Origin of the sequence: Pseudomonas sp. Leaf434, assembly GCF_001425545.1 — a bacterium.
Lineage (GTDB): Bacteria > Pseudomonadota > Gammaproteobacteria > Pseudomonadales > Pseudomonadaceae > Aquipseudomonas > Aquipseudomonas siliginis.
In genome coordinates this window covers 629306-859991 of record NZ_LMQZ01000001.1, presented here as the reverse complement: position 1 = coordinate 859991, position 230686 = coordinate 629306, and the positions used below count along the sequence as shown (strand labels likewise).

Below are 230686 nucleotides of genomic sequence, written 5' to 3'. Positions count from 1 at the left end.
CGCCATCAGGTCGGCGCTCCAGCCTTCGTTGCGCAATTGCGTGGCGGTGTCGCAGCCGAAGAACAGCTCGCGAATTTCCAGGCCTTTCTCGCGTGCAGCCTGTGCGGTACTGCGAGTCGGCTCGACGCCCAGGCACGGGATCCCGCGCGCGGCGACGTATTGCAGCAGGTAACCATCGTTGGCGGCGACTTCAACCACGCGGCTGTCAGCGTTCAAACCGAAACGCTCGCTCATCTCGGCGACATAGCGCTCGGCGTGATTCAGCCAAGTGCTGGAGAACGAACTGAAGTAGGCGTACTCGGCATCGAACAGGCTGTCGGCACTGGTGTAATCCTCGGTCTGCACCAGCCAGCATTGCTGGCACACCGCGACTTTGAGCGGCACCCATTGCTCGGCCTGCTCCAGGCGATCGGCGTGCACGTAGGCGTTGGACGGCGGCGAAGTGCCGAGGTCGATCAGCGGCAAATTCAGCGGTGCGGCGCACCCACGGCAATTCATAGACGCACTCCAGCAAAGTGTTGATCGAGCGCAGGATGGCTGGAATCGCGCGCTGACAAATTATTGACAGGCAACGGCCAGGCAATCGCCAGCCGAGGATCGTTCACCGACAAGCCGCCCTCGTGCTCCGGCGCGTAATCGGCGCTGTGCAGATAGAGCAATTCGGCGTCTGCGGTAAGCGTCTGAAAGCCATGAGCGAAACCGGCCGGAATCAACAGGCTGCGGCCATCGCCCGCCTTCAAGTGCTCGGCGTGCCAGTGCAAAAACGTCTCCGAGTCCGGCCGCAGATCCACCGCCACATCCCAGACCTCACCGCGCAGGCACGTGATCAGTTTGGCTTCCGGGGCGTTGGCATTCTGATAATGCAGGCCACGCACACTCCCCTTCTCGCGGGTGCAGGAGTGGTTGATCTGGCGGATATGAAATTCATTGCCGAACGCAATCAGGCTGCCCTCGCAGAACAACCGGGCGAAGTGCCCGCGCTGATCTTCGAAACGTTTGTGCTGAATGCTGAACAGACCGGCCAATGGCAACGCTTTCAGGGAAAACTCGCTCACAGCGCGCCTCGGTACAGATTCAACTGGCCCAGAGTTACGGCGCGCATGTCATCGCCGTTCTGCCAGGCCAGGTGCCAATCCAGCGTCTGCGCCATGCACGCCCGCAACGACCAGCGCGGCTGCCAGCCGAGCACCTGCCGCGCGCGACTGCTGTCCAGACGCAGCAGACCGGCTTCGTGCAGTTCACTCGGCTCGATACGCAGACCACGGGCCTGCGGCCAGCGGTTGGCGAGCAGCTCGACCACTTCGCCGACGCTGCACATGTCTGCCTCACCCGGGCCGAAGTTCCACGCGCCAGCATATTCCGGGCCGTATTCGTAGAGCGCAGCAGCCAATTGCAGATAACCGGCCAGCGGCTCCAGCGCGTGCTGCCACGGGCGCACCGCTTGCGGGTAACGCAGGGTTACCGGCTCGTCGGCGGTCCATGCTTTCAATACGTCGGGAATCAGTCGCTCTGGCGCAAAGTCACCGCCGCCCAGCACATTGCCGGCGCGTGCGGTCGCCAGGGCCAAACCATGCTCGGCATGTTTGTCCGCCGGGAAGAACGACGCGGCATACGACTGCGCGAGCAACTCGCAGCAGGCCTTGCTGCTGCTGTAAGGATCGTGGCCACCGAGGGCTTCGTCTTCGCGGTACGGCCACAGCCATTCCTTGTTGGCGTAGACCTTGTCGGTAGTCACAAGCACGCAGGCGCGCACGCCGCCGACCTGACGAATCGCTTCGAGCAGGTTCAGCGTGCCCATGACATTGCTTGAATAGGTGCCGAGCGGATCGCGATAGCCCTCGCGCACCAAGGGCTGGGCGGCCAGATGCAGGACGATCTCCGGTTCGGTCTCGGCGATGATTTCCAGCAAGGCGCCGAGGTCACGCAAATCGCCGCGCTGGTCGTTGATGCCTTCGTGTACGCGCGCCAGTTCGAACAGGCTTGGCTCAGTCGACGGATCCAGGGAAAAACCGCTGACCTGCGCGCCGAGGCATTGCAGCCAAAGGGTCAGCCAACTGCCTTTGAAACCGGTGTGTCCGGTGACGAGAACACGCTTGCCACGCCAGAACTCCGCACTCAGGCCCATTGCTTCCATGGGGCCTCCCCGCTCTGCCACAGCGCTTCGAGATGGTTCTTGTCGCGCAGGGTGTCCATCGGATGCCAGAAACCTTCGTGCTCGAAGGCTTTCAGTTGTTCGTCCTGAGCCAGACGGGCCAACGGCTCGGCTTCCCAGGTGGTGCTGTCATCGCTGATGTAGGGCAGCACTTTTGGCGACAGCACGAAGAAACCGCCATTGATCCAGCCACCGTCACCACGAGGTTTTTCAGTGAAACCCAGCACCTGGTCACCTTGCCGTTCAAGCGCGCCGTAACGACCTGGCGGCTGCACCGCAGTGACGGTCGCCAGGCGGCCGTGAGCCTTGTGATAGTCGACCAGCTCAGCAATATTGATGTCGGAAACGCCATCGCCATAGGTGAAGCAGAACGCCTCTTCATCCTTGAGATAACGCGCGGCACGCAACAGGCGGCCACCGGTCATGGTTTCCTCGCCGGTGTCGATGAGGGTCACACTCCACGGCTCGCTGTAATTCTGATGGACGTCCATGCGGTTGTTGCGCATGTCGAAAGTGACGTCGGATGTATGCAGGAAGTAGTTGGCGAAGAAGTCCTTGATCGCGTAGCCCTTGTAGCCCAGGCAAATGACGAAGTCGTGGATCCCGTGGGCGGAATACTGCTTCATGATGTGCCAGAGAATTGGCTTGCCGCCAATCTCGATCATCGGCTTGGGCTTGAGGTGCGACTCTTCACTGATGCGCGTGCCGAGGCCACCCGCCAAAATTACTGCCTTCATCGTCTCCCCTCTCGTACGTCACCGGGCTGCGCACTGCTTTTTTGAGCGTCGCAGGCCTTCTGGCCAAACCTTCTGCCGCTACGGGCGCAGGAGGAAACACCGCGAGCGCTCGTTTTATGGCGATTTGCGGGGCACTTGCAGGAAACGCGCCAGCTCGTAGCCGGGTTTTGGGAGATAGCTGATAGAGGCTTCGATGGAAGTGGCAACAGAATGACGGACGGGCTGAGGGCGTGGAGGGGCAAGAGATCAAAAGCCAAAGCAAAAGATCGTCCGATCGCAGCCCGAGCCTTCGCCAATTCCAACAGTTGGATCGCGTGCGTCCAGCAAGAAATGGGTCGGCGGTCAGGCCGCCTTCGCGAGCAGGCTCGCTCCCACAAAAGCAAGTGCAAAAGCAAGTGCAAAAGCAAAGCAAAGCAAAGCAAATCAAATCAAAGCAGCGCAGCTGCCCGCGGCGAAGCCGCCCCACTCAACAATGAGCGCAAGCTCGAGTACCGCTTTTGATCTTGATCCACTGGCGACGTCGGAAGGCTGAGTGGAGGGATTGATCCGGGCGTGGGAGCGTAGCGACCGTTCGACGAAGTCGAACACAGCGGAAGGAGGTGCAGCGAAGCAAACCGGAGCCGCTGCGCCCGGATCAGTCCCGCAGCGAAGGAACCCGAGCCTGCGAGGGCCGAACGTAGGAGCAAGCCTTTTGGGTTACCTTTTTGGCGTTTGAAAAAGGTGACCCGCCGTAAGGGCGGAACCGTAATCAGCAACACCCGCAGAAACGGATCTACACCCCAACCCCCCAACAGCCTGGTCGGCCCAAAGGCCGCCAAGGCCGCCAAGGCCCCAAAAAAAAGGCAACCCCAAAAAGCCGCCTGTATAAACGATCAATCCGCCAGCCAGCCATTCTCCCAATACCGCAGATTGTCACCACGCAACACATAATCGCGCATGACCACCTCGTGCAGCTCGTCACCCATGCGATAACTGGCGTCAGGGTCGGCCAGATGCATGCGAATCGCCTGCAGCCATTCATCAGTGCTGTTGGTCTTCACCCGCGTGCACGGCAGGTAGCCCTGATAGGCTTCGGTATCAGTGCAGATGACCGGGTAACCGCAGGCACCGTATTCCAGCAAACGCAGATTGCTCTTGCAGTCATTGAAAATGTGAAACTCCAGCGGTGCCAGAGCCAGGTCGAGGTTCAGACTGGCCAGCTTGGCCGGATAGACGTCCAGAGGAATCACACCGTGGAACTCGTGCATGTACGGACGCAGGTCATCCGGGCACATGCCAAAGAATACCCAGTCGACTTCGTTGGCCAGCTCACGCACGACATCGGCAATCACCGCCAGATCGCCATGGTGGCTGGTGCCTCCGCCCCAACCCACGCGAGGTTTTTTCGAGGTGCGGCGCTGACCCCGCAAACCGGTCCAGAGGTTTTGCGCGAGCATGTTGGGGACTACGCGAATGTCGTGGTGCATGTCCGACAGCGCATTGGCCAGTGGTTGAGTCGACACCACCACGCGGTCGCACAGGCTGATCGCCTGGCGCACCATCCGTTCCATTTCCTGCTTGCTGGGCATGTTGCGGATATGCGCATTGCGATGCGGAACATCAATCACATAGTCATCCAGCTCGAAGATGCGCCGGGCATGGCAGAACTTTTTCAGCGGCGGGATTTCATCGATCGCGCCCTGGGAATAGCGCCCTTGCAGGACGATGACATCCGGCGACTGACGCTCGATTTCAATGATCGACGGCAAGCCGTAACGAATACACCCTTCGGCCCGGTTCGCCGCTTCCAGCTCTATCAGCGGCTGACTCATGCGGTAATGGCCAATCGCTGAGGCATTGATCGGCACAGCGAGTACGTTGGGCAATTGCGGCCTGGAGAAAGCAGTCCACCCCGTACGCAGGCCCGGCTCAAGGCTGAAACTCGTCGCGCCGACGCCCTGCAAGGACAGGTTGACATTGAAGGCCGGATCGCGGGCAATGCGCGGCAGCCAGCGCTTGTAGAAGATCTCCTGCTCGTGCACATGTTGCTGGCCTTGCTCAGCTGTCGACTCGACAGTCGGGCGCACGCCCTGAGCCAGCAAGGCATAAGGCGTCCACACTACCAGGTAGCCTTCCTGGCCGATGCGCAGGCACAGATCCACCACGTTCAGCGCCTGCTTCAAATCCTCTTCATCAAGCCCTGCCACCGCCTCGAAAACCGCCTTGCGCACCATCAGGCAATCACCGCCGACTGCACTCAGATCGTGGGCGGCCTGCAGCCGGAACATATAACCGTCCGACTGCAGCGACTGTCCATAAAATGGCAGCCCGACCACGCCCTGCATCCCCAGAATCATGCCGGCATGCAGCACATAACCATCCGGGTTGAACAACTTGGCGCCGACCACGCCGACTTCCGGGCGCTGCGCATGATTGAGCAGTTCGTCCAGCCAGTCGGCGTGGGTAATCACCGCAAAGGTATTGAGCAGCAGCACATATTCGCCACGAGCCTTGGTCACGGCAAAATTGTGCAGGGCAGCCATGTTGTCCGGCTGCGGGTACGTCAGCACGCGGATCCGGTCGCCACCCAATTGCGCGATGCCGTCCAGCCATGCTCTGGCCTCAGCGGTTTCGCTGCCGTTGTCGACCAGCAGCAGTTCGTATTCGGCGTAGGCGGTTTTTTCCAGCACGGTCTCGACACACCGCTGCAAGGCAGCGGTCTGATCCCGGGTGACGATGATGATCGACACAAGCGGACGGCGCGCGTGCCGATAATCGACACGATTGAGCAATTGGCAACTGCCACGGCGGATTTCATGGGCAACGCCAATGCGTTGCAGATGCGCTTCGAGCACACGAGGATTCTGTTCGATGACGCCTGGCTCGGCCAACCACCGCGACAGATCGAATGGCGACTCCAGCAGAACTTCGGCGACATGCCCGATCACCTGGGTGCCGTCGCTTTCGACCATGCGCCACAGCATGTCGTGAGGAGCCAGTTCGGTGAACGTCGTGTCAAAACCACCCAGCGCCAGAAAGCGTTCGCGCTTGAACGCCAAGGCGCGCCCGACATACGGGTAGCTGCGCATCAGATCAAGGTTGAAATCGGGTTTGAAGGCGGGTTCCACGGACTCACCATCGCGCAGACCGCCTTCATCGCTGTACACGCAACCGAGCGACGGCGAGTGCGCAATCCGGTCAGCCATGACCAGCAAGGCTGGCACCATCAGCCGGTCACCGGCCTGCAACAGGTAAAACCAGTCGGCGCCCTCCAGTTGGGGCAACAACGCGTTGATCTGACCCAGCCCGTCACCTTCCAGCGGCATGTGGAACACGCGGCCATCCAGCGTCGCCTCGTTACAGGAAGCGGACAGCACCAGAATCAGTTCAGGGGCATAGTCCTGCCGAGCAAGCGCCTCAAGCGTGCGCTCGACTCCATCGCGACTGCCCTGGGCATCAATGACGATCGGCACTATTCGCGGCTGTTGTGGCCAGGCGGCCAGAGTTTCCGGCAGTAACTTGCGCTGCCCTTCAGTGAGACTGCGGCACTGCAGCCAGTGCGCGTAGAGTTCGGCGAAGCTCCAGCTATCGATGCCGACGCACCACTCCTGGCGACTCTGCTTGGTACCCAGCGTACGGCTCAGGGGCAGCTCTTCCCAGACGCGCGGCATTACGTCAGCCTTGGTCAGCGGGACATAGCGCACCCAACCCGGCGCTGGCGCCGACTCGCCGCTGCGCGCCTTGAGCATTTGCAGAATCCACTCGCGCTCGACCTCGACCGCGTCTTTCATCGGCTGCTGAGCACTCAAGCGCTCCGGATACAGCCGCTCGGCACTGAGCACGGTGTTCGACATCGCCAGATTGCCGCGCCGCAGCAAGCATACGTACAAGGCGAAATCCAGGGTGGCGACAAAGCAGTGGCCGTCCTGAGTCAGCGCCGGCAACAAGTCGACGAGGTCCGAACGACGAAACAAGGCGCTGGAGAAACCGCCCAGCACATTGACCGGAAATTTTTCGAAGATGCCCAGCAGGTCGTCACCCTTGAACAGACCGCTGGCCGGTGACAACGAAGTGTTTTCCAGGCGCGCCGGCAGAATGATGTCGTCGGCGTCCCAGAATAGCCGCTGAGCCAGCACCAGGCTGACTTCCTCACGCAACATCTCGTGCGCCTGCTGCTCGATGCAGGCGGCATAGAGATGGTCGTCGTCACACATGAACTTGACGAATTCACCCTGCGCCTGATCAAGGCACGCCTTGAGATTGCCGACCATGCCCAATGTGCGCGGGTTGCGCACATAGCGCACGGCAACACCCGAGCGCTCGGCCACAGCGCTGACAATCCCTTCGATCTCATGACCACGACTGTCGTCGCAGACAATGATCTCAAGAGGCGCGTATGTCTGGCTGACGGCGCTGTTCAATGCCCGCTCGAAAAAGCGCGGATTGAACGCAGGGATGGCAATGCTGACGAGGGGGAGTGAATTCAAGGCGGGCTCACAGGCGGTACGAGCCCGCTCGCAAAAACGAGCCCTTGATACCGCAAAAAATCATTAACAGAGGGACAACGTTGGCGGGCGTGCACGCGCCCGCCAATCATCAGATCTTGTTGAACAGCCCCAACTGACTGATCTTGCTGAACGCCAGTTGCGCGGCTTGCAGCATGGTCTGTTGCAGCGTCAGACGGGTCATGACTTCAGCCGGATCGGAATCACGAATCGAACCCTGGGTCGTGCTGTTCGCCGTGGTCAGACTGTCGTTGGTGATGGTCTGCATGTCCAGCGCCTGGCCGCGGGCACCAATGGTGGTCACCGCCGTGCCGATCTGGTTGGAAGCGGCATCGATATTGCCGAGGCCCGCCTCCATCGCGCCCTGCAATTTCTGCTTGGCAACCGGGTCACCGTCGACTGGCGTATTCAGCGCGGTGATCATCTGGCCCAGGGTGTCGAGCACGTTCTGGGTCTGATGATTGTTCGGCTGGATCGAGAACTGATCACCAGCGGCCGGCGCGCTGCCCAGGGCGAAAGTCACACCGGCAGCGGTGGCGTTACCGCCGGCAACCGTGCCCGAGGAAACCGGCTTGCTGTCGGCCGTCACCGGCGCGGCATACAGATCGAAATCGGTGGCGCTGGTGAACTTGAGCACCGCGCCGCCCTGCGGGAACGCTGCGGTGTACGCTGCCTGATCGGTGATGGTCGAACCGGTGATCACGCTGGTCGACGGGTTACCCGGATTACGCGTGGTGGTGAACGAGTCCGGCGAGGCCGACAGCTGAAAACTGTGCCCTGCGATAACGGCGTCCGGATTGGTATCGCCTGCCTTCAGGTTGACGTTCAGCTTGAGGTCGACGCCACGGAAGCTGACGGTCTGGTTGGCGCCGCTGCTGTTGCTGATCAAGCCATTCTGGCTGGCCTCGGCGGTCACATCGTTGCCCAAGGCATCGGTGATTTTCAGCTGGGTGCTGCTGACGAAATCGATGGTATACGGCTGCCCGGCGGTGAACTTGGCGTCGTAAGTGGCGGCGGTGCCGACGGTGCCGTTGGACAGCACGACACGGCCGTCATCGACGGCTGGCGCAGTCATTTTGGTGTTGGTGCGGCCGGTGTTGATGGTCTGCTGGAACGCGTCCCAACCGGTGGTGTTGGTACCCACGGTCATGCCGTCGCCGATGCCCAGATCGATGGTGGTCTGGTCGCCGTTGTAGCTGAACGTGCCGTCAGAATTCTTCGAATACGGCGCGGTGTCGGTTTTCGAACCGGAGAACAGGTAGTTGCCGTTGGCATCCTTGGCGTTCATCAGGCCCAGCACTTGCTGCTGGATCTCACCAAGTTCCGAGGCGTATGCCTGGCGGTCCTTGTCGGTGATGGTGCCGTTGTTCGCGGCCAAGGCCAGCTCTTTGGCTCGCGCCAACGCCGTGGTGATCGAATCCAGAGTGGACTCCTGCACGGTCAAGGCGCTTTTAGTGGTGTTGACGTTGGTCTTGTACTGATCGAGCATCGCCGCCTGCTGACCCAGCTGCAGCAAGCGCCCGGCACCGATCGGATCATCGGCGGCGGTGTTGATACGCTGCAGGCTGCTCGCCTCGCTCGCGGTAGCGACAGCCTTGTTAAAGTTACGCTGATAATCCGAAGCTTGCGTTCCGTAATACTGGGCGGTGGAAATGCGCATGAATTACGACTCCTTAAAGGCTGTTGATCAGCGTGGCGAAAGTTTCCTGCGCAGCTTTGATGATCTGCGAAGACGCTGTGTAGTACTGCTGGTACTTGACCAGGTTGCCGGTTTCTTCGTCCAGGTTGACCCCGGAAAGCGAATCGCGGGCACCCTTGGCGTTCTCCAGAATCGCCGTGGTCGCGGCGCTGTCGGACTTGCCTTGGGCGGTCTTGGTACCGACGTTGGTCACCAGGGTGTTGTAGGCGTCGGTCAGGCTGATGCCCTTGCTCGCCGAACCGGTGTCCACGGTCTGTTTGGTTTGCAACGCGACCAGTGCCTGGGCGTTGCGGTTGTCCGAAGACGCCGCACCGGTCAGGTTCATGGTGAAGGTCTCGCCGGTTTTCGGCGTGCCGCCCACGGTGGTCTGCACGGTGAAGGTCTTCTGTACGTTCGGCGTGACGGTAGTGTCCATCACCGGGTTGCCGCTGGCATCGACGATGCCGACTTTCAAATTCAGCGTGTTCGACTGGCCAGGCACGATGGTGCCGGTGCCGATGGTCGCGCCCTTGGCGTCGACCAGGTTGTACGACTGGCTGCCACCGCTGGCTGCACCGAATACCAGTTTGACCGGCGTTGAATTCTTCAGCGCCGCCTGCATGTCAGCCTGGGCGGTCGGGTTGTAGATGTCGATCTTATTGCTGAGCGTCGGCTGGGTGTACGTGCCCAGACCGTTGGCGCTGGCGACGCCGGTCAGCGGACCTGCCGCAGCGATTTTCTTCGGATCGGTCAGGACCGTCTGAATGCTCGCCGCCGCGTTGCGGGTCGGCGTGATCTTGAACGAGTCACCCGCGCTCAGCGCGCCGCCGTTCAAGGCCAGGGTGAAACCGTCGATCACTGGCGGCGGATTGGTCGTGGTGCTGAATGCGCCCAGATCGGTGCCGTCGGAACGTTTGACGGTGTAATCGGTAGCGCTGGTGAAGGTCACCTGATAATCGCTGGTGGTCAGCTTGCCGGTGTCCTTGATGGTCACATCGAGGTTGCCCGAACCGGCGCTGTTGCCATCCTTCGCAATGCTGCGCTGACTGATCAGGGCGGCACTGTTGATGTTGTTGAAAATCGCCGCGCCGAAGTCACCGTTCTTGTCGATGCCTTGTGCTTGCTGGCTGTTGATCTGATCGGCAATCACCAGGGCCACGCGACCGAGCTCGTTGAGCGATGGGTCGAGGACTTCCTTGCGATAGGTCAGCAGACCGCCGATTTCGCCGCCGCTGATCACCGAAGTGATGTCGATGGTGCTCGAACCGCGATCCATCTGGATCGACATGCGCGACGGGTCGGTCTTGCTCGCGACCATGCTCAGGCTGTTGGTGGTGTTACCGATGACCAGCGGCTGGCCGCTGCCGACATAAATGTCGAAGCTGGTGCCGCGCTCGACGACCTGGGCACCGGTCAGCTCGGAGAGCTGACGCACGGCTTCGTTACGGCTGTCGAGCAGGTCGTTCGGCGCCCCGCCGCTGGTGGAGATTTCGCCGATCTTCTGATTGAGATTGGCGATCGCCGTGGCGAGCTTGTTCACCTGGGCAGTCATGTCGCCGAGGCTGCCGTTGATCGTGGTGTTCTGATCGTTGAGCTGCTTGGCCAGGGTATTGAAACGGCTGGTCAGCGCCTGTGCACCGGTCAGCACCGACTGACGCGAAGTGTCATCGGTGGCCGACGTCGATACGCCCTGCATCGAGGTGAAGAATTTCTGCAGTACACCGGTCAGGCCAGTGTTGGTGTCCGACAGCATCGCGTCCAGCGGCGTCGCCTGCTTGAGAAACGCGGCCGATTCGCTGTCCAGCGACGTCGCGGTGTGCAGCTGCGACTCCAGGTACGAGTTGTACACCCGGCGCACGTCGGCCAGGGTCGTGCCCGTACCGATGAAAACGCTGCCGTACTGCTGCGAGGACTTGGTGCCCTGCACGGTTTGCTGACGTGAATAACCGGCGGTGTCGACGTTGGCAATGTTGTTGCCTGTCGTAGCCAGAGAGGACTGGCTGGCCGACAGTCCCGACATCCCGATATTGAGCAAACTCATGGTTCAGACCTTATTACCTGGTGCCTTATAAAGGCGTGGTGGAGACACCCGCCGCAGCGTAGTTTTCAAAACTGTTCATCTGCTTGGCAATTTGCGAAATCTTCGTCGCGTAGTTCGGGTCGGTGGCGTAACCGGCCTTCTGCAACTCGCGTACAAACTGTTCTGGGTTATCGGCCGACTTCAGCACTTCTTGATAGCGATTGTTGCTCTGCAGCAACGTCACCAGATCGTGGAAGCTGTCCTTGTACGAGGCGTAGGAACGGAACTCGGCCGTCTCCTTGACCATCGCGCCATTGCGGAACTCGCTGGTGATCGCGCGGGCCGAATCGCCCTTCCAGTTGCTGCTCGCCTTGATGCCGAACAGGTTGTGGCTGCTGCTGCCATCCTGAGCGCGCATGACCGATTTGCCCCAGCCGGTTTCCAGTGCCGCTTGCGCCACCAGATAACGCGGATCGACGCCGATGCGGTCAGCGGCTTCCTTGGCCATCGGCAGCATGGTGTTGACGAATTCGTCGGCGGAACTGAAGGCCTTCTTCGCCGGTGCCAGCGGAATCTGCGCCATGGCGCGGCCGTAAACCTGCATCTGCCCGCCAGCGGCTTTCTGCTCTTCGGCACGGGCCAGCCAGTCGCCGTTGTACAACGCGCCGGAGCCTGTGACGGCGGTAGTCGCAGCCCGTTGCGGCAAGGCGTTGGTCGCTGCCGCCGCAGTGCTGGCAGTGGCCGCGCTCGGCGCCGACGGCACCAGACCGGCGAGCAACCGGTCGGCCAGTTTCGGCGGCAGCGCCAGACGCCGCTGGTTGATCAGCGCCATGTCGTTGCGATGGGAAATATCGGTGTTGTTCGGAGCATGCACCGAGCGCGATGCCCACAACGGACGCTCGCCGTTGACGCGGGACAGCGGACCGGTGGCGACGGTGCCAGCGGCAATCGGCGTCGGCACGGCGGCGGCCTTGGCCAGCGCTTCCTGCTGCTTGGCGGCGGACGCGGCTGCAGCCTCGCCCGGCGCCATCGGTTTGTTCTTCGACATCTGGCGGATCAGCACGTCGGCCAGGCCGATACCCCCGCCCTCGCGGGACATCGAAACCGCCAGTTGCTGGTCGTACATTTCCTGATACTGCTTGGCCGCCGGCGTGTTCAGCGGGTTGTCCTGACCAAGCGCTTCGGTGGCCGAGCGCATCGACTTGAGCATTTCGCCGAGGAACAGCGACTCGAATTCCTGCGCAACCTTGCGCATGTTTTCGTCGCTGTTCTTGTCGCCGACCTTGAGCTGGTTCAGACGATTGAGGTCGGAGTAGGAACCCGAATCGCTGCTGCTGACCAGACCGCTTTTGCGCATATCCATGGTGGCTGGCCTCAGATCACGATCAGGTCGGCTTGCAATGCGCCGGCCTGCTTCAGAGCTTCGAGAATCGCCATCAGGTCACCCGGTGCTGCGCCGACCTGGTTCACCGCACGGACGATCTCGTCGAGGGTGGTGCCCGGGCCGAACTTGAACATCGGTTTGGCTTCCTGTTCGGCATTCACCCGCGAGCGCGGCACCACGGCAGTCTGGCCGTTGGACAGCGGGCCAGGCTGGCTGACGATCGGGTCTTCGGTGATGGTCACGGTCAGGCTGCCGTGGGTCACGGCGGCTGGCGACACTTTCACGTTCTGGCCGATGACGATGGTGCCGGTGCGCGAGTTGATGATGACTTTCGCCACCGCCTGCCCCGGATCGATTTCGAGGTTTTCCAGGATCGACAGGTAGTCGACGCGCTGGCTCGGATCCAGTGGCGCAGTGACCCGCACCGATCCGCCGTCGATGGCTTGTGCGACGCCAGGGCCGAGCATGTCGTTGACCTTGTCGACGATGCGCTTGGCGGTGGTGAAGTCGGAGCGGTTGAGGTTCAGCGTCAGGCTGTTGCCCTGGTTGAAACCGCTCGGCACCGCACGCTCCACCGAGGCACCGCCAGGGATGCGACCGGCCGACGGAACGTTGACGGTGATCTTCGAACCATCACGGCCTTCAGCGTCGAAACCGCCAACCACGAGGTTGCCCTGAGCGATCGCATAGACGTTGCCGTCGATACCCTTGAGCGGCGTCAGCAGCAAGGTGCCGCCACGCAGGCTCTTGGAGTTACCGATCGAGGATACGGTGATGTCGACCTGCTGACCCGGTTTGGCAAACGCTGGCAGATCGGCGCTCACCGATACCGCCGCGACGTTCTTCAACTGCACGTTGCCCGATCCCGGCGGCACCTTGATGCCGAACTGCGAGAGCATGTTGTTGAAGGTCTGCAGGGTGAACGGAGTCTGCGTCGTCTGGTCACCGGTGCCGTTAAGCCCGACCACCAGGCCATAACCGATCAACTGGTTGGAGCGCACGCCGGAAATGCTGGCGATGTCTTTCAGCCGCTCGGCGTGTGCGGTGAACGCCGCAGACATCAACAACGCGGCCACCATAAGGCTCTTGAAATTCAAAGTCGCCACCTAGAAAGGGAACAGCGGGCTGAGGAAGAAACGGTCGAACCAGCCTGGCTGACTCGTATCGGCAAACGCGCCGGTACCCGAGTAGGTGATGCGCGCATCGGCGACACGGGTCGACGACACGGTGTTGTCGGTCGCGATGTCATCGGCGCGGACCATACCGGCGATGCGCACCAGTTCGTCACCGGTGTTGAGCGTCAGCCACTTCTCGCCACGCACGGCGATGATGCCGTTGGGCAGCACGTCGGCCACGGTCACGGTGATCGAACCGGTCAGGCTGTTGCTCTGCCCGGACTTGGCGTCACCCTTGGTCGAACGGTCGGCGCTGTAGCCGGCGTTGAGGCTCAGGTCACCGCCACCGATCGGGTTGTTGGTGGTCAGGCTGGAGCCGAACAACGAGGTCAGACCGATCGAGTTATCGCTGTTCTTGTCCATCTGCGAGTTGGCGTTCTTGCTCGCCTGGGTGCGCTCGTTCAGGGTGATGGTGATGATGTCACCGACCCGGAACGCCTTGCGGTCGCTGTACAGGTTCTGCTCGAAGCCGGCCTGATAGATCGAGCCGTTATTGGCAGCCGCCGGCAACGGTGTGCGCGGCAACACCGGGGCGTAGTAAGGGTCATTGGGCTTGGGCGTCGGGGCGACGCAGCCCGCGAGCGAGACGACCCCACTCAATGCCAGAACAGATACAAAGCGCTTCATGACCCTACCTCACGGTGTTGCTGGCGACCTCAGGCCGCCCCAAAGACTGGATTACAGATTCTGCGTTACGAACGAGAGCATCTGGTCGGCGGTGGAGATCACCTTGGAGTTCATCTCGTAGGCGCGTTGAGTGGTGATCATGTTGACCATCTCTTCAACGGTGCTGACGTTCGAGGTTTCCAAAGTGTTCTGCAGCGTGGTACCGAAACCGTTCAGGCCCGGAGTGCCGATCTGCGGCGCGCCGGAAGCAGCGGTTTCCAGGAACAGGTTGTTGCCCACGGCTTGCAGGCCGGCCGGGTTGATGAAGTCGGCGGTCTGCAGGTTGCCGATCACTTGCGAGGCCGGGTTGCCGGCGATGGTGATCGACACGGTGCCGTCACGGCCGACAGTGAAGGTCTGCGCATCGTTCGGAATGATGATCGCCGGTTCCAGGGCGAAACCGCTGGCGTTGACGATCTGGCCATTGGAGTCGAGGTGGAAAGTACCGTCACGGGTGTAGGACGTGGTGCCGTCCGGTTGCAGGATCTGGAAGAAACCGCGACCGTCGATGGCCATGTCCAGCGGCTGCTCGGTGGTTTGCAGGCTGCCGGCGGTGAAGTTTTTCTGGGTGCCGACAATGCGCACACCGGTACCCACTTGCAGACCCGACGGCAGTTCGCTGTCCTGGGTCGACTGGGCGCCTGGCTGACGCTTGATCTGATAGAGCAAGTCCTGGAACTCGGCACGGTCACGTTTGAAACCCGTGGTCGAGACGTTCGCCAGGTTGTTGGAAATGGTGGTCAGGTTGGTGTCCTGGGCGGACAGACCGGTTTTGGCAACCCATAGAGCCGGAAGCATTCGATTCTCCTCGTGCGCCTGTTTTACGGCGCGACGTTCTGATAATTAGCTGATCTGCAAGACCCGAGCCATGGCCTGGTCGTCGTCTTTGGCGGTGTTCATCATCTTGACGTGCAACTCGAATTGCTTGGCCAGGGCCAGCACCGAAGTCATTTCTTCCACGGCATTGACGTTGCTTGACTCAAGGAAACCCGAGACCAGTTTGACGTTGGCGTCGGCTTGCGCCGGCTGGCCGTCCTTGGTGTAAATCGAACCGTCGAGGCCTTTGTTCATGTTCTTGATGTCCGGGTTGACCAGCTTGATCCGGTCGACTTCGGCCATGACGCGGGGGCCTTCGCCCATTGCGCGAATGCTGATGGTGCCGTCTTCACCGACTTCGACCTGCTGCTCGGGCGGCACAGCGATCGGGCCGCCATTACCGATCACCGGCATGCCGTTGCCGGCGCGCAGTACGCCGAGGGCGTCGATGTTGAGGCTGCCGGTACGCACGTAGCTTTCACCACCGCTGGGGTTTTGCACGGCGATGAAACCGTTGCCGGATACCGCGACGTCGAGTTCACGACCGGTCTGCACCAGCGAGCCCGGCGTGAAGTCGGTGGCAGGACGTTCGCTCATGGCAAACGCGCGCGCCGGAAAGCTGTCACCGAATACCGGCATCGAACGCGCCTGCTCGAGGTCGCGCTGGAAGCCGTTGGTGGAAATGTTCGCCAGGTTGTTGGCATGCGCCCGCTGCGCCAGTGCGTTCTGGCTGGCGCCGGTCATTGCCACATAAAGGTACTTGTCCACAGTGTTTCCTCTGCATGCCGGACGTTTGCCGCCCACCGCTGTACTGCTCAGCCATAAGCAATTTGCAGACCAACTTTTTATTGGCGGGCGAAGACCCGGTAAACAGGGGACTTGAGGGGATCGGAGGGAGAATCTGAAATGGTTTGAAGACGAAAAACCGGCGGTGTCATGCCGGTTAGTGGCAATCCTGAGTTCGGCGGGGGATGGAGATCCTGTGGCGAGGGGATTTATCCCCGTTCGGCTGCGCAGCAGTCGCCAAGCCTGCAAATGAGGTCGCTGGGAAGAAAAAGCGGGGCGGCTTCGCCGCCCATCGGGGATAAATCCCCTCGCCACAAAGGCTCTATTTAGCTTTCGGAGGTTTTGCCAACCTCATACTCACGCAACTTGTTGGCAATCGTCGTGTGCGACACACCGAGTCGCTTGCCCAACTGCCGACTGCTTGGATGCTCGGAATACAAGCGTTCCAGCACCGCTTTTTCGAAACGCCCGACGATCTCGTCCAGACTTCCGTCGAGGGAAAAATCGCCAAGCGGCTGACGCACGCCATAATCCGGCAGGCGAATATGTTCGGCCTTGACCGTGCCGCCGTCGCACAGGGAAACCGCCTGGAACAGCACGTTCTCCAGTTGCCGCACATTGCCCGGCCAGTGGTAATGGCTGAGGCGATCCATCGCCGCCGGGGCCAGTTTCGGCAGCGGACAACCGATCTGCCGGCTGGCCTGGTCGAGAAAGTGTTCAACCAGCGGCGTCAGACCGTCGAGGCATTCGCGCAGCGGCGGAATGTGCAGCGACAGCACGTTCAAGCGGTGATAGAGATCCTGGCGAAACTCGCCGCGCGCGCACAATTCGGACAAGTCCACCTGGGTCGCGCAGATCACCCGCACATCGAGATAGACCTCTTCATCACTGCCGACGCGACGGAAGCAACCGTCCTGAAGAAAGCGCAGCAATTTGACCTGCAAGCGCGGGCTCATCTCGCCGACGCCATCGAGAAACAGCGTGCCGCCAGCGGTCAACTCCAGCAGGCCAAGCTTGCCCTCAGCGCGAGCGCCTTCGAAAGCGCCGGGGCCGTAGCCGAACAGCTCGGTCTCGGCCATCGACTCCGGCAACCCGGCGCAATTGAGCGCCATCAACGGTGACTGTCCACGCGGGCTGGCGAGGTGACAGGCGCGCGCCAGCAGTTCCTTGCCGGTGCCGGTTTCGCCTTCTATTAATAGCGGTGCATCCAGCGGCGCCATGCGTCGCGCTTCGCGGACCACAGCGGCCATGACTTTCGAGCTCTGGAAGATACTGTCGAAGCCGCGCAGCTCCTGTTTGCGCACGTTGTAGATGCGCTCGCCGACCCGATCGGCGCGGTGCAGAGTCAATACGGCGCCGGCCATGGCCTCGCTGTCATCGTGCTCCGATTGCAGCGGCGCGATGTCGGCGAGAAAGATGTCGCCCTTGACCTTGACGCGCATGCCGTTGATCCGCGACTTGTTGGCGCGCACCAGTTCCGGCAGGTCGAAATCCTCGGCGTAGCGCGACAGCGGAATCCCCGGCACCTCATCGACACGCACGCCGAGCAACTGCGCCGCCGCGCGGTTGGCCGCAACGATCGAGCCGCCCATGTCGATCGACAACACCGGAAACTCCAGCGCGCCGAGCAACGCATTCAGTTCCATGTGCCGGCGTTCGCTGGGCATCAGCCCGACGCGCTTGACCCCAAACACCCCGCCGATCGCCTCGAACTTGGGGCGCAACGCCTGGAACTGGATGTTGATCAGGTTCGGGCAGTGCAGATAGATCGCATTGCCATGCTCACCGCCAACTTCACCGCGGGCAACGTTGATCCCGTACGCCACCAGCAGATTGAGAATGTCGCGCAGGATGCCGATGCGGTTCTGGCAGTGGACTTTGATGCGCATAGAAAAAGGTCCGACAGGTTTGAAAGATAAACACATGTCCTTGTGGGAGCGAGCCTGCTCGCGAAGGCGCCAGCACATTCAGTATCGATGTGTCAGACAGACCGCTTTCGCGAGCAGGCTCGCTCCCACAGGGTTCTCTGGCGCGCCCGGGGCAGATGTTTCTGTCGAGGCACGCAGATAGTTGTCAAGATTATGTGACAGCCCCTGCCCTTTTCAAACCCGCCAATCACCGTAAATGCGCATTACCCGACAAAGCGTAACAATAACTTTACGAAACTCGACGAAATTTCCTACGCATGCGCGGCTCAACATGCTGCACGCCTTCAAACTCTGGGTTATTCCTTTAGCCATCGCTGGACATAACAAAAACGAATTTCCTAGCAGGAGAACAGCATGAAGCAGACGCAATACGTGGCTCGCGAGCCCGATGCGCAAGGTTTTATCGACTACCCCGCCGAAGAACATGCGGTGTGGAACACGCTGATCACTCGCCAGTTGAAGGTGATTGAAGGTCGCGCGTGCCAGGAATACCTGGACGGTATCGAAAAACTCGGTCTGCCCCACGACCGCATCCCGCAACTGGCCGAGATCAATAAAGTCCTCGGCGAGACCACCGGCTGGCAAGTTGCCCGGGTGCCGGCGCTGATTCCTTTCCAGACGTTTTTCGAGTTGCTTGCCAGCAAGCAATTCCCCGTCGCCACCTTCATACGTACCCGCGAAGAACTCGACTACCTGCAAGAGCCGGACATCTTTCACGAGATCTTTGGTCATTGCCCGTTGTTGACCAACCCGTACTTCGCTGAATTCACCCACACCTACGGCAAGCTCGGCCTGCAAGCGACCAAGGAAGAGCGCGTGTATCTGGCGCGGCTGTACTGGATGACCATCGAATTCGGTCTGGTCGACACCCCGCAAGGCAAGCGCATCTACGGTGGCGGGATTCTGTCCTCGCCCAAAGAAACCGTTTACTGCCTGTCGGACGAGCCCGAGCATCAGGTTTTCGATCCCCTGGAAGCCATGCGCACGCCGTATCGCATCGACATCCTGCAGCCGCTGTACTTCGTCCTGCCCAATCTCAAGCGCCTGTTCGACGTGGCCCATGAAGACATCATGGCCATGGTTCGTCAGGGCATGCAGTTGGGCTTGCACGCGCCGAAATTTCCGCCGAAACCCAAAGCCGCCTGAACCGCGACTTTTGCTGACAATTGCGTCTGTCCGTCGCCGCCACTTTGCTTTAGCGTGACGGCATTGGCGGCACACGCGCTTTAATAAAAAACACACTCGTTTTCAGGAATACACCATGTCGACTTTGAACCAAGCCCACTGCGAAGCCTGCCGCGCCGATGCGCCACAAGTCAGCGATGAAGAACTGCCGATCCTGATCAAGCAGATCCCTGACTGGAACATCGAAGTACGCGACGGCATCATGCAGCTGGAAAAAGTTTTCCTGTTCAAGAACTTCAAACACGCGCTGGCGTTCACCAACGCCGTCGGCGAAATCTCCGAGGCCGAAGGTCACCACCCGGGCCTGCTGACCGAGTGGGGCAAAGTCACCGTGACCTGGTGGAGCCATTCGATCAAAGGCCTGCACCGCAACGACTTCATCATGGCTGCGCGCACTGACGAAGTGGCCAAGACCGCAGAAGGACGCAAGTAATGCACTTCGACGCCATCGGCCGGGTCCCCGGCGACCCGATTCTCGGTTTGATGGAGGCCTATGCGCAGGATGCCAATCCGCGCAAGTTCGACCTCGGCGTTGGCGTCTACAAGGATGCCCAGGGCCTGACGCCGATCCCGGAAGCGGTGAAAATCGCCGAAGCGCGACTGGTCGAAAGTCAGGACACCAAGACTTACATCGGTGGCCACGGCAACCCGCTGTTCGGCAAGGTCATCAATGAGCTTGTGCTCGGTAGCGACTCGGCATTGATCGCCGAACAACGCGCCGGCGCCACCCAGACCCCGGGAGGCACCGGTGCCCTGCGTCTGGCGGCCGACTTCATTGCGCAATGCCTGCCGGGCAAAGGCGTGTGGTTGAGCAACCCGACCTGGCCGATCCACGAAACCATTTTCGCCGCTGCCAAGGTCAAGGTCAGCCACTACCCGTACGTCGGCAGTGACAACCGCCTCGACGTCGAAGCGATGCTCGCCGTGCTCAGAGAAGTGCCGAAGGGTGACGTGGTGCTGCTGCATGCGTGCTGCCACAACCCGACCGGTTTCGACCTGAGCCATGACGACTGGAAGCGCGTGCTTGAAGTGGTGCGCAGCCGCGATCTGCTGCCGCTGATCGACTTCGCTTATCAGGGTTTTGGCGATGGCCTCGATCAGGACGCCTGGTCGACTCGGCTGTTCGCGACACAGCTCCCGGAGCTGTTGATCACCAGTTCCTGCTCGAAGAACTTCGGCCTGTATCGCGACCGTACCGGTGCGCTGATCGTCTGCGCGACCAGCGCTGACAAGCTCATCGACATCCGCAGCCAACTGGCCAATATCGCCCGCAATCTGTGGTCGACGCCGCCGGATCACGGCGCGGCGGTGGTCGCGACCATCCTCGCCGACCCAGAGCTGAAAGCGCGCTGGGCCGATGAAGTGGAAGCGATGCGCTTGCGAATCGCGCAGTTGCGCAGCGGCTTGGTCGAGGCGCTGGAACCGCACGGTTTGCGCGAGCGTTTCGCGCACATCGGTGTGCAACGCGGGATGTTCTCCTACACCGGCCTGTCGCCGGAACAGGTGAAAACCCTGCGCGAGCGGCACAGCGTGTACATGGTCAGCTCCGGCCGCGCGAACGTCGCCGGCATTGACGCCACCCGCCTCGCAATGCTCGCTGACGCGATCGCTGACGCCTGCAAATAGTTTTTGCAGTACACAACCCGGTCGGAGCGGGCCCTTGTGGCGAGGGGATTTATCCCCGCCCGGCTGCGCAGCAGTCGTACACTGTTGCTCGCGGAGTGTCAGACATTCCGCGTATGCAGGGTCTGGGCCGCTTCGCAGCCCAGCGGGGATAAATCCCCTCACCACAGGGCCCGTTCCCACATTTAGTTTTCGGTTGATCTCGCGCCCTGCGGCCATCTGTCGCATTAATTTGAATTAAAAGTCTGATTGTCATTTTTCCTGCTGTATCCTGCGCAGGCTTTGTAAAGCGCGGAGCACCTGATCTATCAACAGACTTAGCGAGGAGCGCACCCATGCACGAGATTCCCAATCTCCCCTTCCCAAGCCTGCACGTACCTGAGCAGACGACCCCGCAACACGCCGGCGCCGAAAAGCCCGAGCCGCAAGAAGCCACTGACAGCCGCAAAGCCGACAGCGAAGAGTAAGACCCGCCGTACAGACCGTGTGGAAAGCGCTAACATGCGCTTTCCACACTGCCTGAAACCCGAGCCCGCCATGACCGACGAATTCTCCGAAAGCCAAGCTGCCGTGCTGATCGGCGCCACCGAGAAAATGATCGAGATCTGGAATCGCCTCTCGCCCGAGAAACAAGCTGCCCTGCTCGAACGTTTCGGCAGCGAAGAAAACGCCCTCGCCGCCCTCGTCACCACGCAACTGGTCGCCCCGGCGAAATCCTGAAAGCGCCACCCGGCAAATAGTTTTACTTTTCCCCGCCCTTGAGCGGTTCACGCCGGTATCATGAGCAGCCTATCTAATCTGCTGCTCCCGTGGATCGTTACCCATGTCGTCTATACCCGAGCCCCAGCGTCCGCTGACGGTTACGCTGCAAGTAGTCTCCATCGTCCTTTTCACCTTCATCGGTTACCTGAACATCGGCATCCCGCTCGCCGTGTTGCCGGGCTACGTCCACAGTGACCTTGGTTTCGGCGCCGTGATCGCCGGGCTGGTGATCAGCGTGCAATACCTCGCCACCCTGCTCAGCCGCCCGTACGCTGGCAAGATCATCGACAACCAGGGCAGCAAACGCGCAGTGATGATTGGCCTCGCTGGCTGTGGCTTGAGCGGTGTGTTCATGCTGATTTCCGCGTGGACGCCGAACCTGCCGCTGCTCAGTCTGATCAGCCTGTTGATCGGCCGTCTGGTGTTGGGCAGTGCGGAAAGCCTGGTCGGTTCCGGTTCGATTGGCTGGGGTATCGGCCGGGTCGGCGCGGCGAATACGGCGAAAGTGATTTCCTGGAACGGCATCGCCAGTTATGGCGCCCTGGCGATCGGCGCGCCGTTCGGTGTGTGGCTGGTAAGCAGGTTGGGGCTGTGGAGCATGGGCGTGAGCATCATCCTCCTCGCCCTGCTCGGTCTGGCGCTGGCATGGCCGAAGACCGCCGCGCCGATCGTCGCCGGTGAACGCCTGCCGTTCATGCATGTGCTGGGCAAAGTCTTCCCCCACGGCTGCGGGCTCGCGCTGGGTTCGATCGGCTTCGGCACCATCGCCACTTTCATCACCCTGTACTACGCGACCCAGCACTGGGACAACGCGGTGCTGTGCCTGAGCCTGTTCGGCGCCAGCTTCATCGGCGCGCGGCTGCTGTTCGGCAACCTGATCAACCGCCTCGGCGGATTTCGCGTGGCGATTGCCTGCCTGTCGGTGGAAACGTTGGGCTTGTTGTTGCTGTGGATTGCGCCGGATGCGCATTGGGCACTGGCGGGCGCGGCGCTGAGCGGTTTCGGCTTCTCGCTGGTGTTCCCGGCGCTGGGCGTGGAGGCGGTGAATCTGGTGCCGGCCTCGAGCCGTGGCGCGGCGGTCGGTGCCTATTCACTGTTCATTGATTTGTCGCTGGGGATCACCGGGCCGCTGGCCGGGGCGATCGCAGCAGGATTCGGTTTTGCTTCGATCTTCCTGTTCGCCGCATTTGCAGCGTTGAGCGGCCTTGGCTTGAGTGTCTATCTGTACAAGCACACGGCGAAGTATCGCGAGGTTTAGAAGTCCACCTTGCCGCGCCCGGCCTTGATACTGCCGCGCTTGGTTTTCGACTCCAGCCGACGCTTCTTCGAGCCAAGGGTCGGCTTGGTCGGGCGGCGTTTCTTTTCCACTTTGGTGGCGCTGAGAATCAGCTCGACCAGCCGCTCCAGCGCATCGGCGCGGTTGGCTTCCTGGGTTCGGTATTGCTGCGCCTTGATGATCAGCACGCCATCGCTGGTGATACGGCTGTCACGCAGTGCCAGCAGGCGTTCCTTGTAGAACTCCGGCAAAGACGAGTTGGGAATGTCGAAGCGCAAGTGCATGGCGCTGGAGACCTTGTTGACATTCTGCCCACCGGCGCCTTGCGCGCGGATGGCGGTCAATTCGATCTCGGCATCCGGCAGATGCACGTTGTTGGAAATCACCAGCATGGAAAAGCGTCCGTAATCAGAGCGTGCAGGATAACCTGATTCACTCAACCTCTGTGGGAGCGAGCCTGCTCGCGAAGGCGGTGTGTCAGTCGATGCAGATGTTTCTGATGGACCGCTTTCGCGAGCAGGCTCGCTCCCACAGGGTTCGGTGTGATGCCAGATTTTTCCATTTCAAAACAACAAACCCGGCACTTGGCCGGGTCTGCTGTTTTTGCTTGAGCGGTTACTTGGCGATCACGGGCAGCGCCTGCTGGGCACTGCGCTTGTTCTTGATCAGGTAGCAGACCCACATGAACACCACCCACACCGGAATCGCGTATACCGAGATCTGAATCCCCGGGATCAGCAGCATCACGCCGAGGATGAACACCACGAACGCCAGGCAGACGAAGTTGCCGTACGGATACCACAGCGCCTTGAACAATGGCGTCTGTTTGGTCTGGTTCATGTGCTGGCGGAACTTGAAGTGCGAGTAGCTGATCATCGCCCAGTTGATCACCAGCGTCGCAACCACCAACGACATCAGCAATTCCAGCGCGTGCTGCGGGATCAGGTAGTTGAGCAGCACGGCAACCAGCGTCACTGCCGCCGACGCCAGAATCGAGCGCACCGGCACGCCGCGCTTGTCGATCTTCGCCAGACCTTTCGGCGCATCGCCCTGCTCGGCCATGCCCAGCAGCATGCGGCTGTTGCAGTAGGTGCCGCTGTTGTACACCGACAGCGCGGCGGTCAGCACGACGAAGTTGAGGATGTGCGCGGCGGTGTTGCTGCCGAGCATCGAGAACACTTGCACGAACGGGCTGCCGCTGTACGAATCGCCGGACGCGTTGAGGGTTTCCAGCAGACTGTCCCATGGGGTCAGCGACAGCAGGATTACCAGCGCGCCGATGTAGAAAATCAGGATGCGGTAGATCACCTGGTTGATCGCTTTCGGAATCACGGTTTTGGGTTTATCGGCTTCAGCAGCAGTGAAGCCGAGCATTTCCAGACCGCCGAAGGAGAACATGATAATCGCCATGGCCATCACCAGACCGCTCACCCCATTGGGGAAGAAACCGCCGTGGGACCACAGGTTGCTCACCGAGGCTTGCGGGCCGCCGTGGCCGCTGACCAGCAAGTAGCTGCCCAGGGCGATCATGCCGACGATGGCCACGACCTTGATGATCGCAAACCAGAATTCGGCCTCACCGAAGACTTTGACGTTGGCCAGGTTGATCGCGTTGATCAGCACGAAGAATGCAGCAGCGGAGACCCAGGTCGGGATATCCGGCGCCCAGTAATGGATGTACTTGCCGACCGCTGTCAGCTCGGACATGCCCACCAGAATGTACAGAATCCAGCAGTTCCAGCCCGAGAGGAAACCGGCGAAACCGCCCCAGTATTTGTGGGCGAAGTGGCTGAAGGAACCGGCCACCGGCTCTTCGACGATCATTTCGCCGAGCTGGCGCATGATCATGAAGGCGATGAAGCCGCAAATGGCGTAGCCGAGGATCATCGACGGGCCGGCGGATTTCAGTACCCCGGCAGAACCGAGGAACAATCCGGTACCGATCGCGCCACCGAGGGCGATCAGTTGAATATGGCGATTTTTCAGGCCGCGTTTAAGCTCGCCTGATTGCGAGGGTTGTCCACTCATGAAAAAGGTCTCACGCAAGGTTTGATGATGTTCAGTAGACGTTGCTGCAAGGTTGCGATTTCAGGCAGCCCCGATCAAACCCCAGCGCAGGCACCAGGAGTTCAGCTCATTTACAACGGTCATGCGTCACCTGTTTGTTTTTATCTGTGACGAAATCGAACCCGGCACGCTTGTGGCGCGGCGGAGTGAACAAGGCGGATAGCCTCGAGATTTTTGCGATTACGCAGAGGGTCACAGTTAAAACGCGGCGCATTGTACACCGCTAACCCCCTGCTGCCAGACCCGCCTGATCAGCGTGTCGGTTGCCGGGATTGCACGTGTCCGCCTCGACAGTGCCGAGCGGCTGCAAAATATGAGTCAGGCCTTTGCAGGCCATCGACGGGGACGAGGAAAAAACCGTCCCACGGGGAGAAGTGGAAATCAGTCGCGGCGTTCATTGCGCCTCCTTCTTGTTATTCGCCTGCACGACAGGCATGGGGCGCATCACACCCTGCCTGAACACTGGAAACAAGCGCGCCAGAGCCTTGCGGGGCAGCTGTTCTCCCGGCTTACGGAAGCTTTTCCTTACAACCAATGCGGAAGCGGGAAATCACCGCTCCGGCGGGGCCTATTCGTCACGTTTTGTTTACAACGCGTAACGAATATTTTCCGAATCAGAAATTTCCGAAGGACGTCTGCATATTGACGGTAGCTAGCTTGCTATCAATTTCGCCTGCCTAGTTTTTTGTTTTCAAATAAGAAAACCGATCCTGAAAAACAGAACAAAAAGTCTATTTAAAAATTAAATGGATAAAATTTTGCATTACGAAAAAGCCTCAACTAGGTTTTTCACGTCTCACCGGCCACCTCGACCGGTCAGTCATAAACCGTGAAATTCTCTAGGAGATCGACCATGCAAGCACTGGAAAAAGACTTGGATACCGAACTGCAACTGGACGAATGGTTTGAAGCGCCAACCCATGAGGCCGCTGTGGAAATGATGCAAGCCGACGCGGTGGTTCCGTTCGGCACGGCGATGTGGCCTCTGTAAGACATCCCGGGCAGGCACGGTCCGGCCGGTCGTGCCTGCCGCTTCATTCCCCGGTCAGTCAGGGAGGATTCATGGACAAGCCCCGCGCCATCTCGCATTTCCTTTACTACCTCGAACATCACCCTGCCCTCGCCGGCCTCGACTCGGCGAAGGTCATGCTGGGCCACACCGCCGATTACGAAGCCCTGACCGGCGCCATTGCCGAACAGGCCGGCGAGCATCCGCGCTTTGAGTTCAGCGCCCGGCGCCTGGACCTGGAAAGCACCGCAGCGCTGTCCGAGGCAATTGCCGACAGCGATCTGTACATTTTCTTCTACGACTCTTCCACCCTGCCCAACCCGCGCCCCGACGGCCCGGAGTTCGTCCGCGCACTGCAAGCGGTGATGGCGGAAAACTGGAAGAAGTCGCTGCTGTTCAAGGATTACGGCGACTATTTCTACGACACCTTCAGCATCACCCCGCAACGCATCGCCGGACTCAACAGTCACTTGATCCAGCGCATGTCCCAGGCGACCACGCTGAGTTTCAAGGATGACCACGGCTCATGGTTCGAAACGCCGATGAGCAGCATCAAGAAGTGGACCGACATCAACGGCGTCGGCAACTTTGACCTCGCCCCCGGCGAAATCGCCACCCATAGCGAAGCCATCAATGGCCACGTGAAGTTCAAGGGCACCTTCCTCAGCACCATCCCCTTCGCGCGCAAGTACGGCGTGCTGGAATCGCCGCTGGAGCTGTGGATCGAGAACTCGACCATCAGCCGCATCGCCACCGACGTGCCGGGGCTGGAACATGATTTCAACAAGTACCTGGATGCCAACCCGTCGAACCGGCGGATTGAGGAGTTGGGGATTGGCACCAACGAAGGCGTGAAGGATCTGTATGCGCGCAATGCCGGGTTTGAGGAGCGGCATTGTGGGTTGCATCTTGGATTAGGCGGTGGCGCCAAGGGCAGTCATCACCTGGATCTGATCTTTTCGGGCGGGGTGTTGGCGCTGGATGACAAGCCGGTTTTCGATGGCCGATTTGTGTTTTAGGCGACTGACGCCTTCGCGAGCAGGCTCGCTCCCACAGGGATTTATGTTCGACGCAACTCCAATGTGGGAGCGAGCCTGCTCGCGAAGAGGCCCAATCAGACGCTACATGAGTTTCGCCAGACGAAAAAAAACGCCAACCCTAAGGTTGGCGTTTTTGCTTCAACTTGCAGCTTGCAGCTAGTAACTCACAGCTGCCTTATTCCGGCTTTTTGCGACCGAAACCCGGGCGCTGACCGGAACCAGCCGGTGCGCCGCGACGCTTGCCCGAGGGCTTGTCGCCGTCGACCAGTTTGATTCCCGGACGCTTTGGCGCCGGTTTGGCCGGGCGCTTGTTGGTGGTGTCGGCTGGACGATCCGCCACTGGCGTACCGCGACCGGCAGGAGCGCCGCGTTCGCCACGCTCAGTACGGCCATTGGCCGGACGCGGTGCGCGCTCGCCGTCACGGGCGACTGGCTTGCGACCTGGACGCTCGCCTTCGATCTGCGGCTCACGGCTCGGGCGCGGCGCGGTCGGTGCGCCGGCGGCTGGACGCAGGGTGCGTACGCGCTCGGTCTTGGCCATCGGCCGCGACGATTTGCGCTGCATGCGTTCGAGCTTGTCCTTGCTCTTGGCGTTCAGCTGCGGCAATGCCACCGGCGTCAGGCCGACTTCGGCGCTGAGGACGTCGACTTCGTACTGGCTCATTTCGCGCCAGCGACCCATCGGCAGGTCGGAGTTGAGGAACACCGGACCGAAACGCACGCGCTTCAGACGGCTGACCACCAGACCTTGGGATTCCCACAGACGACGCACTTCACGGTTGCGCCCTTCCATGACCACGCAGTGGTACCAGTGGTTGAAACCTTCACCGCCCGGCGCCTGTTGAATGTCGGTGAAACGCGCCGGACCGTCTTCCAGCACCACGCCGGCCTTCAGGCGTTCGATCATCTCGTCGTCGACTTCACCGCGTACACGCACGGCGTACTCGCGGTCCATCTCGTAGGACGGGTGCATCAGACGGTTGGCCAGCTCACCGTCAGTGGTGAACATCAGCAGACCGGTGGTGTTGATGTCGAGACGGCCGATGTTGATCCAGCGGCCTTCTTTCGGACGCGGCAGCTTGTCGAACACGGTCGGACGGCCTTCCGGGTCGTCACGGGTGCAGATTTCGCCGTCGGGCTTGTTGTACATGATCACGCGGCGCACCGATTCGGCGGCCTCTTCGCGTTTGATCACTTTGCCATCGATGGTGATGGCGTCGTGCATGTCGACGCGCAGGCCGAGGGTGGCGTCTTTGCCATTGACCTTGATCCGGCCCTGGCTGATCCAGGATTCCACGTCACGGCGCGAGCCGACGCCGATACGGGCGAGGACCTTCTGCAGCTTTTCGCCTGCTGGGCCGATTTCCTGGTCGTCTTTCTGATTGATGTCACTCATCTGGGCACCTCCCGGTGTGGTCTGTTCAGGCGGCGCCTGAAGTATTGAAAACTGGGTCCAGGCCGAAGGGATCGGCGAAGGGTCGCGAATCATACGCGGATGTGCGCCGTCGCGCATCAGAGACTAGCTGATCGATTGCCGGTTATTTCTTTTTCCGCCGACCGGCACCACCGAGTTTGATCAGGCGCAGCGCGGCTTCGGCCAGCACCGTGCGTTTGTCGTCCTTGTCGAGCTTCTTCCAGGCCTTGATCTCGCGCTTGCTGCGACCGCAACCCAGGCAGATGTCGTCGGAGAATTTGCAGAGGCTGATGCAGGGGTCTTTGGTTGAGCTCATCGCAATCTCCAGAACGACATTTCACCCTGTGGGAGCGAGCCTGCTCGCGAAGGCCCGTTGTCATTCAGCATTAATGTATCTGACACACCGCCTTCGCGAGCAGGCTCGCTCCCACAGCGTCTTCACTGGTTTCTCGATAGGCGTCAGTCTTCGAACTCGCGCCGTTCGGCTTCGATCGCCTCGGCCAGTGCGCGGGCTTCGGCTTCTTCTTCGCTGAGTTCCGGTTCAGGCTGTTCGAGGGCGGCGACAGCGGCCAGGAGCTTCTCGCGGGCCTCGGCGACACCGAGAATGTCTTCTTCCGGTTCGGCGTCAGGCGCCGCTTCAAGTTCAACTTCAGCTTCAACAACCGGCGCGATGATCTCAGGCTCAGACACCGGCGCTTCGCCATCCACCGCATCACGCAGCAAGTCGTCAAAGTCGGTTTTGATGCCTTCTTCCATGCTGTCCAGCTCCAGCAGCAGGGAATGGAAACTGGTTTCTTCTTTTTCCTCCTCCGGCTCGGCGCTGGCGTCGGCCAGTTCCTGCAGACTCTGCGGCACCGGCGCGTCGTCGAAGTCGAGCACCGGTTCGGCTTCCATCTCGCGCAGCTCGGCCAGCGGCGGCAGATCTTCAAGGTTTTTCAGGTTGAAGTGGTCGAGAAACGCCTTGGTCGTGGCGAACATAGCCGGTTTGCCCGGCACGTCGCGATAGCCGACGACGCGGATCCACTCACGCTCGAGCAAGGTCTTGACGATGTTGCTGTTGACCGCCACGCCACGCACGTCTTCGATCTCGCCACGGGTGATCGGCTGGCGATAGGCGATCAGCGCGATGGTCTCCAGCAACGCACGGGAATAGCGCTGCGGGCGTTCTTCCCAGAGACGGCCGACCCACGGTGAAAACTTCTCGCGGATCTGCAAACGATAGCCCGACGAGACTTCCTTTAGTTCAAAGGCGCGACCCTCGCAGGACTTGCCGAGCAGGGTCAGGGCTTTCTTGAAGACCGCCGGCTCGGGCCGCTCGCCTTCTTCAAACAGTTCATACAGGCGCTCAAGGGATTGCGGCTTTCCCGAGGCCAACAGAAAGGCTTCAAGCAGGGACGCCAGCTCGCGGGGTTCAGTCAGGTTCATACAGGGACTCGTTATTCGGCTCGGGCTCGCACGTGGATCGCGGCGAACGGCTCATTCTGCACCAGCTCGACCAAGGATTCCTTGACCAGTTCAAGGATCGCCATGAAGGTCACCACCACACCCAGGCGGCCTTCTTCAGCGGTGAACAGCTCGACAAACGGCACGAAGCCGCCGCCCTTGAGCCGTTCCAGCACATCGCTCATGCGTTCGCGGGTGGACAGCGCTTCGCGACTGACCTGGTGGCTTTCGAACATGTCGCCACGGCGCAGCACCTCGGCCATGCACATCAGAATCTCTTCCAGCGCGACGTCGGGCAACAGCTTGCGCGCCCGCGCTTCCGGGGCGTCGAGCTTGGGCACGATCACATCGCGGCCGACCCGGCTCAACCCATCGATACCTTCGGCAGCAGCCTTGAAACGCTCGTATTCCTGCAAGCGGCGGATCAGTTCGGCGCGTGGATCGTCTTCTTCATCTTCGACGGTTTCAGCGCGCGGCAGAAGCATGCGCGACTTGATCTCGGCGAGCATCGCCGCCATCACCAGATATTCGGCAGCCAGTTCCAAGCGCACCGATTGCATCAACTCGACATAGCCCATGTACTGGCGGGTGATTTCCGCCACCGGGATGTCGAGGATATTGATGTTCTGTTTGCGGATCAGGTACAGCAGCAGGTCGAGCGGGCCTTCGAAGGCTTCAAGGAAGACTTCCAGCGCATCCGGCGGGATGTACAGGTCCAGCGGCATTTCCATGACCGCCTGACCATAGACCATCGCGAACGGCAGTTCCTGCTGGGCGCCGGCCTGGGGATCGACCACGGTTTCCACTGCGGACATTCAGGCCTCGACCATGAACGGCGTCGGATCGCCGCAACCGACGCGGACCACTTCCGGGTCGTCGCCAGTCAGGTCAATCACCGTCGAGGCCTTGATGCCGCCAAAGCCGCCGTCGATGATCAGATCGACCTGGTGCTCGAGCAACTGGCGCATTTCGTAGGGATCGGTAAGTGGGTCTTCATCGCCGGGCATGATCAGCGTCACGCTCATCAGCGGCTCGCCGAGTTCGGCCAGCAGCGCCAGCGCAATCGGATGGCTCGGCACGCGCAGGCCGATCGTGCGTTTCTTCGGATGCAGCAACAGGCGCGGCACTTCGCGCGTGGCGTTGAGAATGAAAGTGTAAGGGCCGGGTAGATGCGCCTTGAGAATGCGGAAGGTGCCGGTGTCGATCTTGGCGTAATTGCCCAGTTGCGACAGGTCGCTGCAGATCAGCGCGAAGTTGTGCTTTTCATCGAGCTGACGCAGACGTCGCACACGCTCGATGGCGGTCTTGTCGCCGATCTGGCAACCAATGGCGTAGGACGAGTCCGTGGGATAAATCACCACCCCGCCTTTGCGGATGATCTCGACCGCCTGTTTGATCAGGCGCGCTTGCGGGTTTTCCGGATGTATCTGGAAAAATTGACTCACATTCTCTACCTGTTCAGACGGCGGCAATATCTGTGTCATGTTTGAACCGACACCACAGGGGTGGAAGGTCCTCGGGAACCGGCCGGTACTGGCCGATTTCGGACCAGCCGCCAGGGCCATGGAAGTCACTGCCGGCGCTGACCAGCAGACCGAACTCACGGGCAAGGATCGCCAGGCTGCCCACCTGTTCTGCGGGCTGATGGCCATTGACCACCTCGATAGCATGCCCGCCTGCTTGAATATAGTCGGCAATCAGCTTTCGGCGCTTGCTACGGGTGAAATCGTAGTGCCATGGATGCGCCAGGCTGACCCAGGCACCGGCGGCGCGCAGGGTGCCGACAGTGTCTTCCAGCGTCGGCCAGTGCAGTTTGACGTCGCCGAGTTTGCCGGCGCCGAGCCATTTGCGGAACGCCTCGGCGCGATCCTTTACATAACCTTCACGCACCATCCAGTCAGCGAAATGCGGCCGGGCCGGCGCGTTGCCGCTGTCGCCCAGTTCCTGCTGGATCTGCCGGGCGCCGTCGAGGGCACCGGGCATCCCCTTGAGTGCGAGCTTGCGGCTTATTTCTTCCGACCGCAGCCAGCGGCCATCGTGCAATTTGGCGATCGCTTCCACTAACGGCGCAGCGTTGACGTCGAAGCCGTAACCCAGCACGTGAATAGTCGCCCCGCCCCAAGTGCAGGACAATTCGACGCCGTTGACCAGTTGCATGCCCAACTCGGTGGCCGCCGTACGCGCCTCGGCGAGCCCCTCAAGAGTGTCGTGGTCGGTCAACGCCAGGACTCGCACGCCGTTTTCGAACGCACGCGCAACCAGAACCGCAGGCGCCAGGGCGCCATCGGAGGCCGTGCTGTGGCAGTGCAAATCAACATTCACGGGGAGTTGTAACCTCAAATCAGCTGGCGCTATCGCGCGCCCATATGTTTGTTATTATGCCGCCACATCCAGCTTCTGGCTCTCACTGTGAAACAATTCATCGATTTCATCCCGCTTCTGCTGTTCTTCATCGTTTACAAACTTGATCCACGGGTCGTCGACATTGCCGGCCAGCAAGTGACCGTAGGCGGTATCTACAGCGCCACGGCGATGCTGATCATCAGTTCCCTGGTGGTGTACGGCGCGCTGTTCATCAAGCAGCGCAAGCTGGAAAAGAGCCAGTGGCTGACGCTGATCGCCTGTCTGGTATTCGGCAGCCTGACGCTGGCCTTCCACAGCGAAACCTTCCTGAAATGGAAAGCGCCGGTGGTCAACTGGCTGTTCGCTGCGGCGTTCATCGGTAGTCACTTCATCGGCGATCGCTTGCTGATCAAACGCATCATGGGTCACGCGCTGACCCTGCCCGACCCGGTCTGGACCCGCCTGAACATCGCCTGGATCGCGTTCTTCCTGTTCTGCGGCGCCGCCAACCTGTTCGTCGCTTTCACCTTTCAGAGCATCTGGGTCGACTTCAAGGTGTTCGGCAGCCTGGGCATGACCGTGCTGTTCCTGGTCGCACAGGGCGTTTACCTGTCGCGCCATCTGCATGACACCGATACCACAACGCCAAAAACCGAGGACTGACATGCTCTACGCCATCATTGCCACCGACGTTGCCAACTCGCTCGAAGCTCGCCTGTCCGCGCGCCCGGCGCATCTGGAACGCCTGCAAGCGCTCAAGGGCGAAGGCCGCATCGTGCTGGCCGGCCCGCACCCGGCGGTCGACAGCAATGATCCGGGCGCAGCGGGGTTCACCGGCAGCCTGATCGTCGCCGAGTTCGACTCCCTCAGCGCCGCACAGGCCTGGGCCGATGCCGATCCGTACATCGCCGCTGGCGTTTACGCCAATGTGATCGTCAAGCCGTTCAAGCAAGTCCTGCCTTAAGTCCTTCCACGCGATGAACCTTCTCGGTTCATCGCGCTCTCAATCGCTCATTATTCTCGTTTGCCTGCCGACAACCTGCCCAATATCCATTTGGAAACAGGTGTCGCGATGCGCAAGGGTCCGTTGTGTCTGATGTTGCTCACGTTGTCGATCATGGCCCCCGCCCATGGTGAGGAAACCACCGAAAGCGGCAGCTCAACGCCATTGTCATTGAGCGCCGGCAGCCAGATCACCGAGCTGCAACAGCGGCTCAAGGCCAGTGAACAGCAGCGCGAAGAACTGAACAAACAACTGCAAAATGCCGACAACACTCGCGAAAGCGCCCAGCTCGCCCGGCTGCGCCAGGAGAACCAGCGTCTGAAGCTGCAACTCAAGGAAGCCCAGGCCAGCCCGCTGCCGCGTTTGCTGACCGATCAACAGCAGTGGTTCGTCACTGGCGCCGGGGTAGCGCTATTGGCGCTGCTCTGCGGTATCTTTGCCAGCGGTGCAAGCCGAAAACGTCGGCAATGGCTAAATTGAGTGAGTCATGAGCGAGCTGTTATTGATTGATGATGACCAGGAGTTGTGCGAACTCCTGAGTAGCTGGTTGAGCCAGGAAGGCTTCCAGGTGCGCGCCTGCCACGACGGCCAGAGCGCCCGCAAGGCGTTGGCCGAAACCGCCCCGGCGGCGGTAGTGCTGGACGTGATGCTGCCCGACGGCAGCGGTCTGGAACTGCTCAAGCAATTGCGCAACGACCACGCCGACCTCCCGGTGCTGATGCTATCAGCGCGTGGCGAACCGCTGGACCGCATCCTCGGCCTCGAACTGGGCGCCGACGATTACCTGGCCAAACCCTGCGACCCCCGCGAACTGACCGCGCGCCTGCGTGCCGTGTTGCGCCGCAGCCACCCGGCAGCCGTTTCGACGCAGCTCGAGCTGGGCGACCTGAGTTTCAGCCCGGTGCGCGGCGTGGTCAGCATCGACGAAAAAGAACTGACCCTGACCGTCTCCGAAAGCCGCCTGCTCGAAGCCCTGCTCAAACAGCCGGGCGAGCCGCTGGACAAACAGGAACTGGCGCAACTGGCCCTCGGCCGCAAGCTGACCCTGTACGACCGCAGCCTCGACATGCACGTCAGCAACCTGCGCAAAAAAATCGGCCCCCACCCCGACGGCCGCCCACGCATCGTCGCGCTGCGTAGCCGTGGTTACTACTACAGCCTGTAAAACCATCTTGTTCCGTGTACGAGCTGCCCAAGGCGGCGATCTTCAGGCTGCAGGACGCAGAGCGTCCTCGGCTGCATTCCTACGCAGAGCGTGGGAACGATCAGATCGCAGCCTTCAGCACCTCCTGCACTGGATATGTGTAAGGCCGGGCACGAAACGTCTTTACCGAAGCTTTACGCTGCGCTGACCGCCGCTGACCTTGATCTGCGTAATCTGAACTCATCCGGAACGTACCGGGAACGAGACAAGGAGATACACCATGCGCAAGACTCTTATCGCTCTGATGTTCGCTGCCGCTCTGCCAACCGTGGCCATGGCCATGCCGCAGGATGGCGGTCCGCTGGGTGGTCCGCTGGATGGCCCGCGCCACGGTGGTCAGATGCACGGCGGCATGCACGGCAAAGGCCCGTACAGCCAGCTCGACCTGACCCGCGAACAGCGCGAGCAGATTCGCAAGATCATGGGCGAGCAGATGCACGAGCGTAAGCAGGTGGTCGACAAGTACCTGGAAAAACTCTCGCCGGCCGACCAGAAAGCCATGAAGGACGAGATCGCGGCCAACCACAAGAAAGCCGAGTCCGATGTCCGCGCACTGCTTAAGCCCGAGCAACAGAAGCAGTTCGACGAAATCCAGAAGAAACGCGCCGAACGCCGCGCCGAATGGGCCGAGTTCAAGGCCTGGAAAGCGCAGCAGGCACAAAAGGCGCAATAATGGCTAGACCCTGGGCCCGACGACTCACCTCGTCGGGCCTGTTCCATTCAAATCAAATGTGGGAGCGAGCCTGCTCGCGGAGGCGGTGTATCAGCCAGCGATGGATTGACTGACACTACGCCTTCGCGAGCAGGCTCGCTCCCACATTTGAACGGTGTAATTTTCGAGGATTTTCTGTGCGTTCACTGTTCTGGCGGATTCTTGCGAGCTTCTGGCTGGCCATCGCTCTGGTAGCCGGGCTGTCGATCCTGCTCGGGCACATGCTCAATCAGGACGCGTGGATTCTCAGCCGCCATCCCGGCCTCAACACGCTGGCCGCAGAATGGACGCAGACTTACGAAGCCCAAGGCGAGGAAGCCGCGCAGGATATCCTCGAACAACGTAAACGCCAGTATCACATCGACGTTCAGGTGCTCAATGAAACCGGCGATCCGGTGGTGCGTGGCACCTTCCCGCGCCGGGCCGCAGCATTCGAAGCGCGGCAGAACAACGACGATCGCCGCCTGCCGTGGCGGCGCCTGACCGACGAAATCACCAGCGAAAAAACCGGTGACACCTACCTGTTCATCTACCGCATCCCGCACCCGGAACTCGACGCCTGGCACCGCGAAAGTCTGCTCTGGCCACTGAGTGCGCTGGGTATTGCGCTGGTGGTGCTGACCCTGTTCAGTTTGCTCGTGACTTTCTCCATCACCCGCCCGCTCAGTCGCTTGCGCGGCGCGGTGCATGATCTGGGGCAGACGACTTATCAGCAGAACAGTCTGGCTAAACTCGCCAACCGCCGCGACGAATTCGGCGTGCTGGCCACCGATTTCAACCGCATGGGCGCGCGCCTGCAAAGCCTGATCGGCAGTCAGCGCCAGTTGCTGCGCGATGTCTCCCATGAATTGCGCTCCCCGCTGGCGCGCCTGCGCATCGCGTTGGCTCTGGCCGAGCGCGCCAACCCTGAAGAGCGCGAAAAACTGTGGCCACGCCTGACCCGCGAATGCGATCGGCTGGAGGCCTTGATCAGTGAAATTCTGGTGCTGGCGCGAGTCGATGCCGACAACGCCAGCGCTGAAGAAGTGGACCTGAATGCGTTGCTCGCCACGCTGCAAAAGGATGCGCAGCTCAGCTCCCCCGAGCAGACCGTGCGCCTGCAAGCTGAGTCACAACTGAATCTCAAAGGCTGGCCGACGATGATCGAGCGCGCCGTGGATAATCTGCTGCGCAACGCCCAGCGCTTCAACCCGAGCGATCAGCCGATCGAATTGCAGGCTGCGCGGCAGGGAGAGCGGATTGTCATCAGCGTGCGCGACCATGGGCCGGGGGTGCAGACCGAACATCTGAGTCAGTTGGGCGAGCCGTTCTACCGGGCCCCGGGGCAGACCGCTGCCGGGCATGGCCTGGGGCTGGCGATCGCCAAACGCGCGGCAGAACGGCATGGCGGCACGCTGACGCTGGCCAATCATCCGCAGGGCGGCTTTGTGGCGAGTCTGGAATTGCCGCTGGTACCGGGAGTCGTGGTCCAGCCCTGAAAAAGCCCCTCACCCCAACCCTCTCCCGGAGGGAGAGGGGGCCGACCGAGTTGTCTGCCGTTGTGCATCGACCTTATGGATTCGCAGAAACCAGACGTCCGGTATCCCGACGCTGGATTCAGCGAAGGACGCTCAGGTCGGTGTAATTCCAAAGCATCCCCCAATCAGTCCCCTCTCCCTCTGGGAGAGGGTTAGGGTGAGGGGCTTTTGATCTTCAGACCTTACCTGGCCAGGCGCTGACGAATTCAGCCAGATCAACCTTCTCCGCCACGCGCGGCTCTTTCTGCGGCGTGCCGAGATAGAGGAACGCGATCACCTCCTCGCCTTCCACCAGCCCCAGGCCTTCGGCCACATGCTTGGAGTACGCCAGATCCCCGGTGCGCCACACCGCGCCAATCCCCTGCGCATACGCCGCGAGCAAAATCCCGTGGGCCGCACAGCCGGCCGTGAGCAGTTGCTCGGCCTTCGGGTATTTCACGTGTTCCTGCAATTTCGCGATGACCACAACCACCAGCGGCGCGCGCAGTGGGCCGTTGCGCGCCTTGTCGATCATCGCGTCGGTGACTTCACCGCCCTGCTGGCGGGCCGCCTCGGCCAGCAACTCGCCCATTTGCTCACGCGCTGCGCCTTCGACTGTCAAAAAGCGGTACGGCTGCAAGTGCCCGTGATCCGGGGCACGCAAGGCCGCGCCGAACAGGGCTTCGCGCTGCTCGGCAGTAGGGGCCGGTTCGACCAGGCGGGGAACGGAAACACGGTTGAGCAACGCGTCGAGAGCCTGCATCGGCCACCTCCTTTGAAAAATGTGCAGCTATTCTAGCTGCAACTGCGCAGCGCCTGCCGGTTTACATGCCTTGCCCCGCAGGTAGAATGGCGCCCTTGTTCAATCAGCCCGAGCGGATTTCATGGCGTTGCCGACCTTACGGATCATTGGTTTTATCATCGGCATCTTCCTGATAACCCTGGCTGTGGCCATGGTCGTGCCGATGGCCACGCTGGTGATTTTCGAGCGCACCAGCGATCTGCCGTCGTTCCTCTGGGCGAGCATGATCACCTTTGTCGCCGGCCTCGCTCTGGTGATACCCGGCAGACCGGAACACATTCACCTGCGCCCGCGCGACATGTATCTGCTGACGGTCAGCAGCTGGCTGGTAGTGTGCATTTTCGCCGCGCTGCCGTTTCTGCTGACCCAGCACATCAGCTACACCGACTCGTTCTTCGAAAGCATGTCCGGCATCACCGCCACCGGTTCCACGGTGCTCAACGGCCTGGACAACATGTCGCCGGGGATTCTGATGTGGCGGTCGCTGCTGCACTGGATCGGCGGCATCGGCTTTATCGGCATGGCGGTGGCGATTCTGCCGCTGCTGCGCATCGGTGGCATGCGCCTGTTCCAGACCGAATCCTCCGACCGTTCGGAGAAGGTCATGCCGCGTTCGCACATGGTGGCGCGGTTGATTGTGGCGGCCTACGTCGGCATCACCATTCTCGGCAGCCTGGCGTTCTGGTGGGCGGGGATGAGCCCGTTCGATGCGATCAACCACGCGATGTCGGCGATTTCCACCGGTGGTTTCTCGACCTCCGACCAGTCGCTGGCCAAGTGGACGCAACCGGCGGTGCACTGGGTGGCGATCGTCATCATGATCCTCGGCAGCCTGCCGTTCACCCTGTACGTGGCGACGCTGCGCGGCAACCGCCGTGCGTTGATCAGGGATCAACAGGTGCAGGGTTTGCTGGCGATGTTGCTGGTGACCTGGCTGGTGCTCGGCACCTGGTACTGGTGGACCACCAAGCTGCATTGGCTGGAAGCGCTGCGGCATGTGGCGCTGAACGTGACCTCGGTAGTCACCACCACCGGTTTTGCCCTAGGTGACTACAGCCTGTGGGGCAACTTCTCGCTGATGCTGTTTTTCTATCTGGGTTTTGTCGGCGGCTGCTCAGGTTCGACGGCGGGCGGGATCAAGATTTTCCGTTTTCAGGTCGCCTACATCCTGCTCAAGGCCAACCTCAATCAGCTGATCCACCCGCGCGCGGTGATCAAGCAGAAGTACAACGGTCACCGCCTCGACGAAGAGATCGTCCGTTCGATCCTGACTTTCTCGTTCTTCTTCGCCATCACCATCTGCGTGATCGCGCTGCTGCTGTCGCTGCTCGGAGTCGACTGGATGACCGCACTGACCGGCGCCGCCAGCACCGTGTCCGGCGTCGGCCCGGGTCTGGGCGAAACCATCGGCCCGGCCGGCAACTTCGCGACCCTGCCGGATGCGGCGAAATGGATTCTGTCGTTCGGCATGCTGCTCGGCCGACTGGAGATCATTACGGTGTTTGTGCTGTGTATTCCGGCCTTCTGGCGTCATTGACCGCGTCCGGCACCTGCGTCAGGCGCAAGCGGTACTCGCCGGGCGTGGTGTCGAACCAGCGGCGGAACGCGCGGAAGAAGTTGCTCGGGTCGGCAAAGCCCAACAGGTAGGCGATTTCCAGCAAGGTCATGCTCGGTTGCGCCAGATACTGCTCGGCGAGTTCACGGCGGGTGTCGTCGAGCAATTGCTGGAAACTGGTGCCCTCCTCCTGCAAGCGTCGCTGCAAAGTGCGCTGGGAGAGGTGCAGCGTCTGCGCCACGGTGTCGCGCTTGGGCTCACCTTGAGGCAACAAACGACACAACACTTGGCGTGCCCGGTGCGTCACGCGGCTCTCGGAGAACCGCGCCAGATATTCCCCGGCAAAGCGATCATGCAACAGCGCCATGGCTTCGTTGGCGGTCGGCAGCGGCGCCTCCATATCGGCCCGTTCGAAGATCAACGCGTCGTATGGCGCGTTGAACACCAGCGGTGCGTGGAAGGCTTCTTTATAAGGTTGCAGATTCGTCGGCTGATCGCCCTGAACCAACACTTTGACCGGGTGCAGCGGGCGCCCGGTCAGCCAGCCGCACAGCGCCAACGCGCAGGCCAGTGACGCTTCGGCACTCTGCCGGGTCGGCGGCAGATGATCGCCGTGCACGGTGAGAATCAGCGCGTAACCTTCGTCGAGCAGGCGAAAGCTCAGATCAGCGCTTTCGGCAATGATGCGTTGATAGCGCACCAGACGCTGGAAGCCTTCAGCCAGGGTATTGCTCGACATCAGCGCATAGCCGGCGACATGAAACGAGGCCGGGCGCACCACTTTGCCCATGTTCAGGCCGATCGCCGGGTTGCCGGACACCTCGACCGCGCGCTGCCAGAGCCGGGTCATGGAGTCTTGCGGGAAGCGTGCATCCGGATCTTCAAGGGCGCTGAAATCCAGCCCCAGTTGCCTGAACAGAACCCGGCAATCCAGGCCGTCCATCTCCAGTGCTTTGACAATCCCCATCGCCCAGCTTGCAGAAGTCGTTCGTTCGCTCATGGTTGTTATTCTTTTACATGACGGGCTGCAGATAACCGCCCTATTTGCGAAGGATACTAAAGTGGCGCCGATTGTCACTGGCCCACGCCAATGATCACTCTAGACTCAAATAAGCTCCCCGCCGAACAACTTGTCGCCAGAACAATCACCACAGAGAGCGCGGTCGTGGAAAACATCAAGCGGTTCAACAGCTTCGCCGAGTTCTACCCCTATTACCTCGCCGAGCACAGCAACAGCACCTGCCGTCGTCTGCATTTCATCGGCACTTCTCTGGTCATCTTCATTCTCGCCCTGAGCATCGCCAAGAGCGCCTGGTTGTTGTTGCTGGCATTGCCTGTGGCCGGTTACAGCTTTGCCTGGATCGGCCATTTCTTTTTCGAGAAAAACCGCCCGGCGACGTTTCAGCATCCGCTGTACAGCCTGCTCGGCGATTTCGTCATGTACCGCGACATGATTCTCGGTCGCGTGGCGTTCTGAATGAGGGTCTGCCCATGAATGCCCATGCTCGCTTCACCCATATGAAGGACGGCACCGAGGAAGACTGGGCGATTATCGCCGCCGATTTCAGTGCCTATGCCAGACAGCTGCCATCGCGGATCCTCGCGCATTTGAAGCTGCTTGAAGGCGACTTCGGTGGTTTCCCGGTGGATCGCCTGACCCACTCGTTGCAAACCGCGACCCGCGCGTTTCGCGACGGGCGTGACGAGGAATACGTGGTCTGCGCGCTGTTGCACGACATCGGCGACACCCTCGGTTCCTACAACCATCCGGACATCGCCGCAGCGATTCTCAAGCCGTTCGTGAGTGCGGAAAATCTGTGGATGGTGGAGAAGCACGGCATCTTTCAGGGCTATTACTTCTTTCATCACCTGGGCATGGATCGGCATTTGCGCGAGCAATTCAAGGACCATCCGCAGTTCCACGCCACTGCCGAGTTCTGTGCCAAATACGATGCGGCGGCGTTTGATCCGGCGTATGACACGCTGCCGCTGAGCTTCTTCGAGCCAATGATGGAGCGGCTGTTTGCGCAGCCGAAGAACTCGATCTACAAAGCCGCGATGCAAGAACACAGCCCGGCCTGAGAACACATGTGGGAGCGAGCCTGCTCGCGAAAGCGCTGTATCAGGCACATAAGCTTTGTCTGACACTACGCCTTCGCGAGCAGGCTCGCTCCCACAGGGTGATCTTTCGCTCAGGCGAGCTCGGCAACTTTGGCAGCCTTGAGCTCCGCCTCCCGCGCCTGGGCATCCGCCAGCCGATACAACTCGATCGTGCCGTCCCAATGCTCGATCAACGCGGTGCACGATTCGACCCAGTCGCCACAATTGAGGTAGTCCACCTCCCCCACCTTACGAATCTCGGCATGGTGTATATGCCCGCAAACCACGCCATGCAGTTCGCGCTTCACGCACTCGTGGGCGATGGCTTCTTCAAAGTCGCTGATGAAACTGACGGCGGTCTTGACCTTGTGTTTCAGGTACGCCGACAGCGACCAGTAACCGTAGCCATAGCGGGCGCGCCAGTGATTGAGCCAGCGGTTGAGGGTCAGGGTGAATTCGTAGGCGGAGTCGCCGAGAAACGCCAGCCAGCGGTGATAGCGGGTGATCACGTCGAACTGATCGCCGTGAATCACCAGCAAATGCCGGCCATCGGCGGTGACATGCACCACTTCGTCGACCAACTGGATATTGCCCAGAATCAGTTTCGAATAGCGCCGCAGGAATTCGTCATGGTTGCCGGTGACATAGATCACCTCGGTGCCGCGCTTGCTCATGGTCAGCAGGCGGCGGATGACGTTGGTGTGGGCTTGCGGCCAGTACATGCCGCTGCGCAGTTTCCAGCCGTCGATGATGTCACCGACCAGATAGACCTTGTCGGCGTGGTAGCCCTTGAGAAATTGCGACAAGTGCTCGGCCTGGCAATCCCGGGTGCCCAGGTGCACATCGGAGATCCACAGGGTTCGCACCCGTTGTTTGCGACTGGGTCGGGCGAGCTCGGCGCTGGTCATGGGCAACCCTCTGCGATGTTTTCGCCAGCTTGCGCGCGCCGGGTTAATCGACCGTGACAAGCGTGAGTCAGTCGTGTGACAACGCATCCGGCGTACGGCGGTGTAGACTGAGGGCCACTTCGGAGACAACCTGCCATGCGACCGATCCTCACCTTGCGTCAGTACACCCACGACTTGATTGTGCACAGCCACGAGCACCCGCAGTTGGTGTTCGGGCTGTCCGGTGCGCTGGATTTCGAGGTCGAGGGCTGTGGCAGCCAAGTGCGTCAGCAGAGTGTCGTGGTGGTTCCGTCCGGCGCTCATCATGCCTGCGACAGTCCCCAAGGCAGCAGCTGCCTGGTGCTCGACATCCCTGAAGGGCAATGGGTGCAGGAGTCGCTGGGCGCGCATGCCGAGGCCAGTCGGCGCTTGCTCGATCATCCGGGGCGGCTGTCGCTGGACTCGGGGCAGAGCCAATTGGTCAACTGGCTGGCGAACAGTCCGGTCAGCGATCCGTTGATAGCGCAGCAAGGCGCAGTGTTGCTGCTGGCCAGTCTCAATCACGCGCAACCTGCCGAACTCGGCGCGCGTCGCCTGCCCTACGCCGCGCTGGATGCGCACATCGAGCAATACGCCGGCTATCCGCTGCAAGTGGCCGACCTGGCGCGCGTGGCCGGGTTGTCCAGCGCGCGCCTGCACGCTCGGTTCATGGCCGAATGCGGACAGACGCCGATGGATTACATCCGCAGTCGACGCCTGCATCTCGCGGTGCAACTGCTGCGCGACACTGCATTACCGATTGGTGAAGTAGCCAGTCGCGTCGGTTACAGCTCGCAAAGTGCGTTCTCGGCCGCAGTCCTACGTGAGTTCGGCTCGTCGCCCGGACATCTCCGGCGCGATTCCTGCGACAAAAGACGATAGCCTGCCGACAGACTTGTAGGCCGAGACGCGGTTCAATGGCCCCATGAAGTTGAACCTGAAAAAAGGAATGCAATGACTCCGCGTACCGCCCTCGGCGCTCTGCATATCGGCGCTTTGATGTTTGGCCTGACCGGTGTGTTCGGCAAACTCGCTGCCGCATCCCCTGCTGTGATCGTATTTGGACGTGCAGCTTTCGCCGTGCTCGCCCTGGCATTTTTTGCCCGTTTCGCCAGCCAGCATGGTTGGCAGAAACTTCAGGCCGTGGACTGGCGGCGCCTCGCCCTCAGCGGCGTGTTGCTGGCTGGGCACTGGGTGAGTTTTTTCGTATCGGTGAAGATCGCCGGGGTGGCCATCGCCACCTTGGGCTTTGCCAGTTTCCCGGCGTTTACGGTGATTCTCGAAGGATTGATCTTCCGCGAACGCATCCGCCCCAATGAAATCGTCCTGGTGGTATTGGTCAGCATCGGTCTGGTGCTGGTGACGCCCGCATTTGATCTGGGCAGCGGCGCCACCGTCGGCTTGCTTTGGGCCGTACTGTCCGGCCTGCTGTTTTCCCTGCTGTCGCTGACCAACCGCGCCAGTTCCGGGCGCATCCCGGCGGTGCAGGCGGCGTTGTGCCAGAACGTCGTCGTGGCGTTGTGTCTGTTGCCGGTCGCGGCGCCGCAGTTGAGTCAGGTTCGAGCGCTGGACTGGTTGTGGATCGCCCTGCTCGGAGTGTTCTGCACGGGCGTGGCGCACAGCCTGTTCGTCGCCAGTCTGGCGGTGATCAAGGCGCGCACGGCGGCAGTGGTGTTCGCCATGGAGCCAGTCTACGGCATCACCCTCGCCTGGCTGCTGTTCAGTGAAACCCCGACCCTGCGGATGCTCATCGGTGGCGCGTTGATCATCGTCGCGATTGTGGTGTCGGCGCGGATGTCAGGCGGCAGCGACAAGACAACCGTCGCCGCCGAGGCCGCCTCTCACTGAGTGCGGTCGTTGTGGCCGAGGTCGCGGTCAGGATCGATCTGATCGCGCACTCGCTGTTTCAATACCTTGGCCTCGGGAAAACCACCGTCGGCCTTGCGCTCCCAGATCTGCACACCCGCACAAGTGATGTAAAACACCCCGCCGGTGCCCGGCACCAATGACACTTTGCCCAAGTCATCAGCGAAGGTGCTGAGCAGTTCCTGAGCCAGCCACGCCGCGCGCAGCAGCCACTGGCATTGAGTGCAATAAGTGATGACAACTTCGGCTTTGGCGACGGTCATGATCGCTGAAACTCCTGAGACAGAGGGCGCCGCTATAATAGCCGGCTTTACCGCTTGCCCCGAGACTCACAATGCGCCGTTTGCTGTTCTGCCTGCTGCTTGGTTTCCTTCCCCTGCTGGTTCACGCCAGTGAAGCGCCACGACCGAAAGTCGGCCTGGTGCTGTCCGGCGGTGCTGCGCGCGGGCTGGCGCACATCGGCGTGCTCAAGGCGCTGGAAGAACAAGGCATCAGGATCGACGCGATTGCTGGCACCAGCATGGGCGCGGTAGTCGGCGGCCTGTACGCCTCGGGCTACAAGATCGACGAACTGGAAAAACTCGCCCTGAGCATCGACTGGCAAGCGGCGCTGTCCGACGCGCCGCCGCGTGAGGACGTGCCATTTCGACGCAAGCAGGACGACCGCGATTTTCTGGTGAAGCAGAAACTCAGCTTCCGCGACGACGGCAGTCTCGGCCTGCCATTGGGGGTGATTCAGGGCCAGAACCTCGCACTGTTGCTGGAAAGCCTGTTGGCGCACACCAGCGACACCCGCGACTTCGACAAACTGCCGATCCCGTTTCGGGCCGTGACCACCGACATCGCCAATGGCGAAAAAGTGGTGTTTCGCAAAGGCCACCTGCCGCAAGTGATCCGCGCGAGCATGTCGATCCCGGCGGTGTTCGCCCCGGTCGAGCTCGATGGGCGCCTGCTGGTGGACGGCGGCATGACTGACAACATCCCGCTGGATGTCGCACGGGAAATGGGCGTAGACATCGCCATCGTCGTCGATATCGGCACGCCGCTGCGCAACCGCAAGCAACTGACTACCGTGGTGGACGTGCTCAATCAGTCGATCACCTTGATGACCCGGCGCAACTCCGAAGAACAACTGGCGACTCTGCATGCCAATGACGTATTGATCCAGCCTGCGCTGGCCGCGTTCGGCGTGACCGATTTCGGCAAGGCTCAAGAGATGATCGACGCCGGTTATCGCGCCACGCGGATCCTCGATGCGCGGCTGGCGCAGCTGAAGCCGACTCAAACCCAGGACGCGGAATTGAACGCCGCCCGCCAGCCTGGGCAACGCACGCCGATCATTACCGGGATCCGCATCGAAAATGACTCGAAAGTCGACGATGACGTGATTCGCTATTACATCCGCCAACCGATCGGCGCGCCGCTGGACCTGGGCCGCCTGCATTCGGACATGGGCACGCTGTACGGCCTCGATTACTTCGATCAAGTGCGTTACCGCGTGGTGCACAAAGGCCAGGATCACACCTTGGTCATCAGTGCCAGCGGCAAGCGCAGCGGCACCGATTACTTGCGGGTAGGCCTCAATCTGTCGGACGACATGCGCGGCGACAGTGCTTTCAACCTTGGTGCGAGCTATCGCGTCAACGGCATCAACCGCCTCGGCGCGGAATGGCTGACCCGCGCGCAGATCGGCGACAAGCAAGAGCTGTACAGCGAGTTCTATCAGCCGCTGGACGTTGGCTCACGTTACTTCGTCGCGCCCTACGGGTCGTTCGAGGCGCAGAACGTCGACTCAGTCCTGGATAATGATCCAATCGCGCAGTATCGGGTCGAGCGCTACGGCTTCGGCCTCAATCTTGGGCGGCAGATCGGCAACAACGGTGAAGTGCGACTCGGCGTCGGCCAGGCCTGGGGCAAGGCTGACGTGCGCATCGGTGATCAGGATCTGCCGAGCGAGAGCTTCAACGAAGGCTTCTATACCGTGAAGTATTCCTACGACTCGCTGGACAACGTCTACTTTCCGCACGAGGGCAAGGATGTCAGCCTGACCTTCGCCCAGTTCGAACCGGGCCTGGGTTCAGACAATCGCTATCGCCAATGGGAACTGAATTTCGACAAGGCCATGAGCCATGGGCCCGACACGCTGATTCTCGGCGGGCGCTACGGTCGGACGCTGGACGATGCCAATGTGGTGACCTCAAGCTTCCTGCTCGGCGGCGCGCGGCAGTTGTCGGGGTTCCGTGAGGATGCGCTGTCCGGGCAGAACGTCAGCCTGATGCGCGCGGTGTACTACCGCCGCCTGACGCCGCGCTCGTACCTGCCGCTGGACTTCCCGCTGTACGCCGGGGCCTCGCTGGAACGCGGTCGGGCGTGGAACAACGACAATGAATTCGACAGCGGCTACATCAATGCCGCGAGCGTGTTTATCGGCTTCGACACGCCGCTGGGGCCGTTGAACTTCACTTATGGCTTGAATGATGCGGATGAGCAGGCGGTTTACCTGAATCTGGGGCAGACGTTCTGACGCCTTCGCGAGCAGGCTCGCTCCCACAATGGAATGCGCTCTATCCTGTGGGAGCGAGCCTGCTCGCGAAGGCGGTCTCGGGTGAACCCAAAAATCCGTTGGCGCTCAGCGAATCCCCGCCAACAACGTCCTTGCCGTCTGCTTCAACGGCTCATCCCCTTCCCTGAGCAATTCATTGAGCAAGGCGATCGCACTGTCGATGTCGCCGTCGTCGATGCAGGTTTGTGCCTGTTCGAGCTTGCCGGCGGCCTCGGTGTCGGTGGACTCGGGTGGTTGCAGATCCAAAGGTTCCAGCACCAGCGACGGCTCGGGATCGCCGAACTCGTTGAGAAAGTCATCGTCGAGCGGCTGGGCGTCGGGTTCGGGTATCCATTCAAGTTCGGCTTCTTCAGCAGATGCAGCCTGTGGCAGGTCAAAATCGACAGGCAGCACTGACAAGCTAGTGCCCAGCTCTGGATCATCGATCGGCGGTGCGGCGGCATCAGCGCGGCTGTCGTTCAGATCCCAATTTGCATCCATCGACAGCTCGCCCAGATTCAATTCGAAATCATCCTCGAGAGCGCTGGGCGACGCTGCAAGCGGCGCGGCTGCGGTCGCTGCCGAGGCCACGGGCAGTTCGGGCGCGATTGGCGTTGCTGCAAATGCCGCCGGTGCGGCGCCTGCCAGTTTTGCATGGCGAGCGCGGATTTCAATCAGTTCACGGTCATCGACGCCAAGCGCACGCAGGCGGTTTTCCTGCTGTTCAAAAGCGCCGCTGTCACCTTGGCGCCCAAGAACCTCCAGCAACTGCAGACCGAGATCAATGCGTTCAGGCTCCTTGTGCAAGGCATCGCGCAGCAGCCCGGCCGCTTCGCTGAGTCGGCCGTAGGCCAGATAGATGCCCACCGCCTCCAGCACATCGCCAGCACCGGGTTCGTCGCGGTGATCGGCGCCCGCGTGCGCACCGACAGATTGTTGAAGCTCGGGCTCGTCGACGTCGTCTTCGGCGCTCACGGGCAATAGCGGCAGCGGCGTGCCGTCTGCTGTCGAACGTTGCTGACGGCGGCGTATGAGCAACGCAGCCAGCACGCCCAGCAGCAATAGAAGTCCGCCGAGCAGCGGCCAGTTCACGCCATCGTCTGCCGCCTCGACCGGGGCTGAAACAGCGGCCGGAGCCGGCGCGACCACGGGTGGTGGCGGCGCTTTCTGCACTTCGGCCAAGCGGGTTTGCAACTCCTCGATCTGCTTCTTGCCGTCGGCTATTTGCACTTGCTGCTCTTGCAGCCTGAGGTTCTGTTCGTCGAGGGTCTTTTGCAGTTGCTGGGTGAGCAGCACGCTGGCGGCCAGTTGCTCGGCCTGCGCATCGTTGGCAGGTGTCGCCGGCGTTGGCGGCACAGGCGCCGCAGTGCGTTTGCCCTGGGCAGCCTGGGGCGGTGCGGTAACCGGTTCGACGGTTGGAAATTCAGAGGATTGCGGACGCGGATCCGGCTCGTCGGTGGCGGGCACAATGCCCGGCGAACCCGGCGGGTCGATCAGCACAGTGTACTCGCGCAGCAGACGGCCGTTGGGCTGATCGAGCTGCACGAGAAAATTCAGGAAAGGTTCGTTGACCGGTTTGCCGGACGTCACCCGGATCATCTGGCGGCTGCCGCGCAAGATCGGGGTGAACTTGAGGTCATTGAGAAAGAACACCCGCTCGACGCCCGCCCGGCCGAACTCATCCGCCGAAGCCAGGCTGGCCGAGAGATCGTTTTGCGTCAACGTGCCGACATCGACCAGCGCGATGTCGGCCTTGAACGGCTGATTGAGGGCTGAGTGAACAGTGATTTCGCCCAACCCCAACGCCATCGACCAGGTCGAATAGCTGAAAACGCCAGCGAGCAGCAGCCATTTGGCGCCCCCGCGCAGCACGTGCCGACTTGCGAGCATGAGCATCCCTTAAATAAGCAAAACCGGTTTGTATGCGTTCGCACATCCGGTACGAACACGATATTGCCCAGTAGTTCTTATAGTCCGCTCAGCGCGATCTCTCAAAAAATCACTGGCGGGATGTGCCTCAAGATTTTTCCAGGTTGGCCAGAATGTGCCCGTGCACGCGCATGCACACCTTCAAATCCGCCTCGTCGACGCCCTCGAACAATTCGTGGCGCAGCTGCGTGGCAATGGTTTCGATCTGTTCGATCAGGGGCAGCGCAGGTGCGCAGAGCACGATTTTTTTCGCCCGGCGGTCTTCCATTACGGACTGGCGTTGCACCAGTCCCTGGTTCTCAAGACTATCGAGCAAGCGCGCCAGGGTCGGGCCTTCGACGCCGACACTCTGCGCCAGTTCGCGTTGGGTCGGCGCCTCTTCGAAACGCGCCAGATGCAGCAGCACCAGCCAGCGCGCCTGCGACAGGCCCAGCCCGGCGAGGCGACGATCCAGTTCGGCACGCCAGCCACGGGACATCTGGGCCAGTTGCATACCAAAGCGATGTTGATCGGTTAACGGCATAAAACACTCACGGTTAGACTGAAAATACGGAAAATCTAATTATTAGTCAGCTAAGCATGGGCGGCAGTTATAGGCAAGAGTGGCTCTGTACTGAATCGTTACAACTGCGCGAAGATCAAAAGCCCCTCACCCTAGCCCTCTCCCAGAGGGAGAGGCAACTGAGCGGGGGATGCTTTGAAAATTCGCCGACCCGACAGCGCTCGCTGAATCCATAATCGACTCGGTTTTGCAGGTCGAGTCTGCCGCCAGACACCGCGGTCGGCTCCCTCTCCCTGTGGGAGAGGGCTGGGGTTAGGGAACGGCCAGATTACATCTCGAATTCAGACTGCAACGCCGCCCGCACACAATAAAGCACGCCTTCAGGAACACGTCCGGCGAACAACTCGGCGACTTCGGCGACGGACGGCAACTCGCCCTCGCCATCGAGAAACGCGTCCTGCACTTCGCCCATCAATTCCTCAGGCAAATCCAGCGCCTGCTCCAGCGACAACTGCTGCTTGCCGATGGCTTCGGCGAGCATGGCGTAGACGTTCTTCTCCGAGCACTGCAACTGCCCGGCGATCTGCAGCGGGGTCATGCCGGCGCGGGCCAGGGTGATCAGCTCGTGACGGACATCGGCGACCACCTTCGGCGTCTCCGCCTCGCCGCCGAGCACTTCGAGGAAGGCTTCGCCATAGCGCTCCAGCTTGCGTGCGCCGACGCCGCTGACCCGGGCCATTTCCGCCAGAGACGTCGGCTGGCTGCGGAGCATTTCCAACAACGTCGAGTCGGGGAAGATGACGTACGGCGGCACGCCGTGTTCTTCGGCCAATTTGCGCCGCAGTGCGCGCAAGGCTTCCCACTGTTCGCGTTCCTCGCCGCGCACCAGTTGGCTGGCCTGGCTCTTGCTGCCCGTTTTGGCAGTGACTTGCGGTTTCAGGTCGCGGCGCAGTTCCAGCTTCACTTCGCCTTTGAGCAGCGGCCGGCAACTGTCATTAAGACGCAGACCGCCATAACCCTCGTGATCGACATCGGCCAACCCACGCGCCACCAGCTGGCGGAACAGCGAGCGCCACTCGCTCTCGCTCAACGCTTTGCCAACGCCAAACACCGACAAATGCTGATGGCCGAAGCTGCGCACCTTTTCGTTGTCCTTGCCCAGCAACACGTCGACCAGATGACCGACGCCATAGCGCTGGCCGGTGCGGAAAATCGCCGACAAGGCCTGACGAGCAGGCTCGGTGGCGTCCCAGGTCTGCACGCCGTCGACACAGTTGTCGCAGTGCCCGCACGGTTCTGGCATGTCTTCATCGAAATAGGCCAGCAACGCCTGCCGGCGGCAGCGGGTTTCTTCGCACAGCGAGAGCATGGCGTCGAGCTTGTGCTGCTCCAGACGCTTGTGCCGCTCGTCGCCTTCGGAGTTCTGCAGCATCTGCTTGAGCATCACCACGTCTTGCAGACCGTAGGCCATCCACGCATCCGCCGGCAGCCCGTCACGGCCGCCGCGTCCGGTTTCCTGGTAATACGCCTCAAGGGATTTCGGTAGATCGAGGTGCGCGACAAAGCGTACGTTGGGCTTGTCGATGCCCATGCCGAACGCCACGGTGGCGACCATGATCAGGCCTTCCTCGTTGAGGAAGCGCTTCTGGTGATAAGCGCGCAGATCGTTGGGCAGACCGGCGTGATACGGCAGCGCCGGGAAGCCCTGCTCGCTGAGGAACGCCGCAACTTCTTCGACCTTCTTGCGCGACAGGCAGTAAACGATGCCGGCATCGCTGCGCCGCTCGGCGAGGAACGCCAGCAACTGTTTGCGCGGCTGCTCCTTGGGCACGATGCGATAGAAGATGTTCGGGCGGTCGAAACTCGACAGAAAGCGCTCGGCGTTCTGCAGGTGCAGGCGATCGACAATTTCTTCGCGGGTGCGCTTGTCGGCGGTCGCGGTGAGGGCAATGCGCGGAACGTTGGGGAACAGCTCGGCCAATTGACCCAGTTGCAGGTATTCGCGACGGAAATCGTGGCCCCATTGCGATACGCAATGCGCTTCGTCGATGGCGAACAGGGCGATTTCCAGGCTTTGCAGGAACGCCAGCATGCGTGGCTGCACCAGACGCTCGGGCGCGAGATAGAGCATTTTCACTTCGCCGCGCTTGATCCGCAGGGCGAGATCGCGCTGCTGCTCGGCACTCAGCGTGGAGTTCAGCGCAGCGGCGGCGACGCCCAGTTCTTCAAGGGTGGCGACCTGATCGTCCATCAGTGCGATCAACGGCGAAACGACCACCGCCAGGCCCTCGCGCAACAGTGCCGGCACCTGGAAGCACAACGACTTGCCGCCACCGGTAGGCATCAGCACCAGCGCATCACCGCCACTGGCCACGCGCTCAATGATCGCACCCTGACGGCCACGGAAACTGTCGTAGCCGAAGATGTCCTTGAGGACGCGTTGAGCCTGTTCGAGCATAAAAACTCCAAAAATCTACCGATACATCCCTGCTCAGGCTGGTTCAGAGCAGCTTCGGCTGCTTAAACAAAACGTAAGAACACATTGCATGACCAGCGCAGCGCCGGCAGGGATCGCAAAACGCGGCAGTATACCCGAGGCCTTCGCCGCACAGGGTGCCGCTGAGAAGACACCTGATAAACCTGCCACACACAAAACCCTGTGGGAGCGAGCCTGCTCGCGAAAGCGACCTGTCAGTCGATGCAAAAGTGCCTGATACACCGCCTTCGCGAGCAGGCTCGCTCCCACAGGGTTATTCATCTTTCCAGTGAGGCCGGTAATTCGGGCAAATCTGCCAAGCGGCTGGCTAGAGCGCGCAAGAAAGCCTAGAATTCCCGCATTGTTTATTCCCCAAGGTAGCCCCGTAATGTCCTTCGCTGAGCAACTGACCCGCCTGCAAGTCTTCCTCGATGCCGACGAGCTGCACGACGAGGCGCTGGATTACGTCGCCGCCCACGGTTACCTGACCGCGCTGTCTATCTGCTCCGAAGACGTTCCGGAGCGCGAGTGGATCGACGCGCTGTTCGCCGAAGAGCCGCATTACGCCGACGAAGCCCAGCGTGCCGAAATCGAAGCCACACTGATCGGCCTCAAAGCACACATCGCTCGCCAACTGGCCTCGGATGAAGAATTCGAATTGCCGTGCGAACTGGATCTGGGCGAAGAGCCGGACGATTCCGAATTGCGCGGCTGGTGCATCGGTTTCATGGAAGGCGTGTTCCTGCGCGAAGCGGCCTGGTTCGAAACCGCCGAAGAAGAAGTCAGCGAAATGCTCCTGCCGATCATGGTCGGTTCCGGCCTGTTCGACGAGCAGCCTGAGTTCGAAGACATCGCCAAGGACGCCAACCTGATGGACGACATGATCGTTCAGATCCCGGAAGCCCTGACCGCGCTGTACCTGCTGTGCCAGGCCCCCGAAGAAAAACCGGCGATCCTCAAGCCCCGTCATCACTAAGACCCGGCCTATGGACAACCCCATAGGCAACCGCCCCCTGATGTTGCGCTACGTCCTGCTGGCCATCGGCTGGCTCAGCGTCGCATTGGGGGTGATCGGCATCTTCCTGCCGGTCCTGCCCACCACCCCCTTCCTCCTGCTCGCCGCGGCCTGCTTCGCGCGCAGCTCTCCGCGCTTCTATCGCTGGCTGGTCGAACATCCACGGCTGGGGCCATGGATTCGCGACTACCTCGAAGGCAACGGCATCCCGCTCAAAGGCAAGGTCTACGCGATCGGCCTGATGTGGGTGAGCATTCTGTTCTCGTGTTATCTGGTGCCGTTGGTTTGGGCGCGTGGGTTCATGCTGACCAGTGCAGTGTTGGTGACGGTTTATATTGTGCGGCAGAAGACCTTGAAAAAACGCTGATTGCTCCACCGTCGGCGGCACAACCGTTCATCCGATATCCGTCCGCACCTGTCAGAGTTGACAGGTGCGCGCTTTAACGTCGCATGCTTAATTCTTCCGTATCGGCGCTGACAGCCCAGGTAAGCGCCCCGTATGGAAGGCGAAAATTCATGACCAGCTCACAATACCTGATATTCCCTCCTGCGCCGCGTTCCGGTATCGGTGTGCTGGCCCTCTATCCGCCGCAACCACTCCTGCACAAGCTGCAAACTGACCAGAGCTACGGTATCAACATCGCCATGATTGCTCAGAACATTAACGGATTGGGCTTCAGTCTCCCGGCGTATCTGTCTCAAGCCCTCGGTGACCGTATCGAAGTCTTCCTCGATAGACCCGATGTCACCACCCCTTCGTCCGTGATTGATTTCGCCCTTACAGAGGACGATTTTGAGGCCGATGGAAAGACCCCTAAAACCGTACTTTTTTACATTACAGCTGAAACCCTCGAGGAGAAATTCCTGCCGTTTACCGACGTCAGGCTGGATTGCTGGTTTAAAGTCACGAGACTGAGCGGCAACCCGGGGGAATCGCCACACTCACAACTCTGGTTCAAACATCCCGCTCCGGGCGAAGCGGACATTGACGGCGGCAAGCCTTCCAATCAGGGCCTCAAGCTGCCGATCGCATCGGAAAGTATCGTCGATCAGAACGTCATCGATGAGGGCATGGAAGTCACGGTCAAGCATTACTTCAATCAGCAGATCGGCGATACGGTCGTGCTGACATTTGGTTCGCTGCGGCTGGACTTTGTTGTTACCGACGACTCGGCCGACATCGTTTTCAAGCTGACGCCTGACTTGCTCGGCAAATTGCAACAAACCAGCAATCTGGTGGTGCGCTGGAGCGTTTATGACATTGTCGAGAACTCCAGTGGTTTTTCGGAACCGCTCATTCTGCCGTTCAAGCCCGTAATAACCCTGCTGACCGCGCCGATTTTCGAGCAGTCCGATGCCGACGACGTAATACACCATGACTGGCTTGCAGGCGGCCCGACGAACATTCTCCTGACGGGCAGTTTTGCGATCAACGATGTGATCGCCCTGACACTGGAAGGATTCACCCGAAACAACGTGCCAGTCACTCATACCTATTCTTTAACGGTGACCGTAGACAGCAAGACACTGAACTTTCCCGTGGAAAATTTCCGCATTCAAAATGTGATAGGTGGAAGTTTACGGGCAACTTATATTCTGACCAGAGCAGGTCAGTCCAAACTTTCCAAACCTGCTGACGTCACCGTTGCGGGTAAATCCTTGCCACTGGGAGCACCGGAGGTCACCCCACTGGTGGAAGGTGAGCTGGCAGTCGACACTGCCAAAGCCTTTATAAATGTCGCCAGTTTCTGGCCCTTGAAACAAGGGGCAGAGGTCAAGCTGCATTGGCAGACCACAGACATCAACGGCAAGTTGGTACGGTTTACTTGGGGACAGCTTGTAACGGATCCTTCAAAGCCCATCGTTTTCGAGGCCGAGAACGAGTACATCAAGCCCTACGCCAGCGCGAGACTGGCCGTGCAGGCCACCATCACCAATCCCGGCGAAAGTGAAGTCTTTTCCGATATCGCGCAGTTGAAGATCGGCGATCCCAAGGAGCTTGTCCTCACGCCGCCCTCACTGGTATCGCCTTTCACTAATCCGCTTGATCCCTTGGCAGCGCTGCCGAGCATGCTGGTGGAATATCTCGATGCCAAGACCGAGAAGGTTCGCCTGGTGTGCACACCACTGCCCTTGGGATTTGATCGCTTCCCGCTGGTAGATCTGGATTCGGCCAAACAAGCCCGCTTTACGTTCGACAGGCGCCTCATTGTGGCGCTTCACGGTGAAACCGTGCGATTCAAATTCAACCTGAATCAGGACGGCAAGAAAATCGGATCTTCTCCGGAAACTGAGATTTCTTTCAAACTGATCGCTGATCAGGATCCCAGGTTTCCGAGACCGCGAATCATTGGCATTGATAACGCAATCCTGGACGTAAAAAAACTGACCAGCGCAGACAAATTGGCGGTCAACCTCTGGCACGGACAACGGCCGGGCCAGAGCATGACGCTGGTGCTGATCGGCATCGACAGCAAAGACAACCCTGTTCGCCACGTCATCATGAACGCGGAGGCGAGCGTCACCAGCGCCGGGCTGATACGGGAACTGTCAACGCCGACGCTGGAAGTGTTGAAAAATCTCAAAAGCGGCAGTACGGCGACATTGATATTTTCCGTGCGCCTGGGGTTGCGCGGCAATCCAGTGGAATTTCCCCACCAGACCTATCAGATCGAATCTCTGGTTGAGTTGCAGCCGGTCATCACACTGATTAAGGACTCGCAGAACAGGGAGATTCCGCATAGCGACCTGACGGTTGATCCGAATGTCACGATCGAGGGAACTGCGAGCGTAGAACAGCAGGTTGAAGTTCTGGTGAATGGCAAGTCGATAGAGACATTGACCACAGACAAGGACGGGAAATTTTCAACGCTATTGAAGGGGCTCGTTGTCGATGTACTGACAGTCGTGCAGATTCGAGCACTCTATGGCGACGGTCTTCTCTCTCCTTTACGCTCGTTCACGCTGCGCAAAGCGCTGCAAGTCAACAACAGCGCCATGGCCCTGTCAGGACTGAGAGTTTATGCATGGCGCCACACTCACAGTGCAGATTTTCCAAACAATACCCAAATCCGCGCCGCCGTCCCGTCTACAGGCGTCCACCCGATCACCTACAGAAGCAGTAATCCGAACGTGGCTTATGTCGACGGCAACGGGAAAGTTACGGGCATACGTAACGGCAATACGTACATTACCGTACAGGACCGATTCAGCTCATTTTCTTATTACGTCAGTGTGACGAATGTTTATCAGTTGGCTATCGGCGGCTACGGCATGACACACCAAGAGGCGCTCAACTGGCGATACAGCATTCCGGGCGCAGAAGCCATGGGTGGTGCACTGCACACAATGCAAGTGGTATATGGACCCGATCCTTATTGGCCAATAGCCGCTGGGGGCATATACCGGATGTGCGATGAAGGCGGCTGCCCGAGCAACTCGCGGTCGATATATGCGCATGCCAATGGCGGAATTGTTTGCCATCCGGACCTGAATGCCCGATGGGCGCCATGGTGTATCTATCCCATTTACGGGTAAGTCTGCTCGCGAAATCCGATTCACAGACAACACTTCTCTGCAGAAAGACAAAACCCGCCGTCCCGAATCAACCGGGGCGGCGGGTTTTGTTGTTTCAGACCTCAGATCAGACCGTATCCACCTTCAACGAATGATCATTTAGCATGCCGCTGATGATCGTCGCTGTGTCGTGACCGCTGGCAATCATGCCGCCTGCGCCCGGGGTCACGCCGTAGTGGCTGGCGAGGTTGACGCCGGCCAGGTCGATGGTCTGGCTCGGCGCGGCGCCGGCCATGGCGCTGACGTCGATGCTGGTCATCACCGAGGCGCCGCTGCCGCTGACGGTGAAGTGCAGATAGTCGTCCAGCGACGCGGTACTGGCGTTTTCGCCTTGCAGCAGTTGCGACAGATCGAGCCTGTCGGTACCGGGGGTGAAATCGGTAATCAGGTCATGGCCGCTGTTGCCCTTGAGCCACTGGAAGGTGTCCGCCCCTGCCCCGCCTGTCAGCGTATTGTTGCCCATGCCACTGATCAGCAAGTCATCGCCAGCGCCGCCATTGAGGAAGTCGTTGCCGAGGCCACCGTTGATCACGTTGTTGTTGCCGTCGCCGGTGAGGCTGTCGTTGAAGTTCGAGCCGAGCAGGTTTTCGATGCCGGTCAACGTGTCAGTACCGGCGCCGAGGGTGTTCTGCGCACCCAGCAGGCCGAGGTCGACGGTGACGGCGGCTGTGGCGTGGGCGTAGCTGGCGGTGTCGCTGCCAGTGCCGCCGTCGAGCAGATCGTTGCCCGCGCCGCTGTAGAGCAAATCGTTGCCAGCGTCGCCGTGCATTTCGTTATTGCCGGAGCCTGCCGTGAGTACGTCGTTGCCGTCGCCGGCATTGATCACGTTGTTGCCGCTGCCCGCCACCAACACATCGTCGCCAGCAGTGCCGGTCAGGGTGTGGCCGTCCTGATAGCTGATGCTGACGTTGGCCGTGTCGCTGCCGCCGTGGTTGTCGTTGGCGGCGTAAGTGCCGTGGTAGTCCGGCGTGATGTCGTGGGCCGCGGCGTAGTTGAGGGTCATGGTCAGTTGGTAGTTTTCCGCCGCGTTCGGGTTGCCGCCACCATTACCAATGTTGGTGATGTGAATCTGGTAGACGCCGTCCGCCGAGGCGCTGAGGGTCTGGCCGTCCGCCAGCGCCATCCAGGCACCGCCATTGAGCGAATACTCCATGCTGATCTTACCGGCACCCAGATTGTGATCCAGATTGAGGGTTTCGCCCTGACGCAGATTGACGGTAATGCGGTCTTCATCGTTGGCATTGCTGTTGCTCACCATGCCCAGATAACCGCTGACCACCAGCACGGCGGTCATGGTCGCGGCATTGGCGCTGAAGGCGCTGCGCACATTGGCCAGATTCTGGTTGGCTGCGTTATTGGTCTGCCCAGTGAAGCCGATCAGGCCGCTGCCGGTGAAGTCCGCCGCTTTCGACACCCAACCGGTATTGAAACTGGTGGGTGTGGCGTTGAGGGTGTCGCCGTTCGGATCGGTGTCATTGGCCAGCAACAGCTCGCCCGGCACCACGATGTTGCCTGACAGCACGTTGGTGATGACGTGGTCGTCCATCGCTACCGGTGGCGCGTTGGGGATCACTTTCACCGTCAGGGTGGAGCTGGCCAGATCGCCGTCGTTGTCGCTGACGGTGAAGCCGATGTTTTCGGTGATCACCACTGCGGTGGTTTTCTGCGAGGTGTAGCTGTATTCGCCGGTATCAAGATTGACCACCAGCGTGCCGCTGTTGTTGGTGGCAATGCTGACGCTGTTGTTGGCGGTATTGAAGGTGCCGTGATTGGCGCCGCCGCTCGCGGTCAACGAACCCTGGCCACTGAGGGCTTTCGGATCGTAGGTGTAGGTGGTGCCGTCGACCACGATCGACTTGATGAAACCGCCATCGGCACCGAACGAGCCGCCCTCGCCCAGCAGCGAACCGGTGACCGGCGCGCCCTGCACAGTGCCGGACAGCACCGAGTTGAGCTGGTTGAGATCGGTGACCACCACCGCATTGGTATTGGTGTGGTTGATGCCGTCGTAGGCCAGCGGATCGAGGTTGGCGTTGCTCACGCCACTGCCCAGACCGATTGCATAATTCTTGATGTTGTTGGCGTCGAGGAAGTTTTTCAGCGCGGCTTCGTCAGCCGTGCCGATGTCGCCCTCGTTGGGCTTGCCGTCAGAGAAGAAGTAGCCGACGTTCTGCGCCCCGGTGAGTTTGCCCGAGGTGTTGAACGCGGTCTGCATCACTGCTACGGCAGCATCGTAGTTGGTGCCGCCGCCAGCGTTGAGACCGGCGAGGAGTGTCTTGGCGGTGGCGACATCCACCCACACGGTGGTGCGGTCGGCAGCATTGCTGCTGAACGTCACCAGCTGCACTTTCACATCGCCCAGATCATCGTACTTGTCGAGCAAGGCACCAATGGCCTGCTTGGCCAGTGCCAGCCGCGACAGGCCCGGCACGCCAGAGGCATCAGCCATACTGCCGGAGATGTCGAGGACGATGAGAATGTTCGAATCGATCTCCACTGCGGTTACCGAGCGATCCGAGGCAACGGCTTTCGGTATGTCGTCGACGATGTTGACCACGAGGGTGCTGGTGGTGCTGTTGCCCAGGGCATCGGTGGCTTTGTAGGTGAACGTTTCGCTGAGGGTGTTCGGCCCGTCGTTGGCGTTCGGCGCGGTTTTCGGCGCCGAGGTCAGCGTGTAGGTGTAGGTGCCGTCAGCGTTGAGCTGCAGTTGCCCGTAGCTGCCGGTGGCGTTGCCGACCAGCGTGTAAGTGATCGCGCCGCTGCCACCACTGACCGAACCGACCAGCGTGCCGTTGGCGGTTTCACCGGTGTTGCCCGGTTCGCTGCCGGTGACTGTGCCGGGGGCGAGATCCTGGCCATCCTTGTTCAGGTCGAGGGCTTTTTCGTAGACCGTCACATCCTGATCGACCGAGGCGACCAGTTTGCTGTCGGCGACGTTGATGGTCAGCGTCGTGGTGCTTTCATCGCCATCGCTGTCACGGATGGTGTAGGTGAACGTGTCGGTCGCGCCCGGCGGGCTCACCGAGTTCGGGTTGCTGTGGTAAACCGCATTGCCCGCCGCGTCGAGGGTCAGGTAGCCGTAGTTGCCGTTGATGTTGCTGTTGAGCCCGCCGCTGGCTGATGTCGCGGTGTTGCTGCCGGCGCGCACGCCGACCACCGTTGCGGCACCATCGGCGCCGCTGAGGTCATTGCCGAGCACACTGACATTGACCGTGCCGCCCTCCGCTACCGAGCCGGTATCGGCGTTGGCAGTCGGCAAATCGTCGACGATATTGACGTTGATCTGACCGCTGGCGGTACTGCCATCGGTATCAGTGGCGACCACGTCGAAGCTCTCGCTGAGGCTGTTGGCACCGTTGGCGTTCGGATGAGCTTCGTTGTCGACCAGGGTGTAGCTGTAACTGACCACGCCGGTGGCCGGATCGTAACCGGTGATGGTGAAGGTGCTGCCCAGTGGCGAGACCACCGATTGCGGCAAACCGGCGGCGACGCCATTGCTGATCACCGCAATGCCGCCGACCGTGAGGGTTTGCAGGCCATCGAGGGCGGTCACGGTGAAGCTGCCGCTTTGGGTCAGCGCCGAGGTGTTGGGGCTGCTGCCGTCGCTGAGGTTTTTCTCGTAGACGGTGATTTCGCCGCCCTTCACATCGAGGCCGTCGAGGCACACCGGATCGTCGTTGTTATGGATGTTCAGCACCAGGTTGGCGGTGCTGGTGTCGCCGTCGGCATCGGTGATGGTGTAGGCGAAGGTTTCCGTGCCGTTGCCGCCGCCGTGGAGGTTTTTGAAGTCGGCGTCATTGGCGTCCAGCGTGTAGGTGTAAGTGCCGTTGGCGTTGAGCACCAGGGTGCCGTAAGTGCCGGTGAAAGTACCGGCGGTCACCGGGCCGCTGGCGACGCGGTCGGCGCCTTGCACATCGTTGTCGAGGACGTTGCCGGTCAGGGTCACCTGGGCTTCGGTCGCGTTGTCGGCATTGCTGTCATTCAGCGCCTTCGGCACGTCATCGACGATGCTCACAACGATCGTGCTGGTGACGACATTGCCCAGCGAATCGGTGGCCTGATAGGTGAAGGTTTCGCTCAGGCTGTTGGCGCCGTCGTCAGCATGCGGCGTGGTGGTCGCTGGCGAAGTCAGGGTGTAGGTGTAAGTGCCATTGGCATTGAGGACGATCTGCCCGTAATTACCGGTGGCGCTGCCGACCAGTGCATAGCTGATCGCGCCGACCGCACCAGTGACCGAGCCGACCAGGGTGCCGGAAGCGGTTTCGCCAGTGCTGTTCGGATCGCTGCCGACCACACTGCCCGCCGCCAGATCCTGGCCATCCTTGTTCAGGTCGAGGGATTTTTCGTAGACGGTGACGTCAGTGTCGCTGACCGCTTTCAGGCAGCTGTTATAGACGTCGATGGTGATCGTCGTGGTGCTTTCATCACCATCGGAATCGCGCACGGTGTAGGTGAACACATCCACCGCACCCGGACCGTTCACCGCGTTGGGATTGCTGTGATAAACGGCGTTGCCGTTGGCATCAAGCGTGAGGTAACCGTAGGTGCCGTTGATCTGCGAATTGAGCCCGCCGATGGCCGAAGTCGAGGTGTCGGCACCGGCACGCACGCCGACCACTGCGCCGGTAATCGCCGGGCCATCCGCGCCGCCGATATCGTTATCCAGCACATTGCCGCTGACGGTGCCGCCCTCCGCCACCGAAGCCGCGTCCGCATGCGCGGTCGGCAAATCATCGACGATATTGACGTTGATCTGGCCGCTGGCGGTACTGCCATCGGTGTCAGTCGCCACCACGTCGAAGTTCTCGGTGAGGCTGTTGGCGCCGTTAGCGGTTGGATGAGCTTCGTTGTCGGCCAGGCTGTAGCTGTAACTGACTACACCGGTTGCCGGGTCATAACCGGTGATAGTCAACGTGCTGCCCAGGGGTGTGATCACCGATTGCGGGAAACCTGCGGCCACGCCGTTGGTGATCACCGCGATGCCGCCAACCGTGAGGGTCTGCAGACCATCGAGAGCACTGACGGTGAAAGTGCCGTTCTGGGTCAGCGCAGGGGTGTTGGGGCTGGTGCCGTCGCTGAGGTTTTTTTCGTAGACGGTGAGTTCGCCACCGTTGACGTCGAGGCCATTGAGCAGCACCGGATCATCGTTGTTGTGAATCTGCAGAACGAGGTTGGCAGTGCTGGTATCGCCGTCGGCATCGGTGATGGTGTAGGCGAAGGTTTCCGTGCCGTTACCGCCGCCGGTCAAGGCTTTGAAGTCGGCGTCGCTGGTGTTCAGCGTGTAGGTGTAGGTGCCGTCGGCGTTCAGCATCAACGTGCCGTAAGTACCGGTGAAAGTACCCGGCGTGACTGGGCCGGTCGGTACGCGATCGGCGCCTTGTATGTCGTTGGTGAGGACATTGCCAGTCAGCGTCAGTTGGCTTTCCGAGGCGGTACCGTTGCTGTCGTCGTTGGCTTTCGGCAGGTCGTCGACGATGTTTACGTCGAGGGTGCCGGTGGCCGTCGTGCCGTTGTCATCGACCACCGTAACCGCGAACTGCTCAGGCAGATTATTCGCGCCGTTGGCGTTCGGATGCGCTTCGTTGTCGGCCAGGGTGTAGCTGTAACTGACCACGCCGGTTGCAGCGTTGAAACCGGTGATGGTCAGCGTGCTGCCCAGTGGTGTGGTGATCGATTGCGGGAAGCCTGCGGCGACGCCATTGGTCACCACGGCGATGCCGCCGACGGTCAGCGTGGTGACGCCGTCCAGTGCAGTGATGGTGAACATGCCGTTTTGCGTCAGCGCGCCAGTGTCCGGAGCGCTGCCGTCGCTGAGGTTTTTTTCGTAAACCGTGAGCTCGCCGCCAGCGACGTTCAGGCCGTCGATTGTGACTGGATCGTCGTTGTTGTGGATCTGCAGAACCAGATTGGCAGTGCTGGAATCGCCGTCGGCATCAGTGATCGTGTAGGCGAAGGTTTCCGTGCCGTTACCGCCGCCGGTCAAGGCTTTGAAATCGGCATCGCTGGTGTTCAGGGTGTAGGTGTAGGTGCCGTCGGCGTTCAGAACCAAGGTGCCGTAGGTACCGGTAAATGTGCCAGGCGTCACCGGGCCGGTAGGTACACGGTCGGCGCCTTGCACGTCGTTGGTCAGCACGTTGCCGGTAAGGGTCAGCAAGGTTTCCGAGGCAATGCCGTTGGCGTCGTCAAACGCTTTGGGCACGTCGTCGGTGATATTCACGTCGAGGGTGCCAGTGGCGCTGTCGCCATTGCTGTCAGTGGCGATCACGGTGAATTGTTCGCTGAGATTGTTCACGCCGTCGCCGGCCGCGTGGGTTTCGTTGCCGTTGAGGGTGTAGCTGTAGCTGACCGTGCCGGTCGCCGCGTTGTAACCGGTGATGGTCAGGGTGTTGCCCAGTTGCGTGGTGATCGACTGGGGAAACCCGATCGGCACGCCGCCAACAATCACGTTGATGCCGCCGATGCTCAGGCTGTTCAAACCATCCGCTGCCGAGACCGTGAAGTTGCCACTTTGCGTCAGCGCGCCTGGATTGGCCGCTGTACCGTCAGGCAGATTGGCTTCATTGAGGTTGAGTTCGCCATCCGCCCCATTGAGGCCGTTGAGGATGACCGGATTGTTCACCGGTGGCGGTGGCACCACGACCGGCGCTGGCGTGTCGTCGCCATTGTCGGTGTCCGCGTCGCGACGATACTCGGGAAATTCGGGAATACCGTTGAAGCCAGCGGTGGGGAAACCAATGATCGGATCGACTCGGCCGCCGACTTCGGTGAGCAGAACGAAACTGTGCCCGCCGCCCAGTTCACCGGTATTGCCGGTGGGCGCGTTGGGGCCGGCAGCGGTGGCTTCGGCGGTTTTGCTCGGGTCTTCACCGGCGGCGATGGCTTGCTGGATTTGCTCGACATCGGTCAGTTGCGCCTGGCTTGGGGTCTGCGCTTCGTCGACGTTCACCGGCACAGCCTGGTCGGCCAGCAATTGCCCGGTCATGGTGATGCTGCTGCCCCGACCGAGGGTCAATTCCTCGCCGTTTTGCAGTTTCACTGCCACCGCGCCTTCCGCGCCGGTGATCAGTTGATCGCCGGCGTACAAACGATCGCCTTCGAACAACGGACGCTTGATGCCGTCGCTCGCTTGAGCGAACACCTGACCAATGACTTTTGTGACCGTACCGATGAGCGCTGCCATGTGAAATCCTCCGCTGCCGACCACCGTCGGCACAGGTTCGCGAAGCAGCCCATGGCTCAATCGGGTTGCCGGGGGCGACGCTCGCACCCTCGACAGTTCGTTTCGCAGGCCCGGTTTGAGGTGAATTGTCAGCGCTATCAAGCACTTGCCAACCCTGTTCAATCCGCCGACCCACTAGCGCTACGTAACGGTGGTGAATCACCCGAGTGACAAAAATCTGTCGCTCATTCGCCGTTACGCGTCCCTCCCCTTCAGCAGTACTTCGCAGTGTCTCGCAAAGTGAATGGAACTTTCCTCAAGCCTTTTCGAGCTCCCTAAAGCGCATAAAACAAAGGCTTTCGAGCTGAACAATGTGCTGCTTTTGAAAAACCGCATAAGTTTTTTTTGGAATAAACCTTATGAAAATTTTTTCTTAGCTACGCTCTAGGATGTTCTTAGCTCTGTTGTTACAAGAGTGAAACGCTTATACCCAAAATTTACGTCAAATATTTGGCGACGGTAACACAACATTGAGATCCAGGGAGATGCACCCATGCGCGTTTTAACCCCCCTCTGCAGCGCGGTTTTGCTGGCCATGGCTTGCACTTCCCAAGCCCAGGCGATGAACCTCACCGAGGCGATTCAAAGCACCATCGCCACTCACCCGGAACTGGCGTCGCGCGTGGACGCCCGCCTGTCAGCGGATGAACAAGTGAAAGTGGCCAAGGGCGGGTTTTATCCGTCGGTCGATCTGAACGCTGCCTACGGTCGCGGTTACAGCGACAACACCAATACCCGCGCTTTCGGTAACCACAACACCGAAATCCTCAATTACACCCAGTCGGAGCTGCGCTTGCGGCAGATGATCTTCGACGGCTTCAACACCGCCAACGAGGTCGAGCGCACCAAGGGCGTGTCCAACTCGCGCGCCTACTACGCGCAAGGCACCGCGCAGGATCTGGCCCTGCGCACCATCGAGGTCTACCTCGAAGTGCTCAAGCGTCGGGAACTGGTGACGCTGGCGAAGAACAATTTGCAGGCGCACTTGCGCGTCAACGATCAGATCGGCCTGCGCACCGAGCGCGGCATCGGCAGCACTGCAGACTCGGATCAATCGGTTGCCCGTCGTGCACTGGCGCAGAACAACCTCGACACCGCCGAAGTCGATCTGGCTGACGCCGAATCGAATTTCTACAGCGTGGTCGGACGCATGCCCGACGAACTGGAAACCCCGGCCTCGACTCGCGGTGAGCTGCCGCCGGACCTGCGTGAAGCGCAGCAGAGCATGGTCGATAACAACCCGTACCTGAAATCGGCCCAGGCTGACGTGCAGTCCGCCGAGAGCCAGTACGAAGTGGCCAAGTCGCCGTTCTACCCGCGCTTCGACGCGGAAGCGGCAGTGGGCGCGAACAACAACGTGCAGGGCGACGAAGGCCACGACAACGAGTGGCGCGTCGGTGTAGTGATGAACTACAACCTGTTCCGTGGCGGCAGCGACAAGGCACGTCTGGCGGCCAATGCGCACGACATCAACCAGGCGATGGACATCCGCAACAACGCTCTGCGTCAGCTCAACGAGAACATTCGTCTGGCCTGGAACGCCATGGAGAACGCCAAGAAGCAGACGCCGACCGCTCGCGAATATGCCGAAACCACCAAACGCGTGCGCGCCGCTTATCAGGACCAGTTCGGCCTCGGCCAACGCACCCTGCTCGACCTGCTCGACAGCGAAAACGAGCTGTACAACGCCAACCGTCGCTACACCGAAATCCGCTACACCGAGGAATACTCGATGTACCGCGTGCTGGCGAACATGGGCCAGTTGCTGAGCAAGCAACGCGTGGTGCTGCCGGCTGATGCGATTGCCACGACCGAAGTGAAAAACCAGGCGCGCCTGCCGGAACTGAAATAAACGGTGCAGGAACTGACTTTGCCCTGATCGTTCCCACGCTCTGCGTGGGAATGCCTCAAGGGACGCTCCGCGTCCAGTGACGCGGAGCGTCACGGGCTGCATTCCCACGCAGAGCGTGGGAACGATCCGATAACCGAGCCCGTTCAACAGAGGCAATCACTATGACCAGCATGGAACCCGGCGCCACCGGGGTCGATCCGCGCCTGAGCTTCGACGATCCGTTACTCGACGGTCTGCTGATCCTCTGCAAACTGCATGGCGCCACGGTCAGTCGTGCCAGCCTGAGCGCCGGGCTGCCCCTGAACAAACAACGCCTGAGCCTCGATCTGCTGCCCCGCGCAGCAGCGCGGGCCGGATTACAGGCGCGCTTGTTGCGCCGTGAATTGAAAGACATTTCACCGCTGAACCTGCCGATCCTGCTGCTGCTCAACGACGGCCGCACCGCTGTGCTGCGGCGGTTTGGCGAGGATGGCAAAGCCCTGCTGCTGCCCAGCGAAGCCGACGGCGGCGAGCAATGGGTGAGCCGCGAAGAACTCAACGAGCACTACAGCGGCCAGGCCTTGTTCGCCCGTCCGCGTCACGAACTCGAAGACCTGCGCGCGCCGCTGGTGCCACGGGTAAATGCGTGGTTTCGCGACACTCTCAAACTGTCGAAATGGCTGTACAGCGATGCGATCCTCGCCAGTTTCCTGATCAATTTGCTCGGCCTGATGGTGCCGCTGTTCGTCATGCAGACCTATGATCGCGTCGTGCCGAATCAGGCGACCTCGACGCTGTGGGTGCTGTCGATCGGCCTGTTGATCGGCACCGGTTTTGAACTGGTGCTGCGCGTGGTCCGTGCGCACCTGCTCGACACCGCCGGCAAGAAAACCGATGTGATCCTCTCGGCGACGTTGTTCGAGCGCATCACCGGCATGTCGATGAAAGCGCGGCCGGCGACCATCGGCGGCTTTGCCCAGAGCATTCACGACTTCCAGGGCCTGCGTGAGTTTCTCACCGCCGTGACCCTGACCAGCCTGATCGACTTGCCCTTTGTGGTGTTGATGCTGGTGGTGATCGGCCTGCTCGGCGGCTGGCTGGTGGTGATTCCGCTGCTGGCGTTTCCGATCACGATCATTTTCGCCATGGCGATTCAGGTGCGCCTGCGTGACACCGTGCAGAAAAGCCTGAGCCTCGGCGCCGAGCGTCAGGCGGTGCTGATCGAAACCCTCGGTGGCCTGGAAACCCTCAAGGCCTGCGGCGCCGAAAGCGAGCGCCAGCACAAATGGGAAAGCACCCACGGCGCCCTCACCCGCCTCGACAGCCACGCGCGCAACCTGTCGGCGCTGGCCACCAACGGCACGCTGTTCATCCAGCAGTTTTCCGGGATGGCGACGATTGTTGCCGGGGTTTACAGCATCATCGCCGGCAATCTCAGTGTCGGCGCGCTGGTCGCCACTTACATGCTCGGCAGCCGCGTGCTCGCCCCGCTCGGCCAGATCGCCGGGCTGATCACCCGTTACCAGCAAGCGCAACTGACCATGAAAAGCACCGACGCGCTGATGGCCCTGCCGCAGGAACGCGACGGCAAACAACGGCCACTGGAACGTACGCAGCTGCAAGGTGCCCTCGACGTCAGCGGCGTGACGTTCCACTACAACGGCCAGAATGCACCGGCGCTGAGCGAGGTCAGCTTCAGCCTGAAACCCGGCGAGCGGGTCGGCATCATCGGCCGCAGCGGTTCCGGCAAAAGTACGTTGGCGCGATTGGTGATGGGCTTCTACGAAGCGGAACAAGGCCAGCTGTTGCTCGACGGCCTCGACCTGCGCCAACTGGACGTGGCTGACCTGCGCCAGCAGATCGGATATGTCGCCCACGACCTGCCGTTGCTGGCCGGCAGCCTGCGCGACAACCTGACCCTGGGCGCGCGTTACATCAGCGACTCACGCATGCTCGAAGTCGCCGAACTCACCGGCGTCACTGAACTGGCCCGGCAACACCCGCAAGGTTTCGACCGACCGGTGGGCGAACGCGGGCAATTGCTTTCCGGCGGCCAGCGCCAGGCGGTGTTGCTGGCGCGCGCGTTACTGCTCGATCCACCGATCATGCTGCTCGACGAACCCACCAGCGCCATGGACAACAGCAGCGAAGATGCGCTGCGGCAGAAACTGCATGGCTGGGTGCAAGGCAAAACCCTGCTGCTGGTCACCCACCGCACCTCAATGCTGAGCCTGGTGGACCGGTTGCTGGTGCTGGACAACGGCCGGGTCGTTGCTGACGGCCCGAAAGAAGCAGTCATCGAAGCGCTGCGCAAGGGCCGTGTCGGCTCGGCGGCGGTCTAGGAGTTACGCCATGCCTGCTTCTTCCGATAGCAACAAGCGCGGCTACTTCGACAGCTTCGGCAAAAGTGCCGAAGCCGAGTTCATGCCGGAAACCGCCGGCGCGGCGTTGCAGGATTCGCCGCGCAAATCGCGGATCACCGTGTGGCTGGCGGCAGCGCTGCTGATCGCCGCCCTGGTCTGGGCCAAATTCGCCGTGCTCGAAGAAGTGACCATGGGCGAAGGCAAGGCGATTCCGTCGAGCAAAGTCCAGGTGATCCAGAACCTTGAGGGCGGCATTGTCACCGAGATATTCGTTCGCGAAGGCCAGATGGTCGGCAAGGGCGACACCCTGCTGCGTCTGGATGACACGCGCTTTCGCTCGAACAAGGGCGAGAGCGAGGCCGACCGTTACGCGCTGACCGCGCAGGTTGAACGGCTGTCAGCGGAGGCCGAGGGGCGCCCTTTCAAGCTCTCCGCCGAAGTGATCGCCAAGGCGCCGCAAGTCGCCGAGGATGAGCGCTCACTCTACGAGCAACGCCAACGCCGCTTGGCCAGCGAACAGCGCACCCTCAGCGAACAGCTGCGGCAGAAGACCCAGGAACTGGCGGAGTTTCGCTCCAAGCAAGGCCAGTTCAGCTCCAGCCTCGCGTTGTTGCAGCAAGAGATGAACATGTCGGAACCGCTGGTCAAAACCGGCGCCGTTTCACCGGTGGAAATCCTCCGCCTCAGGCGCAGTGCCGTGGAAATTCGCGGTTCGCTGAACGCCACCACGCTGGCGATTCCCCGCGCCGAATCGGCGATTGCCGAAATTCGCAGCAAGATCGACGAATCCGAGCAAACCTTCCGCTCCGAGGCCGCCAAAGAGCTGAATGAGAAACGCACCGACCTGTCGAAAATCACCGCGTCGAGCATCGCCATCGACGATCGCGTCAGCCGCACTACGGTGACGTCGCCGGTGCGTGGCGTGATCAAGCAGATGAAGGTCAACACCATCGGCGGCGTGGTCCAGCCGGGCAGCGACATGGTCGAAATCGTGCCGCTGGAAGACAACCTGCTGATCGAAGCCAAGGTCCGCCCGCAAGACGTCGCGTTCCTGCATCCGGGCCAGAAAGCCATGGTCAAGTTCAGCGCTTACGACTACACGATTTACGGCGGGCTGAGCGCCAAACTGGAGTTGATCGGCGCCGATACGATCACCGATGATAAGGGCAACAGCTTCTATCTGATTCAGGTGCGCACCGACAGGAATCACCTGGGCGGCGACGTGAAACCGCTGCTGATCATCCCGGGGATGGTGGCGACGGTGGACATCATTACCGGCGAGAAAAGCGTTTTGGATTACCTGCTCAAACCGGTGCTGAAAGCGCGGACCGAGGCGATGCGCGAGCGCTAGTGATCTTTGAATTGCGGTGATTGATCTGGCGCTTTCGCGAGCAGGCTCGCTCCCACAATTGGAATGCGTTCCCCTGTGGGAGCGAGCCTGCTCGCGAAGAGGCCCGCACAGACAATGATCATCTGTCGCCATGGTTACGCTGAAAAACCTCCTCCCCCATCGCCGCAATCTGCCCTTCGATCAGCGCTTCAAACGGTTTCAGTAACGGCGCAAACGTCGTCGGTGCTTCGAGGGTTTCGAGCGCCTGGACGATCGCCTCGATCGTCGATAGCGCTCCCGGCCCCGGCGCCTTGCGCAGGCGATAGCGCGACACGCCGCCCTCGGTCAGGGTCACCCGTGGCAGTGCTGCCAGCAGCGGATTGAGGTGCAACATCTTGCGCGCCTTGCGCCATGTTCCATCCGGGACGACCAGCAACATTGGCTGATCATTTGGCGCGTAGACCTGCAGCGGCTGCGCATCCTCAGCCGGGAACAGCAAGCGCGCCTGATAACCCGGCCGGTTCAACAGTTTCGGCAAATCTTCGAATACCTCGCCGACAATCAGCTCGGCATTGCTCAGTCCCAGCGCCGCCAGCCGCGCGGTATTCAGGGCGTGACTGACCTCGCTCGGATGCTGCAGCAGCAACACCCGGGTGCGGCTATCGAGGTGCGGAATCAATGGGCACAGGCAATGGGTCTGGGGGCGAAGGCAGCGCGGGCATTGTGGTCGGGACATTTTTTTCTCAAGCCTGATTGAGCTGCGCTTTGAGCAAATCGCGGAAGGTCTGGATCAGCGGCTCGCGGCTGCGGCCCCTGCGCATGATCATCGAAAACGGCGCCTGATAACCGAAGGTCGCCGGCAGCAGAACGCGCAGATCGCCCTTGTCGGCCCAGGCCTGCGCGTAGTGCTCCGGCAAATAACCGATGTAGGCGCCGGAGAGCACCAGAATCAGCTGCGCTTCCATACTTTCCACGGTCGCGGCGCTGTGTTTGAAACCGTGGCGGGCAAGTTCCGCCTGACTCCAGTAACCGCGCCCGACCATCCGTTGCTGGGTGATGACCTGCTCGGGGATGCGCCGCTCGTTGAACAACGGGTGACGACTGCTGCAATACAGCCAGTGCTGCTCGCGGTACAGCGGCATGTAGACCAGACCGCTCATGCGCGTGGAAAACGCACCGATGGCCAGATCGAGGCGATTGTCCTGCACGCCGAGTTGCAATTCATAAGGGCTCATCACCGACAGGTGCAGATGCACCGCCGGGTGTTCCTGACTGTAGGCACCAATGGCTTCGGCAAACGGTAAGGCCTTGTCGCTGACCGTGGAATCGATCACCCCGAGGTTGAGCGTGCCGCGCAGTTCGCCCTTCAGCGCGGCGGCGTATTGCTCGAAGCCTTCAAGCTCGGCGAGCAGGCGCAGGGTTTCCTGATGGAACAGCTCGCCCTTGCTGGTCAGGCTGAAGCCACCGCGCCCGCGATGGCACAGCACCAGACCGAGCGCGGCTTCGAGCTGGCTCATGTAAGTGCTGATCGCCGAGGTCGACAGGTTGAGTTCCTGCTGCGCATTGGCAAAACCCTGATGGCGCACGACGCTGACGAAGATGCGCAGGAGTTTCAGGTCGGGTAAAGCGTTGGCCATGTCTACTCCGGGCTTTGCAACTGTGTGTATGTGGGAAAAGCCCCTCACCCCAGCCCTCTCCCCGAGGGAGAGGGAGCCGATCTCCATGGCTTTCAAATCCTGAGTTCGACTCGATTTTTCAGGTCGATGCAGATTCCGCCAACAACTCGGTCGGCCCCCTCTCCCTCTGGGAGAGGGATGGGGTGAGGGCAACAATCTTCAGCCCTACACTTCATTCGAACCCACCAAAGTCTAATCCCACCTCTCCCATTAGTTTAGAAAAATCTGAACTAAGTTTTTGCCCGTAGCGATTCTTCCCCGTCACTACATTTCGCATGATCGGCCCCACAGCGGCGTCCGAACCTGTGCTCAACGGCGCGCCGGCATAAATAAAACAAAGACGATGAGGCCCTACCCGTGGACAAGATTCTTCACCAACCACTGGGCGGCAATGAAATGCCGCGCTTCGGCGGCATCGCCACCATGCTCCGACTTCCCCATGTACCGACCGCTGCCGGCCTCGACGCTGCCTTCGTTGGCGTGCCGCTGGACATCGGCACTTCGCTGCGCCCCGGCACCCGCTTCGGGCCGCGCGACATCCGCACCGAATCGGTGATGATCCGCCCGTACAACATGGCCACCGGCGCCGCGCCGTTCGACTCGCTGTCGGTTGCCGACATCGGTGACGTGGCGATCAACACCTTCAACCTGCTCGACGCCGTGCGCATCATCGAAGAAGCCTACGACAACATCCTCGAGCACAACGTCATCCCGATGACCCTGGGTGGCGACCACACCATCACCCTGCCGATCCTGCGTGCGATTCATAAGAAGCACGGCAAGGTTGGCCTGGTGCACATCGATGCCCACGCTGACGTCAACGATCACATGTTCGGCGAGAAGATCGCCCATGGCACCACGTTCCGTCGTGCCGTCGAAGAAGGTCTGCTCGATTGCGATCGCGTGGTGCAGATCGGTTTGCGTGCCCAGGGTTACACCGCTGACGACTTCAACTGGAGCCGCGATCAGGGCTTCCGCGTCGTTCAAGCCGAAGAGTGCTGGCACAAGTCGCTGGCGCCGTTGATGGCCGAAGTGCGCGAGAAGGTCGGTGGCGGTCCGGTGTATCTGAGTTTCGACATCGACGGCATCGACCCGGCCTGGGCGCCCGGCACCGGCACCCCGGAAATCGGCGGCCTGACCACCATTCAAGCGATTGAAATCGTCCGTGGCTGTCAGGGCCTCGACCTGATCGGCTGCGATCTGGTAGAAGTCTCGCCCGCTTACGACACCACCGGCAACACCTCGCTGCTGGCCGCCAACCTGCTGTACGAAATGCTCTGCGTACTGCCTGGCGTGGTTCATCGCTGAGGGTCGGGTCATGCACGCACGTGATCAGGTTTTGCACGCGGCCGCCGAGTTGGTCGCCGCGTTTGCGCGTAACGATCGCGAAGCTTACTTCGGCGCATTCAGCACCGATGCCAGCTTCGTTTTCTACACCCTCGACCAGCCATTGCTGTCGCGCGATGCCTATCAGGCGTTGTGGGACCGCTGGCGTGCCGAGGATGGTTTCGAGGTGCTGTCGTGCACCTCGAGCAACGCCTTTGTCAGCCTGCAGGGTGACGTGGCGGTTTTCATCCATGACGTGGCCACCGAGCTGCGCATGCAAGGGGAGCAACACTTCAGCCAGGAGCGCGAGACGATTGTTTTCAGAAGACAAGCGTCGAGCCTAGAACAACAAGGCCTATGGCTGGCCTGTCACGAACATTTGTCCGCAATGCCGGAAGGGCTGCCACCCCCTTAGCCAATGGTGACGCTCACGCACGATGAGCGTGCCTGATGATCGGAGCAGATCATGAATAACAACAACAACGAAAAAAGCCTTAGCAGCATCGAAACAAACGGGGTCGAACAGATCCCGGATCATGAGCGCGACGCCCGACCCAGCGACCTGTTTCGCTTGATCTTCGGCGGCGCCAATACGTTTGCCACCGCTGTGCTCGGCAGTTTCCCGGTGCTCTTCGGCCTGTCGTTTCAGGCCGGTGTCTGGGCGATTGTCCTGGGTGTGGTGGTCGGTGCGCTGATCCTCGCACCGATGGGCCTGTTCGGCCCGCTCAACGGTACCAACAACGCCGTGTCTTCCGGTGCGCACTTCGGCGTGCACGGGCGGATTGTCGGTTCGTTCCTGTCGTTGCTGACGGCGATCGCGTTCTTCTCGCTGTCAGTGTGGAGCTCGGGTGATGCGCTGGTCGGCGGCGCCAAACGCCTCGTCGATTTGCCGGAAACCGACCTGACTCTGGGCCTGGCCTACGGTCTGTTCGCGCTGCTGGTGCTGACCGTGTGCATCTACGGTTTCCGCATCATGCTGTGGGTCAACCGCATCGCCGTGTGGGCCGCGAGCCTGTTGTTCCTGCTCGGCATTTTCGCCTTCGCCCCTGCTTTCGACAGCCAGTACGCCGGCAGCGTGGCACTGGGTCAGGCCGGGTTCTGGGCGGCATTCATCGGCGCGGCGCTGGTGGCGATGAGCAACCCGATTTCCTTCGGTGCGTTCCTCGGCGACTGGTCGCGCTACATCCCGCGTGAGACGCCGAAGGGCCGGATCATGCTGGCGGTGATCGCCGCACAACTGGCGACGTTGATCCCATTCCTGTTCGGCCTCGCCACCGCCACCATCGTCGCGATCAAGGCACCGGACTACATCGCCGCGAACAACTATGTCGGCGGCTTGCTGGCCGTGTCGCCGAGCTGGTTCTTCCTGCCGGTGTGCCTGATTGCGGTGATCGGTGGCATGTCCACCGGCACCACGTCGCTGTATGGCACCGGGCTGGACATGTCCAGCGTGTTCCCGCGCGTGCTTTCCCGGGTCAAGGCGACCTTGCTGATCGGCGTGCTGTCGATCGCCTTCATCTTCATCGGCCGTTTTGCGGCGAACCTGGTGCAGAGCGTGTCGACCTTCGCCGTGCTGATCATCACCTGCACCACCCCGTGGATGGTGATCATGATCATCGGTCTGCTGGTGCGGCGCGGCTTCTACTGCCCGGATGACCTGCAAGTGTTCACTCGCGGCGAACAGGGCGGACGCTACTGGTTCAACCACGGCTGGAACTGGCGCGGTCTGGGGGCGTGGATTCCGAGTGCGCTGGTCGGCCTGTGCTTCGTCAACCTGCCGGGGCAGTTCGTCGGCCCGCTGGGCGAACTGGCCGGTGGCATCGACATCAGTTTGCCGGTGACATTGGGCCTGGCGTCGGTGGTGTATCTGACGCTGCTCAAGCTGTTCCCGGAACCTCGGGAGGTGTTTGGGCCAACGGATGTGCGCAGTGAAGCCGCCATAAAACCCGAACTACGTCACGCCGCCTGAATAAACGCAAAACCCTGTGGGAGCGAGCCTGCTCGCGAAGACTTCAGCACATCCAACGTTGATGTGACTGACAGACCGCCTTCGCGAGCAGGCTCGCTCCCACAGGAAGCATTGCAGACCCCATTTGCTTGACCATAAAAAAGACAATCGGAGACACGCCATCATGGCTTTGGATTTATTCGTCGTACTCATTTATGCCGCTGCGATGCTGATTCTCGGCTACTACGGCATGCGCAAGGCCAAGACCCACGAAGACTATCTGGTTGCCGGGCGTAATCTGGGGCCGTCGCTGTACATGGGCACCATGGCAGCAACCGTCCTCGGCGGCGCGTCCACCGTCGGCACTGTGCGTCTGGGCTACGTGCATGGCATTTCCGGGTTCTGGCTGTGCGCGGCACTGGGCTGCGGCATCGTCGCGCTGAACCTGTTCCTCGCCAAACCCTTGCTGAAACTCAAGGTATTCACCGTCACCCAGGTCCTGGAGAAGCGCTACAACCCGATGGCGCGCACCGCCAGTGCGACAATCATGCTCGCTTACGCGCTGATGATCGGCGTGACCTCGATTCTGGCGATCGGCACCGTGCTGCAAGTGTTGTTCGGTCTGCCCTTCTGGATTTCCGTACTGCTGGGCGGCGGTATCGTGGTGATTTACTCAACAATTGGCGGCATGTGGTCGCTGACCTTGACGGACATCGTCCAGTTCGGCATCCAGACGGTGGGCCTGATGTTCCTGCTGCTGCCGATCTGCCTGTACCGCGTAGGCGGCTGGGATCAACTGGTCGCGCAACTGCCGGCGGCCAGCTTCAACTTCACCAGCATCGGCTGGGACACGATCATTACCTACTTCATGATCTACTTCTTCGGCATCCTGATCGGCCAGGACATCTGGCAGCGGGTGTTCACCGCCAAAAGCGAAAAGGTCGCCAAGTACGCCGGCACCTCGGCCGGGATCTACTGCATCATTTACGGCCTGGTCTGCGCCTTGATCGGCATGGCTGCGCATGTGCTGATTCCGGATCTGGACAACGTCAACAACGCGTTCGCCGCCATCGTCAAAGTCTCGCTGCCCGACGGCATCCGTGGCCTGGTGATCGCTGCCGCACTGGCGGCGATGATGTCCACCGCCAGCGCCGGCCTGCTCGCCGCGTCCACCACCCTGACCGAAGACCTGCTGCCGAAACTGCGCGGTGGCAAACAGTCCAATGTCGCGGTCAGCCGTCTGTTTACTCTGCTGACGGGGATCGCGGTGTTGGGCATTGCTCTGGTCGTCAATGACGTGATCAGCGCGTTGACCTTGGCTTACAACCTCTTGGTCGGTGGCATGCTGATTCCGCTGATGGGCGCGATTTTCTGGAAGCGTGCGACTACTGCCGGGGCGATCAGCGCCATGACGCTGGGCTTTGTCACTGCGCTGGTGTTCATGGTCAAGGACGGCATGGACGCGAACACGCCGATCTATTACAGCCTGGGTGTCAGCCTGGTGAGCTTTGTACTGGTCAGCCTGTTCTCGCCGCGCCCGGCGACCGTGGCAACGGCGGTGTAAATCGGCTGTAACGACTTGATGTTTTCTTCAGCGGGTGTGGCGTCGGTGGCCACACCCGTTTTTTTCGCTTTGCGAAAAGCAAAAGATCGCAGCCTTCGGCAGCTCCTACACTTTGTAGAAACTGCCGACGGCTGCGATCCTGAAATCTCTGATCAGAGGTATTAACGGCGACGTGGCTGGCGTCGACGCTGTTCGTCGTCCGTGCGAATCGGTACCGGTTGCAGAGGCGGTTCGATCAAACCGAGGGCAACTCCCAAATCGTGCAGCCAGTTCTGGATTTTCTCTTTCATCGTCATGCCCCCTTCAGGGTGGTGCTGAGCGGCCGGAATTCTGAGGCCGCTTCGCACTGATAATAGTCCGAAGTCCTACGCAATGCTCGGCCAAATCCGCAATGATCTGTTACTGAATTGAACAGAATCTGTTGCGATTGGTTCACGCGGTTTCCCGCACTTCATGCAAAGCCACGGGATAGACCGCTTGCTGCACGTCGATCCAGGCATTCAGGTTGGCCCCGGCCATACCCTTGCGCCACATGAGCCATGTTGTCGCACCCGCGAACGGCTCGGCCAACGGATGCACCGCGACGCTTTCGCGACCCGGCAGGCTGGCCAACATCGACTCGGCCATCAACGCCACACCACTGCCGGCAATCACACAGGCGAGCATGCCCTGATACGACTCGATCTCCATCGGCCGGCCCATTGCTGCATGGTAGTGAGAGAACCATGCCTCCAGGCGCATGCGATATGAACAACCCTGGCGAAAAGTGAACACCGAGCGCCCTTCCACGTCCCGCGCGGTGCGTACCGGCGGATGGTCGATTTCAGTGATCAGCACCAGCCGCTCCTCGCACAACGGCACGCCATCGAGCCCGGCCAGTTGCAGCGGTCCGTCGACCAATGCCGCGTCGAGGCGGCCGGTGAGCAAACCTTCGAGCAATTCGCCGGTCGGTGCCGATTGCACCTGCAAATTCACTGTCGGGTATTGCTTGTGATAACGCGCCAGCAGCGCCGGCAGATGGATCGCCGCCGTGCTGTACATGGTGCCCAGCACGAAATCCCCGGCCGGTTGCCCGCCCATCACCGCCGCACTGGCCTGATCGCGCAGGGCAAACAGTTTGCCGGTGTAGTCGAGCAGCACCTTGCCCGCCGGCGACAACTGCAAACGCTGCCGTTCGCGGACGAACAGCTCAACGCCCAGTTGCTCCTCAAGCTGTTTCAGGCGCGTTGACAGATTTGATGGCACCCGATGCAGGCGCTCGGCGGCGCGGGTGATCGAGCCTTCCTCGGCGACCGCCTGAAATATCCGCAGCTGGCTGAATTCCACAATCTTCTCCTGAACAGAACAAGTTACTCACTATTATTCAATTTTAAAGAAAGTCAATCGATCCTAGCCTGACGGTCATTGCTGCTTTGAAGGAAGCCCGACCATGTCGCCGCTGATACGTTTATCCGCCTGTTTCGTTGCCCTGATGATGGCCATGGGCATCGGCCGTTTCGCCCTGACGCCACAGATGCCGCACCTGCTCAGCGAAGGGCAGATCGACCTCACCGCCGCCGGGCTGATCGCGGCGGCCAACTACCTCGGCTATCTGCTTGGTGCTGTGGATGCGATGTTCGCGCAGCGGCCGCAGCAGGTGCAGCGACGGCTGCATGGCGGGCTGTGGCTGTGCGTGCTGCTGACACTGGCGTCGTTCTGGGCCAGCGGTTTCTGGTCGCACCTGCTGTTGCGCTTTGGCACCGGGGTGGCGAGTGCCTGGGTGCTGGTGATGATTACTTCGCTCAGCCAGCCGCTGGCGGCGGCAGCGGGGCGCCCGCGCTGGGGTGCCCTGGTCTTTGCCGGACCGGGTCTGGGGATTTTTCTCACAGGCTTGCTGGCGCTGGTCTCACACCGCTTGCAGCAGACATCGGCAACCCTGTGGCTGATTTACGCGGCGGCTGCGCTGCTGATGATGCTCGGCGTCTGGCGATTATTGCCGGAGCCCACGGCGGTTGCGAGGCCAGCGACAATGCACATGAACACAGCGAATCGAGGCATTGGCCGGCTGGCGCTGGTGTATGCGCTGTACGGCATCGGCTACATCATTCCGGCAACGTTCCTGTCGCAGATGGCCAACGCACAGTTTCATGGCCAGTGGCAGGCGGATCTGTTCTGGCCGTGCTTTGGCCTCGGCGCGGCGATCGGTGTGTGGCTGGTGAGCTTGCGTCGGCATGATCCCGAGACCACGCGGCACTGGCTGATGGCGACGTTGTGGCTGCAAGCGGCCGGAGTGTTCGCCTGTCTGCTGGGCAGCGGCCTCGGCCTGGCGTTGGGGGTGATCCTCTGCGGCACGCCGTTTCTGGCCTGCATGCAATTGGTCATGCAGCGCTCGCGAGAGCTGGCGCCCCACGCCACTCAGCGCAACGCCGGGATGCTCACGGCGTGCTTCGCTGTCGGCCAGCTCAGCGGCCCGCTGCTGGCGGCGCTGAGCAGCCATTTCAGCGGCGGCTTGCAGCCGGCGCTGCTGATCGCCGGTGCCGGCCTGTTGCTGGCCGGCGCGCTAGCGATGCAGGCCAAGGCTACTGGCCCAGCGCCTTGCGCAAACGCCGACGCAGCCACTGTTCGGCGCTGACGAAAGTGATGCCGAGCAGCACCAGCACGGCGCCGATGACGAAGTTCAGGCTCAACTGTTCGCCGAGCAGCAGCACGCCGAAGGTTACGCCGAACAACGGCGTCATGAACGAAAACACCGCAAGGTTGGCCGCCAGATAACGGCGCAGCAGCCAGAACCACACCAGGTAGCTGAAGAACGACACCACCAGGCCCTGGAACAGCACACTGGCCACCGCCACGGTGGTCAGGCTGACGTGGGTGATCTGGCCGCTGAACAACGCGATCAACAGCAGGCCGATGAAACCGACCAGCAATTGATAGAACAGGGTCAATGTCACCGGCGCTTCCGACAGTCGCGAGGCCCGCACCACTACGGTGGTCGCGCCCCAACAAGCGCCGGCCAATACGCCGAAGGCATCGCCCAGCAGCATGCGCCGATCAAGGTTGTCCCACGACACACCGCCGGCGAAGGCAATCGCGATGCCGATGAACGCCAGCAGAATCCCCAGCCATTGCAACGGGCGCAACCGCTCGCTGGCGAGCAGGAAATGCACGCCGAGTGCGGTGAAGATCGGCGCGGTATACAAGAACACCGACATGTGCGCGGCGGTGGTCAATTGCAGGCCTTCGGCGATGAACAGGAATTCCAGACCAAACAGCGCACCGGCCAGCAAACCGCCGCGCCAGGTGCTGCCGACCTGATCCCAGCCGCCCTTCCAGCAGATCAGCAAACCGACCAACAAAGCCGAGATTCCTGAACGCCCTGCCGCTTGCATGACCGGCGCGATGTCAGTCGCCGCCCATTTGATCAGGACTTGCTGCACACCCCAGATCAGGCACAGGCCGATCATCACTTGCAGGGCAAAACCGTCGGCATTGCGCCGCTCGGCACTCACCGCAACACCTCGAACACACACAACATGGCAGGCCATCCAATGGTCAGAAAACAGTGTCGGGGATTATCAATCAGATGCGCGGAAAAAGCCGTCTGGAAAAGACCTTTATTTGGTCAGTGGCGTCAGCGCTGAATGGTTGACGGCTGCGCCGTCATTCGCGGGCAAGCCCGCTCCCACAGAGGGTTCGGTGAACACGTGGGAACGAGCCCGCTCGCGAAGAGGCCAGCATTGCCAACACAACTGCCGGAGCAGCTCAGGCAAACCGCTGCGCCACCAAATAACCCACCGTGCAAGCAACGGCCGTCGCCACTGTCCCCCACGCCCAGTCCATCAAACTCACCTGCACCGACCAGTCGCGCAATGTCGCCCAATTGGTCAGGTCATAAGTGCCGTACGCCACCAGCCCCAACAGCGCACCCAGCTTCGCCGCTCGCTGCCAGCTCAGCGCCGGCAAGACCACGAATACCACGCAGCCAATAACGTACAGGCAATAAAAAACCGCTGCGGGCAACAGCAGCGGTTTATCCAGCATCAGCGAACCGAGCAGTTCGCGATAGGTCGGCGCCATCAGCAGCCCGAGCCAGATCCCATCGAGCAGCAGAAACGTCAGTAGCGTCGAGACGTATGCGATCAGCGCCTTTTTCATTGGCTCACCCCTTTAGATGTGGGAGCCGCCGACTTTCAAGATCAAGATCAAAAGATCGCAGCCTTCGGCAGCTTCTACATGGGCCTGCGGTGAGTCAGGTTAGTTCAATGCGATCGGCGTGAATGACGATCTTGCCTTCCTTGTACAGCGAGCCGATGGCTTTCTTGAAGTTGCCCTTGCTGACGCCGAACAGGCTGCTGATCAACGCCGGATCACTCTTGTCGCTGACCGCCAGGGTGCCGTCGTTTTCGCGCAACTTGCCGAGGATCTTCGAACTCAGGCTGCTCGCCGCTTCCTGGCCAACCGGTTGCAGGCTCAGGCTGATCTTGCCGTCGGCGCGCACCTCCTTGATGAAGCCTTTCTCGCGCATGCCCGAACGCATGAACTTGAAGATCTCGTTCTTGTGGATCAGGCCCCAGTGCTTGTTGTTGATGATCGCCTTGAAGCCCATGTCGGTGGCTTCGGCAACCAGCAGATCAACTTCCTGGCCCAGGCTGTAGGTGGCCGGGGTCTTGTCCAGGTAACGATCGAGGCGCGCGGTGGCGGTGATGCGGCGCGTGTGTTTGTCGAGGTAGACGTGCACCACGCAGTATTCGCCAGCAGTCATCTGGCGCTTTTCTTCCGAGTACGGCAGCAACAGATCTTTCGGCAGCCCCCAGTCGAGGAACACGCCGATGCTGTTGACTTCAACCACTTTCAGGCTGGCAAACTCGCCGACCTGAACTTTGGGTTTTTCCGTGGTGGCGAGAAGTTTGTCTTCGCTGTCCAGATAGATGAATACGTTGAGCCAGTCTTCATCTTCGCTGGGAATATCTTTGGGGATATAACGGTTGGGCAAAAGAATTTCGCCATCGGCACCGCCGTCCAGATATAAACCGAAGTTAGTGTGTTTAACCACTTGCAAACTGTTGTAACGCCCGACTAAAGCCATTTCCGAAACCCTCAATACGTGGGCGGCATTCTACCCGTTTTTGCCGCAGACGTCGGGCGACAGATCCACGCAGCGGAAAATCTGCTTCAACGTGTTGATTTTGCTTGATCACTGCCCGGTGAGGTGCCGCTCGTCAGTCCGGTCGGGCGGCTTGCGGCTGTGCGCAATCGCCTCACACTCGCGCGATGTTCTTATTTAAAACAGGGAGTTAGCGAAACATTAATAGTGTCGAACCGGCAATAATGCAGCGCTGCGGTTGGTTATTCCGGGGGATATTTACCAAGCTATTGTCAAGTTATTCCTGTACGATGCCTGGCCGAGTTACTTTTCTAAAGGTTAATGGCCGCCATGCGTGTAAAAGCATCCACCAGCAAAGCAAAGCCAGCTCCAGCCGTTGAAACCAGCGAATCGATCAACGATCAGATCGCAGCATTCCTCAAGTCCGGCGGCGAGATCCAGCAAATTGCCAAAGGCGTCAGTGGCCAGACATTCGGCCCGTCCAAGCAGATCAGCCTGGGCAAGAAGTAACACCGGTTTTACCCCGTCCAGAGGCGCTTTGAGCTTCGAAGCGCCTGGACTGGCACCGCGCAATCCCCCTTCGCTTTAAACAATAATCCTCAAAAATCGACGAACGGCCATCAATGCCGGTTATTCGCCGGTATCCTTGCACGCGTCTAGATCAAGCGTTTCAGCAGGCCTTCGCCCTGCGCTCGCGGTTCATGGAGTGACGCATGCGCCCATTTTCCTGTTTATTGTTCGTCAGCCTGCTGTCAGGCGCGACCGCGCACGCGCAGGTTTTTCAGGGCGAACTGGGCGACTTCGATCTGAAGCTCGGCACCACGCCCAGCCGCAGCATGGCCCAGGGCCTGGTCAAGCCGGCGGCGGTCGGCTCGTTCCACGGTGGCCTTGATCTGAGCCACGACAGCGGCGTGTATTTCGGTCAGTACGCGCCGAGCATGGGCATCAGCCCGGGCAAGAACCTCGAGATCGATTCCTACGTCGGCTTCAAGCAGCCGTTCGATCAGGTGCTCGGCTATGAAGTCGGGATGATCCATTACAGCTATCCCCGCGTGGACACCCTCGACAGCCAGGAGCTGTTCGGCGGTCTGACTCTGCTCGGCAGTCGCTTCGGCATCGCATTGAGCAACGACCCGGATAAACAGAACAACACCTTGTTTGCCGACCTCACTGGCAATCAGCCGTTCGGCATCGGCGTGAGCATGAAATACACCACGCACCAATTGAACACACCGGTGGCGGTGGACGGCGGTTACATCAGCAGTTTCACCGATTGGTCGGTGAAACTGTCGCGACCATTCATGGGTGTCGATCTCGATCTGATCTACAGCAATTCCAGCCTCAGCGGCAGCGATTGCTCGGCCTATTCCGGGCACAACAGCGAGTGCGACGGCCTCGTCACCCTCAAGGCTGTACGCACGTTCTATTGATCGGCTGAACTGCCGCGCGCATCCTGCATCACATAAGAATCAGATTTCCGACGCCAGGCTCTCGCAAGGATTTGCCCATGTCTCGCTGGTTCAAACAGATTGCCGCCCTGCTGATCTTCACCCTCGCCCTCGGCGCTTGCAGCCGCGTGGGCCTGGCCTACCGCAACCTCGACGTGATTATTCCATGGTCGCTGAGTGACTACGTGGACATGAACGGCGAGCAGAAAGACTGGTTCAACGACCGGCTCAAAGAACACCTGAGCTGGCACTGCACCACGCAGTTACCGGGTTACCTCGACTGGCTGGACCGATTGCAGGCCATGGTCGAGAGCAATCAGGTCAGCGACGTCGCCCTGCAGGAGCGCACCGCCGAAGCCAAGCAGGCCATTGCCGAAACCGCCCGGGAAATCACCCCTTCGGCCATTGAGTTGCTGCAGGGCCTGGACGATAAACAGGTCGCAGAAATGAACGACGCGTTTGCCAAGGATTTGCGCAAACGTCAGCAGGAATACGTGAAACCGCCGTTGGCCCAACAGATCAAGGAACGCGGCGAGCGCATGGAAAAACGCCTGAACGACTGGCTGGGTCCGCTCAGCGACACACAGAAACAACGCGTCGCGGCCTGGACCAACGCCTTGGGCGACCAGAACACTCAATGGATCGCCAACCGCGCGCACTGGCAGCAACAGTTCAGTGCCGCCGTTGCGCAACGCCAAAGCCCGGAATTCCCACAACGCATCGAGACACTTCTAGTCAACCGCGAGCGGTTGTGGACAGCGGACTACCGCGAGGCCTACGCCAACACTGAAGCCCAGGCACGCTCGCTGTTTGTCGATCTGATGGCGCAGAGCACGCCGCAACAGCGTGAGCGGTTGTTGAAGAAAATCGAGAAAGTGCGTAAGGACTTCAATGACCTGAAATGCCTGAAGGCCGCGCAGAAACCTTGAGATTACTGGAATCCAATGTGGGAGCGAGCCTGCTCGCGAAAGCGGTGTATCAGACAGTTCAATGTCACTGACAAACCGTATTCGCGAGCAGGCTCGCTCCCACAGGGGGATTTCGCTGGCTCAGGCGATTTGAGCCTTTGAAGCGACTTCATCAAATGTCACCTCATCCAGCGCATCCTCCTGCTCATCCAGCACCTGACGCGGGTGGTCGTTGCCGGGGATGCTGCTGTCGATCAGGCTCAGCAGGCTGGAGCCGCGCGGGGTCAGAATGAAGTTGTTGCCAGTACTGCCCTCGTGATCCGGCCGCGGCTCGATGAATCCGCGCTCCAGCAAGAGCTTTTCATAATCACAGGCCAGGGTTTTCAAGTGATCGAGATTGTCGATCGGCTCGCCGGCGCTGGCTTTCTCGGCCGCATGGTCTTCGGCATAAGCGCGGGGAGCGAAGCTGTGGCCAGCGCTGTTCTGCACTTCATGCAGCAAACGTTCAATCAAATCCCAGTTATAAGTCGTCATCCTGATCCAACCTCCGGTGCGGGTGATTTTGTGCCGCTTTCAAGGTTGTGACCGAAGCGCTGCGCAGCCGTTCAGCAGTATTTCCGGACCCGACCGACCGGCGGCTGTCGATTCCCTCGCACGATGAACGACTAGGCTGAAACAGCCGGTTCAACCCGCAGGAGACATCGTCATGAACGTTACAAACCATCCGGTGGTATCACGCGAAGAATGGCTCGCCGCCCGCCAGCAGCATCTGGCCCACGAAAAAGCCTTCACCCGGGAACGCGATCGCCTCAGCGCCGAGCGCCGCGCCCTGCCGTGGGTGAAAGTCGACAAGGACTATCATTTTCAAGGGCCGAACGGCGAGCTCAAGCTCAACGACCTGTTTGGCAACAACAGCCAGTTGATCATCTACCATTTCATGTTTGCCAAAGGCTGGGAGCAGGGCTGCCAGGGCTGCTCGTTCCTCAGTGACCACATTGATGGCGCCAACCAGCACCTGGCCCACCACGACGTCGCAGTTGTCGCCGTTTCCCACGCGCCGTTCAACGAGTTTCAGGCGTTCAAACAACGCATGGGCTGGAAATTCGACTGGGTTTCGTCAGAAGGTTGCGATTTCAATTACGACTTCGGCGTCTGCGCCCGGGCTGAAGACGTCGCCGAGGGCAAGGCTACCTACAACTACGAAAAAACCGACAGCGCCGAGGAAGAAATGCCGGGGTTGAGCGTGTTTTATCGCAACGACAAAGGGGAGATTTTCCACACCTATTCCACATACGCGCGCGGTCTGGACATGCTGGTTGGCGCTTACCACTATCTGGATCTGACGCCCAAGGGCAGGAATGAAAACGAGATCATGGAATGGGTGCGGCATCATGATCGGTATGCAGTTGACAAGGCTTCGAGCTGCCGCCACGAAAAATAACGGCGCGTCAGGTGGAAACGGACGGCAACGGCCGTCCTTTGTTGCGTGCATCAGGTGTTACAGCGAGATCACTTCTTGCCATTGCCTCAGGACAGGACAAAAAATCTCCAGGGTCCGCCACACTGAACGACATTAGCCTTTGATTCGCCAGAAAATGCACATCATAGATTGCAACTACTCACACTTGATCAGACGGTCGCGAACAGATTGCTGGGTGGGAAAGGAGGCATCACTCAACTCTTCGATGCTGTCTGAGCAGCTATAAACCTTGAATCGAGCATGGAAAACTGACAGTAACCGCATTAACAACATATCGTCCACCGCCCCCCCTCCCTCATCCATCTCAATAATGATGAGTTTTTTTCCTGCCATATCCAAAGACCAGCGACAGCCCTCCTGTTGAAGGAACTCCTCGAGCCCTTCATCTGTAAGCTTTTCGATTCTTATCAAGGGTTCGAGGTCCTGCTTACTGCTCCACTGACTGTTGACTTCCCACTTGTTGACTTTTAAATCCAAAAAGCTGCATTCGTTAAAAATCTCTTGATCCTGAACGTAAGAAACAGGAACGCTGCCCCATGCCTCACTGACCAACAACTCTCTTTCCGGTAAAACAGATTCCGACTCCAAAATAACAGCGTATCTATTGCTCATTACATGTTCCCTGTTTCTTGCAAGCGCTTCAGGCCTTTCTCAGCGTTTCTGATCAATTGGTCTCTCGCTGACTTGGGTAGTCGTTTGAAGAACGCATTGATCTGTGGTGCCAGGGGTTTAGACAGGTCCGGGCGGAAATCCACGATCGAATCCTTGCCGCCTCCCGACTGTATCTGAAGCTTACCATTAGGCTCGATATCGACCCGCAACAGGCGCTTGCGCCCACCGATCACGGCCTCCACCGGTTGACCAATGGTTTCACTCGCCTTGATGACTCCTTTCGTACCCGCGACATTGAAGACTTTCCCCGCAGCGGCACCGGCCATGTTGGCTGCTGTGCCCAACGCAATGTTCAGTAGGGTCGTGGCGCCGCGAACATAGATGTCGCCCTGTTGTTGTGTCTCACCCGCCTCAAACATGTATTTGAAGAGGTAATCGCTGGACTCTAGGTCATCCTGATCTTCTCCGCTGAGCTTGCTCGCGATGGCTTTGGCAACTGAATCTTTGGCGGCGTCTATTTTATCGCCAAACAACTTCGCGATCAGAACATTCCCTGCAAGACCCACGGCCATCTTTGCCGGTCCCATCGCAGCCTGAATACCCAATGCCACCAACTGGGCTTGTTCCTTCGGCAGCTTGTCCAGCATTACCTGTAACCGCTCGGTCTCAGCCAATAACTTGCCACCAGGAGTAGTCGGAATCAGTTCCTTGGCCCAGTCCGGCAGACCATTTCCATGGTTTTCGCTGGGCTTATCAGACTCCGATTGTTTTGGACCATCGCTATTCGCATCACAAGCCCCCGGACCAGGGCAGGTCTGCTGTCGGGTGAATTCGTCAAGTACCCCTACATACGTTTGAATAACCGCAATGTTTTTCTCTTGGAGATCATTGATAGCTCCCGGATCGATTCCATTTCGCACAAAGTTTTTGGCAATGTTCAGGGCAAGATCATCACCAAACGTCGCGCGCGCTTGCGCAGGTACGTCGTCCAGCGATACTCGCTGTGCCTGAAGATTCTTCCAGGCCTGACCAACCAGGTTGACAGGCCCTGTGACGAGGGACAGCGCAGCTTCGATAGAGCCCTGAGTGGCGTCACCGTAGTTCTCTATTTTTTCCGCCCAGTCCTTCAATGTGCCCGAAGGATCGGCAACGGCCTCAAGTGACGATTTGCTCACGTACAGATCGGTGCGAGACTCCTTGTCCTTGGTGATTTCGTAACCTTTGTCTACGTCGCGATTCAAACCGACAGTCGAATCCTTGCCCGTTTCGGCGTCCTGGCGTACCACGATCTCGCCGGCGCCGACGGTGCCGCGCACGATCTGTTCACGGTCTTTGTCATACTTCCAGCCGTTGACGCTCCAGCCAGTTTCGCCTTCCTTGCCTTTACCAACCTGACTGCCGTCCTGAGCACCGCTGCCTTTGCCAGCGGTGTAACTGCCACCGACGTTCAGGTAATAACCGTGCTCTTTGTCTGTACCGGCGATGTCACTGAAGCCCAACGTGCCGGTATCCAGTTTCAAATTACCGTTGTCGGCAGCGATCAGTGCACCGTCCAGTTGAGTGTGATTTTCGGTACGGATATCGACTTTGCTTTTACCGGTGATGCTGGTTTGCTGTTCGATCCAGTTCGTCTTGCCGGTGGTCTGGCCGTAACCGACCGAACCACTGACACCAGCACCCGGACCAAACGTGGCGGTAACGCTGATATCAAACTCTTTGCCCTTCACCTTTCCCGTGTCGGCCACAGAAGAGACATTGAGATCCCCGCCCACGCGCCCATTCACCTCATCGCCGCGTAACGTGGCGCCGTCGATGTTGGTGTCCTTGCCACTGGTAAAGCCCAACTTGTCGCCGGCGTAGAGATAAGCCTCTTGCTGGCGATTACCCTCGCGCTCCAGATCGCCCTTGCCCATGCTGACACTGGCATAAACGCCGACACCCTCGGAACCAAAGACCAGACCCACTTCACCGCCACCGTTGTGGCGGTTGCTATCGTTACTGCTGTCGTTCTGTGCCGAGCGGATATTGAGATCATTGACAGCGTTGAGCTCAATATCCCGTTTAGCGCTGACCTGCGTGCCGATCAGATTCAGATCGTGGTCAGCTTGCAGATTGACGTCCCGGCCAGCGCCCAGTTGCGTCGGCGTAGACGTGCCATGCGAGCCGTCTTCAGTGGCGATTCCGTAGCTGCCACCGATGCCGATCTTGAAGCCGCCGCTGGTGCCGCCGTGAATGCCGCCCCAACTTTCGCGTTGCGTGCTGTCCTGGCTGACACCGCCTTTGGCGACATCAAAGGTAACGTCACGACCCGCGACGTTGATGTCGCGCCCGGCGAGGAATTTTGCCCCTTTTACCGTTACATCATTCTTGGCGTTGAGGTTCAGATCCTGGCCGGCATTGAGCGTCGACGATCGACTGCTCTGCTCGAAGGTTTGCTGGCTGCTGCTTTGCTTGCTGTTGCCGAACTTGACGTCTGCTGTCGGTCCGTTGAGGAACTGACTGATACCGTCCACCGCTTTGAGGGTACTTGAGCCTTTGCTGACATTGTCTTCGCCTTTCCCCGCGCCATTGACCGCGTCTTTCGTCTGGCCATAGTTGTGGTCGATCCGAACGCCCAGGCCGTTGCTCTCGTTCTCGCGCTGTTGTTCTACCAACAGGGTTTCGCGCCCGGCATCGATGTTGATGTTGCGCCCGGCATTCAAGTCGATATCGTTATTGGCCTGCAGATCTGAACCGATCTGATTGATATCACGCTTGGCGTTGATGGCCAGATCCTGTCCCGCACTGATCTGGCTGGCAGCACCGGTCTTCTGTTCCAGGCGATTCTTTTCCTTGAGACCCTCCGCGCCGGCAAAGAAGCCCACGCCGTTGTCATCGCTGGAAATGCCGATACCCGCACGCTTGGACTTCGACCATGCTTGCTCGGCACGCTCATCGGAAGCAGCCATCACGTTGACGTCACGACCAGCGTCCATGTTGACATGACGTCCTGCATCGATACCGCTGCCCAGTACATTGATATCGCGCTCGGCACTCAGAATCGTGTCTCGCCCCGCCACCACCATGCTGCCCACACTGGTGCTGCCCTGCCCCTGCCGGCCCGCTTCTTTGGCGGAGGAAAGGGACAGGAAGCCACCCGAAACCGAAAGACCGGTTTTCTTTTTGTAGGCTTCACTGCGGCTGTAGTCAGTGTCATTGGCCGAAATCAGATTGATGTCACCCGTGTCGTCCACCAGACCAGAGCGGAACTCAACGTCGTTGCCCGCCGCTGCAGTGCTGGCCTGCAAGAGAAAGTCTTTACCCGAAGCGACAACGATGTCATTGCCCGCTTCCAACTCGCTGGCGATCTGGATGGTGCTGCTGTTGACCGTAGTTTTGCCACTTTTGGAAAGACCGAAAGATCCCTTCTTGGTGGTCTTGCTGAAATCACTGTGTTCGTCAGTCGCCGAGAGCACCGAGACATTATTCAACGCGCCCAGAACCAGATTGTTTCCGGCTTTCAGTTGACTGCCGATCACGGTGACATCGTGCCCTCCCTCCAGAGAAACACCGCCCTTGTCCGACAGGCTGGCGTTGACGGTCAGGTTGCGTCCGGCCTCGATCACCGAGGCGACATTGGTGCTGTCGTAGCTTTCCTTCTGGGTCGTCTTGCGGCGACCGGATGAGCCTTTGCTTTTCTTGAGGTAGGACGAAGCATCTTCGTCCTTGGCCGAGGTCACGAGCAGATCCCGCCCGGCATCGATATCGACATCACCAGCACCTTCAATCCGGCTGGCGACAATTTCCATGTCATTACCGGCGCTCAAGGAAACATTGCCGCCACTGTGCACCATCGTGGAAACCTGGGTGATTTTGTCCGTTGAAGTGGTGACCTTTTTGCTCTTGTTGTAGGTGTGCTGCTCGTTCGCTGCCGAGGAAAGGGTCAAGTCACCGGTGGCCGCCATCGTAATGTCGCGTTGGGCAGCTATCTGGCTTGCAATGGCGGTGATGTCACGACCGGCATTGACTTTCAGATTACCTCCCACGTCCACGACTGCACCGTTCTGCACCACCGTGCTGGTGCGCGAATGCGATCCGATACTCAGACCGTCATGCTGCTCAAGGGCCGTGATATTGACGTCACGCCCAGCCTTGATCGTCGTATCGCCAATGCTCTTGAACTCGCTACCGAGGTTGCTGACATCTCTCCCGGCGGTGAGGCTCAGATTGTTTGCCGCTTCTATTCTGGCGGCGGTATCGAGATAGCTGCGTTGCAGCGTCGTGCCGCCGAAGGTGGTCTGGCTCTGGATGACGTTGCGTTCGTTGATCAGATCACCCTCGGTGGCTGTGATGCTGACATCGCGACCGGAAATGATCCCGCCTGCAGCATTGATCAGATTATTTGTCGCCAGCAGATCCAGACGATTGCCCGCCTCGATCAGTCCACTGTTGACCAGGTTGTTCCCCGCAGTGGCGGACAGGTTGTTGGTTGCCCGCAACGTACCTACGTTGTTCAGATCCTGCCCGGCAATCAAGTTGATGTCGTTACCGGCAATCAATGCACCATTGGGCGCCAGGCGATTGTTGGCCTGTGCCAGATAAAGCACAGGGACAAGCACGGACTCTCCGTTCACCTCATGTTTTTCGAGCCACACGATGTCATGGGTCAGCGCTGTCACCTGTTCGGCCGACAAGCTGACGCCCAGTGCCAGATTGAGTTGATCCTTGCTCTTGATGGCGTTGTCCATCAAGTATTTGAACAGTTTCTCGTCCGACGTCTGGCCATCGATAAAGCGTTGTCCGGTGCGCGCGACAACGGCTTGCTGAATCAATCGCTGTTCGTATAGACCATCACCCAGACGCTTGGCGCTGATATCAGGGTCGTAACCGAGATTGGCCAGCAAGTAATCCGAGCTCATGAACTGCTTGAGGTCTGTCAGTACCGGATTGGTTTCAATCAGGTATTTGTGTGGATTGCTGCGCACACTGGTATCTGGCAGACCTTGCACCCGGGTCAGGTTCTGCGCACTGAAAGGCGAATCGGCGGCCGTCAGTGAACGTTTGGGAATGGCTGTCTGAGTCGCGCTGTTGCCGGCCATTGCCGTGCTGAGTTTTGAGGCTGCGTCGTCGACATTGAGGTCTTGGCTGACCCGATCAATCGTCAGGCTGCTTGCGGCAGTTGAAGCGGCATCCACGGCCTTGATCGCCGTCGTCGGTCTGGCGGGAAATCCTGGTTCGTGTTTACCGACGCTGATCGTCGCGCTGCCCATGCGCATATCCGGTCCGGCGTTAACCGCCACCGTCGACGTCTGGCCGCTCAAGCGAAACAGACCGTTCTGGCCTTGCGGCAAGGTGAATCCCGAAAGGGCGAGCGGGTTGACTTGTTGCTGCGCCAGATCCGGTGGCAAATGGGACTGTACGTTAATGACCGTTACCGACGGAGCGCCTGGCAGGGTGGATTCATACGTACGGCCGTTCTTCAGAGAAACAGGCTGGCCTGCTCGCTCGACGCTGTTGGTCAGACTTTTCGTGGCATTGATCGTCAGACTGCCGCCGGCCTGAACGACGGCGGTAGCATCACCTGCCACGCCAGGGCTGGTGATGGTCTTGGTGTCGAAGAACGTGACGTTCTGCACCGCCGCCGGGAGCGGCGCCGGATTGGCCTGGTTATAGGCCGGCGCTGGCGAATAACTGCGGAATTGTTCCGGGCTACCCGTGCTTGTGTAATGTTTCCAGCCGAAATAGATATTTGTATGACCGCTCCCCCCAGTAGCGACAGACACTCTCGGTGTCACCACCGACTCGTTCCAGTTCACATCCCAAGAGCGAAACGCTGCCATCTGCTTGCCAACCGGTCCTTTGTAGGAAGGATCATTGACCGCGTTGTATTCCATGAACGAGCGCCACAGCTGGATGATCGCCTTGTCTTTGCGGACCTCCGGCAGCGCAAAGGACTTGAGTGTGGAGTAAGTGCCCAGCGTCGCGCCGGTGTTGGTGAAATTGGAAAGGTTGGCGTTCAGGTTCGCAGCGGCGGTGATTACCGAGGCAGAGTTGGTCAGGTTCCCACCCGCGATGTCCAGATTACGCCCCGCCGAGATGTTGGCCGCGGCCGAGTCGGCTTCGACTTTGGTTTCGTAGTTCTCCATCAGCACCATGTGGCCCGACTGATTGCCCGTCTGGCGCAGGCCGATCGCCCCTGAAGTCAGCTGGGAAGTCACCTTGAAGAAATCCTTGCGGTTCTCCAGGGTAGAGGCCCTTAGCAACATGTCGCCCGAACTCTGGATATTTCCAGAAATGTTTTCCAGGCGATCGGCCCAGTTACCGGCGTCGTCCCTGGCGACAGTCAGGTTATCCATGCTGTAGACGTCGCCATATTTATTGATCAGATCATGCGTCAGCAGGGACATGGCTGCGCCACTGAACAGCAACCCGTGATCGTTTAATACGTTGCCAGCATTGAGCCGCAAGTGCTGATTGCTGGCCACGGTGCCGTAGTTGTTCACCCCGCCTGCATTGATGGTCAGCCCACCGACTGAACTGATTCGACCCTGATTGCCGAGCACTCCACCGACGTTGATTGTGGTGGCGTCCCCGCCGGCAAGACTGGCAGCTGCTGTCAGATTCACTTGCCCGGCACCGAGGGCAAAAGTGCCCTTGCTACTGGCTCGGCCGTTGCCGCTGTACGTGCCGCCAAGGGTCAAACCAAGGCTGCCATCACTGGCAATGAGCCCTTCGTTGTTCCAGTTTCGACCACTGCCCATAAAGGTGTCGGAGGCCAGCAGTTGACCACCCGCTGTCTGATTGAGCGTGTTGACGTTGACCGTCAGACGCCCGGCCTGGATTACGCCATTGTTGGTCCAGCTATCGGCAGCCAGTGTCAGGCCACCCCGGGTGAGCAGATCACCGCCCGCCTGCGTGAGGTTGGCCATGCTGATATCGAATGTACCGGTGCCCGAGTGCAATACATGGCCGCCCGCATTCTGGAAGTTGCCGGCATTGAGTGTCAGGTCATAGTTCGCAGTTTCGAGACGACCATTGCGGTTATCGAAAAGCCCACCGATCTGAAACTCGGTTTTGCCTGCTTTACCCAACGCGCGCAATTGTCCGCCCTGGTTGTTCAGGCTCGCGGCACTGACCTTCAACTGGCCATCGCTTTCGATAACACCAAGACGATTATCCAGCGCGCCGGTCAGGCTGAAATCGACTTGCCGGCCTGCCACCTGGCCCGGGATGTCTCCGGTATTGAGGAAATCGTTGGCCGAAATGCGAATAGCGCCCTGACCATAAAGCCCACCGTTACGGTTGTCGAAATTGCCAGTGGTGATGGAGATGTCATTATTCTGCGCGGAAACGCGGCCACCGTTGTTATCCAGACTAGCGCTGGTGAAACTCAGGCGCTGCGCCTGAATGATGCCGCCCTGGCGGATCTGGCTCAGGTCGTAACCATTGCGCAGGGCGCCCGTGGTCTTTACGTCAAGAGTGCCAGCAAGACTGGCGAGCGTCCCGCCACGGTTATCCACGGAGCTGGCGCCCAGCGTGACATCGCCTGACTGGGCGATGATCTTGCCTCGCTGGTTGTCGAGGTTCCCGCTCACATCGAGCACAAGACCCTCTTCGCTTTGCACCGCGCCGTCGGCGTTCTCAAGACTGGCCGCCTTGAGTTGCAAGCCGGCCTTCTGGCTGTAAATCAGCCCCCCATCACCGTTCTGCACAGCACCGTCGCCGCGGATATCCAGCGCCTGTGCGGCGGCAACAGTGCCTCGATTACGGTTGTCCAGGCCGCCGGTCAACAGGGTCAACAAGTTCTGGCTTGCCAGTTGCCCTCCCTGATTGTCGACTTGACTGGCCCCACGGATCAGCAAGTCGCCTGCGCTGGCCAATTTGCCTTGGGTATTGGTCAACACCCCAAGCAGACTCAGGGTCAGCGCATCCTTGCCGATCAAGGTTCCGGAGGTGTTATCCAGCGTTGCAGTGGTGATATCAATCGCCCCACCGGCGCCGATCGTCCCGCCGACGTTATCCACGGACTGGGACTGCAGGTTCAGTGTTGTTGCACTGTTGATCAGGCCGCCTTGGCCGTTGCGCAGCGCTGCGTTGACCGTCAGGACTTGCTCTGCTCCACTGGACACAATGCCATTGTCCCGATTGTCGAGACTGTTGGCTGCAACCGTCAGCGCCTGGTGGCTGACCAACGCTCCCCCGGCACTGTTGAGCAGATTGTTGGCGACCTGTACATCAACGTTTCCATCACGACTGGAAAGCGTGCCGTTGTTACGGTTGTCCAGGTCATCCGCCGCAACTTCGAGACCTTGCCATCCCGATAACAGGCCTCCCTGGTTGATCACACTGCCAGCCTGCAGTTGCAGGGTGCCGTTGCTGAGCAGCTTGCCGCTGCCGTTATCGAGGACTCGTGCACCCAGCTGCAGGTTTTGACTGCTGGAGACTTCTCCACCCTGATTATTGAGGTCGCGCAGGTGCTTGATGCTCAGCTTGCCCGTCGTCGTGATCAAACCTGCCGCGTTGTTCAGATCGGCACCAGAACTGCCCAGATCGATGCCGACGGCAGTGCCCAGCAACGTACCTTGCTGGTTGTCCAGACCCTTGCTCGCAAGGGTGAGGTTGCCGCCAGCAGTGATCAGCCCCTTGCTGCGATTGATGAGTAATCCATCAACACCCAGCGTCAAGTCGCTGCGACTGGAAAGCGTGCCACCCTCGTTGTCCAGTCTGGCCGCATACCCGTCCAGCGACTGAGCTACGATCAGCCCTTTGGCGTTGTTCAACGCCTGCTCAATGCGCAAGATCAGACCTTGCTGGCTGAGGATCTTGCCATCGTCGTTGGCCAGGTTTTCAGTATTCAGGGAAAAACCCTGCATGCTGGAAATCTCACCGTCGCGGTTATCGACAGCTTTCAGATTTTTCAACATGAGCAATGGGCCGTTGATCAGCCCGCTGCGGTTATCCAGTTGACCACCGTTCAGATCCAGAGTGACCGATGCTTCACTGAACAGCTTGCCCCCTTGCTGATCGAGGCCGCTGGAAATGACACTCAAGTCACCGCTGCTGGTGATGCGTCCACCAGCGTTATTGCTCAGTTGCTGTGCGCGAATATCGAGCGTCGAGGTGCTACTGACGTTACCTGCATTGCTGTTGTTGAAATCGCCAGTGCCAATCACCATCGCAGCCTTGCTGCTGAGCGTGCCGTCATGACTGTTATCGACGCGACCCGCCTGCAACTTCAAGGCGCCGTCGGTCACAATCTCGCCGGCCTGATTGTCCAACCCCTGCATTGTGCTGACTGCCAGGTTGCGAGCGCTGGTCAGAATGCCAAGCCGGTTGCTCAGGCTGGCCGCGCTTACCGTCAACAGCCCTTCGCTGCTCAGTTCTCCCTGCCCGTTATCTAGATTGCCGAGAAGTTGCACATCGAGATTCTGCTGGCTGCTCAAGCTGCCACCGGTATTGGTCAACGTAGTACCCAGCAGGCTCAGCCCTGTCTGTGCTGACATGTGACCTTTGTCGCGGTTGAGCACCTCATCTACCGTCAGGTGCAGCCAGCCCGAGGCGGATATCTGGCCTGAGTCACTGTTGTCCAGCTTCTGTCCCGTCAGTTGGAGGGAGCCGTTGCTGATAATTTCCCCGCCGCGGTTGTCCAGCGCACCAATGTTCAGGATGCCACCGGCACCCCCACCTAACAGGCCTGCCTTCTGGTTGTGCAAAGTGCCCGCGTCCAGCTTGAGCATGCCCAAGGTAGTCAGCGAACCACTCTGATTACTGACATCAGTGAAACGGCCAGTGAGGTCGCCCTTGCTGGATACTTTGCCGTTGTCGTTATTGAGCTGCTGCGCTGTCAGTCATGTGTGACCATCGCCAACGACCGAACCGTTGCGGTTAACCAACTCATCATCAACGTCAACATTCAGCTCACGCCGGCTGCTCAACAAGCCCTCGCTGTTGTCCAGGCTCGCGCTGTGCTGGTTCAAGGCAGAGGCGGAAATCAGACCTTTGGCATTCACCAGTGCCTGCTCGATCCGTAACGTCAGAGCCTGATTGCTGATGAGTTTGCCGTTGCTGTTATCCAGGCTCGCGGCGTTGAGGGTGAACCCTTGGGCACTGGAGATTTCACCGGCGTGGTTATCCACCATCGCAAGGTTTTTCAGCACAAGCAAAGGGGCAGTGATCAGCCCCTGATTGTTCAACCGGCCCTGATTGAGGTTCAGACTCAACGAATGCTTGCTGAACATCTGCCCGCCTTGCTGATCCAGCCCGGTCACACTGGCGATCAAGGCGTTATCGCTGGCGATGCGGCTGTCCAGCCCATTGCTGACCTGTCCGGCCACCAGGTCCAGTCGGTCGTTGCTGATCAAGCGACCACCCAGCGTGTTATCGAGATCGCCGGTGACCAGCTTCACATTCGCCCGGGAACTGATTTCACCCGCACGGTTGTCGAGACTCGCACTGTTGATCGACACGCCAGAATCGGAGGTCAGCACACCCTCCTGATTAATCAGTGCTGCGCCAGAATTGAGTAACAGCGACCCGGTACTGGCCAACTTGCCTCGGGTGTTGTCGAGTTCAGCGCTCAGGTCGATGTTTACACTTTGCTGTCCCAGCAGCTGACCTTGGGTGTTATCCAGATGCTGCCCCTTGAGGAGCACCGCGCCTTTACCACGCAGTAACCCTTGAGCCTGGTTGATGACGCGCGTGACCTGAAGCCCGAGATCCGAACCCGCGAGGACTTTGCCTTGGTTACTGTTATCCAGTTGGGTACCGGACACATCAATATTGGCACCGGCAGAAATTTCGCCGCCCCGGTTGTCGAGTACATCGACATTGAGCTTCAGCGCTTTTGTCGCCCCGATCAGACCACCTGACTGATTATCCAGATGAGTCCCGAAAAGGCTCAGATTACCCAGCGCCATCAACTTGCCGTATTGCTGACTCAAACGGTCTGCGTACGCCGTCAGATCGGCGCTGCTGGAAATCCGTCCGCCAGTGTTATCCAGTGTTTTCACTTGCAGGTACAAGGGGCCTACAGCTCCCAGTACACCTTGCTGATTGTTGAGCAGTGTTCCCTGAAAATCGAGTGCCCCCTGAGCATTGACAAGGCCTTGCTGGCGGTTGTCCAACTGATCGACTCGCAACTGCAGATCACCGCCAGCCGTGAGCCTGGCGCCACGGTTGTCCAGCGTGGTGCTGGTCAAGGCCACCCGTTGTTTACCGGTCAGACTGCCACCGCGGTTGTCAACGTCGACGGCCTGCAGTTGCAGCGTATTGCCGGCGCTGATCAGCCCGTTGTTACGGTTATCCAACACTCTGTTAACCCGTAAATTCAGGGCGGACTCACTGAGGATCTTGCCGGCGTTGCTGTTGTCCAGGCTGTCGGCATTGATCTGCAACCCCCCTCCTGCGCCCAGTACGCCCAGATGGTTGGTCAGGTCGTTCTTCACCGCCAGGGTCAACTTATCGGTACCTGTCATCAGGCCGGATGTGTTGTCCACGCGGTTTGCGTCCACTCGGGAAACACCGGCGCTGGATACTTCACCGGAATGATTGTTCAGCGACTGCTCCAGGGTCAGGCGAAGATCGCTGTCACTGGTGACGACACCATCGCGGTTGTTGAGGCTCAGGGCGTTGATGTCGAGCGTGTCGGCGAGAATCACCCCATGCGCATTGTTCACCTGGCCGGCATTGAGTTTCAGGTGGGCGCTACTCTGCGCCTTGCCACCGTCGCTGTTGTCCAGGGTACCGGCGCTGATGACGGCGGTTTGCCCACTGAGCGTGCCGCCCTGGTTGCTCACGGTTTGCGCGGCGTTGATCGTCAGATTGCGGCTGGCGGTGAGGCTTTTGCCGGTGTTGTCGAGATTTTGCGTGGTGAGGCTCAGGTCGCCGCTGGCATTGCGGCGGCCGTCGGCGTTGACGCCGGCATCGATGGCGCCGGCGTTGGTCAGTTGGCCACCCGCGCTGAGGCTGATGCTGTCGCGAGCCGCAAGGGTCTGGCGGTTGGTCAGGTTGCCCTGGGTTTGTACGGTGAGCGCGGTGCCGGCGTAAACCGGCCCGCGTGCATCAAGGCTCGCGGCCTTGACGTTGACCGCGCCGGTGGCCGAGGTGTCGACCAGACTCAGTTGTCCGTTGGCGTCGAGCTGAATGTCACCGCCGCTGGCAATCAGCTTGCCGTCAAGCTTCACCCCGACCCCGGCCTCGGTGCCGACCAGTTTGATCGCGCCGGCGTACATGCCGCCGAGTGCCGAGGAGTCGATGGCCAGTTGCGGTTTGGCGCTGCCGTCATCGGCGCGCGCTGTGGCATTCAGCGTTTGTGCATTGACGTCGTTGCGACCGGCTACAATCGTCAGGTTCTGCGCCTGAAGTTGCGCGTTGATCTTTGCGCTGCGGGTGATGATTTCGAAACGGTCGACGTTGGTGGCGTTGAGGCCTGCACCTTCGATGGCCACCGAACCCTGATCCACCTGAAAGCGATCCAGCCGGCCGTTATCGAATACTGGTTTGCCGGTAGTCAGCGTGACGCGCGGCGAGTTGATGAAACCGCAACCGTTGCAAGTAATGCCGTAAGGGTTGGCAACGATTACCCGCGCCGACTGCCCCGCCACTTCGGTGTAGCCGCGCAACTGGCTCGGGTTGCCGCTGATGACTTCGTTGAGAATCGCTTGCGCCGAACCGCTGTTTTTCAGATTCGGGTTGCCGATGATATGGCCACCCAATTGCGTGGCGGTGGTCTGAGTCGATCCGTTATTGAGGATGACACCCTGCGCACCGACGTTGTAATCATGGAACTGGTTGTGCGACAGCCCGCTGCCATTGGGCGTGGCGATATTGATGATCGGCACGCCATTGCCGGCGCGATCCAGCGAGGTATTAGGGTTGGCCACCACAATGCCGTCGGCCTGCGCCCACATCGGTTGCCAGAACATGACGTTCGCCAAGAGAAACGCCAGGCCGCGCTTGGGCATGCCCAGGAAGGACTCGCGGGTTTTCACGGCAGCAAAAGGCTGGGGAGCAAGAAAGTCGAACTGACGAACATCCATGTTGAAGATCTCTTTACAACGGGCAAGGTGAGGCGGGGTAATAGACAGGCAATGCAATTCCCACCGGTTAGAAAACGCCGGGAGAGTGCAAGAGCATCGAAAGGAGACAAATCTGCGCTGCATTCAGAACACTGAGAGCGTTGCGAAAATATTTACAGGGCAGCCGCAATAAGCTTGTCCGATCTCTCGAAATCACACACTGATGTCAATGTGATGGCGCAATGGTAGATTGCCATCATTCTGACGTCAATAAATTGATTATTTGCCTGTTTGCCAAATAGCTCTGATACGACGCAGCGACATGTCTCTGATTTTCTTGAGCAAAATCGACGTTGATCTTTCGCTGGTGTGTCGTCAGCCACGTGGCACTGAACTTTTCCTGACCGTGGCCTCTCAACCGATTACCCCGCCTTAACCGGAACTGAGGCCTGCCCATGAAAACCCTGATCAAGCTGTCCCTCGCCGCCACCCTTGCCTGCGCCCTGCCCGTCTGGGCCTGCACGCCGGAAGAGGCGACGATCAAACGCGAACAACTGGCCAAGGAAGTCTCCAGGCTCACCGAGCAGAATCCGGAAAAGGCCAAGGAGATCAACGCCGAGTTGCAGAAAATGGATCTGGACACGGCCAGCGCGGATCTGCCGGACAAGTGCCAGCTGATCGATCAGCGTTTGAAGGAACTGGGGTCGGCGGAGAAGAAAGCCGACAATTGAGACGAAAAAAAACCGGACAATGTCCGGTTTTTTTATGCGTTTAGAACGCGTTATTCAGCCGCTGGCTCGGCTGGCTTGCGGCGCTTGAGCGGGGCCATGCCGTCGCTGCTGACAAGGGAATCCGGCTTCGGCCGGTTCACGCTCTTGCGCTTGGTCGGCGTCTTGGCGGCGGTTTTCTTCTTGTCGCCCTTGGCGTCGGTCTTTTTCTTTTTCACGCCGACGGCTTTGCCCGAGGCCTTGACCTTTTTCGGCCCGCCGTAGGTGCCTTTGACTTCCTTGATGGTGCGGCGCTCGAAGCTTTGCTTCAGGTAGCGCTCGATGCTCGACATCAGGTTCCAGTCGCCGTGGCAGATCAGCGAGATCGCCAGACCATCGTTGCCGGCGCGGCCGGTACGACCGATGCGGTGCACGTACTCGTCGCCGCTGCGTGGCATGTCGAAGTTGATCACCAGGTCCAGACCGTCGACGTCCAGACCGCGGGCCGCAACGTCAGTCGCGACGAGGATCTTTACGCCGCCCTGTTTCAGTCGATCGATCGCCAGTTTGCGATCCTTCTGGTCTTTCTCGCCGTGCAGCACGAACGCCTTGTATTCCTGGGCCACGAGGCGGCCGTAGATGCGGTCGGCCATGGCGCGAGTGTTGGTGAAGACGATGGCCTTCTGGTAGGTCTCGTTGGCCAGCAGCCAGTTCACAATCTGCTCTTTGTGCTGATTGTGGTCGGCGGTGATGATTTGCTGACGAGTCGTCGAGTTGAGCTGGCTGACCGCGTTGAGCTGCAGGTGCTCCGGGTTGTTCAGGACCTTGGCGATCATTTCGCGCAGACCGGAACCGCCGGTGGTCGCGGAGAACAGCATGGTCTGCTGACGGTTCGGGCACTCATCGACCAGACGCTGCACGTCTTCGGCGAAACCCATGTCGAGCATGCGGTCGGCTTCGTCGAGCACCAGCACTTCGACTTCTTTCAGGTCGAGGTTGCCGGCGTTGAGCTGCTCGATCATCCGCCCCGGGGTGCCGATGAGGATGTCCGGCACTTTGCGCAGCATGGCGGCCTGGACTTTGAAGTCTTCGCCGCCAGTGATCAGGCCGGACTTGATGAAGGTGAACTGCGAGAAGCGTTCGACTTCCTTCAAAGTCTGCTGGGCCAGCTCACGGGTTGGCAGCAGGATCAGCGTCTTGATGCTGACGCGGATCTTCGCCGGGCCGATCAGGCGATTGAGGATCGGCAGGACGAAAGCGGCGGTTTTGCCGCTGCCGGTTTGCGCCGTCACCCGCAGATCACGCCCCTGGAGCGCCAGCGGGATGGCCGCGGCTTGCACTGGCGTTGGCTCGACAAATTTCAGCTCGGCCACGGCTTTGAGCAGGCGTTCGTGCAGGGCGAATTGGGAAAACACGGGTGCTACCTCGAAGATATGCAAAAAAACAGCTGCATAGGTTACCGGTTTCGAGCGCTCAGGCCGAGTTTCTTTGTGCAAACGCCGACAATCAGTGGTTTTTTTGTTGCCCGATTTGTCACTCGCTGCAATACACAGCGTCTTAAATGCTCTAATCGGCCCTCGCGTCTTACAGAAGAAACGTTTCGCTCATGGATATCAAACAGCTCTGGCTCAAAGCCCAAGGCCTCTGGGGCACGCTCGAAGAGCACCCACTTCTGCAATCGGGACTGGCGCTGCTGGTGCTGCTGGTCATCGCGCTGGTGCTCGGGCGAGTGGCGCGTTACCTGATCCTGCACGCCAGTCGCATGCTCGGCCGCCAACCGGCGCTGCACTGGATCAACGACTTTCGCCACAACAAGGTGTTTCAACGACTGGCGCAGATGACGCCGTCGCTGGTGATCCAGTTCGGCCTGCACCTGGTGCCGGAGCTGAGCAAAACCGCGATGAATTTCCTCGGCAACGTCGCGCTGGCCTTCACCATTCTGTTCCTGCTGCTGGCGGTCAGCGCCCTGCTCAACGCCCTGCTCGACATCTACGCGCGCACCGAGCATGCGCGTACACGCTCGATCAAAGGCTACGTGCAACTGGCGAAAATGGTTTTGTACGTGTTCGGCGCGATCATCATCGTCGCCACCCTGATCGACCGCTCGCCGCTGTTGCTGTTGTCGGGCCTGGGTGCGATGTCGGCGGTGATTCTGTTGGTCTACAAGGACACGCTGCTGTCGTTCGTTGCCAGCGTGCAACTGACCAGCAACGACATGCTGCGGGTCGGCGACTGGATCGAGATGCCGCAAGTCGGCGCCGATGGCGACGTGGTCGACATCACGTTGCACACGGTCAAAGTGCAGAACTTCGACAAGACGATCGTCTCGATCCCAACCTGGCGCCTGATGTCCGAGTCATTCAAGAACTGGCGCGGCATGCAGCAGTCCGGCGGTCGGCGGATCAAGCGCAGCCTGTTCATCGATGCCAGCGGCGTGCGCTTCATCCGCGACGACGAGGAAGAAAAGCTTTCGCAGGTGCACCTGCTGACCGACTACATGGGCCGCAAGAAAGCCGAGCTCAAGGCCTGGAACGAAGCGCAGGGCAATGTCGCGGCGATGTCGGCCAACCGCCGCCGCATGACCAATATCGGCACCTTCCGCGCCTATGCGCTGGCGTATCTGAAGAGTCACCCGGAGATTCAGCCGAACATGACCTGCATGGTCCGGCAGATGCAAACCACCGCGCAGGGCATTCCGCTGGAAATCTACTGCTTCACCCGCACCACGGTGTGGGCCGATTACGAGCGGATTCAGGGGGATATTTTCGATTACCTGCTGGCGGTGCTGCCGGAGTTCGGGTTGAGCCTGTATCAACAGCCGAGTGGCGGGGATTTGCGCGCAGGCTTGCTGCCAGCGGTGTTGGGCTCGGCGAGTATTCCCGAGCCGGAAAAACACCTGATGTAACTTACTAATCACATGTAGGAGCTGCCGAAGGCTGCGATCTTCTGATGTTCAAGATCAAAAGATCGCAGCCTTCGGCAGCTCCTACACGGGTTACGCAGTGCGTTTAATGCCCAACCGACTGATCCACACCGCTGCCAGAATCACACCCCCGCCAAGGAACAACCGCCCCAGTTCCTCATGCTGATTCCAGATCAGCAGATTCAACAACAATCCCACCGGCACATGCAGGTTGTTCATCACCGCCAGGGTACCGCCGTTGACCATGCACGCGCCCTTGTTCCACCAGTACAGGCCCAGCGCCGTCGACACCAGTCCGAGAAACAGCAACACGCCCCATTGCAGCGGCGCTTCCGGTAGAAAGTGCGACTTGCCGAACAACAGGAACGCTGGCAGCACAACCGCCAATGCACCGAGGTAGAAATAACCGAAGCGGCGGTAATGCGGCAGATCACTCGGATGCTTCGCCACCAGATGCTTGTACAGGACCTGCCCGGCGGCATAAGTGAAGTTGGCCAGTTGCAGCAGCAGAAAGCCCATGAAAAAGTCGGGACTGATGCTGTCGAAGCGAATCACCGCCGCACCGCCGACTGCCACCAGCGCAGCAACCAATGCCCACGGATTAAAGCGACGGTTCAGCGCGTCTTCGATCAACGTCACGTGCAGCGGCGTGAGAATGGTGAACAGCAACACCTCCGGCACCGTCAGCACACGGAAGCTCAGGTAAAGGCAGACGTAAGTCACCCCGAACTGCAACGCGCCGATCAGCAACATGCCACGCATGAACGCCCCCTCCACCGAACGCCAGCGCGTCAATGGAATAAACACCAGCCCCGCCAGCACCACACGCACCAGCACCGCAAAGTAGCTGTCGACATGCCCTGCCAGGTACTCGCCGATCAGACTGAAGGAAAACGCCTGGATCAGCGTGACAAAAAGTAGATAGCCCATGCTCGCCTCGAAAATCGAATGGCGGCGACGATAGCGGTTTTTCGGATGGGCTCCAACAGCAAACGGCGCCGGAATCAAAAGCCCCTCACCCTGGCCCTCTCCCGGAGGGAGAGGGGACTGACCGAGGTGGTTGGGCAAGCTACGCCGACATGAAATACCGCATCGAATCCAAAGAAGCCAAAAACCGGCCCTCCACCGCTTAACACAATGAGCGCAAGCTCGAGTACCGCTCTTGATCTTGATCCACCCGCCCCGTCGGCAGGCTGAGCGGAGGGATCGATCCCGCAGCGAAGGAACCCCGAGCCCCAGCGAGCGGGCCGAACGTTGGGGCACAGACCTTTGGTTACTTTGGGGCGTTTGCCAAAGTGACCCGCTGTAAGAGCGGAACCGCCAGCCGCAACACCGCAGTAACGGATATTCACCCAAAACCCCAAGAGCCTGGTCGGCCCAAAGGCCGCCAAGAAAACCCAGACAAAAAAAAGCCCGATCTCGCTAAAGCGTTCAATCGGGCTACAGCACTCAGGAGCAAAAGTGCAAAGGGAGGTTCGATGCGCGTGGAACCTTGAAGGGGTTGCGCCAGGTCACTTAAACAATCGGCGATTATCTGGCGATTAACCGATCAAGCGACCTGAGACAATTTGGCGTTGGCCTGATTCAGGCCCTTCTCCTGGAAGTCACCGCCCAGGTTCATGCCCTCAGCATGGATAAAGGTCACGTCGTTGATCCCGATGAAACCCATCACCTGACGCAGGTACGGTTCCTGATGATCCGCAGGACCACCGGCATACACGCCACCGCGAGCGGTCAGGACAAAGGCGCGCTTGCCGCTGAGCAGACCTTGCGGGCCGGTTTCGGTGTACTTGAAGGTCACCCCGGCACGCAGCACATGGTCAAGCCAGGCCTTGAGCGTGCTCGGGATCGCAAAGTTGTACATCGGTGCAGCCATCACCAGCACGTCGGCGGCGAGCAGCTCATCAGTCAATTGGTTGGAGCGGTCCAGCGACGCCTGTTCGCTGTCGTTGCGCTGTTCGGCGGGCTTCATCCAGCCGCCCAGCAAGTTGGCGTCCAGATGCGGCACCGGGTTGGCGGCGAGGTCACGCACGGTGATCTGATCGGCAGGGTGCGCGGCTTTCCACTGAGCGATGAAGGTCTGGGTCAGTTGACGGGAAACCGAGTCTTGCTGGCGGGCACTGCTTTCGATGATCAGAACGCGGGACATGGTGTGTAGCCTCCATCCGAGAATGTTGTAAGTCGATGGAGTGAAGGTTAAACAGAGTCGAATCGATGAAAAAGCGAAAATATCCGCTGTAATCCATCGATAAATTCGTTTATAAGCTAGACCCATATCCCCTGTGGGAGCGAGCCTGCTCGCGAAAGCGGAATGTCAGTCACATCATCTCTGGATGACACTCCGTCTTCGCGAGCAGGCTCGCTCCCACAGGGAAATAGCGTTATTTCGGGGTGCAGGTCAGTTTGATGCGCAGCTTGATGATCTCGCGGGTGAACTTGGCCGTGGCGTTTTTATGCTTGCCCGCCGGGACATCGATGCTGCGCGTGCGCGGTGCTTCCGGGCCGTTGCTGAACACCGCACGGCAGGTCGCGTCGACATCACCGTAGTTGGCCACGCGGATCGAGCCGATGTCGTTGTCCGTGTCGTAAGTCTCGTAGTCGATCTTCATGCCGTTGAGATCCTTTTGCACATCGATCGGATAGGCAAACGCGGTCAACGGCAGCAGCGCCAGCACCACACAACAGAATTTTTTCATTCGGCAGTCTCCATGAGGGACGGCCAGCTTAGGACAAGAGGAGCTATTGATGAAAGCGCCCCGCGTGACCCTTGATCAATGGCGAACGTTGCAGGCCGTGGTCGACCACGGCGGATTCGCCCAGGCCGCCGAGGCCCTGCACCGTTCGCAATCGTCGGTGAGCTACACCGTCGCCCGCATGCAGGATCAGCTCGGCGTGCCGTTGCTGCGCATCGACGGGCGCAAAGCTGTGCTCACCGAGGCCGGCGGCGTGTTGTTGCGCCGTTCGCGGCAATTGGTCAAACAGGCCAGCCAACTCGAAGACCTCGCCCATCACATGGAGCAAGGCTGGGAAGCGGAAGTGCGGCTGGTGGTGGATGCGGCCTACCCGAGCGCGCGGATCGTCCGCGCGCTGACCGCGTTCATGCCGCAGAGTCGCGGCTGCCGCGTGCGTTTGCGCGAGGAAGTGTTGTCGGGGGTCGAGGAAGTGCTGCTCGAAGGCGTGGCGGACCTGGCGATCACCGGCCTGAGCATTCCGGGCTACCTGGGTGCGGAGTTGAGCGATGTCGAGTTCGTCGCCGTCGCCCATCCTGATCACCCGCTGCATCGGCTCAATCGCGAGCTGAGCTTTCAGGATCTGGAAACCCAGATGCAAGTGGTGATCCGCGACTCCGGCCGCCAGCAGCCGCGCGATGTCGGCTGGCTCGGCGCCGAGCAGCGCTGGACCGTCGGCAGCCTTGCCACCGCCGCGACCTTTGTCAGCAGCGGCCTGGGTTTTGCCTGGCTACCGCGACACATGATCGACCGCGAATTGAAGGATGGTTCGCTCAAGCTGCTACCGTTGGATCGAGGCGGCAGCCGCAATTCGAGCTTTTATCTGTATTCGAACAAGGACAAACCCCTGGGCCCGGCCACGCAGATCCTCATCGAACTGCTGCGCACCTTCGACACCTTGCCGCTGGACGCACCGTTTGCCGCACCTGAACAAGCCTGACACGGAGTTCACCGATGGCGTATTTCGAGCACGAAGGTTGCAACCTGCACTACGAGGAATATGGCCAAGGTGCGCCGTTGCTGCTGGTTCACGGGCTCGGCTCGAGCACCCTGGACTGGGAAATGCAGATCCCGGCGCTGGCCGCGCACTACCGGGTGATCGTCCCGGACATTCGCGGCCACGGGCGCTCGGACAAACCCCGCGAGCGCTACAGCATTGCCGGGTTCAGCGCCGACCTGCTGGCCTTGATCGAGCACCTGCGCCTCGGCCCGGTGCACTACGTCGGGCTGTCGATGGGCGGGATAATCGGTTTTCAGCTGGCCGTCGATCAGCCGCAGGTGCTCAAGAGCCTGACCATCGTCAACAGCGCGCCACAAGTCAAATTGCGCACCCGCGACGACTACTGGCAGTGGTTCAAACGCTGGAGCCTGATGCGCCTGCTCAGCCTGGAAACCATCGGCAAAGCCCTCGGCAGCAAACTTTTCCCCAAGCCGGAACAGGCCGATCTGCGACGGAAAATGGCCGAACGCTGGGCAAAAAACGACAAACGTGCTTATCTCGCCAGCTTCGATGCGATCGTGGGCTGGGGCGTTCAGGAACGACTTTCCCGGGTGTCCTGTCCAACGCTCGTCATCAGCGCCGACCGTGATTACACACCGGTGGCGTTAAAAGAAACCTATGTAAAACTGCTGCCGGATGCGCGGCTGGTGGTCATTGACGACTCGCGCCATGCCACCCCGCTCGATCAACCCGAACGCTTCAATCAAACGCTGCTGGATTTTCTCGCCACAGCCGACCTTCACTCTCAGGATCACTGACCCATGCTGAAAAAACTCGCCCTCGCCGCCGGCTCCGTACTGTTTGCCGCCAACCTGATGGCTGCTACCCCGGCCAAGGCGCCCCACGTGCTGCTGGACACCACCAACGGCCAGATCGAAATCGAACTGGACCCGCTCAAGGCACCGATCAGCACGAAGAACTTCCTTGAATACGTCGACAGCGGCTTCTACAACAACACCATTTTCCACCGCGTGATCCCGGGTTTCATGGCTCAGGGCGGCGGTTTCACCCAGCAGATGCAACAGAAAGACACCAAGGCGCCGATCAAGAACGAGGCCAGCAATGGCCTGCACAACGTTCGTGGCACCCTGTCGATGGCGCGTACTTCCAACCCTGATTCGGCGACCAGCCAGTTCTTTATCAACGTTGCCGACAACGCATTCCTCGATCCGGGCCGTGACGCCGGTTACGCGGTGTTCGCCAAAGTGGTCAAGGGCATGGACGTCGTAGACGTCATCGTCAACTCGCAGACCACCACCAAACAAGGCATGCAAAACGTGCCTGTCGACCCTGTGATCATCAAGTCGGCCAAGCGCATCGACTGAGTTTCGCCGGGCATATCGAGCGGCGCCGGGCTGAGCCTGCGCCGCTCGCACTGATAAAAGGAGAGCCCGGATTCCGGGCGGTTATCTGATGCTCTATCGCCGTTTCGAACAACTTATCGATATCTTCCGCGACGCCCCGACGGCGTCCCCGCCGGACCGCGTCTGGCCCTTCTACGTCTATTACCTGAAGCAGGTCTGGCCGAGTTTCGCTGCCCTGCTTGTTATCGGCCTGTTTGCCTCATTGATTGAGGTTGCGCTGTTCAGTTACCTGAGCCGCATCATCGATCTGGCGCAAGGCACGCCCAACCCGAATTTCTTCAGCGACCACGCCCTCGAATTGACCTGGATGCTGGTGGTCGCTCTGGTGCTGCGACCGATCTTCTTTGCTCTGCACGACCTGCTGGTGCATCAGACCCTGAGCCCCGGCATGACCAGCATGATCCGCTGGCAGAACCACAGCTACGTGCTCAAGCAGAGCCTGAATTTCTTCCAGAACGACTTCGCCGGGCGCATCGCCCAGCGCATCATGCAGACCGGCAACTCGCTGCGCGATTCCGCCGTGCAAGCGGTGGACGCGCTGTGGCACGTGGTGATCTATGCGATCAGCTCGCTGGTGCTGTTCGCCGAGGCCGACTGGCGCCTGATGATCCCTTTGCTGACCTGGATCGTCGCCTACATCGGCGCGCTGTATTACTTCGTGCCGCGCGTGAAAGAGCGTTCGGTGGAAGCCTCTGACGCGCGCTCGAAATTGATGGGCCGTATCGTCGACGGCTACACCAACATCGCCACGCTGAAACTGTTCGCTCACACCAACTTCGAACAGCACTACGCCAAGGAAGCGATCGAGGAACAGACCGTCAAAGCGCAGATGGCCGGTCGCGTGGTGACCAGCATGGACGTGGCGATTACCACCATGAACGGCCTGCTGATCGTCGGCACCACCGCGCTGGCATTGTGGCTGTGGACGCAGTCGCTGATCACCGTCGGCGCGATTGCCCTGGCCACCGGCCTGGTGATTCGCATCGTCAACATGTCCGGCTGGATCATGTGGGTGGTCACCGGCATTTTCGAAAACATCGGCATGGTCCAGGACGGTCTGCGCACCATTTCGCAACCGGTCAGCGTCACCGACCGCGAGCAGGCCAAACCGCTGGCCGTGGCCTCGGGCGAAGTGCGTTTCGAGCACGTGGATTTTCACTACGGCAAGAAGAAAGGCATCATCGGCGACCTCAATCTGACGATAAAACCGGGGGAGAAAATCGGCTTGATCGGCCCGTCCGGCGCCGGCAAATCAACCTTGGTCAACCTGTTGCTGCGCCTGTACGACGTCGAGGGCGGGCGCATCCTGATCGATGGGCAGAACATTGCCGAAGTCGGCCAGGAAAGCCTGCGTGCGCGGATCGGCATGATCACTCAGGACACCTCGCTGTTGCACCGCTCGATCCGCGACAACTTGCTTTACGGCAAACCCGACGCCACCGACGCCGAACTGTGGGAGGCGGTGCACAAGGCTCGCGCCGATGAGTTCATTCCACTGCTGTCCGACGCTGAAGGCCGCACCGGTTTCGACGCGCATGTCGGCGAGCGCGGGGTGAAACTGTCGGGTGGTCAGCGCCAGCGCATCGCGATCGCGCGGGTGCTGCTCAAGGACGCGCCGATCCTGATCATGGACGAAGCCACCTCTGCACTGGATTCGGAAGTCGAAGCGGCGATCCAGGAAAGCCTCGAGACCTTGATGCAGGGCAAAACCGTGATCGCCATCGCCCACCGTCTCTCGACCATCGCGCGCATGGATCGCCTCGTGGTGCTGGAAAACGGCAAGATCGCCGAGAGCGGCACCCACGCCGAACTGCTCGCCCATCGCGGCTTGTATGCGCGCTTGTGGGCACACCAGACCGGAGGCTTTGTCGGCATCGATTGATCGCGCGATATGATCGTTCCCACGCTCCGCGTGGGAACGCCTCAAGGGACGCTCCGCGTCCAGTGATGCGGAGCGTCACGGCCTGCATTCCCACGCAGAGCGTGGGAACGATCATGGTCAGGTTTGGCGATAGGGCAACGCCGTTCTCGCCTCTTCGGCATACGCCAGAACCCCGGCGCGCTCCTGTTGAAGAAAATCCTTCACCGCCGCTTTCAGCCCCGGATGGCGCAGGTAGTGCCAGGAATGGGTGATCACCGGTTCGAAGCCGCGAATCAACTTGTGCTCGCCCTGCGCCCCGGCATCGAAACGCTGGATGCCATGGGCAATCGCGTAATCCATGCCCTGATAAAAACACGTCTCGAAATGCAGCCGATCAAACTCGGCCAGGCAGCCCCAATAACGCCCGTAGAAACTGTCGCCACCGACCAGGCTGAACGCCATCGCCACCGGCCGGGAGCCCTGTTTGGCCAAGACCACGCGAATCGCTTCGGGCATACGTTCGGCCAGCAGGCTGAAGAACTCGCGCGTCAGGTACGGCGCCTGACGCCGCACCGCATAAGTGTTGGCATAGCAGGCGTACACGAAATCCCACTGCGCCTCGCCCAGCTCTCGCCCCTCCAGCCACTCGAACTCGAAGCCCTGCCCCGCCACCTGCTCGCGTTCCTTGCGCATCTGCTTGCGCTTGCGCGAACTGAGGGCGTCGAGAAAATCCTGAAAGTCGCGGTAACCACGGTTCTGCCAGTGATATTGACAGCCGATGCGCTGCAGCCAGCCCGGCTGCTCGGCCATCGCCGCATCGGTAAACGGATCAGTGAAATTGATGTGCGCGCTGGACAGTTCTTCGATCTGCAGATAGCCCGGCAGGCTTTTCAGCAGTTCGAAACCGTCCTCGACCTTCGCCGCCAGCAAGCGCGGACCGCTGACCGGGCTGAAGGGCACAGCAGTCAGGAGTTTGGGGTAATAATCGATGCCGGCACGCGCGCAGGCATCGGCCCAGCCGTGATCGAAGACGTACTCGCCGTAGGAATGCCACTTGCGATAACTGGGCAGTGCGGCGATCAGTCGATCATCTTCGATGTGCAGTAAATGTTCGGGCTGCCAGCCCGAATGCGGGCCGACACTGCCGCTGTCTTCCAGCGCACTGAGAAAGGCGTGGCGCAGGAACGGCTGGTTGTCCGGCACCAGCGCATCCCAGCTTGCCGGGGCGATTTCTGACAGGTCTTGCAGGCGTTGCAACGGCATTCACTGGCACTCCACAGCTTGGCGACAAAGCCCGGCGAGTATCGCTGATCGCGACCCGGTTGCACACGCTCAATCGGCCGACAGCGCTCTAACTCGATAGTTCACGCCTGATACGCATCGTCATCAACCTGCCATCACTGTGCCACCGCTCTGTCATAAACCATCGCGATACTGGCGCCTGTTTTTAGAGCGCCGGGTTCTAACCCGGACACAGTTTTCCGGCCTTCAGCCGGTTGTGCCCAGGATGGTTCAGCCATCCCCTTCATCTTCGGAGATTGCTATGCGTCTTGCTTCCACGAAAACTGCAGCGGCCCTGTGCGGCGGCTTGTTGCTGGCCATGAGCGTTCCGGCCAGTGCTGCAGTCGACGCCAAACTGCTCGACATGCTCAAGGCCAACGGGTCGATTTCCCAGGCGCAGTACATCGAGCTGCAAACGGAACTGGCCAAGGATCAGAAGGCTCAGCAAATCGCCCAACAGGCGCAGCAGGAAACCAACGAACAAGTGGCGGCGGTCGCGAAGAAGACCAACGAACAGAGCCTGTTCGACCAGAAACTGGCCTGGGCGGCCAAGACCCAGTTCAAGGGCGACGTACGTATCCGCCAGGAAACCATCAAGATCGACGGCGAGCCGAACAACGGCGGCCGCGACAAGGATCGCCAGCGCATCCGTGCGCGTCTGGGCGCCTACACCGAGATCAACCCGCAAGTCGACACCGGTATCCGCATCGCCACTGGCGGCGGTGACGACGCGCGTTCGACCAACCAGGATGAGGACAACTACTTCGACAAGAAGCAGATCTGGCTCGACCTCGGCTACATCGACTATCACCCTGATCAGATCAAGAACCTGCACGTGATCGGCGGCAAGATGCTGCAACCGTGGGTGAGCATGGGCGACGTGATCTGGGACAGCGATATCAACCCGGAAGGTCTGGCCGTTACCTACAAGTATCCATTGGGCGGCAGCGCCGAACTGTTCGGCAGCCTGGGTAACTACAACCTCAAGGACAACGTTGACGGCGACGGCGTGCAATTCCGCCACGACCTGCGCCTGACCGCTGGCCAGTTGGGCAGCCGCTTCAACATCACCGACAACCTGAAAATGACCGTCGGCGGCAGCGTCTACGCCTACCAGAACGACGAAGACAGCCGCTGCACCGGCACCTCGACGCCGTGCGCCCTGGCAGTCAACGGCAACTCGGCGAACAACGAATTCCGTCTGTATGAAGGGTTCAGCCAGATCGACATCGGCGGCCTGCCAATGCCGCTGTCGTTCTACGGCCAGTACGTGAAGAACAACGATGCCGTGACCGATCAGGACACCGCATGGTTGCTCGGCGCGAAGTCGAAAGTCTTCGGCTTCAACCTCGACTACAACTATCGCGACGTGCAGCGCAACGCCGTGGTCGGCGCGTTCACCGACTCCGACTTTGCCAACGGCACCACCGGTTCGCGCGGGCACAAGTTCAAGGTCGGTTACGACATCGACAAGAACTTCGCCGTCGGCGCCACGTACTTCCTGACCAAGGCCGACTTCGCCAGCCGCAGCCAGCGCGATGCAGATGCCAACACCCTGCAGCTGGATGCTGAAGCGAAGTTCTAAAACGGCAGCTACAAGCTACAAGCTACAAGCTACAAGCCAAGAGCTGCGAGTGAATGCCTTTACTTGCAGCTTGAGGCTTGAGGCTTGAGGCTTGAGGCTTGAGGCTTGAAGCTGCCTCACTCCGGTGCGGGCGGGACGATCCCCATCATCCGTTCGTTTCACCCGCACCGGGTTATTTCTGCAGGATGCAAAAACCCCTGTAGGAGCTGCCGAAGGCTGCGATCTTTTGATCTTGATCCTGAAAACAAGATCAAAAGATCGCAGCCTCGTTGCACTCGACAGCTCCTACAGGGGGTTGTCTTTTCGTCGTTGCTCGGCCAGGCGTTCGGCCAAGGCATCGACGTTCTCGTCCGGTTTGTCCGGCAGCGCCTTCAGGGTTGCCTGCATCACGCGCATCTGCCGCATGAAGCGCCGGCAGTTCGGGCAGAACAACAGGTGATGACGCACCATCAGCGTCTCGCGAAAGCTCAGTTGGCCGTCGAGATAATCGCTGGATCGTGCCACTTGCTCCTTGCAGGTCAACATTCTCCTGTCTCCTCAAAATGTTCCACGGTCGCAAAGACCTTCAAGCGTGCCCGGTGCAGCAGCACGCGGACATTGGAGAGCGAGATCTCCAGAAGATTACAGATCTCTTCCAGCTCCAGGCCCTGGCGTTCGCGCAACAGCAGGACACTGCTCTGCAACTCGGACAGACTCAGCAACGTATGTTCGAGGCATTCGCGCAGTTCGTTTTCCGTGAGTAGCGCTTCGGGGGTGTCCTGGTGCCAGGCGAACGGCGCGACCAGCCAGTGGCCATCGCTGGAAGAGAAGCGATCGTCACCGATGGTGCCGTGGGGCGATGGCAGGTCGTCGAGCAGGACCTCCCGGCGATTGAGCTTGTAGCGACTCTTGGCCGAATTGGCGGTGATGGTCAGCAACCAGGTCTTGAGGCTGGAGCGGCCTTCGAAGCTGGCCAGATGACGCACCACCGACAGCCAGGCATCCTGCACCACTTCCTCGACATGACGCTGGCCGACAATCGCGTAAGCCACAGCGCGCATGGCGCTCTGATACGTGGTGACCAGTTCCTTGAAAGCCTTTTGCTCCCCCGCCAGCAGGCGCGTGAGCAGTTGGGTGTCGTCAGCCGCCATCCATCAATCCCCTTGTCCGGACTTCGAAAATGAACGCGGCAGGTGTGCACCTGCCGCGACGTCCGAAAAATTACAGCGTTTCAATCGCTTCGGATGTAGGAAAGATCGACGCGATTAAGGGGAAATTAACCTGTTTCAGCGCTTGCGCAGCAACACGCTACCGATCGAATAACCGGCACCGAAGGAGCTGAGCACCGCCAGCGAACCCGAGGCCAGATCATCCTGATATTTATGGAAAGCAATGACAGAACCGGCCGAGCTGGTGTTGGCGTAGCTGTCGAGAATCACCGGAGCTTCTTCTTCGGTAGCTTCGCGGCCGAGCAGCTTGCGCACGATCAAGTGGTTCATACTCAGGTTGGCCTGGTGCAGCCAGAAACGCTTCACGTCGCCAACGTTGAGCTGGTTCTCTTCCAGGTGCTCGCCAATCAGCTCGGCGACCATCGGGCAGACATCCTTGAACACCTTGCGGCCTTCCTGCACGAACAGCTTGTCGCGGGCACCGATGCCCTCTTCTGCCGCGCGGTTGAGGAAGCCGAAGTTGTTGCGGATGTTGTTGGAGAACTTGGTCAGCAATTTGGTGCTGACCACGTCGAACTGGTACGCGGAGGTCGCCAGATCCGCGCGTTCGATGATCACCGCAGTCGCGGCATCGCCGAAGATGAAATGGCTGTCGCGATCACGGAAGTTCAGGTGCCCGGTGCAGACCTCCGGGTTGACCATCAGGATCGCCCGCGCCTGGCCCAGTTGCACGCTGTTGGCGGCGGCCTGGATGCCGAAGGTGGCGGAAGAACACGCCACGTTCATGTCGAAACCAAAACCTTCGATGCCCAGCGCTTCCTGGACTTCGATGGCGATGGCCGGGTAAGCGCGTTGCAGGTTCGAACAAGCAACGATAACGCCGTCGATGTCAGCGGCAGTCTTGCCAGCACGTTGCAGGGCTTGTTCAGCCGCGCCGACGGCCATCTGGCAGAGCACCGACCATTCGTCGTTGGAGCGCTCGGGCAAGCGCGGGGCCATGCGTTGCGGATCGAGGATGCCGTCCTTGTCCATGACAAAACGGCTCTTGATACCCGAGGCTTTTTCGATGAACGCGGCGCTGGATTCGGTCAGGGCCTGGACTTCACCGCTGGCAATGGCCTCGGCGTTATCGGCGTTGAACTGGGCGACGTAGGTATTGAAAGACTGCACCAGCTCTTCGTTGGAGATGCTGTTGGCCGGTGTGTAAAGGCCGGTGCCGCTGATGACGACATTATGCATGGTCGTTTCTCTAATCTGTTCAGGCAGAAAGTGCTGGAACCGTCGTACCAACACGCAAAGGGTCTATTCCCATCCGGGGGACGCAAACCTGGCATCGTTTTATTCCGCAGCGCGACACGGCCGAAGGCTCTGGGTCGCGAAACGGCGGGTTATGGTGGCGAAGTTTGCCATAAACCCGAGGTTTTGGCGCCGTTCTCAAGCACAACTGCCATTCACTCCATGAACTCAACTCTGTGGCGAGGGGATTTATCCCCGTTCGACTGCGAAGCAGTCGCCAACCCACCACGCTCGGTATCTGATGAACCGAGGCGTAGGTCTTGGGGCGGCTTCGCCACCCAACGGGGATAAATCCCCTCGCCACAAAGCCCGCTCCACAGGGGGATTGTGTATGGCTGCAGGTCAGGGCTCGACCTGGCTCCACTGTTTGCTCAGGCGCTTGTCGGAGATCGGCACTTTCGTCCCCAACTGTTGCGCGAACAACGACACGCGGTATTCCTCCAGCCACCAGCGGTACAACTCCAGCTGCGGATCACGCTTGCCTTCCTGCGCATGCTTGGCCGCGCGGGTCTGGTATTGCGCCCACAGGCCAGCGAGTTCGCCACTCCAGACGCGATCCTTCTGCACCTGTGCGCCGAGTTTCTCGAAACGCTGCTCGACCGCTTTCAGGTAACGCGGCAACTCTTTGAGCCACTGCATCGGCGTCTCGCGGACGAAGCCTGGATAAACCAGATTGCCGATCTGCTGCTTGATGTCGTTCAACGCCACCGCTTGCGCCAGATCGATCTTGCCCTTGAAGCGTTTTTGCAGACCGTGCCAGATCTTGAGGATTTCCAGCGTCAGCCGCGCAACCCGCTCGGCGTGCTCGGTCCAGTTGCCGCGTTTGCGTTCGGCCAGTGCCGCCAATCCGGCGCCATCACGGGGCAACGGGTCTTCACCTTCGAGGATGCAGCTGTCGAGGCTGGCCAGCAGAATGTCTTCGACCAGCGCATCGACGCGGCCCAGTTCGCGATACAGCAAGCCCAGTTCAGTCTGCCCCGGCAACTTGCCCCGGAGGAATTTCGCCGGCTCGGCCAGTTGCTGCATCAACAAACGCTGCAAGGCCCGACGATGCTGGAACTCGGCTTCGGCCGGGGTCGAGAAGCGCCCTTCCTTGACCGCGCCGCCCTCTTCCACCAGCGCCGGGTACACCGTCATCGACAGCCCGGCGATCTTCTGCTGGGTCTTTTCTGCTACCGGCGCAAAGACTTTCGCCTCCACCGGCTGCTGACTTTTCGCGCTCTGCGGCACCGCCAGCGCGGCCTGGCTGGCTTCGGCGAAGCGTGCGGTCAGCTCAGCCAGATCGCGGCCTTCGCCAAGGAACTTGCCCTCGCCGTCGACAATTTCCAGGTTCATGCGCAGGTGGCTTTCAACCTGCTGCGCCGCTTCCGCCCACGCTTCATCGCTGACCCGCGCGCCGGTCATGCGCAGCAGCTCGCGACCGAGCGCTTGCGGCAGCGAACCTCCGGCGAAAGTCATGCGCTGCAACGCGGCCTTGATGAAGTCCGGCACTGGCACGAAGTTCTTGCGCAGGGCTTTCGGCAGGTTGCGCACCAGAGCAATGCACTTGGCCTCAATCAGCCCCGGCACCAGCCATTCCAGACGCTCCGGCGGCAACATCGGCAGCAACGGCGCCGGCACGCGCAAGGTCACGCCGTCGCGCGGGTGATTGGGTTCGAAATGGTAGGTCAGCGCCAGTTCCAGATCGCCGATGTGCAGGGTGTCCGGGTAATCACGGGCGGTGACTTCACTGGCCTCGCGGGCCAGCACGTCTTCTTCGCGCATGATCAGCAGCTGCGGGTCTTTCTGGCTGTTGACCTTGTACCAACTGTCGAAGGTCGCGGTCTGGTGGATCTCCGCCGGCAGACGCGCATCGTAGAAGGCATACAAGGTTTCTTCGTCGGCGAGAATGTCGCGACGGCGAGCCTTGGCTTCCAGTTCGTCGAGCTGCTCGAGCAGTTTCTGATTGGCGCTCAGGCATTTGGCCCGCGACTGAATCTCGCCGCGCACCAGGCCTTCGCGGATAAACAGCTCACGCGACACCACCGGATCGACCGGGCCGTAATGCACCGGACGACGACCGACCACGATCAAGCCGAACAGGGTGATCTGCTCGTAGGCGACGACCTGGCCGCGCTTCTTTTCCCAATGCGGCTCGAAGTGATTCTTCTTGATCAGGTGCCCGGCCAGCGGCTCGATCCAGTCGGCATCGATCTTGGCGACCATGCGCGCGTAGAGTTTGGTGGTTTCGACCAGCTCAGCAGTCATCAGCCACTGCGGACGCTTCTTGCCGATGCCCGACGACGGATGAATCCAGAAGCGCCGTTGCCGCGCGCCGAGGTAATCGCCGTCTTCGGTTTTCTGGCCGATCTGGCTGAGCAAGCCGACCAGCACCGCTTTGTGCAGCTTCGGATAATCCGCCGGCTCTTTGTTCAGGCTCAGCTGCATGTCGCGGCAGATCAGGCTCAACTGACGGTGAGAATCACGCCACTCGCGCAAGCGCAGGTAATTGAGGAAATTCTTCCGGCACCAGTTGCGCAGCGGATTGGCGGTCAGCGCCTGACGTTGCTCTTCGAAACCACGCCACAGATTGACCAGCCCGGCGAAGTCCGAATCCGGGTCCTTCCATTGTGCATGGGCCTGATCCGCCGCTTGCTGACGCTCCGGTGGACGCTCGCGCGGGTCCTGAATCGACATGGCGCTGGCGACGATCAGCACTTCCTGCAGACTGCCAAGCCTGGCCGCTTCCAGGAGCATGCGGCCCATGCGCGGGTCGACCGGCAAGCGCGCCAATTGTCGACCGAGTGGCGTCAGCTGGCTGTTGCGATCCACTGCCGAAAGCTCTTGCAGCAGGTTGAAACCGTCGCTGATCGCCTTGCCGTCCGGCGGTTCGATAAACGGGAACGCGGTGATTTCGCCGAGGCGCAGATGGAGCATCTGCAAAATAACGGCGGCGAGGTTGGTGCGCAGAATTTCCGGATCGGTAAATTCCGGGCGGCCGAGGAAATCCTCTTCGCTGTACAAACGCACGCAGATACCCGGCTCGACCCGCCCGCAACGACCTTTACGCTGATTGGCGCTGGCCTGGGAAATCGCTTCGATCGGCAAGCGCTGCACCTTGGCCCGATAGCTGTAGCGACTGATGCGCGCGGTGCCGCTGTCGATCACATAGCGAATGCCCGGTACGGTCAACGAGGTTTCGGCGACGTTGGTCGCCAGCACCACACGACGGCCCGGGTGCGACTGGAAGATGCGCTGCTGTTCAGCCGGCGACAGGCGCGCGTACAGCGGCAGGATTTCAGTGTGCTTGAGCTGGGCCTTGCGCAGCATGTCGGCAGCATCGCGAATCTCGCGCTCGCCGGGCAGGAACACCAGCACATCGCCGGGGCTGCGCCGTTCGCTGCGCTCGTAGGCGGCGATTTCGTCGAGGGTGGCGAGAATCGCCTGATCGACGGTCAGGTCATCCTCGACCCGGTTGCCCTCCTCGTCCTGCTCAAGCGTCAGCGGCCGGTACCAGGTTTCCACCGGGAAAGTACGCCCCGACACTTCGACGATCGGCGCGTCATCGAAGTGCTTGGAGAAGCGCTCCAGATCGATGGTCGCCGACGTGATGATGACCTTCAGGTCGGGACGGCGTGGCAGCAGGGTTTTCAGGTAACCGAGGAGGAAATCGATGTTGAGGCTGCGTTCGTGGGCTTCGTCGACGATGATCGTGTCGTAGCGTTCCAGATAACGGTCGTTCTGGGTTTCCGCCAGCAGAATACCGTCGGTCATTAGCTTGATCAGGGTGTTGGCATCGCTCTGATCCTCGAAGCGCACCTGATAGCCGACCAGCGCTCCAAGCGGCGTGCCGAGTTCTTCGGCGACGCGACTGGCGACACTGCGCGCGGCGATCCGACGCGGCTGGGTATGGCCGATCAGACCGTGCTGGCCACGACCGATTTCAAGGCAGATTTTCGGCAACTGGGTGGTTTTGCCCGAACCGGTTTCGCCGGCGATGATCAGCACCTGATGTTGCTCCAGGGCCTTTTTGATTTCGTCGCGCTTGGCCGCGATCGGCAAACTGTCGTCGTAACGAATCACTGGCAGGCTCGCGCGACGCGCCAGTACCTGTTCACAGGACGCCTGCATGCGCGTCACCCACTGGGCCAGTTTGGCCTCGTCGGGTTTCTTGCGCAGCTCAAGCAACTGCCGCCGCAGCCGGTGACGGTCGGCGAGCATGGCGTGATCGAGGTTTTTCAGCAGTTTGTCGATGGAGGGCGATTCGTCGGTCATCGGGTAGGCAATTCGGTCGTCTATTTATGCAGGGGCGGATTGTCGCAGATTTGGGGGGGTTGTGGCGTGTCAGGGGGATTGCGACCCTCACCCTAGCCCTCTCCCAAAGGGAGAGGGGACCGATTGGGGGATGCTTCAAAGGTACATCGACCTGAAAGAGCTTTGCCGAATCCATAATCGCCGAGCTCTTTCAGGTCGGCGTTTGACCCAAGACACCTCGGTCAGCTCCCTCTCCCTCTGGGAGAGGGCTGGGGTGAGGGGCTTTTAAAAGAGCTACTCGTTGTCGAGGCCCTTGCGCCGGTATGGGAAGACGTCGATGACCTTCCCCGCCCGAATCGCCTCCTGCAAGCCCTTCCAGTAATCGGCGTTGTACAACTCGCCATGCAACTGATCGAACAGCTTGCGCTGTCCGGCATCGGCAAACAGGAACGGTGGAAACTCTTCGGGAAACACGTCCAGCGGGCCGATCGAGTACCACGGCTCAGAGGCCATTTCATCCTCCGGCGTGCGCGGTGCCGGGATGTGGCGGAAGTTGGCTTCGGTCAGGAAGCAGATTTCGTCGTAGTCGTAGAACACCACCCGGCCGTGTCGAGTGACGCCGAAGTTCTTCAGCAGCATATCCCCGGGAAAAATATTCGCCGCCGCCAGCTGCTTGATCGCCAGGCCGTAATCCTCAAGCGCTTCACGTACCTGGGCGTCGTTGGCATTTTCCAGATACAGGTTGAGCGGGGTCATCCGGCGTTCGGTCCAGCAGTGGCGGATCAGCACGGTTTCGCCTTCGACCGAAACCGTCGACGGCGCCACCTCAAGCAGTTCTTCGAGGCACGCCGGATCGAACTTGCTCAGGGGAAAACGAAAATCGGCAAACTCCTGGGTATCGGCCATGCGCCCGACCCGATCGACGCTTTTCACCAGTCGATATTTTTCGATCACCGTGGCGCGGTCGACGTTCTTCGACGGCGAGAAACGGTCCTTGATGATTTTGAACACGGTGTTGAAACCCGGCAAAGTGAACACGCTCATGACCATGCCGCGCACGCCCGGGGCCATGATGAACTGGTCGTCAGTGTTGGCCAGGTGATTGATCAGCGCGCGGTAAAACTCCGACTTGCCGTGCTTGTAGAAGCCGATCGAGGTGTACAGCTCGGCGATGTGCTTGCCCGGCAGGATGCGCCGCAGAAAACCGATGAACTCCGCCGGCACCGGGACATCGACCATGAAATACGAACGGGTAAAAGAAAAGATGATCGACACATCGGCTTCGTCGGTGATCAATGCATCGATCTGAATGCCCCGGCCTTCGCGGTGCAACAGCGGAATCACCAGCGGCCATTGCTCGTCGCGGGTGTAGATGCGTCCGACCAGATACGCGCCCTTGTTGCGGTAGAGCACCGAGGAAAACAGCTCGACACTCAGTTCCGGGTCCTTGCACACCCAGTCCGGCAGGTTCTCGCGCAATTGCGCTTCGAGCCGCAGCAAGTCGCCGGGCAAATCAGCGTAATCCTCGCTGAAGCGGTAATCGGCGAAGATGCTGGCGAGCATCCCGGACAACTGGCCCTGCGGCTTGTACGTACGGGTTTGCGCGGCGCGGGCACGGCGCAGGCTAGGACGCGTGGTGTGGATGAACATGCAGCCGTCGCTGATCAGGTCGTGGCTGAACAGCCCGCAGAAAATCGAGTTGTACCAGGTTTCGGACAGCTCATCGTCGAAGCGCAGGTCGATGACACTGATATAGGCGCTTTTCACCAGCGGCCAGCAGCTGACGTTCATCAGGGTCTCTTCGTCGAAATACTCGCGCAGGCGAGCGACGGTTTCGCCAACCTTTTCCTCATACAGACTGATCCGCGCCGCCGACGCGGCCTGCGCCTCCTGCCAGCGCGCCTGTTCGAAGCGCTCCCGCGCGCCATCGGTGATGCGGCGGAAATGCTCGCGGTAATCGTCGAAGCCGGCGAGGATCATCCGGGCGATCTCGGTGGCTGGCCATTGCTGCGACATAAATGAAACCTCGGCGGGAATTCGGTTGGTCTGAGCTTAGTCACGGAAGCGCTCGCAGGAAAAGCGCAATTTCTGCCAAAACCGATACAGCGCTGACCGTTGACGGTGTTTCTCGCGCAGGTTAATCCCAAGACAGAATTAAAAGCCCGAATAGCGGTTGCCATGATCCGGACGCTCGGCAACACTCTCGTCCCGATCAAGCAAGGAGCCCGCCGTGAGCCCTGTCGATATTTTCCGCATGTTGTCGCTGGCCGCTATCTGGGGCGCGAGTTTTCTGTTCATGCGCATCATTGCCCCGGTGATCGGCACGATCCCGACCGGGTTCTTTCGCGTGTCGATCGCGGCTGCCGGGCTGCTGGTGATCCTTGGGCTGATGCGCATCAGTTGGGACTTCAAGGGCAAGCTGAAGACCGTGATGCTACTGGGCGTGATCAACTCGGGGATTCCGGCGACGCTGTATTCGGTTGCCGCCCAGGTATTGCCGGCCGGCTATTCGGCGATCTTCAACGCCACGACGCCGCTGATGGGCGTGTTGATTGGCGGTTTGTTCTTCAGCGAGAAACTGACGATTGCCAAGCTGGGCGGTGTGTTCCTCGGCCTGTTCGGCGTCGGCGTGCTGACACGCGCCGGTCCCGTGGCCTTCGACCTGCAACTGCTGATGGGCGCGGTCGCCTGCCTGCTGGCGACCACTTGTTATGGCTTTGCCGGTTTCCTCGCGCGGCGCTGGCTGGATCAGGCCGGTGGGCTGGACAGCCGTTTGTCGGCACTGGGCAGCATGCTCGGAGCGACGTTGTTTCTGCTGCCGCTGTTCGCCTACAGCGTGATCACTGCGCCGCCGGTCAGCTGGGGTGGCTGGCATGTCTGGCTGTCGCTGCTCGGCCTGGGCCTGGGTTGCACGGCGTTTGCCTACATCATCTATTTCCGCCTGCTCAGCTCGATCGGCCCGGTAAAATCGATGACCGTGACCTTCATGATCCCGCCGTTCGGCGTGTTGTGGGGGGCGTTGTTGCTGGATGAGCCGTTGTCGATGGCGCACATTTATGGCGGGGTGCTGATTGCGGCAGCGTTGTGGCTGGTGTTGAAGCCGGCGGTGGTGAGGCCTGCAAAGGTGTCAGTCCGTTAGATTTTCTGCCGCAGATATTCGCGAGCAGGCTCGCCCCCACAGAAAAATACATTCCAATGTGGGAGCGAGCCTGCTCGCGAAAGGCGGCGCAACAAGCGCCACCTGCCTATCGGCTATCCGGTTTTACGGAACACAAATACCAGCCCGACAATAATCAGCAGCATTCCCAACACGCTCAACGCCGCCAGACGATTACCGAAAATCAGGTAATCCATCACTGCCGTCACCGCCGGCACCAGATAGAACAGGCTGGTGACATTCACCAGATTGCCCCGCGCGATCAGTCGATACAGCAACAGCGTCGCCAGCACCGACACCACCAGGCCCATCCATAACACCGGGACAATAAAGCCTGCGCTGTGCTCGAAGTGAAACGGCTGGAACGGTACGAACACCGCGCACAGCAACAGGCCGGCCAGGTACTGCACTGGCAGCGTACCGAGCGGATTGTCGGTGATGCGTTTTTGCATGATCGAGCCGAGCGTCATGCTCGCCAGCGCCAGCAAACCGAACAACATGCCAGCCCAGGACATTCCGGCCAGACCGATGCCCTGATAAACCACCATGATCAGCCCTGTCAGCCCCAGCGTCAGGCCGAACAGGCGGCTCGCCGAACGCTGGCGCTCCATCAGCACCACGGTGAGAATCGGCTGAACGCCCATGATCGTCGCCATTACCCCCGGCGTGACTTTGCAATCCAGCGCCAGCAGATAAAAGATCTGATAGGCCCCGAGCAACACCAGTCCCGTGGCGATCGCAAACAGCATCGGCTTGCCGCCCTTGGGCAACTTCAATTTCAGCAACGGCGCCAGCAAGACCAGCCCGCACAGGGCGATGGCGAAGCGAATCAGCAGAAAGGCAAAGGGCGAAGCATGGGCGAGGCCCCACTTGGAGAAAATCGCCCCGCTGCTCCACAGCAGAACGAACAGGCTCGTGGACGTCGCCGCGAGCGCGGATTGTTTCGAAAGGACAAACATGAATACCACCTGTAGTCAGGCAAGAAGCCAACTCAGCCGAAGCTGAAATTCAGTAGGTTGTTCTGGCGGGCGCAGGGGTCAGCAGAAACTGCCGATCAACCCCGCACACCAACGCCCGGCGGCGAAACGACTGCGCACACCGGCGTGCTACTGACAGGTGGAGGGTAATGACTGATCTGCACAGACTGCCGATTCCCGCACGGCACGACGCCAGCGTTGACCGCTGAATCGACTACCGCGTTGATGAGGGATGCAGGCATGGATGCTGATCTTTATTGAGGAAATGAAGGCGTGAGCATGGCGCTCAACCGGGCTGACTATAACCAGCCCGGGACACAGATTGCAATGACTTGGGCGAAGGGCCGGTAGCGACAGTCTGGTGCCGGGTGGTTAGGGTTATTGGCGTGGCAACGGATTGTCAGGAGACATGGAATGCAAGAGATCATATGCCAAGGAAACGGACGTATTTGCGGTATCAGGTTTATCGGTCGGAGGCGAGGAAGCGGGCGGCAGTTACATTTGCGAAGCTACACAGCGAACTCGAGGCGCGCGCAATTGTTGACGTTGATTATTCCAAGGTTCGCTTCGAGGCTATTGATGCGTCCGCCATGAAAGCTTATGAGCAATGGCTCGATCCGCATTTCTGCTGGGAGGAAATTGTCCGATGGAAAGCCAAAGAACCAATGAGCTTCGATCTGGCAATCTGGTTTGATCGTGAACTGTGCGGACTTTGTTTCGCCAATCCGAACCAAAGCCGACTGAGAGTCAAAATTGTGCGTCTTGAGGGGCACCCAAACGAACACCCGCTCAAGGGCCGCATAGCGACCTTCGCCCTGACTGCCGTCACTCATTTCGCACGTATCATCGGCAGCCAGCAAATCGAAATTCAGGAGCCTCTTTCGGGAGCTATACCTCTATACCGTCAACTGGGTTTCGAATTCGACTCTGAGGGCCGTCTTGTGAAGCGTATTGACCAAGTCTAGTATCTGAGCACCTGCTCATTTAGTGATCAACGTGGGAGATCCCATGAAAGCTGTCGTTGAAAAGAAAGCATCAAACTTCAAATCCAGAAAGATGGAGAAAAAGCAGCCATCTGTTGAATTATCTGAAACCGAGATGCATCGCATCAGGAATGCACTGGCCAATCCAGCCGTTGAAGAGCCAAGCGGCGTATTAGCCGGGTCGTACTTTTCATTCCGCTAATGAAAAGCCGCTCCCAAAGAGCGGTTTTCTATTATCTGATCCAGCCTCAACCAAACAACCAGTACCCCAGCAACGTCAGCACCAACACCGCCAGCACCGGGCGCATTACGCGGTAGGCCTTGGGATGGCGGCGCTTCCACTGCTTGACCACGCCGCTGAAACGGTCGCTGAAGTTCTTGCTCCAGGCATAAGCCTGGTTGATGCCGCCAACGCGTTCGTCATCAAGATTCTGCGGCGCGGTGGCGCGGCCGAGCCAGCCGCTGATGAAGCGGTTGATCCGGGTCATCAGGCGGTTGCTCAGCGGGCGTTCGATGTCACAGAACAGAATCACTCGAGTCTGAGCGGTTTCATTCTTGACCCAGTGCACGTAGGTCTCGTCGAACATCACGTCATCGCCGTCGCGCCAGGCATAGACCTGACCGTCGACGAAGATCCGGCAATCGTCGGAGTTGGGTGTCGACAGGCCGAGGTGATAGCGCAGCGAGCCGGCGAACGGATCGCGGTGCGGGTTGAGGTGACTGCCGCCCGGCAGCAGCGCAAACATCGCGCCCTTGACGTTGGGAATGGCGCTGACCAGCGCCACGGTTTTCGGGCACAGGGCTTCGGCCGATGGCAACGGTTTGTCGTACCACTTCAGATAGAAACGCTTCCAGCCTTTCTTGAAAAACGAACCGAAACCGGCATCGTTATTCTTTTCGGCAGCGCGAATGTAGCCTTCGTCGAACAGGTGCATGGCTTCGTCGCGGATGGTTTCCCAGTTGTCGCGCAGAACATCCAGTTCCGGAAACTTGCTGCGATCCAGATACGGTCTGGATGGCACTGCGGAAAACAGGTACATCAACGCGTTGTAGGGCGCGAACAGCGCGGAGTGGTTGACGAACTGGCGCAATACCGGCAAACGCGCCTTGCCGCGCAAATGCACATAGAGCGTGCTGCCCAGAAACAGCAACAGCACAAACGCCTTGGCGGCAAACGAAACGGTCATCAACAACTCCTTGAATAAAGACAACGCTGCGCAATGCCCTTTACCCGGCATGGCAGCCGGCCATGATAAACACTACCGGCTCCGGGAAAAACCCGCCTGACGCAAGATTCAGTGTTAAGCATTACGCAACAAAGCCTTTATTAACATGCAGCACCTGAACCTCGGCTGACCTGAATCAACAGGCTTACTGCTGGTTCTCCTGCTCGGTAAACAGGTCACTGAACAGCATGCTCGACAGGTAACGCTCACCCGAATCCGGCAGCACCACGACGATGGTTTTACCCTGCATCTCTGGTTTCTCCGCCAGACGCACCGCCACCGCCATGGCAGCACCGCAGGAAATGCCGCACAAAATCCCCTCTTCCTGCATCAGGCGCAGAGCCATGGCCTTGGATTCTTCATCGGTCACCTGTTCGACACGATCGACCATCGACAGATCAAGGTTCTTCGGCACAAAACCGGCGCCAATGCCCTGAATCTTGTGCGGGCTCGGCTTGATCTCGGCGCCGGCCAGAGCCTGGGTGATGACGGGCGAAGACGCCGGCTCGACAGCCACCGACAGAATCGGTTTACCGGCGGTGTTCTTGATATACCGCGAGACACCGGTAATGGTTCCGCCGGTGCCGACGCCAGCCACCAGCACATCCACGGCGCCGTCGGTGTCGTTCCAGATTTCCGGGCCGGTGGTCTTTTCGTGAATCGCCGGGTTGGCCGGATTATCGAATTGCGCCGGCATGAAATATTTATCGGTATCGCTGGCGACGATTTCCGCAGCTTTCTCGATGGCGCCTTTCATGCCCTTGGCCGGCTCGGTCAACACCAGTTCCGCGCCCAAGGCTTTAAGAACCTTGCGGCGCTCGATGCTCATCGATGCCGGCATGGTCAGCATCAACTTGTAGCCCCGCGCAGCGGCGACAAAGGCCAGACCGATACCGGTGTTACCGGAAGTCGGCTCGACAATGGTCATGCCCGGCTTGAGTTTGCCGCTGCCTTCGGCGTCCCAGATCATGTTGGCGCCGATTCGGCATTTGACCGAGTAACCGGGATTGCGCCCCTCGATCTTGGCCAGAATCGTAACCCCGCGCGGCGCGATGCGGTTGATCTGGACCAGCGGCGTATTACCGATGGAGTGGGCGTTGTCAGCGTAAATACGGCTCATGGCTGGGTCCTTATGCAGCGTTGAATTCAGCCTTCCAAGGTAAGCCCGTTGCCGATCACAGTCCAGTCGGGTCGAACGTCTGCAAACGCGCGGAGTCAATCGCTTTGAATCGTCAAGCCACACTCTTGAAGGAACAATGGCATGAAACGTCGTTACAGCTGGCCGCTCTGGACCCTGGCGGGTGTCGTGGTGCTGCTGGTCGCCCTGCATTTCGCCCTGCCCTATCTGGTACGCGACTACCTCAATGACAAGCTCGCGGACATGGGCGATTACCGTGGCCAGATCACCGACGTCGACCTCGCGCTGTGGCGTGGTGCGTACAAAATCAACGGCCTGAAAATCGTCAAGGTCGACGGCAAGGTCCCGGTGCCGTTCGTCGATGCGCCGTTGATCGACCTGTCGGTGAGCTGGCATTCGCTGTGGTACGACCATGCCGTGGTCGCGCAGGTGCAATTTCTCAACCCCGAAATCAACTTCGTCGACGGCGGCCCCAACAAGCAGAACTCGCAAACCGGTCAGGGCACCGACTGGCGTGAACAATTGGGCAAGCTGCTGCCGATCACCCTCGATGAAGTGCAGATCAACGACGGCCGTATCACCTTCCGCAACTTCAATTCCAAGCCGCCGGTGAACATGAACGCCAGCAACGTCAACGCCAGCATCTACAACCTGACCAATGTGGTCGACAAGGAAGGCAAACGCGACGCCCGCTTTGAAGGCAAGGCCTTGCTGCTGGGCCACGCGCCATTGGAAACCACCGCCACCTTCGATCCGCTGAGCAACTTCGAAGACTTTGAATTCCGTCTGCGCGCCCGTGACATCGAGCTCAAACGCATGAACGACTTCGCCGCCGCCTACGGCAAGTTCGACTTCAACGCCGGCCACGGCGACGTGGTTATCGAAGCGAAGGCAGAGAAAGCCCGACTCACCGGCTACATCAAACCCCTGCTGCGCGACGTCGACGTTTTCAACTGGCAGCAAGACGTCGAGAACAAGAACAAAGGCCTGTTCCGCTCCATCTGGGAAGCGCTGGTCGGCGGCACCGAGACCGTGCTGAAAAACCAGAACAAAAACCAGTTCGCCACTCGCGTCGAACTCAGCGGCAATGTTCACCAGCAGAACGTCAACGCCTTCGAAGCGTTTTTGCAGATTTTGCGCAATGGCTTCATCCAGGCATTCAATGCGCGATATGAGCGGCCGAAGCCGGATGAGGGTTAATTTTTGCGGTTGACGACATATCGACCTGTGTCTTCGGCCGCTATCGATGAACGCTGTTGCAGCGAATCCCAGCCCAGACAGGCCAACGCCAAAGAACGTGGCACTGCTTCACGCCCATTGCTGTAACGGCTGATGCTGCGAGCGCTCACACCGAGCGCTTCGGCCGCATCATTGAGAGAAAGTCCGGTACGGGCGCGCCAATCGATAAAAATGCGCGTGTTCTCATCCTGGGCATTTTGCGCTAGCGCATCCATATACAAGGTGTCTGCACCGATCTGTACGTCGGGTTCAACCCATTCAACGATCCAACCCTCGTCCCCGACTACGGCAGTCGCAAAGACTTCGCGATCAAGCAGTGGCCGCAGACCTGGATAAGTATGAATATCCATCCCCAAATCAACTGTCAGTTCCTGACCATTGATAAATGTCAGCGCCAACCTGAAATCCGACAGGACGTGCGCAGATCGCAGACGCGGCCGTTTCATGGGTAACATCGATTTTCTGCCCTTTTTACTAACCGAGTAAGAAAGGCTATCGCCAAATCGGCGATACCGGAATACTGGCCATCCGCCGAGACTGAGTCAACATGTGACGCTCCATTCAGAGACTGAATAAGCCGTCTGCGTTCACAGTCGACCGGCGTGCGCGTTATAGTCGGGCATCCGATTATTCGCCCCGCCCTGCCCGCAAGGTCAGCGTTACCGTTCGAGGATTTGCAGATGAAGTTCGAAGGCACCCAGGCCTACGTCGCCACCGATGACCTGAAGCTGGCGGTCAACGCCGCCATCACCCTGGAACGGCCGCTGCTGGTCAAGGGTGAGCCGGGCACCGGCAAGACCATGCTCGCCGAGCAACTGGCCGAGTCGTTCGGGGCGAAGCTGATCACCTGGCACATCAAGTCCACCACCAAGGCCCATCAGGGTCTGTACGAGTACGACGCGGTCAGCCGTTTGCGCGACTCGCAGCTGGGCAATGAAAAAGTCCATGACGTGCGCAATTACCTGAAGAAGGGCAAGCTCTGGGAAGCCTTTGAGTCCGAGGAGCGGGTGATTCTGCTGATCGACGAAATCGACAAGGCCGACATCGAGTTCCCCAACGACCTGTTGCAAGAACTCGACAAGATGGAGTTCTACGTTTACGAAATCGACGAGACCATCAAGGCCAAGAAGCGCCCGATCATCATCATTACTTCCAACAACGAGAAAGAGCTGCCGGACGCCTTCCTGCGCCGCTGCTTCTTCCACTACATCGCTTTCCCCGACCGCACTACCCTGCAGAAAATCGTCGACGTGCACTACCCGGACATCAAAAAGGACCTGGTCAGCGAAGCGCTCGACGTGTTCTTCGACGTGCGCAAGGTACCGGGCCTGAAGAAAAAGCCTTCGACGTCCGAGCTGGTCGACTGGCTGAAACTGCTGATGGCCGACAACATCGGCGAAGCGGTGCTGCGCGAGCGCGATCCGACCAAAGCCATTCCGCCGCTGGCAGGCGCACTGGTGAAAAACGAACAGGACGTGCAACTGCTTGAGCGCCTGGCGTTCATGAGCCGGCGCGGCACCCGCTAAGAGGCTGCTGCCATGTTGCTCAACCTGTTCAACGAAATGCGTGCAGCCAAGGTGCCGGTGTCGGTACGCGAGCTGCTCGACCTGATCAACGCGCTGAAACAGCGCGTGACCTTCGCCGACATGGACGAGTTCTACTACTTGTCGCGGGCGATTCTGGTGAAGGACGAGCGCCATTTCGACAAGTTCGACCGCGCGTTCGGTGCCTACTTCAATGGCCTGGAGAAACTCGACGATCACTTGCAGGCGCTGATTCCCGAAGACTGGCTGCGCAAGGAATTCGAGCGTTCGCTGAGCGACGAAGAACGCGCGCAGATCCAGTCCCTTGGCGGGCTGGACAAGCTCATCGAGGAATTCAAGAAGCGTCTGGAAGAACAGAAGGAACGTCACGCCGGCGGCAACAAATGGATCGGCACCGGCGGCACCAGCCCGTTCGGTTCCGGCGGTTTCAACCCGGAAGGCATCCGCGTTGGCGATGCCGGCAAGCGTCAGGGCAAAGCGGTCAAGGTCTGGGATCAGCGCGAGTACAAGAACCTCGACGATTCGGTGGAACTGGGCACGCGCAACATCAAGGTCGCCCTGCGTCGTCTGCGCAAGTTCGCCCGTCAGGGTGCGGCGGAAGAACTCGACATTGACGGCACCATCGACCACACCGCCAAGGACGCCGGCCTGCTGAATATCCAGATGCGCCCGGAACGGCGCAACACGGTGAAGCTGCTGCTGTTGTTCGACATCGGCGGTTCGATGGATGCGCACGTGAAGATCTGCGAGGAATTGTTCTCGGCCTGCAAGACCGAGTTCAAGCATCTTGAGTATTTCTACTTCCACAACTTCATTTATGAATCAGTGTGGAAGAACAACATGCGCCGCACTTCCGAACGCACCTCGACCCAGGATCTGCTGCACAAATACGGCGCCGACTACAAAGTGATCTTCATCGGTGACGCCGCCATGGCGCCTTACGAAATCACCCAGGCCGGTGGCAGCGTCGAGCACTGGAACGAAGAGCCGGGTTACGTGTGGATGCAGCGCTTCATGGAGAAATACAAGAAGCTCATCTGGATCAACCCGTATCCGAAGGACACCTGGGGCTATACCTCGTCGACCAACATCGTCCGCGATCTGATCGAGGATCAGATGTATCCGCTGACGCTGCGCGGACTTGAAGAAGGGATGCGGTTCTTGTCCAAATGACCGCCTGATCATTCCCACGCTGAGCGCGGGAATGATCAAAGAATTACCAGCCCGATTTGATGTAGGCCTCGCAAAGTCTGTCCATGAAGGCTCGGTCATCCGTTTCGCAAACAGGCGGAGGAGACACGCCGCGTTGTTTCGCCTGCCGCACGATTTCATTGCGCTGCTGAGCTTCGCGCTGTAAACGGTTGGCCTTTTCCTGCCGGGTTTCCGGCCTTGTCAGCAGTTCCTCTTGCATCTGACCTTGCGCATCAAAGAAGCGAAACCGCACACCGGTAGCCGGACCTTGCGCAACCCTGCCCTCGGCAATCAGCTCCATACAGGCGCCGTTCTGTCCGGTTTGAAGGTGCCTGACAAACATGCGCCGGATATCGGAATTGGCGGTAGACAGAAATTTTTCGATCGGGTCTGTCATTGCTTCGCTATCGGCGTCACCGGCGTCTACCCGTTGCAGACTACCAAAACGATCGACTCTGGCCTTGTAGACCACATCAGCTCTGGCGCGATCATGGAACTCGACGACGCTCACGGCACCTTCCGCGCTGGTTTGGGCACTGACTTTCATATAACGCATCTGTAACTTCCTTGTGAGAGATGAAGGGCAATCGTTTCATATGCTCACAGTCACGACTGTAAGGCGACGTACTTAGCTGCCAGGAAGCGTCTCGGTTTTGGGTACGAAACCATGCACGTTACGCGTAGGACCTCAGATAGTTCTGATGCGTTTTCCAGGCTTGCTCCTGCATTACCGGAATGAATCGCACCGTTGCCCCTGGCAGACATTGCGCCAGCCTGGCCAGCGCCAGCGGCGTCAAAGCGCCCAGGCGGGGGTATCCGCCAATGGTCTGGCGATCATTGAGCAACACGATCGGTTGGCCATCGGGCGGTACCTGCACAGCGCCCAAGGGAATGCCCTCTGAAATCATCGGCGCGCCCTGATATTGCAACGCCGAGCCGAGCAGGCGGATGCCCATGCGGTCGGCGCGACTGTCGATGGTCCAGGCGCTGTTGAAGACATCGAACAGGCTCTGCCCGCTGAACTGGCCGATCTGTGCGCCGAGCACCAAGTCCAAAGGCGCGTGCGTTTTGAAATCCGGCCGCAGCGCCGAAGGCATTTCCCGTACTGCCAACGCTTCGCCGCTGTAACCGAGCACCGCCCCTTTGGCGAGCGGAAGGCCCATGCCATCAAGCCCCCCCAATTCTTCGCGCACCACCGTGGCACTGCTGCCCAGCACCTTAGGCGCAGTAAACCCACCGGGGGCCGCCAGATAAGCTCTAGCGCCAAGCAACGGCTGGGTAAATCGCAATGTCTGGCCTTTCGCCAATTTGAAACTGCGCCACGGCGCCAGCGGCTGGCCGTCGATCTGCGCGCCGAGATCCGCTCCCGCCAGCGCCAGCAGGCAATCCTCTTCAGCCACAACAGCAAACCCGCCGAGGGTGATTTCAACCACTGCTGCATCCAGCTCATTGCCGAGCAGCCAATTGGCCCAGCTCATCGAACACCAATCCGCCGCGCCGCCCTGGGTCACGCCCAGATGCCGCACGCCAAACCGCCCGGCATCCTGCAACAGGCACAGCGGTGTGCTGGCTTCGATCGTCAATCGACTCATGCCAACGCCTCCAGTGGGGTGTCATCGCCGCCCAAGCGTATGAATTCGGCGTGATCGACGGCATCGAAGCGCACCGTGTCGCCCGGTTGCATCAGGCTGTAGCCGTCGCGATGGCGATCAAACAGTTGCGCCGGGGTGCGCCCGATCAGGTTCCAGCCACCGGGCGAGACCACCGGATAGGCAGCGGTCTGCCGCTCGGCGATACCGACGCTGCCAGCGGCGACTTTCTTGCGCGGTGTGTTCAAGCGCGGCGCGGCGAGCATTTCTTCGACCAGGCCCATGAAGGCAAAACCCGGCGCAAAGCCCAACGCGAACACCTGATATTCCCGTGCGCTGTGGCGACGAATCACCTCCTCCACCACCAGCCCGCTGCGTTCGGCCAACAGGCTCAGTTCCGGGCCGACACTCAAGTCGTACCAGACCGGCAAGACGTGACACTGCCCGGCACGGCGCGCATTCGGCGCCAGATCGACCAGCGCGTCGGCGATCATTTGGCGCGCCCGCGCCGGACTCAACAGCGTCAGATCGTAATGCACCATCAACGTCGTATAGGACGGCACCAGATCGATCAACTGTGCACCAAACGCCGTGCGCAACCGCTCGCTGGCGGCGAGCATCCACGGCATGTTGGCTTCGGCGATGTCATCGAACAGACGCAGCATCAGGCAATCCAGCGCCACCACTTCAACCCGTGGATTCATGACGCACTCGACTGCTGCAAGGCCTGGCGAATGCGCTGCACGGCGGCCACGGAACTGGCGTTGTCGCCGTGGACGCACAAGGTATTGGCGCGCAGGATCAAGGCGCTGCCATCGCTGGCGGTGAGCGCGCCGCCATTGGCGATGGTCAGCGCTTGCTCGACGATTTTTTCGGGATCGTGATGCACGGCGCCCGGCAGTTGCCGGGAGACCAGCCGGCCGGCGCTGTCGTAGGCACGGTCGGCGAACGCTTCAAACCACAGCGTTACGCCGTATTCATCGCCAATTTGCTGCGCCGCAGCGTTGTCTCGGGTCGCCATCAACATCAGCGGCAGATTGCGATCATAAGCGGCCACGGCCTGCACCACCGCGCGCAACTGCGCCGGGTTGGCCATCATGTCGTTGTACATCGCGCCGTGGGGTTTGACGTAGCTCACGCGCCCGCCCTGCGCCTTGCAGATGCCGTCGAGGGCACCGATCTGGTAATGCAGGATGTCTTGCAGCTCTTGCGCGGAATAGGCCATGGAACGCCGGCCGAATCCGACCAGATCCTGATAGGCCGGGTGCGCGCCAATCTGCACGCCATGCTCGAGCGCCAGCGCCACTGTTTTGCGCATGATGCTCGGGTCGCCGGCATGGAAACCACAGGCAACGTTGGCGCAATCGATGAAGGGCATGACTTCGGCGTCCAGACCCATGGTCCAGCTGCCGAAGCTCTCGCCAATGTCGCAATTCAATAGCAGGCGGCTCACGGTGAACACTCCTGTAGCTGCTGGTCTTTTTATCTGTAGGAGACTTCTGCGCAGGGTATCAGTTACTGCGCGTCGAGTTGCTTGCCACGGGTTTCCGGCAGGCTCAGCGCCGCCAGAATCACCACGCCATAGGAGACCGCCGCGAAGGCGCCGATGCCCATGCTCAATGGCACTTTCTGGCTGAGCAGGCCGATCAACAGCGGGAACAACGCCGCCAGCGCGCGGCCGATGTTGTAGCAGAAACCCTGGCCCGAGCCGCGAATCCGCGTAGGGAACAATTCGGTGAGAAACGCACCCATGCCGCTGAAAATCCCCGAAGCGAAGAAGCCCAGCGGAAAGCCCAGCCAGAGCATCACGCCGTTACTGACCGGCATCTGCGTGTAGAGCAGAACGATGGTGAACGAGCCGACCGCGAACAAAATGAAGTTCTTTTTCCGCCCCAGCAGGTCGGTCAGATACGCGCTGATCACATAACCGACATAGGAACCGACGATCACCATCGCCAGATAACCACCGGTGCCGAGCACGCTCAAACCGCGCTCGTTTTTGAGGAAAGTCGGCAGCCAGGAGGTGATCGCGTAGTAGCCGCCCAGCGCACCGGTGGTCAGCAAAGAAGCGCGAAACGTGGTGAAGAGCATTCCCGGTGCGAAGATCTCGTAGAACTTCGCCGGGTTTTCCGGAGTTTGCGCGGCTTTGGCTTCGCGATAGATCTCCGGATCTTTCACCAGTCGACGGACAAAAATCACGAATATCGCCGGCACGATGCCGAGGATGAACAGCGCGCGCCAGGCATCTTCCGCTGGCAACACCGAAAACAGCAGCGCGTACAGAATCGCCGTCAGGCCCCAACCCAGCGCCCAGCCGGATTGCACCATGCCCACCGCTTTGCCGCGATCCTTGGCGCGGATCACTTCACCGATCAACACTGCGCCAGCGGTCCATTCACCGCCGAAACCGAAGCCCATCAACGTGCGCGCGATCAACAATTGTTCGTAGTTTTGCGCGAAGCCGCAGAGGAAGGTGAAGAAGGCGAACCACAGCACCGTCAGTTGCAGGGTGCGCACACGGCCGATGCGGTCGGAGAGAATCCCGGCGACCCAACCGCCGATGGCCGAGGCGATCAGGGTGCTGGTGTGAATCAGCCCCGCTTCGCCCGTGGTGATGCCCCACATCGCGATCAGCGTCGGCACGACGAAGCTGAGCATTTGCGTGTCCATACCGTCCAGACCGTAGCCGATCTTGCAGCTCCAGAACGTGCGGCGCTCCTGCTGGTTGATGTTGCGGTACCAGTCGAAAGGTCCGGGGCGAGCCGCAGGCTTGGATAAAGGGAGGGTATCGGGAGCACTCATGGCAAATCTCCGCAGGGCTTTTATTGGTCTTGTTCGAAGCTCCGACGACGCCTATCGTGGGAACCGGATGCGCCGATTTTTCGTCGCCCTGCCCTGCGCCGTCCAACGAATAAAAACCCGCCTTAGGCATAAGAAAAATTTGTCACTCGAGCCTTGTCCATGAATCTGAAGTTTCTCGAGACCTTTGTCTGGGTCGCGCGCCTGAAGAGTTTTCGCCTGACCGCTGACAAGCTGTTCACCACCCAGGCATCGATTTCCAGCCGCATTGCAGTGCTCGAAGGCGAGCTGGGCGTAAAGCTGTTTTTGCGCGACTCACGCGGCGTCAGCCTGACCCCGGAAGGCCTGAAAGTGCTCGACTATGCCGAGCAGATGCTCGACACCATGGCGGCGCTGAAGCAGTCGATCGAGACCCGTTCGAGCAAGGTCGGCCGGGTGCGTATCGGCGTGATGGACACAGTGATCCATACCTGGCTGAGCCCGCTGGTGGCGCAGATGACCGATCTGTACCCACGGGTGGAAATCGAATTGATCGCGGATACCGCGCTGAACCTCTGCGATCAACTGCAAAAAGGCTTCCTTGATCTGGTTCTGCAAACCGATCTGGTCCGTCACGAAAGCGTGCGCAGCCTCGAGCTGGCGAGCCATCCGCTGGGCTGGATTGTCGCGAGCAATTCGATCTACAACCGCGACTACGCCGACCTCGCCGAACTGGCGCAGGAGCGGATCATCACCTACTCGAAAAACTCACGACCGCATCAGGATATCGTCGCGCTGATGCAGGCCAGCGGCGTCATGGCGCCACGCTTGAATTGCGTGAACTCGGTGTCGGCGATCACCCGGTTGTTGCGCGATGGCTTCGGTATCGGCGCGCTGCCGCCGGTGCTGGTGACCGAGGAGCTGGCACGGGGCGAATTGATCTTGCTCGACATCGAGCAGCGGCCGGCGAATCTGCCGGTGGTGGTGTCGTGGCGGGTCGGGGTTGAGTGGGTCGAAGAGATCGTGACGTTGTGTCAGCAGGTCCTGGCGGGGTATGCGCACAAGGTCGGCAAGGACTGCATCACCCTCACTGAATGATTAGTGGCGAGGGGATTTATCCCCGCTCGGCTGCGCAGCAGTCGTGATTGCGGCCAACGCGGTCTTTCAGTGCAGGTTTTGGGGCTGCTGCGCAGCCCAACGGGGATAAATCCCCTCGCCACAGAACTCATTCATCACAGAACCCACTCGCCACGGAACTCATTCGCCACAGAACCCACTCCCCCCATGCCATAAGGCCTCTCTTGCCAGAGGGGATTGTGCAAGTCTTACAAACCGCGCACATCGCGATCTTCGATCGGCCGGCTCTGGCGCAGGCGGCGGCCGCCGAGGACGACCCAGTCGATCAGGCGGAACAGGCATTCGACGCCGAACGACAGCAGCAACGCGCCGCTCATGCCCCAGATCATCGCCTCTGGCGTCAGCAGGATCTGGTAGCTGTAGCCGTTCCAGGTTTCCTTGCGAATATCCGGATCGGCGGCCAATACCACTTGCAGGAAGCGCACATACCACGGGCCTTGCATCGCCTGGAATTGCTTGTCCAGCGCGACCTGGCGGGTGAGCAAGGTGTTCAGGCTGTCGGCATCGCTGCGAAAAATCGGGTCTTCGCTGGCACGGTAATGTGCGACCAGCGCCTGCATATCGCCTTTGAAAAACTGATCCGCCGTGCCCTGGAAACCACGCAGACCGGTCTGCGCTTCGATCAGGTGCGCTTCGACACGCTGGGCGTAATCGTTGATGAACCCCGGCACCTGGACACCGATCAACAGGCCCGCCGCAAACAACACCAGCCGTAGATAACTGAGCAACATGGGTGCAAATCCTTATTCGGTCTTGCCCTGGCTGACGCATTCGCCGCGTCGCCACAGGCTCCATTGGCCCGGTTCGTAACGGGTCCAGGTTTCGTTTTCGGTCAAAGGCTCGGTGGCAATCACCGTGACCACGTCGTTGGGCGTGGTTTCGGCCTGGAAGTCGACGATCACATCGACATCCTTGAGCCGCGCCGGGCCGAACGGGGCGCGGCGGGTGATCTGGGCGAGTTTGGTCGAGCAGTAACAGAACAGCCAATCGCCGTCGCTGAGCAGGCAATTGAACACGCCTTTGCTGCGATATTCGGCGCACGCTGCGACCAGATCCGGCAGCAGCACTTCGATATCGACCGGCTCGGGGAAGGCTGCGCGTACCCGGTTGAGCAAATCGCAGAACGCCGCTTCGCTGTCGGTATCGCCGACCGGTCGGTAGAAACTCTTGATCGCAGTGAAGTCGGCGAGCTGGCCGTTGTGCGCGAAACACCAGTTGCGCCCCCACAGTTCGCGGACGAACGGGTGGGTGTTGGACAGGCAGACCTTGCCGACGTTGGCCTGGCGAATATGGCCGATGACCACTTCGCTCTTGATCGGATAACGCTGCACCAGGTTGGCAACTTCCGACTCGCTGCTCGCTGCCGGGTCCTGAAACAGCCGCAGGCCCCGCCCTTCGTAGAAGGCAATGCCCCAGCCGTCGCGGTGCGGGCCGGTACGGCCGCCGCGTTGCATCAGGCCGGTGAAGCTGAACACGATGTCGGTCGGCACGTTGGCACTCATGCCCAGTAATTCACACATGTGCGGACTCTCGGGTTACAGACGCGGCTCGACCCGCATGCGCTGCGGATTGTTCGGTACTGGCGGGCGACCGTAGCGGTCGTCACCGGCGCCACCGAACGGTTGATCATCGTCGCGCTCTTCGGCACGGGCGGCGGCCTTGGCGGCCTCGGCGCGTTCACGCCGTGCTACCGAGGCACGCTCGATCGGCAGGCGGATCAAGACGAAAACCAGATACACCCCGAAGGCGATCATGCCGTACATGAACAGATCGGAAACCGCGCGCCAGGCGTTGTTGCCGACCTTGAACAGCATGTCCAGGGCGGTGATGGCGATGGCCGGTGCAACTTTGGCTTTCACCGGATCGACGATGGTCGGGCTGAACAGCAACACCGCCATCAGCACACGCAGCGGCTCGCGCAGCCAACGCCACATCCAGGTGGTCAGGCGCATCCATACCAGCAGGCAGCCCACGGCGGCAAAGGCGTAAAGGCCCCAGGCGATCAGATAGTCGTTCTCGGTCATGGTGTCCATGGCAAGGCAGGCAAATAGGCGCTTATAGTAACGACTTTTCGCCCATGCGGCTTGTCCCAATACCAGACGGCCAGCAGCCGCCCCTGTGGGAGCGAGCCTGCTCGCGAATACGGACTGTCAGTTGCAACAGCGTTGCCTGACACACCGCTTTCGCGAGCAGGCTCGCTCCCACACGGGCTGCGGCGCTTTCAAGACCTGCGAACAACCCAATTCCGAATATTGTCCGAGAGCCTTCCATGCCCCAATCCGCCAATGTCATGACTGCCCCGATTGCCCAGCGGGCGCCCGGCGCCGACCCGTATGCCTGGCTGCAGGAACGCGATACCGACGCGGTGCTCGACTACCTCAAGGCTGAAAACGCTTATCAGGAAGCGCAAATCGCCGATCAGGCCGAGCTGCGCGAAAGCCTGTTCAACGAAATCAAGGGGCGGATTCTCGAGACTGATCTGTCCCTGCCCTCGCCCTGGGGCCCCTACCTTTATTACACGCGCACCACCGCCGGTGACGAATATGCCCGGCACTACCGCTGCCCGCGCCCGGCGGACGACAGCCTGACCCTCGATGAAAGCCGCGAGCAACTATTGCTCGACCCGAATGCGCTGGCCAACGGCGGTTTCTTCTCGCTCGGTGCTTTCAGCATCAGCCCCGATCACCAGCGCCTGGCCTACAGCGTCGATACCTCGGGCGACGAGATCTACACGCTGTTCGTCAAGGAGCTGTCCAACGACAAGGTCAGCGAACTGGAATTCGAGGACTGCGACGGCAGCATGACCTGGGCCAACGACAGCCTGACCCTGTTTTTCGGTGTGCTCGACGACACCCATCGCCCGCACAAACTGTTCCGCTATCGCCTTGATGGCACTGCCGCCGAAGAGGTTTTTCACGAGCCGGACGGGCGTTTCTTCCTGCATTGCTACCGCGCCAGCTCCGAACAGCAATTGCTGCTGTCGCTGGGCAGCAAGACCACCAGTGAAGTCTGGGCGCTGGACGCCAACCAACCGCACCTGCCGTTCAACTGCCTGGCGCCACGGGTCGAAGATCACGAATACGACGTCGACCACGGCCTGCTCGATGGCGTCTGGACATGGTTTATCCGTACCAACCGCGACGGCATCAACTTCGCCCTGTATCAGGCCCCGGACACTGGCGTGCCGCCGAGCGAGGCCGACTGGCAGAACCTGATCCCGCACAACGAAGAAGTGATGCTCGACGGTGTCAGCCTCAACACCGAGGCGATGACTTTGAGTCTGCGCGAAGGTGGCCTGCCGATCATCGAGGTTCACCCGCAGGGCTCGGCGCCGTATCGCGTGCAATTGCCCGACGCGGCCTACAGCCTCCACGTGCAAAACAGCCTGGAATTCGAGAGCGACCGCATTCGCTTGCGCTACGAAGCATTGAATCGCCCGGCCCAGGTGCGCCAGTTGATTCTTGCCAGCGGCGAGCAAACGGTGCTCAAGGAAACCCCGGTACTCGGCCAATTTGATGCCGACGCCTATGTCAGCCAACGCCTGTGGGCGACCGCCCCGGACGGTACGCAGGTACCGATCAGTCTGGTGATGAAGCGCGAGATGGTCGGTAAACCGGTGCCGCTGTATCTGTATGGTTATGGCGCTTACGGCTCCAGCCTCGATCCGTGGTTTTCCCACGCCCGCCTGAGTCTGCTCGATCGCGGCATGGCCTTCGCCATTGCTCACGTACGCGGCGGCGGCGAGCTGGGCGAAGCCTGGTATCGCGCCGGCAAGCAGGAACACAAACACAACACCTTCAGCGACTTCATCGCCTGCGCCGAATTCCTGATTCTCAACGGCATCACCACGGCGGAAAAACTGGCGATCAGCGGCGGCAGCGCCGGTGGCCTGCTGATCGGCGCGGTGCTCAACCAGCGCCCGGACCTGTTCGGCGTGGCGATTGCCGAAGTGCCGTTCGTCGACGTGCTCAACACCATGCTCGACCCCGATCTGCCGCTGACCGTCACCGAATACGACGAATGGGGCAACCCGGAAGAACCGGACGTCTATGATCGGATCAAGGCTTACGCACCGTACGAAAACGTCACAGCGCAGGCTTATCCGCCGCTGCTGGTGATCGCCGGCTACAACGACAGCCGCGTGCAGTACTGGGAAGCGGCCAAGTGGGTGGCGAAATTGCGCGCGACCAAGACCGACGACAATGTGCTGCTGCTCAAGACTGAATTGGGTGCCGGGCATGGCGGCATGAGCGGGCGCTATCAGGGATTACGTGACGTAGCGCTCGAATATGCATTTGTGTTCAAGGTTTTGGGCCTGGCCTGAGGAACTCCGTCGGTCACTTGGGTCTTAATTCCAGACCCATTGTGGCGAGGGGATTTATCCCCGTTGGGCAGCGAAGCGGCCCCAAAACCTGCAAACTCAGTATTTCTGAAGCACCGAGTTGGCAGGACTTGCGACTGCTGCGCAGCCGAGCGGGGATAAATCCCCTCGCCACAAAAGCCCGTTCCTACGGGATCCGTGTATAGCCTTGAAATGTGATAACAAAAAGACCGCATCGACATGTCTGAACCGACCTTTCTGAACAACGAAATCCGCGACTGGCTGATGGACTGTGGCCTGTTCGATCAATTGCAGCTGGCCGACTTCGCGGCCGCTTCCGGCTATTTCAGCATCAGCACCGTGGCTGAAGGCGAGGCGATTTTTCGCGAGGGTGATGCCGGCAGTTTCATGTGCATCATCCACACCGGCCAGGTCGCCGTGCAGAAAACCGGCGCTGACGGCCAGGTCATCACCATGGCCACCCTGCGCAGCGGCCGGGCCTTCGGTGAAATGGCCGTGCTTGATGGCGAACGTCGTTCGGCCACGTGTATCGCGGCGAGCAACTGTCAGTTGCTCAACCTGGGCAAGGATTCGCTGGAAAAAATGCTCAACGACGCACCGAAAATCGCCGCAAAAATCATCCGCGCCCTCGCCGTCTCGCTGTCCAAACGCCTGCGCATGGCCGACGGCCAACTCGCCGCGCAACAGGTTTAACCGCCGGGGGATTTGACCTTGTTGCCGTTCGGCTCGATGCCCGGCACCGGTTGATCCTTGCTCGGCGGGCTGGGCATTTCGATCGGCACCAGTGGCGGGCTGCCGCTACCGGCGCCCGACTTGGGCAGGGTGATCGGGGTGATCTGCGGATACGGTGTCGGCGTCGCGGTGCCGGGCGAGCCGGGCTGCGGCGTCGGGCTGACCGGAACGCTCTGCTGGGCCTGCACTGCAGTAATCGCGAGCGCGGCCAGGGTAATGACCGTTAGAATGGTGCGCTTCATCAAGGGCTCCGTTTGGCCTTTAGTCTGTGCTCAGGCTACTCCCAACGCGCCTGCTTGCCTTCCCCCCTTTAGAGATTTCCATGAAACGTTTCGTTCTGCTCGACACCACCCCGATCCCTGAAAACGGCGGTGCCCTGTGCCTGTTCGAGTATGGCGAGGATTTCGTCATCAAGATCCAGGGCGGCGACGGCGGACAGTTGATGAACACGCGCATGCACGGTTCCGAGGACGCACTGGCAGAAATTCCCTGCCGCAAGGTCGCCGGCCGGTCGAATTCGCGGGTGTTGATCGGTGGCCTGGGTATGGGTTTCACCCTCGCCTCGGCACTCAAGCACCTGGGCAAGTCCGCCGAAGTGGTGGTCGCTGAGCTGGTGCCCGGCGTAGTCGAGTGGAATCGCGGCCCGCTCGGGGAGAAGTCCGGTCGGCCATTGCTCGACCCGCGCACGGTGATCCGTCAGGAAGATGTGGCCAATGTGCTGCAAAGCGAGCCGAACGGTTTCGATGCGATCATGCTCGACGTCGACAACGGCCCTGAAGGCCTGACCCAGAAGGCCAACAGCTGGCTGTACTCCGCCGCAGGTCTGAATGCCTGCGCCAAGGCGCTGCGCCCCAAAGGTGTGCTCGCGGTATGGTCGGCCAGCGCCGACCGACAGTTTTCCGACAAATTGAAGAAGGCCGGTTTCAAGGCCGAAGAAGTCCAGGTCTTCGCCCACGGCAACAAGGGCACCCGTCACACGATCTGGATTGCTGAGAAGCTCAAGGGCTGAGCTAAACTGCGCATAACCGTCATCAGTCTTTCTGCAAAGGTGAACCCATGAGTTCGTCCACCCCCACCAACACGTCGAAGCTGGACCGCATCCTCGCCGACAACCAGCGCGACAAGGAAATGGGCTACCGCGACAAGGCCCTGAAAATGTACCCGCACGTCTGCGGCCGCTGCGCCCGCGAGTTTTCCGGCAAGCGCCTGAGCGAACTGACTGTGCATCACCGCGACCACAACCACGACAACAACCCGCAGGACGGCTCGAACTGGGAGCTGTTGTGCCTGTATTGCCACGACAACGAGCACTCGCGTTACACCGATCAGCAGTATTTCGGCGACGGCTCGCTGAGCACACCGAAGATCGCCAAGGCCACGCATAACCCGTTTGCGGCCCTGGCTGGGCTGATGAAAAAAGAAGATTGAAGATCTTCATCGCCTGAGCTGGCCCTTTCGCGAGCAGGCTCGCTCCCACAGTTGAAATGCGTTCCCCTGTGGGAGCGAGCCTGCTCGCGAAGGCGGCCGGCCAGGCACCACAAATCTCGAATCTGCCCGCCCTCCCCCAATCCCCGTATAATCGCCCTCTTTTTCCCGAAGGCACCCCGCTCGTGGCAGACAAACGGTACAGCTGCATTGGTTTGTATAACCCCAAATCACCGGAGAACGTCGGTTCGGTGATGCGCGCCGCAGGCTGTTACGGCGTGGCGTCGGTGTTCTACACCGGCAAGCGTTATGAACGCGCGGCCGATTTCGTCACCGACACCAAGCGCGTGCACTACGACATCCCGTTGATCGGCATCGACGACCTGAAAAAAATCCTTCCGCTCAACTGCGTGCCCGTCGCGGTAGAGCTGGTCGAAGGCGCAAGGCCGCTGCCGGAATACACCCACCCCGACCGCGCCCTATATATCTTCGGGCCGGAAGACGGCTCGCTGGATAAAGAGATTCGCGACTGGTGCGAAGACGTCGTGTACATCCCGACCACCGGCTGCATGAATCTCGCCGCCACGGTCAACGTCGTGCTCTACGACCGCATGGCCAAGGGCCTGAACACGCGCTCCGGGCCGAAATTCCGCTGAAGCGTCGCACATTCGATGGAACAAGCTGACGGCCCCGGCAGTCAGCTTATCTATCAATCGCACCCTGCCTGGAGATAGATCATGAGCGAGCTCAAACGCGTAGAACGCATCGAATCCACCCCGTTCCAGTCGCCTTCGCACAAGAATGTGCATGGCTGGGAGCGCGTCGGCTCGTTGACCGGCGGCGTGCTGATGGTCGGCAAGGGCCTGCGCCGTGGCGGCGTATTCGGCCTGCTGCAAGTGGCGCTCGGCGGCATGGCCGTGGCCCGTGGCATTACCGGGCACTGCTCGGCGAAAAGCCTGTTGGAAAAAGGCCGTCAGGACATGAACAACGTGCGGGCGAAGATCGAACGCGCCGGGGAAGAACTGAGCAAGTTGAAGACCAATGCCGAAGTGGCCACCGAAACAGCCACCGTCACCGGCAATGATTCGCTGACCTCGCCGAAAGCCGGCGTCTGAGGCTTTAAAGCAAAAGATCGCAGTCTGCGGCAGCTCCTACACGGAATCACATTTTCCATTGTAGGAGCTGCCGAAGGCTGCGATCTCTTGATCTTTACGGATTCAACAACCCACCACCTCATCAACCCGCGCGAAAAATCAGATGATCTTCCCAGTCATCCTCCGGCACGCTGCCTTCGGCGAGCATGCGCCCGGACTGGGAAATCCGCTCATGGTGCACCGCGTCGCGGTCGCCACACACCAGGTGATGCCATAACGGCAGATCCTTGCCCTCGCTGACCAGACGATAACCACAGGTCGGCGGCAGCCACTTGAATTCCTCCGCCTGACCCGGCGTGAGCTGAATGCAGTCAGGGACAAACTTGATCCGGTTCGGATAATCGCTGCACTGGCAGGTTTTCAGATCCAGCAGTTTGCAGGCGATGCGCGTGTAATAGACGCTGTTGTCTTCTTCGTCCTCGAGCTTTTGCAGGCAGCACAGACCGCAGCCGTCGCACAGCGATTCCCATTCCTCGTGATCGAGTTGATCGAGGGTTTTGCGTTTCCAGAACGGTTCGACTATGGCGGCCATGGCTCAAGCATCAACATCAAGGTGGTGAAAAGGCCGCCAGTCTAGTGCCAGCGGGCGCGGGGGCCAAGCGCTGGCGACTGCCGGTAAATCCGCTTGTCCGCACCAGCGCCGCCCGCTGAGCAAACTGGTGGCTACACTTTGAAACCAAAGTGGGAGCGAGCCTGCTCGCGAAAGCGCTGTGTCAGACACGCTGTTGTCGACTGACACGCCCTCTTCGCGAGCAGGCTCGCTCCCACAGTGAAATCGGTGGAGAGTCAGTAACCGCGGGTGAAATCCACCTCGCCGCGCAAAGCTTCACCTGCCTCATACGCTTTCAGGTTCTGCACAAACAAATCCACCATCAGCGCCGGCGAGGTCGGTGCCGAGCTGTGCCCGGTCAGGAGCAAGCCCCATGCGGTCCAGAATGGATGGCGTTGCGGCAATGGCTCCTGACGGCAAACGTCGATCACCGCGCCGGCCAGATGCCCTTCCTTCAAGGCTTCTACCAGATCGGCATCGACCACTGCGACACCACGCCCGGCGTTGATGAACAATCCGGTCGGCTTGAATTGCTTGAACAGCGCCGCGTCGTAGATATCGTGGGTGTGTTCGGTGTTCGGCAGCAGATTGACCACGTAATCCACTTCGCCCACCAGACGCGGAAGATCGGCCAGCGCGCCGACCTCGACAAATGGCGCCTGTTCGCGGGCACTGCTGGCGATACCGTACAGCTCGACGCCGAACGGCCGCAGAAACTGCGCAACGCTCTGGCCGATGTCACCGGTGCCGACGATCAGCACCTTGCGCCCTACCAGACTCTGGCCGCTGCGGTTGTCCCACTTGCGCTCGACCTGGCTGACCAGCCGCGCCAGCACTTCGCGTTCGTGGCCGAGGATGTAGGTCAGCACGTATTCAGCCATGACCTGACCGAAAATCCCCACGGCGCGGGTCAGACGATAGTCGCGGCGCAGGCCGTCGGCGAGCAGCGGCGTGATGCCGGCCCAGGTCGATTGCAGCCATTGCGGTTGATGGCCCTGGCGCAGCAAGGTCGCCAGCAGATCCGGCTGGCCCAGCCACACCGGGCAATCGGCGGCCTGACGCGCCAGTTCGGCGGAGTCGCCGCTGGTCAGGATTTCAAGCTCGGGCAGCGCCTGACGCAGCAGGCGGGCGTATATCGCGTAGTCGTGTTCGGCAATCAGAACGCGCATCTTCAAACCTTTCGCAAACCGTGCAGACAGCCGCCGGGTTCGGGCCGGCCATCGCGGTAAAAACAGTTCCAGGGTTAACCGAGGCCCAGAACAGGGCCTCGCGGGTCAGACCGGGTCGTTGCGTCGCAGCAACTCTTCGGGCAAGTGCTCGATGTACTCGTCCTCGGCCGGTGGCATTTGCAGGTGATAGCCCTGCTTGTCGAGGTTTTCCAGAACCACGGTGATGTCTTCGCTGGCCAGCTTGCGCTCGGGCGACAGCACCAGATCGAAGGAGTGCTTCGCTTTGCCAAAAGCCGTCATCAGCGCTTCCGGCACGCGCTCGAGCGCATCGCTCTTGAGCACGTAGAGATACATGCCGCTGCGCTTGGAGCTTTGGTAGATGGAGCAAATACGTTTCAAGGCTGTTCTCCGGCGGTGGCCAGGCTGTCGAGCAGCTTCTGGCCGAGCAATTCGCGGCGCCAGCCACGCAGCGAATCGGGCAATTGGTAAGGCCCCTCGGGGAAGCCGCTTTTGACCAGGGCTTCGAGGGTTTTCTTGCGCAGCATCAGTTCCGGGGCAATACCCAGGCGTTCGGCCTCGGCCTGACCCAGCGCGCGCAGTTGCTTGATCAGCGCAGCGGCTTCGATCGGCAACGGCTCCGGCACTGCCGGCGGCCATTGATCTGGCCCCACACTGCCAGAGCGCTTGATCAGATCAAGCAGAAACTGACCGTCCTGACGTACGGTACGCGGGTGCATGTCTTCAATCTTGCCCAGCGCCGCGAGGTTATCCGGCTGCGTGCGGGCCAAGGGCCACAGCGAGTGTTCACGGACGATGCGGTTGCGCGGCAGGTCGCGGGCGCGGGCTTCTTTTTCGCGCCAGGCGCACAGCTCACGCAGCACGGCGAGTTGTGCACGGGACAACTTCCATGCCAGTTTCGCCTCGCGATACACCTCGTAAGGATCGGTTTCGCGGCGCAGGTTGGCGACCAGTTCGGCGCCATCCTCCAGCACCCAGGCGAACTTGTCGTCGGACAGCTTGGGCCGCAACTCGACGAACACCTCGGCCAGATGCACGGCATCTTCGGCGGCATAGCTGATCTGGGTTTCGGACAGCGGGCGCTGCAACCAGTCGGAACGGGTTTCGCCCTTTGGCAGGTCGATGCCGAGCACCTCCTGCACCAGACGCGAGTAGCCCATCGAAAAGCCGAGGTTCAGGTAAGCGGCGGCCAGTTGCGTGTCGAACAGAGGCGCCGGCAGGCTGCCGGTCAGGCGCAACAGTACTTCGAGGTCTTCGCTGCAGGCGTGCAGGACTTTCAGCACCGCCGGGTTTTCCAGCAACTCGGCCAGCGGTTGCCAGGCGTTGATGGTCAGCGGGTCGATCAGGTAGGCGCGTTTGCCGTCGCCGATCTGCAACAGGCCGGCAATCGGATAGAAGGTGTCGACCCGCATGAATTCGGTGTCGAGGGCAACGAACGGCAGCTGCTGCCACTCGGCGCAAAACTGCGCGAGGCTTTCGTTGTCGCGAATCCAGTGAATATCGATAGCCACACGGCTCTCCCTTGAAGAATGGCGCGCAGTATATATCGCCACCGACGATTTACGCGCCTTTGAAGGGCAAGAGCTGTAAGGAAATGTCTTGCCTATCAGCAAGAATAGTCTGACAGCAGAAACAGAAAGGCCCGTCGCATTGGCGCGACGGGCAGGAAACGCTTCACTGCTTGGCCAACACGCCGTCGATCACCGCGCCACGACAGCCGGCAAACATGTCCAAGGCAGGTTGATAGACGCTGCTGCGTACTTCCAGCAGGCCGAGCATCGAGTGGAACAGATTGTCCTGGCTAAGCGGCTTGTCCCGGCTCAGTTGCAGGCAATGGGTGTCGACCGAATAGGCCTTCTGATAGCTGTCAGAGAACCACGCCAGCATCGCTACATGCTTCTGTTGCTCGGGCGCCAGCATATAAGGCGTGCCGTGCAGAAACAGGTTGTACTCGCCCAGCGATTCGCCGTGGTCCGACAGATAGAGCATGGCGGTGTCGACTTTGTCCTGATTGCTGCGCAGCACATCGATCAGGCTCGCCAGCACATGGTCGGTGTAGACCAAGGTGTTGTCGTAACCGTTTACGATACTTTCGCGGCTGCAATTGTTCAGCGCGTTACTTTCACAGACCGGAGTGAAGTGTTCGTACTCCTTGGGATACCGCTTGAAGTAGTCCGGGCCGTGACTGCCCATCTGGTGCAGAACCAGGACGGTGTCCTTGTCCAAGTGATCGATAAAACTTTGCAGCCCTTGCAGGAGGATTTCATCGCGACATTCGCTGTTGGCGCACAACGCCGGGTCTTGCAACTTGCTGACATCCTGCACCGTGACGCGGTCGCAAGTGCCTTTGCAGCCGGACTGGTTATCGCGCCAGATCACATCAATGCCGGCGCGCTTGAGCACATCGAGCAAGCCTTCTTCGTTCTTGGCCTTGCTGGCGTTGTAATCCTTGCGGCCCATGTTGGAGAACATGCACGGTACCGAGACTGCGGTTTCCGTGCCGCAGGAATGCACGTCAGTGAAGGCGATCAGGCCAGCCTCTTTGTCCAGTTGCGGGGTGGTGTCTCGGTCGTAACCGAGAATGCCGAAGTTCTGCGCTCGCGCACTTTCCCCCACTACCAGCACGGTGAGGGATTTGCGTGGCTGTAGCTGCAAGTCGGGGTTGCGCAGGGCATCTTCGCCGATCTTGATGAACGGCTGCTGCGCCGAGACAACTTGCTCTTGCAGATAACCAATGGATGCGCCGATGTAATTGCTCGGCACCAGCATCAGGCGAATTTCGTGGTGATTGCGAAACAGCGACGACAACCCTTGATAGTTGGCCAATGCCACAACACCGATTACCGCCGCCGAGGCAACACTGACAATAACTTTGCTGAACAACTCGCGATGCCAGCGCCGATAATTGACCGGTACCTTCCACAACAACAAACACGGCAAAACACCCAGCAAGAGAATATAAGCGAACAACTTCAACGAAAGCAGATCACGCACTTCCGTCGCGTTGGTCTCGGCAAAGTTGCGCAACATGCCCGCATCAATCATGACGCCATATTGGCTCATGAAATAAGCCACGCCGGCGCTGACTAAAAACAAAAGAGTCAAAAGTGGTTTAAGCAGTGGCCGGAACGCGAATATCGTCAGCACGATATTGAACGCGGCAAGGATCATCACGCCGAACGCCACGCGCATGGCGATGCCCTTGCCATCGGCGGCGGTGATCTCGAACAGGTGTTGCCAAAGCACCAGATTGAAACCGAGCAACAAAAAGGCGCTGGCAGACAACGTCACCCATTCCGGGCGCACGGCTTTTAACTTCAGCATGATGAGTGACTGTTCCTGAAAGAAGAGCCTCGTCAAGTGTGAAAACTTCATTCACCGAGGCATGCCAAACTTTAGGCAGGCATGGATCAATTTTTCGTGAAAAAGATGCTAATGATTAGTTGCCTCGGAGTACGAACGTGAAAGTTTGCGAGTATTTGAGAATGGTTCAGGGTTTATTCAGTTTCAGGCACTTCACAATGTCCTCTGTGGGAGCGAGCCTGCTCGCGAAAGCGCAATGTCAGCAAATGAATGTCTGTCTGGAGGAACGCATTCGCGAGCAGGCTCGCTCCCACATCGGGACAGGGGTGTTATCGAGTTTTTAGGTCTGGCCCGGGGTTTTCTGATTTGCCGACGCCGGCGACGCCGCGCCTAATCATCAGCCTCTGCACTCAAAGGCCCGCTGATGAATCACTCCCGCCCCGCCGCTTGGCTGATACTCGCGATCATTCTTGTCGCACTTAATCTGCGCCCCTCAATGGCAGCCATCGGGCCGCTGCTGTCGGCGATCCGTAGCGATATCCCGTTGAGCTTCACGCTTGCCTCTTTGCTGACGATGCTGCCGGTCATGGCCATGGGGCTGGCGATGTTCTTCGGCCTGCGCATCAACCAGCGTCTGGGCGAACAACGCACGGTGCTGCTGTCGCTGCTTGTCATCGGGCTGGCGAGCGTGTCACGGCTGTTTATCGATTCTGCAGTCGAGCTGATCGTCAGCGCGATACTGGCCGGTATTGGCATAGCCCTGATTCAGGCATTGATGCCGGCGCTGATCAAGACGCGCTTTGCTGACAACGTGGCGTTGTGCATGGGCATCTACGTGACTTCGATCATGGGCGGCGCCGCGATTGCCGCATCGTTCGCGCCGCTGGTAATGGTGGAGACCGGCAGTTGGCGCATCGGGCTGGCCATCTGGGCGGCGTTGGCATTGGTCGCGTTGCTGGTCTGGTGCTTGCAGCCCGCGCAAGCCCTACCAAGGGTGACCCAGCGGGAATCTTTCATCACGCGCCGTCGCGCCTGGTTGCTGGCGGTTTTCTTTGGCCTCGGTACGGCGTCCTACACCTGCGTCCTCGCCTGGCTGGCCCCGTACTACGTGGAAAAAGGCTGGAGTGAACAAAACGCCGGGTTGATGTTGGGTTTTCTTACAGCGATGGAGGTCATTTCCGGGCTGGTAGTGCCCGCGATTGCCAATCGCAGCCGTGACCGGCGTGGGATATTGGCGGCTCTGCTGTTGCTGATCATCGGCGGTTTCTGCGGGCTGATTCTCGCCCCGCTAACTCTGGCCCTGTTATGGCCCTGTCTGTTGGGGTTGGGGATTGGCGGTCTGTTTCCGATGAGCCTGATCGTCGCGCTGGATCACTGCGACGAGCCGCAGCGCGCCGGTGGCCTGACCGCGTTTGTACAGGGGATCGGTTATCTGATCGCAGGACTGTCGCCGCTGTTGGCAGGGATCATTCGCGATCGGCTGGGCAGTTTCGAAGGTGCGTGGTGGGCGCTGACTGCGGTAATGGTGCTCATGCTGCTGATGGTTGTGCGCTTCAACCCTCGCGACTACACACGTCGCTTGCCCTGCCCGGGCTAGAGGCCTCTGGCCATCTTATGCGCACGAGATTGGCAACGTCGTGTTGCTAAAAGTTTCTGTCCCACATGTGTCCGTGAAATGTCCTACGAGGGTTTCTCCTGGCACCATCGTTCCGTTAGGATCGTACGCACACGTTTGCGCGAATTCTGCGCAAGGGGCACAGCGAGACGGAACTCATGCTGAACAGTAATTTGCTTCGCAAGCTCGATATGCAGGACTTGATGGTATTCGTCGCCGTGTACGAGCAGAGCAGTGTCACCGATGTCTCGGAAACCCTGTTCGTCAGCCAGTCCACCGTCAGTTATTGCCTGAAGAAACTGCGCACCAGTTTCGAAGACGAACTGTTCATCAACACCCGCACCGGCATGCGCCCGACCTACAAGGCCTGCAGCATGTACGGCCATGTGCAGAAAATCCTCGAAAGCATCAACCTCTGCCACGCCGGTGCCCCGGCTTTCGACCCGAGCCGGCAGGCGGTGACTTTCAACATCTGCGCCCCGGAATACTTCGAGCAATTGATTCTGCCGCGACTGTTGAAGCGCTTCGATTTCGACGACTTGCCAGTGATGGTCAACATGCACAAGTTTGAAACCGACGTGCCGGCCGAAGAGTTGCGCGACGGCAGCCTCGATCTGGTGATCAGTTTCGGCCCGCACTTTCACCGCCAGCATGCGGATCTGAAATCACGGATGTTGCTGGAAGATGACCTGGTCTGCGTCTTCGACAAACGCGCCACGCCACTCGAACCGCGCCTGAGCCTGCAAGCATTCACCGAACGTCGGCATGTGTTTCCAACGCCGTGGACTTCAAGCACCAACATGGTCGACGGCTGGCTCGCACGGCAAGCGCAAAAACGTCAGATTGTCGCGCGATCGAACAGCTACAGCGCCGCGTTGAAGATGATCACCGGCACCGATTTCATCCTCACCCTGCCCCGGCGTATCCAGCGTCTGCTGACCAACGACGCAGTGTTCAACCACTGCGAGGCGCCCAACGGCCTGCCGGGTTTCACCCTCGACATGCAGTGGAGCCAGAACGCCGATCAGGACAGCGCCAACGTCTGGCTGCGCGAGCAGGTGATTCAGGTGTGCAGCGAGCTGGACAACGCCTGAACGTCAGATGCCGATCGCGGCTTTGCTGTACGACTCGCGATCAATGTCGAGCAGTTCGACGCACAGTTGGACTTCGAGCCCGGCCGGCCATTCGCAGAGTTCCTGCAACACCGCCAGCAGACTTTGCGAGAGCTGCTTCTTGATCTCCGCCGAGCGCCCGCTGAGCAAGGCCAGTTTCACATGGACGAAGGCACGCTCGCCCTGCGCCGTGCCGACCTTGAAGTTGTCGATCTTGATCGCGCGGCTCTTGATATCGAACTCCGCGCCGAACTGACCGGAACCGACCAGCGTGTTGTTGAGCCGGATCAGGGCGATGTCAGCGTTCAACTGCGTCAGGTTGGCGGTGTATTCCATGTGCAGGTGTGGCATTGCGGATCTCCAGTCGGCGGATGCGGGGCGTACATATACCACAATCACACAGCGTCATTTGTGGGAGCGAGCCTGCTCGCGAAAGCGTCCTTTCAGTTTGCACACCCGCGCCTGCTGAACCGCTTCGCGAGCAGGCTCGCTCCCACAGGGATACGTGGCATCTGTTAGATCTGAATAAGCGGCCGTTCACTCATGAATGCTTCCAGCCGCGAGCGCAGCCAGCGTTCGGCAGGGTCGCTGTCGACGTGGCTGAGCCAGACCATCGACAGGTCCAGTGTTGGCGTCTTGAACGGGAACGGTTCCTGGAACAGCGCCCCGGACGCCGCCATCGCCGCTGCGGTGTAATCCGGCAGGCTGGCGATCAGGTCGGTGCCGGCCAGCAAAGCCGGCAGTGCGCTGTACTGCGGCACCGACAACACCACCTGCCGCGTGCGGCCCAGTTCCGCCAGCCACTCATCGGCGTAACCGCTGACATTGGCCGTGTGTGACACCAGCACATGCGGGCGAGCGCAATATTCGTCGAGGGTCAGCGGCGTATCAGAGGCATCGGCGCGCAGGATGCTTGGCTGGATATGCCGCAGCAGTTTGCGTTTGGCGTTGGCCGGCAGGCCACGGGTCTGGCTGATGCCGACGGTGATATCGCCGGCAGCGAGCAGGTCGGGAATGCGCCAGTAATCGACATGCTGCACCACGAACACCACGCTCGGCGCCTCTTGGCGCAACGCGCGCAACAGCGGCGGCAGCAGGCCGAATTCGACGTCGTCGGACAGGCCGATGCGAAAGGTCATGGTGCTGGTGGCGGGATCGAAATCGCGGGTCAGGCTCAACGCCGCCGAGAGTGAATCCAGTGCCGGTTTGAGGTGGCGGTAAATATCTTCGGCACGGGCCGTCGGCTCCATGCGATGGCCGACGCGGATGAACAGCGGATCGTTGAGCATCGTGCGCAAACGGTTGAGCGCCGAGCTGATGGTCGGCTGGCCAAGAAACAGCTTCTCCGCCGCGCGGGTTACGTTGCGTTCGAGCATCAGGGTCTCGAACACCACCATCAGGTTGATGTCGGCCTTGCGTAGTTCATTGCGGTTCATCCATTGCCCCTGCTCCCCGGAATAGCGGCAGTGTAGAAAGGCCCAAGAACCGCGTCTATGGGCCGCTGCGCCGAACAGTCACTGAAGGGTCAATGAAGCGTCAACGCCAGAATGCCAATGGCCAGTTTGCGCGGATCGAGTCCCATGCCCAGCGCTCTCGGGCTGACGGCATCGGCGTGCTGGAAACGAATCACCAGCACGCCTTCACGCTCAATGCGCTGCTGGACTTCAGCTGGCAGGTCAACGGCGACAACGTTCGCTTCGGCCTTGAGCAAGCGGGTGGAGAGCACCGGCACATCGTTGACGCTAATCTCCAGCCCCTGTTCGGTATGCGACGGCGCAATCAAAGCGTTGGCTTCCAGCACAAATGATCTCACCGGGGCCTCGGGCCGCAGAATGATTTGCGACTCACTGCCCTCGGACCACGTACCCCACGGTTCGCTTTTCGACCATCCGCTGCCGAGGAAAAACGTCGCCAGGCTGGTAACGTTGAAGGTCACGCGCTCGTTCGACTTCATTGGCGAAATCAGCGTAAGGGGATCGGCGGCCACGATGGGCGGGCAATCGGCGCAACGCTTCCAGCCGGGCGCCAGCACGTTCAAACCGTCGATTCTGGCGAGTACGTCAGTCTCGCGATTGAGCGTCAGCGCGGCCGGCAGCACAGTGCGGCTATCGAGTACATACAACGTATCGGCGGCGTATTGACCAGAGCTGACCATCTGGTCGGCCACAGCCTGGGCCGCCTCGGTGGCCTTGGTACTCATGCGGCCGAGGTAGACCGCATTGGTCGGCAGATGATGGCGTCCCGCATACTCGGCCAGCGTTCGCCACTGCTCCGGATAATTCTCCGGGCGCAGCCAGCGCACCGCCTGATAATGGCGGGCTGCCTGATCCCAGAACGGATCAACCAGTGGCGTCGGCCATTGTGGCGCCGGCGTGGCCATGAACAGGTTGCGCGACTCTCCCCAACCGGAACGCGTATCCGCCACTTGCAGCAACAGGGCAATGCTCAGCAGAATCCGTGCCGTGCGCGAAGTATGGCCGCGAATCACCACGTACAGAATGGCGAAAATCGCCATGTACATGACAGGCCAGATCATCCGCCCCGAACCGCGAAAAATCGTCGCCACCGCCACCACCGCATCCGGCAGCGGGATGTGCAACTCGAATGGGCCGACCCCGATGTTGTTGGAAAACGCAAACAGCGCCAGGCCGGCGAGCGCGAGCAACAGCAACGGGTAGCGACGTGGCTTGAGGTGAACATCCGTGCCGCGTTGCAGCCATGCCGCGAAGGCGCAGATGAACAGGAACACCACACCCAAACCAAGGAAAGCAAAACCGTCACCATCGCCCAACACACCGGGCATGTCGCGCAGGGCAAACGACCAGGTTCCCGGGTCGAAAAAGCTCAGCACATTGGCGCGGAACAGACCGTAGCCCATCAGTGCCAGACCGTCATCGCCGACGCTGAAGTAGCCCGCCTGCCAGCAACACAGACTCACCAGCAAAAACAGACCGATCAGTTCGGCCACAGCTTTGCGCGGCGCCAGATGTCGCCGCAGGGTGTGTGCTGCGAGATCGGCGAGCCAGATCAGCGCAATCATCGCCAGCAAATAGGCGTGAATCAGCGCGGCCGCCGCCAGCAACGTTCCCCAGGCCAGAGAGCGCTTGGGCGTGAAGGGCCGCAGCGCCAGGTACAGCGCGGCCAGCAACATGAAATGCCCGCCCAGGGACAGGTGCACGCTCATGCGGATCAGCATGGCCGGAACGAATAAAAACAGCCCGGTGCCGAGCAATCGCAGAACCGCGTCGCGGGTCACCAGGCCGAGCAGTTTCCAGGCAAACCAGCTCTGCAGAATGAAGCAGGTCAGCAACCACAGTCCGAAATACTGAAACGGCTCCGGCAACAGCGCCGAAAACGGCTTGAACAGAAAGGCAAACAGCGGATTGGAATCGGAAAAGATCAAGCCATTGCTCAATTCAAGTCCATAAGACGGATTGAGCCCCAGCGGAAAGCTCCATGGCGAGTGCCGGAAAAACACCCAACCCTGGTAATGGGTGGCCGGGTCGCCGTCGCCCAGCCAGACAATGTTCATCGGATTCAACGCCCGTGGGCCGACCACGATAAAAAAGGCCAGAATGCCTAGCAGCACAGGCAACAGCGCAGCCGCCCGAGAGGTTGAGCAAAGCTTCATCGATACGTCCAGAAATTATGCAAAACGAATGTGAACGCCGGCACCGTCAGGGCCACGGCGCCGATCCCGAGCAGATAATGCAACCCAGCCATTTGCGCCGCCCAGGCAACCAGCATCGCCAATAGAAAACCGCCCGCCGAGACCGACACAAAGCGCAGTAATGTGCGCCCGTGCAGGCGAGCTGAAAAGCTCCAGGTGGTATTGATCACATAAGACACAACGGTCGCCACGGCAAAGGCGAAACCATTGGCCAGCGGCGGTTCGGGCGCGATGAAGCGGATGAACATCACGGCCACCAGCGCATGCAGCGCAGTGACGAACAGCCCGGTCAGGGCAAAGCGCAGACCACGGCGAACCAACGCTGAACGATCACTGTCGATCACGGTTTCTGCGCCAGCACGAAGACGCTCAAACCGGCCAGCCGGTTGCTGCCCATCAACGGCAACTCCAGTCGGCAAAGAGTCTTGAGCACGCTGTTGACCCACGGGTGATGACGCTTGAGTTGCGACTGCGGCCGTGCGGTTTGCGAACCTTGAGGTATCAGGCGCAACGCTGCGGCGATAGGAAACACCGCACCGAAATAGTAGGCGCCGCGCTGCACGGTCAAACCGGCATCGCCCGCCAGGGTTTCGAATTGCGCGAGGGTGTAGCGGCGCTTGTGCTCAAGAAAATCATCATGACCGCTCCAGAGAAACTGAAACGCCGGCACCGTCATCAGAAAACGACTGCCCGAAGGCACTTTATCGACATAGTTTTTGAGCAGGCCGAGGTCGTCGTCGACATGCTCGAGCACGTCCATCAGTAACACCAGATCGGCATCGATGCTGTCGATGCCGCGGCGGTAATGCACCGGTTTGCCAGCGGTGGTGGCGCTTGAATCGGCGGGGTAACTGATGTCGACGCACCACGCCTCATGCGCGTCGGTGTGGGTCAGCAGATGATGCGAGAAAAACCCCGAGCCGGCACCGACATCGAGTATTCGTCGGATCGGCATGTTACCCAGCAATCGCCGGCTCGCCGCCGCTTTGCAGCAGTAATACCAATGCTCATCGATGCTGTCGCCGAGGATGTCGGTTTCCTTGAGATCCATCTGTCAGTCCTTGGGGTCGTAAACGCGACGCACCAGAAAAACCGGCCGGCGTTTGGATTCGATATAGGTGCGGCCAAGGTATTCGCCGAGTACGCCAATGCCGATCAATTGCAGACCGCCAAGGAACGTGACTGCGACCATCAGCGAGGCATAACCAGGCAAGTCGACACCGTGGATCAGTGTGCGCAGGACAATGAACATGGCGAACGCAAACGACACCAGCGAAACCGTTGCCCCCAGGTAAGTCCAGACCCGCAGCGGCTCGGTGCTGAAACTGGTGATGCCTTCGAGGGCGAAGTTCCACAGCCGCCAGCCATTGAATTTGCTTTGCCCGGCCACGCGCTCGGGGCGCTCGTAGTCGACATGAGTGGTGCGGAAACCGACCCAGGCGAACAGACCTTTCATGAAGCGTCGCGACTCAGGCAGGGTCAGCAAGGCATCGACCACGCAGCGGTCCATCAGGCGGAAGTCGCCAACGTTCTCCGGCAACGGCTGTTCGGCGATGCGGTTGTGCAGGCGATAGAACCAGTGGGCCGAGGTCGATTTGGCCCACGTATCGCTGCGGCGGCTGACACGATGCCCCAGCACCACTTCGTAACCTTCGCGCCAGCGCTCGATCATCTGCAAAATGACTTCCGGCGGGTCCTGCAGATCGGCGTCGATCGGTACCACGATCTTCCCGGTGGCCATTTGCAGACCGGCCGACAACGCCGCTTCCTTGCCGAAGTTGCGGCTTAGATCGACGATGCGCAGACGCGAGTCTTGCCGCTGCCGTTCAAGCAAGCGCTCAAGGGTGGTGTCGGTGCTGCCATCGTTGATGAAGACCAGTTCAAGATCGATCAGTGCCTGCGTCTGAAAGACGTCGTCGATGCGCGAAAGAAAGCTGTCGAGGCTGTCGGCCTCGTTGAAAACGGGGATCACCAGCGACAACGTCACCTGCCCGGCCTGTTGCGTTCCGTGCTCAGTCAAAGGAGTGCTCTTTTTATAGTTTGTCGGTCATCGAAAGTCTTTCGAGGCCATGAGCCGTGCCGTATTAAGCAGCAGCCGGCACGCACGTGCAAGCAGGACACGGCGTCATATCGGCCAATTCGCCGGGCAGTCGCGGCGCTCTGGCCAGCGTCTTTCAGAAACATCCGCGAACGATTGGAAACAAATCCGCGATAGCCAAAAAAACCCGCTGCGCTAGGCTTGCGTCGATGCGCCACACAGGTTGGCGCGCCTTTCTATCGCAGGGAGCGAACCCCATGTATTTCGAAATCTACCGACAAACCCGAGGCACCCCCAGCACTGGCAAAGGCCAGTGGCGCTGGCGTCTGCGTGCGCGCAACCACGAGACGGTGGCCAGTGGTGAGTCATATGTGAACAAGGCTGATTGCCTGCACGTGATTAATCTGATCAAAGCCGTTCAAGGCGAGACGCCGATCAAGGAGATTTGAGCGAAACCACATTCATCAAAGGTGCATGTGCTGCATTTGTTGCTTCCATGCACCCCAGCGCCTCTAGCAGCGCGCGCAGAGATGCGTCGACAGTGGAGCGAAGCGGGAAAGCATCAGAGCTGTAATAGAACCACGCCGACCAATATGGCAATCACTGCCGATATCGCCAGCACTTGCGTCGAGGTCAAGGCCAGCGCTGCATCCCTGGAACGGCCGACGAAGCGGCCGCGAATCTGATGCCGATCCGGCTGCGCTTCGAACAGGTTGTCCGGGTGCTCGTTGTCTTCAGGCTCATTGGTCTGCTGACCGGACCATGCACTTCGCGCCATCAAACGGTCGAGCAGACCGGGCATGACCGACTGCCCAATAATCGCTTTGATCGTCGACCACCCTAGCCACAACTCTCGCGGAGGATGCTTTACCACACTGAAAATCGCCCGTGCCGCTACGTCGGGGTCGTGAATCGGTGGCACAGGTTGGGGACGCTTGGGCAACTTGTTGCGCGCCCAGTCGAACTGCGGGGTATTGATCGCGGGCAATTGCACCATGCACACGCGAATATGGCTGCGCTCATGCAGCAACTCACAGCGCAACGAGTCGGTAAAACCGCGCACGGCAAATTTTGCCCCGCAGTAAGCGGCCTGCAACGGAATGGCCCGATAGGCCAGCGCCGAGCCGACCTGAATGATCAATCCTTTGTTACGCGGACGCATCAACGACAGCGCTGCCAACGTGCCATGAACCGTGCCGAGATAGGTCACCTGAGTGACGCGCTCGATCTCGGCGGCAGACAATTGTTCTATCGGCGAAAGCACCGTGACCATCGCCGCGTTAACCCATACCGCCAGCGGCCCGAGCGCGGTTTCCAGTTGCTGGGCGGCCTGCTGCACGGCGAGCGCATCGGCGACGTCGACGCTGACTGTTTCAACCTGAACGCCATACGCTTGCAGCTCCTCTTGCGTGGCGGCCAGGCCCGCCGGATCACGCGCCAACAGTCCGATGCGGTAGCCCCCAGCGGCAAACCGATGAGCCACCGCGCGCCCGACGCCAGCACTGGCGCCGCTAATCACCACCAAAGATTGCTCCTGCATGAACCGTCCTCGTTGACGCTCAGTCGATCGGCCCGTTATTGATCATCAAGTCATCGCTCACTGCCAACATCTCCTCAGGGATCGGGTCCCTCACTGGTTGTTCAATGCAGTCTTTAGGATGGACGCCGAACGTGCGCCGTCAGTTCGTTTTTTCAGCCGAGCATCGAGCGCAGCTTGCGCAAAAGGTCCACCGGCGCGTAGGGCTTGGCGATCAATTCGAACTCATTGTCAGCCAGCTCATTGGGCGTCGACTCGTCCGCGCAGTACCCGGTCGTCAGCAGGATCTTCATGGCCGAATAGCGCTGGCTGATTTCCCGCGCCAGTGCCAGCCCGTTCATCTCGCCCGGCATGACCAAATCGGTGAATACCAGGTCGTATTCGCTACTCTGCAGCACGGCCAGTGCCTCGCTCGCATCTGCAGCGAGGTCGGTGTGGTAACCCTGTTCGGACAATACAAAGCGCGCCAGTTCAGCGACTTCGGCGCGATCCTCGACGATCAGGATGCGCTCCGTGCCCTTGAGATTTTCTGCGGCTTCAGCGGAGCCAGATGCCGATAGCTGACTGTCATCCGCCGGGAAGAACAGGCGCACCGTGGTGCCGAGTCCCGGCGTCGATTCGATTTTGACCACACCGCCGGATTGCTTGACGAAGCCGTAAACCATCGACAAACCGAGGCCGGCACCATTGCCTTCCTCTTTGGTGGTAAAAAACGGTTCCATCACTTTGTCGAGATCGTCAGCGGCAATGCCCACACCGTTATCGGCAACCGCGATGCAGACGTAACGCCCCGCCGCCAGTCCGCCCTGGTGCGGATCCGTCGAGTCCGGTACATCGACGTTGCGGGTCTGCACGGTGATCGCAGGTTGCTGCTGGTCAACCAGCGCATCGCAGGCGTTGGAGAGCAAATGGTTCAGCGCCATCTCGGCCTGCGCCGGGTCGAGCCGGCAGTTCCACAAGTCCTCGGCCAGTTCGAATCGCGGTTCCAGATCGGCGGATTCATGCGTCGGCAGCGTAGAGCGCTCAAGCAAGGCATTGAGATTGATCACCCGGCCTTCGAGCCGTTGTCGGCGGGAGAATGCCAGCAGATGCTGGGTCAGCAAACGTGCTTTTTCCGCCGCCGCGCGAGCGTGACCGGCGCCTACCACGATGCGTTGCGGATCAATGCTCGGCCGCTTTGCGGTGTGCTGGATCAGCTCAATGTAGCCGATCATCACTTGCAGCAGGTTGTTGAAGTCGTGGGCAATGCCACCGGTCAACTGGCCCAGCGCTTCCATGTTCTCGCTGTAGCGCAGGCCGTCCTCGGCGTCGCGTCGGCGGCTGACGTCCATTTGCGAAGCGAAGAAATACACCAGTTGTCCGCGCTCGTTGAATAGCGGCGCGATGAACAGCTCGTTCCAGAACGACGAGCCGTCCTTGCGATAGTTGAGCACCTCCACGCAGGTTTCGTGTTGATGTTTCAGCGCTTGCTTGACCCGTTGCAACACCGCGCGATCAGTCTGCTCGCCTTGCAGAAACCTGCAGTTGCGCCCGAGCACTTCTTCCAGCTCGTAGCCGCTGAGTTCAAGAAACGCATTGTTGGCAAAAATGATGGGATCGTCGGGCTGCGCTGGATCGGTGACAATCATGGCCATGCGGCTGACCTGCACCGCCGCGAAAAACACATCTTTGCGTTCTTGCGAAAGGGTCGCCGCATCGGCGCGGTCGACGATCGGCCTGGATTTTCTGGGCAAGTTGACCTCCGCTAAGTGACTCCGTTTCGCTGTGACCATCATCAGCGAGCGAAGTGCCAAGGCCAGCCGCCGACAGCGCGGGTGTCCGATGAATTGTCGCAGTCCATCGATGGATCCGAATCGCCTCGCTGATTGTCGAAAGCTCACCGAGAACTGCACGCAATATCTGAAATCCGATCCGCCAGGGAGAACCACCGTGGATTTGTTGTTTCTGGGCACGTCTGCCGGCGTGCCGACCCGCCAGCGCAACGTCAGCGCGACGGCACTGATCGCCTCTGCCGGCAAGGGCTGGTACCTGATCGATTGCGGTGAAGGCACTCAGCATCAGGTGCTGCGCACGCCGCTGTCGCTGAGCGAGTTGCGGGCGATTTTCATCACTCATGTGCATGCCGATCACTGCCTGGGCTTGCCGGGCCTGCTGGCTAGCACCGGCATGTCCGGACGCACGCGACCACTGGACATTATCCTGCCGACAGCGCTGCATCCCTGGCTGAAAATGAGTCTGGAGGTGACGCAATCGTATCTGCCGTTCGAGATCAACCTGCATGCTGTGGAAACGCTTACAGAGTGGCGCAGCGTCAACGTTCAGGTGCAGACCGTCGAGTTGTCGCACCGTGTGCCGTGTCATGGTTATGTGTTCACCGAGTCCGACCCGGAACCGCGTCTGGACGTGCAGCGCCTGGATGCCGAGGGTATCGAACGCGGCCCGCTCTGGGGTCAGTTGGCCCATGGTCAGGACGTGGAGGTTGACGGGCGGATGCTGCACGCTCGCGACTATCTGCTGAGTTCACGACCTGATCGACGCATCATTGTCTGCGGCGATAACGATCGGCCGGCACTGCTGGCCGAAGTGGCGCAATCGGCGGATGTGCTGGTGCATGAAGCGACATTCGTGCAGGCAGCAATCGACCGCGCTCGTGCCAGTTACGGCCACAGCAGCGCCGCCGCTGTCGCTGGATTTGCCGAATCAGCCGGGGTGCGCAATCTGGTGTTGACGCATTTCAGCGCGCGCTATCAGGCCAATCCGGCGGTGAGCCCGTCGATCGAGGATGTGCGCAACGAAGCGGCAGCGCTGTATCACGGCCAACTGATTCTGGCGCGGGATCTGCAGCGCTATCACCTCGACCGTTTGGGGCATTTGCAGCCCGTAGCGATCGAGCGCAAATCTTTGCAAGTCACCAAGATTTCACAGTGATTAACCGGGGCGCGCCGGCTGATGTCAGGCGCGCGCCCCATCAAGCGCTCATAGACGATCTTCGCCCGTGCTTCAGCTGCGATGTTGGAGCGCATGTCGGCGGTAGGCTCACCGACGGTGTCGATATACGCCGCCGTCCATGGCACGCCGGCCGAGACTAACGCAGCAAATGCACCACCAACCCAACCAACGCACAGCCCAGCAACACCTGAATCACTCCGCGTTTGAAGCGAAACAGCGCAATGGCTGCCGCAATGGCGATCAATGCCGAGGGCCAATCCAGGCTGCCGCTGAAACCCTGCGGCCAGAGCACGTGATAGCCGAAGAAACACGCCAGATTGAGAATCACGCCGACCACCGCAGCGGTGATCGCGGTAAGCGGGGCGGTGAATTTGAGTTCGTCGTGCGTCGACTCCACCAGCGGGCCGCCGGCGAGGATGAACAGGAATGAGGGTAGAAAGGTAAACCACGTCACCAGCGCGGCGGCGACCGCTCCGGCGAGGAACACCTGATCGGCGCCGAACACCTGCGTCACATAAGCGCCGACAAAACCGACAAACGCCACCACCATGATCAGCGGCCCCGGTGTGGTTTCGCCCAGCGCCAGGCCGTCGATCATCTGCGTCGGGGTCAGCCAGCCGTAGTGACCGACCGCACCTTGATAGACGTAGGGCAACACTGCGTAAGCTCCACCGAAGGTGAGCAGCGCTGCCTTGGTGAAGAACCAGCTCATCTGCGTCAACGTGCCCTGCCAGCCAAACAGCGCAGTCAACACGCCCATCGGCAATGCCCACAGCGCGGCGCCAATCACGGCGAGCATGGCCAGTTTCGTCCAGCTGAAACGGGCATGGGCCGGTGTTGGCGTGTCGTCGTCGATCAACGCCGGACCGAAAGACTTCTTCGCCGCACTATGCCCGCCGGCTCTGAACCTCTCAGGCGCCAAGCGTCCGCCGAAATAGCCGATTACCGCCGCACCCAAAACGATCAGCGGAAACGGCACATTGAACGCAAAGATCGCCGTAAACGACGCCGCAGCAATCGCCCACAGCCAGTTGTTCTTCAGCGCCCGCGAACCGATCCGATGGGCCGCCTGCACGACGATGGCCGTCACCGCAGGCTTGATCCCGTAAAACAGCCCGGCCACCACCGGCACCTCACCGAAGGCGATATAGAGCCACGACAGGAAAATCAGGATGAACAGCGAAGGCAGCACAAACAACGCCCCGGCCACAATGCCACCCCAGCTTCGATGCATCAGCCAGCCAATGTAGGTCGCCAACTGCTGCGCCTCCGGCCCGGGCAGCAACATGCAATAGTTCAAGGCATGCAGAAAACGCCGCTCGGAAATCCAGCGCCGGCGCTCGACCAGTTCCTGATGCATGATCGAAATCTGCCCGGCCGGCCCGCCGAAACTGATAAAGCCCAGCTTCAACCAGAACCAGAACGCCTCGAGCAAACTCACGCTCTGCGGCCTAACGTCATCATCACCCGCCAACGGCTGAACTTCACTCATCGAGCTGTTCCTTTATGCAGTCGGCAGGTTGTACCCGAAAAGCATTGCGAACAAAACGCCAGAAACGAAAAAGCCCCCGTAATCATCAATGATTACGGGGGCTTCGTCTTGTTCAATAATGGCGGAGAGATAGGGATTCGAACCCTAGGTACCGGTGAAGGTACAACGGATTTCGAATCCGTCCCATTCGGCCACTCTGGCATCTCTCCAACGGCGCGCATCATAACAACACTTTCGTCGGTTGCGAACCCCCCAAACGAAATTTTTTCCGTGCTATCAGATGCTTGCGTCGATTAAAGCGGTACGCCCAGACGAGCGGCGACTTCTTCGTAGGCTTCGATGACGTCACCAAGGCCTTGGCGGAAGCGGTCCTTGTCCATCTTCTTCTTGGTGTCCTTGTCCCACAGACGGCAGCCGTCCGGGCTGAACTCGTCGCCGAGGACGATGGAGCCGTCGCTGAACACGCCGAATTCAAGCTTGAAGTCGACCAGCAGCAGGCCGGCGTCGTCGAACAGTTTGCTCAGGACTTCGTTGACCTTGAGCGACAGTTCCTTCATGCGCGCCAGTTGCTCGGCGGTGCCCCAACCGAATGCCACAACGTGGGATTCGTTGATGAACGGGTCGCCTTTGGCGTCGTCCTTCAAGAACAGTTCGAAGGTGTACGGGTTGAGCTTCATGCCCTCCTCGACGCCCAGACGCTTGACCAGGCTGCCGGCGGCGTAGTTACGCACGACGCATTCCACCGGGATCATGTCGAGCTTCTTCACCAGGCACTCGTTGTCGCCCAGCAGTTTGTCGAATTGGGTCGGCACGCCCGCCGCTTCGAGTTTCTGCATGATGAAGGCGTTGAACTTGTTGTTCACCATACCTTTGCGATCGAGCTGTTCGATGCGCTTGCCGTCGAACGCCGAAGTGTCGTTGCGAAACAGCAGGATCAAGCGGTCAGCGTCGTCGGTCTTGTAAACCGATTTGGCTTTGCCGCGGTAGAGTTCTTCACGTTTTTCCATGATGGGCTCCGCTTGCTAAGTAGGTGGGCTAGGCGATGTGGCGCCAGTCGAGCCCTGAATCTTGATCGGCCAGTTGCAGCCAGTCCGGGTCGCACCCGAGGGTGTCGACAAAACATTGCCGGGCCAGCTGCGGCAGGTTGTTCTTGCTGCTCAGATGGGCCAGCACCAGGTGTTGCAAGCCCTGCCAGCCCAACTCGGCCACCAGGAATGCCGCCTGATGGTTGTTCAGATGTCCGCGTTCGCCGCCCACCCGCTGCTTGAGAAAGTACGGGTAGTGACCACGGGCCAGCATGTCGCGGCAATGGTTGGACTCGATCATCAATGCATCGAGGTCCCGATAGCCATCCAGCACCCGCTCGCAGAACGATCCCAGGTCGGTCAGCAGGCCGAAGCGCCGCTGTTCCTGATCGCTGAAGACGTACTGGGTCGGCTCCTGCGCGTCATGGGCCACGGCAATGACCCCGACGTTCAGTGCGCCGATCTGCAGTTGCTCGCCGCCGGCGAGAAAGCCTGCCGGTTCCAGCGGTTTGCGCATCCCGCGCAGTGTGCCGCGACTGAGGTAGACCGGCAGATTGTAGCGCCGAGACAGCAAACCCACGCCATGCACGTGGTCGGCATGTTCGTGGGTCACGAGTATCGCGCTCAGTTGCGCCGGGTGCACACCCAGGCGCAACAGACGTCTTTCGGTTTCCCGCAGGGAAAAACCACAATCTACCAGCACGTACGTATCAGCACTGGCGATCAGCGTGCCGTTCCCTTGGCTACCGCTGCCGAGAACGGCAAAACGCATATCGGATCAGCCCAGGTTGTCCTGAATCACGCTCAACACTTTACGCGCGACATCGGCCGGCGCGACGGTGTTGATGTTCTTTTCGACGGTGACCTGGATGTTCTCGCCCACCTTGCTCAGGCGAACCTGATAACGCTCGGCGCGGGCTTCGACTTCTTCCTTGCTCGGCGCACTGCCGAACAGGCTGCTGAAGAAGCCAGGCTTGTCGTCTTTCTTCTCGGCTTTTTCGGCCAGGTTGATGTAGTACAAGCCCAGGCTGCGGTTGATGTCTTCAACGCGCCATTCGCCCTGTTCCAGCGCACGGCCGACGCTCGACCAGGCGCGGTCCAGATCGGTACCGACGTTCAACACCGGGTTGCCGCTGCCGTCTTCGTTCAGGCTGACACGGCTCGGGGCGTCGAAATCACGCGAGGCCAGCATCGACACCGAGCCGCCCTTCTCGGAGGTGCGACTCATGCTCGCGAGCATGTCGTCGACCAGCGCAGCGTCCAGGCCAGTGTTGACCGAACGGTTGGTGAAGGCCACGTCGGCCGTGCTGCCGGCAGGACGCTCGGCGCTGACTACGTAGATTTCACTGGTGTTGCGCTGCACGCCCGGCTCGATACGTACGCGCACACGGGTTTCGCTGTCGCTGGCGATACCGGCCGCACTCAGGCGCTTGGCCATCGAAGCGGACAGCTCGTCGGAGTGCTGCCAGGTAGTGGTGAACTCGCCGGTCTGCGGACGCTGTTCATCCAGACGGAACCCGTTGTCCTGGAAGAACTGCAGCGCCACTGGCCAGACTTCGGCCGGTGGGTGCTGGGCCACGACCCAACGCGTATCACCGCTCTTCTGCAGCGAGTAATCCGTGGCATCGGCAACCGACGACAGCGGCTGAGGACGCGGCACGACGTATTCGCCCGTCGCGGTGTCATCGGCCACGTTGCGCGGGATCGGCAACAGCGGATCGAGACGCTTGGCAGTGCTTACATCCGGTGGCAATTGCATCGGTGCAGTCTGTTGCGCTTGCAGGTAATCGCTTCCACGGTCGCGGAAATAACCTTCCGGCCCCCAGACCCATCCGCAGCCACTGGTGCTGGAGATAATCAAGGCAAGTGCGGAAAGTCCGGCCATTCGCTTCATGCGTTGTACTTCCTCAATTAAACCAGGACGTTGCACTGGCGCAGGGCCGAGCGCAGCGTTTCATGACAAGGTGTGCTCAGCCAGGTCAGTGGCAGGCGGATGCCTTCGTGCATCAGGCCCATTTCGACCAAAGCCCACTTCACCGGAATCGGGTTGGCTTCGATGAACAGGTCCTTGTGCAGCGGCATCAGTTTTTCGTTGATTGCGCGTGCGGTATCGGCGTCGCCCTTGAGCGCGGCCTCGCACAGGTCAGCCATTTCGCGCGGGGCGACGTTGGCGGTGACCGAGATGTTGCCTTTGCCGCCCAGCAGGATCAGCTCGACAGCAGTCGGATCATCGCCGGACAGCACGATGAAATCCTTGCTCACGCCATCGATGATCGCTTTGGCGCGCTTGAGGTCGCCGGTGGCTTCCTTGATGCCGATGATGTTCGGCACGGTGGACAGGCGAATCACCGTCTCGGCCTGCATGTCGCAGGAGGTGCGGCCGGGAACGTTGTAGAGAATCTGCGGAATGTCGACCGCTTCAGCGATGTGCTTGAAGTGCTGGTACAGGCCTTCCTGGGTCGGCTTGTTGTAATAAGGAACCACCAGCAGGCAGGCATCGGCGCCGGCAGCCTTGGCGTTGCGGGTCAGCTCGACGGCTTCGCGGGTCGAATTTGCGCCGGTGCCGGCGATGACCGGAATGCGCCCGGCAACCTGTTTGACCACGGCTTTGATGACGGCGATGTGCTCTTCTACATCAAGGGTGGCCGACTCGCCGGTAGTACCGACGGCGACGATGGCATGGGTGCCGTTCTTGAGGTGGAAGTCCACGAGTTTGCTGAGGCTGTCCCAGTCAAGACGCCCTTGTGCATCCATGGGAGTGACCAGTGCCACCATACTGCCCGCAATCATGAAACCGCTCCTGCCGGAAAAAGAGAGCGGTAATGGTACTGGCGCCAAGATGCTTGCACAAGCGAAGTACTGCGCCGCTGCCATTCCCCTTGGCGCCGCTTTTCGCTACCCTTCAGACTTTGATCGGTACAGATCAGCTTGTACGCCGGGTTTCAGCCTCCCCTTTCGGCCTCCCAGGCCCCGTTCCTGCGTCGCATCGACGCGCTCCCGCACAGTGGAGCGAGCCGCGAACGCTGGCCGGGGCTCTTTATACGGACCGCCAGAACAGGCACGCCCGGCCACCAATGCCCGTCAACCTACCGACCGCTCATCGCTTTAGGAATGCTGCATGTCCACCCCCACAGTTCGCGAACAATTCCTTGTCATCAGTGCCCTCGGCGCCAACCCCATGGAGCTGACCAACGTCCTGTGCCGCGCCAGCCATGAAAACCGCTGCGCTGTCGTCACCTCTCGCCTGACCCGCCACGGCGAGTGCAGCGCTCTGGTGCTGGAAGTTTCCGGTAGCTGGGACGCCCTCGCGCGCCTCGAAGGCAGCCTGCCATTGCTGGCCAAGCGTCACGCTTTCACCGTCAATGTGGTGCGCAGCGCCGCTCTGGAAAATCGTCCGCAAGCGCTGCCTTACGTGGCTTACGTCAGCTCGGCGTATCGCCCGGACATCATCAATGAGCTGTGCCAGTTCTTCATGGACCATAACGTCGAACTGGAAAACCTCACCTGCGACACTTACCAGGCTCCCCAGACCGGCGGCACCATGCTCAACGCCACGTTCACCGTGACCCTGCCGGCCAACACGCAGATCAGCTGGCTGCGCGATCAGTTCCTCGATTTCGCCGACGCGATGAACCTGGATGCCCTGATCGAGCCTTGGCGCCCACAAAACCCAATGTAAGGAAGCTTTCATGGCCGTTGTCATCGACCAACCGGTTGCGGATTTCACCGCGCCTGCGACCAGCGGGCAGACCTTCAGCCTGTCCGAACTCAAGGGCAAGCAAGTGGTGATCTACTTTTACCCGAAGGACAGCACCCCGGGCTGCACCACTCAAGGCCAGGGCTTTCGCGATCAATATGCGGCGTTCAAGGCTGCCAACACCGAAGTCTTCGGCATTTCCCGCGACAGCTTGAAGTCGCACGAAAACTTCAAAGGCAAACAGGAATTTCCGTTTGAGCTGATCAGCGACAAGGACGAGGCGGTTTGTCAGCTGTTCGACGTGATCAAGCTGAAAAAGCTGTATGGCAAGGAATACCTGGGCGTTGATCGCAGCACTTTCCTGATTGATAAGGACGGTGTGCTGCGTCAGGAATGGCGTGGTGTGAAGGTGCCGGGGCATGTTGATGCCGTGCTGGCGGCGGCTGAGGCTCTGAATAAAGCCTGATGTTTTTGCTGGGTCGTCACCGACGCCATCGCTGGCAAGCCAGCTCCCACAGGGTTCAGCACATACAAAACCTGTGGGAGCTGGCTTGCCAGCGATGAGGCCAAAAGCCTCACCCCGATTTAAAGCAACGGCGCCACCACCGGCTCCTTGCGCGGCCACGCATCGAGCACAGCCTTGAACAGCGTCGCCAGCGGGATCGCAAAGAACACCCCCCAGAATCCCCACAATCCGCCAAACAGCAGCACCGCGCAGATGATTGCAACCGGATGCAGATTCACTGCTTCCGAAAACAGCAACGGCACCAGCACGTTGCCGTCCAGCGTCTGAATGATTCCGTAAACCGCCATCAGGTAGATGAACTGATCGCTCCAGCCCCACTGGAACAGCGCAATCAGCAGCACCGGCACGGTCACCACTACTGCACCGACATACGGCACCACCACCGACAACCCCACCAGCAACGCCAGCAGCGCCGCGTAATTCAGGCCCAGCGCGATGAAGGCGATGTAGGTCACGCCGCCGCAAATCACGATCTCGATGCCTTTGCCACGTATGTAGTTGGCGATCTGCCGGTTCATTTCCTGCGCGACGCGGGTGATCAGTGCGCGCTCGCGAGGCAGATAGCCGCGCACCCACTCGCCGATCATGGCCCGATCCTTGAGGAAGAAAAACACCAGAATCGGCACCAGCACAAGGTAGATCATGATGTTCACCAGCAGCGGCAAACTCGACAACGAGAAAGTCAGTGCCCACTGGCCAAACTTGCCAATCTCGCCCCGCGCCGCTTCGATCGCTTGCAAGACTTGCTCGTCAGACACCAGATGCGGATAGCGCTCTGGCAATAGAAGCAGCAGCGACTGCCACTTGGCGAGCATGCCCGGCAACTCGTTGAACAGCGTGATCAACTGATGCCACAGCAGCGGCAGCACCACGACAATAAACAGCATCAGCGCGCCCATGAACAGCGCAAAGACCAGTCCCACCGCCACCCCGCCCGGCACGCGCAGTCGCTCGAGCGTCACCACCAGGCCTTGCATCAGATACGCCAGCACCATGCCCGCCAATACGGGCGCGAGCATGCCGCCGAGGGTAAGCACGGCGGTGAAGGCGAGAACCAGCAGCACCGCCAGCACCACGGCTTCTTCATCGGAGAAGTAGCGCTGAATCCAGTCGCGTAACACTTTGAACATCAATAATCCCTTCGATCGTTAACGCGCTCGCGTCAGGCTTTTTTCAACCAGTAACGGTAGACGCCAGCCTCGTCTTCTTCGCGCAACAGCGCATGACCGGCCAGTTTGGCAAAGGTACGGAAGTCGCGTTGCGAGCCGGCATCGGTAGCGATCACCTTGAGCACAGCGCCGCTGTGCAGTTTGTTGAGTTCCATTTTTGCCTTGAGCAACGGCAACGGACAGTTCAGGCCACTGGCGTCCAGTTCCACGTCATGGGCTACAGCGTCAGTCATTGCGTCACTCCGGTTCGTTGTCGAGCTGCCTAGAATATCTGGTCGCGGCTTCGGTGTCCGGCTACAGTAAGGTCTTTGTCCTCCAAGGCTTTGTGCATGACTTTTCTGCGCCCTACCCTGCTGACGCTCGCTTGCCTGCTCGCCTCACCAGGCTTTGCCGACGATCTGCCGTCACTCGGCGACGCCAGCTCTGCCATTGTCTCGCCGCAACAGGAATACCAGCTCGGCCGCGCCTGGCTGGCCATGCTGCGCAGTCAGGTTTACCAGCTCAACGATCCGCAGCTCAAGGACTACGTCGAATCCAGCGTGTACAAGCTGGTCGAGACCAGTCAGGTTTCCGACCGACGCCTGGAATTCATCCTGATCAATAGCCCACAACTCAACGCCTTTGCAGCGCCGGGCGGCGTGGTTGGGGTCAACGGCGGTCTTTTCCTCAACGCCCAGACCGAGGGTGAGTACGCCTCGGTGCTCGCTCACGAATTGGCGCACTTGTCGCAACGCCACTTTGCTCGCGGGGTGGAAGCCTCACAAAGAATGCAGGTGCCGATGATGGCCGCGTTGCTGGCCGGCATTGTCATTGCGGCGGCCGGCGGCGGTGATGCCGGCATCGCCACGATCGCTGGCACCCAGGCTGCGGCGTTGCAGGAACAGCGGCGCTTCTCGCGACAAAACGAACAGGAAGCGGATCGCATCGGCATCCTCAATCTGGAAAAGGCCGGTTACGATCCGCGCTCAATGCCGACCATGTTCGAACGCCTGATGCGCCAGTACCGCTTCGACGCCAAGCCGCCGGAATTCCTCCTGACTCACCCGGTTACCGAATCGCGTATCGCCGACACCCGCAACCGCGCCGAGCAGGCGAAACCGGGCGGCATCGAAGACAGCATGCGCTACCAGTTGATCCGCGCGCGGGTGCAGTTGATCTACGAAGAAACCCCGGGGCTGGGCGCCAAGCGTTTCCGCGCCCTGCTCGATGAAAACCCGAAAAACGATGTCGCGCGATACGGCCTCGCCATCGCGCAAATCAAGGGCGGCCAGCTGAACGAAGCCCGCGAAAATCTCAAGCAATTGTTGGCCAAGTCGCCCAACGAGATTATCTACAACCTCGCTCAGGTCGATCTGGACATCACCAACAATCGCCTGCCCGATGCACAATCACGGGTCGACCGCATGCTCACGCAGTTCCCGGGCAACTATCCGCTGAATCAGGTGCGTGTCGATCTGCTGTTGAAACAGAATCGCGCCGCCGATGCCGAGAAGGCGCTGGACAGCTTGCTCAAGTCCCGCCCGGATGATCCGGACGTCTGGTATCAGGTTGCTGAAACCCGTGGCTTGTCGGGCAACATCATCGGCCTGCATCAGGCGCGAGCCGAGTATTTTGCGCTGGTCGGCGATTACCGCCAGGCCATTCAGCAGTTGGACTTCGCCAAGCGCAAGGCTGGCAACAACTTCCCGCTGTCCTCACGCATCGATGCCCGCCAGCGTGAGCTGATGGAACAGGAGCGTATGGTCAAGGACATGATGGGCTGAGTCTTTCCAGACAAGACAAAAACTTCAGACACAAAAAAACCGCCTCTTTCGAGGCGGTTTCTTTTTTACCTTGTTGCTGGCTTATTCAGCCAGTTTAAAGGTGATGAAGCTGGCACGGCCCTGACGCAGCACGCGCATCGACACCGAACGGTTCTTCGGCAATGCCTTGGCAATGTCGGTGAACTCCTCAGCCGAGCCGATGGCCTGGTTGTTCAGATGAGTAATCACATCACCCGGCTGCAGACCGATCAGGGCCGCAGGACCGTCCTGCACTTCCTTGATCACCACACCACCTTTGAGGTCGTAGGCTTTCTTCTGCTCGGCGGTCAATTCGCCGACCGCAACACCCAAGCGGTTGCTGCTGCTTTCCGCGCCGGATTTCGGCAGTGCGTCCAGCTCTTTATCCTCGTCCGGGATTGCGCCGACAGTCAGCTCGACGTTCTTGCGCTTGCCTTCTCGAATCACTTCCAGATTAGCTTTGGCGCCAGCCTTCAGCGCGCCGACCAGATGCGGCAGATCGGCGGACATGACGATCGGCTGACCGTTCATGCTCAGGATCACGTCGCCAACCTGCAGGCCGCCCTTGGCCGCAGGGCCGTCATCCTGGATCTGTGCAACGAGCGCGCCAGCTGGCTTGTCCAGACCGAACGACTCGGCCAGATCCTTGTTCACTTCCTGGATGACTACGCCCAGCCAGCCGCGGCTGACTTTGCCACCGCTTTTGAGCTGATTGGAAACGTCCATCGCCACGTCGATCGGGATGGCAAACGAAACGCCCATGAAGCCACCGGAGCGGGTGTAGATCTGCGAGTTGATGCCGACCACTTCACCATTCAGGTTGAACAGCGGGCCACCGGAGTTGCCCGGGTTGATCGGCACGTCGGTCTGAATGAACGGCACATAGTTTTCGTTTGGCAGGCTACGACCGACGGCGCTGACGATGCCTTGGGTCACGGTGTGGTCAAAGCCGAATGGCGAACCGATCGCGACGACCCACTGGCCAGCCTTCAGATCCTGGGATTTGCCGAGCTTGAGCACCGGCAGATCCTTGCCTTCGATTTTCAGCAACGCCACGTCGGAACGTGGATCGGTGCCGACCAGCTTGGCTTTCATCTCACTGCGGTCAGCCAGGCGGACGAGGATTTCGTCAGCATCGGCGATCACGTGGTTGTTGGTGAGGATGTAGCCGTCCGGCGAAATGATGAACCCCGAACCCAGCGATTGCGCTTCACGCTGACGCCCGTCGCCACGCGGTGAGCGCTGCTGAGGCGGCATGCCGCGCTCGAAGAATTCGCGCAGCATCGGTGGCAGGCCTTCCAGATCCGGCATCTGCTGATTCACGCGACGGTCCGGCAGTTTCTGCGTGGTACTGATATTCACTACCGCTGGCGACGCTTGTTCGACCAACTGGGTGAAATCAGGCAGATCGGCCGCTTGCGCAGCAGGGACCGCCTGACCGAGCAACAGCACGGTGGCGAAGATGGAAAGATAAGACTTCAAACTTGGTATCGACATACAGCTCCCGTTACGACGAGCAGGGTTAAGCGATATGGAGCAAAGGAACACCGGAAACCACAGACCGGCATTTTTGTTCCGGGAACAACAAACAAGGCCAGAGCCGTGAGGCTCTGACCTATAAAAAATTTTCAGGGGTTTTGCAAATGAAAATGCTCAGCAAACATTTCGACGTCTCGACGACGAAGTGGAAATGACTGAAATCAGCTCACTGCTTGCTGGTCGCAGCGCCATCGTTGTTACGCATCGATAGAGCGATTCGTTCGGCGGTGCCAATCGGGATTTCGCCAACCACCGTAACCATCATTTCACCTTGCGGCGTGGTCAGGCGACGGGATACCGCGACGGTCGGGCCCAACTGAGTGCGGGTGTCGGTGACGGTGGCACCGTTCAATGGCTCAAGGAACACCGAGAAACGCGCCAGACCATCGTCATACATCAGGCTGCTGACCTGGGTCTTGGTCTGCGCATCCTTGTGCGAACTGCTGCTGGTCAGCTCAAAGCCTGGCGGGAGCCAGTCCGAACGCCAGTTTTGCACGGTTTTAGCTGCAGAAGCCTTGTCGCTTGCGATGTTGATCGGCTTGCAATCGGCGTCTGCCAACAAGTCCTTGTCCGACGGGATTTCATCCGTGTCGAGGCTGGTGAACTGGAAACGCTCGAGCAACTGCCCCTTGTCGTTCAAAAGCAACGACTTGAGCGGCAGACCGGTTTTCCTGTCCAGATGCAACTCGAAACCATAACGGTGCTGATCACGAGGCGTCAGCGATACGATCACTGCATCACGACCGGCCACGCGCGACTTGCCAATGACGGCAAGGTCATACCAATTCTTCAGCTTTTTGGGGTCCAGCGCACGGGCGGCAGCGTTGGGTGAATCACCCAATCCCGCAATCAGGGTGCCGCTGACGCATTGAGTACGTCCATCAATGCGCACGACTTCCTGAGCCGAGCCGTCGAGCTGTAATAACCGCTCGCGGACCTGGCCATTCTGGACACGATGCCAGATGTTGTGCGTGGAAAAACTGCCGTTACGCTCGTAAACGAAAGTGCCGTGGAAGCTTTGCTGCTGCTCGGCCTGGCCCAGACGGGTCAACCAGTCCTGGGCCTCGTCAGCGTGGGCTGGAACGATGAACCAGCCACTGAGCAGAAGCGAAAGTAGAGGGATGGCGCGCATGATCCTCCTTAACGGTTTTCCAGGCTTGCGGCACGTGCGTATGGCAGCGCGCTTTCAGTTCCCTTGAGTGCAGCCTGCTGAGCGTGCTGACGCAGATAGCCTGGCAGACGCTGATCATGCCAGCCTGGCTGGCCTTGCAGAACGCCGTTAGCCATAGGACCAGTCGCTTCCGAGCTTTCGCTGTAACCAGCCAGAACTGCCGGACCTTTGACCTGTGGAGTGGCCAGAGTAGGCTGGTTCGACTGCTGGGCCAGTTCAACACCGGCGATTTCGTCCTGATTGTAGAGGCGAACACCGGCCAGAACAGCCACGGTCACCGAAGCGGCAACAGCGAGGCGACCCAGGTTGCGCCATGGGCTGCGGGATACTTTGGCCGGAGCCGTTTCGTCTTCCAGCGCAGCAGACACTGCCGCAGCGATATCCAGACGCGGAAGCAGCAGATCCTTGTGCATGGCTGCCCGAGCGATCTGGTAACGAGCCCAGGTCTCACGGGTATCAACATCATCCAGTGCGCTGAGCACTCGACGCAATTCCAGTTCGTCCGCTTCGTTATCCATCACTGCGGACAGCGATTCCTGCAGGGCTTCACGACTCATGGCGTTCCTCTCTTGGCTGTCGCCGCTGTCTCAGTTTTCCTGCAACAACGGTTGCAGGGCTTTGTCGATGGCCTCCCGAGCGCGGAAAATCCGGGAGCGCACGGTACCCACCGGACACTGCATGACGCTCGCAATGTCCTCGTAACTCAGACCATCGAATTCACGTAAAGTTAAAGCCGTACGCAAATCCTCTGGCAGTTGCTGGATGGTCCGATGGACGGTGCCTTCGATCTCATCCCGCAGCAATGCACGTTCTGGTGATTCGAGATCCTTGAGGCCGTGATCGCCATCATAGAACTCCGCATCCTCCGAACTTACATCGCTATCCGGCGGCCGACGGCCGCGGGAAACCAGGTAGTTCTTTGCCGTGTTAATGGCAATACGGTACAGCCACGTATAAAACGCACTGTCACCGCGGAAATTTCCAAGTGCCCGATACGCCTTGATAAAGGCTTCCTGAGCAACGTCCTGGGCTTCATGGGTGTCGTGCACAAAACGCACGATCAACCCGAGAATTTTGTGCTGATATTTCAGCACCAGCAGATCGAAAGCTCGCTTGTCGCCACGCTGTACGCGTTCGACCAGCTGCTGATCCTCTTCCTGGGTTAGCATGAACACTCCTCGATAAGCCCGGAGGAGACTTGCATTACTAAACGACCAGACTTGCAAACATAGACTCGGGCTTTTCGCAAAAGTTCTCCCCCTCCAAGCAAGTTTCCTGCGGGCTCTGATTTGGCACGCACGAAAAACGCAGCGCGGGATAAACCGGCTGCGCGAATAATCTTGTTATCGGTTTCGCCGGCAGGAATCCAAACGCAGATTCCGCACTGAAGCCGACACTGTCCCTGGTTTCTGGCACCGTCTATTGATCTTGGGCCTTTGGCAAAAGTTCCAATTATTTATAGCCGTACCCACCTGACATTGCGCAACCCTGCTCGGAAAAGACTGTTTCAGCGCCGATACAGGTGTCATTTTTCAAAACTGATGAAAAAAACTTCCGACGAAGCACAGCGCTTTTTACTGCGCAGTAGTCTCACAATGCCATCTGGGCCCGGCTATTGTGCCGCCCAACCCCTCTATATACTAGTGGGCTGTGTGGCTGTCTTGACTCGCCGATCCAGCTGTCTTGCGCCAACCCCGACCCGGGTCGCTTTGAGCGGAATCCTGAAATGAGCCAACAGTTCCAACACGATGTTCTGGTGATTGGCAGCGGTGCTGCCGGTTTGACTCTCGCTTTGACCTTGCCCGGTCATCTGCGCATTGCCGTATTGAGCAAGGGCGACCTCGCCAACGGTTCGACATTCTGGGCCCAGGGCGGCGTTGCCGCCGTGCTCGACGATACCGACACTGTCGAATCCCACGTCGACGACACCCTCAATGCGGGCGGCGGCTTGTGCCATGAAGACGCCGTACGCTTTACCGTCGAGCACAGCCGCGAAGCCATCCAATGGCTGATCGACCAAGGCGTGCCGTTCACCCGCGACGAACAGTCCGGCACTGAAGACGGTGGTTTCGAATTTCACCTGACCCGCGAAGGTGGCCACAGCCATCGACGGATCATCCATGCTGCCGACGCCACCGGCGCGGCGATCTTCAAAACCTTGCTGGCCCAGGCCAAAGAGCGCGCGAACATCGAATTGCTGGAACAGCGCGTCGCCGTCGATCTGATCACCGAACGCCGCTTGGGCATGGAAGGTGATCGTTGCCTGGGCGCTTACGTGCTGAACCGCGCCACCGGCGAAGTCGACACCTACGGCGCACGCTTCGTGATTCTGGCCTCGGGCGGCGCAGCCAAGGTCTACCTTTATACCAGCAACCCCGACGGCGCCTGCGGTGACGGCATCGCCATGGCCTGGCGTTCCGGTTGCCGGGTGGCGAACCTGGAATTCAACCAGTTCCACCCGACCTGCCTGTATCACCCGCAAGCCAAGAGTTTCCTGATCACCGAAGCGTTGCGTGGCGAAGGCGCGCATTTGAAGCTGCCCAACGGCGAGCGCTTCATGTACCGCTTCGACAAACGCGCCGAGCTGGCGCCTCGTGACATCGTCGCGCGGGCCATCGACCATGAGATGAAGCGCCTGGGTGTCGACTGCGTATATCTCGACATCAGCCACAAGCCTGAATCGTTCGTCAAAAGCCACTTCCCGACTGTTTATGAGCGCTGCCTGGGCTTCGGCATCGACATCACCAAACAGCCGATCCCGGTGGTTCCCGCCGCGCACTACACCTGTGGCGGAGTGATGGTCGATCAGCACGGTCGCACCGACGTGCCTGGCCTCTACGCCATCGGCGAAACCAGCTTCACCGGCCTGCACGGCGCCAATCGCATGGCCAGCAACTCACTTCTGGAATGCTTCGTTTATGCCCGTTCGGCAGCAGCGGACATTCTTGCGCAACTCGATGACGTCGCGGCGCCAAACGCCCTGCCCGTCTGGGATGCCAGTCAGGTGACCGACTCGGATGAAGATGTGATCATCGCGCACAACTGGGACGAGTTGCGCCGATTCATGTGGGACTACGTCGGCATCGTGCGCACCAACAAGCGTCTGCAACGGGCGCAGCACCGGGTGCGTCTGCTGCTGGATGAGATCGATGAGTTCTACAGCAACTATAAAGTCAGCCGCGACCTGATCGAGCTGCGCAACCTTGCACAAGTCGCCGAGTTGATGATCAGCTCAGCCATGGAGCGCAAGGAAAGTCGTGGCCTGCATTACACCCTCGACTACCCGGACCTGCTGCCCGAAGCGCTCGACACTATTCTGGTGCCGCCCACCTACGCCGGCTGAACTTGAGCCGCACTCGCAGGCGTCGGTGCAGATCCGCCGCCTGCGAGTCACGTGGTACGCAGATCGACCTGACCCGCCACTCTCCGCGCAGGCGAAAGCGCAGCACTACGATCAATGGCAGCGCCAGACTGTCCGGGCGCAGTTGCACCGCTTGCCAGCCATCAGCCTGATTCCAGACCTGCCAGCCATCGCCATCGCGGCGCAAGCCGCAGAATGCTTTCGGGTGGTTCAGCAGAATCTGCCGTGGCAGCACCCAAAAACCGTGCAGCGCACAGGCGCAAGCGCCGAGCAGGCTGGCCCAGAGCGGAATCGACAGCAGGAATAAAGAACCCATGGCGGACGCCTGGGCCAACAGATACGCCGCCAGCAACTGCCGTGAGGCATGCCAGCGGCATTCGAACGTATTACTTGGGCTGGACACGATCCAGAATCATCCGGACCATGCGTTGCAGCTCCGGATCTTCCGACTCGCTGCGCTCCATGAACCAGCCGAACATGTCCTGATCCTCACAGGTCAGCAAACGCACGTACAGATCGCGATCCACTTGATTCAACGTCGCGTAAACCTCCTGCACGAACGGCACCAGCAGCACGTCAAGCTCAAGCATGCCGCGACGGCTGTGCCAAAAGAGGCGATTCAGTTCAACTTGTTCGACCATGGAGCCCTCCTCGAATTTGCCGGGCAGTATACAGCCCCGGCGCGGGCCGCACAGTCGGCTTTGGTCGGGGACCCCTGATCCTTTATCAACTACCCATTTCAACCCTGCCCCCTTATGATGTGCCCCAGTCTATTTACCCTGCGATGACCCATGGCCGATTCTGCTTTTTTCTGCACCCTGTCTCATGAAGGCGTACTCGCGGTTCGCGGTGCGGACGCCGGAAAATTCCTGCAAGGCCAGTTGACCTGCAATATCAATTACCTGAGCGACACCCGCGCCAGCCTCGGCGCCCGCTGCACGCAGAAAGGCCGGATGCAGTCGAGCTTCCGCATCCTGCTTGAAGGTGACGGCGTGGTGATGGCGATGGCCAGCGAACTGCTGGAACCGCAACTGGCCGACCTGAAAAAGTACGCAGTGTTCTCCAAATCGAAACTGACCGATGAAAGCGCCGCATGGGTGCGCTTCGGTCTGGCACATGGCGATGCAGCCCTGACCAGCCTCGGTCTGGCACTGCCGGCCGAAACCGACAGCGTTGTGCGCAATGAAGGCCTGATCGCAATTCGCGTCTCGCCCGAGCGCGCCGAACTCTGGGTGCCTGCCGCTCAGGCGCAAAGCGTGCAAAGCCAACTGTCGACCGCCCTGCCTGAGGCCGAACTGAATCAATGGCTGCTGGGCCAGATCCGCGCCGGTATCGGTCAGGTCATGCCTTCCACTCGCGAACTGTTCATCCCGCAGATGCTCAATCTGCAGGCGGTCGGCGGGGTGAGCTTCAAGAAAGGCTGCTACACCGGCCAGGAAATCGTTGCGCGCATGCAGTACCTGGGCAAGCTCAAGCGGCGCCTGTACCGCCTGCGCCTCTACGCGGCCGAGTTGCCGGAGCCCGGCACTCAACTGTTTGCCCCCAGCCACAACAGCTCGATTGGCGAAGTGGTCCTGGCAGCGAACGCCGAAGGAAACATTGAACTCCTGGCCGTGTTGCAGGCCGAAGCTGCCGAAGCCGGTGATTTGCGTCTGGGCGCCCTCGAAGGCCCCGCGTTGCACGTGCTCGACCTGCCTTACGAACTGGATCGCGACCGCGAAATCCAGCGTTGATCGCAGCATTGTTGCAACACCCTAGAGAGTCCAAATGAGCGAACTGGCGGAAAAGGTCCAACAGGATTTGGTTGCGGCCATCGATAACGATGACCTGGTTCTGCCAACGTTGCCGGAAGTGGCCCTGCAGATTCGCAAGGCTGCCGAGGATCCGGAAATCAGCGTCAGCGATCTGAGCAAAGTCATCGGCCGCGACACCGCGCTGTCGGCGCGCCTGATCAAAGTGGTCAACAGTCCGCTGCTGCGCGCCGCGCAGGAAGTCACAGACCTGCACACCGCCATCACCCGTTTGGGCATCAACTACAGCAGCAACCTGGCGATCGGTCTGGTGATGGAGCAGATCTTCAATGCCCGCTCCGAGGTGGTCGAACAGAAGATGCGCGAAGTCTGGCGCAGCAGTCTGGAAATCGCTGGCGTCAGCTATGCGCTGTGTCGTCGCCACACCCAGCTCAAACCCGATCAGGCGGCACTCGGCGGACTGGTGCATCAGATTGGCGTGTTGCCGATTCTGACTTACGCCGAAGACCACAATGAACTGCTCTCGGATGCGGTCAGCCTGACCCATGTGATCGAGCAGATTCACCCATTGCTGGGCGAGAAATTGCTGCGGGTCTGGGAGTTTCCCGAGCGCCTGGTGCATTTGCCGTTGCTGTATCAAGACTTCAGCCGCGACTCGGCGCGCATCGATTACGTCGATATCGTGCAAGTGGCCAATTTGTATTGCCGCAAGGACACCGATCATCCGTTTGCGCGGATTGATCCGTTTAGCGTGCCGGCGTTCAGGAAGCTGGGGATTGACCCGGAGAACAAGCAGTTTTGCGCGGATCTGGAAGAATCGCGGTCGATGTTCTACTGACCTGTAGTGAGGGGATTTATCCCCGTTGGGTTGCGCAGCGACCCTGAACTCTGCGACCCGGTTTTTTCCAGACAGATTGTGATCGCTGAACTGCGACTGCTGCGCAGCCGAGCGGGGATAAATCCCCTCGCCACAAAGATATTACCCGGCAATAAAGCTGACCCGCACCTTCAACCCTGCCTGCTCGCCATCATGCAAGGTGATCTGCGCCAGATGCGCGCGACAGATCTCGCCGACAATCGCCAAGCCCAGACCTGAACCGGCAACCTGCTGATTGCGCCGATAAAACCGCTCGAACACCCGATCGCGCTCGTGCAGCGGGATGCCCGGCCCGTCGTCCTCAACCTCAAGCACCGCCGGCGCCGTGACCCGCAGAATCACATTGCCGCCCGGTGGCGTATGCGCCAGCGCGTTGTCGACCAGATTGCTCAGCAGCTCATTGAGCAGCGTCGGCTCACCGCGCAGCCACACCGGTTCATCCGCTTCAAGCGCCAGCGCCACGCCGCGCTTGTGCGCCAAAGGCGCCATGGCCATGCCCAGTTCTCGAGCCAATTGACTCAGATCGAGCAACTGCGCGCCGCCCTCGGCAATCGCCCGCGCACCGTTTTCGACCCGGGCCAGCGATAGCAGCTGATTGGCCAGATGGGTCAAGCGATCGGTGCTTTGCGCGGACGATTCAAGGGTGGTGCGCCAAGTCTCCGGCTCGTTCGAGCGCAGGCCCAATTCCAGCCGAGCTTTCAGTGCCGCCAACGGCGTGCGCAACTCGTGAGCGGCATCGGCGATGAACTGCGCCTGCCGCTCGAACTGGCCGCGTAGCCTTTCGGTGAAATGATTGAGCGCGCGGACCAAGGGTCCCAGTTCATGCTGCACTTCCACCAACGGCAGTGGCCGCAAGTCGTCGGGCTGGCGTTCCTCAACAGCGGTTCTTAACCGCTCCAGCGGCCGCAGCGCCGCACTCACCGCGAACCACACCAGCAGCAATGCACCCACGGCCAGCATGCCCAGGCGCAGCAACGTATCGGCCGCCAGACTGCGCGCCATACTGACCCGCGCTTCGTCGGTTTCAGCCACGCGGATTTCCGCCATGCCGTTCATGTTCGGCTCGCTTACGGCCTTGAGCAGGCTGACCACACGCACGTTCTGGCCGTTGTACTTCGCATTGTAAAAGCGCGCGAGCGCCGGATAGCTGTCGGTGCGCGGCGTGCCGGGCGGTGGCCCGGGAAGATTTTCGTAGCCGGAAATCAGCTTCTGGTGAATGTCGTTGACCTGGTAATAGATGCGCCCGGCGCTGTCGTAGGCGAAGGTGTCCAGCGCCACGTAAGGCACATCGGCGCTGAGGCTGCCATCGCGCTGCGACAACCCGGCAGCGATGGTGCGTGCCGAGGCCAGCAGCGTGCGGTCATACGCGGTGTCGGCGGCTTCGCGACCGTTCCAGTAAGCGCTCAAACCACTGGCGAGCATCAGCACCACCAGCAACCATCCAAGGTTCCACAGCAACCGCCAGCGCAGGCTGCTGGGCTTATGCATCGCGGCTTTCCAGCAGATAGCCGAGGCCACGGAAGGTGACGATGGCCACGGGCTGGCCATCGAGTTTCTTGCGCAAGCGGTGCACGTAGATTTCGATGGCGTCGGGGCTGGCTTCTTCGTCGAGGCCGAACACCTGCGCGGCCAGTTGTTCCTTGCTCATCACTCGCCCCGGCCGCGCGATCAACGCTTCGAGAACGGCCTGCTCGCGCGAGGTCAGGGTCAGCAGTTCGTCGCCGAGGGTGAAGCGCCGCGTATCGAGGTCGTAAGCCAGCACGCCACAACGCTGCAGACGCTCGCCGCCCAGCACACTGCGGCGCAGCAAGGCTTTGACCCGCGCTTCCAGTTCCGTCAGTTCGAACGGCTTGGCCAGGTAGTCGTCAGCACCGAGATTGAGGCCATGCACGCGATCCTTGACGTCACTGCGCGCTGTCAGCATTAACACCGGCAGGTTCTTGCCGCGAGCACGCAGCCGCGCCAGCACCTCGAAACCGTCCATGCGCGGCAGGCCGACATCGAGGATCGCCACGGCGTATTCCTCACTGCCCAGCGCCAGGTCGGCGGCCACGCCATCGTGCAACACATCCACCGTCAGACCGGTGCTCTTGAGCGCCTGAGCCACGCTTTCGGCCAGTTGCAGATGGTCTTCGACGAGCAGGACACGCATGGATTTTTTACCTCGTTCAGGGTTGGCCGACGCCACGCTTTGTCGCGGAGTTTACAGCCGCAACCGCCGCTGTGAAGCCCGAAAACCGTGAAAGACAATTGAAAGGTTGTTGAAAGGTTAGCCGGTTAGAGTCGGCCCACGGACAGTTTCGACTGTCGCCGCTGCTGCCACACAGCGCAACGAAAAACGCCATGAAGCGTTTTCGACTCATAAGAACAATAACGGAGTACCCCAGCATGCCCTCCATGCGCACCAAGGCTGTAATGCCTGCTCGCCTTGCTCGATTCCACCGTTGCACCGTCGGCTTCTCGCCGCAGTCCTGTATCCCCTCCGTTGTTTCAGTCGTTGCGCGCGCGCCGCGAGAAAACTGCGCCTGCCGCTAGGCTTTCGCGTTGCCCTTTGGTCATTCGGTCCACCCATAACAACAACTCCTCTGGAGACTCAAATGAACGTATCACTGCGTAAAGTTGCTCTCGCCGCTGGCGCGATGCTGTTTGCCGGCCAACTCATGGCCGAGCCGAAACGTCCGGAATGCATCGCCCCCGCCTCCCCCGGCGGTGGTTTCGACCTGACCTGCAAACTGGTGCAGAGCGCACTGGTCAACCAGAAGCTGTTGAGCAAACCGATGCGCGTGACCTACATGCCCGGCGGCGTCGGCGCGGTGGCGTACAACGCAGTAGTGGCGCAACGTCCGGCGGATGCCGGCACGCTGGTGGCGTGGTCGAGCGGTTCGCTGTTGAACCTGGCCCAGGGCAAGTTCGGCCGCTTCGATGAAACCAACGTGCGCTGGCTCGCGGCCGTCGGCACCAGCTACGGCGCCATCGCAGTGAAAAGCGATTCGCCCTACAAGACCCTCGACGATCTCGTGCAGGCGTTGAAGAAAGATCCAGGCTCAGTGGTTATCGGCTCCGGCGGCACCGTCGGCAGCCAGGACTGGATGCAGACCGCACTGATCGCCAAGGCTGCCGGGATCAACCCGCGCGAACTGCGTTACGTGGCACTCGAAGGCGGCGGTGAAATCGCCACGGCCCTGCTCGGCGGCCACATCCAGGTCGGCAGTACCGACATCTCCGACTCCATGCCGCACATCCAGAGCGGTGACATGCGTCTGCTCGCGGTGTTCTCGGACAAGCGTCTCGACGAACCGGAAATGAAGGACATCCCGACCGCTCGTGAGCAAGGCTACGACATCGTCTGGCCGGTGGTGCGCGGCTTCTACCTCGGGCCAAAAGTCAGCGACGAAGACTACGCCTGGTGGAAAGACGCGTTCGACAAACTGCTGGCTTCCGACGAGTTCGCCAAGCTGCGCGATCAGCGTGAGCTGTTCCCGTTCGCCATGACCGGCCCGGAACTGGACACCTACGTGAAGAAGCAGGTCGCCGACTACAAAGTGCTGGCCAAAGAGTTCGGCCTGATCCAGTGATCGTCTCTGTCTAGTGGCTGCGTCTCCTACGCGGGGACGCAGCACAGGAGCTCCCATGCTTATTCAACGCATTTTCGCCTCGGTGTTACTGCTGGTGTGTGCCGGCCTGGCACTGATGGCGTGGCCGTACCAAGCGGCTTTTTCCTATGAACCGGTCGGCCCGCGCGCCTTTCCGCTGCTGATGCTCGGCCTGATGGGGCTGGCGCTGCTGTACATGGTGTTTCGCCCGGCGCCGATCAAACACAACCCGGATGAGCCGCCGCTGGATCGCGAAACCCTGACCAAGATCGGTCTGTGCGTGGTGTTGCTGCTGGTGTTCGCCGGCACCTTCGAACCCCTTGGCTTCATCGTGGCCAGCATCATTACCGGCGTACCGATGGCCCGTCTCTATGGCGGCCGCTGGCTGCCGAGCGTGGTGATCATCAGCCTGATGGCGGTTGGTCTCTATCTGCTGTTCGATCGCTTGATGGATGTTCCGCTGCCCCTCGGCCTGCTCAGCGTCCTGGAGAACTGATATGGATACCCTTGGCTATTTGGGTCAGGGCTTCGGCGTCGCGCTGAGCCCGTACAACCTGGTGACCGCACTGTGCGGCACCCTGATCGGCACCGTCGTCGGTCTGCTGCCGGGCCTTGGTCCGATCAACGGCGTGGCGTTGCTGATTCCGATCGCGTTCGCGCTCGGCCTGCCGCCGGAGTCGGCGCTGATCCTGCTCGCGGCGGTGTATCTGGGCTGCGAATACGGCGGCCGGATCAGCTCGATCCTGCTGAACATTCCGGGTGAAGCTTCCACCGTCATGACCACTCTCGACGGCTACCCGATGGCGCGCAAAGGTATGGCCGGTGTCGCGCTGTCATTGTCGGCGTGGAGTTCGTTCATCGGCGCGTTCATCGCCACCTGCGGCATGGTCCTGTTTGCGCCGCTGCTGGCGAAATGGGCGATTGCCTTCGGACCGGCGGAATACTTCGTGCTGATGGTGTTCGCGATTGTCTGTCTCGGCGGCATGGCCGGTGATCGACCGTTGAAGACCTTTATTGCGGCGCTGATCGGTCTGTTCCTTTCCACCGTCGGCATCGACGCCAACAGTGGCGTGTACCGTTTCACCGGCGACAACATTCACCTGACCGACGGCATCCAGTTCGTCGTGCTGGTGCTGGGTCTGTTCTCGATCAGCGAAATCCTCCTGCTGCTGGAAAAAACCCACCACGGCCAGGAAGCGGTGAAAGCCACCGGCCGGATGATGTTCAACTTCAAGGAAGCGGCGTCGGTTTTCGTCGTCAACGTGCGCTGCGGCGTGCTCGGTTTCATCATGGGCGTGCTGCCCGGTGCCGGCGCAACGCTCGCCAGTGCCGTGGCCTACATGACCGAGAAACGCATCGCTGGCTCCAGCGGCAAATTCGGTGAAGGCGACCCCCGTGGTCTGGCCGCTCCGGAAACCGCGATCGGCGGCGCGGCGTGCGGCGCTCTCGTTCCGATGCTGACCCTCGGCGTTCCGGGTTCGGGCACCACCGCAGTGATGATCGGCGCGCTGTCGCTGTACAACATCACTCCGGGTCCACTGCTGTTCCAACAGCAACCGGACATCGTCTGGGGTCTGATCGCGTCGTTGTTCATCGCCAACGTGATGCTGGTGATCCTCAACATCCCGATGATCCGCGTATTCACCCGCATCCTCGCCGTGCCGAACTGGGCGCTGGTGCCGATCATCGCGATCATCACCGGGATCGGCGTTTACGCGGTGCACGCGACCACCTTCGATCTGTTCCTGATGATCGGTATCGGCATCTTCGGTTACATCCTGCGCAAGCTGGATTTCCCGCTGTCGCCGCTGCTGCTGGGCTTCATCCTCGGTGGCCTGATGGAGCAGAACCTGCGTCGCGCCCTGTCGATCTCCAATGGCGCGCTGGAGATTCTCTGGTCGAGTCCGATCACCTTCGGTTGCTGGATCCTCACCGCGATCATGCTGCTGATGCCGCTGATCCGCATCTGGCGTAAACGTTCGGCGGCACGGCGCGTCATTGCCGATGTTTGATCGCTTGTCCCTGAAAGCCTGGTGGGGCACCCCGCTGGTCGGTCTGCTTGGCGGTTTCATCGCCAGTCAGATCGGCTGGCCGCTTCCATGGATGGTCGGCTCGTTGCTGGCGATCATCCTGGTGCGCTGCCTGACGCCGTGGCAACTGGCGGAAATCCCTGGCGGGCGCAAGTGCGGCCAGTGGATCGTCGGCATCGGTATCGGCCTGCACTTCACCCCGCTGGTGATGGAACAGGTGCTCAGTCATTTCGGTTTGATTTTCTTCGGTGCATTGGTCACCAGCCTTTCGGCGGTGGTCGGCGTATGGCTGATGCGCCGCACCGGCGAGGATCGCGCCACGGCGTTTTTCTCAAGCATGCCCGGTGGTTCCGGGGAGATGGTCAACCTCGGCGCGCGCAATGGGGCACTGCTCAGCCATGTCGCGGCCGGGCAGAGTCTGCGGGTGTTGGTGGTGGTGTTGTGCGTGCCGGCGGCGTTCAAGTATCTGCTCGGTGACGGTACGCCGATTTCTCATGCAGGCAGCGTCGATTGGCGCTGGCTGGCGATTCTGTTTCCGGCGGGCGCCCTGCTCGCCTGGCTCTGGCAGCGTCTGCGCCAACCCAATCCATGGCTGTTCGGGCCGTTACTGGTCAGTGCGGCGGTCAGCATCACCTGGGATCTGCACATCGGTTTGCCCAATGGCGGCAGTCAGATCGGCCAATGGCTGATTGGCAGCGGTCTGGGCTGTCACTTCAATCGGCAGTTCTTCCGCCGCGCGCCGTCGTTCATGGGCCGGACGTTGATCGGCACAGCGCTGACCATGTTGATCGCGTCGCTGGCGGCGCTGGGCTTGAGTGCATTGACCCATCTGGATCTGCGCTCACTGACTCTGGGCATGATGCCGGGGGGTATCGCCGAGATGAGCCTGACGGCGGAGACCCTGCAACTGTCGGTGCCGCTGGTGACGGCGATGCAGGTGATGCGGCTGTTGTTTGTGCTGTTTCTGGCGGAGCCGTTGTTCAAGTACTGGAATCGTCATCCCGCGTAAGTCTGCGAAATCGGGTCGCTCTTTTCGCGAGCAGGCTCGCTCCCACAGGGGGTTTGTGGCTTGCACACAATTCCTGTGGGAGCGAGCCTGCTCGCGAAGGGGCCAACCCGGTCGACACATCAAATCGGCGGCAAGCGCCAGTCGATCGGCGTTTCGCCATTCTGTTCGAGAAACTTGTTGGTCCGGCTGAAATGCCCACAGCCCAAAAACCCGCGATAGGCCGACAACGGCGACGGATGCACCGAGGTCAGCACCAGGTGCTTGGTCGCGTCGATCAGCTTCTGCTTGCTCTGCGCATGGGCGCCCCAGAGCATGAACACCAGATGCGGCTGCCGCTCGCTGACCACCTCAATGATGCGGTCGGTGAAGTGTTGCCAGCCCTTGTCCTTGTGCGCGTTGGCGTTGGCGCGCTCAACCGTCATGGTGGTGTTGAGCAGCAGCACGCCCTGTTCGGCCCAGCTCTGCAGGTAGCCGTGGTTGGGAATGTCGATATTGAGGTCGCGTTTCAGCTCTTTATAGATGTTGACCAACGACGGCGGCGCCGGCACGCCCGGCTGCACCGAGAAGCACAGACCGTGGGCCTGGCCCGGGCCGTGGTAAGGGTCCTGGCCGAGAATCACCACTTTCACCTTGTCCAGCGGCGTCGAATTCAGTGCGTTGAAAATCATCGGTCCCGGCGGATAGATCTCCTTGCCGGATGCCCGCTCCTGCTGCAGAAAGCTGCGCAACTCTGCCATGTAAGGCTGGTCGAACTCAGCACGCAGTGCCTCCTTCCAGCTCGGTTCGAGTTTGATACGGTCGTCAGCAGTCATGGTCATTTCCGGCAAGAACAATGGGGCGAACCCTAGGAAAGCCGACCACGCTTGTCAATTGATCTGACGCAGATCCGGCACTTTCCCCCATAGCGATCATACTGATCGCTCAAATTCCCGATCGAGGTCACGATGAATCTGCACTTCGAAGAACTTACCGGCACCGACGGCGCCCGCATCGGCATCGCCAGCCTGGATGCCGAAAAATCGCTGAACGCACTGTCCCTGCCGATGATCAATGCGCTCAGTGACAAATTGAACGCCTGGGCCACTGACCCGCAAATCGTCTGCGTGCTGCTGCGCGGCAACGGCAGCAAAGCTTTCTGCGCCGGTGGCGAGGTGCGCAGCCTGGTCGAAGCCTGCCGCGCTCACCCCGGCGAAGTCCCTCCGTTGGCCGCGCAGTTTTTCAGCGCGGAATATCGCCTTGATTACAGCCTGTATACCTATCCCAAGCCGCTGATCTGCTGGGGTCACGGTTATGTGCTCGGTGGCGGCATGGGCCTGTTGCAGGGCGCGAGCACGCGGATCGTCACGCCGAGCAGCCGTCTGGCGATGCCGGAAATCACCATTGGTCTGTATCCGGACGTTGGCGCCAGTTGGTTTCTTGCGCGGTTGCCGGGCAAGCTCGGCTTGTTTCTCGGCCTGACCGGCGCGCACATCAACGGCCGTGATGCGCTGGATCTGGATCTGGCCGACCGCTTCCTGCTCGACGAACAGCAACCGCAATTGATCGAAGGCTTGCTGCAATTGAACTGGCAGGAACAGACCGCCATGCAGCTCAACAGCCTGCTCAAGGCTTTGCAGCAGGAAGCACTCGAACAAATGCCCGAAGCGCAGTGGCTGCCGCGTCGTCAGCAGATCGACGAACTGCTCGATGTCAGCGACGTTGCCTGTGCGTGGAGAGCCATCAGCCTGCACCGCGACAGCAGCGATCCATTGATCGCACGTGCGGCGAAAACCATGACCGAGGGCTCGCCGCTGACCGCGCATCTGGTCTGGGAACAGATCAGCCGCGCGCGGCACATGTCGCTGGCCGAAGTTTTCCAGATGGAATACACCCTGAGCCTCAATTGCTGCCGCCATCCGGAATTCAGCGAAGGCGTGCGTGCGCGGTTGATCGACAAGGATCAGAAACCGCACTGGCACTGGCCGGATATCAGTAGCGTGCCGGATGCGGTGGTCGAGGCGCACTTTCATAAAGTCTGGGAGGGGCGGCATCCCTTGGCGGATCTGACCCAGTATTGAGGTGACGCGAGGCCCGCGATGGCGACTGGATTGCGATCGCGGGCCGGCTCAATCGGTCGTCTTGTCAGACATTCAGTTCGTAGAACTCAATGATTTCCTTCATGGCCCGCTGCGCTTCATCGTCGCCCTTAAGCAAAATGTCCTCGACATCCCTCAGTGGCGGAAGCGGGTGCAGACGTTCAGCAATTTGCCTTGCGCTGTAGTCTTGAATCGCTGTTCCTTCGCTGACTCTTATGAAGCCAATAGCGCTTTCACCTTCGGCAAAGTGCCCGGAAACCCGGATTTTCGGTGCCATGCCGTAGTCGACCACGATCACCAGATCATCGCGCTCACGGTGAAACTTCAAGTTGTCGATCGTCAGCCTGCGTTCGGAAAAATCGATCCCGTCCAGGCCGCCTCCGTTGTTGATGATCACGTCTCTGCCGAGGCCATCGTATCGGTAGATATCATTTCCCGCGCCGCCGGTTAGCGTGTCATTGCCCGGCCCACCCACCAGCAGGTCTTCACCGAGGCTGCCCGTTAGCACGTCATCCCCGTGCATGCCTCGGATCTCCCCCGCGCCGCTTATCGTGTCGTTGCCGCGACCGCCCACGAGTGGCAGCGCTCGTCCGTCTCGCAGGGAGGTTGAACGGCTGGGATGGTTGACGATGACACCCGTATGAAAAGTCTCGGGCGCAGGGCCGAGCTGAATTGACTCCAGGAGCTGCTTCAAACTTGCGACCGACCCATCGGCGAACTTGACGAGCTCAATACCGGCGCCCTCAAGTTCACCGTTGAGGGGCAAGACGATGCGGACTTTCTGTGTCCCGCCCCATTGGATATCGAGTGTCGGATGAAGCATTTTCGCTCTCGGCGGGTTGCGGTAAGCCGCGCGATCCGGGTTGGGCTCCAGCTCGACATGGGTGGTCTCTATCAGCGCAGCACTCCAGCTCAATTGCAGTGCATCGCGCTGCGCATCTGCTGGAAGAACGACCGTGTCCTGATCGATCAATCCGTACTCATCTTTCCACCCCGCTACGCCTACTTCTGCGCGGTGGAAAACAGGGTTCGGCACATCCGCAATCGTGGTGGTCGCTGCGGCGTGCGCTTGCACGATGTAGGTGTCGGCGCCGTCTTCGCCGTAAAGCCAGTCATCCCCTGCCCCGCTGACCAGATAGTCGGCGCCCTCGGCGCCCAGCAAGGTATCGTCACCTGCACCTGCGGATAAAAACGCGCCCGGTGTTCTGTCGCCGACAGTGCCGTAGTCAAGTGGGGAGCCTGCATAAGCGACGATCAGATCATCACCCGCGCCGCCGTGGAAAACGTTTTCCACTTCGACGTTGACTCGCCCGCCGGCATCGTCGCCATGGACGATTTTGCGTTTGATCGTTTCAGTTGTGACATCCCAGCGAAACGCCTTGGGCACTGTTGCGCCCGAACTGAAGCTTGCCGCCGGATAGACGTACCAGCCTTCAAGCGCGCCGGATTCCTTTCGGTCCTCAACCAATACGTCGCCCGAATTGAATGAAAACCCGTTGGCCGAACCGGATCGATAATAGCGAGGCGCCTGAGCTGAGGAAGGCATTGCTCCCTCGGCTTTCACCGGTTTATGTTCGACACGGGTTGTGGTTGTCGACTGCCTTTCACTGACCACGGCGTGCGCTGAATCAACCTTCATCCATGGCGGCGTTTCAGACAGTGTCCCCGCTTCGACGCTGTCCTCGATCAGCTCGGTGTGAGTGGTGTAACCGGTGTCGGTGGTAGTGATATGGCTGCGCACCCAAACGCCTTGCTCATTCAAGGTAAAACCTGTGGCGTGTCTGCGGGCGGAGCGTTTTGACTGGATTTGCGCGAGGAACTCATCGGTCCAGTTGACCGCTTGAACAGATGCCACCAGGCCTTGCGCCGCAGCGGTGACATCGTCTGGCTTAACCGGATCCGCAACTTTGCTTTCAGGGGTTGCCGGGGCGGTGACAGGTTCTGGTACGGGTGATTCGGCCGTCTCTATCGGTGGCAATGTTTTGCGCAGAACATCTGCGTAATCAAGTACCACGCCGTCGCTGAAACTGAATGTGGAATCCTCCCACCGCTCGTGATTCTTGATGAGTATTGCGTCGCCCGTGCCATTGGCCAGTCGCAACACCGTGCCGACGGTAACTTCGATAACGTCGGCCTTCAGGCTTTGCGCGCAAAACCCTGCACCGAACCTGATGATGTTGCGGCCGCCGGCATCGGTGACGATATCCAGACCGTCGCCAGCGCCGAAATAGTAGATGTCAGCGCCATCCATGCCATCCAGCACGTCAGCACCGGGACCGCCATCAAACACGTTGTCGCCAGAATCGCCGCGAAGGTAGTCCGTCCCTTCCCCGCCCAGCAAGGTGTCGTTGCCAGCGCCTCCGAGCAGCGTGTCGTTACCTGAGCCACCGTGCAGATAATCGGCATTCTGCTCGACCTCAGCGCTGTTTTCGTAATCGCCGGCAAGGATGTCGTCACCCGCGCCGCCGTACAGCGTGTCGGCACCGAAGCCACCCTGTAACGTATCGTTTCCTTCTCCGCCCTGAAGCACGTCGTTGTTGCTTCCGCCCGGTTGCAGGTCAGATACGTCGCCATCGAGAAAATCAGCCCCTGCGCCACCCGTCAGCGTATCCGCGCCACCCATGCCTCGCAGGGTGTCGTCCCCCGCGCCGCCATCGAGAAAGTCGTTGCCGTGATAACGAACCGGATGGTCAGGGCTGTCGCCGATCAGATCGTCATGGCCTTCGCCGCCGAAGAGCAGATCATCGCCACCGCCGCCCCAGAGCGTGTCATCACCGGAGCCACCGTCCAGCAGATCATCGCCAAAAAAATGCGCGGCATCGCCTTCGACGCCGTCCAGTACGCCGTCATCACCCTGCAAAATGTCGTTGCCAGGGCCGCCATACAAAGCGTCGCTGCCACCGTTACCGCCGAGTGAATCATCACCACTGCCGCCGTCCAGCACATCGTTGCCATGGTGTCTGCTGGGCAGGCCACCGCCCCAATCGAGGTTGTCACCAAGCATCACGTCGTTGCCGCTGCCACCGGCCAGGGTGTCGTTACCTTGATCGCCTTTGAGAAAATCGTCGTCAGCTCCGCCGTCAAGCAGGTCCTCTCCCCAGCCGCCGTTGATAATGTCCTTGCCGCCCTGCCCATACAGCACGTCACTACCGCCTTCGGGCGCACTGTTTATCGAGGCCTTTGAATAGACCGCTCGGTGACTGGTCACACCGCGAGCAATCGTGACGGCAGCGCGCTTAACCGACCAACCTTGTTCCAGCGCACCGGTGGTTTCGTCTCCGGATAACACATCGTCGCCAGCACCGCCGATCAAGGTATCCCGGTCATTGCCACCGAGCAGAACATCTCGGGATGCCGTACCGATAAGCAAATCGTCACCTTGCCCGCCGTCGAGCCAGTCTCCGCGATTCGCCTTGCCCTTGGCGTCACCGTCGGCCATGGCCTTTTCGATTGTCGTCTGCTTGTCGCCGAATAACCGATCGTCTCCAGCCTTGCCAAACAATCGATCAGAACCGCCCAGGCCGAGAATGACATCGTCTGCGGCGGAACCGTAAAGTACGTCGGCCTTGTTGCGCTGTTTGACCTTGGGCAGCAGCACCACGTTGCCCAGCTCATCAAAGGAGGGCTGATCGCCGGGGACAGTGGGATCGGCGTCTTTGGCTTTCCAGTCGCCCTGAAGCGTCAGATCCGCAGCAGTGAGCGGCTGCCCCTCGTATTCAGGGAGGCGGATGCCAAGCATCCCGGGCTGGAAGTTTTTGATCACCACCAGATCGCCCTGGCCGTATTTGATGTTGAGGGTGTTTTCAACAAGCGCCAGGGTGATGGACCGATCCTCGGTAGACCAGATATTGCTCAGAGGCGCGCGGCGTTTGAGTGCGGGAATCGGTGCGCCATTGATCCACAGTTGCCCATCGGCGTTGGCATCAAGAATCTCGTCGATGCCATCGCCGCTGGCGAATTCATAACGGTCGTTGCCTTCGCCCCCGATCAAAGAATCGTTCCCCTTTCCTCCAATCAGCACATCATCACCGGCCATCCCGTACAACTCATCATTGCCGTCACCTCCGGTTAGCAAGTCGTTACCGCGACCGCCTTCAATGACATCGTGACCGGCCATCCCATCGATGGAGTCATTGCCCTCGCCGCCATACAGATGATCGGCATTGGCGCCACCAGCGAAAGATCGCCCGCCGTCATCACCGAACATGGCCAACGAGTTCAGCACTCCGGTGGTCATCGGCGCCTGTTTGCCGGAGGCGAGATCGGAGTAGGAAAACTGCTGCAGCGAGTGTTCTCCAAACGAGCCTTGGGTTCGGGCAATCAAACGGGCGAGCATCTGCGCACGGTCCGCCAGCCACTGCGCGGTGATAAAGCCTTCGCCAGTGTGCGGATCGTAAAGCTCGAGGTTGCGGTCGGGATAACCGTCGGCTCGCTCTATGACGACTTCACTGAGTTGCTGCAAAGAGTTGCGCAACGCCAGACCGAGCGGCGTCGCCTCGCCTGCCAGTTTCGCCCATGCATTGGCATTGCCGAACTCGCCTATTGTTCGGGTGACGATGCTTTGCGACTGCTCTGGGGAGAATGCCGAGAAGAAGGCGTAAGCATTGCTGGCGAAGGTGTCGTTGGTGGTGGGTGTGGCAGCAGAATCGCCGTCGTAAGTGCGCTTGAACATGTCGAGAAATTCGTTCTGGCCGTAGCGCAAGATCAGCTCGACCACGGCGGCAACAGGCGTGCCTTTGACTACATGCTGAATCAGCGGATTCACACTGCCACTGGCCAGCGCGATGTTGATTTGCTCGGGTACGACCGATAGCAGACTTTGCAGTGGATTGATGCCGAAATTGCTGATCGCCGCTCGCAGGCCGACGCTGTAGGCGTCGATGGCGAAGAGAATGTTTTTATAGTCGTCGAGCCGGTTGGGCTTTGCCTGGATGGGTGGGCCGCCATCTTCCGCATCCGGGTCGCCCGCAGAGATCAGTCTCCACGTTTCATAGGGAGGCTTTCCACCTAACAAGCTGAAACCGACCGTTCCAGACCAGCCGGCATTACGCTTAACGGCGGTGTCGTCCTCCCCGCAAACCTCCTTGAACAGAGCCTCGCCAATCGCGCTGGCGTCGATTTCTGCGATCTGGCTGATTGACGGCACGGTCCAGGGTGCCAGTTGACCGGCAAGGGATCCGTTGATCAGGGTATTGATGAAGTTGACGGCAACCTGGTTGGATGAAAGCTGCATCAGGTCTTCACTGAAAATTGTATTCAGTCTTAGTTCACCCTGGCGGGAGGTGTAACCACGAATCAGGGCAGAGTAGGCACCGTTTCCACCGTTGGCATCAATGGCCACGGCAAGCCAGAGTCTGGCGCTTTTCAGCACTTCTCCGGCCTCTTTATCGGCAGTTACAACGTCAGAAACTTTTTCACCAATAATATCGAACAGCTTTTGGTACAGGGGGGCGCAGCTTGCCCCTGCTATTTTCAGCGCATCGTACTGAATTCGTTTTGAGCTCAGCCTCATTCCTTTGCAAATATTAGCCGCGTTGAAAATCTCTGATTTTTCCATGTCGCTAAAAACATAACTCATTGTTACTTCCTTGTAATAACAGCCCGTGAAAGATAACCACTGAGATACTTGAGCATCTCAGGTGCTTCGCGTAATGACGCTAATCCGAGTTTTACGCCACCGTGCCCACCAGCGAAGTCGAAGTTATCCAGATTGATAGCGCAGAAGAAATTCAGTTTGTCGAAATCAAGATTTTCCAATTCAGTTCTGCTGAACCTTGCCAGTTTCTCGTCAGTCAGCTTTTCCTCCGAAGCCGGGCGAATCAAGCCGTCACAGTTGATCAACCGAGGGGTTCCATCTCGCCGCGGCCAGCCAGTAATGACAAACGTTCTAACCGAATCTTCATTCTTGAAATGCGGCGGAGGTGCATCGAGCCAAATCTCCAGCCCCGGATAATTCTTTAGTTTCACAATCAACTCATCCGGCCAGTTGACGTGCCGATAACCCCGCTCATGGGGTTCGGTGGTTTCTTTCCTGGTAAAAAGTCCGGCGTTCAATTTATAGAGCCGCCAACTTTTGGGGATCGACTCTGGGCGCTGATTCTGGTACCGGTGCAGCCCCGTCCCGGTCCACCAGAAAAGCCCCTTCAGAGCAATCGCCAGACACGCTTTCTTGTTGACCATTTCAGGCATGCCTACGTAAAACTCAGGGACCAGCGTCTTATCTATATAGGCGCCGCCTAATATCGGCACTTGCTGCATGCTCGCCAGCTTGTTCTGGCAAGCTTTCTCGTTTGCCTGGTGAATAGCCGCCGACTCGGCAGTTTGTTCTTTGCGAATATAAAATTCCGCTACGCAGTAACAGACATAAAAGAACAATCCATACTTCAACAACCTTTTAAACCACTTGATCGCCTGCTTACGCGACTTCCTGGACATTTCAAACCTCCCGCTCAAACTGCGGAACGGTTGGTATGTCGCTATGCCCGGATATCGCGCTTGCAAAAACCTCAAAATATTCGCTCACGCCCGATTCCACACTGAACCGACCTGCCGTCAACTTCGCGGCGCTGGCAAGACCATCGTACTCACCTGCCGACTTCAAAACCTTGCCTACACTTCTGGCAATTTCTTGATGGTCGAAGAAATCCACCAATATTCCATTAACCCCCTCGACAATGACTTCCCTTACCGGAGCCGTATCCGACGCAACAACCACACAACCGGAGGCCATCGCCTCCAGTAACGACCACGACAAGACAAACGGATACGTCAAATAGACATGAACTTTCGAACACTGCAGAACCGCTCGATAAGTCTGATAAGGAAGTTTCCCTGTGAAATGCACGCTGGAGTGATCGAAACTGACCTCCGCCTCCATCCTGCTGCGCCAATCCGGGTACCCGACCGGCTTACTCCCATAACTGACACCGTCACCGCCAACCACGATGATCTGCGCATCTGGACACTCGGCCTGAATAAGCGGGATCGCTCGCATGAAACTGTGAAAGCCGCGATAAGGCTCAAGGTTTCTGGCGACATAGGTAACGATCGGCTGTCCGGCTTTGAGCTCGATTCCATTGGGCAGTCTGACTGCCCCGACTTTCGCCAGGTCAGAATTTTGAATCACACCTTCGTGAATGACCCGAATCGCCGACCGGTAAGCGGCCGGAAACAGGCTGCGCTGCCACTGGGTAGGCGCGATTGCGATATCGCATTGTTGAAGATTCAACAGATGCAGCGAGTTGAGCACTCGCAGCCGTGACGACTCCCTTGCGGCTCGGCGGAATTCAGGGTCGAACCCGCAATCGGCGCCCTGCGCTCGATAGTAATACTCGCAATAGTGAATCAGCGGCGTATCGGCATAGACGTCCTTGGCAAACAGCGTCTCTCCCCATCCGGGATGACCAAGAATCACGTCTGGCTGATAGCCCGAACGTTTCAGCCTGCCCAGGATTTCAAAAACTTTCTGCCCGTCGATCACCGCTTGTTCGTAGCGGATCAGATACGGGTGAATATTGCCGGGCGCTCGGCTGGTCGCTCGATATCGATGGATTTCCACACCGGCGACGCCCGGTGCAGTGTCCCGACCTATCGCCACAACCTCATCACCGCGCTCCAGCGCCGCCAGCACCACATGACGGAACTGACCGGGAAAATTTTGATGAATAACCAGTAGCTTCATAGCGCTGAACGTCCATTTTTCGCCGCTATCGAGCTGAGGATTGCTCGCCTCGTTCGGCGTCCACGAACGCTAACAAACACCACGAAATGAAACTGTAGGACGCTTCCGGGAATCTCCTAGGAGATGGCCAACGGAACAACTTTTCGCCGGGCAAAAAAAAGCGGCGCTTGATGCGCCGCTTGTTCATTGCAGAGATTTACCAGCGGTTGCCACGGCCGTTGTAGTCACGCCGACCGCTGTGGCGATCATAGTTGCCGCGACCGCGGTGGTCATTGTCCCAACCGCCGCGACGGTGGCCGTCCCAGCGTCCGCGATCATTGCCGTGCCAGCGACGGCTTTCGTAGTAACGCGGGGCCGGTTGGTAGTGCCGCGGCGCCTGGTAATACCGCGGTTGCTGGTAGTAACGCGGCGCTGGCTGGTAGTAGCGCGGCTGGGTGTAATAGGTGCCGCCGCTGCGGTAATAGGAGCCGCCACCGCTGTAATAGGCCGGTGCGGGTGATGTGTAGACCTCTGACCTGTAGTAGCTGTCTCCATAGGAATAAGGAACGCATCCGCCAAGGGAAAAAAGCATCACGGCAAGCAGTACGATTCGGCGATACATGGCGGCCTCCTGGACCGCGGGTTGGCCACACCAGCGACGCTGGCAGGCGACCGTCAGCAATTGCATGACTGTCGAAGAATCAGACAGCGGTTTCGGAATCTGGTGCGTTCCTGCAACAAGTTGAAACAAGTGATCATGAAATCTTGTTAATCCGCAAATCAACGCCCCGTGAACCCTGAACACGCTGCATGACGGTGCAACCACGCACCACCACGATGCGCTGTCGCTCGACCCGCTCACTTCGACAATCCAGCAGATCCCCGCCGCAGAGGCCTCGGCCCGACTTGGCACGTCTCTCGCTTTAGCAAACCTGTGCAGGAGTCATCACAGGTTCGCGGCACCACAATTTGCAATGGCTGACTAGGGTTCCGGCTCGCAAGCGCGAGTGGCTGGTCCGAGAGTTGGCGACCTCCAGTTGAGGTTACACGGCGGGACAAAAGCCCGGGAGACAAGCCACCGTTCGCGGTGCCGCGTTGCCTTCCTGTCCGCCCTCGATCAACTGGAGAATCCGCAATGATCCGACTACGTTTCCCCGCCCTGCTCGCCGCCGCCTTCGCCGCGCTCATCAGCACGCAATCTTCCGCCGCCCAGAAAGACCACTTCAGCGTGTGCTGGACAATCTACGCCGGCTGGATGCCATGGGAATACGCCGGCAGCCAGGGCATCGTCGACAAATGGGCGAAGAAATACGGGATCAAGATCGACGTCGTGCAGCTCAACGACTACGTCGAATCGATCAACCAGTACACCGCCGGCCAGTTCGACGGCTGCACCATGACCAACATGGATGCGCTGACCATTCCGGCTGCCGGTGGTGTCGACAGCACCGCGCTGATCGTCAGCGATTTCTCCAACGGCAACGACGGCATCGTGCTCAAAGGCGAAGGTAAAAAAGTCGCCGATCTGAAAGGCATGGACGTCAATCTGGTCGAGCTATCGGTCTCCCATTACCTGCTGGCCCGGGCACTGGACTCGGTGGACCTGACCGAGAAAGACCTGAAGGTCGTCAACACCTCCGACGCCGACATTGCCGCCGCGTTCAACACCGACGACGTCAACGCCGTGACCACCTGGAACCCGATGCTCTCGGATATCAAAGCCAAACCCGGCGTCACCGAAGTGTTCAATTCCAGCCAGATCCCCGGCGAGATCATGGACATGATGGTGGTCAACAGCGCCACCCTCAAAGACAACCCGGCGCTGGGCAAAGCGCTGACCGGGGCGTGGTTCGAAGTGGTCGCTTTGATGAACGCAAAAAATGCCGCGAGCAAAGCTGCGCTGGAACACATGGCCAAGGCCTCGGGTACCGATCTCGCCGGCTTCCAGGCGCAACTGGACACCACAAAACTGTTCGCCACGCCGAGCGAAGCGCTGAATTTCGCCACCAGCAAACAACTGCCGGACACCATGCGCAAGGTCGCCGAATTCTCCTTCGAGCATGGTCTGCTCGGCGAAGGCGCGAAGGACCCGAGCGCGGTCGGCATGTCCTTCGCCAACGGCGTGACCAGCGGCGACACCGCCAATCTCAAGCTGCGTTTCGATCCGACCTACGTGCAGATGGCCGCCGACGCCAAGCTGTAAGCCACGGAGGATTTGGCCATGCGCCTGATCAATCGCCACCCCGATCGCCCGAGTCGCCTGTTGCTGGTGATCCTGCCGTTCGCGCTGGTGCTGTTCGCCTACTTCACAGGCTCGGCCGAGCGCCTGGCGGACAACCCCAACGACAAACTGCTGCCCAGCGCCGTGCAGATGAGCGACGCGGTAAAACGCCTGGCCTTCAACGCCGACAGCCGCACCGGCGAATATCTGTTGTGGCAAGACACTGCGTCGAGTCTGCGGCGCTTGGCCATCGGCCTCGGCATCGCGGCGCTGGCGGGTCTTTGCCTGGGTATTGCGGCGGGCACGCTGCCGCTGTTCGGCGCGCCGTTGTCGCCGCTGCTGACGGTGCTGTCGATGGTGCCGCCGCTGGCGATCCTGCCGATTCTGTTCATCGTCTTCGGGCTGGGCGAGTTGTCGAAAGTCATGCTGATCGTCATCGGCATCACCCCGGCGCTGGCCCGGGATCTGGAACAGCGTGCCCGCGACATTCCGGTCGAACTGCTGATCAAGGCGCAGACCCTGGGCGCCTCGACCTGGACGCTGATGCTGCGCGTGGTCTTGCCGCAGCTGTTGCCGCGCTTGCTGATCTCGCTGCGCTTGATGCTCGGTTCGGCGTGGCTGTTCCTGATTGCCGCCGAGGCGATCGCCTCCACCGACGGCCTCGGCTACCGGATCTTTCTGGTGCGGCGCTACTTGGCGATGGACGTAATTCTGCCCTACGTGGTGTGGATCACCCTGCTCGCCTGGCTGATGGACTGGGGCCTGAAACAGCTGACCCAGCGCGCTTTCCCTTGGTATGAGGGAGCGGCGAAATGAGCTTCATCACAGTAAAAAACGTCTGGCAGCAGTACGCCGATCAAGTGGTGCTGGAAGGCTTGAACCTGAGCGTCAACGAGGGCGAGTTCTGCACCTTGGTCGGCGCCTCCGGTTGCGGCAAATCGACCTTCCTGCGCCTGCTGCTCGGCCAGGAAAGCGCCAGTCGCGGGGAGATTCTGCTCGACGGCCAGCCCTTGGCCAGCGAGCCGGATGCCAGCCGTGGCGTGGTCTTTCAGCGCTACTCGGTGTTCCCGCATCTGAGCGTGCTCGACAACGTCGCCCTCGGTCTCGAATTGCCGCGCGCGCCCTTGCTTGGTCGGCTGTTCGGCAACGCCAAACGCGAGGCTCGCGAGCAGGCGGCAGCACTGCTGAGCAAAGTCGGCCTCGGCCATGCGCTGGACAAGTACCCGGCACAGCTGTCCGGCGGCATGCAGCAACGCTTGGCCATCGCCCAGGCGCTGATCATGAAGCCGCGCGTGTTGCTGCTCGACGAGCCCTTCGGCGCGCTCGATCCGGGCATTCGCAAAGACATGCACGCGCTGCTGCTGGAACTGTGGCGCGAGACGCAACTGACGGTGTTCATGGTCACCCACGACCTGCCCGAAGGCTTCAGCCTCGGCACGCGTCTGCTGGTGTTCGACAAGGTGCGCCTCGACCCGCACGCCCCCGGCGCCTATGGCGCCCGCATCACCTACGACATCCCGTTGAACAGCGACCGCCGCGCCCAGCGCGCCGCCGTCGAGGCGCTGCCGCTGCCGCTGGCGGGCACCCTTCGCACTGCTTGAGAGGACTGCTCCAATGACTGATTCAATCCAACTCTTCCCACCCTTCGCTGAAGAACTGCTGCCGGGCGGCGGCCACCGTTCGTTCGTGCTCAAGCGCGGCCAGTTACTGCGCCTGACCGACCTGCGCGGCGGCGCCAATGTCAGCCTGACCTTGCTCAATGCCCATGAAAAAACCGAGCGACTGAACCTGCCCGACAGCCTCAAATGCCAACACACCGCCAAGCTCACCGCCGGCCACTGCCTGTACTCGGACATGGGCCGCGTACTCGCCGCGATCACCGCCGACACCTGCGGTTGGAGCGACAGCCTCGGCGGTGTGCTTTGCGCACAGGAAGTCGCCGAAAAGTACGGCCAGGGCCGCTACCAGGAACTGCGCAACGGCTTCTTTCGCAATGGCACCGACAACCTGCTGGTGGAACTCGGCAAGTGGGGCCTGGGCCTGTCCGACCTGCTGATGACCCTCAATCTGTTCAGCCGCGTGAACGTCGATGAGGCCGGGCGTTTCCACTTCGTCGAGGGCAATTCGAAGGCCGGTGACTACATCGAGTTGTACGCGCCGATGGACACCCTGGTGGTGCTCACCGCCCTGCAACATCCGATGGACCCGTCACCCGAATACGCCCCGAAACCTCTGAAGCTGAGCTGGATGAACGCCGACGCCAGCGTCGCCGAACACTGCCGCACTTCGCGCCCGGAAAACGAGCGCGGCTTTATCAACACCGACCGTTTGTTCGCCTGAGGATCGCTGCCATGTCACTCGCAATCGCCACTTCGCACAAGCAAGCCGACAGCGCGATCTACCGCGCCACCATTCCCGCCGGCGAGCCCTGGCTGATGGAGGTCAAGGCCGGGCAGACCCTGCGCATCCTCGATCTGGAAGGCAATCAGGCAGTCGACACTTTGTTCTACAGCCTCGCCAACCCGAAGGAACGCTACGACGTGCAACGCACCTTGCGCCGGCAGAACAGCGTCTACCTGAGCACCGGCAGCGTGCTGTATTCCAACCTCGGCCAGCCGATGCTGACCATCGTTGCCGACACCTGCGGGCGCCACGACACCCTCGGCGGCGCCTGCGCGCAAGAGAGCAACACCGTGCGCTACGCCCTGGAAAAACGCTACATGCACAGCTGCCGCGACAACTACCTGCGCGCCTGCGCCCACGACGGCCGATTGAGCAAGAGCGACATCGGGCCGAACATCAATTTCTTCATGAACGTGCCAGTGACGGCGGACGGCGGGCTGACTTTCGAGGACGGTATTTCCGCGCCGGGCAAGTACGTCGACTTGCGCGCCGAGATGGACGTCATCGTGCTGATTTCCAACTGCCCGCAGTTGAACAACCCGTGCAATGCCTACAACCCGACCCCGGCGGAGTTGCTGGTATGGAACTGACCATCAGCCGTTTACGCCGTTGGCTTTTTGCCCTGTGCCAGGCGCGTTCCGGGCAGTGCCTGAAACCTTCAAGGCACTGATAGTCCTGTGGGAGCTGGCTTGCCAGCGATTGCGGTGTTTCAGTCACCAACAATGTTGGATGTGCCGACCTCATCGCTGGCAAGCCAGCTCCCACAGGAGTTTGCGGTGAGTTTGAGTGATGTTTTTTCCATCCGGGACGGCCCGGATGTCTGTCGAAAAACAGCGGGACGGCCCGCTCCCCCTTCAGGGGTTATGCCATGTTCGAAAAAATCCTCATCGCCAACCGTGGCGCGATTGCCTGTCGCATCCTGCGCACGATCAACGTGCTGAAGGCCCAAGGCGTCGCCGTGTATTCAGAAGCCGATGCTGCCAGCCTGCACATCTCCCAGGCCGCAGAAGCGCACAGCCTCGGCGAAGGCGCGGCGTCGGCGACGTATCTGGCCGTCGATAAAATCCTCGCTATCGCCAAACAAAGCGGCGCCACGGCGATTCATCCCGGCTACGGATTTCTCTCGGAAAACGCAGCGTTCGCCGAAGCCTGCGAAGCGCAGGGCATCGCCTTCATCGGCCCGACGCCGGAGCAATTGCGGGTGTTCGGCCTCAAGCACACTGCTCGCGCATTGGCCAGACAGCACGGCGTACCGATGCTCGAAGGCACCGACCTGCTCGACAGCCTCGATTGCGCGCTGAGTGCCGCCGAACAGGTCGGCTACCCGGTGATGCTGAAAAGCACCGCTGGCGGCGGTGGCATCGGCATGCGCGTGTGCCGCAGCGCCAGTGAATTGAGCGAATCATTCGAAGCGGTGAAACGCCTCGGTGAGAACAACTTCAGCGACGCCGGGGTGTTCATCGAGAAGTACATCGAACGCGCGCGGCATCTGGAAGTGCAAGTGTTCGGCGACGGCTGCGGTGAAGTCATCGCTCTCGGTGTGCGCGACTGTTCGGTGCAGCGGCGCAACCAGAAAGTCCTCGAAGAAACCCCGGCGCCGAACTTGCCCGAAGGCATGGCCGATGAGCTGTGCGCGGCAGCGATCAAACTGGCGCAAGCGGTGAATTACCGCAGCGCCGGCACCGTCGAATTCGTCTTCGACAGCGAGGCCCAGCGCTTCTATTTTCTCGAAGTGAACACGCGCTTGCAGGTCGAGCACGGCGTCACCGAACAGGTGTGGGACGTGGATCTGGTGCGCTGGATGATCGAGTTGGCCGCCGGTGATCTGCCGCCGCTGAACGAGTTGTATCAAGGCCTGGAACCGCAGGGCCATGCGATTCAGGCACGTCTGTACGCGGAAGATCCGGGGCGTGATTTTCAGCCAAGCCCGGGCCTGGTGACCGCTGTGCAGTTTCCGCCAGCCAACGGCGTTGAGTTGCGCATCGACACCTGGGTCGAGGCCGGCGTGGAAATCCCGCCGTATTTCGACCCGATGATCGCCAAGCTCATCGCGTGGGCGCCGAGCCGCGAACAGGCTCGCGCCGAACTCCATCAGGCACTGGGCGATAGCCTGCTGTATGGCGTGGAAACCAACCGCGATTACCTGCGGCAGATTCTCCTCGATACTCCATTCGCCAGCGGCCAGCCGTGGACCCGTTGCCTGGAAAATCTGCTCTATCACGCCAACACCTTCGAAGTGCTCAGCGCCGGCACGCAGACCAGCGTGCAGGACTATCCCGGCCGCCTCGGCTATTGGGCCGTCGGCGTGCCTCCGTCGGGGCCGATGGACAGCCGAGCACTGCGTCTGGGTAATCGCCTGCTCGGCAATGAACAAGGCGCAGCCGCGCTGGAAATCACCATGAGCGGGCCGATCCTGCGCTTCAATTGTGACGCGGTGGTCGCGGTGACCGGCGCGCCGATTGCCTTGACCCTTGACGCTGAACCGGTGCCGATGAACACCGCGCTGCTGATCCCGGCCGGCGCGACATTGCAACTGGGCAGCATCAGCGGCGCCGGCGCGCGCAGTTATCTGTGCCTGCGCGGCGGCGTGCAGGTGCCGGATTATCTGGGCAGCAAAAGTACCTTTACCCTCGGCCAGTTCGGTGGGCATGGCGGGCGCGCGTTGAGGGCCGGTGACGTCTTGCATGTGCCGGCATTGGCCGACCACAGCGCCGGCCAGCAACTGGCCGAACAGCACATCACCACGCTGCCGAGCGTGCGCCAGATCCAGGTGATCTACGGCCCGCACGGCGCACCGGAATACTTCAGCGAAAACTACATCGCCACGTTCTTCGCGACCCAGTGGGAAGTGCACTTCAATTCCAGCCGCACCGGCGTGCGCCTGATCGGACCGAAGCCTGAGTGGGTGCGTGAGGATGGCGGTGAAGCGGGTCTGCACCCGTCGAACATCCATGACAATCCGTATGCGATTGGTGCGGTGGACTTCACTGGCGACATGCCGGTGATTCTCGGCCCGGATGGCCCGAGCCTGGGTGGGTTTGTCTGCCCGGTGACGGTGATTGAGGCCGATCTGTGGCAGCTGGGGCAGCTCAAGGCGGGCGATAAAATTCAGTTCATTCCCGTCGACCTCGGCACCGCCCGCGATCTCGCCCTGAAATGGGATGCCCCCTGTGGGAGCTGGCTTGCCAGCGATGGTGCCCGATCTGACACCGCATCAACATCATCGCTGGCAAGCCAGCTCCCACAAGGGATTGTGTCGCCTGTGGTTCTTGAGTTGGGTCAGGGGGATCGGCGGCTTGTCGGGAGGGTTTCTGGCGACACTCATTTACTGCTGGAAATCGGCGAGCCCGAGCTTGATCTGGTCCTGCGCTTTCGCGCCCACGCGCTGATGCAGGCGCTGGAAAGCCAGGCCCTGCATGGGGTGATCGACCTCACCCCGGGCATTCGCTCGCTGCAAGTGCACTACCAGCCCGAGCAACTGCCGCTGGCCGATCTGCTCGGCATCATCGCTGGCGAATGGGACGCGGTGTGCGCCGCCAAGGACTTGCAGGTGCCTTCGCGCATCGTGCACTTGCCGCTGTCGTGGGACGACCCGGCCTGTCAGTTGGCGATCGAGAAATACATGACCACCGTGCGCAAGGACGCGCCGTGGTGCCCGAGCAACCTGGAGTTCATCCGGCGCATCAACGACCTGCCAAATCTCGACGAAGTGCAGAGCACGGTGTTCGATGCGAGCTATCTGGTGATGGGCCTTGGCGACGTCTATCTCGGCGCGCCGGTGGCCACGCCGCTCGACCCGCGTCATCGTCTGGTGACCACCAAGTACAACCCGGCACGTACCTGGACGGCCGAAAATTCGGTCGGCATCGGCGGCGCCTACATGTGCGTGTACGGCATGGAAGGCCCGGGCGGTTATCAGTTTGTCGGGCGCACCCTGCAGATGTGGAATCGCTATCGCGAAGTCGCCGCGTTCGACGGCAAACCGTGGCTGCTGCGCTTCTTCGATCAGATCCGCTTCTACCCGGTCAGCGCCGAAGAACTGCTGCGCATTCGCCGCGATTTCCCGTTGGGGCGCTTCGATCTGAACATCGAACACAGCCAGCTCAACCTCGCCGACTATCAGGCATTTCTCAGTCAGGAAGCCGCGGGCATCAGCGCTTTCCGTGCGCAGCAACAGGGCGCGTTCAAAGCTGAACGCGAGCGCTGGATCGCCAGCGGCCAGGCGCATTTCGACAGCGAAGAAGCCGTGCCTGACGCCAGCGAAGAAGCACCACTGGAAAACGGTGAACACAGCGTCGACAGCCACATCGCCGGCAATCTCTGGCAGGTGCAGGTCGAGGCCGGCCAGCGTGTCGCGGCGGGCGATGTGCTGGTGATTCTCGAGTCGATGAAGATGGAAATCCCTGTGCTCGCGCCGCTGGCCGGTGTGGTGCGAGAGATCCGCGTGCAACCCGGTTCGGCGGTGCGCGCCGGACAACGGGTGGTGGTGCTGGAACTCGACTGAAGCCATTTTTTATAAGGATCAACCGATGAATCTGCAACTCGATGCACTGCGCCAGGCCTATCGCAATGGCGACACCACACCGCGCCAACTGCTGCTGCAACTGCGCGAAAAAGCCGCTGCGCTGAATCCCGACTATCACCTGTTCATCCACCTGCTGAGCGTCGATGAACTGGAGCCGTACCTCGCCGCCCTCGACGGTCGTGACCTCGACAGTCTGCCGCTGTATGGCGTGCCGTTCGCGATCAAGGACAACATCGATCTGGCCGGCATTCCCACCACAGCCGCGTGCCCGGCGTTTGCCTATGTGCCGCAGCAGTCGGCGACCATCGTCGAGCAACTGTTGGCGCTGGGGGCGATTCCGCTGGGCAAGACCAATCTCGATCAGTTCGCCACCGGCCTCAATGGCAGCCGCTCGCCTTATGGTGCGTGCCCGAACAGCGTTTTGTCCGAATATCCGTCTGGCGGCTCCAGCGCCGGCTCGTCACTGGCGGTAGCGCTGGGCCTGGCCAGTTTTGCCTTGGGCACTGACACCGCCGGTTCCGGGCGAGTGCCGGCGGCGCTGAATAATGTGGTGGGATTGAAGGCGAGCAAAGGCCTGATTTCCACCGCTGGCGTGCTGCCGGCGTGCCGCACGCTGGACTGTGTAACCACCTTCACCGCGACCGCCCGTGAGGCCAGTCAGTTGCTGGCGTTGACGGCCAGACACGATCCTCGCGATGAGTACAGCCGACGCAATCCGGCCTGGAATGACGGCTCGGCATTTGGCGCGCCACGGCCGTTTCGCTTCGGCGTGCCACGGGCGCAGGACCTTGAATTTTTCGGCTGCAACGAGGGGCCACAGTTGTTCGCAGCGGCCATCGAACGGCTCAAGGCTTTGGGGGGCGAGGCAGTCGAATTCGATCTGTCGCCGTTTCTCGAAGCAGCGAGTCTGCTCTACGACGGGCCGTGGGTCGCCGAGCGTTACAGCGTCGCCGGTGAGCTGCTGGAGCAGAATCCCGAAGCGGTGCTGCCGGTGATCCGAGCGGTGCTGGCCAAAGCTCCGGCAGTGACCGGCGTGCAGACCTTCCGCGCGCAATATCGATTGCAGGCGCTGAAGGCCCTCTGCGACGAGGCCCTGGAGAATCTCGACTGCGTGCTGACGCCGACCATCGGCCGTCCAGTGACCCTGGCCGAACTTGAGGCCGAACCGGTGCTGCGCAATTCCGAACTCGGTTATTACACCAACTTCATGAACCTGCTCGACTACGCCGCCGTCGCCGTGCCGACCGCGTTCATGGACAATGGTTTGCCGTGGGGCGTGACGTTGTTTGGGCGGGTGTTTACCGATCAATACCTGTTGAGCGTGGCGGATGCCTTGCAGCGCCAGCAGGACAGCGCCCTGCCAGCTCCGACGAACGCTGCGCGCAACGACCGCGCTCGATTGGTGGTGTGTGGCGCGCATCTGCAAGGGCTGGCGCTGAACTGGCAACTGACCCAGCGTGGCGGGCGTTTGCTGGAAACCACGTTCAGTTCGCCGGACTATCGACTGCACGCCCTCGCCGGCGGCCCGCCATTGCGGCCGGGCATGGTGCGGGTCAAGGACGGCGGCGTGGCGATTGCCGTGGAGGTCTGGGAATTGCCGAGCAGCGAGCTGGGCTCGTTTCTCACCGGAATTCCGGCGCCGCTCGGGTTGGGCAAGGTGCAACTGGCGGATGGGCGCTGGGAGAGCGGGTTTATCTGCGAGCCGTATGGCCTGGAGGGTGCGGTGGATATCAGTCATTTGGGGGGATGGCGGGCATACCTCAAAACCCTGGCCTGAATCTGTCGCCCTGTGGGAGCGAGCCTGCTCGCGAATGCGGTATGTCATTCAACATTGATGTGGCTGACCCACCGCTTTCGCGAGCAGGCTCGCTCCCACAGGTTCTGGCGCACCACCCCCGAATAAAGGAACGACCATTCACGCCGCACAGGGAGCAGTTATTTGCGCGCAGTGCCACTAGAATGCATCCCATCGGGCCACTGCCAACGGATCTGCCATGCCGCTTCGTTCTCCCTTGTACTCGCAACGTTCACTGGTGCTCACGTTGGTCGCCCTGCTCGGCGCCGGGTTTCTCGCCACCTCGCTGTTGAGCTATTTCGCTTCCCGCGAGTCGATCCGCGACAACATCGTCAACACTGAACTGCCACTGACCTCCGACACGGTCTATTCGGAAATCCAGAAAGATCTGGTCCGGCCTATCCTGATTTCCTCGATGATGTCCCGTGACACGTTCATGCGCGACTGGGTGGTCAACGGCGAGCAGAATCCCGAGCAGATGACCCGCTATCTCGACGAGGTCATGACCCATTACGGCGCCTACACGGCGTTCTTCGTTTCCAATGCCACGCTCACCTACTACCACGCCAAAGGCGTGCTCAAGCAGGTCAAAGTCGATGAGCCGCGCGACACCTGGTACTTCCGCGTGCGCGACATGCAGGACCCGTACGAGATCAACGTCGACCCGGATCTGGCCAACAAGGACAACCTGACGTTCTTCATCAACTACAAGGTCTACGACTACCACACCCGCTTCATCGGTGCCGCGGGCGTGGGCCTGACGGTGGACGCGGTGATCAAGCTGATCGACAAGTATCAACAGCGCTATCAACGCAGCGTGTACTTCGTCGACACCTTCGGCCGCCTCGTATTGACCGGTGCCGAGGGTGGTCCGGAAGGCGCGCACATCGGCCAGAGTCTTGGCGAACTGGAGAGCATGAAAAGTCTGGTCAGCCAGTTGCCCAAGCCGCACAGCGGCAGCTACGAATACTCCACCCACGGCCAGGGACATTTTCTCAACGTGCGGTTTATCCCCGAGTTGAACTGGTACCTGTTCGTCGATAAACGCGAAGACGGCGCGCTGAGCGAGATCCGCCAGTCGCTGTATCTCAATCTGCTGATCTGCCTGCTGGTGACGTTGATCGTGCTGGCCTTGCTCAATCGAGTGATCAAGCGCTTCCAGGCGAAGATCCAGGCGCACGCCACCCTCGACAGTCTGACCGAACTGCCGAACCGACGCGGCTTCGACATCCTCGCTGCGCAAGCGCTGCACGAGGCCCAGCGGGAAACCAAGCCGCTGACCGCGTTGCTGCTCGACCTCGACCACTTCAAAGCCTTGAACGACACCTACGGGCACATGGCTGGCGACCAGGTATTGATCGGTTTCGCCCGCGACCTGCAAAGTTGCCTGCGTCACGCCGATATCGTCTGCCGCTGGGGCGGTGAAGAGTTCATCGTTCTGTTGAAAGACACCGACGGCGAGACCGCGCAGAAAATCGCCGAGAAAATCCGTCAGCACGTCGAGCAACACGAATATGCCTACGATGGCCACAGCCTGCATCTGACCGTGAGCATCGGCGCCACCACCGTGCAACACGATGACACCTTGCACACTCTGCTGTCGCGGGCCGATCATGCGATGTACCGCGCCAAGCAAACCGGGCGCAACCGCACCTGCATGGAAATGCCGCACTCGACCTATGCCTGATAACGACGTCAAACCCGACCAATGCCCGGCCTGCGGCGCCCGCAACGATTGCAGCCTCGCCGACCCGCGCACCGCCGACCGCGAATGCTGGTGCTACGGCGTGACCATCGACCCTGCAGTGCTCGAAGCGCTGCCGGCCGAGTTGCGCAATCAAGCCTGCCTGTGCCCGCGTTGCGCCCAGGTCGAAGCGCAGTTGCAAGCAGACCGGCGGCCGATCCCGTAAGATGCGCGGCCCTTTGTCCGTTGAATTCTGACCATGCGCGTCGACCGCTTCCTCAGCAATCTGCCCCGCTACAACCGTCAGCAGGTGCGCCTGTTGCTGGTGGAAAAGCGCGTGCGGATTGACGGAAAAGTCGTCAACGACCCGCACAGTGAGGTGCTGGAATTCAGCCGGGTCGAAGTTGACGATGAGGTGCTGCAAAGCGGTAAGCCGGCTCGCTATTTCATGCTGCACAAACCGCCGGGCTGCGTCAGCGCCACCCGCGATCCGCAGCATGCGACCGTGCTCGACCTGCTCGATGAACCGCACAAGGACGATCTGCACATCGCCGGGCGTCTGGATTTCAACACCACCGGGCTGATGCTGATCACCAATGACGGCGCCTGGTCGCGGCGCCTGACGCAGCCGCAAACCAAACTGGCGAAGGTCTATTACGTCGAAACCGAACAGGACATCGACCCGAGCTACGCGCTGAAATTTGCCGAGGGCATCTACTTCGCTTTCGAAGATCTGACCACTCAACCGGCACAGCTTGAGCTGCTCGGCCCACGCTCGGCACGGCTGAGCATCGTTGAAGGCCGCTACCATCAGGTCAAGCGCATGTTTGGGTTCTTCAACAACAAAGTCCTGCGCCTGCACCGCGAATCCATGGGCAAACTGACCCTCGATCACGCGCTAAAACCGGGCGAGTACCGCGCTTTGCGCACCGAAGAGATTCATTTGTTCTAAGCCGGCGACCGCTCAGCCGAAGTTGTCGAACAATTCGCCGACGGCACTTGCGTGATCCTGAGTCCCCTGCTTGAATCAGGACGTCGGCCGAAATGTGACCGATGAGTCACCACATACTTCCAAGAAACTTTTTGTCGGTCGTCTGCCCTCAAGGGCTGCGCCTCAGCCGACAATCTGCCCGCCAATAACAACACCCGTCGACCTGCCGTACCGGATCGACATGGGCCAGCAAATTTCAGGCGTATGCCTACCTGTCACAAAGCTCGTGCAATCTCGATTGCGCGCATACCCGCTTGCTTGCCAGGAGTCTTATGACATGAGGCCAGAAATCGCTGTGCTGGATATACAGGGTCAGTATCGGGTTTACACGGAGTTCTATCGCGCAGACGCCGCAGAAAAGACCATCATTCTGGTCAACGGCTCGATGGCCACGACTGCGTCGTTTGCACAGACCGTGAAAAACCTGCACCCGCAATTCAACGTGGTCTGCTACGACCAGCCCTACGCGGGTCGGTCAAAAGCCCACAACCGGCATGAGAAACATCTGACGAAGGAAGTCGAAGGGCAGATTCTGCTGGAGCTGATCGACCACTTCGCCGCCGAACACGTGCTGTCGTTCTCCTGGGGCGGCGCCGCCACTCTGGTCGCCCTCGCCCAGCAGCCCCGGCGCATCGAAAAAGCCGTGATCAGCTCGTTCTCCCCGGTGATCAATGCGCACATGCTCGATTACCTTGAGCGCGGCGTCGATTACCTCGGCAGCCGCGACGGCGATCGGGTCGGCCATCTGGTCAACAACACCATCGGCAAACACCTGCCGTCGCTGTTCAAGCGTTTCAACTATCGCCACGTCAGCAGTCTCGCCGAGCATGAATACGGACAGATGCATTTTCATATCAACGACGTGCTGCACAGCGATCGCCAGTGCTATCTGAATGCGGCGAAAAAGATCAACGTGCCGGTGCTGTTTCTCAACGGCGAATGGGACGAATACACCGCCGCCGAGGATGCGCGACTGTTCGGCAACCACGTTGCCCACAGCAGCTTCACCACCCTGCAAGCCACCGGACACTTTCTCGACATGGAGCACAAGGCCGCCTGCCGCGACAGCCAGAACGCCCTGCTCGGCTTTCTGAAACCTGCGCCGCAAGCCAGCCGAACGCGCTACTCGTTTGTGCAGGATCAACATGCCCTGGCCATTTGAAACAGCGTCATCGCGGGCAAGGCTGCAAGCTTGAAGTGCCTGTTGCACCGGCGCAGCCCTTGCTCGCGATCGACCGATTTCTGCGTGGCAAAGCCCTCGCAGAGAAAAGAAAACTTCAAATCCGTGGCCGAGTCTGGTACAAAGTCAGCCGCTCTGAGCGGGTATAGTTTAGTGGTAGAACGAAAGCTTCCCAAGCTTTAGATGAGGGTTCGATTCCCTCTACCCGCTCCACCGAATATTGATCTCGCGTTGTGTTGTCAGACGGGGGATGCAGAAATGAAAAACCGGCCTTGATGGCCGGTTTTTTTGTGCGTGGGATTTGAGATCCGGTTACCAGCACAGACCAATTCAGAAACAAACCGTAGATTGCAGATCCGCCAATTCCGCATACGCTTCGCTCATTCCAACAATATCAAGCAGAGCCATCGCCGGGGCGCACACCGGGGTCCCCACCAGCGAAAACGCTGCCGTCACGGCACCCCGAGGGGTGGGAGACACCGCAACGAGGTAGAACCGGAGCAAGAATCTGCACATCATTTTCACTCCAGAAAGGCCCCATTCAATGCAAGAAGACAAACGGCATGGAATGACGGAAGAAGAGCTAGCCATCTGTAATGCCGCAATCCGGTTTGCTCGATCGAATAAGAAGGCTATTGGTAAGCGGCTTACGGACCAGGCAAAATATCCACCTGAAAAGGAGCCTGTTTCGGTTTTTATGGCTGGATCACCTGGCGCTGGTAAAACAGAGGCCTCGTTGGCGCTACTTAGTTTCTTCTCCGACACGCCAATCCTGCGAATTGATCCCGACGAACTCAGGAACGAGTTCGAAGCCTATCAAGGTGGTAATGCCTGGCTATTCCAAGGCGCAGTCTCGATTCTCGTCGGCAAGTTGATAGACCTTGCGTTGGACCGAAAGCAATCCTTCCTGTTGGATGGAACACTGTCCAATATCGAGATCGCAAGGAACAATGTGCAACGTTGCCTTAATAAAGGGAGATTCGTTCAAATTCTCTACGTTTATCAGGATCCAAGACTTGCTTGGTCTTTCGTTCGGAATCGAGAGGAAGCCGAAGGACGGAGAATCCGGCCAGAGCATTTCGTCGACCAGTACTTCGCAGCCCGTGACGTGGTGAACACGCTTAAGCTAGAGTTCGGCAAAGACCTGCATGTCGATCTCCTTGTGAAGCATATTGATAATTCCGGGCGTCTCTACAAGGCTGGAATTGACAAGATCGACTACCATATCCCCGAGAAGCATACGAGACCTGAGTTGATGGCTATGCTTGGGATCACAGACGGAGCAATCACATGAAATTCGGATCCGAAAAGGAATCCACCAGTCCGTTCGCAGACTTCATCCGAAATGCTAAATCGGAGGAGAAAAAGCGTGTTTACAGCGAAGTGCTGACCGAAGCTACCAAAAAGCAGATTGAAGTGATGCTGGCGGCACGTGAGAAGCAAGCGTGACGGTGCTTCAAGAGTAAAATAGAGCCTGGCACGCGCCGGGCTTTTTATTGGGCAGTTGTCACGGCGTGTTGGAATTGCCTTGCTGGTCGCTTTTTAGCGCCTGGGATTTGAAATGTAAGCGTCAACATCTACCAGAACAATGCTGCCCACCCATCTGCAGCTTACTTTTCGAAATCCAGATGCAGCCTCGCCAGTACGTTAAAGATCGGCTCCCCGGCTTTGTGCGGGACATTCAATCGAGTGAATACCTTCTTCCAGTCGGCGAGCGCAGCGAGAGTCTGCTCGATGTATTCCTCGGCCTTGAGGCATTTGTAATCCTATGCTTTGCAATTCAATGTTGAACGCTCGTTCACAAAGCACATTCAAGATTTCAGAGGGCATTGAGTTGGAAATTCTCGCTCTGCTGATAGAAAAGTATGAGGAGCAGCATTTTCCGATGCCGCCCTCTGATCCCATTGAAGCCATCAAATTTCGTATGGATCAGCAAGGCTTGACGCCGCGGGATCTCGAGCCCTTTATTGGCACCAGTGGCCGTGTTTCGGAAGTATTGAACCGCAAGCGCAAGCTGAGTCTGGCAATGATCAAACGTCTGCACGATGGCTTGCGTATTCCTTATGAATGCCTGCTCGCCAGTGTCTGAAGAAAACTATCGCATGCAAAACCGGTCGCAACGACCGGTTTTTTTTGCCCGGAAATCAGCGCCGGCTAACCGACCGGCACCACATGATCCAGCACCTGATTCACCGCCAGCTCGCCCAGCATGACGACCTGGGCGATGCCGAGCAGGGTTTTGCGCTGGCTGCCGTCGAGCAAGGCGGCGAAGTCGCCGAGCATGACGCTGGCCGAGCCGAGGGATTCGCTGGCGTTGACCAATAGCGACTCGGTGTCGGTGCCTGGATTGACCATGAACATGCTGCTGGCCTGGTACGGCGGAGAGCAGGTTTGCGGCGGGATGAGATAGTGGTCGAGAGCGCGTTCGGCGGCTTCGTGGAGTTTTTTCGAATCGAGGGACTCGTAAGGAGAGGCCGGATCGGTTTCCGGCGGATTTGGCGTTACCTTGAACATGGAATCTTCCTGTAGTGGTAACTGCAACCATCCCGCTGCTATACGAAAGGGTGGCAGCTGTACGCAAGTTAGCAGACCGGTAGGAAGTCCAAAACCCGGCGCACCCGAGGGTGCCATGCGCACAGCCACCATCAAGCGCAGGCGAAGCCTGACTGGCAGGTACATGTGCAACCGTTGGTCAATCCTGGCCGGGCTGCTAAACCCGATCACTGCCCCAGCGAGCCCCTCACCCTAACCCTCTCCCGAGGGAGAGGGGACCGATCGGGTTGTTCTTGCGAGTTACGCCGACCTGAACCAATGCGTCGAACTCACGATAAAAAACGAGCTAGGCGAATGAATATTTTCAGCGGGTCGCAACAATAAACAAACGTGGAAACGGCAACAGCACCGAGCCGTCAGCCAAGGCCGGATAAGCCTTGGCAACTTCTGCCAGATACCGCTGCAGATACTGCGCCCGCTCCTCCTCGGTCAATGGGCTCAGGAATGGAATCAACCCGCTACCCTTGAACCACTCCACCACTCCCGCCGCCCCGTCCCGAAGCTGATGGTGATAGGTGGTGCGCCACACATCGACCCGCGCGCAGTGCGGCCGCAGCATTGAAAAATACTCACTGGCACTGGCCATGTCGGTACGCTGCCCGGCAGCGTCTGCGAGCTTGCTCGCCCACGGCCCATTGGCGGCGACTTCACGCATCAAGCGGTGGGACGGTTCGTTGAGGTTGTCCGGCATCTGGATCGCCAGGCTGCCACCATCTGAAAGTTTGCTCGCCAGGGCTGGCAGCAACGATGCGTGATCAGGCACCCATTGCAGCACCGCATTGGCGAAGATCACATCGAACGGACCTTCGTCAGCCCATTTGTCGACCTCGGCCACCTGAAACTGCACGTCAGGCAAGCGCTTGCGCGCGGCGGCAATCATGTCCGCCGAACTGTCGAGGCCACTGACGCTCGCCTCGGGAAAACGCTGCACCAGCAATTCGGTGGAATTGCCCGGTCCGCAACCAATGTCCACCACCGCTCGGGCCTGCGCCGTGGGTATCGCCGCCAACAGATCACGGGCCGGGCGGGTGCGTTCATCTTCGAAAGCGACGTATTGCTTGGCAGACCAACTCATTGCGTTCTCCTGTCGGGGCATGGCTTGAAACCGGGAAGTGCAGCTGCCCATACCATACAGCGATAAGGCCGATGAGCTCGCCTCGCCTCCGGCGTCCCGCCCGGTTATTTGTAATTAGAATTTTCAGCACAACGCCGATGTCTGAATTTCAAGCTCCCAAAACAAGGACTTCCATCATGAAATTCGCAAAGATTGCCCAGAAACTTGCCCTGTGGGCCGGTAGCCCGAAGACGTTCATGGGGGCGTTGATTCTGATCGGGCTGTGGGGGTTGAGCGGGCCGATTTTTGGTTACAACGACACTTGGCAGCTGATCATCAATACCTCGACGACGATCATCACGTTCCTGATGGTGTTCCTGATTCAGAACACGCAGAACCGCGATACCGACATTCTGCATTTGAAACTCGATGAGCTGTTGCGAGTGAACAAGGAAGCGCAGAACGCGATGCTCGGGCTGGAGGCGCTGGATCTGAAGCAGCTCGAAGCGCTGCGCCGGCATTACCGCGCGCTGGGTGAGAATCAGGTGTTTGATCTTGAGGGGCTTGGCGACAAGAGCAAGCCAAAGCAGGATTTGAATGAGTGCTGAGCAAGTAAACACACCCTGTGGGAGCGAGCCTGCTCGCGAAGATGGCGGGTCAGTCAAAACATCATTGACTGACACACCGCTTTGGCGAGCAGGCTAGCTCCCACAGGGGAAGCATCGCATTTCAACTGAAGGTTTCGCTCGCGCTGCAACAACAAGGCGAAGTTAGCGACTGGCCTGCAACGCTCGAGCTTTCTCCAGATGGCTTTGCAGTTTCGGCAAAGTCTCATCGGCAAACGCTTTGATTTCCGGCACGTCGGTGGTCTGTGCCTGTTGCTCGATCTGAGTGATGGCCTCTTCGGTCGCCTTGACCTGACTGGCAGCGTAGGCCTGATCGAATGTGGTGCCGTCCTTCACTTCCGGCATCAGCTCTTTGGCCTTGTCGGCGAGTTCTTCGCGGGGGGCAACCGGCAGGTCGAGTTTCTTGGCGATCTTCGCCAGATGCTGGTTGGCTGTAGTGCGGTCGTTGATCACAACGATGGTGTAATCCTTGACCTCTTTCGATTCGGTCTTGCCGTGGGCCTGACGGCTGGCTTCGATGTCAGCCATGCCTTTGGCAGAGGCATCGTTGATGAATTCGGCAGGCGACTGGGCGAACGCACTGCTGGCGCACAGGCCCAGCAGGGTTGCAAAACTGACGTTACGTAAACGGGTGGCCATCCGGCTCATGGTCGCGCCCTCCTTCGTGGAAAATTCAAACGGGCCGTGATTCGCCCGCTGCTCAAATGTCGCGGCGGACAATTGTCCGCCTCAGTTAGGAATGCTTTAGCGGTCAAAGGTTTAGAAAATCTGCCTGAACCGCGACGAACGGCGCGCTCGCTTCAGCTGCCCAAGGCCCGATGATTCAGGCGTTTGGCCGCATACATGGCTTGATCGGCATGCCGAAACAGTTGCTGTTCTTCTTCGCCGTGTTCAGGAAAGCGCGCCACGCCGATGCTCGATTCGATCCACAAGTCATGCCCGTCGAGGCGCATGGGCTGCGCCAGCACCTGTCGGATTTTTCTGGCGACGCTGTCGGGATCGTCGGCGGTATGCACGCTGTGCAGCAGCACGACGAATTCATCGCCACCGATACGCGCCACCGTGTCGGTTTCACGCACGCAGCCTTTCAGCCGGTTGGCCACGGTTTGCAGGAGCATGTCACCGACGGCATGGCCATGGGTGTCGTTGACCTGTTTGAAGCGATCCAGATCGACATACAGCAGCGCCATGTGGCCGTGCAGGGTTCGCGCATCGGCCAGCGCAGCCCTGAGCCGATCACGGAGCAGTTCGCGATTGGGCAGTTGCGTCAGTTGATCGTATTGCGCCATGCGCTTGAGCCGCGCGTGCAGTTGCTGGCGCTCGATGGCCGTGGCGACTTGTGCACAGACATATTGCAGCAGTTCCTTGTCCTGCTCGGTGTAGCGTTCGCCGCCAGCGAGGCTTTTGACGATCAAGGCGCCGATGGTGCCGTTTTTTGAGTTCAGTGGTACACCGAGCCAGCAAGGCGCGTTTTGTTCCGCCACCAGCTCAGCAAAATCGGGCGTGGCATCGGCGCTGTCCGGCGTCAGCAACATTGGCTGGCCGCTGCGGATCACTTGCGCGCAGAGCCGTCCGATGACGGTGCCGGGCTGCTCGGGCTGCAATTCGTGATCGTCGACGTGATAGGGAAAATTCAGCTGCGCGCAGTGTTCGTCGTACAGCGCCACGGAAAAATTCAGCGCCGGCAGCCACTCGCCAATCAGCAGATGGATGCGTTTGAACAGCGCCAGCAAATCTTCCGCCGCGTGCGCCGCTTCGGAAATCGCGTACAACGCCGCTTGCCGCGACTCGGCCTGCTTGCGCTCGGTGATATCGCGGGCGACGGCGATGCGCAGTTGATCGACTTCCGACCAGCGCGCCGACCAGGAAATGTGCGCGACGCTGCCGTCCTTGCGCAGGTAGCGGTTCTCGAAATTGTGCTTCGGGTCGCCGCCCATGATTTCGCCCGCGGCCGAGAGGGTGCGCTGGCGATCGGCCGGGTGCACCAGCTCGATCATCGAGCGGCCGATCAGTTCGTCAGGCGTGTAACCGAAAATCCGCTCGCAGGCAGCGCTGACAAAAACGAAACGGCCCTGTTTGTCGACCGCGCAAACGGCATCCAGCAACAGGTCAATGTAGCTCGCCAGCGGCGCAGGGTTGGGGCTTTGCATGGTTCTAACGATTGTCCGCACTGTGCAGCGATTTCAATCATCCATGATCGTGATTGCGCGTCCCTGCCCATTCCATCAAGTCTTGTTCGGCAGCAGCCCCGGCAGCGCGTGCATCAACGCGTTGATGGCGAAGCCGATAAACATCACGCCGCATAAACGCGTGATGAGCAGCTCATGCCGCTGATACACCATGCGCACTCGCTGTGCGCCGACCACGCCGATGAGGATAGCGTAGGCCAGGGCGCCGCCGATGAAACTCAGGGCGATCAGTGCAGGTAGCATCGACCAGTTGAGCAGTTCGGCGCGGCTCGACAACAGCGCCGTAAAGGTCGCCACCGCCACCGGATAGGCCTTGGGATTGGTCAGGCCGAAGACGATGCCGTGCCAGAACGGCTGCCGCGCCGCCCCTTGCGCTTCGTCGCCATTGCGGCGTTGGGCACGCACCGCACGCCAGCCGAGCCAGAACAGGTACAACGCGCTGAGCACGCCGAGCACATCGAACGCGGTGCTGCCGATTTCCCGCGCACCGACAATCGCCACCAGCGCGGTGCTGCACCAGATCACATCGCCGAGCAGATGCCCGCAGAGAAAACCCGCCCCGGCGCGCCGGCCATGGGCCGCGCCAATCCCGAACACCGCCAGCACGCCCGGCCCGGGCGTGATCCCGTAGATGAAACCCGAAGCCAGAACGGCCAACAGCAATGATGGAGTCATGAGAAACCTGCAAGCGCCAGAACACGTGGCGCAGAGTCTATATCACCGCGATTGAAGCGGATCAGGGTTCGTCGCAGAAACGCATGCCGGGGTACGGTTTCTGCCGACACGTAGCCAGCCGCGATTGCAAATCGCCGACGTGGACTTCCAGCTCGTGCCCGTCGGGATCGAGGAAGTAGAACGACGCGCCTTCAATAGCCTCTCAGATTTTCGGGAACGAAATATTGCTGTCCGTCATAGCGCAACGTGGTCAGCACCGGCTTTTCGTGAGTGGTCTTCGACTCGCAGGTGTCGGGTGGCCCCTCACCGACCAGACCCATGGTGACTGAGCGGACAATGATATCGGCGTAACCATGGGAACTGGTTTTGCCCATCTCAAGCGTACGCACCGTCTCCGAGCGCTCTCCGGCGCAATTGCCATCCCACTCGCCACTGAAGCTGTAGACGACCAAGCGATCCAGCACCGGGCGCACCTTGTCGCCCTCTTTCACGTAGAGCGACAGCAGGGTTTCATCCAGCGGATTGACGCGCGACGAGCCTTTGAAATGGGCGCGGACGCCGAATGCACGAAAGTCGGGCGTGAGTTTATAACGCGCCGTATCCAGCTCCAGACTCTCCAGCGCGATGGCATCGGAGAGAAACGCCGACGGCTGATGATAGGTTGCCAGCGGTTTGGGGCTGCCGGCCGTGATGATAGCCAGATCCAGATCGTACGAGCCCACGCTGCCGTCATGGCCATAGACCGGATCGGGCACGAACGTCGATAGCGCGATAATCGTCAGCGACGGATAAGCCGGCCATTCTTTGCACAGCGAGAAATCCGCTTCCGCGCTGACCGCCGGCGGTGTGCAATCGGCCCAGGCCTGCCCAGCCATGAACCACCCGCAGAGCGCTGCGCTGATCCATACTGACTTCACTGTCATTTCCTGCTCCTTGAAGATATTTCCAGGCGCGCACTATCCCTTTCTGCATCGGAGGATTCAACAGATCTGGCCAGCGAATCTTCTCATGTGTCTGAAGTCGGAATTCGCGAGCAGGCACGCTCGCACAGGAAAGCGCATTCCAAAGTGGGAGCGAGCCTGCTCGCGAAGGCGTCATCACAGACGCCGCCAATCTCAATACTTGTCCAGCGTACGCAACTTCTGCGGCAAGCCCCACAACAGCAAAGCGGCCGCAATCAGCGCGGCGACGCCGATGACGTACAGCGCCGGGGTGGTGCTGCCGGTGAGGTCCTTGATGCGTCCGACCATGACAGGGCTGACGATCCCGCCGAACTGCCCCAGGGTATTGATCACCGCGATCCCGCCCGCTGCGCCGGCACCGGCGCCCGCCAGCAGTTTCGGTGGCAGGGTCCAGAAGCTCGGAATCGAAGCGATGATGCCCGCGCCGAGCAGGCCGAGCGCGACGATCAGGAAGGTCGTGTGGCTGGCGAAGATTCCCGCGCTGAAGAAGCCGATCGCGCCGACGATCACCAGCCCGGCGACAAACTTGCGCCGTTCACCGGTGGCGTCGGACAAGCGTCCGATCACCACCATGCTGATCGCCCCGCAGATGTACGGAATGGCGGTCAGCAGGCCGATCATCACCGGGCTTTCGGTGCCGGCGCTGCGGATCAATTGCGGTGCCCAGAAATTCAAACCGTAGGACGCGACCTGGATCAGGAAGTAGATCAAACCCAACGTCAGGAACCCGGGAATTTTCAGCGCCGCGAGCAATGAGCCGCCGCTCTTGTGTGGTTCGTGATGAGCGATGCGACTGGAGAGCAATTTCTTCTCGTCAGCCGTCAGCCAGTGCGCATCCTCGATGCGGTCCTTCAGCTGCGTCAGCACCAGAAAACCCAGCGCGATGCACGGCACGCCTCCGAGCAGGAACAACCAATGCCAGCCGCGCATCTGCAATACGCCATCGAGGTGTTGCAACACCAGCCCTGAGAACGGTGCGCCGACCAGCCCGGCAAACGCCGAGGCGAGAAACAGCATCGAGGTGATGCGGCCACGGAAGTGCTGCGGAAACCACAGCGTCAGGTAATACAGCACGCCCGGAGCAAACCCGGCTTCCATCGCACCGATGACGAAGCGCAGCGCATAGAACTGCCATTCGCTGTTGACGAAGACCATCGCCGCCGTCGCCACGCCCCACGACATCATGATCCGCGCGATCCAGCGCCGCGCGCCGACCTTGTACAGCATCATGTTGCTCGGCACTTCGAACAGCACGTAACCGACCACGAACAGCCCGGCGCCCAAGCCATACGCGGTGTCGCTCAGACTCAGGTCGGTCTGCAACTGGAATTTGGCGAAGCTGATGTTGATGCGGTCGAAAAAGGCGAACAGGTAGCAGACCATGATCAGCGGCATCAGGCGCCAGGCAACTTTGCTGACCAGGGCTTTTTCGGCGTCGTGATCGACGGACGGATTCACGCCCGCCTCCATTACATTGAGGCTCATAGATTTTCTCCAGGCGGACTGCCGATGGGCGTCCGATTGTTTTTGTTGTCTGGTGATGACGCTCCCTGTGGAGCGCTTTTGTGTGGGAGCTGGCTTGCCAGCGATGGCGTCAGTTCAGCTAACGCTTTCGTTGAATTTGCTGCCGTCATCGCGGGCAAGCCCGCTCCCACAGGGGTACTGGTGTTTCTCAGGTGGGCATCGGATGCAGATCGCAGTTGCGCCCGGCCTTGGCCAGTTGGCCGGGGACATCGTGGCCCAACAGCGCCGGCAAGCCGCGCGAAAGCTTCAGCAGCAGCGGCAAATCGATCCCCGTGGGAATGCCGACTTCAGCGCACAGGTTCACCAGGTCTTCGGTGCAGATATTGCCCGACGCCCCCGGCGCAAACGGACAGCCACCGAGGCCACCCAGCGCCGCATCGAAGCGCCGCGCGCCGGCCTCGTAAGCGGCCAGCACATTGCACAGGCCGAGGCCGCGGGTGTTGTGGAAATGCAGGGTCAGATCGGCCGGCGAAACCCGCTGCAAAACGCGCCGCACCAAGCGATCGACCTGACGCGGATTGGCCATGCCGGTGGTATCGGCGAGGCTGATGCCCTGAATGCCGAGCTCTTGATAAGCGTCGACGATCTGCAGTACGCGATCCTCATCGATCCGGCCTTCGAACGGACAACCGAACGTGGTGGCGATGCTGCCGTTGAGGCGCACACCTGAGCCGCTGACAAACGCAACAATGTCAGCGAATGCCGCCAGCGACTCTTCGCAACGCATGCGCATATTGGCCAGGTTGTGGGTCTGGCTGGCGGACATCACCAGATTCAACTCATCGGCATTCGCTGCCAATGCGCGTTGCGCGCCTTTGAGGTTGGGGATCAACGCCACGTAAATAACACCCGGCTGGCGCTGAATGCCGTTGAACACTTGCTCGCCGTCACGCAGGGCCGGAATGGCTTTGGGCGAGACGAACGAGCCGGCCTCGATGCGGCTGAATCCGGCCTGTGACAATTGATTGATCAGGGCGATCTTGTCAGCGGTTTCCACCCACGTCGGCTCGATCTGCAAACCGTCGCGGGGTGAGACTTCCTGGACGATCAGGGTTTGCGAATAGTCAGTGATCATTGCACCACCCCTTGGTTTTTCAGGCGTTCGATGTCGAGTTCAGTCAGGCCAAGATTGGCGAGAATAGCGTCGGTGTGCTGGCCCAGTTTCGGCCCGGACCAGTTCACTCCGCCGGGGGTCTCCGAGAGTTTGGGGACAATGCCGGGCATCTTCACCGTTGCGCCACCGGGCAACTCGGCATCGAGCAGCATGTCCCGCGCCTGATAGTGCGGATCGGCGACGATATCAGCCACCGAATAGATGCGCCCGGCCGGCACTTCGGCAGCTTCGAGAGCAGCCAGTACCTCGTCGATCGGCAGGCTGCTGGTCCAGTGCGTGATGGCCGCATCGAGCAAACCGCTCTGCGCCGCGCGGCCGTCGTTGTGGGCGAACTCTTCTGCGTCGGCCAGATCAGCACGGCCGATGGTGTGCATCAGGCGCTTGTAGATCGGGTCGCTATTGCCGGCAATCACCACGTAGGCGCCGTCGGCCGTGAGGTAGGTATTGGAGGGCGCGATACCCGGCAAGGCGCCGCCGCTGCGTTCGCGGACATGGCCGAGCATGTCGTATTCCGGCACCAGACTTTCCATGACGTTGAACACGCTTTCGGCCAGCGACACATCGACGATCTGCCCACCGCCCTGCCCAGTCTTGACCCGCAACAGCGACATCAGCGCACCAATCACCGCGTGCAACGAGGCCAGCGAATCGCCGAGGCTGACGCCGACCCGCGCCGGTGGCGAATCGGGATTGCCGGTGGTGTAGCGGATGCCGCCCATGGCCTCGCCAATCGCACCGAAACCGGGCCGGTCACGGTAAGGGCCGGTCTGGCCGTAGCCGGAGATACGCACCAGGGTCAGGTTCGGATTCAGCGCATGTAGCACGTCCCAACCCAGACCGAGTTTTTCCAGCGCACCGGGGCGCAGGTTTTCAATGATCACGTCGGCGTCGCCGGCCAGTTGCTTGACCAGTTCGATGCCTTCAGCGGATTTGAGATTGAGCGCCAGGGATTTCTTGTTGCGCGATTGCAGGTACCACCACAGCGATGTGCCTTCGTGCAGCTTGCGCCATTTGCGCAGCGGGTCGCCCTGACCCATGGCTTCGATCTTGATCACCTCGGCGCCGAACTCGGCAAGCATGCGCGCGGCAAACGGCGCGGCGATCAGGGTGCCGATCTCGATCACTTTGATTGCACTCAAAGGGGCAGTCATCGCGGGTACCTCTTGTTCTTGGAATATGTCGCCAAGGCTAGAGGAACGATCGTCAGCGAATCCAGCCGTCTCTCGGCAATGGGCGTTCGCGAAATGCGAATGCTCCTCTGTGATTGCGTGGTGAATTCAGGGCCGCCTTCGCGAGCAGGCTCGCTCCCACAAGGATCTGTAGTGGTTTCAGATTCTGTGTTCACACAAGTTCAATGTGGGAGCGAGCCTGCTCGCGAAGAGGCCATCAGCCGCAATGAAGATCTACCGCCCGCGCAAATGCTCAAACAACATCCGGCTCACCGGCGACAACCCTGCCTCATCGCGCACCACCACAATCAGCGCGCGATCCGCCCAGGCATCGGTCAGCGGCACCGCACGCAAGCCCAGTGCCTGACCAAACAACTCATAGGCTCGCTGCGGCAGAATGCCGATGCCCATGTTCGCCTGGACCATCCGGCACACCGCATCGAATCCCGGCACATGAATGCGGATGCGCAGGACTTTGCCCGCCTGCCGCGCCGCCGCATGGGTACGCATGTTGATCGAACTGGCTGCGTGCAAGCCGACGTAATCGCTGTCGAGAGTTTCATCGAAAGTCACCGATGCGCGCGTAGCCAACGGATGCTCCGGGAGCATCACCACCACCAGTTTGTCCTGGCGGTACAACACGCTGTGCAGGCCTTTGGTGTCGCTGTCGTCGGAGCAGATGCCGAGGTCGGCGACGCCATCGAGCACGCCCTGAATCACCCCGGCGCTGGGGCGTTCTTCAAGGTCAGTCTTGACCTGCGGCTGCCGCGCGGAGAAGTCGCGCAAGTCTTCGGGCAGGAACTGAATGATCGCCGAAAGATTGGCCAGCATGCGCACGTAACCCCGCACACCGTGGCTGTGCTCGCCCAGTTCCAGGCCCATCTTTTCCACGTTGAAGAGCATCTGCCGCGCATGGTGCAGCAGGGTCTCACCGGCCGGCGTGAGGATCATGCCTTTGGCTTGGCGCACGAACAAAGCGATGCCCAGCGCCTCCTCCAAATCCATCAGGCGCTTGCTCGCCGCCGACACCGCGATGGCTTCGCGCGCAGCCGCACGGGTCAACGTACCTTCCTCGTGGACGGCGACGAACAGTTGCAGAGTGATCAGGTCGAGACGGCGGATCAGGCTTTTTTGCAGCATGGTGGGCTCGAAGGCAGGGTTCATCCGAGCCGGCAGGATAGCCCGGTTTTACCGCTGACTGCTCAGTTGCTCATGCTGGCGCGCTGTTTTGTGACAGGCGCGGTCAGCAAGCGAACCAGCTGCGCGCTGTCGTCCCTGCGACCCAACACCAGGATCGATAAGCCTTGCAGGCAGGCATCGATGGCTGGCCATGAAATGTCCTTCGCGCCCTCGACATCAAACGAATCATCCACTGCGCCATCGACCAGAAAGCCTGCCGTCAACAAGCCTCGTGCGCTGCCCGAGGTCTGTCCGACCGCCACAATCCGTTTACCGGCGATGTCATCCAGCGCAAACCCTGCTTGCCAACCTCTCAGATCCCGTTCCTGCGCCGTCGGGGTGAGGACAGGATTGTTGAACGCGTCATCCATTTGGCCGGAGTAGGTAATACCACTGATGAACCCGTGTTGCAGTTTCCTGCCTTGCGTGGACTCGACCGCCGAACCGAGCAGAAGCAGGCGCTGCGCCGTTTGCACCGCGATGTCCGTCACGCTGCTTTCGAGCGGCTGGCCATCGCGCTGAATGTTCAACAGCAGTACCCCCTTGTCGCCGAACGCTTGTGCAACTTTCCCGCTGTGGTCGAACGCCATGACCAGTCCCTGATTGGTTACTTCCGTTTTGCCATGCAGCAGAATCAGCCCATCGTCGAGCTGGATGATCCCGGACAGCGAAATGGCCACCCCTGGCAGTGACAGGGGCAGCCAACCGTTGCTGGCGAACGATAAATCGTCCGAGCCATCGAGATTGAACCGCGTCAACAGGCCACTGCCCTTTTGCGCCGTCACGAACAGCAGCCGGTCCGGCTGCGCAAGCTGCGGATCGGATTTCGCCAGCAGCAGTTGCCCATGCGTGGCCCCAAAGAGCGCCGGAATCCGCATGGGCACAATCCGGTAGCCATTCCTGTCGCCGCCGAACTCGATGTCCGGCGAGCCGTCGGGCAGAAACCGGGCGATGACTTGCTGGTATTCAAGAGCCTGGTCTTTGACGACGCCAATCACACCGCACATCCAGATCCGTCCCAGCGCATCAACGATCAATGGCCCGCCTTGCGTGAGCGAGCCTGTGCCGAACTGGCCGCTGAGATATCCGCCAGTGCCGAAAGCCGGATCCGGATTGCCATCGGCATCCAGGCGCGCAAGGCCGTAGTACGAATGGCCCGATTGCTCGACGGTAACGCTGACCATGATCTGCCCCGAAGGCGTGATCGCCACGCCTTTGGCAATGGTCTTGCCCGCTCCGGGGAATTTCAGCGTTCGCAGACCAAAGAGCGCATCCAGCTCCCCGGCTGACTGCACGTTTGGGGACAATGGCGCGATAGATTCCGACATGTTCGTATGCTCCTCAAGAGATCGACGTCGACCCCCTCGTAGCGAGCATTCGACCCCAGGTCGCCACGCCGGGCAACTGACAGAAATGACAGTTTTTTAGAAGAAAAAGAAATTACCTACTGTGTAAAAAAGACTGAATGACTGGTAGTTCTTACAGGTTCGAATTCAGGCACGTCATGCCAACCTCAGCGTTCAAATCAGCCATGGACGAGAAGCATGATGAGCACTCGCGACGAGCAAATTTCACAACCGGCCCCGACCATCACTTATCCCGAGGAGGCCAGCACGACGGGACCTGCGACATTGTTGCTCGGCAGCGGCATACCCAATGCTCTTGTGCACGTCTGGAACATTGAAAACACCCATTCGCTTGGCGAAGGGCTGGTCAGCGCAAATGGACGATGGGCGTTCAGCATCACCGGCGTTCAGGCCCAGGGCCAGCAGAAGATTCACGCCCACCAGACCTATGCAGGCATCACGTCCGAATGGAGCGAAGAGCGCGGATATGAGGTGCGACTGCGGCCCGAGATCGACGTCCCGGTCGTTGTCGAACCGATTGAGGGCGCGCAGGTCGATACGCCTCTGATCTTTTCGGGAGATGTCATGCGAGCCGAGGGTTTCGTCAGTATTTTCGATCTGGACACTGGCCTGGAGATTGCCAGAGCAGCGGTCGAAAGCGACCGGAAATGGCAAACCCCGGCAGCACCCTCCCTGGCGGTCGGGCAGTACCGTATCTCCGCCGTCCACAACATCGCCGGCAAGGTTTCAGATTGGGGCCGTGTGCGGACATTTGCCGTGGTCGCAGAAGCAAGCGAAGGCTTGTCCGACTTCGCTCGCCTGCGCGCCTTCATTCAAAACGCATTGCGGAAAATTTCCTCGATCTGGCGCTGATCCGCCGCCCGTGGATTGGTCAGTCCACAGGCGTCCTTCAAGGCGTTGGTGGCGAGCACCGGGATATCGCTGAGTTTCGCGCCCAGCTCACGCAGTCCGCCGGGAATCTCGACGTCCTTGGCAAGGTTGCGAATGGCATTGATCGCCGCCTGTGCGCCCTCCTCCGCGCTGAAACCACGAATATCCGCGCCCATGGCGTGGGCGACGTCCCTGAGTCGGTCAGCGCAGACCAGCGCATTGAAACTCTGCACATGCGGCAACAGCACAGCGTTGCAGACGCCGTGGGGCAAGTCGTAGTAGCCGCCCAACTGATGCGCCATGGCGTGGACAAATCCGAGCGAGGCGTTGTTGAACGCCATGCCTGCGAGGAACTGCGCGTAAGCCATGTTCTCCCGCGCCGCCAGGTCGCTGCCGTCGCGCACGGCCAGACGCAGGTTGCTGCTGATCAGGCTCATGGCCTTCAAAGCGCAGGCGTCGGTGATCGGGTTGGCGGCGGTCGAGACGTAGGCTTCGATGGCGTGGGTCAGCGCGTCCATGCCGGTGGCGGCGGTAAGGCCTTTGGGCATCGCGACCATCAACTCCGGGTCGTTGACCGACAGCAGTGGCGTGACGTTGCGGTCGACAATGGCCATTTTCACGTGGCGCGACTCGTCGGTGATGATGCAGAAGCGGGTCATTTCGCTGGCAGTGCCGGCGGTGGTATTGATGGCGATCAGCGGCAATTGCGGCTTGCTCGAGCGGTCGACGCCTTCGTAATCGCCAATCTGCCCGCCATTGGTTGCGCACAGGGCGATGCCCTTGGCGCAATCATGTGGCGAGCCGCCACCCAGCGACACGACGAAATCGCAACGGCTTTCCTTCAGCAGCCCCAGACCGGATTCGACATTGGCCGTGGTCGGGTTCGGTCTGGCGCCATCGAAGATCACCGAATCGATGTCCTGCATCGCCAGTTTCTCGGCGATCATTGCGGCCACGCCAGCCTTGGCCAGCCCGGCATCGGTGACAATCAGCGCCTTGCGAAAACCATAATTGCGAATCGCAACCATGGCTTCGTCGAGGCAGCCGCTGCCCATGATGTTGACCGCCGGAATGAAGAAGGTGCTGCTCATCGTGTGTCTCCTGACTGGAGCCGGATCGACTGCCTCGATTCGGCGGGTGCACACAGAATCGACCGATCGGTCACGAGCGATGTTGATCTGGCTCAATGTCCGCTCGTGATAAAGTCGCCGTCCATCTGCCCTTTGTTTTGAGACCGCCCACGCAATGACCGATTTTCTCAATGTCGACGCCACCCTCGAAGACTGGAGCGCCTTGCGCGCCGCGAACGATTTCCAGGGTTTGCTGGTGGGCAATGGCGCCAGCCGTGCGGTTTGGGATGACTTCGGCTACGACTCGCTGTTCGAAAACGCCCGTACGGTCGAAGAGAAACCGCTGAGCCCATCGGAACTGGCGGTGTTCGACGCGCTGCAAACCCGCAGCTTCGAGCAAGTGCTGGGCGCCCTGAAAACTACCAGCCGGGTCAACAAGGCCCTGGCGGTCAGCTCGGCGGCGCCGCGCAATCGCTATTACGCAATCAAGGAAGCGCTGATCAACACCGTGCACGCGGTGCACATCCCGTGGCGGCTGGTGCAGCCTTCGACACTGACAGTGCTCAATGCAGAACTGGCGCGCTATCGCACGGTGTTCACCACCAACTACGACCTGCTCAATTACTGGGCACTGCAACACCCGGGCAAGGCCATTGACGACCTGTTCAACGGCGCGGACGCAAGTTTCGATCTGAGCCAGAGCGCCACCGACAAACCGCGCCTGCTGTACCTGCACGGCGGTCTGCATCTGGTGCGCAATCAGGACGGCACCGCACGCAAACTGACCTCGACCGAGGGCACCCTGCTCGGCAGCTTCGCCATCAACAATACGATCAAGACGCTGGACGACGTGCCGCTGTTCGTCACCGAAGGGCCGAGCGCGGACAAGCTCAAGACCATCCGCAGCTCGGATTATCTGTCGTTCTGCTACGAGCAGTTACTGGCCCATGGCGACAGCCTGTGCATCTTCGGCCACGCGCTGGGCGAGCAGGATGCGCATCTGGTGCGCGCGTTGCGCCTGGCCCGACCGAAGTGCGTGGCGATCTCGATTTATCCGCGCAGTGCCGCGTTCATCCAGCATCAGAAGCGTCACTACGCCAAGGTGTTTGAAGGTACCGGGGTTGAGTTGCGGTTCTTTGATGCCAAGAGCCATGCGTTGGGCGATCCGAAATTGTCGGTACCGGTTGAGGTTTGATATTGGCCGGGCTGACGCCTTCGCGAGCAGGCTCGCTCCCACAATGGAATGCGGTCACCTGTGGGAGCGAGCCCGCTCGCGAAGACGGCATATCAGCCAACCCAAAAGGTGACTGGAACACCGCTTTCGCGAGCAGGCTCACTCCCACAGGTTGATGTCGGATTTCAGAGCACCGGCTGGGTCTTGTCCTTAATCACTTTGGTCGGGCCGTTGGCCTTCACGCTGGCAATGCCCTTGTCACACGCGCCATCCGATGAATACGACTCGCTGCTGCCGATGATCTGGTGATTGGCCGCCTTCAGGTTGAAGTACGGGTGGCCGTCCTTGGTCGATTTTTTCTCGTAACGTTCGTCCAGCGGGCTGTTGGCCTGCACCGAGGCAATCCCGCCGTCGGCGCCGGCGCGGGTGCTGTAGAGCTCGCTGGTCAGAATCGTTTCGGCGTTCGCCGCTTTCAACACGAACCTGAATTGGCCGTTGCTGCTTTTGCTCACTTCGTACCATCCGGACATGTCTGTTTCTCCTGGGGGCGATTGAGAGATTTCGCGCTTCAGAGTAAAGACCAGCGCCTGCGATCTGTCGCCTGCATCGACTACAAGGTGATTTTCGTACCGAGCAGACCGAGGAAACCGGCCAGCCATTGCGGATGCGCCGGCCACGCCGGAGCGGTGGCGAAATTTCCCTGAACATGGCCGTCGGTCACCGGAATGTCGATGTAGGTGCCGCCCGCCAACCGGACTTCCGGGGCGCAGGCCGGGTACGCGCTGCACTCACGCCCTTCGAGCACACCCGCCGCCGCGAGCAGTTGCGCGCCATGGCAGACCGCTGCGATGGGCTTGCCAGCGTTGTCGAAGGCGCGCACCAGCTCGAGGACTTTGTCGTTCAGCCGCAGGTACTCCGGAGCGCGACCGCCGGGAATCAGCAGCGCGTCGTAATCAGTTTCGCGGGCCTTGGCGAAGTCGAAATTGAGCGCGAACAGGTGACCGGGTTTTTCGCTGTAGGTCTGATCACCTTCAAAATCATGAATCGCCGTGCGCACGGTGCTGCCGGCGGACTTGTCCGGGCACACGGCGTGGACCGTGTGGCCGACCATCTGCAGGGCCTGGAACGGCACCATCACTTCGTAGTCTTCGACGTAATCGCCGACCAGCATCAGGATCTTTTTCGCGGCCATGGGAAAACTCCTCGGGGAAAGGTCTGGGAGTATTCAAGGTAGACCGTATCCAAGGGTTGCGGTAATTCCAGGCTTACTACGCTCGATCGCGATAAATGTAGGAGCCGCCGAAGGCTGCGATCTTTTGATCTTGCATTTAAATAACCAGGATCAAAAGATCGCAGCCTTCGGCAGCTCCTACAGGGGTGTATTTCAGGCTATCAGGCGAGAAAACCGTCAGCGCGCAGCAGTGTTTCCAGACAATGTTCGCTGATGTGGTAGAACGCTTTCAGCTCTTCGATCTTTGCCAACAATTGCGCTGGATTAACCGGCTCGGCGCGTTTCACCGCGAGAATCATCTTGTTCTTGTTGGTGTGTTCCAGCGAGATGAATTCGAAGACTTTGGTCTCGTAACCACAGGCTTCGAGGAACAGTGCACGCAAGCTGTCGGTGACCATTTCCGCCTGTTGGCCGAGGTGCAAGCCGTATTGCAGCATCGGCTTGAGCAGCGCCGGGCTCTGGATCTGCAGGCGGATCTGTTTGTGACAGCACGGCGAGCACATGATGATCGACGCACCCGAGCGGATGCCGGTGTGGATCGCGTAATCGGTAGCGATGTCGCACGCATGCAGGGCGATCATCACGTCCAGTTCGCTCGGCGCCACCGTGCGCACGTCACCGCACTTGAACACCAGCCCCGGATGCTCGAGCTTCGCCGCTGCGGCGTTGCACAGGTTGACCATTTCTTCGCGCAGCTCGACGCCAGTGACTTCGCCCTCGGCCTTGAGCGTGTTGCGCAGGTAGTCGTGAATGGCGAACGTCAGGTAGCCCTTGCCCGAACCGAAATCGGCGACCCGCACCGGTTTGTCCAGCGCCAGCGGCGACGAGGTCAGGGCATGGCTGAACACTTCGATGAACTTGTTGATCTGCTTCCACTTGCGCGACATCGCCGGGATCAGCTCGTGTTGTGCATTGGTCACGCCCAGGTCTTTGAGGAAGGGGCGGCTCAATTCGAGGAAGCGGTTTTTCTCGCGGTTGTGCTCGGCGGACGGCGCTTCACGTAATTGCTGAGGTTTGCTCTTGAACAGCGAACTCTTGCCCTTTTTGCTGTATTCCAGCTGCGCTTCGTCGGTCAGCGCCAGTAAATGAGCATTTTTGAACGAGGCCGGCAGCAGCCCGGCGATCAGCGCCACGCCTTCGCTCAGCGGCAGGTTCTTGGTGATGTCGCGGGTCTTGTAGCGATAAACGAATGACAGGCACGGCTGCGCCTTGACCGTCACCGGTTTGATGATGACCCGTTGCAGATCCGCCTCTTCACCGACGTACTTGGCCAGCACCAGTTTGATGAAACCGCTGTCGTCGAGGCTGGCTTGCAGCAGCTCGATGAACTGGGCGTGGTGATCGGCGGCCGGTTTGGCGGACGGCGCGGAAGCAGCGGAAACGGACATGGACAAGCGGCCTCGGACGGGCGGAATCGGGAATGGCGGGTATTTTAGGGGGGATGGGGGTTGGGGACACCCTCTTATTTACCCAACGGCGAAAATCAAAAGATCGCAGCCTTCGGCAGCTCCTACAATTGGAATGCATTCTCCTTTAGGAGCTGCCGAAGGCTGCGAGCTTTTGATCTACCCCAACACCACCAACCGATTCGGCAACTCGTTCCGCACCTGCGTCACCGGCACGTGCACCTTCAACAACTCACCACACGCCTCCACGCACGTGACAAACCCTTCAAGCGTGCGGCCTTCGCGGACCTGTTCGGTGAACGCTGCGACAATCGCGTCCCAGTTGCTGTTATCCAGCCGTTTGGAAATCCCCTCGTCCACCAGAATCTCCACATAGCGCTCAGCCTCGCAGACAAAAATCAGCATGCCGGTGCTGCCCACGGTGTGGTGCAGGTTCTGTTCGAGAAACTGCCGCCGCGCCAGGTTGGAGGCGCGCCAGTGGCGCACGCGGCGCGGGACCAGATGCGTGGTGATTTTCGGCAGGCGGAACAACAGGCACAAGACGATGAACATGCCCCATTGCACCAGCAGCAGACTGCGCAGGGTCAGCCAGCCGGTGAGGTAGTGGACGATGCCCGGCAACACCAGCGCCAGCAGACTGGCCCAGAGCAGTGGGATGTACGCGTAATCGTCGGCGCGGGCAGCGAGCACCGTGACCAGTTCGGCGTCGGTGTCGCGTTCGACCCGGGCGATGGCCTCGGCGACTTTGCGTTGTTCGTGTTCAGTCAGTAATGCCATGTCGAAAAGTGCCTGC

General features: G+C 60.2%; 198 protein-coding genes, 2 tRNA genes, 4 pseudogenes and 1 riboswitch (1 of these 205 only partly in view). Of the genes and pseudogenes, 88 read left to right on the top strand and 116 right to left on the bottom strand.

All coding sequences use genetic code 11. The features are described from left to right. From ASG55_RS03800 to ASG55_RS03735, 13 genes are all read right to left on the bottom strand, one after another. A protein-coding gene (locus ASG55_RS03800) for a class I SAM-dependent methyltransferase (RefSeq protein ID WP_056783769.1) crosses the window boundary here: on the bottom strand, positions 1 to 498 show its beginning. 729 nt of this gene lie to the left of the window's left edge; the window shows 498 of its 1227 coding nt (coding positions 1-498); the start codon lies at positions 496 to 498; its stop codon lies off the left edge, out of view. Next, positions 495 to 1055, bottom strand: a complete 561-nt coding sequence (locus tag ASG55_RS03795; protein ID WP_056783766.1) for a dTDP-4-dehydrorhamnose 3,5-epimerase family protein — start codon at positions 1053 to 1055, stop codon at positions 495 to 497. Before ASG55_RS03795 ends, ASG55_RS03800 begins: the two co-directional genes overlap by 4 nt. Then, the gene (gene rfbG / locus ASG55_RS03790) at positions 1052 to 2134 is read right to left on the bottom strand and encodes a CDP-glucose 4,6-dehydratase (protein WP_056783764.1); all 1083 of its coding nucleotides are present in this window, start codon (positions 2132 to 2134) and stop codon (positions 1052 to 1054) included. Before rfbG ends, ASG55_RS03795 begins: the two co-directional genes overlap by 4 nt. Then, positions 2116 to 2889: a glucose-1-phosphate cytidylyltransferase gene (rfbF, locus tag ASG55_RS03785; RefSeq protein ID WP_041478997.1), complete on the bottom strand. Its 774-nt coding sequence runs from the start codon at positions 2887 to 2889 to the stop codon at positions 2116 to 2118. The genes rfbG and rfbF overlap by 19 nt, the downstream gene beginning before the upstream one ends. A gap of 872 nt (positions 2890 to 3761) precedes the next feature. Beyond that, positions 3762 to 7355: a glycosyltransferase gene (locus ASG55_RS03775; RefSeq protein ID WP_056783758.1), complete on the bottom strand. Its 3594-nt coding sequence runs from the start codon at positions 7353 to 7355 to the stop codon at positions 3762 to 3764. Between the two features lie 109 nt (positions 7356 to 7464). Further along, positions 7465 to 9033, bottom strand: coding sequence for a flagellar hook-associated protein 3 (locus ASG55_RS03770; protein ID WP_056783756.1), 1569 nt, complete (start codon positions 9031 to 9033; stop codon positions 7465 to 7467). 13 nt (positions 9034 to 9046) lie between these two features. After that, the gene (gene flgK / locus ASG55_RS03765) at positions 9047 to 11092 is read right to left on the bottom strand and encodes a flagellar hook-associated protein FlgK (protein ID WP_056783753.1); all 2046 of its coding nucleotides are present in this window, start codon (positions 11090 to 11092) and stop codon (positions 9047 to 9049) included. Positions 11093 to 11117: 25 nt separating this feature from the next. Beyond that, positions 11118 to 12434: a flagellar assembly peptidoglycan hydrolase FlgJ gene (gene flgJ, locus ASG55_RS03760; RefSeq protein WP_056783752.1), complete on the bottom strand. Its 1317-nt coding sequence runs from the start codon at positions 12432 to 12434 to the stop codon at positions 11118 to 11120. A gap of 11 nt (positions 12435 to 12445) precedes the next feature. Further along, on the bottom strand, positions 12446 to 13534 hold the full coding sequence (locus ASG55_RS03755) for a flagellar basal body P-ring protein FlgI (protein ID WP_024012083.1): 1089 nt from the start codon (positions 13532 to 13534) through the stop codon (positions 12446 to 12448). 27 nt (positions 13535 to 13561) lie between these two features. Beyond that, positions 13562 to 14257, bottom strand: coding sequence for a flagellar basal body L-ring protein FlgH (gene flgH, locus ASG55_RS03750; protein WP_016771110.1), 696 nt, complete (start codon positions 14255 to 14257; stop codon positions 13562 to 13564). Between the two features lie 51 nt (positions 14258 to 14308). Continuing rightward, the gene (gene flgG, locus ASG55_RS03745; protein ID WP_016771111.1) at positions 14309 to 15094 is read right to left on the bottom strand and encodes a flagellar basal-body rod protein FlgG; all 786 of its coding nucleotides are present in this window, start codon (positions 15092 to 15094) and stop codon (positions 14309 to 14311) included. Positions 15095 to 15139: 45 nt separating this feature from the next. Beyond that, the gene (locus tag ASG55_RS03740; RefSeq protein ID WP_016771112.1) at positions 15140 to 15880 is read right to left on the bottom strand and encodes a flagellar basal body rod protein FlgF; all 741 of its coding nucleotides are present in this window, start codon (positions 15878 to 15880) and stop codon (positions 15140 to 15142) included. Positions 15881 to 16224: 344 nt separating this feature from the next. Next, the gene (locus tag ASG55_RS03735) at positions 16225 to 17787 is read right to left on the bottom strand and encodes a sigma-54-dependent phenylalanine hydroxylase transcriptional regulator PhhR (protein ID WP_016771113.1); all 1563 of its coding nucleotides are present in this window, start codon (positions 17785 to 17787) and stop codon (positions 16225 to 16227) included. Positions 17788 to 18180: 393 nt separating this feature from the next. On the opposite strand from ASG55_RS03735, the gene phhA reads away from it, so the two are divergent. From phhA to ASG55_RS03710, 6 genes are all read left to right on the top strand, one after another. After that, positions 18181 to 18972 (top strand): phenylalanine 4-monooxygenase, encoded by a 792-nt coding sequence (phhA, locus tag ASG55_RS03730; protein ID WP_056783748.1) that lies wholly within the window; start codon positions 18181 to 18183, stop codon positions 18970 to 18972. Between the two features lie 115 nt (positions 18973 to 19087). Beyond that, complete coding sequence (locus ASG55_RS03725) at positions 19088 to 19444, top strand: 4a-hydroxytetrahydrobiopterin dehydratase (RefSeq protein WP_016771115.1); 357 nt, start codon at positions 19088 to 19090, stop codon at positions 19442 to 19444. Beyond that, positions 19444 to 20637, top strand: a complete 1194-nt coding sequence (locus ASG55_RS03720) for an amino acid aminotransferase (RefSeq protein ID WP_056783746.1) — start codon at positions 19444 to 19446, stop codon at positions 20635 to 20637. The genes ASG55_RS03725 and ASG55_RS03720 overlap by 1 nt, the downstream gene beginning before the upstream one ends. Before the next feature lie 332 nt (positions 20638 to 20969). After that, positions 20970 to 21101 carry a hypothetical protein gene (locus ASG55_RS27405; RefSeq protein WP_263596258.1) on the top strand — a complete coding sequence of 44 codons (132 nt, stop codon included), beginning with the start codon at positions 20970 to 20972 and terminating at the stop codon, positions 21099 to 21101. A 70-nt stretch (positions 21102 to 21171) separates the two neighbouring features. Continuing rightward, complete coding sequence (locus ASG55_RS03715; protein WP_039761215.1) at positions 21172 to 21354, top strand: hypothetical protein; 183 nt, start codon at positions 21172 to 21174, stop codon at positions 21352 to 21354. Positions 21355 to 21466: 112 nt separating this feature from the next. After that, a complete protein-coding gene (locus ASG55_RS03710) occupies positions 21467 to 22654 on the top strand; it encodes an MFS transporter (RefSeq protein WP_038861083.1) in 1188 nt (395 codons plus the stop codon). Here the strand turns inward: ASG55_RS03710 and arfB are convergent. Next, positions 22651 to 23064, bottom strand: coding sequence for an alternative ribosome rescue aminoacyl-tRNA hydrolase ArfB (arfB, locus tag ASG55_RS03705; RefSeq protein WP_016771119.1), 414 nt, complete (start codon positions 23062 to 23064; stop codon positions 22651 to 22653). The two genes, ASG55_RS03710 and arfB, sit on opposite strands and share 4 nt — an antisense overlap. Positions 23065 to 23287: 223 nt before the next feature. Then, positions 23288 to 24700: an amino acid permease gene (locus ASG55_RS03700; RefSeq protein WP_056783743.1), complete on the bottom strand. Its 1413-nt coding sequence runs from the start codon at positions 24698 to 24700 to the stop codon at positions 23288 to 23290. Positions 24701 to 25592: 892 nt separating this feature from the next. Between ASG55_RS03700 and ASG55_RS26955 the strand changes: the two genes are divergently transcribed. Further along, positions 25593 to 25730 carry a hypothetical protein gene (locus ASG55_RS26955; RefSeq protein WP_003222780.1) on the top strand — a complete coding sequence of 46 codons (138 nt, stop codon included), beginning with the start codon at positions 25593 to 25595 and terminating at the stop codon, positions 25728 to 25730. A 71-nt stretch (positions 25731 to 25801) separates the two neighbouring features. Then, positions 25802 to 26767, top strand: a complete 966-nt coding sequence (locus ASG55_RS03690) for a hypothetical protein (RefSeq protein ID WP_056783740.1) — start codon at positions 25802 to 25804, stop codon at positions 26765 to 26767. Positions 26768 to 26963: 196 nt separating this feature from the next. Here ASG55_RS03690 and rluB read toward each other — a convergent pair whose 3' ends face one another. From rluB to ASG55_RS03660, 6 genes are all read right to left on the bottom strand, one after another. Next, complete coding sequence (gene rluB, locus ASG55_RS03685; RefSeq protein ID WP_056783737.1) at positions 26964 to 28184, bottom strand: 23S rRNA pseudouridine(2605) synthase RluB; 1221 nt, start codon at positions 28182 to 28184, stop codon at positions 26964 to 26966. Between the two features lie 142 nt (positions 28185 to 28326). Further along, on the bottom strand, positions 28327 to 28518 hold the full coding sequence (locus ASG55_RS03680; protein ID WP_016771121.1) for a DUF1289 domain-containing protein: 192 nt from the start codon (positions 28516 to 28518) through the stop codon (positions 28327 to 28329). Between the two features lie 143 nt (positions 28519 to 28661). Beyond that, the gene (gene scpB / locus ASG55_RS03675) at positions 28662 to 29627 is read right to left on the bottom strand and encodes an SMC-Scp complex subunit ScpB (protein ID WP_056783735.1); all 966 of its coding nucleotides are present in this window, start codon (positions 29625 to 29627) and stop codon (positions 28662 to 28664) included. An 11-nt stretch (positions 29628 to 29638) separates the two neighbouring features. Continuing rightward, positions 29639 to 30337: a segregation and condensation protein A gene (locus tag ASG55_RS03670; RefSeq protein WP_172828192.1), complete on the bottom strand. Its 699-nt coding sequence runs from the start codon at positions 30335 to 30337 to the stop codon at positions 29639 to 29641. A 123-nt stretch (positions 30338 to 30460) separates the two neighbouring features. Beyond that, positions 30461 to 31090 carry an L-threonylcarbamoyladenylate synthase gene (locus tag ASG55_RS03665; protein ID WP_041478985.1) on the bottom strand — a complete coding sequence of 210 codons (630 nt, stop codon included), beginning with the start codon at positions 31088 to 31090 and terminating at the stop codon, positions 30461 to 30463. Between the two features lie 13 nt (positions 31091 to 31103). Next, positions 31104 to 31967: a PHP domain-containing protein gene (locus ASG55_RS03660; protein ID WP_039761090.1), complete on the bottom strand. Its 864-nt coding sequence runs from the start codon at positions 31965 to 31967 to the stop codon at positions 31104 to 31106. A gap of 87 nt (positions 31968 to 32054) precedes the next feature. Between ASG55_RS03660 and ASG55_RS03655 the strand changes: the two genes are divergently transcribed. The 6 genes from ASG55_RS03655 to ASG55_RS03630 all read left to right on the top strand — a co-directional run bounded on the left by ASG55_RS03655 (position 32055) and on the right by ASG55_RS03630 (position 36385). Next, a complete protein-coding gene (locus ASG55_RS03655; RefSeq protein WP_024012071.1) occupies positions 32055 to 32651 on the top strand; it encodes a septation protein A in 597 nt (198 codons plus the stop codon). Between the two features lies 1 nt (position 32652). Continuing rightward, positions 32653 to 32952, top strand: coding sequence for a YciI family protein (locus tag ASG55_RS03650; RefSeq protein ID WP_016771127.1), 300 nt, complete (start codon positions 32653 to 32655; stop codon positions 32950 to 32952). Between the two features lie 108 nt (positions 32953 to 33060). After that, positions 33061 to 33471, top strand: a complete 411-nt coding sequence (locus ASG55_RS03645) for a translation initiation factor 2 (RefSeq protein ID WP_016771128.1) — start codon at positions 33061 to 33063, stop codon at positions 33469 to 33471. Between the two features lie 7 nt (positions 33472 to 33478). Further along, positions 33479 to 34156 carry a response regulator transcription factor gene (locus ASG55_RS03640; RefSeq protein ID WP_016771129.1) on the top strand — a complete coding sequence of 226 codons (678 nt, stop codon included), beginning with the start codon at positions 33479 to 33481 and terminating at the stop codon, positions 34154 to 34156. Between the two features lie 259 nt (positions 34157 to 34415). Beyond that, on the top strand, positions 34416 to 34868 hold the full coding sequence (locus ASG55_RS03635) for a Spy/CpxP family protein refolding chaperone (RefSeq protein ID WP_042607494.1): 453 nt from the start codon (positions 34416 to 34418) through the stop codon (positions 34866 to 34868). 176 nt (positions 34869 to 35044) lie between these two features. Further along, positions 35045 to 36385: a sensor histidine kinase gene (locus tag ASG55_RS03630; protein ID WP_056783733.1), complete on the top strand. Its 1341-nt coding sequence runs from the start codon at positions 35045 to 35047 to the stop codon at positions 36383 to 36385. Positions 36386 to 36599: 214 nt separating this feature from the next. Here ASG55_RS03630 and ASG55_RS03625 read toward each other — a convergent pair whose 3' ends face one another. Continuing rightward, positions 36600 to 37166 (bottom strand): nitroreductase family protein, encoded by a 567-nt coding sequence (locus ASG55_RS03625; protein ID WP_056783730.1) that lies wholly within the window; start codon positions 37164 to 37166, stop codon positions 36600 to 36602. Positions 37167 to 37287: 121 nt separating this feature from the next. Here ASG55_RS03625 and ASG55_RS03620 point away from each other — a divergent pair, with 121 nt between their 5' ends. Next, complete coding sequence (locus ASG55_RS03620) at positions 37288 to 38742, top strand: TrkH family potassium uptake protein (RefSeq protein ID WP_024012066.1); 1455 nt, start codon at positions 37288 to 37290, stop codon at positions 38740 to 38742. Here ASG55_RS03620 and ASG55_RS03615 read toward each other — a convergent pair. Then, positions 38699 to 39760, bottom strand: coding sequence for an AraC family transcriptional regulator (locus tag ASG55_RS03615; protein ID WP_201783051.1), 1062 nt, complete (start codon positions 39758 to 39760; stop codon positions 38699 to 38701). The two genes, ASG55_RS03620 and ASG55_RS03615, sit on opposite strands and share 44 nt — an antisense overlap. A 165-nt stretch (positions 39761 to 39925) precedes the next feature. Between ASG55_RS03615 and ASG55_RS03610 the strand changes: the two genes are divergently transcribed. Together ASG55_RS03610 and ASG55_RS03605 are read left to right on the top strand one after the other, a co-directional pair. Then, positions 39926 to 40237: a DUF962 domain-containing protein gene (locus tag ASG55_RS03610; protein ID WP_056783725.1), complete on the top strand. Its 312-nt coding sequence runs from the start codon at positions 39926 to 39928 to the stop codon at positions 40235 to 40237. 14 nt (positions 40238 to 40251) lie between these two features. Beyond that, the gene (locus tag ASG55_RS03605) at positions 40252 to 40842 is read left to right on the top strand and encodes an HD domain-containing protein (RefSeq protein ID WP_056783723.1); all 591 of its coding nucleotides are present in this window, start codon (positions 40252 to 40254) and stop codon (positions 40840 to 40842) included. A gap of 110 nt (positions 40843 to 40952) precedes the next feature. On the opposite strand, the gene ASG55_RS03600 is transcribed toward ASG55_RS03605, so the two are convergent. Beyond that, positions 40953 to 41768 (bottom strand): UDP-2,3-diacylglucosamine diphosphatase, encoded by an 816-nt coding sequence (locus tag ASG55_RS03600; RefSeq protein WP_056783721.1) that lies wholly within the window; start codon positions 41766 to 41768, stop codon positions 40953 to 40955. Positions 41769 to 41903: 135 nt separating this feature from the next. Here ASG55_RS03600 and ASG55_RS03595 point away from each other — a divergent pair, with 135 nt between their 5' ends. Beyond that, the gene (locus tag ASG55_RS03595; RefSeq protein WP_056783718.1) at positions 41904 to 42668 is read left to right on the top strand and encodes an AraC family transcriptional regulator; all 765 of its coding nucleotides are present in this window, start codon (positions 41904 to 41906) and stop codon (positions 42666 to 42668) included. Between the two features lie 72 nt (positions 42669 to 42740). Then, the gene (locus tag ASG55_RS03590; RefSeq protein WP_056783716.1) at positions 42741 to 43634 is read left to right on the top strand and encodes a DMT family transporter; all 894 of its coding nucleotides are present in this window, start codon (positions 42741 to 42743) and stop codon (positions 43632 to 43634) included. Here the strand turns inward: ASG55_RS03590 and ASG55_RS03585 are convergent. After that, positions 43628 to 43915, bottom strand: a complete 288-nt coding sequence (locus tag ASG55_RS03585) for a SelT/SelW/SelH family protein (RefSeq protein ID WP_056783713.1) — start codon at positions 43913 to 43915, stop codon at positions 43628 to 43630. The genes ASG55_RS03590 and ASG55_RS03585 overlap by 7 nt on opposite strands. 71 nt (positions 43916 to 43986) lie before the next feature. Here ASG55_RS03585 and ASG55_RS03580 point away from each other — a divergent pair, with 71 nt between their 5' ends. Beyond that, the gene (locus ASG55_RS03580) at positions 43987 to 46176 is read left to right on the top strand and encodes a patatin-like phospholipase family protein (RefSeq protein ID WP_056783712.1); all 2190 of its coding nucleotides are present in this window, start codon (positions 43987 to 43989) and stop codon (positions 46174 to 46176) included. A 105-nt stretch (positions 46177 to 46281) separates the two neighbouring features. On the opposite strand, the gene ASG55_RS03575 is transcribed toward ASG55_RS03580, so the two are convergent. From ASG55_RS03575 to recQ, 3 genes are all read right to left on the bottom strand, one after another. Next, complete coding sequence (locus ASG55_RS03575) at positions 46282 to 48084, bottom strand: FimV/HubP family polar landmark protein (protein WP_056783708.1); 1803 nt, start codon at positions 48082 to 48084, stop codon at positions 46282 to 46284. Between the two features lie 127 nt (positions 48085 to 48211). Then, entirely contained in the window at positions 48212 to 48646 is a 435-nt protein-coding gene (locus ASG55_RS03570; RefSeq protein WP_016771142.1) for a MarR family transcriptional regulator, read from the bottom strand. 307 nt (positions 48647 to 48953) lie between these two features. Next, a complete protein-coding gene (gene recQ, locus ASG55_RS03565; RefSeq protein ID WP_056783704.1) occupies positions 48954 to 51083 on the bottom strand; it encodes a DNA helicase RecQ in 2130 nt (709 codons plus the stop codon). Between the two features lie 406 nt (positions 51084 to 51489). On the opposite strand from recQ, the gene ASG55_RS03560 reads away from it, so the two are divergent. From ASG55_RS03560 to ASG55_RS03550, 3 genes are all read left to right on the top strand, one after another. Then, positions 51490 to 52077 carry a UPF0149 family protein gene (locus ASG55_RS03560; protein ID WP_056783701.1) on the top strand — a complete coding sequence of 196 codons (588 nt, stop codon included), beginning with the start codon at positions 51490 to 51492 and terminating at the stop codon, positions 52075 to 52077. A 10-nt stretch (positions 52078 to 52087) separates the two neighbouring features. Continuing rightward, positions 52088 to 52483, top strand: a complete 396-nt coding sequence (locus tag ASG55_RS03555) for a YbaN family protein (protein WP_056783699.1) — start codon at positions 52088 to 52090, stop codon at positions 52481 to 52483. 149 nt (positions 52484 to 52632) lie between these two features. After that, positions 52633 to 55653, top strand: a complete 3021-nt coding sequence (locus tag ASG55_RS03550; RefSeq protein WP_056783695.1) for an Ig-like domain-containing protein — start codon at positions 52633 to 52635, stop codon at positions 55651 to 55653. A 106-nt stretch (positions 55654 to 55759) separates the two neighbouring features. On the opposite strand, the gene ASG55_RS03545 is transcribed toward ASG55_RS03550, so the two are convergent. After that, on the bottom strand, positions 55760 to 62872 hold the full coding sequence (locus ASG55_RS03545; RefSeq protein ID WP_056783692.1) for a retention module-containing protein: 7113 nt from the start codon (positions 62870 to 62872) through the stop codon (positions 55760 to 55762). 532 nt (positions 62873 to 63404) lie between these two features. On the opposite strand from ASG55_RS03545, the gene ASG55_RS03540 reads away from it, so the two are divergent. The 3 genes from ASG55_RS03540 to ASG55_RS03530 all read left to right on the top strand — a co-directional run bounded on the left by ASG55_RS03540 (position 63405) and on the right by ASG55_RS03530 (position 68456). After that, positions 63405 to 64763 (top strand): TolC family outer membrane protein, encoded by a 1359-nt coding sequence (locus ASG55_RS03540; protein WP_039761048.1) that lies wholly within the window; start codon positions 63405 to 63407, stop codon positions 64761 to 64763. 161 nt (positions 64764 to 64924) lie between these two features. Then, positions 64925 to 67084, top strand: a complete 2160-nt coding sequence (locus tag ASG55_RS03535; protein ID WP_056783690.1) for a type I secretion system permease/ATPase — start codon at positions 64925 to 64927, stop codon at positions 67082 to 67084. A 10-nt stretch (positions 67085 to 67094) separates the two neighbouring features. Beyond that, complete coding sequence (locus tag ASG55_RS03530; RefSeq protein ID WP_056783689.1) at positions 67095 to 68456, top strand: HlyD family type I secretion periplasmic adaptor subunit; 1362 nt, start codon at positions 67095 to 67097, stop codon at positions 68454 to 68456. A gap of 118 nt (positions 68457 to 68574) precedes the next feature. On the opposite strand, the gene ASG55_RS03525 is transcribed toward ASG55_RS03530, so the two are convergent. Together ASG55_RS03525 and ASG55_RS03520 are read right to left on the bottom strand one after the other, a co-directional pair. Further along, positions 68575 to 69171, bottom strand: a complete 597-nt coding sequence (locus ASG55_RS03525) for a tRNA-uridine aminocarboxypropyltransferase (protein ID WP_056783686.1) — start codon at positions 69169 to 69171, stop codon at positions 68575 to 68577. Positions 69172 to 69178: 7 nt separating this feature from the next. Further along, the gene (locus ASG55_RS03520; RefSeq protein ID WP_007956593.1) at positions 69179 to 70072 is read right to left on the bottom strand and encodes a LysR family transcriptional regulator; all 894 of its coding nucleotides are present in this window, start codon (positions 70070 to 70072) and stop codon (positions 69179 to 69181) included. Between the two features lie 396 nt (positions 70073 to 70468). On the opposite strand from ASG55_RS03520, the gene speB reads away from it, so the two are divergent. From speB to ASG55_RS03500, 4 genes are all read left to right on the top strand, one after another. Next, positions 70469 to 71419 carry an agmatinase gene (gene speB, locus ASG55_RS03515; protein ID WP_003222717.1) on the top strand — a complete coding sequence of 317 codons (951 nt, stop codon included), beginning with the start codon at positions 70469 to 70471 and terminating at the stop codon, positions 71417 to 71419. 10 nt (positions 71420 to 71429) lie between these two features. Further along, positions 71430 to 71852, top strand: a complete 423-nt coding sequence (locus tag ASG55_RS03510) for a YybH family protein (protein ID WP_056783683.1) — start codon at positions 71430 to 71432, stop codon at positions 71850 to 71852. A 51-nt stretch (positions 71853 to 71903) separates the two neighbouring features. After that, positions 71904 to 73406: a purine-cytosine permease family protein gene (locus ASG55_RS03505; protein ID WP_056783681.1), complete on the top strand. Its 1503-nt coding sequence runs from the start codon at positions 71904 to 71906 to the stop codon at positions 73404 to 73406. Positions 73407 to 73569: 163 nt separating this feature from the next. Next, the gene (locus tag ASG55_RS03500) at positions 73570 to 74949 is read left to right on the top strand and encodes a sodium:solute symporter (protein WP_056783679.1); all 1380 of its coding nucleotides are present in this window, start codon (positions 73570 to 73572) and stop codon (positions 74947 to 74949) included. Between the two features lie 161 nt (positions 74950 to 75110). Here the strand turns inward: ASG55_RS03500 and ASG55_RS27400 are convergent, their stop codons facing one another. Continuing rightward, a complete protein-coding gene (locus tag ASG55_RS27400; RefSeq protein WP_003184145.1) occupies positions 75111 to 75239 on the bottom strand; it encodes a PA1414 family protein in 129 nt (42 codons plus the stop codon). A gap of 142 nt (positions 75240 to 75381) precedes the next feature. After that, the gene (ptrR, locus tag ASG55_RS03495; protein ID WP_056783676.1) at positions 75382 to 76275 is read right to left on the bottom strand and encodes a putrescine utilization regulator PtrR; all 894 of its coding nucleotides are present in this window, start codon (positions 76273 to 76275) and stop codon (positions 75382 to 75384) included. Between the two features lie 103 nt (positions 76276 to 76378). Here ptrR and ASG55_RS03490 point away from each other — a divergent pair, with 103 nt between their 5' ends. Beyond that, positions 76379 to 77560 (top strand): MFS transporter, encoded by a 1182-nt coding sequence (locus ASG55_RS03490; protein WP_056783673.1) that lies wholly within the window; start codon positions 76379 to 76381, stop codon positions 77558 to 77560. On the opposite strand, the gene ASG55_RS03485 is transcribed toward ASG55_RS03490, so the two are convergent. From ASG55_RS03485 to ASG55_RS03475, 3 genes are all read right to left on the bottom strand, one after another. After that, the gene (locus ASG55_RS03485; RefSeq protein WP_041478962.1) at positions 77508 to 78437 is read right to left on the bottom strand and encodes a DMT family transporter; all 930 of its coding nucleotides are present in this window, start codon (positions 78435 to 78437) and stop codon (positions 77508 to 77510) included. The genes ASG55_RS03490 and ASG55_RS03485 overlap by 53 nt on opposite strands. Before the next feature lie 253 nt (positions 78438 to 78690). Next, positions 78691 to 79083 carry a DUF2177 family protein gene (locus ASG55_RS03480; protein WP_056783671.1) on the bottom strand — a complete coding sequence of 131 codons (393 nt, stop codon included), beginning with the start codon at positions 79081 to 79083 and terminating at the stop codon, positions 78691 to 78693. A gap of 94 nt (positions 79084 to 79177) precedes the next feature. Next, a complete protein-coding gene (locus ASG55_RS03475) occupies positions 79178 to 80014 on the bottom strand; it encodes a CvfB family protein (protein WP_056783668.1) in 837 nt (278 codons plus the stop codon). A 339-nt stretch (positions 80015 to 80353) separates the two neighbouring features. Between ASG55_RS03475 and ASG55_RS03470 the strand changes: the two genes are divergently transcribed. The 3 genes from ASG55_RS03470 to ASG55_RS03460 all read left to right on the top strand — a co-directional run bounded on the left by ASG55_RS03470 (position 80354) and on the right by ASG55_RS03460 (position 82409). Beyond that, positions 80354 to 80542 carry a hypothetical protein gene (locus ASG55_RS03470; protein WP_016985943.1) on the top strand — a complete coding sequence of 63 codons (189 nt, stop codon included), beginning with the start codon at positions 80354 to 80356 and terminating at the stop codon, positions 80540 to 80542. 203 nt (positions 80543 to 80745) lie between these two features. Continuing rightward, the gene (locus ASG55_RS03465; protein ID WP_056783664.1) at positions 80746 to 81462 is read left to right on the top strand and encodes a TorF family putative porin; all 717 of its coding nucleotides are present in this window, start codon (positions 80746 to 80748) and stop codon (positions 81460 to 81462) included. Between the two features lie 77 nt (positions 81463 to 81539). Further along, positions 81540 to 82409: a DUF6279 family lipoprotein gene (locus ASG55_RS03460; RefSeq protein WP_056783661.1), complete on the top strand. Its 870-nt coding sequence runs from the start codon at positions 81540 to 81542 to the stop codon at positions 82407 to 82409. A 120-nt stretch (positions 82410 to 82529) separates the two neighbouring features. On the opposite strand, the gene ASG55_RS03455 is transcribed toward ASG55_RS03460, so the two are convergent. Beyond that, positions 82530 to 82922, bottom strand: coding sequence for a hypothetical protein (locus ASG55_RS03455; protein ID WP_056783658.1), 393 nt, complete (start codon positions 82920 to 82922; stop codon positions 82530 to 82532). A gap of 172 nt (positions 82923 to 83094) precedes the next feature. Here ASG55_RS03455 and ASG55_RS03450 point away from each other — a divergent pair, with 172 nt between their 5' ends. Further along, entirely contained in the window at positions 83095 to 83829 is a 735-nt protein-coding gene (locus ASG55_RS03450) for a DUF899 domain-containing protein (protein ID WP_056783655.1), read from the top strand. Positions 83830 to 84003: 174 nt separating this feature from the next. Here the strand turns inward: ASG55_RS03450 and ASG55_RS03445 are convergent, their stop codons facing one another. The 4 genes and pseudogenes from ASG55_RS03445 to ASG55_RS03435 form a co-directional block, all read right to left on the bottom strand. Next, positions 84004 to 84480, bottom strand: a complete 477-nt coding sequence (locus tag ASG55_RS03445) for a hypothetical protein (RefSeq protein WP_056783652.1) — start codon at positions 84478 to 84480, stop codon at positions 84004 to 84006. After that, entirely contained in the window at positions 84480 to 94196 is a 9717-nt protein-coding gene (locus tag ASG55_RS03440) for a hemagglutinin repeat-containing protein (RefSeq protein ID WP_056783648.1), read from the bottom strand. The genes ASG55_RS03445 and ASG55_RS03440 overlap by 1 nt, the downstream gene beginning before the upstream one ends. 111 nt (positions 94197 to 94307) lie before the next feature. After that, a pseudogene (locus ASG55_RS27575) lies at positions 94308 to 94568 on the bottom strand (hypothetical protein); the annotation flags it as partial. A gap of 204 nt (positions 94569 to 94772) precedes the next feature. Beyond that, positions 94773 to 97496 (bottom strand): annotated as a pseudogene (locus ASG55_RS03435) (two-partner secretion domain-containing protein); the annotation flags it as partial. 434 nt (positions 97497 to 97930) lie between these two features. On the opposite strand from ASG55_RS03435, the gene ASG55_RS03430 reads away from it, so the two are divergent. Continuing rightward, positions 97931 to 98206, top strand: coding sequence for a hypothetical protein (locus ASG55_RS03430; RefSeq protein WP_056783644.1), 276 nt, complete (start codon positions 97931 to 97933; stop codon positions 98204 to 98206). Between the two features lie 50 nt (positions 98207 to 98256). Here ASG55_RS03430 and ASG55_RS03425 read toward each other — a convergent pair whose 3' ends face one another. Beyond that, entirely contained in the window at positions 98257 to 99597 is a 1341-nt protein-coding gene (locus ASG55_RS03425) for a DEAD/DEAH box helicase (protein ID WP_024012040.1), read from the bottom strand. Positions 99598 to 99788: 191 nt separating this feature from the next. Here ASG55_RS03425 and ASG55_RS03420 point away from each other — a divergent pair, with 191 nt between their 5' ends. Next, on the top strand, positions 99789 to 101087 hold the full coding sequence (locus ASG55_RS03420) for a mechanosensitive ion channel family protein (RefSeq protein WP_056783642.1): 1299 nt from the start codon (positions 99789 to 99791) through the stop codon (positions 101085 to 101087). A 90-nt stretch (positions 101088 to 101177) separates the two neighbouring features. Here the strand turns inward: ASG55_RS03420 and ASG55_RS03415 are convergent, their stop codons facing one another. The 3 genes from ASG55_RS03415 to ASG55_RS03405 all read right to left on the bottom strand — a co-directional run bounded on the left by ASG55_RS03415 (position 101178) and on the right by ASG55_RS03405 (position 103801). After that, positions 101178 to 102035 (bottom strand): carboxylate/amino acid/amine transporter, encoded by an 858-nt coding sequence (locus ASG55_RS03415; RefSeq protein ID WP_056786754.1) that lies wholly within the window; start codon positions 102033 to 102035, stop codon positions 101178 to 101180. 619 nt (positions 102036 to 102654) lie between these two features. After that, the gene (locus ASG55_RS03410; RefSeq protein ID WP_041478822.1) at positions 102655 to 103254 is read right to left on the bottom strand and encodes an FMN-dependent NADH-azoreductase; all 600 of its coding nucleotides are present in this window, start codon (positions 103252 to 103254) and stop codon (positions 102655 to 102657) included. A gap of 232 nt (positions 103255 to 103486) precedes the next feature. Further along, a complete protein-coding gene (locus ASG55_RS03405) occupies positions 103487 to 103801 on the bottom strand; it encodes a hypothetical protein (protein WP_016771198.1) in 315 nt (104 codons plus the stop codon). A gap of 49 nt (positions 103802 to 103850) precedes the next feature. On the opposite strand from ASG55_RS03405, the gene ASG55_RS03400 reads away from it, so the two are divergent. The 4 genes from ASG55_RS03400 to ASG55_RS03385 all read left to right on the top strand — a co-directional run bounded on the left by ASG55_RS03400 (position 103851) and on the right by ASG55_RS03385 (position 108080). Further along, positions 103851 to 104774 carry a LysR family transcriptional regulator gene (locus ASG55_RS03400; RefSeq protein WP_016771199.1) on the top strand — a complete coding sequence of 308 codons (924 nt, stop codon included), beginning with the start codon at positions 103851 to 103853 and terminating at the stop codon, positions 104772 to 104774. 14 nt (positions 104775 to 104788) lie between these two features. Further along, complete coding sequence (locus tag ASG55_RS03395) at positions 104789 to 105592, top strand: alpha/beta fold hydrolase (RefSeq protein WP_056783638.1); 804 nt, start codon at positions 104789 to 104791, stop codon at positions 105590 to 105592. Between the two features lie 3 nt (positions 105593 to 105595). Continuing rightward, entirely contained in the window at positions 105596 to 106159 is a 564-nt protein-coding gene (locus tag ASG55_RS03390; protein ID WP_056783636.1) for a peptidylprolyl isomerase, read from the top strand. A gap of 88 nt (positions 106160 to 106247) precedes the next feature. Beyond that, the gene (locus ASG55_RS03385) at positions 106248 to 108080 is read left to right on the top strand and encodes an ABC transporter ATP-binding protein (protein WP_056783633.1); all 1833 of its coding nucleotides are present in this window, start codon (positions 106248 to 106250) and stop codon (positions 108078 to 108080) included. A 117-nt stretch (positions 108081 to 108197) separates the two neighbouring features. On the opposite strand, the gene ASG55_RS03380 is transcribed toward ASG55_RS03385, so the two are convergent. Further along, positions 108198 to 109322 (bottom strand): GNAT family N-acetyltransferase, encoded by a 1125-nt coding sequence (locus ASG55_RS03380; RefSeq protein ID WP_056783630.1) that lies wholly within the window; start codon positions 109320 to 109322, stop codon positions 108198 to 108200. 280 nt (positions 109323 to 109602) lie between these two features. Here ASG55_RS03380 and ASG55_RS03375 point away from each other — a divergent pair, with 280 nt between their 5' ends. Beyond that, the gene (locus ASG55_RS03375) at positions 109603 to 110925 is read left to right on the top strand and encodes a putative porin (RefSeq protein ID WP_056783627.1); all 1323 of its coding nucleotides are present in this window, start codon (positions 109603 to 109605) and stop codon (positions 110923 to 110925) included. Between the two features lie 285 nt (positions 110926 to 111210). Here ASG55_RS03375 and ASG55_RS03370 read toward each other — a convergent pair whose 3' ends face one another. From ASG55_RS03370 to aceK, 5 genes are all read right to left on the bottom strand, one after another. Further along, positions 111211 to 111450 carry an anti-sigma factor family protein gene (locus tag ASG55_RS03370; protein WP_056783624.1) on the bottom strand — a complete coding sequence of 80 codons (240 nt, stop codon included), beginning with the start codon at positions 111448 to 111450 and terminating at the stop codon, positions 111211 to 111213. Further along, positions 111444 to 112055, bottom strand: a complete 612-nt coding sequence (locus tag ASG55_RS03365; RefSeq protein WP_041478829.1) for an RNA polymerase sigma factor — start codon at positions 112053 to 112055, stop codon at positions 111444 to 111446. The genes ASG55_RS03370 and ASG55_RS03365 overlap by 7 nt, the downstream gene beginning before the upstream one ends. A gap of 135 nt (positions 112056 to 112190) precedes the next feature. Then, positions 112191 to 113312, bottom strand: a complete 1122-nt coding sequence (locus ASG55_RS03360; RefSeq protein WP_056783622.1) for a beta-ketoacyl-ACP synthase III — start codon at positions 113310 to 113312, stop codon at positions 112191 to 112193. Between the two features lie 399 nt (positions 113313 to 113711). Continuing rightward, entirely contained in the window at positions 113712 to 117623 is a 3912-nt protein-coding gene (gene hrpA, locus ASG55_RS03355; protein WP_056783620.1) for an ATP-dependent RNA helicase HrpA, read from the bottom strand. A 273-nt stretch (positions 117624 to 117896) separates the two neighbouring features. Further along, positions 117897 to 119618, bottom strand: coding sequence for a bifunctional isocitrate dehydrogenase kinase/phosphatase (gene aceK / locus ASG55_RS03350; protein WP_056783617.1), 1722 nt, complete (start codon positions 119616 to 119618; stop codon positions 117897 to 117899). A gap of 214 nt (positions 119619 to 119832) precedes the next feature. On the opposite strand from aceK, the gene ASG55_RS03345 reads away from it, so the two are divergent. Continuing rightward, positions 119833 to 120741 carry a DMT family transporter gene (locus ASG55_RS03345; protein ID WP_056783615.1) on the top strand — a complete coding sequence of 303 codons (909 nt, stop codon included), beginning with the start codon at positions 119833 to 119835 and terminating at the stop codon, positions 120739 to 120741. A gap of 113 nt (positions 120742 to 120854) precedes the next feature. Here ASG55_RS03345 and ASG55_RS03340 read toward each other — a convergent pair whose 3' ends face one another. Next, on the bottom strand, positions 120855 to 121718 hold the full coding sequence (locus tag ASG55_RS03340) for a DMT family transporter (protein WP_056783612.1): 864 nt from the start codon (positions 121716 to 121718) through the stop codon (positions 120855 to 120857). A gap of 446 nt (positions 121719 to 122164) precedes the next feature. On the opposite strand from ASG55_RS03340, the gene ASG55_RS03335 reads away from it, so the two are divergent. Next, positions 122165 to 122701, top strand: coding sequence for a hypothetical protein (locus tag ASG55_RS03335; protein WP_056783608.1), 537 nt, complete (start codon positions 122165 to 122167; stop codon positions 122699 to 122701). Positions 122702 to 122744: 43 nt separating this feature from the next. Beyond that, positions 122745 to 122921, top strand: a complete 177-nt coding sequence (locus ASG55_RS26735) for a hypothetical protein (RefSeq protein ID WP_156388161.1) — start codon at positions 122745 to 122747, stop codon at positions 122919 to 122921. A 46-nt stretch (positions 122922 to 122967) separates the two neighbouring features. Here ASG55_RS26735 and ASG55_RS03330 read toward each other — a convergent pair whose 3' ends face one another. Next, complete coding sequence (locus tag ASG55_RS03330) at positions 122968 to 123906, bottom strand: aspartyl/asparaginyl beta-hydroxylase domain-containing protein (protein WP_041478836.1); 939 nt, start codon at positions 123904 to 123906, stop codon at positions 122968 to 122970. Between the two features lie 184 nt (positions 123907 to 124090). Next, on the bottom strand, positions 124091 to 125065 hold the full coding sequence (gene cysK / locus ASG55_RS03325) for a cysteine synthase A (RefSeq protein WP_041478837.1): 975 nt from the start codon (positions 125063 to 125065) through the stop codon (positions 124091 to 124093). Positions 125066 to 125206: 141 nt separating this feature from the next. On the opposite strand from cysK, the gene ASG55_RS03320 reads away from it, so the two are divergent. Further along, the gene (locus ASG55_RS03320) at positions 125207 to 126283 is read left to right on the top strand and encodes a DUF748 domain-containing protein (RefSeq protein WP_056783605.1); all 1077 of its coding nucleotides are present in this window, start codon (positions 125207 to 125209) and stop codon (positions 126281 to 126283) included. Here ASG55_RS03320 and ASG55_RS03315 read toward each other — a convergent pair. Further along, entirely contained in the window at positions 126280 to 126777 is a 498-nt protein-coding gene (locus tag ASG55_RS03315; RefSeq protein WP_056783602.1) for a helix-turn-helix domain-containing protein, read from the bottom strand. The genes ASG55_RS03320 and ASG55_RS03315 overlap by 4 nt on opposite strands. Before the next feature lie 225 nt (positions 126778 to 127002). Between ASG55_RS03315 and ASG55_RS03310 the strand changes: the two genes are divergently transcribed. Together ASG55_RS03310 and ASG55_RS03305 are read left to right on the top strand one after the other, a co-directional pair. After that, positions 127003 to 127848, top strand: coding sequence for an AAA family ATPase (locus tag ASG55_RS03310; RefSeq protein WP_007911294.1), 846 nt, complete (start codon positions 127003 to 127005; stop codon positions 127846 to 127848). A 12-nt stretch (positions 127849 to 127860) separates the two neighbouring features. Then, positions 127861 to 129039, top strand: coding sequence for a vWA domain-containing protein (locus ASG55_RS03305; RefSeq protein ID WP_016771218.1), 1179 nt, complete (start codon positions 127861 to 127863; stop codon positions 129037 to 129039). Positions 129040 to 129082: 43 nt separating this feature from the next. On the opposite strand, the gene ASG55_RS03300 is transcribed toward ASG55_RS03305, so the two are convergent. The 5 genes from ASG55_RS03300 to ASG55_RS03280 form a co-directional block, all read right to left on the bottom strand. Further along, positions 129083 to 129613 carry a hypothetical protein gene (locus ASG55_RS03300; protein ID WP_056783600.1) on the bottom strand — a complete coding sequence of 177 codons (531 nt, stop codon included), beginning with the start codon at positions 129611 to 129613 and terminating at the stop codon, positions 129083 to 129085. Between the two features lie 118 nt (positions 129614 to 129731). Beyond that, on the bottom strand, positions 129732 to 130649 hold the full coding sequence (locus tag ASG55_RS03295) for a biotin-dependent carboxyltransferase family protein (protein ID WP_056783597.1): 918 nt from the start codon (positions 130647 to 130649) through the stop codon (positions 129732 to 129734). After that, positions 130646 to 131350 carry a 5-oxoprolinase subunit B family protein gene (locus ASG55_RS03290; RefSeq protein ID WP_056783594.1) on the bottom strand — a complete coding sequence of 235 codons (705 nt, stop codon included), beginning with the start codon at positions 131348 to 131350 and terminating at the stop codon, positions 130646 to 130648. Before ASG55_RS03290 ends, ASG55_RS03295 begins: the two co-directional genes overlap by 4 nt. Further along, positions 131347 to 132099, bottom strand: coding sequence for a 5-oxoprolinase subunit PxpA (locus ASG55_RS03285; protein WP_056783592.1), 753 nt, complete (start codon positions 132097 to 132099; stop codon positions 131347 to 131349). Before ASG55_RS03285 ends, ASG55_RS03290 begins: the two co-directional genes overlap by 4 nt. A gap of 62 nt (positions 132100 to 132161) precedes the next feature. After that, on the bottom strand, positions 132162 to 133448 hold the full coding sequence (locus ASG55_RS03280) for an MFS transporter (RefSeq protein ID WP_016771221.1): 1287 nt from the start codon (positions 133446 to 133448) through the stop codon (positions 132162 to 132164). A 159-nt stretch (positions 133449 to 133607) separates the two neighbouring features. Here ASG55_RS03280 and ASG55_RS03275 point away from each other — a divergent pair, with 159 nt between their 5' ends. Next, a complete protein-coding gene (locus ASG55_RS03275) occupies positions 133608 to 134522 on the top strand; it encodes a LysR family transcriptional regulator (RefSeq protein ID WP_056783591.1) in 915 nt (304 codons plus the stop codon). A gap of 227 nt (positions 134523 to 134749) precedes the next feature. Here ASG55_RS03275 and ASG55_RS03270 read toward each other — a convergent pair whose 3' ends face one another. Genes ASG55_RS03270 through ASG55_RS03260 form a run of 3 tightly spaced genes read right to left on the bottom strand, consistent with a single transcriptional unit; the run spans position 134750 to position 136594 of the window. Then, positions 134750 to 135292, bottom strand: coding sequence for a DUF2937 family protein (locus tag ASG55_RS03270; protein WP_024012023.1), 543 nt, complete (start codon positions 135290 to 135292; stop codon positions 134750 to 134752). Positions 135293 to 135304: 12 nt separating this feature from the next. Then, positions 135305 to 136081: a class II glutamine amidotransferase gene (locus tag ASG55_RS03265; RefSeq protein ID WP_041478844.1), complete on the bottom strand. Its 777-nt coding sequence runs from the start codon at positions 136079 to 136081 to the stop codon at positions 135305 to 135307. Positions 136082 to 136096: 15 nt separating this feature from the next. Continuing rightward, a complete protein-coding gene (locus tag ASG55_RS03260) occupies positions 136097 to 136594 on the bottom strand; it encodes a hypothetical protein (RefSeq protein ID WP_056783588.1) in 498 nt (165 codons plus the stop codon). Between the two features lie 236 nt (positions 136595 to 136830). Between ASG55_RS03260 and ASG55_RS03255 the strand changes: the two genes are divergently transcribed. Together ASG55_RS03255 and ASG55_RS03250 are read left to right on the top strand one after the other, a co-directional pair. Then, complete coding sequence (locus ASG55_RS03255) at positions 136831 to 138885, top strand: S9 family peptidase (RefSeq protein ID WP_056783585.1); 2055 nt, start codon at positions 136831 to 136833, stop codon at positions 138883 to 138885. A 237-nt stretch (positions 138886 to 139122) separates the two neighbouring features. Continuing rightward, positions 139123 to 139596 (top strand): cyclic nucleotide-binding domain-containing protein, encoded by a 474-nt coding sequence (locus ASG55_RS03250; protein ID WP_016771227.1) that lies wholly within the window; start codon positions 139123 to 139125, stop codon positions 139594 to 139596. Here the strand turns inward: ASG55_RS03250 and ASG55_RS03245 are convergent. After that, positions 139593 to 139877, bottom strand: coding sequence for a hypothetical protein (locus tag ASG55_RS03245; RefSeq protein ID WP_016771228.1), 285 nt, complete (start codon positions 139875 to 139877; stop codon positions 139593 to 139595). The two genes, ASG55_RS03250 and ASG55_RS03245, sit on opposite strands and share 4 nt — an antisense overlap. An 80-nt stretch (positions 139878 to 139957) precedes the next feature. Here ASG55_RS03245 and ASG55_RS03240 point away from each other — a divergent pair, with 80 nt between their 5' ends. From ASG55_RS03240 to ASG55_RS03225, 4 genes are all read left to right on the top strand, one after another. Then, positions 139958 to 140644, top strand: coding sequence for a spermidine synthase (locus ASG55_RS03240; protein WP_056783581.1), 687 nt, complete (start codon positions 139958 to 139960; stop codon positions 140642 to 140644). A gap of 47 nt (positions 140645 to 140691) precedes the next feature. Continuing rightward, positions 140692 to 141063 (top strand): YajD family HNH nuclease, encoded by a 372-nt coding sequence (locus ASG55_RS03235; protein WP_003222612.1) that lies wholly within the window; start codon positions 140692 to 140694, stop codon positions 141061 to 141063. 182 nt (positions 141064 to 141245) lie between these two features. After that, positions 141246 to 141716, top strand: a complete 471-nt coding sequence (locus ASG55_RS03230; protein ID WP_007911337.1) for an RNA methyltransferase — start codon at positions 141246 to 141248, stop codon at positions 141714 to 141716. 81 nt (positions 141717 to 141797) lie between these two features. After that, entirely contained in the window at positions 141798 to 142175 is a 378-nt protein-coding gene (locus tag ASG55_RS03225; RefSeq protein WP_056783579.1) for a YgaP family membrane protein, read from the top strand. 121 nt (positions 142176 to 142296) lie between these two features. Here the strand turns inward: ASG55_RS03225 and ASG55_RS03220 are convergent, their stop codons facing one another. From ASG55_RS03220 to ASG55_RS03200, 5 genes are all read right to left on the bottom strand, one after another. Next, the gene (locus ASG55_RS03220; RefSeq protein ID WP_016771232.1) at positions 142297 to 142746 is read right to left on the bottom strand and encodes a YcgN family cysteine cluster protein; all 450 of its coding nucleotides are present in this window, start codon (positions 142744 to 142746) and stop codon (positions 142297 to 142299) included. Between the two features lie 254 nt (positions 142747 to 143000). Then, positions 143001 to 143933, bottom strand: coding sequence for a D-2-hydroxyacid dehydrogenase (locus ASG55_RS03215; protein WP_041478849.1), 933 nt, complete (start codon positions 143931 to 143933; stop codon positions 143001 to 143003). Positions 143934 to 144038: 105 nt separating this feature from the next. Then, entirely contained in the window at positions 144039 to 144332 is a 294-nt protein-coding gene (locus tag ASG55_RS03210; RefSeq protein WP_041478850.1) for a YcgL domain-containing protein, read from the bottom strand. After that, positions 144329 to 145462: a ribonuclease D gene (gene rnd, locus ASG55_RS03205; protein WP_056783576.1), complete on the bottom strand. Its 1134-nt coding sequence runs from the start codon at positions 145460 to 145462 to the stop codon at positions 144329 to 144331. The genes ASG55_RS03210 and rnd overlap by 4 nt, the downstream gene beginning before the upstream one ends. Positions 145463 to 145625: 163 nt before the next feature. Then, a complete protein-coding gene (locus tag ASG55_RS03200; RefSeq protein ID WP_056783573.1) occupies positions 145626 to 147275 on the bottom strand; it encodes a phosphoethanolamine transferase in 1650 nt (549 codons plus the stop codon). Positions 147276 to 147678: 403 nt separating this feature from the next. On the opposite strand from ASG55_RS03200, the gene ASG55_RS03195 reads away from it, so the two are divergent. Next, the gene (locus tag ASG55_RS03195; protein WP_056783570.1) at positions 147679 to 148851 is read left to right on the top strand and encodes a cyanate transporter; all 1173 of its coding nucleotides are present in this window, start codon (positions 147679 to 147681) and stop codon (positions 148849 to 148851) included. 176 nt (positions 148852 to 149027) lie between these two features. Beyond that, positions 149028 to 149963, top strand: a complete 936-nt coding sequence (locus ASG55_RS03190) for a LysR family transcriptional regulator (protein ID WP_056783567.1) — start codon at positions 149028 to 149030, stop codon at positions 149961 to 149963. 3 nt (positions 149964 to 149966) lie between these two features. Here ASG55_RS03190 and ASG55_RS03185 read toward each other — a convergent pair whose 3' ends face one another. The 6 genes from ASG55_RS03185 to ASG55_RS03160 form a co-directional block, all read right to left on the bottom strand. Beyond that, on the bottom strand, positions 149967 to 150332 hold the full coding sequence (locus ASG55_RS03185; RefSeq protein ID WP_041478855.1) for a 5-carboxymethyl-2-hydroxymuconate Delta-isomerase: 366 nt from the start codon (positions 150330 to 150332) through the stop codon (positions 149967 to 149969). Positions 150333 to 150496: 164 nt separating this feature from the next. Continuing rightward, on the bottom strand, positions 150497 to 151417 hold the full coding sequence (locus ASG55_RS03180) for a LysR substrate-binding domain-containing protein (protein ID WP_056783563.1): 921 nt from the start codon (positions 151415 to 151417) through the stop codon (positions 150497 to 150499). Positions 151418 to 151506: 89 nt separating this feature from the next. Further along, a complete protein-coding gene (locus ASG55_RS03175; RefSeq protein ID WP_056783561.1) occupies positions 151507 to 153612 on the bottom strand; it encodes a DUF6311 domain-containing protein in 2106 nt (701 codons plus the stop codon). After that, a complete protein-coding gene (locus ASG55_RS03170; RefSeq protein ID WP_056783558.1) occupies positions 153609 to 153995 on the bottom strand; it encodes a GtrA family protein in 387 nt (128 codons plus the stop codon). The genes ASG55_RS03175 and ASG55_RS03170 overlap by 4 nt, the downstream gene beginning before the upstream one ends. Then, positions 153992 to 154702, bottom strand: a complete 711-nt coding sequence (locus ASG55_RS03165) for a class I SAM-dependent methyltransferase (protein ID WP_056783555.1) — start codon at positions 154700 to 154702, stop codon at positions 153992 to 153994. Before ASG55_RS03165 ends, ASG55_RS03170 begins: the two co-directional genes overlap by 4 nt. 3 nt (positions 154703 to 154705) lie before the next feature. Continuing rightward, entirely contained in the window at positions 154706 to 155671 is a 966-nt protein-coding gene (locus tag ASG55_RS03160) for a glycosyltransferase family 2 protein (protein ID WP_056783552.1), read from the bottom strand. Positions 155672 to 155946: 275 nt separating this feature from the next. On the opposite strand from ASG55_RS03160, the gene ASG55_RS03155 reads away from it, so the two are divergent. After that, positions 155947 to 156138 (top strand): YegP family protein, encoded by a 192-nt coding sequence (locus ASG55_RS03155; RefSeq protein WP_016771242.1) that lies wholly within the window; start codon positions 155947 to 155949, stop codon positions 156136 to 156138. 113 nt (positions 156139 to 156251) lie between these two features. Here the strand turns inward: ASG55_RS03155 and ASG55_RS03150 are convergent, their stop codons facing one another. Next, the gene (locus tag ASG55_RS03150; RefSeq protein WP_041478857.1) at positions 156252 to 157229 is read right to left on the bottom strand and encodes an SDR family oxidoreductase; all 978 of its coding nucleotides are present in this window, start codon (positions 157227 to 157229) and stop codon (positions 156252 to 156254) included. 152 nt (positions 157230 to 157381) lie between these two features. Beyond that, positions 157382 to 158959: a histidine kinase famiy protein gene (locus ASG55_RS03145; protein WP_236708151.1), complete on the bottom strand. Its 1578-nt coding sequence runs from the start codon at positions 158957 to 158959 to the stop codon at positions 157382 to 157384. 196 nt (positions 158960 to 159155) lie between these two features. Here ASG55_RS03145 and ASG55_RS03140 point away from each other — a divergent pair, with 196 nt between their 5' ends. Continuing rightward, on the top strand, positions 159156 to 160154 hold the full coding sequence (locus tag ASG55_RS03140; RefSeq protein WP_056783549.1) for a ribonuclease Z: 999 nt from the start codon (positions 159156 to 159158) through the stop codon (positions 160152 to 160154). 23 nt (positions 160155 to 160177) lie between these two features. On the opposite strand, the pseudogene ASG55_RS26100 reads toward ASG55_RS03140, so the two are convergent. From ASG55_RS26100 to dapA, 7 genes and pseudogenes are all read right to left on the bottom strand, one after another. Next, positions 160178 to 160330, bottom strand: a pseudogene (locus ASG55_RS26100) (manganese catalase family protein); the annotation flags it as partial. Beyond that, on the bottom strand, positions 160312 to 161667 hold the full coding sequence (gene chrA, locus ASG55_RS03135) for a chromate efflux transporter (RefSeq protein ID WP_056783548.1): 1356 nt from the start codon (positions 161665 to 161667) through the stop codon (positions 160312 to 160314). The pseudogene ASG55_RS26100 and the gene chrA, both read right to left, overlap by 19 nt. Before the next feature lie 119 nt (positions 161668 to 161786). Continuing rightward, positions 161787 to 161876 (bottom strand) — tRNA-Ser (locus ASG55_RS03130). Positions 161877 to 161960: 84 nt separating this feature from the next. Continuing rightward, the gene (gene purC, locus ASG55_RS03125) at positions 161961 to 162674 is read right to left on the bottom strand and encodes a phosphoribosylaminoimidazolesuccinocarboxamide synthase (protein WP_016771262.1); all 714 of its coding nucleotides are present in this window, start codon (positions 162672 to 162674) and stop codon (positions 161961 to 161963) included. A gap of 28 nt (positions 162675 to 162702) precedes the next feature. After that, complete coding sequence (locus tag ASG55_RS03120; protein WP_024012002.1) at positions 162703 to 163464, bottom strand: MBL fold metallo-hydrolase; 762 nt, start codon at positions 163462 to 163464, stop codon at positions 162703 to 162705. A gap of 6 nt (positions 163465 to 163470) precedes the next feature. Beyond that, complete coding sequence (bamC, locus tag ASG55_RS03115) at positions 163471 to 164586, bottom strand: outer membrane protein assembly factor BamC (RefSeq protein WP_056783546.1); 1116 nt, start codon at positions 164584 to 164586, stop codon at positions 163471 to 163473. Between the two features lie 17 nt (positions 164587 to 164603). Further along, on the bottom strand, positions 164604 to 165482 hold the full coding sequence (gene dapA / locus ASG55_RS03110; RefSeq protein WP_016771265.1) for a 4-hydroxy-tetrahydrodipicolinate synthase: 879 nt from the start codon (positions 165480 to 165482) through the stop codon (positions 164604 to 164606). A gap of 328 nt (positions 165483 to 165810) precedes the next feature. Between dapA and ASG55_RS03105 the strand changes: the two genes are divergently transcribed. Then, the gene (locus tag ASG55_RS03105) at positions 165811 to 166371 is read left to right on the top strand and encodes a glycine cleavage system protein R (RefSeq protein WP_024012001.1); all 561 of its coding nucleotides are present in this window, start codon (positions 165811 to 165813) and stop codon (positions 166369 to 166371) included. Between the two features lie 10 nt (positions 166372 to 166381). Next, on the top strand, positions 166382 to 166855 hold the full coding sequence (locus tag ASG55_RS03100) for a peroxiredoxin (RefSeq protein WP_056783542.1): 474 nt from the start codon (positions 166382 to 166384) through the stop codon (positions 166853 to 166855). A 119-nt stretch (positions 166856 to 166974) separates the two neighbouring features. Here ASG55_RS03100 and ASG55_RS03095 read toward each other — a convergent pair whose 3' ends face one another. Beyond that, a complete protein-coding gene (locus ASG55_RS03095; RefSeq protein ID WP_041478862.1) occupies positions 166975 to 168045 on the bottom strand; it encodes an AI-2E family transporter in 1071 nt (356 codons plus the stop codon). A gap of 32 nt (positions 168046 to 168077) precedes the next feature. Then, positions 168078 to 168317 carry a sulfurtransferase TusA family protein gene (locus tag ASG55_RS03090; protein WP_041478863.1) on the bottom strand — a complete coding sequence of 80 codons (240 nt, stop codon included), beginning with the start codon at positions 168315 to 168317 and terminating at the stop codon, positions 168078 to 168080. 96 nt (positions 168318 to 168413) lie between these two features. Here ASG55_RS03090 and ASG55_RS03085 point away from each other — a divergent pair, with 96 nt between their 5' ends. Beyond that, on the top strand, positions 168414 to 169847 hold the full coding sequence (locus ASG55_RS03085) for a M48 family metalloprotease (protein ID WP_056783540.1): 1434 nt from the start codon (positions 168414 to 168416) through the stop codon (positions 169845 to 169847). 81 nt (positions 169848 to 169928) lie between these two features. Here the strand turns inward: ASG55_RS03085 and ASG55_RS03080 are convergent, their stop codons facing one another. The 4 genes from ASG55_RS03080 to rpoE all read right to left on the bottom strand — a co-directional run bounded on the left by ASG55_RS03080 (position 169929) and on the right by rpoE (position 173744). Continuing rightward, the gene (locus tag ASG55_RS03080; protein WP_056783538.1) at positions 169929 to 171362 is read right to left on the bottom strand and encodes a DegQ family serine endoprotease; all 1434 of its coding nucleotides are present in this window, start codon (positions 171360 to 171362) and stop codon (positions 169929 to 169931) included. A gap of 208 nt (positions 171363 to 171570) precedes the next feature. Next, on the bottom strand, positions 171571 to 172536 hold the full coding sequence (locus tag ASG55_RS03075; protein WP_056783536.1) for a MucB/RseB C-terminal domain-containing protein: 966 nt from the start codon (positions 172534 to 172536) through the stop codon (positions 171571 to 171573). An 8-nt stretch (positions 172537 to 172544) separates the two neighbouring features. After that, positions 172545 to 173132 (bottom strand): sigma-E factor negative regulatory protein, encoded by a 588-nt coding sequence (locus ASG55_RS03070; RefSeq protein WP_008077804.1) that lies wholly within the window; start codon positions 173130 to 173132, stop codon positions 172545 to 172547. 30 nt (positions 173133 to 173162) lie between these two features. Continuing rightward, positions 173163 to 173744, bottom strand: coding sequence for an RNA polymerase sigma factor RpoE (gene rpoE / locus ASG55_RS03065; protein ID WP_003172477.1), 582 nt, complete (start codon positions 173742 to 173744; stop codon positions 173163 to 173165). Between the two features lie 557 nt (positions 173745 to 174301). Here rpoE and nadB point away from each other — a divergent pair. After that, on the top strand, positions 174302 to 175918 hold the full coding sequence (gene nadB / locus ASG55_RS03060; protein WP_056783534.1) for an L-aspartate oxidase: 1617 nt from the start codon (positions 174302 to 174304) through the stop codon (positions 175916 to 175918). On the opposite strand, the gene ASG55_RS03055 is transcribed toward nadB, so the two are convergent. Together ASG55_RS03055 and ASG55_RS03050 are read right to left on the bottom strand one after the other, a co-directional pair. Further along, positions 175887 to 176339, bottom strand: a complete 453-nt coding sequence (locus ASG55_RS03055) for a protein YgfX (RefSeq protein ID WP_056783529.1) — start codon at positions 176337 to 176339, stop codon at positions 175887 to 175889. The two genes, nadB and ASG55_RS03055, sit on opposite strands and share 32 nt — an antisense overlap. Then, positions 176323 to 176577 carry an FAD assembly factor SdhE gene (locus tag ASG55_RS03050; RefSeq protein WP_007911418.1) on the bottom strand — a complete coding sequence of 85 codons (255 nt, stop codon included), beginning with the start codon at positions 176575 to 176577 and terminating at the stop codon, positions 176323 to 176325. Before ASG55_RS03050 ends, ASG55_RS03055 begins: the two co-directional genes overlap by 17 nt. A gap of 150 nt (positions 176578 to 176727) precedes the next feature. Here ASG55_RS03050 and ygfZ point away from each other — a divergent pair, with 150 nt between their 5' ends. After that, positions 176728 to 177669: a CAF17-like 4Fe-4S cluster assembly/insertion protein YgfZ gene (gene ygfZ, locus ASG55_RS03045; RefSeq protein ID WP_056783526.1), complete on the top strand. Its 942-nt coding sequence runs from the start codon at positions 176728 to 176730 to the stop codon at positions 177667 to 177669. Positions 177670 to 177703: 34 nt separating this feature from the next. Further along, a complete protein-coding gene (locus ASG55_RS03040; RefSeq protein WP_056783523.1) occupies positions 177704 to 178525 on the top strand; it encodes an HDOD domain-containing protein in 822 nt (273 codons plus the stop codon). A 141-nt stretch (positions 178526 to 178666) separates the two neighbouring features. Here ASG55_RS03040 and ASG55_RS03035 read toward each other — a convergent pair whose 3' ends face one another. After that, positions 178667 to 180052 (bottom strand): sensor histidine kinase, encoded by a 1386-nt coding sequence (locus tag ASG55_RS03035; protein ID WP_039760888.1) that lies wholly within the window; start codon positions 180050 to 180052, stop codon positions 178667 to 178669. Next, a complete protein-coding gene (locus tag ASG55_RS03030; protein WP_056783521.1) occupies positions 180045 to 180716 on the bottom strand; it encodes a response regulator in 672 nt (223 codons plus the stop codon). Before ASG55_RS03030 ends, ASG55_RS03035 begins: the two co-directional genes overlap by 8 nt. Before the next feature lie 445 nt (positions 180717 to 181161). Between ASG55_RS03030 and ASG55_RS03025 the strand changes: the two genes are divergently transcribed. From ASG55_RS03025 to ASG55_RS03010, 4 genes are read left to right on the top strand one after another with little or no spacing between them, the layout of a single operon-like run. After that, positions 181162 to 182139 (top strand): Bug family tripartite tricarboxylate transporter substrate binding protein, encoded by a 978-nt coding sequence (locus ASG55_RS03025; RefSeq protein WP_016771275.1) that lies wholly within the window; start codon positions 181162 to 181164, stop codon positions 182137 to 182139. A gap of 55 nt (positions 182140 to 182194) precedes the next feature. Then, positions 182195 to 182653, top strand: a complete 459-nt coding sequence (locus ASG55_RS03020; RefSeq protein ID WP_016771276.1) for a tripartite tricarboxylate transporter TctB family protein — start codon at positions 182195 to 182197, stop codon at positions 182651 to 182653. A 1-nt stretch (position 182654) separates the two neighbouring features. Next, positions 182655 to 184169 (top strand): tripartite tricarboxylate transporter permease, encoded by a 1515-nt coding sequence (locus tag ASG55_RS03015; RefSeq protein ID WP_056783519.1) that lies wholly within the window; start codon positions 182655 to 182657, stop codon positions 184167 to 184169. Further along, complete coding sequence (locus ASG55_RS03010) at positions 184162 to 185196, top strand: AbrB family transcriptional regulator (RefSeq protein WP_056783516.1); 1035 nt, start codon at positions 184162 to 184164, stop codon at positions 185194 to 185196. The genes ASG55_RS03015 and ASG55_RS03010 overlap by 8 nt, the downstream gene beginning before the upstream one ends. Positions 185197 to 185315: 119 nt before the next feature. On the opposite strand, the gene ung is transcribed toward ASG55_RS03010, so the two are convergent. Then, positions 185316 to 186008 (bottom strand): uracil-DNA glycosylase, encoded by a 693-nt coding sequence (ung, locus tag ASG55_RS03005; protein WP_056783514.1) that lies wholly within the window; start codon positions 186006 to 186008, stop codon positions 185316 to 185318. Between the two features lie 132 nt (positions 186009 to 186140). Between ung and ASG55_RS03000 the strand changes: the two genes are divergently transcribed. Next, positions 186141 to 187253, top strand: coding sequence for an enoyl-CoA hydratase/isomerase family protein (locus ASG55_RS03000; protein ID WP_056783511.1), 1113 nt, complete (start codon positions 186141 to 186143; stop codon positions 187251 to 187253). 64 nt (positions 187254 to 187317) lie between these two features. On the opposite strand, the gene ASG55_RS27395 is transcribed toward ASG55_RS03000, so the two are convergent. The 4 genes from ASG55_RS27395 to ASG55_RS02980 all read right to left on the bottom strand — a co-directional run bounded on the left by ASG55_RS27395 (position 187318) and on the right by ASG55_RS02980 (position 195553). Beyond that, on the bottom strand, positions 187318 to 192849 hold the full coding sequence (locus ASG55_RS27395) for a calcium-binding protein (protein WP_056783508.1): 5532 nt from the start codon (positions 192847 to 192849) through the stop codon (positions 187318 to 187320). Between the two features lie 2 nt (positions 192850 to 192851). Continuing rightward, complete coding sequence (locus ASG55_RS02990; RefSeq protein ID WP_056783506.1) at positions 192852 to 193706, bottom strand: hypothetical protein; 855 nt, start codon at positions 193704 to 193706, stop codon at positions 192852 to 192854. Between the two features lies 1 nt (position 193707). Further along, positions 193708 to 194952: a glycosyltransferase family 4 protein gene (locus ASG55_RS02985; RefSeq protein ID WP_056783504.1), complete on the bottom strand. Its 1245-nt coding sequence runs from the start codon at positions 194950 to 194952 to the stop codon at positions 193708 to 193710. A gap of 196 nt (positions 194953 to 195148) precedes the next feature. After that, positions 195149 to 195553 (bottom strand): hypothetical protein, encoded by a 405-nt coding sequence (locus ASG55_RS02980; RefSeq protein ID WP_039760873.1) that lies wholly within the window; start codon positions 195551 to 195553, stop codon positions 195149 to 195151. A 349-nt stretch (positions 195554 to 195902) separates the two neighbouring features. Continuing rightward, positions 195903 to 196003: riboswitch (guanidine-I (ykkC/yxkD leader) on the top strand. A gap of 63 nt (positions 196004 to 196066) precedes the next feature. On the opposite strand from ASG55_RS02980, the gene ASG55_RS02975 reads away from it, so the two are divergent. The 15 genes from ASG55_RS02975 (at position 196067) to ASG55_RS02905 (ending at position 211819) form a co-directional block, all read left to right on the top strand. Continuing rightward, entirely contained in the window at positions 196067 to 197134 is a 1068-nt protein-coding gene (locus tag ASG55_RS02975; RefSeq protein WP_016771287.1) for a putative urea ABC transporter substrate-binding protein, read from the top strand. An 18-nt stretch (positions 197135 to 197152) separates the two neighbouring features. After that, positions 197153 to 197968, top strand: a complete 816-nt coding sequence (locus ASG55_RS02970; protein WP_024011982.1) for an ABC transporter permease — start codon at positions 197153 to 197155, stop codon at positions 197966 to 197968. Then, a complete protein-coding gene (locus ASG55_RS02965) occupies positions 197965 to 198753 on the top strand; it encodes an ABC transporter ATP-binding protein (protein WP_056783500.1) in 789 nt (262 codons plus the stop codon). Before ASG55_RS02970 ends, ASG55_RS02965 begins: the two co-directional genes overlap by 4 nt. A gap of 13 nt (positions 198754 to 198766) precedes the next feature. Beyond that, positions 198767 to 199492, top strand: a complete 726-nt coding sequence (locus ASG55_RS02960; RefSeq protein ID WP_056783496.1) for an urea amidolyase associated protein UAAP1 — start codon at positions 198767 to 198769, stop codon at positions 199490 to 199492. Positions 199493 to 199503: 11 nt separating this feature from the next. Beyond that, the gene (locus ASG55_RS02955) at positions 199504 to 200145 is read left to right on the top strand and encodes an urea amidolyase associated protein UAAP2 (RefSeq protein ID WP_016771291.1); all 642 of its coding nucleotides are present in this window, start codon (positions 199504 to 199506) and stop codon (positions 200143 to 200145) included. 278 nt (positions 200146 to 200423) lie between these two features. Beyond that, positions 200424 to 204059 (top strand): urea carboxylase, encoded by a 3636-nt coding sequence (uca, locus tag ASG55_RS02950; RefSeq protein WP_056783493.1) that lies wholly within the window; start codon positions 200424 to 200426, stop codon positions 204057 to 204059. 25 nt (positions 204060 to 204084) lie between these two features. Then, complete coding sequence (atzF, locus tag ASG55_RS02945) at positions 204085 to 205857, top strand: allophanate hydrolase (RefSeq protein WP_056783490.1); 1773 nt, start codon at positions 204085 to 204087, stop codon at positions 205855 to 205857. A gap of 217 nt (positions 205858 to 206074) precedes the next feature. Next, positions 206075 to 207562 (top strand): sensor domain-containing diguanylate cyclase, encoded by a 1488-nt coding sequence (locus ASG55_RS02940; protein WP_056783487.1) that lies wholly within the window; start codon positions 206075 to 206077, stop codon positions 207560 to 207562. Further along, complete coding sequence (locus tag ASG55_RS02935) at positions 207555 to 207785, top strand: cysteine-rich CWC family protein (protein WP_056783484.1); 231 nt, start codon at positions 207555 to 207557, stop codon at positions 207783 to 207785. The genes ASG55_RS02940 and ASG55_RS02935 overlap by 8 nt, the downstream gene beginning before the upstream one ends. A 33-nt stretch (positions 207786 to 207818) precedes the next feature. Beyond that, complete coding sequence (locus tag ASG55_RS02930) at positions 207819 to 208511, top strand: pseudouridine synthase (RefSeq protein WP_056783483.1); 693 nt, start codon at positions 207819 to 207821, stop codon at positions 208509 to 208511. A gap of 316 nt (positions 208512 to 208827) precedes the next feature. Continuing rightward, entirely contained in the window at positions 208828 to 209712 is an 885-nt protein-coding gene (locus ASG55_RS02925; protein ID WP_041478884.1) for an alpha/beta fold hydrolase, read from the top strand. A gap of 157 nt (positions 209713 to 209869) precedes the next feature. Further along, a tRNA-Gly gene (locus ASG55_RS02920) sits at positions 209870 to 209943 on the top strand. A gap of 331 nt (positions 209944 to 210274) precedes the next feature. Further along, positions 210275 to 211024: a zeta toxin family protein gene (locus tag ASG55_RS02910; RefSeq protein WP_082530253.1), complete on the top strand. Its 750-nt coding sequence runs from the start codon at positions 210275 to 210277 to the stop codon at positions 211022 to 211024. Then, positions 211021 to 211179: a hypothetical protein gene (locus ASG55_RS26950; RefSeq protein ID WP_164488340.1), complete on the top strand. Its 159-nt coding sequence runs from the start codon at positions 211021 to 211023 to the stop codon at positions 211177 to 211179. Before ASG55_RS02910 ends, ASG55_RS26950 begins: the two co-directional genes overlap by 4 nt. Positions 211180 to 211513: 334 nt before the next feature. Further along, the gene (locus ASG55_RS02905) at positions 211514 to 211819 is read left to right on the top strand and encodes a helix-turn-helix domain-containing protein (protein WP_224787260.1); all 306 of its coding nucleotides are present in this window, start codon (positions 211514 to 211516) and stop codon (positions 211817 to 211819) included. 65 nt (positions 211820 to 211884) lie between these two features. Here ASG55_RS02905 and ASG55_RS02900 read toward each other — a convergent pair whose 3' ends face one another. Both ASG55_RS02900 and tam read right to left on the bottom strand, forming a co-directional pair. Next, on the bottom strand, positions 211885 to 212244 hold the full coding sequence (locus ASG55_RS02900; RefSeq protein WP_056783476.1) for a DUF6124 family protein: 360 nt from the start codon (positions 212242 to 212244) through the stop codon (positions 211885 to 211887). Between the two features lie 343 nt (positions 212245 to 212587). Continuing rightward, positions 212588 to 213358, bottom strand: coding sequence for a trans-aconitate 2-methyltransferase (gene tam / locus ASG55_RS02895; RefSeq protein WP_056783474.1), 771 nt, complete (start codon positions 213356 to 213358; stop codon positions 212588 to 212590). A 176-nt stretch (positions 213359 to 213534) separates the two neighbouring features. On the opposite strand from tam, the gene ASG55_RS02890 reads away from it, so the two are divergent. Then, positions 213535 to 213945, top strand: coding sequence for a low affinity iron permease family protein (locus tag ASG55_RS02890; RefSeq protein ID WP_016771301.1), 411 nt, complete (start codon positions 213535 to 213537; stop codon positions 213943 to 213945). A 162-nt stretch (positions 213946 to 214107) separates the two neighbouring features. Here the strand turns inward: ASG55_RS02890 and ASG55_RS02885 are convergent, their stop codons facing one another. The 10 genes and pseudogenes from ASG55_RS02885 to ASG55_RS02845 all read right to left on the bottom strand — a co-directional run bounded on the left by ASG55_RS02885 (position 214108) and on the right by ASG55_RS02845 (position 224103). After that, positions 214108 to 214611, bottom strand: a complete 504-nt coding sequence (locus ASG55_RS02885; protein WP_041478889.1) for a DUF4142 domain-containing protein — start codon at positions 214609 to 214611, stop codon at positions 214108 to 214110. Positions 214612 to 214763: 152 nt separating this feature from the next. After that, entirely contained in the window at positions 214764 to 216113 is a 1350-nt protein-coding gene (locus ASG55_RS02880; protein WP_056783472.1) for a sensor domain-containing diguanylate cyclase, read from the bottom strand. Between the two features lie 75 nt (positions 216114 to 216188). After that, positions 216189 to 216827: a LysE family translocator gene (locus tag ASG55_RS02875; protein WP_041478891.1), complete on the bottom strand. Its 639-nt coding sequence runs from the start codon at positions 216825 to 216827 to the stop codon at positions 216189 to 216191. Between the two features lie 61 nt (positions 216828 to 216888). After that, positions 216889 to 217020 (bottom strand): annotated as a pseudogene (locus ASG55_RS26085) (glutathione transferase); the annotation flags it as partial. Further along, a complete protein-coding gene (locus ASG55_RS02870; RefSeq protein ID WP_056783469.1) occupies positions 217019 to 217750 on the bottom strand; it encodes a hypothetical protein in 732 nt (243 codons plus the stop codon). The gene ASG55_RS02870 and the pseudogene ASG55_RS26085, both read right to left, overlap by 2 nt. A gap of 192 nt (positions 217751 to 217942) precedes the next feature. Beyond that, positions 217943 to 219274 (bottom strand): MFS transporter, encoded by a 1332-nt coding sequence (locus ASG55_RS02865; protein ID WP_016771305.1) that lies wholly within the window; start codon positions 219272 to 219274, stop codon positions 217943 to 217945. 187 nt (positions 219275 to 219461) lie between these two features. Then, a complete protein-coding gene (locus tag ASG55_RS02860) occupies positions 219462 to 220388 on the bottom strand; it encodes a hydroxymethylglutaryl-CoA lyase (RefSeq protein ID WP_056783466.1) in 927 nt (308 codons plus the stop codon). Further along, complete coding sequence (locus ASG55_RS02855) at positions 220385 to 221578, bottom strand: CaiB/BaiF CoA transferase family protein (RefSeq protein WP_056783462.1); 1194 nt, start codon at positions 221576 to 221578, stop codon at positions 220385 to 220387. Before ASG55_RS02855 ends, ASG55_RS02860 begins: the two co-directional genes overlap by 4 nt. A gap of 252 nt (positions 221579 to 221830) precedes the next feature. Next, entirely contained in the window at positions 221831 to 222736 is a 906-nt protein-coding gene (locus ASG55_RS02850; RefSeq protein WP_056783458.1) for a LysR family transcriptional regulator, read from the bottom strand. A 62-nt stretch (positions 222737 to 222798) separates the two neighbouring features. Then, positions 222799 to 224103 (bottom strand): hypothetical protein, encoded by a 1305-nt coding sequence (locus tag ASG55_RS02845; protein WP_056783455.1) that lies wholly within the window; start codon positions 224101 to 224103, stop codon positions 222799 to 222801. 216 nt (positions 224104 to 224319) lie between these two features. Here ASG55_RS02845 and ASG55_RS02840 point away from each other — a divergent pair, with 216 nt between their 5' ends. After that, positions 224320 to 224994, top strand: a complete 675-nt coding sequence (locus tag ASG55_RS02840) for a hypothetical protein (RefSeq protein ID WP_177342705.1) — start codon at positions 224320 to 224322, stop codon at positions 224992 to 224994. Here the strand turns inward: ASG55_RS02840 and yiaY are convergent. Further along, positions 224955 to 226103, bottom strand: a complete 1149-nt coding sequence (yiaY, locus tag ASG55_RS02835) for an L-threonine dehydrogenase (protein WP_056783452.1) — start codon at positions 226101 to 226103, stop codon at positions 224955 to 224957. The genes ASG55_RS02840 and yiaY overlap by 40 nt on opposite strands. Before the next feature lie 154 nt (positions 226104 to 226257). On the opposite strand from yiaY, the gene ASG55_RS02830 reads away from it, so the two are divergent. After that, the gene (locus ASG55_RS02830; RefSeq protein WP_056783449.1) at positions 226258 to 227277 is read left to right on the top strand and encodes a DUF4917 family protein; all 1020 of its coding nucleotides are present in this window, start codon (positions 226258 to 226260) and stop codon (positions 227275 to 227277) included. A gap of 164 nt (positions 227278 to 227441) precedes the next feature. On the opposite strand, the gene ASG55_RS02825 is transcribed toward ASG55_RS02830, so the two are convergent. The 4 genes from ASG55_RS02825 to ASG55_RS02810 all read right to left on the bottom strand — a co-directional run bounded on the left by ASG55_RS02825 (position 227442) and on the right by ASG55_RS02810 (position 230670). Then, on the bottom strand, positions 227442 to 227786 hold the full coding sequence (locus ASG55_RS02825) for a YegP family protein (RefSeq protein WP_056783446.1): 345 nt from the start codon (positions 227784 to 227786) through the stop codon (positions 227442 to 227444). 80 nt (positions 227787 to 227866) lie between these two features. Next, on the bottom strand, positions 227867 to 228448 hold the full coding sequence (locus ASG55_RS02820; protein WP_056783443.1) for a DJ-1/PfpI family protein: 582 nt from the start codon (positions 228446 to 228448) through the stop codon (positions 227867 to 227869). A 200-nt stretch (positions 228449 to 228648) separates the two neighbouring features. Next, entirely contained in the window at positions 228649 to 229875 is a 1227-nt protein-coding gene (locus ASG55_RS02815; RefSeq protein ID WP_056783440.1) for a class I SAM-dependent methyltransferase, read from the bottom strand. Positions 229876 to 230052: 177 nt separating this feature from the next. Beyond that, positions 230053 to 230670: a TPM domain-containing protein gene (locus tag ASG55_RS02810; RefSeq protein WP_056783438.1), complete on the bottom strand. Its 618-nt coding sequence runs from the start codon at positions 230668 to 230670 to the stop codon at positions 230053 to 230055. Positions 230671 to 230686 lie beyond the last annotated feature (16 nt).

Coding starts and splice junctions, on each gene's coding strand:
- rfbG (WP_056783764.1), bottom strand. CDS start 2,134: ATGGAAGCAATGGGCCTGAGTGCGGAGTTCTGGCGTGGCAAGCGTGTT.
- rfbF (WP_041478997.1), bottom strand. CDS start 2,889: ATGAAGGCAGTAATTTTGGCGGGTGGCCTCGGCACGCGCATCAGTGAA.
- ASG55_RS03770 (WP_056783756.1), bottom strand. CDS start 9,033: ATGCGCATTTCCACCGCCCAGTATTACGGAACGCAAGCTTCGGATTAT.
- flgK (WP_056783753.1), bottom strand. CDS start 11,092: ATGAGTTTGCTCAATATCGGGATGTCGGGACTGTCGGCCAGCCAGTCC.
- flgJ (WP_056783752.1), bottom strand. CDS start 12,434: ATGGATATGCGCAAAAGCGGTCTGGTCAGCAGCAGCGATTCGGGTTCC.
- ASG55_RS03755 (WP_024012083.1), bottom strand. CDS start 13,534: ATGGTGGCCGCGTTGTTGATGTCTGCGGCGTTCACCGCACACGCCGAG.
- flgH (WP_016771110.1), bottom strand. CDS start 14,257: ATGAAGCGCTTTGTATCTGTTCTGGCATTGAGTGGGGTCGTCTCGCTC.
- flgG (WP_016771111.1), bottom strand. CDS start 15,094: ATGCTTCCGGCTCTATGGGTTGCCAAAACCGGTCTGTCCGCCCAGGAC.
- ASG55_RS03735 (WP_016771113.1), bottom strand. CDS start 17,787: ATGCGCATCAAAGTCCACTGCCAGAACCGCATCGGCATCCTGCGCGAC.
- phhA (WP_056783748.1), top strand. CDS start 18,181: ATGAAGCAGACGCAATACGTGGCTCGCGAGCCCGATGCGCAAGGTTTT.
- ASG55_RS03725 (WP_016771115.1), top strand. CDS start 19,088: ATGTCGACTTTGAACCAAGCCCACTGCGAAGCCTGCCGCGCCGATGCG.
- ASG55_RS03720 (WP_056783746.1), top strand. CDS start 19,444: ATGCACTTCGACGCCATCGGCCGGGTCCCCGGCGACCCGATTCTCGGT.
- ASG55_RS27405 (WP_263596258.1), top strand. CDS start 20,970: ATGCACGAGATTCCCAATCTCCCCTTCCCAAGCCTGCACGTACCTGAG.
- ASG55_RS03715 (WP_039761215.1), top strand. CDS start 21,172: ATGACCGACGAATTCTCCGAAAGCCAAGCTGCCGTGCTGATCGGCGCC.
- arfB (WP_016771119.1), bottom strand. CDS start 23,064: ATGCTGGTGATTTCCAACAACGTGCATCTGCCGGATGCCGAGATCGAA.
- ASG55_RS03700 (WP_056783743.1), bottom strand. CDS start 24,700: ATGAGTGGACAACCCTCGCAATCAGGCGAGCTTAAACGCGGCCTGAAA.
- ASG55_RS26955 (WP_003222780.1), top strand. CDS start 25,593: ATGCAAGCACTGGAAAAAGACTTGGATACCGAACTGCAACTGGACGAA.
- ASG55_RS03690 (WP_056783740.1), top strand. CDS start 25,802: ATGGACAAGCCCCGCGCCATCTCGCATTTCCTTTACTACCTCGAACAT.
- rluB (WP_056783737.1), bottom strand. CDS start 28,184: ATGAGTGACATCAATCAGAAAGACGACCAGGAAATCGGCCCAGCAGGC.
- ASG55_RS03680 (WP_016771121.1), bottom strand. CDS start 28,518: ATGAGCTCAACCAAAGACCCCTGCATCAGCCTCTGCAAATTCTCCGAC.
- scpB (WP_056783735.1), bottom strand. CDS start 29,627: ATGAACCTGACTGAACCCCGCGAGCTGGCGTCCCTGCTTGAAGCCTTT.
- ASG55_RS03650 (WP_016771127.1), top strand. CDS start 32,653: ATGCTCTACGCCATCATTGCCACCGACGTTGCCAACTCGCTCGAAGCT.
- ASG55_RS03645 (WP_016771128.1), top strand. CDS start 33,061: ATGCGCAAGGGTCCGTTGTGTCTGATGTTGCTCACGTTGTCGATCATG.
- ASG55_RS03640 (WP_016771129.1), top strand. CDS start 33,479: ATGAGCGAGCTGTTATTGATTGATGATGACCAGGAGTTGTGCGAACTC.
- ASG55_RS03635 (WP_042607494.1), top strand. CDS start 34,416: ATGCGCAAGACTCTTATCGCTCTGATGTTCGCTGCCGCTCTGCCAACC.
- ASG55_RS03625 (WP_056783730.1), bottom strand. CDS start 37,166: ATGCAGGCTCTCGACGCGTTGCTCAACCGTGTTTCCGTTCCCCGCCTG.
- ASG55_RS03620 (WP_024012066.1), top strand. CDS start 37,288: ATGGCGTTGCCGACCTTACGGATCATTGGTTTTATCATCGGCATCTTC.
- ASG55_RS03615 (WP_201783051.1), bottom strand. CDS start 39,760: ATGAGCGAACGAACGACTTCTGCAAGCTGGGCGATGGGGATTGTCAAA.
- ASG55_RS03605 (WP_056783723.1), top strand. CDS start 40,252: ATGAATGCCCATGCTCGCTTCACCCATATGAAGGACGGCACCGAGGAA.
- ASG55_RS03600 (WP_056783721.1), bottom strand. CDS start 41,768: ATGACCAGCGCCGAGCTCGCCCGACCCAGTCGCAAACAACGGGTGCGA.
- ASG55_RS03595 (WP_056783718.1), top strand. CDS start 41,904: ATGCGACCGATCCTCACCTTGCGTCAGTACACCCACGACTTGATTGTG.
- ASG55_RS03590 (WP_056783716.1), top strand. CDS start 42,741: ATGACTCCGCGTACCGCCCTCGGCGCTCTGCATATCGGCGCTTTGATG.
- ASG55_RS03585 (WP_056783713.1), bottom strand. CDS start 43,915: ATGACCGTCGCCAAAGCCGAAGTTGTCATCACTTATTGCACTCAATGC.
- ASG55_RS03580 (WP_056783712.1), top strand. CDS start 43,987: ATGCGCCGTTTGCTGTTCTGCCTGCTGCTTGGTTTCCTTCCCCTGCTG.
- ASG55_RS03575 (WP_056783708.1), bottom strand. CDS start 48,084: ATGCTCGCAAGTCGGCACGTGCTGCGCGGGGGCGCCAAATGGCTGCTG.
- ASG55_RS03570 (WP_016771142.1), bottom strand. CDS start 48,646: ATGCCGTTAACCGATCAACATCGCTTTGGTATGCAACTGGCCCAGATG.
- recQ (WP_056783704.1), bottom strand. CDS start 51,083: ATGCTCGAACAGGCTCAACGCGTCCTCAAGGACATCTTCGGCTACGAC.
- ASG55_RS03560 (WP_056783701.1), top strand. CDS start 51,490: ATGTCCTTCGCTGAGCAACTGACCCGCCTGCAAGTCTTCCTCGATGCC.
- ASG55_RS03555 (WP_056783699.1), top strand. CDS start 52,088: ATGGACAACCCCATAGGCAACCGCCCCCTGATGTTGCGCTACGTCCTG.
- ASG55_RS03550 (WP_056783695.1), top strand. CDS start 52,633: ATGACCAGCTCACAATACCTGATATTCCCTCCTGCGCCGCGTTCCGGT.
- ASG55_RS03545 (WP_056783692.1), bottom strand. CDS start 62,872: ATGGCAGCGCTCATCGGTACGGTCACAAAAGTCATTGGTCAGGTGTTC.
- ASG55_RS03540 (WP_039761048.1), top strand. CDS start 63,405: ATGCGCGTTTTAACCCCCCTCTGCAGCGCGGTTTTGCTGGCCATGGCT.
- ASG55_RS03535 (WP_056783690.1), top strand. CDS start 64,925: ATGACCAGCATGGAACCCGGCGCCACCGGGGTCGATCCGCGCCTGAGC.
- ASG55_RS03530 (WP_056783689.1), top strand. CDS start 67,095: ATGCCTGCTTCTTCCGATAGCAACAAGCGCGGCTACTTCGACAGCTTC.
- ASG55_RS03525 (WP_056783686.1), bottom strand. CDS start 69,171: ATGTCCCGACCACAATGCCCGCGCTGCCTTCGCCCCCAGACCCATTGC.
- ASG55_RS03520 (WP_007956593.1), bottom strand. CDS start 70,072: ATGGCCAACGCTTTACCCGACCTGAAACTCCTGCGCATCTTCGTCAGC.
- ASG55_RS03510 (WP_056783683.1), top strand. CDS start 71,430: ATGCACGCACGTGATCAGGTTTTGCACGCGGCCGCCGAGTTGGTCGCC.
- ASG55_RS03505 (WP_056783681.1), top strand. CDS start 71,904: ATGAATAACAACAACAACGAAAAAAGCCTTAGCAGCATCGAAACAAAC.
- ASG55_RS03500 (WP_056783679.1), top strand. CDS start 73,570: ATGGCTTTGGATTTATTCGTCGTACTCATTTATGCCGCTGCGATGCTG.
- ASG55_RS27400 (WP_003184145.1), bottom strand. CDS start 75,239: ATGAAAGAGAAAATCCAGAACTGGCTGCACGATTTGGGAGTTGCCCTC.
- ASG55_RS03490 (WP_056783673.1), top strand. CDS start 76,379: ATGTCGCCGCTGATACGTTTATCCGCCTGTTTCGTTGCCCTGATGATG.
- ASG55_RS03480 (WP_056783671.1), bottom strand. CDS start 79,083: ATGAAAAAGGCGCTGATCGCATACGTCTCGACGCTACTGACGTTTCTG.
- ASG55_RS03475 (WP_056783668.1), bottom strand. CDS start 80,014: ATGGCTTTAGTCGGGCGTTACAACAGTTTGCAAGTGGTTAAACACACT.
- ASG55_RS03470 (WP_016985943.1), top strand. CDS start 80,354: ATGGCCGCCATGCGTGTAAAAGCATCCACCAGCAAAGCAAAGCCAGCT.
- ASG55_RS03465 (WP_056783664.1), top strand. CDS start 80,746: ATGCGCCCATTTTCCTGTTTATTGTTCGTCAGCCTGCTGTCAGGCGCG.
- ASG55_RS03460 (WP_056783661.1), top strand. CDS start 81,540: ATGTCTCGCTGGTTCAAACAGATTGCCGCCCTGCTGATCTTCACCCTC.
- ASG55_RS03455 (WP_056783658.1), bottom strand. CDS start 82,922: ATGACGACTTATAACTGGGATTTGATTGAACGTTTGCTGCATGAAGTG.
- ASG55_RS03450 (WP_056783655.1), top strand. CDS start 83,095: ATGAACGTTACAAACCATCCGGTGGTATCACGCGAAGAATGGCTCGCC.
- ASG55_RS03445 (WP_056783652.1), bottom strand. CDS start 84,480: ATGAGCAATAGATACGCTGTTATTTTGGAGTCGGAATCTGTTTTACCG.
- ASG55_RS03440 (WP_056783648.1), bottom strand. CDS start 94,196: ATGCTCAAGCTGGACGCGGGCACTTTGCACAACCAGAAGGCAGGCCTG.
- ASG55_RS03430 (WP_056783644.1), top strand. CDS start 97,931: ATGAAAACCCTGATCAAGCTGTCCCTCGCCGCCACCCTTGCCTGCGCC.
- ASG55_RS03420 (WP_056783642.1), top strand. CDS start 99,789: ATGGATATCAAACAGCTCTGGCTCAAAGCCCAAGGCCTCTGGGGCACG.
- ASG55_RS03415 (WP_056786754.1), bottom strand. CDS start 102,035: ATGGGCTATCTACTTTTTGTCACGCTGATCCAGGCGTTTTCCTTCAGT.
- ASG55_RS03410 (WP_041478822.1), bottom strand. CDS start 103,254: ATGTCCCGCGTTCTGATCATCGAAAGCAGTGCCCGCCAGCAAGACTCG.
- ASG55_RS03405 (WP_016771198.1), bottom strand. CDS start 103,801: ATGAAAAAATTCTGTTGTGTGGTGCTGGCGCTGCTGCCGTTGACCGCG.
- ASG55_RS03400 (WP_016771199.1), top strand. CDS start 103,851: ATGAAAGCGCCCCGCGTGACCCTTGATCAATGGCGAACGTTGCAGGCC.
- ASG55_RS03395 (WP_056783638.1), top strand. CDS start 104,789: ATGGCGTATTTCGAGCACGAAGGTTGCAACCTGCACTACGAGGAATAT.
- ASG55_RS03390 (WP_056783636.1), top strand. CDS start 105,596: ATGCTGAAAAAACTCGCCCTCGCCGCCGGCTCCGTACTGTTTGCCGCC.
- ASG55_RS03385 (WP_056783633.1), top strand. CDS start 106,248: ATGCTCTATCGCCGTTTCGAACAACTTATCGATATCTTCCGCGACGCC.
- ASG55_RS03380 (WP_056783630.1), bottom strand. CDS start 109,322: ATGCCGTTGCAACGCCTGCAAGACCTGTCAGAAATCGCCCCGGCAAGC.
- ASG55_RS03375 (WP_056783627.1), top strand. CDS start 109,603: ATGCGTCTTGCTTCCACGAAAACTGCAGCGGCCCTGTGCGGCGGCTTG.
- ASG55_RS03370 (WP_056783624.1), bottom strand. CDS start 111,450: ATGTTGACCTGCAAGGAGCAAGTGGCACGATCCAGCGATTATCTCGAC.
- ASG55_RS03365 (WP_041478829.1), bottom strand. CDS start 112,055: ATGGCGGCTGACGACACCCAACTGCTCACGCGCCTGCTGGCGGGGGAG.
- ASG55_RS03360 (WP_056783622.1), bottom strand. CDS start 113,312: ATGCATAATGTCGTCATCAGCGGCACCGGCCTTTACACACCGGCCAAC.
- hrpA (WP_056783620.1), bottom strand. CDS start 117,623: ATGACCGACGAATCGCCCTCCATCGACAAACTGCTGAAAAACCTCGAT.
- aceK (WP_056783617.1), bottom strand. CDS start 119,618: ATGTCGCAGCAATGGCCAGCCACCGAGATCGCCCGGATGATCCTCGCC.
- ASG55_RS03340 (WP_056783612.1), bottom strand. CDS start 121,718: ATGTTTGTCCTTTCGAAACAATCCGCGCTCGCGGCGACGTCCACGAGC.
- ASG55_RS03335 (WP_056783608.1), top strand. CDS start 122,165: ATGCCAAGGAAACGGACGTATTTGCGGTATCAGGTTTATCGGTCGGAG.
- ASG55_RS26735 (WP_156388161.1), top strand. CDS start 122,745: ATGAAAGCTGTCGTTGAAAAGAAAGCATCAAACTTCAAATCCAGAAAG.
- ASG55_RS03330 (WP_041478836.1), bottom strand. CDS start 123,906: ATGACCGTTTCGTTTGCCGCCAAGGCGTTTGTGCTGTTGCTGTTTCTG.
- cysK (WP_041478837.1), bottom strand. CDS start 125,065: ATGAGCCGTATTTACGCTGACAACGCCCACTCCATCGGTAATACGCCG.
- ASG55_RS03320 (WP_056783605.1), top strand. CDS start 125,207: ATGAAACGTCGTTACAGCTGGCCGCTCTGGACCCTGGCGGGTGTCGTG.
- ASG55_RS03315 (WP_056783602.1), bottom strand. CDS start 126,777: ATGTTACCCATGAAACGGCCGCGTCTGCGATCTGCGCACGTCCTGTCG.
- ASG55_RS03310 (WP_007911294.1), top strand. CDS start 127,003: ATGAAGTTCGAAGGCACCCAGGCCTACGTCGCCACCGATGACCTGAAG.
- ASG55_RS03305 (WP_016771218.1), top strand. CDS start 127,861: ATGTTGCTCAACCTGTTCAACGAAATGCGTGCAGCCAAGGTGCCGGTG.
- ASG55_RS03300 (WP_056783600.1), bottom strand. CDS start 129,613: ATGCGTTATATGAAAGTCAGTGCCCAAACCAGCGCGGAAGGTGCCGTG.
- ASG55_RS03295 (WP_056783597.1), bottom strand. CDS start 130,649: ATGAGTCGATTGACGATCGAAGCCAGCACACCGCTGTGCCTGTTGCAG.
- ASG55_RS03290 (WP_056783594.1), bottom strand. CDS start 131,350: ATGAATCCACGGGTTGAAGTGGTGGCGCTGGATTGCCTGATGCTGCGT.
- ASG55_RS03280 (WP_016771221.1), bottom strand. CDS start 133,448: ATGAGTGCTCCCGATACCCTCCCTTTATCCAAGCCTGCGGCTCGCCCC.
- ASG55_RS03275 (WP_056783591.1), top strand. CDS start 133,608: ATGAATCTGAAGTTTCTCGAGACCTTTGTCTGGGTCGCGCGCCTGAAG.
- ASG55_RS03270 (WP_024012023.1), bottom strand. CDS start 135,292: ATGTTGCTCAGTTATCTACGGCTGGTGTTGTTTGCGGCGGGCCTGTTG.
- ASG55_RS03265 (WP_041478844.1), bottom strand. CDS start 136,081: ATGTGTGAATTACTGGGCATGAGTGCCAACGTGCCGACCGACATCGTG.
- ASG55_RS03260 (WP_056783588.1), bottom strand. CDS start 136,594: ATGGACACCATGACCGAGAACGACTATCTGATCGCCTGGGGCCTTTAC.
- ASG55_RS03255 (WP_056783585.1), top strand. CDS start 136,831: ATGCCCCAATCCGCCAATGTCATGACTGCCCCGATTGCCCAGCGGGCG.
- ASG55_RS03250 (WP_016771227.1), top strand. CDS start 139,123: ATGTCTGAACCGACCTTTCTGAACAACGAAATCCGCGACTGGCTGATG.
- ASG55_RS03245 (WP_016771228.1), bottom strand. CDS start 139,877: ATGAAGCGCACCATTCTAACGGTCATTACCCTGGCCGCGCTCGCGATT.
- ASG55_RS03240 (WP_056783581.1), top strand. CDS start 139,958: ATGAAACGTTTCGTTCTGCTCGACACCACCCCGATCCCTGAAAACGGC.
- ASG55_RS03235 (WP_003222612.1), top strand. CDS start 140,692: ATGAGTTCGTCCACCCCCACCAACACGTCGAAGCTGGACCGCATCCTC.
- ASG55_RS03225 (WP_056783579.1), top strand. CDS start 141,798: ATGAGCGAGCTCAAACGCGTAGAACGCATCGAATCCACCCCGTTCCAG.
- ASG55_RS03220 (WP_016771232.1), bottom strand. CDS start 142,746: ATGGCCGCCATAGTCGAACCGTTCTGGAAACGCAAAACCCTCGATCAA.
- ASG55_RS03215 (WP_041478849.1), bottom strand. CDS start 143,933: ATGCGCGTTCTGATTGCCGAACACGACTACGCGATATACGCCCGCCTG.
- ASG55_RS03200 (WP_056783573.1), bottom strand. CDS start 147,275: ATGCTGAAGTTAAAAGCCGTGCGCCCGGAATGGGTGACGTTGTCTGCC.
- ASG55_RS03195 (WP_056783570.1), top strand. CDS start 147,679: ATGAATCACTCCCGCCCCGCCGCTTGGCTGATACTCGCGATCATTCTT.
- ASG55_RS03190 (WP_056783567.1), top strand. CDS start 149,028: ATGCTGAACAGTAATTTGCTTCGCAAGCTCGATATGCAGGACTTGATG.
- ASG55_RS03185 (WP_041478855.1), bottom strand. CDS start 150,332: ATGCCACACCTGCACATGGAATACACCGCCAACCTGACGCAGTTGAAC.
- ASG55_RS03180 (WP_056783563.1), bottom strand. CDS start 151,417: ATGAACCGCAATGAACTACGCAAGGCCGACATCAACCTGATGGTGGTG.
- ASG55_RS03175 (WP_056783561.1), bottom strand. CDS start 153,612: ATGAAGCTTTGCTCAACCTCTCGGGCGGCTGCGCTGTTGCCTGTGCTG.
- ASG55_RS03165 (WP_056783555.1), bottom strand. CDS start 154,702: ATGGATCTCAAGGAAACCGACATCCTCGGCGACAGCATCGATGAGCAT.
- ASG55_RS03155 (WP_016771242.1), top strand. CDS start 155,947: ATGTATTTCGAAATCTACCGACAAACCCGAGGCACCCCCAGCACTGGC.
- ASG55_RS03150 (WP_041478857.1), bottom strand. CDS start 157,229: ATGCAGGAGCAATCTTTGGTGGTGATTAGCGGCGCCAGTGCTGGCGTC.
- chrA (WP_056783548.1), bottom strand. CDS start 161,667: ATGAGTGAAGTTCAGCCGTTGGCGGGTGATGATGACGTTAGGCCGCAG.
- purC (WP_016771262.1), bottom strand. CDS start 162,674: ATGGAAAAACGTGAAGAACTCTACCGCGGCAAAGCCAAATCGGTTTAC.
- ASG55_RS03120 (WP_024012002.1), bottom strand. CDS start 163,464: ATGCGTTTTGCCGTTCTCGGCAGCGGTAGCCAAGGGAACGGCACGCTG.
- bamC (WP_056783546.1), bottom strand. CDS start 164,586: ATGAAGCGAATGGCCGGACTTTCCGCACTTGCCTTGATTATCTCCAGC.
- dapA (WP_016771265.1), bottom strand. CDS start 165,482: ATGATTGCGGGCAGTATGGTGGCACTGGTCACTCCCATGGATGCACAA.
- ASG55_RS03105 (WP_024012001.1), top strand. CDS start 165,811: ATGTCCACCCCCACAGTTCGCGAACAATTCCTTGTCATCAGTGCCCTC.
- ASG55_RS03100 (WP_056783542.1), top strand. CDS start 166,382: ATGGCCGTTGTCATCGACCAACCGGTTGCGGATTTCACCGCGCCTGCG.
- ASG55_RS03095 (WP_041478862.1), bottom strand. CDS start 168,045: ATGTTCAAAGTGTTACGCGACTGGATTCAGCGCTACTTCTCCGATGAA.
- ASG55_RS03090 (WP_041478863.1), bottom strand. CDS start 168,317: ATGACTGACGCTGTAGCCCATGACGTGGAACTGGACGCCAGTGGCCTG.
- ASG55_RS03085 (WP_056783540.1), top strand. CDS start 168,414: ATGACTTTTCTGCGCCCTACCCTGCTGACGCTCGCTTGCCTGCTCGCC.
- ASG55_RS03080 (WP_056783538.1), bottom strand. CDS start 171,362: ATGTCGATACCAAGTTTGAAGTCTTATCTTTCCATCTTCGCCACCGTG.
- ASG55_RS03075 (WP_056783536.1), bottom strand. CDS start 172,536: ATGCGCGCCATCCCTCTACTTTCGCTTCTGCTCAGTGGCTGGTTCATC.
- ASG55_RS03070 (WP_008077804.1), bottom strand. CDS start 173,132: ATGAGTCGTGAAGCCCTGCAGGAATCGCTGTCCGCAGTGATGGATAAC.
- rpoE (WP_003172477.1), bottom strand. CDS start 173,744: ATGCTAACCCAGGAAGAGGATCAGCAGCTGGTCGAACGCGTACAGCGT.
- nadB (WP_056783534.1), top strand. CDS start 174,302: ATGAGCCAACAGTTCCAACACGATGTTCTGGTGATTGGCAGCGGTGCT.
- ASG55_RS03050 (WP_007911418.1), bottom strand. CDS start 176,577: ATGGTCGAACAAGTTGAACTGAATCGCCTCTTTTGGCACAGCCGTCGC.
- ygfZ (WP_056783526.1), top strand. CDS start 176,728: ATGGCCGATTCTGCTTTTTTCTGCACCCTGTCTCATGAAGGCGTACTC.
- ASG55_RS03040 (WP_056783523.1), top strand. CDS start 177,704: ATGAGCGAACTGGCGGAAAAGGTCCAACAGGATTTGGTTGCGGCCATC.
- ASG55_RS03035 (WP_039760888.1), bottom strand. CDS start 180,052: ATGCATAAGCCCAGCAGCCTGCGCTGGCGGTTGCTGTGGAACCTTGGA.
- ASG55_RS03030 (WP_056783521.1), bottom strand. CDS start 180,716: ATGCGTGTCCTGCTCGTCGAAGACCATCTGCAACTGGCCGAAAGCGTG.
- ASG55_RS03025 (WP_016771275.1), top strand. CDS start 181,162: ATGAACGTATCACTGCGTAAAGTTGCTCTCGCCGCTGGCGCGATGCTG.
- ASG55_RS03020 (WP_016771276.1), top strand. CDS start 182,195: ATGCTTATTCAACGCATTTTCGCCTCGGTGTTACTGCTGGTGTGTGCC.
- ASG55_RS03015 (WP_056783519.1), top strand. CDS start 182,655: ATGGATACCCTTGGCTATTTGGGTCAGGGCTTCGGCGTCGCGCTGAGC.
- ASG55_RS03010 (WP_056783516.1), top strand. CDS start 184,162: ATGTTTGATCGCTTGTCCCTGAAAGCCTGGTGGGGCACCCCGCTGGTC.
- ung (WP_056783514.1), bottom strand. CDS start 186,008: ATGACTGCTGACGACCGTATCAAACTCGAACCGAGCTGGAAGGAGGCA.
- ASG55_RS03000 (WP_056783511.1), top strand. CDS start 186,141: ATGAATCTGCACTTCGAAGAACTTACCGGCACCGACGGCGCCCGCATC.
- ASG55_RS27395 (WP_056783508.1), bottom strand. CDS start 192,849: ATGAGTTATGTTTTTAGCGACATGGAAAAATCAGAGATTTTCAACGCG.
- ASG55_RS02990 (WP_056783506.1), bottom strand. CDS start 193,706: ATGTCCAGGAAGTCGCGTAAGCAGGCGATCAAGTGGTTTAAAAGGTTG.
- ASG55_RS02985 (WP_056783504.1), bottom strand. CDS start 194,952: ATGAAGCTACTGGTTATTCATCAAAATTTTCCCGGTCAGTTCCGTCAT.
- ASG55_RS02980 (WP_039760873.1), bottom strand. CDS start 195,553: ATGTATCGCCGAATCGTACTGCTTGCCGTGATGCTTTTTTCCCTTGGC.
- ASG55_RS02975 (WP_016771287.1), top strand. CDS start 196,067: ATGATCCGACTACGTTTCCCCGCCCTGCTCGCCGCCGCCTTCGCCGCG.
- ASG55_RS02970 (WP_024011982.1), top strand. CDS start 197,153: ATGCGCCTGATCAATCGCCACCCCGATCGCCCGAGTCGCCTGTTGCTG.
- ASG55_RS02965 (WP_056783500.1), top strand. CDS start 197,965: ATGAGCTTCATCACAGTAAAAAACGTCTGGCAGCAGTACGCCGATCAA.
- ASG55_RS02960 (WP_056783496.1), top strand. CDS start 198,767: ATGACTGATTCAATCCAACTCTTCCCACCCTTCGCTGAAGAACTGCTG.
- ASG55_RS02955 (WP_016771291.1), top strand. CDS start 199,504: ATGTCACTCGCAATCGCCACTTCGCACAAGCAAGCCGACAGCGCGATC.
- uca (WP_056783493.1), top strand. CDS start 200,424: ATGTTCGAAAAAATCCTCATCGCCAACCGTGGCGCGATTGCCTGTCGC.
- atzF (WP_056783490.1), top strand. CDS start 204,085: ATGAATCTGCAACTCGATGCACTGCGCCAGGCCTATCGCAATGGCGAC.
- ASG55_RS02940 (WP_056783487.1), top strand. CDS start 206,075: ATGCCGCTTCGTTCTCCCTTGTACTCGCAACGTTCACTGGTGCTCACG.
- ASG55_RS02935 (WP_056783484.1), top strand. CDS start 207,555: ATGCCTGATAACGACGTCAAACCCGACCAATGCCCGGCCTGCGGCGCC.
- ASG55_RS02930 (WP_056783483.1), top strand. CDS start 207,819: ATGCGCGTCGACCGCTTCCTCAGCAATCTGCCCCGCTACAACCGTCAG.
- ASG55_RS02925 (WP_041478884.1), top strand. CDS start 208,828: ATGAGGCCAGAAATCGCTGTGCTGGATATACAGGGTCAGTATCGGGTT.
- ASG55_RS02910 (WP_082530253.1), top strand. CDS start 210,275: ATGCAAGAAGACAAACGGCATGGAATGACGGAAGAAGAGCTAGCCATC.
- ASG55_RS26950 (WP_164488340.1), top strand. CDS start 211,021: ATGAAATTCGGATCCGAAAAGGAATCCACCAGTCCGTTCGCAGACTTC.
- ASG55_RS02905 (WP_224787260.1), top strand. CDS start 211,514: ATGTTGAACGCTCGTTCACAAAGCACATTCAAGATTTCAGAGGGCATT.
- ASG55_RS02900 (WP_056783476.1), bottom strand. CDS start 212,244: ATGTTCAAGGTAACGCCAAATCCGCCGGAAACCGATCCGGCCTCTCCT.
- tam (WP_056783474.1), bottom strand. CDS start 213,358: ATGAGTTGGTCTGCCAAGCAATACGTCGCTTTCGAAGATGAACGCACC.
- ASG55_RS02890 (WP_016771301.1), top strand. CDS start 213,535: ATGAAATTCGCAAAGATTGCCCAGAAACTTGCCCTGTGGGCCGGTAGC.
- ASG55_RS02885 (WP_041478889.1), bottom strand. CDS start 214,611: ATGAGCCGGATGGCCACCCGTTTACGTAACGTCAGTTTTGCAACCCTG.
- ASG55_RS02880 (WP_056783472.1), bottom strand. CDS start 216,113: ATGCAAAGCCCCAACCCTGCGCCGCTGGCGAGCTACATTGACCTGTTG.
- ASG55_RS02875 (WP_041478891.1), bottom strand. CDS start 216,827: ATGACTCCATCATTGCTGTTGGCCGTTCTGGCTTCGGGTTTCATCTAC.
- ASG55_RS02870 (WP_056783469.1), bottom strand. CDS start 217,750: ATGACAGTGAAGTCAGTATGGATCAGCGCAGCGCTCTGCGGGTGGTTC.
- ASG55_RS02865 (WP_016771305.1), bottom strand. CDS start 219,274: ATGAGCCTCAATGTAATGGAGGCGGGCGTGAATCCGTCCGTCGATCAC.
- ASG55_RS02860 (WP_056783466.1), bottom strand. CDS start 220,388: ATGATCACTGACTATTCGCAAACCCTGATCGTCCAGGAAGTCTCACCC.
- ASG55_RS02855 (WP_056783462.1), bottom strand. CDS start 221,578: ATGACTGCCCCTTTGAGTGCAATCAAAGTGATCGAGATCGGCACCCTG.
- ASG55_RS02850 (WP_056783458.1), bottom strand. CDS start 222,736: ATGCTGCAAAAAAGCCTGATCCGCCGTCTCGACCTGATCACTCTGCAA.
- ASG55_RS02845 (WP_056783455.1), bottom strand. CDS start 224,103: ATGTCGGAATCTATCGCGCCATTGTCCCCAAACGTGCAGTCAGCCGGG.
- ASG55_RS02840 (WP_177342705.1), top strand. CDS start 224,320: ATGATGAGCACTCGCGACGAGCAAATTTCACAACCGGCCCCGACCATC.
- yiaY (WP_056783452.1), bottom strand. CDS start 226,103: ATGAGCAGCACCTTCTTCATTCCGGCGGTCAACATCATGGGCAGCGGC.
- ASG55_RS02830 (WP_056783449.1), top strand. CDS start 226,258: ATGACCGATTTTCTCAATGTCGACGCCACCCTCGAAGACTGGAGCGCC.
- ASG55_RS02825 (WP_056783446.1), bottom strand. CDS start 227,786: ATGTCCGGATGGTACGAAGTGAGCAAAAGCAGCAACGGCCAATTCAGG.
- ASG55_RS02820 (WP_056783443.1), bottom strand. CDS start 228,448: ATGGCCGCGAAAAAGATCCTGATGCTGGTCGGCGATTACGTCGAAGAC.
- ASG55_RS02815 (WP_056783440.1), bottom strand. CDS start 229,875: ATGTCCGTTTCCGCTGCTTCCGCGCCGTCCGCCAAACCGGCCGCCGAT.
- ASG55_RS02810 (WP_056783438.1), bottom strand. CDS start 230,670: ATGGCATTACTGACTGAACACGAACAACGCAAAGTCGCCGAGGCCATC.